At 68.5% G+C, this 227,201-nt stretch carries 208 protein-coding genes and 1 riboswitch; of the genes, 121 read left to right on the plus strand and 87 right to left on the minus strand.

Going from position 1 to position 227,201, the window contains the following annotated elements; all coding sequences use genetic code 11:
* A partial coding sequence (locus tag ACFYO1_RS37530) for a hypothetical protein (RefSeq protein ID WP_387242293.1) occupies positions 1-216 on the minus strand: 216 nt, incomplete at its 3' end.
* A gap of 127 nt (positions 217-343) precedes the next feature.
* Here ACFYO1_RS37530 and ACFYO1_RS37535 point away from each other — a divergent pair.
* The 12 genes from ACFYO1_RS37535 to ACFYO1_RS37590 all read left to right on the plus strand — a co-directional run bounded on the left by ACFYO1_RS37535 (position 344) and on the right by ACFYO1_RS37590 (position 7,291).
* Positions 344-901 carry a hypothetical protein gene (locus tag ACFYO1_RS37535; RefSeq protein ID WP_387242296.1) on the plus strand — a complete coding sequence of 186 codons (558 nt, stop codon included), beginning with the start codon at positions 344-346 and terminating at the stop codon, positions 899-901.
* 49 nt (positions 902-950) lie between these two features.
* Positions 951-1,337: a hypothetical protein gene (locus tag ACFYO1_RS37540; RefSeq protein ID WP_387242299.1), complete on the plus strand. Its 387-nt coding sequence runs from the start codon at positions 951-953 to the stop codon at positions 1,335-1,337.
* Positions 1,338-1,529: 192 nt separating this feature from the next.
* The gene (locus ACFYO1_RS37545) at positions 1,530-1,829 is read left to right on the plus strand and encodes a hypothetical protein (protein ID WP_387242302.1); all 300 of its coding nucleotides are present in this window, start codon (positions 1,530-1,532) and stop codon (positions 1,827-1,829) included.
* 67 nt (positions 1,830-1,896) lie between these two features.
* On the plus strand, positions 1,897-2,253 hold the full coding sequence (locus ACFYO1_RS37550; RefSeq protein ID WP_387242305.1) for a hypothetical protein: 357 nt from the start codon (positions 1,897-1,899) through the stop codon (positions 2,251-2,253).
* A 26-nt stretch (positions 2,254-2,279) separates the two neighbouring features.
* On the plus strand, positions 2,280-2,582 hold the full coding sequence (locus ACFYO1_RS37555) for a YbaB/EbfC family nucleoid-associated protein (protein WP_387242308.1): 303 nt from the start codon (positions 2,280-2,282) through the stop codon (positions 2,580-2,582).
* Between the two features lie 90 nt (positions 2,583-2,672).
* A complete protein-coding gene (locus ACFYO1_RS37560) occupies positions 2,673-2,990 on the plus strand; it encodes a type VII secretion target (RefSeq protein ID WP_387242311.1) in 318 nt (105 codons plus the stop codon).
* A complete protein-coding gene (locus tag ACFYO1_RS37565; RefSeq protein ID WP_387242314.1) occupies positions 2,987-4,384 on the plus strand; it encodes a hypothetical protein in 1,398 nt (465 codons plus the stop codon). The genes ACFYO1_RS37560 and ACFYO1_RS37565 overlap by 4 nt, the downstream gene beginning before the upstream one ends.
* A gap of 16 nt (positions 4,385-4,400) precedes the next feature.
* Complete coding sequence (locus ACFYO1_RS37570) at positions 4,401-4,736, plus strand: PE domain-containing protein (RefSeq protein ID WP_378713295.1); 336 nt, start codon at positions 4,401-4,403, stop codon at positions 4,734-4,736.
* Between the two features lie 46 nt (positions 4,737-4,782).
* Positions 4,783-5,772 (plus strand): PPE domain-containing protein, encoded by a 990-nt coding sequence (locus ACFYO1_RS37575; protein WP_387242318.1) that lies wholly within the window; start codon positions 4,783-4,785, stop codon positions 5,770-5,772.
* Positions 5,769-6,560, plus strand: a complete 792-nt coding sequence (locus ACFYO1_RS37580; RefSeq protein WP_387242321.1) for an ESX secretion-associated protein EspG — start codon at positions 5,769-5,771, stop codon at positions 6,558-6,560. The genes ACFYO1_RS37575 and ACFYO1_RS37580 overlap by 4 nt, the downstream gene beginning before the upstream one ends.
* 87 nt (positions 6,561-6,647) lie before the next feature.
* Positions 6,648-6,944 (plus strand): WXG100 family type VII secretion target, encoded by a 297-nt coding sequence (locus tag ACFYO1_RS37585; RefSeq protein ID WP_150404153.1) that lies wholly within the window; start codon positions 6,648-6,650, stop codon positions 6,942-6,944.
* A 53-nt stretch (positions 6,945-6,997) separates the two neighbouring features.
* A complete protein-coding gene (locus ACFYO1_RS37590) occupies positions 6,998-7,291 on the plus strand; it encodes a WXG100 family type VII secretion target (protein ID WP_378713290.1) in 294 nt (97 codons plus the stop codon).
* Positions 7,292-7,374: 83 nt separating this feature from the next.
* Here the strand turns inward: ACFYO1_RS37590 and eccE (ACFYO1_RS37595) are convergent, their stop codons facing one another.
* Positions 7,375-9,177 carry a type VII secretion protein EccE gene (gene eccE / locus ACFYO1_RS37595; RefSeq protein ID WP_387242325.1) on the minus strand — a complete coding sequence of 601 codons (1,803 nt, stop codon included), beginning with the start codon at positions 9,175-9,177 and terminating at the stop codon, positions 7,375-7,377.
* A 127-nt stretch (positions 9,178-9,304) separates the two neighbouring features.
* On the opposite strand from eccE (ACFYO1_RS37595), the gene eccB (ACFYO1_RS37600) reads away from it, so the two are divergent.
* Positions 9,305-10,822, plus strand: coding sequence for a type VII secretion protein EccB (gene eccB, locus ACFYO1_RS37600; protein ID WP_387242328.1), 1,518 nt, complete (start codon positions 9,305-9,307; stop codon positions 10,820-10,822).
* A gap of 44 nt (positions 10,823-10,866) precedes the next feature.
* Here the strand turns inward: eccB (ACFYO1_RS37600) and eccA are convergent, their stop codons facing one another.
* Positions 10,867-12,699 (minus strand): type VII secretion AAA-ATPase EccA, encoded by a 1,833-nt coding sequence (gene eccA, locus ACFYO1_RS37605; RefSeq protein WP_387242331.1) that lies wholly within the window; start codon positions 12,697-12,699, stop codon positions 10,867-10,869.
* A 287-nt stretch (positions 12,700-12,986) separates the two neighbouring features.
* On the opposite strand from eccA, the gene eccD (ACFYO1_RS37610) reads away from it, so the two are divergent.
* From eccD (ACFYO1_RS37610) to eccCa (ACFYO1_RS37620), 3 genes are read left to right on the plus strand one after another with little or no spacing between them, the layout of a single operon-like run.
* Positions 12,987-14,417: a type VII secretion integral membrane protein EccD gene (eccD, locus tag ACFYO1_RS37610; protein WP_387242334.1), complete on the plus strand. Its 1,431-nt coding sequence runs from the start codon at positions 12,987-12,989 to the stop codon at positions 14,415-14,417.
* Positions 14,418-14,465: 48 nt separating this feature from the next.
* Positions 14,466-15,839 carry a type VII secretion-associated serine protease mycosin gene (gene mycP, locus ACFYO1_RS37615; RefSeq protein ID WP_387242337.1) on the plus strand — a complete coding sequence of 458 codons (1,374 nt, stop codon included), beginning with the start codon at positions 14,466-14,468 and terminating at the stop codon, positions 15,837-15,839.
* 48 nt (positions 15,840-15,887) lie between these two features.
* Positions 15,888-19,955, plus strand: a complete 4,068-nt coding sequence (eccCa, locus tag ACFYO1_RS37620) for a type VII secretion protein EccCa (protein WP_387242340.1) — start codon at positions 15,888-15,890, stop codon at positions 19,953-19,955.
* Between the two features lies 1 nt (position 19,956).
* Here the strand turns inward: eccCa (ACFYO1_RS37620) and ACFYO1_RS37625 are convergent, their stop codons facing one another.
* Positions 19,957-20,565 (minus strand): GNAT family N-acetyltransferase, encoded by a 609-nt coding sequence (locus ACFYO1_RS37625; protein ID WP_387242343.1) that lies wholly within the window; start codon positions 20,563-20,565, stop codon positions 19,957-19,959.
* A 73-nt stretch (positions 20,566-20,638) separates the two neighbouring features.
* Positions 20,639-21,448: a GntR family transcriptional regulator gene (locus tag ACFYO1_RS37630; protein WP_387242346.1), complete on the minus strand. Its 810-nt coding sequence runs from the start codon at positions 21,446-21,448 to the stop codon at positions 20,639-20,641.
* A gap of 278 nt (positions 21,449-21,726) precedes the next feature.
* Here ACFYO1_RS37630 and ACFYO1_RS37635 point away from each other — a divergent pair, with 278 nt between their 5' ends.
* Positions 21,727-22,119, plus strand: a complete 393-nt coding sequence (locus tag ACFYO1_RS37635; RefSeq protein ID WP_378713274.1) for a DUF4254 domain-containing protein — start codon at positions 21,727-21,729, stop codon at positions 22,117-22,119.
* 76 nt (positions 22,120-22,195) lie between these two features.
* Here ACFYO1_RS37635 and ACFYO1_RS37640 read toward each other — a convergent pair whose 3' ends face one another.
* Positions 22,196-25,159, minus strand: a complete 2,964-nt coding sequence (locus tag ACFYO1_RS37640; RefSeq protein WP_387242350.1) for an AAA family ATPase — start codon at positions 25,157-25,159, stop codon at positions 22,196-22,198.
* A gap of 393 nt (positions 25,160-25,552) precedes the next feature.
* Between ACFYO1_RS37640 and infA the strand changes: the two genes are divergently transcribed.
* From infA to ACFYO1_RS37705, 13 genes are all read left to right on the plus strand, one after another.
* Positions 25,553-25,774, plus strand: a complete 222-nt coding sequence (gene infA, locus ACFYO1_RS37645; RefSeq protein WP_003418601.1) for a translation initiation factor IF-1 — start codon at positions 25,553-25,555, stop codon at positions 25,772-25,774.
* 306 nt (positions 25,775-26,080) lie between these two features.
* Complete coding sequence (rpmJ, locus tag ACFYO1_RS37650; protein ID WP_011207363.1) at positions 26,081-26,194, plus strand: 50S ribosomal protein L36; 114 nt, start codon at positions 26,081-26,083, stop codon at positions 26,192-26,194.
* Positions 26,195-26,411: 217 nt separating this feature from the next.
* Complete coding sequence (gene rpsM, locus ACFYO1_RS37655) at positions 26,412-26,786, plus strand: 30S ribosomal protein S13 (RefSeq protein WP_014981767.1); 375 nt, start codon at positions 26,412-26,414, stop codon at positions 26,784-26,786.
* Positions 26,787-26,796: 10 nt separating this feature from the next.
* Positions 26,797-27,210, plus strand: coding sequence for a 30S ribosomal protein S11 (rpsK, locus tag ACFYO1_RS37660; protein WP_040731638.1), 414 nt, complete (start codon positions 26,797-26,799; stop codon positions 27,208-27,210).
* Positions 27,211-27,231: 21 nt separating this feature from the next.
* Positions 27,232-27,837, plus strand: a complete 606-nt coding sequence (gene rpsD / locus ACFYO1_RS37665) for a 30S ribosomal protein S4 (RefSeq protein ID WP_150404164.1) — start codon at positions 27,232-27,234, stop codon at positions 27,835-27,837.
* Between the two features lie 102 nt (positions 27,838-27,939).
* On the plus strand, positions 27,940-28,998 hold the full coding sequence (locus tag ACFYO1_RS37670) for a DNA-directed RNA polymerase subunit alpha (RefSeq protein WP_014981770.1): 1,059 nt from the start codon (positions 27,940-27,942) through the stop codon (positions 28,996-28,998).
* Positions 28,999-29,047: 49 nt separating this feature from the next.
* On the plus strand, positions 29,048-29,587 hold the full coding sequence (gene rplQ, locus ACFYO1_RS37675; protein ID WP_387242356.1) for a 50S ribosomal protein L17: 540 nt from the start codon (positions 29,048-29,050) through the stop codon (positions 29,585-29,587).
* 102 nt (positions 29,588-29,689) lie between these two features.
* Entirely contained in the window at positions 29,690-30,586 is an 897-nt protein-coding gene (gene truA / locus ACFYO1_RS37680) for a tRNA pseudouridine(38-40) synthase TruA (protein WP_387243144.1), read from the plus strand.
* A gap of 64 nt (positions 30,587-30,650) precedes the next feature.
* Complete coding sequence (locus tag ACFYO1_RS37685) at positions 30,651-31,481, plus strand: LLM class F420-dependent oxidoreductase (RefSeq protein ID WP_387242359.1); 831 nt, start codon at positions 30,651-30,653, stop codon at positions 31,479-31,481.
* 203 nt (positions 31,482-31,684) lie between these two features.
* Positions 31,685-33,136, plus strand: a complete 1,452-nt coding sequence (locus ACFYO1_RS37690; protein ID WP_387242362.1) for an MFS transporter — start codon at positions 31,685-31,687, stop codon at positions 33,134-33,136.
* A gap of 50 nt (positions 33,137-33,186) precedes the next feature.
* Positions 33,187-33,846, plus strand: coding sequence for a response regulator transcription factor (locus ACFYO1_RS37695; RefSeq protein ID WP_387243147.1), 660 nt, complete (start codon positions 33,187-33,189; stop codon positions 33,844-33,846).
* Between the two features lie 13 nt (positions 33,847-33,859).
* Positions 33,860-35,290, plus strand: coding sequence for a sensor histidine kinase (locus tag ACFYO1_RS37700; protein ID WP_387242365.1), 1,431 nt, complete (start codon positions 33,860-33,862; stop codon positions 35,288-35,290).
* Positions 35,291-35,630: 340 nt separating this feature from the next.
* Complete coding sequence (locus ACFYO1_RS37705; RefSeq protein ID WP_387242368.1) at positions 35,631-36,539, plus strand: TAXI family TRAP transporter solute-binding subunit; 909 nt, start codon at positions 35,631-35,633, stop codon at positions 36,537-36,539.
* 94 nt (positions 36,540-36,633) lie between these two features.
* On the opposite strand, the gene ACFYO1_RS37710 is transcribed toward ACFYO1_RS37705, so the two are convergent.
* Entirely contained in the window at positions 36,634-36,957 is a 324-nt protein-coding gene (locus ACFYO1_RS37710) for a metal-sensitive transcriptional regulator (protein WP_387242371.1), read from the minus strand.
* A gap of 170 nt (positions 36,958-37,127) precedes the next feature.
* Here ACFYO1_RS37710 and ACFYO1_RS37715 point away from each other — a divergent pair, with 170 nt between their 5' ends.
* Both ACFYO1_RS37715 and ACFYO1_RS37720 read left to right on the plus strand, forming a co-directional pair.
* Entirely contained in the window at positions 37,128-37,937 is an 810-nt protein-coding gene (locus tag ACFYO1_RS37715) for an S-methyl-5'-thioadenosine phosphorylase (RefSeq protein WP_387242374.1), read from the plus strand.
* Between the two features lie 33 nt (positions 37,938-37,970).
* On the plus strand, positions 37,971-38,981 hold the full coding sequence (locus tag ACFYO1_RS37720) for an NAD-dependent epimerase/dehydratase family protein (protein ID WP_387242377.1): 1,011 nt from the start codon (positions 37,971-37,973) through the stop codon (positions 38,979-38,981).
* A gap of 10 nt (positions 38,982-38,991) precedes the next feature.
* Here ACFYO1_RS37720 and ACFYO1_RS37725 read toward each other — a convergent pair whose 3' ends face one another.
* Together ACFYO1_RS37725 and ACFYO1_RS37730 are read right to left on the minus strand one after the other, a co-directional pair.
* Positions 38,992-40,008, minus strand: coding sequence for a GAF domain-containing protein (locus ACFYO1_RS37725; RefSeq protein ID WP_387242380.1), 1,017 nt, complete (start codon positions 40,006-40,008; stop codon positions 38,992-38,994).
* An 81-nt stretch (positions 40,009-40,089) separates the two neighbouring features.
* Positions 40,090-40,869 (minus strand): NAD(P)H-binding protein, encoded by a 780-nt coding sequence (locus ACFYO1_RS37730; protein WP_387242383.1) that lies wholly within the window; start codon positions 40,867-40,869, stop codon positions 40,090-40,092.
* Positions 40,870-40,872: 3 nt separating this feature from the next.
* Between ACFYO1_RS37730 and ACFYO1_RS37735 the strand changes: the two genes are divergently transcribed.
* A complete protein-coding gene (locus tag ACFYO1_RS37735; RefSeq protein WP_387242385.1) occupies positions 40,873-41,433 on the plus strand; it encodes an NADPH-dependent FMN reductase in 561 nt (186 codons plus the stop codon).
* Between the two features lie 199 nt (positions 41,434-41,632).
* Here ACFYO1_RS37735 and eccE (ACFYO1_RS37740) read toward each other — a convergent pair whose 3' ends face one another.
* Positions 41,633-43,285 (minus strand): type VII secretion protein EccE, encoded by a 1,653-nt coding sequence (gene eccE, locus ACFYO1_RS37740; protein WP_387242387.1) that lies wholly within the window; start codon positions 43,283-43,285, stop codon positions 41,633-41,635.
* A 112-nt stretch (positions 43,286-43,397) separates the two neighbouring features.
* On the opposite strand from eccE (ACFYO1_RS37740), the gene eccB (ACFYO1_RS37745) reads away from it, so the two are divergent.
* Positions 43,398-44,882 carry a type VII secretion protein EccB gene (eccB, locus tag ACFYO1_RS37745; RefSeq protein WP_387242389.1) on the plus strand — a complete coding sequence of 495 codons (1,485 nt, stop codon included), beginning with the start codon at positions 43,398-43,400 and terminating at the stop codon, positions 44,880-44,882.
* Positions 44,883-44,886: 4 nt separating this feature from the next.
* Here eccB (ACFYO1_RS37745) and ACFYO1_RS37750 read toward each other — a convergent pair whose 3' ends face one another.
* The 3 genes from ACFYO1_RS37750 to eccD (ACFYO1_RS37760) form a co-directional block, all read right to left on the minus strand.
* Entirely contained in the window at positions 44,887-45,693 is an 807-nt protein-coding gene (locus ACFYO1_RS37750) for a potassium channel family protein (RefSeq protein WP_387242391.1), read from the minus strand.
* A 600-nt stretch (positions 45,694-46,293) separates the two neighbouring features.
* On the minus strand, positions 46,294-47,658 hold the full coding sequence (gene mycP / locus ACFYO1_RS37755; protein ID WP_387243150.1) for a type VII secretion-associated serine protease mycosin: 1,365 nt from the start codon (positions 47,656-47,658) through the stop codon (positions 46,294-46,296).
* A gap of 47 nt (positions 47,659-47,705) precedes the next feature.
* Positions 47,706-49,172: a type VII secretion integral membrane protein EccD gene (eccD, locus tag ACFYO1_RS37760; RefSeq protein ID WP_387242394.1), complete on the minus strand. Its 1,467-nt coding sequence runs from the start codon at positions 49,170-49,172 to the stop codon at positions 47,706-47,708.
* 170 nt (positions 49,173-49,342) lie between these two features.
* Here eccD (ACFYO1_RS37760) and eccCa (ACFYO1_RS37765) point away from each other — a divergent pair, with 170 nt between their 5' ends.
* Both eccCa (ACFYO1_RS37765) and ACFYO1_RS37770 read left to right on the plus strand, forming a co-directional pair.
* Complete coding sequence (gene eccCa / locus ACFYO1_RS37765; protein ID WP_387242397.1) at positions 49,343-53,377, plus strand: type VII secretion protein EccCa; 4,035 nt, start codon at positions 49,343-49,345, stop codon at positions 53,375-53,377.
* 17 nt (positions 53,378-53,394) lie between these two features.
* Positions 53,395-54,834, plus strand: a complete 1,440-nt coding sequence (locus ACFYO1_RS37770; protein ID WP_387242400.1) for a type VII secretion-associated protein — start codon at positions 53,395-53,397, stop codon at positions 54,832-54,834.
* Positions 54,835-54,929: 95 nt separating this feature from the next.
* On the opposite strand, the gene ACFYO1_RS37775 is transcribed toward ACFYO1_RS37770, so the two are convergent.
* From ACFYO1_RS37775 to ACFYO1_RS37815, 9 genes are all read right to left on the minus strand, one after another.
* Positions 54,930-55,361, minus strand: coding sequence for a hypothetical protein (locus tag ACFYO1_RS37775; RefSeq protein WP_387242403.1), 432 nt, complete (start codon positions 55,359-55,361; stop codon positions 54,930-54,932).
* A 71-nt stretch (positions 55,362-55,432) separates the two neighbouring features.
* Positions 55,433-55,735 carry a WXG100 family type VII secretion target gene (locus ACFYO1_RS37780; RefSeq protein WP_387242406.1) on the minus strand — a complete coding sequence of 101 codons (303 nt, stop codon included), beginning with the start codon at positions 55,733-55,735 and terminating at the stop codon, positions 55,433-55,435.
* A gap of 39 nt (positions 55,736-55,774) precedes the next feature.
* Positions 55,775-56,092, minus strand: a complete 318-nt coding sequence (locus tag ACFYO1_RS37785; RefSeq protein WP_387242409.1) for a WXG100 family type VII secretion target — start codon at positions 56,090-56,092, stop codon at positions 55,775-55,777.
* A 391-nt stretch (positions 56,093-56,483) separates the two neighbouring features.
* Positions 56,484-57,671 (minus strand): hypothetical protein, encoded by a 1,188-nt coding sequence (locus ACFYO1_RS37790; protein WP_387242412.1) that lies wholly within the window; start codon positions 57,669-57,671, stop codon positions 56,484-56,486.
* A gap of 77 nt (positions 57,672-57,748) precedes the next feature.
* Complete coding sequence (locus ACFYO1_RS37795) at positions 57,749-58,888, minus strand: hypothetical protein (protein WP_387242415.1); 1,140 nt, start codon at positions 58,886-58,888, stop codon at positions 57,749-57,751.
* A gap of 198 nt (positions 58,889-59,086) precedes the next feature.
* Positions 59,087-60,652 carry a serine/threonine-protein kinase gene (locus ACFYO1_RS37800; RefSeq protein ID WP_387242418.1) on the minus strand — a complete coding sequence of 522 codons (1,566 nt, stop codon included), beginning with the start codon at positions 60,650-60,652 and terminating at the stop codon, positions 59,087-59,089.
* A 73-nt stretch (positions 60,653-60,725) separates the two neighbouring features.
* Entirely contained in the window at positions 60,726-61,937 is a 1,212-nt protein-coding gene (locus ACFYO1_RS37805; protein ID WP_387242421.1) for a hypothetical protein, read from the minus strand.
* An 8-nt stretch (positions 61,938-61,945) separates the two neighbouring features.
* Positions 61,946-63,163 carry a hypothetical protein gene (locus tag ACFYO1_RS37810; protein WP_387242424.1) on the minus strand — a complete coding sequence of 406 codons (1,218 nt, stop codon included), beginning with the start codon at positions 63,161-63,163 and terminating at the stop codon, positions 61,946-61,948.
* An 82-nt stretch (positions 63,164-63,245) separates the two neighbouring features.
* Positions 63,246-64,406, minus strand: a complete 1,161-nt coding sequence (locus ACFYO1_RS37815) for a hypothetical protein (RefSeq protein WP_387242427.1) — start codon at positions 64,404-64,406, stop codon at positions 63,246-63,248.
* A gap of 189 nt (positions 64,407-64,595) precedes the next feature.
* Between ACFYO1_RS37815 and ACFYO1_RS37820 the strand changes: the two genes are divergently transcribed.
* Positions 64,596-65,876: an FHA domain-containing protein gene (locus tag ACFYO1_RS37820; protein WP_387242430.1), complete on the plus strand. Its 1,281-nt coding sequence runs from the start codon at positions 64,596-64,598 to the stop codon at positions 65,874-65,876.
* Between the two features lie 5 nt (positions 65,877-65,881).
* Here the strand turns inward: ACFYO1_RS37820 and ACFYO1_RS37825 are convergent, their stop codons facing one another.
* Positions 65,882-67,330 carry a metallopeptidase gene (locus ACFYO1_RS37825; RefSeq protein ID WP_387242433.1) on the minus strand — a complete coding sequence of 483 codons (1,449 nt, stop codon included), beginning with the start codon at positions 67,328-67,330 and terminating at the stop codon, positions 65,882-65,884.
* Between the two features lie 107 nt (positions 67,331-67,437).
* Between ACFYO1_RS37825 and ACFYO1_RS37830 the strand changes: the two genes are divergently transcribed.
* The 5 genes from ACFYO1_RS37830 (at position 67,438) to glmM (ending at position 74,482) form a co-directional block, all read left to right on the plus strand.
* On the plus strand, positions 67,438-69,924 hold the full coding sequence (locus ACFYO1_RS37830; protein WP_387242436.1) for an FHA domain-containing protein: 2,487 nt from the start codon (positions 67,438-67,440) through the stop codon (positions 69,922-69,924).
* Between the two features lie 76 nt (positions 69,925-70,000).
* On the plus strand, positions 70,001-71,782 hold the full coding sequence (locus tag ACFYO1_RS37835) for a hypothetical protein (protein WP_387242439.1): 1,782 nt from the start codon (positions 70,001-70,003) through the stop codon (positions 71,780-71,782).
* Between the two features lie 158 nt (positions 71,783-71,940).
* Positions 71,941-72,384 carry a 50S ribosomal protein L13 gene (rplM, locus tag ACFYO1_RS37840; RefSeq protein ID WP_387242442.1) on the plus strand — a complete coding sequence of 148 codons (444 nt, stop codon included), beginning with the start codon at positions 71,941-71,943 and terminating at the stop codon, positions 72,382-72,384.
* Complete coding sequence (gene rpsI / locus ACFYO1_RS37845; RefSeq protein WP_387242445.1) at positions 72,381-72,896, plus strand: 30S ribosomal protein S9; 516 nt, start codon at positions 72,381-72,383, stop codon at positions 72,894-72,896. The genes rplM and rpsI overlap by 4 nt, the downstream gene beginning before the upstream one ends.
* A gap of 209 nt (positions 72,897-73,105) precedes the next feature.
* Complete coding sequence (gene glmM, locus ACFYO1_RS37850; protein WP_387242448.1) at positions 73,106-74,482, plus strand: phosphoglucosamine mutase; 1,377 nt, start codon at positions 73,106-73,108, stop codon at positions 74,480-74,482.
* Positions 74,483-74,498: 16 nt separating this feature from the next.
* Here glmM and ACFYO1_RS37855 read toward each other — a convergent pair whose 3' ends face one another.
* Positions 74,499-76,202: an ABC-F family ATP-binding cassette domain-containing protein gene (locus ACFYO1_RS37855; protein WP_387242451.1), complete on the minus strand. Its 1,704-nt coding sequence runs from the start codon at positions 76,200-76,202 to the stop codon at positions 74,499-74,501.
* A 180-nt stretch (positions 76,203-76,382) separates the two neighbouring features.
* Between ACFYO1_RS37855 and ACFYO1_RS37860 the strand changes: the two genes are divergently transcribed.
* From ACFYO1_RS37860 to ACFYO1_RS37880, 5 genes are all read left to right on the plus strand, one after another.
* Positions 76,383-76,574, plus strand: coding sequence for a PspC domain-containing protein (locus ACFYO1_RS37860; RefSeq protein WP_378718133.1), 192 nt, complete (start codon positions 76,383-76,385; stop codon positions 76,572-76,574).
* A gap of 103 nt (positions 76,575-76,677) precedes the next feature.
* A complete protein-coding gene (locus ACFYO1_RS37865; protein WP_387242453.1) occupies positions 76,678-76,986 on the plus strand; it encodes a DUF6802 family protein in 309 nt (102 codons plus the stop codon).
* A 141-nt stretch (positions 76,987-77,127) separates the two neighbouring features.
* A complete protein-coding gene (locus ACFYO1_RS37870) occupies positions 77,128-77,454 on the plus strand; it encodes a hypothetical protein (RefSeq protein WP_387242456.1) in 327 nt (108 codons plus the stop codon).
* Between the two features lie 6 nt (positions 77,455-77,460).
* A complete protein-coding gene (locus tag ACFYO1_RS37875; RefSeq protein ID WP_387242459.1) occupies positions 77,461-79,338 on the plus strand; it encodes a hypothetical protein in 1,878 nt (625 codons plus the stop codon).
* Positions 79,339-80,181: 843 nt separating this feature from the next.
* Positions 80,182-80,529, plus strand: a complete 348-nt coding sequence (locus tag ACFYO1_RS37880; RefSeq protein ID WP_387242462.1) for a hypothetical protein — start codon at positions 80,182-80,184, stop codon at positions 80,527-80,529.
* Between the two features lie 798 nt (positions 80,530-81,327).
* On the opposite strand, the gene ACFYO1_RS37885 is transcribed toward ACFYO1_RS37880, so the two are convergent.
* Entirely contained in the window at positions 81,328-82,185 is an 858-nt protein-coding gene (locus ACFYO1_RS37885; RefSeq protein WP_387242464.1) for a dienelactone hydrolase family protein, read from the minus strand.
* A 36-nt stretch (positions 82,186-82,221) separates the two neighbouring features.
* Here ACFYO1_RS37885 and glmS point away from each other — a divergent pair, with 36 nt between their 5' ends.
* The gene (gene glmS / locus ACFYO1_RS37890; RefSeq protein WP_378718125.1) at positions 82,222-84,105 is read left to right on the plus strand and encodes a glutamine--fructose-6-phosphate transaminase (isomerizing); all 1,884 of its coding nucleotides are present in this window, start codon (positions 82,222-82,224) and stop codon (positions 84,103-84,105) included.
* Positions 84,106-84,180: 75 nt separating this feature from the next.
* Here glmS and ACFYO1_RS37895 read toward each other — a convergent pair whose 3' ends face one another.
* On the minus strand, positions 84,181-85,380 hold the full coding sequence (locus tag ACFYO1_RS37895) for an MFS transporter (protein ID WP_387242467.1): 1,200 nt from the start codon (positions 85,378-85,380) through the stop codon (positions 84,181-84,183).
* A gap of 138 nt (positions 85,381-85,518) precedes the next feature.
* On the opposite strand from ACFYO1_RS37895, the gene ACFYO1_RS37900 reads away from it, so the two are divergent.
* A complete protein-coding gene (locus ACFYO1_RS37900) occupies positions 85,519-86,010 on the plus strand; it encodes a MarR family winged helix-turn-helix transcriptional regulator (RefSeq protein WP_387242471.1) in 492 nt (163 codons plus the stop codon).
* A gap of 315 nt (positions 86,011-86,325) precedes the next feature.
* Here ACFYO1_RS37900 and ACFYO1_RS37905 read toward each other — a convergent pair whose 3' ends face one another.
* On the minus strand, positions 86,326-86,754 hold the full coding sequence (locus ACFYO1_RS37905; protein WP_387242474.1) for a cupredoxin family copper-binding protein: 429 nt from the start codon (positions 86,752-86,754) through the stop codon (positions 86,326-86,328).
* A gap of 52 nt (positions 86,755-86,806) precedes the next feature.
* Between ACFYO1_RS37905 and ACFYO1_RS37910 the strand changes: the two genes are divergently transcribed.
* From ACFYO1_RS37910 to tsaD, 7 genes are all read left to right on the plus strand, one after another.
* Entirely contained in the window at positions 86,807-88,255 is a 1,449-nt protein-coding gene (locus tag ACFYO1_RS37910; RefSeq protein ID WP_387242477.1) for an NAD(P)H-hydrate dehydratase, read from the plus strand.
* A gap of 367 nt (positions 88,256-88,622) precedes the next feature.
* The gene (gene alr / locus ACFYO1_RS37915) at positions 88,623-89,750 is read left to right on the plus strand and encodes an alanine racemase (RefSeq protein ID WP_387243153.1); all 1,128 of its coding nucleotides are present in this window, start codon (positions 88,623-88,625) and stop codon (positions 89,748-89,750) included.
* Positions 89,747-90,826: an alpha/beta fold hydrolase gene (locus tag ACFYO1_RS37920; RefSeq protein WP_387242479.1), complete on the plus strand. Its 1,080-nt coding sequence runs from the start codon at positions 89,747-89,749 to the stop codon at positions 90,824-90,826. Before alr ends, ACFYO1_RS37920 begins: the two co-directional genes overlap by 4 nt.
* Entirely contained in the window at positions 90,819-91,265 is a 447-nt protein-coding gene (gene tsaE / locus ACFYO1_RS37925) for a tRNA (adenosine(37)-N6)-threonylcarbamoyltransferase complex ATPase subunit type 1 TsaE (protein WP_387242482.1), read from the plus strand. The genes ACFYO1_RS37920 and tsaE overlap by 8 nt, the downstream gene beginning before the upstream one ends.
* A 55-nt stretch (positions 91,266-91,320) precedes the next feature.
* Positions 91,321-92,004, plus strand: coding sequence for a tRNA (adenosine(37)-N6)-threonylcarbamoyltransferase complex dimerization subunit type 1 TsaB (gene tsaB, locus ACFYO1_RS37930; protein WP_387242485.1), 684 nt, complete (start codon positions 91,321-91,323; stop codon positions 92,002-92,004).
* A gap of 5 nt (positions 92,005-92,009) precedes the next feature.
* Positions 92,010-92,504 (plus strand): ribosomal protein S18-alanine N-acetyltransferase, encoded by a 495-nt coding sequence (gene rimI / locus ACFYO1_RS37935; RefSeq protein ID WP_378718113.1) that lies wholly within the window; start codon positions 92,010-92,012, stop codon positions 92,502-92,504.
* A complete protein-coding gene (gene tsaD, locus ACFYO1_RS37940; RefSeq protein ID WP_387242490.1) occupies positions 92,501-93,544 on the plus strand; it encodes a tRNA (adenosine(37)-N6)-threonylcarbamoyltransferase complex transferase subunit TsaD in 1,044 nt (347 codons plus the stop codon). Before rimI ends, tsaD begins: the two co-directional genes overlap by 4 nt.
* Positions 93,545-93,552: 8 nt before the next feature.
* Here the strand turns inward: tsaD and ACFYO1_RS37945 are convergent, their stop codons facing one another.
* Positions 93,553-95,097, minus strand: coding sequence for an Hsp70 family protein (locus tag ACFYO1_RS37945; RefSeq protein ID WP_387242493.1), 1,545 nt, complete (start codon positions 95,095-95,097; stop codon positions 93,553-93,555).
* Positions 95,098-95,824: 727 nt separating this feature from the next.
* Between ACFYO1_RS37945 and groES the strand changes: the two genes are divergently transcribed.
* A complete protein-coding gene (gene groES, locus ACFYO1_RS37950) occupies positions 95,825-96,124 on the plus strand; it encodes a co-chaperone GroES (RefSeq protein ID WP_014981824.1) in 300 nt (99 codons plus the stop codon).
* A gap of 146 nt (positions 96,125-96,270) precedes the next feature.
* The gene (gene groL / locus ACFYO1_RS37955) at positions 96,271-97,881 is read left to right on the plus strand and encodes a chaperonin GroEL (RefSeq protein ID WP_387242497.1); all 1,611 of its coding nucleotides are present in this window, start codon (positions 96,271-96,273) and stop codon (positions 97,879-97,881) included.
* Between the two features lie 56 nt (positions 97,882-97,937).
* Here the strand turns inward: groL and ACFYO1_RS37960 are convergent, their stop codons facing one another.
* The 3 genes from ACFYO1_RS37960 to ACFYO1_RS37970 form a co-directional block, all read right to left on the minus strand.
* Positions 97,938-98,189, minus strand: a complete 252-nt coding sequence (locus ACFYO1_RS37960; protein WP_387242500.1) for a hypothetical protein — start codon at positions 98,187-98,189, stop codon at positions 97,938-97,940.
* 1 nt (position 98,190) lies between these two features.
* Positions 98,191-98,766, minus strand: a complete 576-nt coding sequence (locus ACFYO1_RS37965; RefSeq protein ID WP_387242503.1) for a sigma-70 family RNA polymerase sigma factor — start codon at positions 98,764-98,766, stop codon at positions 98,191-98,193.
* A 365-nt stretch (positions 98,767-99,131) separates the two neighbouring features.
* Complete coding sequence (locus tag ACFYO1_RS37970) at positions 99,132-99,425, minus strand: WhiB family transcriptional regulator (RefSeq protein ID WP_014981828.1); 294 nt, start codon at positions 99,423-99,425, stop codon at positions 99,132-99,134.
* 628 nt (positions 99,426-100,053) lie between these two features.
* On the opposite strand from ACFYO1_RS37970, the gene ACFYO1_RS37975 reads away from it, so the two are divergent.
* The 3 genes from ACFYO1_RS37975 to ACFYO1_RS37985 all read left to right on the plus strand — a co-directional run bounded on the left by ACFYO1_RS37975 (position 100,054) and on the right by ACFYO1_RS37985 (position 102,765).
* Positions 100,054-100,932, plus strand: coding sequence for a hypothetical protein (locus tag ACFYO1_RS37975; protein ID WP_387242506.1), 879 nt, complete (start codon positions 100,054-100,056; stop codon positions 100,930-100,932).
* A gap of 194 nt (positions 100,933-101,126) precedes the next feature.
* Positions 101,127-101,705, plus strand: a complete 579-nt coding sequence (locus ACFYO1_RS37980; RefSeq protein WP_364737934.1) for a sigma-70 family RNA polymerase sigma factor — start codon at positions 101,127-101,129, stop codon at positions 101,703-101,705.
* Positions 101,698-102,765: an anti-sigma-D factor RsdA gene (locus tag ACFYO1_RS37985; protein WP_387242509.1), complete on the plus strand. Its 1,068-nt coding sequence runs from the start codon at positions 101,698-101,700 to the stop codon at positions 102,763-102,765. The genes ACFYO1_RS37980 and ACFYO1_RS37985 overlap by 8 nt, the downstream gene beginning before the upstream one ends.
* Positions 102,766-102,943: 178 nt before the next feature.
* On the opposite strand, the gene ACFYO1_RS37990 is transcribed toward ACFYO1_RS37985, so the two are convergent.
* Positions 102,944-103,357 carry a DUF5319 domain-containing protein gene (locus ACFYO1_RS37990; protein WP_022567296.1) on the minus strand — a complete coding sequence of 138 codons (414 nt, stop codon included), beginning with the start codon at positions 103,355-103,357 and terminating at the stop codon, positions 102,944-102,946.
* 419 nt (positions 103,358-103,776) lie between these two features.
* Between ACFYO1_RS37990 and guaB the strand changes: the two genes are divergently transcribed.
* Together guaB and ACFYO1_RS38000 are read left to right on the plus strand one after the other, a co-directional pair.
* Positions 103,777-105,246 (plus strand): IMP dehydrogenase, encoded by a 1,470-nt coding sequence (gene guaB / locus ACFYO1_RS37995; RefSeq protein ID WP_387243156.1) that lies wholly within the window; start codon positions 103,777-103,779, stop codon positions 105,244-105,246.
* Positions 105,247-105,604: 358 nt separating this feature from the next.
* The gene (locus tag ACFYO1_RS38000) at positions 105,605-106,759 is read left to right on the plus strand and encodes a GuaB3 family IMP dehydrogenase-related protein (RefSeq protein WP_150404219.1); all 1,155 of its coding nucleotides are present in this window, start codon (positions 105,605-105,607) and stop codon (positions 106,757-106,759) included.
* A 66-nt stretch (positions 106,760-106,825) separates the two neighbouring features.
* Here ACFYO1_RS38000 and ACFYO1_RS38005 read toward each other — a convergent pair whose 3' ends face one another.
* Complete coding sequence (locus ACFYO1_RS38005; RefSeq protein ID WP_387242513.1) at positions 106,826-107,626, minus strand: alpha/beta fold hydrolase; 801 nt, start codon at positions 107,624-107,626, stop codon at positions 106,826-106,828.
* 135 nt (positions 107,627-107,761) lie between these two features.
* On the opposite strand from ACFYO1_RS38005, the gene guaA reads away from it, so the two are divergent.
* Positions 107,762-109,363, plus strand: a complete 1,602-nt coding sequence (gene guaA / locus ACFYO1_RS38010; RefSeq protein WP_387242516.1) for a glutamine-hydrolyzing GMP synthase — start codon at positions 107,762-107,764, stop codon at positions 109,361-109,363.
* Between the two features lie 61 nt (positions 109,364-109,424).
* Here guaA and ACFYO1_RS38015 read toward each other — a convergent pair whose 3' ends face one another.
* Both ACFYO1_RS38015 and ACFYO1_RS38020 read right to left on the minus strand, forming a co-directional pair.
* Positions 109,425-109,640, minus strand: a complete 216-nt coding sequence (locus ACFYO1_RS38015) for a hypothetical protein (protein ID WP_387242519.1) — start codon at positions 109,638-109,640, stop codon at positions 109,425-109,427.
* Positions 109,633-111,177, minus strand: a complete 1,545-nt coding sequence (locus ACFYO1_RS38020; protein ID WP_387242522.1) for a PspC domain-containing protein — start codon at positions 111,175-111,177, stop codon at positions 109,633-109,635. The genes ACFYO1_RS38015 and ACFYO1_RS38020 overlap by 8 nt, the downstream gene beginning before the upstream one ends.
* Before the next feature lie 277 nt (positions 111,178-111,454).
* Here ACFYO1_RS38020 and ACFYO1_RS38025 point away from each other — a divergent pair, with 277 nt between their 5' ends.
* Both ACFYO1_RS38025 and ACFYO1_RS38030 read left to right on the plus strand, forming a co-directional pair.
* Entirely contained in the window at positions 111,455-112,714 is a 1,260-nt protein-coding gene (locus tag ACFYO1_RS38025; protein ID WP_387243159.1) for a PspC domain-containing protein, read from the plus strand.
* Between the two features lie 137 nt (positions 112,715-112,851).
* Positions 112,852-113,493, plus strand: a complete 642-nt coding sequence (locus tag ACFYO1_RS38030; protein WP_387242525.1) for a response regulator — start codon at positions 112,852-112,854, stop codon at positions 113,491-113,493.
* Positions 113,494-113,499: 6 nt separating this feature from the next.
* On the opposite strand, the gene ACFYO1_RS38035 is transcribed toward ACFYO1_RS38030, so the two are convergent.
* Positions 113,500-114,624, minus strand: coding sequence for a serine/threonine-protein kinase (locus ACFYO1_RS38035; RefSeq protein ID WP_387242528.1), 1,125 nt, complete (start codon positions 114,622-114,624; stop codon positions 113,500-113,502).
* 368 nt (positions 114,625-114,992) lie between these two features.
* Between ACFYO1_RS38035 and ACFYO1_RS38040 the strand changes: the two genes are divergently transcribed.
* Together ACFYO1_RS38040 and ACFYO1_RS38045 are read left to right on the plus strand one after the other, a co-directional pair.
* Positions 114,993-115,781 (plus strand): hypothetical protein, encoded by a 789-nt coding sequence (locus ACFYO1_RS38040; RefSeq protein WP_387242531.1) that lies wholly within the window; start codon positions 114,993-114,995, stop codon positions 115,779-115,781.
* 46 nt (positions 115,782-115,827) lie between these two features.
* Positions 115,828-117,435 (plus strand): DNA polymerase Y family protein, encoded by a 1,608-nt coding sequence (locus ACFYO1_RS38045; RefSeq protein WP_387242534.1) that lies wholly within the window; start codon positions 115,828-115,830, stop codon positions 117,433-117,435.
* Here ACFYO1_RS38045 and ACFYO1_RS38050 read toward each other — a convergent pair.
* Positions 117,426-118,130, minus strand: coding sequence for a class I SAM-dependent DNA methyltransferase (locus tag ACFYO1_RS38050; RefSeq protein ID WP_387242537.1), 705 nt, complete (start codon positions 118,128-118,130; stop codon positions 117,426-117,428). The genes ACFYO1_RS38045 and ACFYO1_RS38050 overlap by 10 nt on opposite strands.
* Before the next feature lie 144 nt (positions 118,131-118,274).
* Here ACFYO1_RS38050 and ACFYO1_RS38055 point away from each other — a divergent pair, with 144 nt between their 5' ends.
* Both ACFYO1_RS38055 and ACFYO1_RS38060 read left to right on the plus strand, forming a co-directional pair.
* The gene (locus ACFYO1_RS38055; RefSeq protein ID WP_387242540.1) at positions 118,275-119,030 is read left to right on the plus strand and encodes an alpha/beta fold hydrolase; all 756 of its coding nucleotides are present in this window, start codon (positions 118,275-118,277) and stop codon (positions 119,028-119,030) included.
* Between the two features lie 53 nt (positions 119,031-119,083).
* On the plus strand, positions 119,084-120,007 hold the full coding sequence (locus ACFYO1_RS38060; RefSeq protein ID WP_387243162.1) for a sucrase ferredoxin: 924 nt from the start codon (positions 119,084-119,086) through the stop codon (positions 120,005-120,007).
* 79 nt (positions 120,008-120,086) lie between these two features.
* Here the strand turns inward: ACFYO1_RS38060 and ACFYO1_RS38065 are convergent, their stop codons facing one another.
* Complete coding sequence (locus tag ACFYO1_RS38065; RefSeq protein WP_387242543.1) at positions 120,087-121,067, minus strand: SDR family NAD(P)-dependent oxidoreductase; 981 nt, start codon at positions 121,065-121,067, stop codon at positions 120,087-120,089.
* A gap of 156 nt (positions 121,068-121,223) precedes the next feature.
* Between ACFYO1_RS38065 and ACFYO1_RS38070 the strand changes: the two genes are divergently transcribed.
* The 4 genes from ACFYO1_RS38070 to ACFYO1_RS38085 all read left to right on the plus strand — a co-directional run bounded on the left by ACFYO1_RS38070 (position 121,224) and on the right by ACFYO1_RS38085 (position 127,184).
* On the plus strand, positions 121,224-121,679 hold the full coding sequence (locus ACFYO1_RS38070; RefSeq protein WP_378714773.1) for a hypothetical protein: 456 nt from the start codon (positions 121,224-121,226) through the stop codon (positions 121,677-121,679).
* Between the two features lie 21 nt (positions 121,680-121,700).
* On the plus strand, positions 121,701-125,030 hold the full coding sequence (locus ACFYO1_RS38075; RefSeq protein WP_387242546.1) for an error-prone DNA polymerase: 3,330 nt from the start codon (positions 121,701-121,703) through the stop codon (positions 125,028-125,030).
* A 94-nt stretch (positions 125,031-125,124) separates the two neighbouring features.
* A complete protein-coding gene (locus tag ACFYO1_RS38080; protein ID WP_387242549.1) occupies positions 125,125-126,051 on the plus strand; it encodes a M48 family metalloprotease in 927 nt (308 codons plus the stop codon).
* 95 nt (positions 126,052-126,146) lie between these two features.
* Positions 126,147-127,184 carry a DUF4349 domain-containing protein gene (locus tag ACFYO1_RS38085; protein ID WP_387242552.1) on the plus strand — a complete coding sequence of 346 codons (1,038 nt, stop codon included), beginning with the start codon at positions 126,147-126,149 and terminating at the stop codon, positions 127,182-127,184.
* Between the two features lie 44 nt (positions 127,185-127,228).
* Here ACFYO1_RS38085 and ACFYO1_RS38090 read toward each other — a convergent pair whose 3' ends face one another.
* Together ACFYO1_RS38090 and ACFYO1_RS38095 are read right to left on the minus strand one after the other, a co-directional pair.
* Positions 127,229-127,693, minus strand: coding sequence for a tRNA (cytidine(34)-2'-O)-methyltransferase (locus ACFYO1_RS38090; RefSeq protein WP_387242555.1), 465 nt, complete (start codon positions 127,691-127,693; stop codon positions 127,229-127,231).
* A gap of 84 nt (positions 127,694-127,777) precedes the next feature.
* Positions 127,778-128,323 carry a carboxymuconolactone decarboxylase family protein gene (locus ACFYO1_RS38095; RefSeq protein ID WP_387242558.1) on the minus strand — a complete coding sequence of 182 codons (546 nt, stop codon included), beginning with the start codon at positions 128,321-128,323 and terminating at the stop codon, positions 127,778-127,780.
* A gap of 181 nt (positions 128,324-128,504) precedes the next feature.
* On the opposite strand from ACFYO1_RS38095, the gene ACFYO1_RS38100 reads away from it, so the two are divergent.
* Entirely contained in the window at positions 128,505-128,750 is a 246-nt protein-coding gene (locus tag ACFYO1_RS38100; protein ID WP_387243164.1) for a DUF3017 domain-containing protein, read from the plus strand.
* Here the strand turns inward: ACFYO1_RS38100 and ACFYO1_RS38105 are convergent.
* Positions 128,747-129,292, minus strand: a complete 546-nt coding sequence (locus ACFYO1_RS38105; protein WP_387242562.1) for a nitroreductase family protein — start codon at positions 129,290-129,292, stop codon at positions 128,747-128,749. The genes ACFYO1_RS38100 and ACFYO1_RS38105 overlap by 4 nt on opposite strands.
* Between ACFYO1_RS38105 and ACFYO1_RS38110 the strand changes: the two genes are divergently transcribed.
* On the plus strand, positions 129,272-129,523 hold the full coding sequence (locus ACFYO1_RS38110; protein ID WP_387242565.1) for a winged helix-turn-helix transcriptional regulator: 252 nt from the start codon (positions 129,272-129,274) through the stop codon (positions 129,521-129,523). The two genes, ACFYO1_RS38105 and ACFYO1_RS38110, sit on opposite strands and share 21 nt — an antisense overlap.
* Positions 129,524-129,605: 82 nt before the next feature.
* Here ACFYO1_RS38110 and ACFYO1_RS38115 read toward each other — a convergent pair whose 3' ends face one another.
* Positions 129,606-130,556 carry an oxygenase MpaB family protein gene (locus ACFYO1_RS38115; protein WP_387242568.1) on the minus strand — a complete coding sequence of 317 codons (951 nt, stop codon included), beginning with the start codon at positions 130,554-130,556 and terminating at the stop codon, positions 129,606-129,608.
* Between the two features lie 163 nt (positions 130,557-130,719).
* Here ACFYO1_RS38115 and ACFYO1_RS38120 point away from each other — a divergent pair, with 163 nt between their 5' ends.
* Positions 130,720-131,373 carry a TetR/AcrR family transcriptional regulator gene (locus ACFYO1_RS38120; RefSeq protein ID WP_387242571.1) on the plus strand — a complete coding sequence of 218 codons (654 nt, stop codon included), beginning with the start codon at positions 130,720-130,722 and terminating at the stop codon, positions 131,371-131,373.
* A 31-nt stretch (positions 131,374-131,404) separates the two neighbouring features.
* Here ACFYO1_RS38120 and ACFYO1_RS38125 read toward each other — a convergent pair whose 3' ends face one another.
* From ACFYO1_RS38125 to ACFYO1_RS38135, 3 genes are all read right to left on the minus strand, one after another.
* Positions 131,405-132,523, minus strand: coding sequence for a homoserine O-acetyltransferase (locus tag ACFYO1_RS38125; RefSeq protein ID WP_387243167.1), 1,119 nt, complete (start codon positions 132,521-132,523; stop codon positions 131,405-131,407).
* Between the two features lie 38 nt (positions 132,524-132,561).
* Positions 132,562-133,899 carry a bifunctional o-acetylhomoserine/o-acetylserine sulfhydrylase gene (locus ACFYO1_RS38130; RefSeq protein ID WP_387242574.1) on the minus strand — a complete coding sequence of 446 codons (1,338 nt, stop codon included), beginning with the start codon at positions 133,897-133,899 and terminating at the stop codon, positions 132,562-132,564.
* A gap of 93 nt (positions 133,900-133,992) precedes the next feature.
* Positions 133,993-134,103: riboswitch (SAM riboswitch) on the minus strand.
* 51 nt (positions 134,104-134,154) lie between these two features.
* Positions 134,155-134,850, minus strand: coding sequence for a TetR/AcrR family transcriptional regulator (locus ACFYO1_RS38135; protein ID WP_387242577.1), 696 nt, complete (start codon positions 134,848-134,850; stop codon positions 134,155-134,157).
* Positions 134,851-134,977: 127 nt separating this feature from the next.
* Between ACFYO1_RS38135 and ACFYO1_RS38140 the strand changes: the two genes are divergently transcribed.
* Positions 134,978-136,480 (plus strand): MFS transporter, encoded by a 1,503-nt coding sequence (locus tag ACFYO1_RS38140; RefSeq protein WP_387242580.1) that lies wholly within the window; start codon positions 134,978-134,980, stop codon positions 136,478-136,480.
* 306 nt (positions 136,481-136,786) lie between these two features.
* Positions 136,787-138,004: an NADP-dependent isocitrate dehydrogenase gene (locus ACFYO1_RS38145; protein WP_357386468.1), complete on the plus strand. Its 1,218-nt coding sequence runs from the start codon at positions 136,787-136,789 to the stop codon at positions 138,002-138,004.
* A 68-nt stretch (positions 138,005-138,072) separates the two neighbouring features.
* On the opposite strand, the gene ACFYO1_RS38150 is transcribed toward ACFYO1_RS38145, so the two are convergent.
* Complete coding sequence (locus ACFYO1_RS38150) at positions 138,073-139,140, minus strand: NAD(P)-dependent oxidoreductase (protein ID WP_387242583.1); 1,068 nt, start codon at positions 139,138-139,140, stop codon at positions 138,073-138,075.
* Here ACFYO1_RS38150 and ACFYO1_RS38155 point away from each other — a divergent pair.
* From ACFYO1_RS38155 to ACFYO1_RS38165, 3 genes are all read left to right on the plus strand, one after another.
* Positions 139,060-140,082, plus strand: coding sequence for a GlxA family transcriptional regulator (locus tag ACFYO1_RS38155; protein WP_387242586.1), 1,023 nt, complete (start codon positions 139,060-139,062; stop codon positions 140,080-140,082). The genes ACFYO1_RS38150 and ACFYO1_RS38155 overlap by 81 nt on opposite strands.
* A gap of 313 nt (positions 140,083-140,395) precedes the next feature.
* Positions 140,396-141,562 carry an MFS transporter gene (locus ACFYO1_RS38160; protein WP_387243170.1) on the plus strand — a complete coding sequence of 389 codons (1,167 nt, stop codon included), beginning with the start codon at positions 140,396-140,398 and terminating at the stop codon, positions 141,560-141,562.
* 49 nt (positions 141,563-141,611) lie between these two features.
* Positions 141,612-142,256, plus strand: coding sequence for a TetR/AcrR family transcriptional regulator (locus tag ACFYO1_RS38165; RefSeq protein ID WP_387242589.1), 645 nt, complete (start codon positions 141,612-141,614; stop codon positions 142,254-142,256).
* A 51-nt stretch (positions 142,257-142,307) separates the two neighbouring features.
* Here the strand turns inward: ACFYO1_RS38165 and ACFYO1_RS38170 are convergent, their stop codons facing one another.
* The gene (locus ACFYO1_RS38170) at positions 142,308-143,960 is read right to left on the minus strand and encodes a purine-cytosine permease family protein (RefSeq protein ID WP_387242592.1); all 1,653 of its coding nucleotides are present in this window, start codon (positions 143,958-143,960) and stop codon (positions 142,308-142,310) included.
* A 377-nt stretch (positions 143,961-144,337) separates the two neighbouring features.
* Between ACFYO1_RS38170 and ACFYO1_RS38175 the strand changes: the two genes are divergently transcribed.
* The 6 genes from ACFYO1_RS38175 (at position 144,338) to ACFYO1_RS38200 (ending at position 150,184) form a co-directional block, all read left to right on the plus strand.
* Positions 144,338-145,543, plus strand: a complete 1,206-nt coding sequence (locus ACFYO1_RS38175; RefSeq protein WP_387242594.1) for a lipid-transfer protein — start codon at positions 144,338-144,340, stop codon at positions 145,541-145,543.
* A gap of 50 nt (positions 145,544-145,593) precedes the next feature.
* Entirely contained in the window at positions 145,594-146,031 is a 438-nt protein-coding gene (locus ACFYO1_RS38180; RefSeq protein WP_150404245.1) for an SRPBCC family protein, read from the plus strand.
* Between the two features lie 37 nt (positions 146,032-146,068).
* Positions 146,069-146,947, plus strand: coding sequence for a MaoC/PaaZ C-terminal domain-containing protein (locus tag ACFYO1_RS38185; RefSeq protein ID WP_387242596.1), 879 nt, complete (start codon positions 146,069-146,071; stop codon positions 146,945-146,947).
* Between the two features lie 87 nt (positions 146,948-147,034).
* Complete coding sequence (locus ACFYO1_RS38190; RefSeq protein WP_387242599.1) at positions 147,035-147,913, plus strand: SDR family oxidoreductase; 879 nt, start codon at positions 147,035-147,037, stop codon at positions 147,911-147,913.
* Positions 147,914-147,941: 28 nt separating this feature from the next.
* Positions 147,942-149,204, plus strand: a complete 1,263-nt coding sequence (locus tag ACFYO1_RS38195) for an acyl-CoA dehydrogenase family protein (protein WP_387242602.1) — start codon at positions 147,942-147,944, stop codon at positions 149,202-149,204.
* 122 nt (positions 149,205-149,326) lie between these two features.
* Positions 149,327-150,184, plus strand: a complete 858-nt coding sequence (locus ACFYO1_RS38200; protein WP_387242604.1) for an alpha/beta fold hydrolase — start codon at positions 149,327-149,329, stop codon at positions 150,182-150,184.
* 587 nt (positions 150,185-150,771) lie between these two features.
* Here the strand turns inward: ACFYO1_RS38200 and ACFYO1_RS38205 are convergent.
* Both ACFYO1_RS38205 and ACFYO1_RS38210 read right to left on the minus strand, forming a co-directional pair.
* The gene (locus tag ACFYO1_RS38205) at positions 150,772-151,845 is read right to left on the minus strand and encodes a hypothetical protein (RefSeq protein ID WP_387242607.1); all 1,074 of its coding nucleotides are present in this window, start codon (positions 151,843-151,845) and stop codon (positions 150,772-150,774) included.
* Positions 151,846-151,933: 88 nt separating this feature from the next.
* Complete coding sequence (locus ACFYO1_RS38210; protein WP_387242610.1) at positions 151,934-152,842, minus strand: alpha/beta fold hydrolase; 909 nt, start codon at positions 152,840-152,842, stop codon at positions 151,934-151,936.
* Positions 152,843-152,964: 122 nt separating this feature from the next.
* Between ACFYO1_RS38210 and ACFYO1_RS38215 the strand changes: the two genes are divergently transcribed.
* Genes ACFYO1_RS38215 through ACFYO1_RS38225 form a run of 3 tightly spaced genes read left to right on the plus strand, consistent with a single transcriptional unit; the run spans position 152,965 to position 154,642 of the window.
* A complete protein-coding gene (locus tag ACFYO1_RS38215; protein WP_387243174.1) occupies positions 152,965-153,684 on the plus strand; it encodes an exodeoxyribonuclease III in 720 nt (239 codons plus the stop codon).
* On the plus strand, positions 153,681-154,166 hold the full coding sequence (locus ACFYO1_RS38220; protein WP_387242613.1) for a ribonuclease domain-containing protein: 486 nt from the start codon (positions 153,681-153,683) through the stop codon (positions 154,164-154,166). The genes ACFYO1_RS38215 and ACFYO1_RS38220 overlap by 4 nt, the downstream gene beginning before the upstream one ends.
* Entirely contained in the window at positions 154,166-154,642 is a 477-nt protein-coding gene (locus tag ACFYO1_RS38225) for a barstar family protein (protein ID WP_387242616.1), read from the plus strand. Before ACFYO1_RS38220 ends, ACFYO1_RS38225 begins: the two co-directional genes overlap by 1 nt.
* 6 nt (positions 154,643-154,648) lie before the next feature.
* Here the strand turns inward: ACFYO1_RS38225 and ACFYO1_RS38230 are convergent, their stop codons facing one another.
* Positions 154,649-155,293: a TetR/AcrR family transcriptional regulator gene (locus ACFYO1_RS38230; protein WP_387242619.1), complete on the minus strand. Its 645-nt coding sequence runs from the start codon at positions 155,291-155,293 to the stop codon at positions 154,649-154,651.
* Between the two features lie 190 nt (positions 155,294-155,483).
* Here ACFYO1_RS38230 and ACFYO1_RS38235 point away from each other — a divergent pair, with 190 nt between their 5' ends.
* The 3 genes from ACFYO1_RS38235 to yhjD are packed head-to-tail and all read left to right on the plus strand — an operon-like array spanning position 155,484 to position 158,589.
* A complete protein-coding gene (locus ACFYO1_RS38235; protein WP_387242622.1) occupies positions 155,484-156,440 on the plus strand; it encodes an oxygenase MpaB family protein in 957 nt (318 codons plus the stop codon).
* 48 nt (positions 156,441-156,488) lie between these two features.
* Complete coding sequence (trpS, locus tag ACFYO1_RS38240; protein WP_387242624.1) at positions 156,489-157,520, plus strand: tryptophan--tRNA ligase; 1,032 nt, start codon at positions 156,489-156,491, stop codon at positions 157,518-157,520.
* Between the two features lie 40 nt (positions 157,521-157,560).
* Entirely contained in the window at positions 157,561-158,589 is a 1,029-nt protein-coding gene (yhjD, locus tag ACFYO1_RS38245) for an inner membrane protein YhjD (protein WP_387243177.1), read from the plus strand.
* A 101-nt stretch (positions 158,590-158,690) separates the two neighbouring features.
* Here yhjD and ACFYO1_RS38250 read toward each other — a convergent pair whose 3' ends face one another.
* From ACFYO1_RS38250 to ACFYO1_RS38270, 5 genes are all read right to left on the minus strand, one after another.
* Positions 158,691-159,821 carry an RDD family protein gene (locus ACFYO1_RS38250; protein ID WP_387242627.1) on the minus strand — a complete coding sequence of 377 codons (1,131 nt, stop codon included), beginning with the start codon at positions 159,819-159,821 and terminating at the stop codon, positions 158,691-158,693.
* An 11-nt stretch (positions 159,822-159,832) separates the two neighbouring features.
* Positions 159,833-160,474 (minus strand): hypothetical protein, encoded by a 642-nt coding sequence (locus tag ACFYO1_RS38255; protein ID WP_387242629.1) that lies wholly within the window; start codon positions 160,472-160,474, stop codon positions 159,833-159,835.
* Positions 160,475-160,476: 2 nt separating this feature from the next.
* Entirely contained in the window at positions 160,477-161,739 is a 1,263-nt protein-coding gene (locus tag ACFYO1_RS38260) for a hypothetical protein (protein ID WP_387242632.1), read from the minus strand.
* A complete protein-coding gene (locus ACFYO1_RS38265; protein ID WP_387242635.1) occupies positions 161,736-162,062 on the minus strand; it encodes a hypothetical protein in 327 nt (108 codons plus the stop codon). The genes ACFYO1_RS38260 and ACFYO1_RS38265 overlap by 4 nt, the downstream gene beginning before the upstream one ends.
* 112 nt (positions 162,063-162,174) lie before the next feature.
* Positions 162,175-163,458 (minus strand): D-alanyl-D-alanine carboxypeptidase family protein, encoded by a 1,284-nt coding sequence (locus ACFYO1_RS38270; protein WP_387242638.1) that lies wholly within the window; start codon positions 163,456-163,458, stop codon positions 162,175-162,177.
* A gap of 122 nt (positions 163,459-163,580) precedes the next feature.
* Here ACFYO1_RS38270 and ACFYO1_RS38275 point away from each other — a divergent pair, with 122 nt between their 5' ends.
* Together ACFYO1_RS38275 and ACFYO1_RS38280 are read left to right on the plus strand one after the other, a co-directional pair.
* Entirely contained in the window at positions 163,581-165,131 is a 1,551-nt protein-coding gene (locus ACFYO1_RS38275; RefSeq protein ID WP_387242641.1) for a DHA2 family efflux MFS transporter permease subunit, read from the plus strand.
* Positions 165,121-165,744 (plus strand): TetR family transcriptional regulator, encoded by a 624-nt coding sequence (locus ACFYO1_RS38280; protein WP_387242644.1) that lies wholly within the window; start codon positions 165,121-165,123, stop codon positions 165,742-165,744. Before ACFYO1_RS38275 ends, ACFYO1_RS38280 begins: the two co-directional genes overlap by 11 nt.
* A gap of 23 nt (positions 165,745-165,767) precedes the next feature.
* On the opposite strand, the gene ACFYO1_RS38285 is transcribed toward ACFYO1_RS38280, so the two are convergent.
* The gene (locus ACFYO1_RS38285) at positions 165,768-166,667 is read right to left on the minus strand and encodes a phenylalanine 4-monooxygenase (RefSeq protein ID WP_387242647.1); all 900 of its coding nucleotides are present in this window, start codon (positions 166,665-166,667) and stop codon (positions 165,768-165,770) included.
* 231 nt (positions 166,668-166,898) lie between these two features.
* Here ACFYO1_RS38285 and ACFYO1_RS38290 point away from each other — a divergent pair, with 231 nt between their 5' ends.
* Positions 166,899-167,102 (plus strand): type II toxin-antitoxin system VapB family antitoxin, encoded by a 204-nt coding sequence (locus ACFYO1_RS38290; RefSeq protein ID WP_150404267.1) that lies wholly within the window; start codon positions 166,899-166,901, stop codon positions 167,100-167,102.
* Positions 167,103-167,111: 9 nt separating this feature from the next.
* Here ACFYO1_RS38290 and ACFYO1_RS38295 read toward each other — a convergent pair whose 3' ends face one another.
* Positions 167,112-168,575: an alpha/beta hydrolase gene (locus tag ACFYO1_RS38295; protein WP_387242651.1), complete on the minus strand. Its 1,464-nt coding sequence runs from the start codon at positions 168,573-168,575 to the stop codon at positions 167,112-167,114.
* A 219-nt stretch (positions 168,576-168,794) separates the two neighbouring features.
* Here ACFYO1_RS38295 and ACFYO1_RS38300 point away from each other — a divergent pair, with 219 nt between their 5' ends.
* The gene (locus ACFYO1_RS38300) at positions 168,795-169,475 is read left to right on the plus strand and encodes a RadC family protein (protein WP_387242654.1); all 681 of its coding nucleotides are present in this window, start codon (positions 168,795-168,797) and stop codon (positions 169,473-169,475) included.
* 7 nt (positions 169,476-169,482) lie between these two features.
* On the opposite strand, the gene ACFYO1_RS38305 is transcribed toward ACFYO1_RS38300, so the two are convergent.
* On the minus strand, positions 169,483-171,135 hold the full coding sequence (locus ACFYO1_RS38305) for an alkaline phosphatase D family protein (RefSeq protein ID WP_387242657.1): 1,653 nt from the start codon (positions 171,133-171,135) through the stop codon (positions 169,483-169,485).
* A 172-nt stretch (positions 171,136-171,307) separates the two neighbouring features.
* Here ACFYO1_RS38305 and ACFYO1_RS38310 point away from each other — a divergent pair, with 172 nt between their 5' ends.
* The gene (locus tag ACFYO1_RS38310; protein ID WP_387242660.1) at positions 171,308-172,114 is read left to right on the plus strand and encodes an LLM class flavin-dependent oxidoreductase; all 807 of its coding nucleotides are present in this window, start codon (positions 171,308-171,310) and stop codon (positions 172,112-172,114) included.
* 177 nt (positions 172,115-172,291) lie between these two features.
* On the opposite strand, the gene ACFYO1_RS38315 is transcribed toward ACFYO1_RS38310, so the two are convergent.
* The gene (locus ACFYO1_RS38315; RefSeq protein WP_387242662.1) at positions 172,292-173,146 is read right to left on the minus strand and encodes a hypothetical protein; all 855 of its coding nucleotides are present in this window, start codon (positions 173,144-173,146) and stop codon (positions 172,292-172,294) included.
* 181 nt (positions 173,147-173,327) lie between these two features.
* Here ACFYO1_RS38315 and ACFYO1_RS38320 point away from each other — a divergent pair, with 181 nt between their 5' ends.
* Both ACFYO1_RS38320 and ACFYO1_RS38325 read left to right on the plus strand, forming a co-directional pair.
* Positions 173,328-173,723, plus strand: coding sequence for a PPOX class F420-dependent oxidoreductase (locus ACFYO1_RS38320; RefSeq protein ID WP_387242665.1), 396 nt, complete (start codon positions 173,328-173,330; stop codon positions 173,721-173,723).
* Between the two features lie 58 nt (positions 173,724-173,781).
* The gene (locus ACFYO1_RS38325) at positions 173,782-175,611 is read left to right on the plus strand and encodes a hypothetical protein (protein ID WP_387242668.1); all 1,830 of its coding nucleotides are present in this window, start codon (positions 173,782-173,784) and stop codon (positions 175,609-175,611) included.
* Positions 175,612-175,687: 76 nt separating this feature from the next.
* Here the strand turns inward: ACFYO1_RS38325 and ACFYO1_RS38330 are convergent, their stop codons facing one another.
* The 4 genes from ACFYO1_RS38330 to sdhC all read right to left on the minus strand — a co-directional run bounded on the left by ACFYO1_RS38330 (position 175,688) and on the right by sdhC (position 179,148).
* Positions 175,688-176,458 (minus strand): succinate dehydrogenase iron-sulfur subunit, encoded by a 771-nt coding sequence (locus ACFYO1_RS38330; protein ID WP_364738085.1) that lies wholly within the window; start codon positions 176,456-176,458, stop codon positions 175,688-175,690.
* Positions 176,458-178,209, minus strand: a complete 1,752-nt coding sequence (sdhA, locus tag ACFYO1_RS38335) for a succinate dehydrogenase flavoprotein subunit (RefSeq protein WP_387243180.1) — start codon at positions 178,207-178,209, stop codon at positions 176,458-176,460. The genes ACFYO1_RS38330 and sdhA overlap by 1 nt, the downstream gene beginning before the upstream one ends.
* A 107-nt stretch (positions 178,210-178,316) precedes the next feature.
* Positions 178,317-178,748: a succinate dehydrogenase hydrophobic membrane anchor subunit gene (locus tag ACFYO1_RS38340; protein ID WP_387242671.1), complete on the minus strand. Its 432-nt coding sequence runs from the start codon at positions 178,746-178,748 to the stop codon at positions 178,317-178,319.
* A 1-nt stretch (position 178,749) separates the two neighbouring features.
* Positions 178,750-179,148 (minus strand): succinate dehydrogenase, cytochrome b556 subunit, encoded by a 399-nt coding sequence (sdhC, locus tag ACFYO1_RS38345; protein WP_387242674.1) that lies wholly within the window; start codon positions 179,146-179,148, stop codon positions 178,750-178,752.
* A 277-nt stretch (positions 179,149-179,425) separates the two neighbouring features.
* On the opposite strand from sdhC, the gene ACFYO1_RS38350 reads away from it, so the two are divergent.
* A complete protein-coding gene (locus ACFYO1_RS38350) occupies positions 179,426-179,827 on the plus strand; it encodes a cytidine deaminase (RefSeq protein ID WP_387242677.1) in 402 nt (133 codons plus the stop codon).
* An 8-nt stretch (positions 179,828-179,835) separates the two neighbouring features.
* On the opposite strand, the gene ACFYO1_RS38355 is transcribed toward ACFYO1_RS38350, so the two are convergent.
* On the minus strand, positions 179,836-180,105 hold the full coding sequence (locus ACFYO1_RS38355) for a hypothetical protein (RefSeq protein ID WP_387242680.1): 270 nt from the start codon (positions 180,103-180,105) through the stop codon (positions 179,836-179,838).
* Positions 180,106-180,204: 99 nt separating this feature from the next.
* On the opposite strand from ACFYO1_RS38355, the gene ACFYO1_RS38360 reads away from it, so the two are divergent.
* The 3 genes from ACFYO1_RS38360 (at position 180,205) to ACFYO1_RS38370 (ending at position 183,619) form a co-directional block, all read left to right on the plus strand.
* Positions 180,205-181,494 (plus strand): thymidine phosphorylase, encoded by a 1,290-nt coding sequence (locus tag ACFYO1_RS38360; RefSeq protein ID WP_387242683.1) that lies wholly within the window; start codon positions 180,205-180,207, stop codon positions 181,492-181,494.
* Positions 181,495-181,716: 222 nt separating this feature from the next.
* On the plus strand, positions 181,717-182,814 hold the full coding sequence (locus ACFYO1_RS38365; RefSeq protein WP_387242686.1) for an adenosine deaminase: 1,098 nt from the start codon (positions 181,717-181,719) through the stop codon (positions 182,812-182,814).
* 148 nt (positions 182,815-182,962) lie between these two features.
* Complete coding sequence (locus ACFYO1_RS38370; RefSeq protein WP_387242689.1) at positions 182,963-183,619, plus strand: hypothetical protein; 657 nt, start codon at positions 182,963-182,965, stop codon at positions 183,617-183,619.
* 4 nt (positions 183,620-183,623) lie between these two features.
* On the opposite strand, the gene ACFYO1_RS38375 is transcribed toward ACFYO1_RS38370, so the two are convergent.
* Genes ACFYO1_RS38375 through ACFYO1_RS38395 form a run of 5 tightly spaced genes read right to left on the minus strand, consistent with a single transcriptional unit; the run spans position 183,624 to position 187,050 of the window.
* Positions 183,624-184,871, minus strand: coding sequence for a primosomal protein (locus tag ACFYO1_RS38375; protein ID WP_387242692.1), 1,248 nt, complete (start codon positions 184,869-184,871; stop codon positions 183,624-183,626).
* 26 nt (positions 184,872-184,897) lie between these two features.
* Positions 184,898-185,245, minus strand: coding sequence for a YbaB/EbfC family nucleoid-associated protein (locus tag ACFYO1_RS38380; RefSeq protein ID WP_387242695.1), 348 nt, complete (start codon positions 185,243-185,245; stop codon positions 184,898-184,900).
* Positions 185,242-185,592 carry a hypothetical protein gene (locus tag ACFYO1_RS38385; protein ID WP_387242698.1) on the minus strand — a complete coding sequence of 117 codons (351 nt, stop codon included), beginning with the start codon at positions 185,590-185,592 and terminating at the stop codon, positions 185,242-185,244. Before ACFYO1_RS38385 ends, ACFYO1_RS38380 begins: the two co-directional genes overlap by 4 nt.
* A complete protein-coding gene (locus ACFYO1_RS38390) occupies positions 185,589-186,722 on the minus strand; it encodes a C40 family peptidase (RefSeq protein WP_387242701.1) in 1,134 nt (377 codons plus the stop codon). The genes ACFYO1_RS38385 and ACFYO1_RS38390 overlap by 4 nt, the downstream gene beginning before the upstream one ends.
* A 4-nt stretch (positions 186,723-186,726) precedes the next feature.
* Positions 186,727-187,050, minus strand: coding sequence for a hypothetical protein (locus ACFYO1_RS38395; RefSeq protein ID WP_387242704.1), 324 nt, complete (start codon positions 187,048-187,050; stop codon positions 186,727-186,729).
* A gap of 148 nt (positions 187,051-187,198) precedes the next feature.
* Here ACFYO1_RS38395 and upp point away from each other — a divergent pair, with 148 nt between their 5' ends.
* A complete protein-coding gene (upp, locus tag ACFYO1_RS38400; RefSeq protein ID WP_387242707.1) occupies positions 187,199-187,822 on the plus strand; it encodes a uracil phosphoribosyltransferase in 624 nt (207 codons plus the stop codon).
* Between the two features lie 32 nt (positions 187,823-187,854).
* Here the strand turns inward: upp and ACFYO1_RS38405 are convergent, their stop codons facing one another.
* Genes ACFYO1_RS38405 through ACFYO1_RS38415 form a run of 3 tightly spaced genes read right to left on the minus strand, consistent with a single transcriptional unit; the run spans position 187,855 to position 190,377 of the window.
* Positions 187,855-188,079 carry a hypothetical protein gene (locus tag ACFYO1_RS38405; RefSeq protein ID WP_387242710.1) on the minus strand — a complete coding sequence of 75 codons (225 nt, stop codon included), beginning with the start codon at positions 188,077-188,079 and terminating at the stop codon, positions 187,855-187,857.
* 21 nt (positions 188,080-188,100) lie between these two features.
* Positions 188,101-189,597 carry a phospho-sugar mutase gene (locus tag ACFYO1_RS38410; protein WP_387242713.1) on the minus strand — a complete coding sequence of 499 codons (1,497 nt, stop codon included), beginning with the start codon at positions 189,595-189,597 and terminating at the stop codon, positions 188,101-188,103.
* On the minus strand, positions 189,598-190,377 hold the full coding sequence (locus ACFYO1_RS38415; protein ID WP_387242716.1) for a purine-nucleoside phosphorylase: 780 nt from the start codon (positions 190,375-190,377) through the stop codon (positions 189,598-189,600). It abuts the gene before it with no gap.
* A 232-nt stretch (positions 190,378-190,609) separates the two neighbouring features.
* On the opposite strand from ACFYO1_RS38415, the gene ACFYO1_RS38420 reads away from it, so the two are divergent.
* The 3 genes from ACFYO1_RS38420 to ACFYO1_RS38430 all read left to right on the plus strand — a co-directional run bounded on the left by ACFYO1_RS38420 (position 190,610) and on the right by ACFYO1_RS38430 (position 194,015).
* Positions 190,610-191,314: an enoyl-CoA hydratase-related protein gene (locus tag ACFYO1_RS38420; RefSeq protein WP_387242719.1), complete on the plus strand. Its 705-nt coding sequence runs from the start codon at positions 190,610-190,612 to the stop codon at positions 191,312-191,314.
* A 173-nt stretch (positions 191,315-191,487) separates the two neighbouring features.
* Positions 191,488-192,741: a M20 family metallopeptidase gene (locus tag ACFYO1_RS38425; RefSeq protein WP_387243183.1), complete on the plus strand. Its 1,254-nt coding sequence runs from the start codon at positions 191,488-191,490 to the stop codon at positions 192,739-192,741.
* Positions 192,742-192,848: 107 nt separating this feature from the next.
* Positions 192,849-194,015: a M20 family metallopeptidase gene (locus tag ACFYO1_RS38430; RefSeq protein WP_387243186.1), complete on the plus strand. Its 1,167-nt coding sequence runs from the start codon at positions 192,849-192,851 to the stop codon at positions 194,013-194,015.
* Between the two features lie 55 nt (positions 194,016-194,070).
* On the opposite strand, the gene ACFYO1_RS38435 is transcribed toward ACFYO1_RS38430, so the two are convergent.
* The gene (locus ACFYO1_RS38435) at positions 194,071-194,544 is read right to left on the minus strand and encodes a gamma-glutamylcyclotransferase (protein ID WP_387242722.1); all 474 of its coding nucleotides are present in this window, start codon (positions 194,542-194,544) and stop codon (positions 194,071-194,073) included.
* 214 nt (positions 194,545-194,758) lie between these two features.
* On the opposite strand from ACFYO1_RS38435, the gene ACFYO1_RS38440 reads away from it, so the two are divergent.
* From ACFYO1_RS38440 to ACFYO1_RS38455, 4 genes are all read left to right on the plus strand, one after another.
* Positions 194,759-196,162 (plus strand): NAD(P)H-quinone dehydrogenase, encoded by a 1,404-nt coding sequence (locus ACFYO1_RS38440; RefSeq protein ID WP_387242725.1) that lies wholly within the window; start codon positions 194,759-194,761, stop codon positions 196,160-196,162.
* A gap of 357 nt (positions 196,163-196,519) precedes the next feature.
* Positions 196,520-197,578, plus strand: a complete 1,059-nt coding sequence (locus tag ACFYO1_RS38445; protein WP_387242728.1) for a hypothetical protein — start codon at positions 196,520-196,522, stop codon at positions 197,576-197,578.
* Between the two features lie 232 nt (positions 197,579-197,810).
* On the plus strand, positions 197,811-198,701 hold the full coding sequence (locus tag ACFYO1_RS38450; RefSeq protein WP_387242731.1) for a hypothetical protein: 891 nt from the start codon (positions 197,811-197,813) through the stop codon (positions 198,699-198,701).
* A 90-nt stretch (positions 198,702-198,791) separates the two neighbouring features.
* Positions 198,792-199,967: a PLP-dependent aminotransferase family protein gene (locus ACFYO1_RS38455; RefSeq protein ID WP_387242734.1), complete on the plus strand. Its 1,176-nt coding sequence runs from the start codon at positions 198,792-198,794 to the stop codon at positions 199,965-199,967.
* On the opposite strand, the gene glpK is transcribed toward ACFYO1_RS38455, so the two are convergent.
* On the minus strand, positions 199,968-201,467 hold the full coding sequence (gene glpK, locus ACFYO1_RS38460) for a glycerol kinase GlpK (RefSeq protein ID WP_387242737.1): 1,500 nt from the start codon (positions 201,465-201,467) through the stop codon (positions 199,968-199,970). It lies immediately after the preceding gene.
* Positions 201,468-201,723: 256 nt separating this feature from the next.
* Between glpK and ACFYO1_RS38465 the strand changes: the two genes are divergently transcribed.
* On the plus strand, positions 201,724-203,490 hold the full coding sequence (locus tag ACFYO1_RS38465) for a glycerol-3-phosphate dehydrogenase/oxidase (protein ID WP_387242740.1): 1,767 nt from the start codon (positions 201,724-201,726) through the stop codon (positions 203,488-203,490).
* Here the strand turns inward: ACFYO1_RS38465 and ACFYO1_RS38470 are convergent, their stop codons facing one another.
* The 8 genes from ACFYO1_RS38470 to ACFYO1_RS38505 form a co-directional block, all read right to left on the minus strand.
* Positions 203,491-204,729, minus strand: a complete 1,239-nt coding sequence (locus ACFYO1_RS38470) for a sensor histidine kinase (protein WP_387242743.1) — start codon at positions 204,727-204,729, stop codon at positions 203,491-203,493.
* 50 nt (positions 204,730-204,779) lie between these two features.
* Positions 204,780-205,454, minus strand: a complete 675-nt coding sequence (locus tag ACFYO1_RS38475; protein ID WP_387242746.1) for a winged helix-turn-helix domain-containing protein — start codon at positions 205,452-205,454, stop codon at positions 204,780-204,782.
* A 105-nt stretch (positions 205,455-205,559) separates the two neighbouring features.
* Positions 205,560-205,781, minus strand: a complete 222-nt coding sequence (locus ACFYO1_RS38480; protein ID WP_378714895.1) for a hypothetical protein — start codon at positions 205,779-205,781, stop codon at positions 205,560-205,562.
* A gap of 94 nt (positions 205,782-205,875) precedes the next feature.
* The gene (locus ACFYO1_RS38485) at positions 205,876-206,445 is read right to left on the minus strand and encodes a TetR/AcrR family transcriptional regulator (protein ID WP_387243189.1); all 570 of its coding nucleotides are present in this window, start codon (positions 206,443-206,445) and stop codon (positions 205,876-205,878) included.
* 68 nt (positions 206,446-206,513) lie between these two features.
* Entirely contained in the window at positions 206,514-207,875 is a 1,362-nt protein-coding gene (gene hpnE, locus ACFYO1_RS38490) for a hydroxysqualene dehydroxylase HpnE (RefSeq protein WP_387242750.1), read from the minus strand.
* 55 nt (positions 207,876-207,930) lie between these two features.
* Positions 207,931-208,113 carry a hypothetical protein gene (locus tag ACFYO1_RS38495; RefSeq protein ID WP_364738150.1) on the minus strand — a complete coding sequence of 61 codons (183 nt, stop codon included), beginning with the start codon at positions 208,111-208,113 and terminating at the stop codon, positions 207,931-207,933.
* A gap of 226 nt (positions 208,114-208,339) precedes the next feature.
* Positions 208,340-209,122 carry a DNA-formamidopyrimidine glycosylase family protein gene (locus ACFYO1_RS38500; RefSeq protein WP_387242753.1) on the minus strand — a complete coding sequence of 261 codons (783 nt, stop codon included), beginning with the start codon at positions 209,120-209,122 and terminating at the stop codon, positions 208,340-208,342.
* Between the two features lie 33 nt (positions 209,123-209,155).
* Positions 209,156-213,736 (minus strand): ATP-dependent helicase, encoded by a 4,581-nt coding sequence (locus tag ACFYO1_RS38505; RefSeq protein ID WP_387242756.1) that lies wholly within the window; start codon positions 213,734-213,736, stop codon positions 209,156-209,158.
* 203 nt (positions 213,737-213,939) lie between these two features.
* On the opposite strand from ACFYO1_RS38505, the gene ACFYO1_RS38510 reads away from it, so the two are divergent.
* Positions 213,940-214,485: a histidine phosphatase family protein gene (locus ACFYO1_RS38510; protein WP_387242759.1), complete on the plus strand. Its 546-nt coding sequence runs from the start codon at positions 213,940-213,942 to the stop codon at positions 214,483-214,485.
* Here ACFYO1_RS38510 and ACFYO1_RS38515 read toward each other — a convergent pair.
* Positions 214,475-215,101 (minus strand): TetR/AcrR family transcriptional regulator, encoded by a 627-nt coding sequence (locus ACFYO1_RS38515; protein WP_387242762.1) that lies wholly within the window; start codon positions 215,099-215,101, stop codon positions 214,475-214,477. The genes ACFYO1_RS38510 and ACFYO1_RS38515 overlap by 11 nt on opposite strands.
* Before the next feature lie 68 nt (positions 215,102-215,169).
* Here ACFYO1_RS38515 and ACFYO1_RS38520 point away from each other — a divergent pair, with 68 nt between their 5' ends.
* Positions 215,170-216,117, plus strand: coding sequence for a patatin-like phospholipase family protein (locus ACFYO1_RS38520; RefSeq protein WP_387242765.1), 948 nt, complete (start codon positions 215,170-215,172; stop codon positions 216,115-216,117).
* A complete protein-coding gene (locus tag ACFYO1_RS38525; RefSeq protein WP_387242768.1) occupies positions 216,114-216,950 on the plus strand; it encodes an SDR family oxidoreductase in 837 nt (278 codons plus the stop codon). Before ACFYO1_RS38520 ends, ACFYO1_RS38525 begins: the two co-directional genes overlap by 4 nt.
* 53 nt (positions 216,951-217,003) lie before the next feature.
* Here the strand turns inward: ACFYO1_RS38525 and ACFYO1_RS38530 are convergent, their stop codons facing one another.
* Positions 217,004-218,170 carry a lipase family protein gene (locus ACFYO1_RS38530; RefSeq protein ID WP_387243192.1) on the minus strand — a complete coding sequence of 389 codons (1,167 nt, stop codon included), beginning with the start codon at positions 218,168-218,170 and terminating at the stop codon, positions 217,004-217,006.
* Positions 218,171-218,856: 686 nt separating this feature from the next.
* Between ACFYO1_RS38530 and ACFYO1_RS38535 the strand changes: the two genes are divergently transcribed.
* The gene (locus tag ACFYO1_RS38535) at positions 218,857-222,354 is read left to right on the plus strand and encodes an indolepyruvate ferredoxin oxidoreductase family protein (RefSeq protein WP_387242771.1); all 3,498 of its coding nucleotides are present in this window, start codon (positions 218,857-218,859) and stop codon (positions 222,352-222,354) included.
* A 99-nt stretch (positions 222,355-222,453) separates the two neighbouring features.
* Here ACFYO1_RS38535 and ACFYO1_RS38540 read toward each other — a convergent pair whose 3' ends face one another.
* Entirely contained in the window at positions 222,454-222,981 is a 528-nt protein-coding gene (locus ACFYO1_RS38540; protein ID WP_387242774.1) for a hypothetical protein, read from the minus strand.
* Positions 222,982-223,047: 66 nt separating this feature from the next.
* Between ACFYO1_RS38540 and ACFYO1_RS38545 the strand changes: the two genes are divergently transcribed.
* The 3 genes from ACFYO1_RS38545 to ACFYO1_RS38555 all read left to right on the plus strand — a co-directional run bounded on the left by ACFYO1_RS38545 (position 223,048) and on the right by ACFYO1_RS38555 (position 224,949).
* Positions 223,048-223,638 (plus strand): TetR/AcrR family transcriptional regulator, encoded by a 591-nt coding sequence (locus ACFYO1_RS38545; protein ID WP_387242777.1) that lies wholly within the window; start codon positions 223,048-223,050, stop codon positions 223,636-223,638.
* Positions 223,639-223,746: 108 nt separating this feature from the next.
* Positions 223,747-224,493, plus strand: coding sequence for a hypothetical protein (locus tag ACFYO1_RS38550; protein WP_387242780.1), 747 nt, complete (start codon positions 223,747-223,749; stop codon positions 224,491-224,493).
* A 60-nt stretch (positions 224,494-224,553) separates the two neighbouring features.
* Positions 224,554-224,949: a DUF2511 domain-containing protein gene (locus ACFYO1_RS38555; RefSeq protein ID WP_387242783.1), complete on the plus strand. Its 396-nt coding sequence runs from the start codon at positions 224,554-224,556 to the stop codon at positions 224,947-224,949.
* Here ACFYO1_RS38555 and ACFYO1_RS38560 read toward each other — a convergent pair.
* Positions 224,946-225,830: an NAD(P)-dependent oxidoreductase gene (locus tag ACFYO1_RS38560; protein ID WP_387242786.1), complete on the minus strand. Its 885-nt coding sequence runs from the start codon at positions 225,828-225,830 to the stop codon at positions 224,946-224,948. The two genes, ACFYO1_RS38555 and ACFYO1_RS38560, sit on opposite strands and share 4 nt — an antisense overlap.
* Entirely contained in the window at positions 225,830-227,080 is a 1,251-nt protein-coding gene (locus ACFYO1_RS38565; protein WP_387242789.1) for a cytochrome P450, read from the minus strand. Before ACFYO1_RS38565 ends, ACFYO1_RS38560 begins: the two co-directional genes overlap by 1 nt.
* Positions 227,081-227,201: the final 121 nt, after the last annotated feature.

Genomic DNA, 227,201 nt, shown 5'->3' on the forward strand with positions numbered 1-227,201 from the left:
GACGACGCCGCCAACTACGCCGCCGACGACGCCGCCAACTACGCCGCCGACGACGCCGCCAACTACGCCGCCGACGACGCCGCCAACTACGCCGCCGACGACGCCGCCAACTACGCCGCCGACCACCCCGCCGACGACGCCGCCAACAACGCCGCCAACGACCCCACCAACCTCGCCGGATCCGTCGCCTACGCAGACACCCGGACAGTCCGGCATGCCGCCGTACCCGCCGCAGGCACTGCCTCCGTACCCGGGAGAGCCTGGGTCGTCAGCACATCCGGGCCAGCCGACACATCCAGGACAGCCCGGCAATCCCGGCCAGAACGGCCAGAACGGCCACCATTTGCAACTGCCGAACCAATCGCAGTTCAACGGCGCACCCGTCGGCGACCAGCAGCAACCGATGCTGCCGCCGCCACCGGTGCTGCCGCCGATGGCCGGAGCCACCGGTGGCTCGGGCGCGGGCTCACGCAACGGCGACCGGCGCCGCTGGAACGGCGAGCACGATTCGCGCAGCAGCGAAATCGTCATCCAGCCGCTCGACGGAGGACGCTGGGCGTCGTTCGATCCGGACAGTGGGTCACTGCGGGCGATCCCGGCGGCCACCGGCGGCCCGGTCGGTGGCGTGCTCGGCTACTTCGGTGATGTGCTCGCCGTGTTCTATCGCAGGGAAGGCCGGCTGACGCTGCGCCTCGGGCCCAACGAATTCGACCTCGACGCGCCTACCGTCGGCGTCGGCTGGGAGCATGTCGATCAGCGGCACGCGCGGTTCCGGGTGCATGTCGACGGTCAGCCGGTCGTCGATTTCCCGTATCCGCTCGGCGGCAGCGGGACCGACCTCGGTTTAATCGTTCGCGATGTAATGGCCGATCCGCACCAATGCGCAAGTGTCTTCAATTGACCATCCGGGGTGAACATAATGAACGCAATGCGAGGAGAAATGAGGTGACATGCCGGATTTGAAACCCGTTGGCATCTACCGCGAGATGTACAAACGTGGGCACGACGACCTCCCCTCGATCAACGACGCGAGCACCGATCAGCAGCTCGCCGACCGCGACCGTATCCTCGACTACCTGCGCAAAGCCCCCGAGGTCTTCGACGTCATGGAGGCCGTCCCGAACCTGGTCACCGGCGAGGGCTGGATCCCCGGCGGCTCGTCGCTGCACTCCGACGGCGAGTGGATCTGGCGCACCGACTCGATCGAGTATCTGACCGTTCGCCCGCTCGCCATCCCGGACGAATTCGTCCAGCACGTCCGCGCCAACGACTACCTCCCGCCGGACTACGACCTGCGTGACGAGGCCTTCCGCGCCGCCTACCTCCGGTACTTCTAGCCCGGTCGGCGGATTCCGCACAGCCGCTGGTCACGATATTGTTCACCGCTGGAGTGCCACCAACATTCGGGTCTGTACATGTGTGGCCGACGCTAGTACCCATAGAATTGGCACGCTGTTAGAACTGGCTGCGATGCCGACGTGTGTGCACAGCGTCAGCACCGTCGCAGCTACGAGGAGGGCCAGTAGCGGATGAGTGGTCAGGCGCGGGGGGACGATCGGGTCTGCCGATCGGCGACCTTGCAGAATCCGCCTTGGGCCGGCGCCGCCGCGCCGGCGAACGCCGACGCGTGGGAAGCGCGGGCCGATCGCGATTCCGAGCGCGGCCCTGTACGCGGCCACAAGACGAATGTGAAAGACGCGCAATTCGCCGACGAACTGAAATCCGCGTTCACCATTCTGCCGAACATGACGACTTCTCCGGCCGGCTTCGCCGATCAAACACAAAGATCGCCGAAGTGGGTTCGGGCCAGCAAAGACGAACGCGCATAAGGAGTTGTTAAGGAGTTGACATGCGTGAGACGCTGTTATTGATCCCATGTTCGGAGAGCGGGCGGCTATGACGGAATTCAAAGACGATGCGGGACAGGAGTTTCCGACCGAATTCGTCGCGACCTCGCTGACCGGGTCGATCGCCGTGCGCACCACCGAGCAGGGCCTGCCGTTGGGCATCAAGCTCGACCAGGATCAATTGCGGCGTGATCCGGCGGCGCTGGCCGCCGAGATCCTGCGACTGTGCAAGCAGTCGGCGAACCGAGCCGGGCTGGCTCGCCGGACGCAGCTACGCGAGGCCGGCTTCACCTCGGAGATGTTGGCGATGACCGGACTGCCCACCGAGCAGGAAGTCGCCAGACAAGAGATCATCGAGGAGCAGGAGTACGAGACCGAGCCGCAGAGCTGGCTTCGATCAGTCTGACCAGGACGAGAATTCGGGAGGTAGTCATGGTCGACACGATGGACGAACTGATCGCGCGGGTACAGCAACAGATGTACCGGCTGCGCGATCTCAACGACGCGACCACCGGAATCCTGGTGACCGAGACCGCCGAGGACGGATCGGTCACGGCTTCGGTGGACGGCAACGGCGCGCTGGTCGGGCTGAGTCTCAGCGGCGCGATTGCCAAGCTCTCGCCGGCCGACTTCGAGAAGACACTGATCGAAACCGCACGCGCGGCCGCCTATCGGGCCTTCGCCGAGCGTGCGGATCTGGTCACCGCATACAACGAGGAAAACGCGGGTCAGTGATCTAGAAATTATGTCGTGATCAGCGCCGAACATGGTCCGGTAGGTAAGGTTTGACGAGACACCAGGGTGTTTCGGGATTGGATGTCAGTCATGAATCACATTGAAGTTGTCCCGGATGCGGTTCGGGCTTACGGCTCCGCCTCGGCCGCGATGGCCGCGGGCGTCGCGGCGGCGGGTGCGGTCGACCAGGCCGCGACCATCGGCGCGGTCGTACCGGTGTTCGGCCTGATCGGCCAGGAATTTCTCGCCTCGTTCGCGTTCGCGCAGGCGAACCATCTGAGCTCGGTGGCCGAACTGGCCGCGGTGCACGCGGGCACCGCGCTGACCGCGCACGAGGCCGCCAGCACCTATGAGGTCACCGACGGCGCGTCCAGCGCGGCCATCGGATCGGTCAACTCGAAGTCATGACCATCCCCGGGGCAATCCCACCGCCGGGGGCGGAGCCGTTGGATCCGACTGTGCTGGATCTGTTGCGGGGCAGTGCGTTGGCTCCGATGCTCGATCAACCGGTGAACGACATCCTGCACAGCATGGGCCTGCCGAACATGCCCGAGATGCCCTCGTTCATTCAGATGCCGGAGATGCCGCCGCTGCCGCCGCTGGATCTCACCGCGCTGATGCGGCCGCTGACCGACCTGGCGTCCGCGTTCGGCAGCGGAAAGCTAGGCGCGCCTGCTGCCGCGCCCGCCCCGGCCAACGCCGACGGCACCCAGAACGCGGCGGCTCCCGCGCCGCCGCCGGACCCGACCCAGCTGCTCACCGGCATCTCGACCGTCATGCAGACGGTGATGCAGATCGGCACCTCCGCGATCCAGACCGCGATGTCGGTCTGGCAGGGCATGGCGGCGATGGAAGCGTCGAAGAAAGCCGGCGAGGCCGCCACCGACGCGGGCAAGCTGGAGGCGCAGAGCACCCAGGAGAAGGCGGTGCTCACCAACGCGGCGGGCAGCGTCTTCACCGGCGCCGGCCTGATGTCCGCGGTGGTGGCGAAGTTCTCCACCACCCTCGCCCTGGCCCCGCTGTACGCGGCAACGCCTGCGGGACAGGTGTTTCTGGCCGCCTCCGCGGTCGAGGCGATGGCCGAGGCGCTCGGCATCACGGTCAAGACCAAGGGCGAACTGCTCGGCCACAGCGCCTCCATGACCACGACCGGGACGAAGGTCCCGATCACCAACGCGCCCAAGGGCGTCGCGGGCGCGGGCGGCGCCGATCAGCTCAGTCAGCTGATGAGCATGGTGACGCCGCTGATCAGCACCGCGACCACAGCGGCGCAGTCGCTCGGCCAGCTTGCCCAGGCGAGTTCGGCGCTCAGCGCGCCGAAACCGGTCGTCGACCCCAAAACCCATACCGGCGAAGGACTTTCCGACGAGGAGAAGGCCAAGGCTGCGGCGGAAGTGTCCGCGAAGGGCGGCATCGGCTCCGGCCCTGGCGCCTTCGGGCCCGGCCCCGGCGTGGCCGCGACCAACGCTCCGCTGAACCCGTGGCAGGGCACCCGGGTCGCCAGCGGCTCGATGGGCTCGCTCACCGGGTTGAGCGGCGCCGGGTCGAGCCCCGCTACGACGGCGGCGATGTCGACCGCCGGGACCGGCGCTGGCGGCATGGGCATGCCGATGTCCGGCGCCGCGGGTGCGGCCGGACTGGCCAGGGACGGCGCGTCCAGCACCGACTCGCTGCGCGGTCAGATGGTGACCAGCCAGCACGGCGACGAAGTGGTCGGCCGGATCGAGGGGGTCTCGTTGCCGGTGGTCGGCGCGACCGACACCACGTCGGAACCACCGCCGGATAAAGAACTCACGCTCTGACTTTGAGGAGGGTCTCATGAGTAGTGATGGCGCGTTCGCGAGCTTCCAGTTCGACGCCGCCGCGGCCGGAGAGGCATCGAGCGGACTCGATGTGCTTGCCGACCGGCTGGCTGCCGATCTCCAGGCCGCGGAACAGGCATTGACGATCCAGCCGGCCGGAGCCGACGAGGTCTCCGCCCGGGCCGCGCAGACCGGGAACGAGGTCGCGTCCTCATACCTGGCCAGCGCACAGGCCAGCGTGACCGAGATGCGAAAGCTGGCGGCCACGTTGCGATTGCACACCAACGAGTTCAGCCAGATGGAAAGCGACAGCGTCGCGGACTTCGACGCGGCAGGCGGCCGGTCCGCCTGAGGCACGGTCCGTGGAAAGGCCTGTCTTGGAAAGGCACAGCGCAGCAATGATCGAACCACCGAAGCCAGGGTTCACCGGCGTGGTGTGGGAAGCCCGGCCGCCGGAGCGGCTCGCGCGCGACCTCACCACGGGGCCGGGCTCTGTGCCGATGGCCGAGGCGGCCGCCGAATGGGCGCGACTCGCCACGGTTTTCGGTGCGGCGGTGCTCGAGTACGAGCGGGTCCTTGCTTCGCTGCGCACCGCGTGGCAGTCCGGTCGCAGCGGCGAGGTCATGGAAAAGGTGACCACGCTGCGGGATTGGCTGGTCGACGCGGCCGGCACCGCGACCGCGAACGCCGCCCGGCTGCAGGCCCAGGTCGCCGCCTATGAGGTGGCCAAGCTGACCATGCCGAACACCGCGGACATCCAGCAGATCCAGCAGGTGCAGGAAATGCTGAAAAGCATGGGCGCCATGCTCGGCGCGCCGATCCAGGCGATCGCGGCGGACAACGACGCGGACGCCGATGTGGCGAAAGCCGTTGCGTCGCGGGTGATGCGGAGCTACGAGACGGCCGCCGAACCGCTGGCCACGCCGTGGCAGCATCAGGAGCCGCCGAAGATCGCGCCGGAACAGGCGCTGGCCGCGGAGCAGGCGGCCACCGCCGCCGCGGCCGCGACGCCGAAGGCCATGCCGGGATTCGGCGGGATGCCGATCGGTTCGATCGCGATGCCGACGTTGCCGCCGCGGGCACTGTCCGCCTACCGCGCGCCGGTGTACTCGCAATCCACGACCGCCACCGAGCCCACCACCAAATCGACTCAGGTCAATGCGACGGCCGCGACCGGCCAGTCCGCGCCGGTAGCCCCCGGCGCGATGGGTGGCGCGGGCGGCGGCGGCCAGGATTCGGCCCGGTTCCCGCGCGCCAGCCTGGCCGGCGAGGCCGACCAGATCGGGCTCGAAGGCGAAATCCAAGCCGCCCCGGCGGTTCTCGGCGGCACCGAGTCGGTGACCAAGGCGCCCACCGAGACTCGCGCCGAAACCGGCGGTGCGCCGTGACCACGCTGACCAACGACGCGCTGCTCGCCGTCGCCGACCGGGCCGGGGTGCAGACCCTGCCGCTGGCGCTTTCGGTAGGGCCGCAACAGGATTCGTTCGAGGAATGGCAGCGGGCGCAGGAGCACGCGGTGGCCGGCTTGATCGACGACGGCCTGATCGACGCGCACGGCGAGGTAGCTCCCGACCTGGCCGAGACGTTGTTCACACTGGCACTGCCGGAGCAGGAACTGGCGGCCCGTATCTTCACCGAGCACGGCACCCGGCGGGTCTGCGTGGTGCGGCGCGGACACGCGCACGCGCTGGCGGTCCGCACCGGCGACACCTTCGAGGTGCGTCAGCTGTGGACCGACGGATCGGCGACCGATCTGGTGCGCCCGCTGCTCGCCGCGATGGATCCGTGCCCGCCCGCCGAGATCCCCCAATTCAGCGTCCCCGCCGCGGAGCTGGCCGAGCGGCTGAACGCCGCCGCCACGCCGAGCGAGCTCACCGACGCTCTCTATGCCCTGGGTGCCACCGAACGCGACGCCACGAAATTGGGGCTCGCATTCGGTGCGACGCACGCATACGCCGAGATCGTGGCGTGCGCCCATGAGGATGGCGTGACCACACGGGCACCGGGTGCCGTCGCCGTGTACGACACCGCCCGCGGGCGGATCGTCGCCGCGCCGACGGTCTCGCCGGATCAGCAGATCTGGTCCACGGTCACGCCGGGTACCGACCACCGGGTTGCGCAAGCAGTCGCCACGTTGATCGAGGGGCTGCCCGGGGGGAGGTGGCTGCCGCAGTAGTTCCTGGGTGGCAACTTCGGTTGTCTTGTAGTTCGACGAGATCGTTTGTCTGAGAACGATCTTCACAAATGACGAAAGGTCAAACAAATGTCCCTCACCTCACTCGGTGGTTCGAGCAAGGCTGTTGGTGTCGAGGCCGGCGGTGTCCAGAAGGTCGTCGGCGATCTCGAGACCGCCATCAACAACCTGCGCACGTCGGTCAAGGAAATCGACCAGGCCGCGCAGGATGTGCTGAAGGGCTGGAAGGGCGACGCGTCCGACAAGTTCGTTCAGGTGGCCGGCGACTGGCACGACGAGGCCGAAGATCTGAACAAGCGCCTCGACCAGTTCACCGAAGCCGTCAACAACGGCAAGTCGACCCTGCAGGCCATGGACCAGGCCTGATCGGCGCCTGCTCCGCTCCGTATCCGGAACCCATCGTTCGAAGGAATTGACGAATGACCATCCTTTACGATCCCGCTGCCATGAACGAGCTCTACAGCGACCTGCAGACGCACGGCGGCAAGATGAAGGGCGAGATCGACTCGCTCAACGACGCCGCCAAGGCGTTCCACGACAACCTGACCGGTGAGAACGCGTCGCAGGGCTTCGACGGCGCGCACAAGAACCTCACCCAGGGCCTCGAGGACACGCTGCAGAAGCTGGACGCCCTCGGCGCCCAGGTGGAGAACGCGCTGAACCGCGCGCTCGAGGCCGATGGCAAGGTCGGCGACGGTTTCGCCGCTTTCTGACATGTCCGCCACCTGACGGCCGACCGGAACATCCAGTTCCGTTCGGCCGTTTCGGTTTTCGGACCCCGATACCGCCGGCGCGATCAGCGCGCGGCGAGCGATTCGCCGATGTAGTGCATCTCGTCCGGCGTGGTCACCATGAACACGGTCGCGCTGGCCGTCGCGGTGCGCACGGTGATCCGGTTCGGCGCGTCCGGGTCCTGGGTCAGCGTGACGTCGGCGTCGATCGCACTCGGCGGCTGATCCGGCGTGCGCACATGCACGATGGTGGCGCCGCCCGCGTGCGTGGTCGGGGCGATCCCGTCGAACACGACGACCGTGGTGCTCGGATAGGGCGCGGCCGGCAGCGGCGGCGCCGACGGCGCGTGATAGCTGGCGCCCGCCGATCGGGGCGCGATCGAAAGCACATGCGGCGCATCGAGATTGGTCACCATGGTGTGCCATGCCTCGGGCCGGGCGGTGTGCACGATCGCGTGCGCGCCGAGTGCGGTGGCCCGCAGGATCACCTGCTGGGCCAGGTCCAGGTTGCCGATCACCTCCAGGTGCCTGGTGCCCTCGCCGACCAGCGGCACCGCGATGCCCTGGCCGATCTCGTCGGCGCCGATCAACTGGCCGCAGCCCGCGGTGGGCACCGCGATGTCGGTGAGCGCGGTGAGGGTGCCGCGGTATCCGGTGTCCGCGCCCCAGCGCCCGGCCGCGCCGATCGGCAAGGTGTCCAACAGGATTCGCAGCTGATTGCCCGGCAGCTCGCGCAGGCCGGGCAGCGGCGGCTCCTCCGGCTCGAAGGTGGTGTCGAACCGCACGACGGCGTTGAGCACCACGGTGCCGGCGTGGTCGGCGCGCGTGTCGTGCCGAAGCGCGCCCGGCCGCAGCCGCAGCGTCACCGTGGTGGACAGGCTCTGCACCGTCCAGATATCGGCCAGGCCGCTCGGGGCGATCAGGTCCGCGCCGATCTGATAGTGGGTGAGATAGCGGCCCTGATACTCCAGCGACCGCGGCGATTCGGCGAGTTGGTCGAGCTCGAAGCCGTGCGTGAGTTCGCGGACCGCGGTGTTCATTTCGGTGGCGGTCAGCACCGAGGCGGCGATGTCGTGCGCGGCCAGCCGGTTGGCCACCCGGCGGGTGGCGATCATCGCGGTGCGCAAGGCTCCGGTGCCGCCGCCACCGCGCTTGTCCACCGCTTCGGCGTTGGCCAGCGGGTCCAGGCGCAGCACCAGCCAGAGCGTGCGGTGCGCGATGGCGGGCAGCGGGCCGAGGATGCTGTCGTACAGGTGCGAGATCATGCCGGTTCCGGCCGTGCGCGCGCCCGTGCTGACGATGTCGATGCCGGCCAGCGTCAGATCGAATTGATCGAGACACTGGGCGATTTCGGTGAGCGGGAGCACCTGTTCGGTGCTCAGCGAGCCGCGGCGCAGCAGGGTCAGCGTGTCCGGCGGCGGATCGATGCGCAGCATGGTGAGCAGCAGTTCGCCGTCCCAGCGCACCCCGTAACCGCCACCCTCGCTGAACGGCACGTCGAAGGCGGGTGCCAGGGTCAGCCGCTCCGCGGGCCGCAGCCCACCGCGCCGCCGGGCGAGCGCGCCGCCGATCCGCCCGGCCGGAGTGCGACCTCGAATAGGCAGCAGGAAGATCACCGCGAAACCGATGCCGCCGCCGATCGCGCCCCACATCGAATGCGTGGTGGCGAGCACGACCCAGGCCAGCACGGCGGCCAGCGTCACCACCGGTACGACCACCCGCAGGGGATAGACCCGGAACAGCCAGAACTCGGGGTCGCGCAGGGTGTCGTAGGCCGAGGCGGGGTCCGCGGGCGGCGTCGGCGTACCACCACCGCCGTCCGGCTCGGTCGCCCCGTCGGGCCTGGTCTGGTTCTCAGTTGTCGTCACCGCGTTGTCCCTGTCTGCCACCCGTACGGCCACCGCCGAAAGACCATGAATTCATCGGTTCAGGGCCGTCCTGGAATTACGGTACCGTGTCGATGAAGATGGTTCTCGACAGTTCAATGGAGACCTTGTGCCGGCACAGCTGACTACCCGAGCCCAGGTCAACGGGTACCGATTCCTGTTGCGCCGACTCGATCACGCACTGGTGCGGCGTGACGTGCGAATGCTGCACGATCCCATGCGGTCCCAGGTGCGTTCGCTCATGGTCGGTGCGGTGCTCGGCATCCTGGTGATCGCCGGCGCGGCCATCCTGAGCTTCCTGCGGCCCCAGGGCGCGATCGGCGACTCGTTGATCGTCTCGGGCAAGCAGAGCGGGGCGCTCTACGTCGTGGTGCAGTCCGAAAACGGCGCCAAGACACTGCACCCGGTGCTGAACCTGGCCTCGGCCCGGTTGATCACCGGCAGCAATGCCGAGCCGAACGCGGTGAAGGACAGCAAGCTCAACGACATGCCGCGCGGACCGATGGTCGGCATTCCCGGTGCGCCGAGCGCGCTGCCCGGGTCGGGGCAGGGGTCCCGCTCGGAATGGGCGCTGTGCGAGACGATCGCGCTGTCGCAGGGCGGCAGCGCGGCCTCGGCCACCGGCGGCACCACCACGATCATCGCGGGCCGCCCGGCCCTCGGCGAGCGCACCCGCACGGTCGGCAAGGACGAGGCGCTGCTGGTGAAGCGCAGCGACAAGACCTACCTGGTCTACGACGGCAAGCGGGCCGAGGTCGATCCGGGCAACTCGGTACTGCAGCGCGCGCTGCAGCTGACCACCCACCGGCCGCGGCCGATCGGCACCGGAATGCTCGGCGCGACAACGGAAGTCCCGCCGCTCGTCGCGCCGCAGATCCCGCAGGCCGGCCAGCCCGGTCCGGGCCCGCTGGCGAAGATCCCGGTGGGCGGCGTCATCTCCATCCGCGACGTCGGTGACGGCAAGCCCGAGCTGTACGCGGTGCTGGCCGACGCGCTGCAGCCGGTGAGCCCGTTCACCGCGCAGGTGATCCGGTTCGCCGATTCGCACGGGATGAGCGAGATCCCGACCATGCCGCCGGACGTACTGGACCGGGTGCGGGTGGTGCATGATGTGTTGCCGGTCAACGACTTTCCGGTCGAGACCCCGAAGATCCTGAATGCCGAGGACGCCCCGGTCGCCTGTGTGGCCTGGTCCAAGACGCCGGGTACGGCACCGGCCAATCGCAAGGTCGACGCGGGTGACGGCCCCGCCGAGCGCGCCTCGGTGACCCTGCTGGCCGGAGTGCGTGTGCCGATCGCGGAATCGGCGAAGACGGTCGCGCTGGCCACCGCCGACGGCACCGGCGACCGGGTGGACGCCGTGTACGTTCCGCCGGGCACCGGCGAGTTCGTTCAGGTGACCGGCATGGGGCCGGGCAGCCCGCGCCGGGGCAGCCTGTTCTACGTCGCGGATAACGGTGTGCGCTATGGCATTCCGGACATGGCGACCGCGGGCGTGCTCGGCCTGGGGGACACCCCGCGGCTGGCGCCGTGGGCGATCATCGGCCAGATGGTTCCGGGTGCGACGCTGTCGGCGAAGGAAGCGCTCACCGCGCGCGATCAGCTGCCGCTGGAACCGCAGCACTGACTCGGGCGGGGCCTGCACCGGCTGATGGTGCAGGCCGCGTCGAATCAGAGGGTGAAGGGGACGTTCAGCGACGCGAGGATGCCGGACAGCGCGGTGTGCATATCGGGCGCCTCGATCCGCATCAGCATCGACTCGTCGATATTGGCCAGATCCAGGCTCTCGTCGTTGGCCAGCCGGAACTCGCGCTCCTCCTCCGCGGCCTCGATGACGTTGCGGATGAATCGGCCGTTGCCCGCCAGGTCGACGCCACGGCGTGGCTGGCCGCTCTGGTCGGTGCTCTGCAGCTCGTAGAGCTGGGTGCAGGCCTGGACGAGCAACTCGAGCGCCTCGGGGGACAGCTCGGAGTCCCGCTTGTGCGCGATGACCTTGCCGATCTCGCCGAGCTCCGAGGGTGTGTAGGACGGGAACTGCACCCGCTTGGAAAAGCGGGACGCCAGACCGTCATTGGCGGCGAGCAGCCGGTCGATCTCACCGTCGTAGCCGGCGATGATCACCACGAGCCGGTCGCGGTCGTTCTCCATCCGGGCCAGCAGCGTGTCGATGGCCTCCCGGCCGAACGAGTCGCCGCCTTGCAAACCGGTCTGGATCAGCGTGTACGCCTCGTCGATGAACAGCACGCCGTCCATCGCGCTGTCGATCAGCGCCTCCGACTTCACCGCGGTGCCGCCGAGGTGCTGGGCGACGAAGTCGACGCGCTTGGCCTCGACCACCTTGTCGGTCTTCAAGATGCCGACGCCGCAATAGATCTTGGCGACCACCCGGGCGATGGTGGTCTTACCCGTGCCGGGCGGACCGGTGAACGCGAGGTGCTGACCGCGCGCCCCGGCGGCCAAGCCCTTCTCCGCGCGGATCTTCGCCATCTGCGCGCTCGACTGCAGCTTGGCCACCTGGGTCTTCACCGAGGCCAAACCGATCTGCGAATCCAGTTCGGCGCGGGCGTCGGCCAGGATCTTCTTGGCCCGGTCCTCGGTCTCGGCCTGCTCCATCGCCTTCATCGAGGGCGCGGAGGCCGGATCCCACTTGTCCTTGCGGGCGTCGATCGTTTCCCGCGAGGTGACGCTGATCCGATACGTGCGGTCGCGCATCGCGGCGGTGTTCGCCTCGAAATCCGGCGCCTGCGAGTAGACCTTCTCGAACAGGCCCTGCGCCACTTCCTCATTGCCGGATTCGCGCAGGCACAGGCCGCGGCAGAACATGGCGGTCGATCGGGCGGCCGGGATCGGGCCCGCCTCGGCCTGTTCCATCCGGCGGATCGCCTCACCGAACAGCCCGAGTTGCGCGCACGCGGTGCCGACCATGACGTTCGCGCCGGCCGCGAGGAACGGGTCGTCCCATTCCGCCGAACCGGCCAGCACCGTCATGACATCGGGCCAGCGCTGGGTGTTGTAGTGCAGGACGCCGCGGACGTAGGCGCAGATGCGGTTGTCGATCTCACGATCCGGGTCGCTCAGCTGGGACCTGCGGTGCGTGTCGAGTTCGTTGAGCACCCGCTCGGCCTCGTCGTACTCCTTGTCCGCGATGAGTTGCGCGGCCCAGGCGAGCCAGATCTCGGTGTAGCTGGCGAGCGGGTAATCGATATAGAGGCCGGGCAGGAAGCGACCGGCCAGATCGCGTGGTTGCAGGCCCAGCCTGCGCTGTTCCCGGTAGAGCGTGCTCGCGCTGGTCTTGTGCATGTTGAACAAGACGTCCTTGGTGAGCTCGCCGGCGGCGGCGCGGCCCAGCCAGGCGTCGCACATCGTCGGATCCCACTCGGTGGCGCGCTGGAAGGCGAGCTTCGCGTACTCGAGGTCGCGCGCGGATTCCTGGCCCTCGATGGACAATCCCAGCGACAGAATTCCGGCGTCGAAGGCTCGTTGTGCTTGGCGATTGCCGGTCATGGCTGTCGGACCCCGAAGTCTTCGTTCGTAGTAGCGGATGAGTTCTTTATGCCCCCCAGACTACCGATCGCGCAGTGCCTGGTCTGTCCGTTACATTAGGTTCAGCTGCCCAGAGGTTGCAACGCAAGTGTTGTCTAGGTGAGAGTCATACGGGTGTCGAAGTCGTTCACTCAGAAGACGTTCCACCCAGTGCGGTCGAAGCGTGAACAATCGTCAGTGGAGAGGCCGGGGGTCCGGGGTCGTTGATCGAGTCACCTACCAGTGGCACACGCGCCGCTGAACCGGAGTTGAGTCGGGTTTCCGTCATCGGCGGGAACACTCAGCTCGATGTCGGGCTGCCCGCCACCGTGCCGATCGCCGGCTTCATCGGCGATCTGGTGGCGCTGATCGAATCCCGCAATCCCGACCAGCTCGACGCCGAGGACGACTCGGTGCCGTTGCAGGCTCAGCATTGGACGCTGGCCCGGGTCGGCCAGGAGGCGTTCGCGCCGAGCCGCACGCTCAACGATGCCGACGTGCACGACGGTGAACTGCTCGTGCTGCGTTCGGTCACCGCGAAGGAATCGCCCGCGCTCTTCGACGACGTGATCGACGCGGTCTCCCGGCTCACCGCCGAGGAGTTCCGCAGCTGGACCGGCAGCTCCGCGCGCTGGATGGGCCTGGTCGCCGGCGTACTGACGGTGCTCACCGCGCTCATGCTGCTGGTCATCTCGCGCGGGCACGGCGATCCGCTCGCGCCCGCGTTCGTGCTGTCGGCCGTGGGCATCGGCGCGTTCGCCGCCGCCGGATTCGCGGCCCGAAAATACTTCGACCCGGTCACCGCCACCTGGTTGTCGCTGGACGGCTTGCTGCTGCTGTTCGGCGGCGCCGCGCTGTTCGTGCCCGGTGCCCTGGGCAGCGCGCATCTGCTGCTGGGTTGTTCGGTGACGCTGGTGGCGGCCGTGCTCGGTTATCGGGTGATCGGCACCGGGGCCACGCTGTTCTCCGCCGCGGGTGCGCTCAGCGTGGTCGGGGGCATCACCGCCGCGGTGTATCTGGCCTGGCATCCCGGCCTGCCGAAGGTGGGCGGCGGCCTGGTGGTGGTCGGCATCGCGATGCTGTCGCTGGTACCGCGACTGGCCGCCGGGCTGGCCCGGTTGCCCATCCCGCCGGTGCCGACCGCGGGCGCCGCGATCGACCCGGCCGACCACGAACAGCGCCCGACCATCGAGGGCATCGGCGCGATCGGCGCCACCGCGCTGCCGTCCGCGTCCGGCCTGGGCGAGCGGGCCCGCGCGGCCAACCAGTACCAGTCCGGCCTGATCATCGCGTGCACGTTGACCGCGGTGATCGGCGCGTTCGGTGCGGCCGACCCGTTGGGCTCGGACCGCTGGCAGGGCATCGTGCTGGCCGTGGTCACCGGAATCATCCTGTGCCTGCGCGGCCGGTCCTTCGCCGACCTAACCCAGGCCGCGACGCTGATCGCCGGCGGCTGCCTGGTCTTCGTCTCGCTGGTGGCCGGCGCGGCCATCGGGGACGCGGATCTGGAAATGCTGTCGGTCGGCCTCCTCATCGCTTTCGCCGCGGGCACGATCGGCTTCGGCGTGATCGGACCGCACATCGAGGTCACTCCGATAACCCGGCGCATGATCGAGATCTTCGAGTACCTGCTGATCATCTCGCTGATCCCGCTGGTGCTGTGGATCATGAACGTCTACTCGCTGGCCCGGAACATATGAGCGCGGGCAGAGATGGGACCTAGCGCCTTCCGTCGCAGTCTGCTGCGGATGGCCGGCGCCGTCGTGGTGGTGGGTTTGGTGGGCGTGCCCGCCCCACCCGCCTCCGCGATCTCGCCACCCGCCATCGATCCGGGTGCGCTAGGCGTCGCCCAGGCGTTGAGCGGTCGCCCCGCGCCGTTGGAACCGACCCAGCAGGCCGACCAGTGCGCCGAACCCCAGCTCACCGGATCGCCGCCGAACGAGCCGCCGATCTCACAGCGGGTGCTGGAGCTGCCCGCGGCCTGGCAGTTCAGCCGCGGTGCCGGCCAGAAGGTCGCGGTCATCGACACCGGGGTGCAACGGCATCCACGCCTGGCCGCGCTGCAACCGGGCGGTGACTACGTCTCCGACACCGACGGCACCGTGGACTGCGACGGGCACGGCACCCTGGTCGCCGGAATCATCGCGGCGCAGCCGAGCCCGGCCGACGCGTTCACCGGGGTCGCGCCGGACGCGGAGATCCTCACCATCCGCCAGCTGAGCCTGGCCTACGAGAAGAAGGACCGCGGCGGCGAGCGCCCACCCGGCAGCATCCGCGCCGACGGCTACGGCAGCGTGCTCACCCTGGCGGCCGCGGTAGTACGCGCGGTCGATCTGGGCGCGACCGTCATCAACATCTCCGAAGTCGCCTGCAGCCCGGCTGGATCCGACACCGCCGACGCCTCGCTCGGCGCCGCGGTGAAGTACGCCTACGACCGCAATGTCGTCGTGGTGGCCGCCGCGGGCAACGTGGAGAACAACGGCCCCTGCCAGAAACAGAACGAGGGCTCCGGCTGGGGCGCGGTGAACACCGTGGCCAGCCCGGCGTGGTTCTCGCCGTACGTACTGGCCGTCGGCTCGGTGGACGCCGACGGCAAGCCGTCGGACCTGTCGTTGCACGGCCCATGGGTCGCGGTGGCCGCGATCGGCCGCAATATCGTGTCGCTGGACAGCAAGCGCGACGGTGTCGGGCTGGTGAACGGCGTGCAGACCGACGAGGGCATCCGCCCGGTGGACGGCACCAGCTTCGCGGCCCCCTACGTCGCCGGCTTGGCGGCCCTGGTGCGGTCGCGCTTCCCGAATCTCGATGCGCGACAGGTGATGGACCGCATCATCCGGACCGCGCAGGCGCCCGGTACCGGCCACGACGACGCGATCGGCGCGGGCCTGATCGACCCGCTCGCCGCGCTGACCGCGCAGCTGCCGGAGAAGTCCGTGAGCGAGGGCGCCGATGTCGACCGGGCGATCGCCGCGCCGGTGATCCCGCCCGGACCGGATCCGCGGCCGCGGCGGATCGCGGTGATCGGCTCGCTGACCTGTTTGACCGCACTGGCAATCGGTGTGGCGGTAGCGATTCCGTACCGCCGCAGACGTCGGGAGATCGACGCCGAGTACGACCCTTAACCCCGGCTCCGCGCCGAACGCAGAGAGCTCGATCGATCGAAGGAATCCATGGCTACCGAAGGTTTCGTACGACGCCCCAGGATAGCGCCGCCGCGGGCACCCGGCGGTGAGGTGGCGCTGACCCCGCCGCCGGAGATTCCCCGCCCGCTGCCCGCCCCGCTGATGATGAAGCTGATGCCCGTCGTCATGGTGGTCGCGGTGGTCGGCATGATCGCGATGATGGCCATGATGGGGCGCAACCTGCTGGCCAACCCGCTGTCCATGATGTTCCCGATGATGATGCTCATGTCGATGGTCGGCATGATGGCGGGTTTCCGCGGCGGCACGGGCAAGCGCGCGGTCGAGCTCAACGAGGAACGCAAGGACTACTTCCGCTACCTGGATCAGGTCCGCAAGGACGTGCGCCGCACCGGCACCAAGCAGCTGGAGACGCTGGTCTGGAGTCACCCGGACCCGGCCGATCTGCCGTCGCTGATCGGCACCCGCCGGATGTGGGAGCGCAGGCCCAACGATCCCGACTTCGGTCATGTCCGGGTCGGCATGGGCAGCCATCGGCTCGCCACGAAGCTGGCCAGGCCGGAAACCGGTCCGCTGGAGGACCTGGAACCGGTCTCCACGGTCGCGCTGCGCCGGTTCGTGCGCACCCATTCGGTGGTGCACAGCCTGCCGACCGCGGTGTCGCTACGTGCCTTCCCGGCGATCAACATCAGCGGCCCGGCTCAGGACTCGCGCATGCTGGCCACTTCGATGCTGATGGAGCTGGTCACCTTCCACGGCCCCGACCATCTCGCGGTCGCCATCGTCTGCGCGGACCCGGACGGGCCGTGGGCGTGGGCGAAATGGCTTCCGCACCTGCAACATCCGACGGTGCGCGACGGCATGGGCTCGGCCAGGATGATGTACACCTCGCTCGGCGAGCTGGAGACCGCGCTGTCGGCGGAGCTGATGGAGCGCGGCCGGTTCATGCGTAATCCGCAACCCACGCAGGGGCGGCTGCACCTGGTGGTCGTCATCGACGACGGTTACGTCAACGGCAACGAGCGGCTGATCAGCGAGTCCGGCCTGGACTCGGTGACCGTGCTCGACCTCACCGCGCCGGAGGGCGGTCTCGCGGCCCGGCGCGGCCTGCAGCTGGTCGCGGCCGACGGCGACGTGTCCGCCCGCAGCGCGGTGGGCGTGGAGAAGTTCGCGACCGCCGACCAGGTGAGTATCGCCGAGGCCGAGGCCTTTTCACGCGCGCTGTCGCGCTACCGGCTGGCCACCGCGGCCCAGATCGTCAGCCTCGGTGAGGGTTCGACGGCCGACCCGGGACTGATGGCGCTGCTGAAGATCCCGGACGCGGCGCAGATCGACCCGGCCAGGGTCTGGCGGCCGCGCACCGCGCGCGAACGGCTGCGCGTGCCGATCGGCATCACCCCCGACGGGACTCCGGTCGAGATCGACATCAAGGAGTCGGCCGAGAACGGCATGGGCCCGCACGGCCTGTGCATCGGCGCGACCGGCTCGGGTAAGTCGGAATTCCTTCGTACCCTGGTGCTTTCGCTGGTCACCACGCACTCGCCGGACGCACTGAACCTGGTGCTCGTCGACTTCAAGGGCGGCGCGACCTTCCTCGGCCTGGACTCACTGCCGCACGTCGCCGCGGTGATCACCAACCTGGAAGAGGAACTGTCCCTGGTCGACCGCATGAAAGACGCGCTCGCCGGTGAGATGAACCGCCGCCAGGAACTGCTGCGCTCGGCGGGCAACTACGCCAACGTCACCGACTACGAGAAGGCCAGGGCCGCAGGCGTTCCGCTGGACCCGCTACCCGCGCTGTTCGTCGTGGTCGACGAGTTCTCCGAACTGCTCTCGCAGAAGCCGGATTTCGCCGAACTGTTCGTCATGATCGGCCGGCTCGGCCGCTCGCTGCACGTGCACCTGCTGCTCGCCTCGCAGCGCTTGGAGGAGAACAAGCTTCGCGGACTGGAATCGCACCTGTCCTACCGGATCGGCCTGCGTACCTTCTCCGCCAACGAATCCCGCGCGGTGCTCGGCATCACGGACGCCTACCACCTGCCGAGCGTGCCCGGCGCAGGCTACCTGAAGAGCGACGCCTCGGATCCGTTGCGGTTCAACGCGAGTTACGTCTCCGGACCCTACGTCGCGCCGATCGGCACGGTGACCGGCGAGGACGGCAGCCCGGTCGGTGGCCAGCGACCGGCGGTCTTCACCGCCTCGCCGGTGGAGGCGCCGGAACCGGTCGAATCCGAGTCCGCGCTGGATCTGCCGCCATCGCCGACCAACCCGCTGCTCGAACTCCCGCCGCCGCCCGGCGCGCCCGGCACGGAGGAGGGGATTCCGGACTCGCTGCTCGACACCGTGGTCAAGCGACTGACCGGACACGGCCGCCCGGCGCACGAGGTGTGGCTGCCGCCGCTGGACGAGTCCCCGACGGTCGACATGCTGCTGCCCGACCCGGACTGGCGTTCACCGGTCAACCGGCACGGCCAGCTGTGGATGCCGATCGGCGTGATCGATAAGCCGTACGAGCAGCGCCGTGACGTCCTGACCATCAGTCTGGCCGGCGCGCAAGGCAACGTGGCCGTCGTCGGCGGCCCGCAGTCGGGCAAGTCGACCACTCTGCGCACCATCATCATGGCCGCCGCCGCGACGCACACCCCGCAGCACGTGCAGTTCTACTGCCTGGACTTCGGTGGCGGCAGCATGGCGGGCCTGGTCGGCCTGCCGCACGTCGGTTCGGTGGCCGGCCGTCTGGACGGCGACCGGGTGCGGCGCACCATCGCCGAGCTCACCTCGCTGATGCGTCAGCGCGAGGAACGCTTCGCCGAGCTCGGCATCGAGTCGATGGCCGAGTTCCGGCGGCGCAAGTTCGCCGCGGCCGCGCACGTGCCCGACGGCGCGGCCTCGGCCGGAAATCCGTTGGCCGACGACCGATTCGGCGACGTGTTCCTGGTGATCGACGGCTGGGCCGCGATCCGCGAAGAGTTCGACGTGCTCGAACCGCAGATCAATGCGATTGCGGCGCAGGGCCTGTCGTACGGCATCCACGTGATCATCGGCGCGTCCCGCTGGCCGGAGATCCGGCCGGTGGTCAAGGACCAGATCGGCACCCGGCTGGAACTGCGCCTCGGCGACCCGACGGACTCGGAGATGGGGCGGCGCACCGCCTTCCAGGTGCCGGTCGGCCGTCCTGGCCGCGGTCTCACCCCCGATCAGCTGCACATGCTGGTCGCCTTGCCGCGGTTGGATTCCGATTCGAATCCGGACACGCTGGCCGACGGTGTCACGCTGGCCAGGCAGGAACTGGCCGAGCTGCACGCGGGCAGGCAGGCGCCCGAGGTGCGGATGCTGCCGCTGCAGTTCGGCCGTGAGGGGCTGCTGGAGGCCACCAGGGAACAGGGCATCGAGCTCAGCCCGACCAGGGTGGTCGTCGGCATCGGCGAATCCGAATTGCAGCCGCTGGTCCTGGATTTCGGCACCGATCCGCACTTCATGGCCTTCGCCGACGTCGAGTGCGGCAAGACCACGCTGCTGCGCAACATCGTGACCGGCGTGGTGGAGAACTCGACGCCGGACCAGGCGAAGATCATCATGATCGACTACCGCCGGACCATGCTCGGCGTGGTCGAGGGCGAACATCTCGCCGGATACTCCACCTCGTCGCAGACCTGCGGGCCGATGATCCAAGAGGTCGCGGAGTTCCTGTCGAAGCGGATCCCCGGCTCCGACATCACCCCGCAGGAGCTGCGTGACCGCAGCTGGTGGGAAGGGCCGGAGATCTACGTCGTGGTCGACGACTACGACATGGTGGCGACCGGCGGCATCAATCCCTTTGCGCCGCTGATCGAATACCTGCCCCAGGCCCGCGATATCGGCATGCACTTCGTGGTCACCCGGCGCATGGGTGGCGTCTCGCGCGCGCTCTACGACCCGATCATCGGCGGACTGAAGAACCTGTCGGTGGACACGCTGATCATGAGCGGCTCGCGGGACGAGGGCAAGATCATCGGCGAGATCCGTCCGAGCAAGCTGCCCCCCGGGCGGGGCACCCTGGCCTCGCGCAGCCGGGGCCAGGAAATGGTGCAGATCGCCTTCATGCCGCCGACCACATAGGTTAGTTGTTCGGTTGGACCGCACCGAGATTCGGTGCGGTCCCCAGGCCGCGTGCGGCCGGAACGGTCACCGGGGTGCCGAGATCCCAACTGTCGGCGCGACGTTCGAACAACGCGCGGGACGGGCCGGTCGCGATCGGGCCCGCGATGCGCGCCAGTTGGAAGCCCTCCCTGCGGTAGTAGTCGTGCAGCTCGGTGTTGGTGGTCCACGCGTCGAGCCGGACCCACTCGCGTTCCTGTTGGCGCGCAAGCACTCCCGCGTGCGCGAGCAGATGGTGGCCGATCCGTTGCCCGGCGAAACGCAGGTCGACGATCATGTAATGGACGACGACCGCGTCGGATAGTTCCCATGGCGACCAGAGCCCCGGGTCGGCGTGCCGATTGACGGTGATGGTGCCCGCGGGCTCGCCCGAGACCTCCGCGATCCACGTCTCGCCCGCGTCCAGCGAGCGCCCGACACCCCGCGCGAAGATCTCGATGGGTAGTCCACGGCCGGCGACCGTCCACTGATCCGAGCCGCGCGCGGTCAGCCACGCGGTGCGTTGCAGCCGCAGCCGGCAGATCACGCCCAGATCGCCAATTGTCGCCTGGCGGAGCACGATTGCGCTCATGCCTGCGCCTCGCCGGCGCTCGGCTCCGGCATGCGCGAGGCGCGCTGCCACATGATTCGCTCGCTGCGCTCGCTCATGCCAACGGTATACCCGGCCCGTAAGGCACCCCGAGCGTCCGTCCGATCACGCTCAGCCCCTCGGCGTCGCCGAGTTGATAGGCGAGCCGGTTGCTCGCGGCGATGGAGCGGTGGCGGGTCGCCCTGGTGACCCGCTCGTGGTTGGCGCCGATTCGCAGGTGGTCCAGCAGGATGGTGCCCGCCGCCACGCCGAGCACGATGGCCTCTTCGGCGGAGGCGGGGCGGGCCGTCACCGTGTCGCGGTGCGCGGTCTCCGCGTGACCGCGATCGGCCAGCCGCCGGGTAGTGCCCTCCGGAATGTCGTGCGGTGAGTCGATTCCGGTGGCCTCGGCCAGGTCACGGGGATAGAAGGTGACCTCCCAGGACCACGGCTCGTTGTCGAGGTACTGGACGACCGTCCGGGCCAGCACCCAGGAGTCCTCCGGCACGCCGAGCCATAACGCGACCGCAGGGCCCGCCGGCTCCATCTTCGCGGCGAACTCCTTCGACGGCACCCGGTGGGCGGCGCGCGCGATCTCCTCGAAGATGTCGTGCGGCGACTTCGGCCGGTCCTGTCGAATATGGTCGGTGACAACCGATTCCAGAACTTCCTGGTTTCGCACGATGGTGCCGCGGGAAGTAGCTGTATAGACCAGATTTTCGGTGACCAGAACCTGAATCGCGTTGCGAGCGGTCGTCAGCGAGACCTGCATGTGCTCGGCCAGCTCGGTGTGGCTGGGCAACCGATCACCCGGTTTCCACTTGCCTGCGCGGATCTCCTCGCGGAGGAGGTCTGCGATCCGGTGATATGTCGGACCGTCCGCCATCTTGCTCCTCGGTTGGTCGTGCAGGTAACGAAGTGTACTCTTCGTGACTTCCTACGGCCCGGTAACGCTTGACAGGTGCCTTCAGAGGTTTATTGTAATGAACGTCCTGATCCGGTGTTGTGCGGCGATGACGGCGAGGCAACGTGGCAGGTTCGGATACAACAGTCGTAATGGCTCTTCCCGGCACACTGCGGTGTACCGATTCGGTGGTGCAGTCCCACGCTCCTGGGCTGCTTCCCACCTCTGATCTACTGGTTCGCGCGTGTCGTGGACACCGCGTGGTCGGTGGTCCGCTGCTCTGGTTCGCTCGCGATCTCGCGGTGCTGCACGAGCGGCGACTGGTCGGCCGCGGCGGTTCGGTGGACACCGACCCGCTGGTGGTTCTCGAAATCGAGCGCCGCAGAGTCGAATTGGTCATGGCCATCGATGACTGGGTCGCGCGCAGCGTGCCACAGCACCGGCTCGGCGCGACGCTGCACACCGAGACGGTGGGTGCGGTCATCGATCGGCTCGCCGAATCCTCGGTGCGGGCACACCACGCGCTGATGACCCTCGACGCACATGACGAAAGATTGCACGGCGCTTGGCATCACCTCGCCGAACTCGCCGATGCCTACGACGATCTGGTCCGCGACATCAGCGCGGGCAGGCGTCGTCTGCCGGAGTGGTAACTCCCGCAACCGTTTTCCGAGCCCGGGCCGCCGTGGCCCCCCCGCGTCACGTGACGGTGTGACCCAGGGGTGGTTCTCAGGGTTGGTAACGCCGGTGATCGGTGGCGAAATCGTCGGCGATGGTGGCCGCGAGTTCGACGTAGGCGCGCTTGGTGTGCTTGTGCAGGCGGTGCAGATCGATCTCGGCGCCCTCGGACATGTGCGGATCGAACGGGATGATGTGCACGGCGCGGCAGCGGGACAGGAAGTACTCCCGCAACTGCTGGACGCCGACATTCGGCGATCCGGCCCGCGGCGAGTTGATCACCACCACCGCGTTGCGGACCAGATGGTCATGTCCGTGCAGCGACAGCCAGTCCAAAGTCGCTGCCGCACTGCGCGCCCCGTCGATGGCGGGGGAGGAGATGAGCACCAGCGAATGGGCCAGATCCAGCACGCCCGACATCGCCGAGTGCATCAGTCCGGTACCGCAGTCGGTCAGGATGATGTTGTAGAAGCGCTGCAGGATTCGCGCGACCGCCCGGTACTCTTCCTCGCTGAACGCCTCCGATGCCGCCGGATCGCGTTCGCTGGCCAGCACTTCCAGCCGGCTCGTGGCCTGCGAGGTATGCCTGCGCACGTCCGAGTAGCGCTGGATCGACGGATCGAGCAGCAGGTCACGCACGGTCGAACGGGTCTGTAGCGGTACGCGCTGGGACAGCGTGCCGAAGTCGGGGTTGGCGTCGACCGCGATCACCCGGTCGCCCCGGATGGACGCGAAGATCGACCCGATACCCATTGTCGTGGTGGTCTTTCCGACGCCGCCCTTCAGCGACAGCGTCGCGATCCGGTAGTCGCCGCGCACCGGTTGCCGGATCCGCGCGACCAGCTCCTGTAGTCGCAGCTCCTCTGCGGAGAGTCCCGGATTGATCGCGCCGCCCGACACGTGATGGACGGCCTTGCGCCACCCGCTGCCCGGCGACTTCTTGGCGCGCCGCATCGGCACGTCGTCCAGGGACGGCGGCGGACCCCCCTGGTACTGCACGCCCGGCGGGTACTGGCCACCGGGCGGAACCGGCGGGCGGCCCCATTGTCCCGGGTGCGCAGGCGGTGCCGGCGATACGCCGCCCGGCGCCTGCCCGCCGACCTGTGGTCCGGCGAAACCACCGGGTGCGCGGTGCGGGGTTTCGGGCTGCGGCGGTTCGCTGCCCGGAGTCGGTCCGCCCGTGAAAGGTGGTGTCCTAGAGGCGGTTTCGTCGGGCGGCGATGGGTTGCGCCACGGCTCGCCGGGTGCCTGCGGTCCGGGCTGTTCGCTGCCCGGGGCTTGGCTGCCGGCCGGAGGCGTTGTCCGGGTTGGGGTTTCGTCCGCCCACACCGGTGCCGCCGCGTTGCGCCACGGCTCGGCCGGCGCTTGAGCGCCGGGCTGCTCGCTGCTCGGCGCCTGCCCGATGTTCGGCGGGGTGTAGCCGACCGGCCCGGCCGTTCCGGTGGGTGCGTACGGTCCGGGCTGCTGCACGGGGCCGTTCTGCGGCGGAGCTTGCCGGCCGGATTCGTCGATCGCGCCCTGCTGCGGCTCGATCTCGGCGGGCAGGCGATGTCGCCCGCTGCTCGACGGACGGCCCGGGCCGACGTTGGACGACGGCACCCAGTCCGGCTGGCGGCCGGAATCGCGTTGCGGCTGGCCGGATTCCGGGCGTTCGGTGACGCCCGAGGTCGACGGTCCGCTCTGCCAGCCGGGGAGCTGCGGCCCGGCAGTGCCGTTCGGACCCTGCTCCGGCCCGGGTGAAGGATCGGACTGCGGTGCACGCAGTGGGCCGGTGGCCGGCGGTCCTTGTTCGGCCGGGCTCGGCGGCACGGAGCTTCCAGCCGGTGCACGGTTCGGGGCCTGCTCCGGCGAGGTGCCAGGTGTCGCACCTTGCTCGGGTACGGGTGGCGCATACGGTGCACGACCGGGCGGTTCCACCGGCTCCGGAGTTGTTGCCGCGCTGGGCGCGTCGCCGGGGACGCGGCCCTGCTCGTGCGGTGCTCGGCGATCCGGCGTCGCCGGAGGTGTTGCAGGGCCCGGTCGTTGGGCAGCGCTCTGCGGATACGGCGCTGGCGCTTGCTCACGCTGCGGTGGGCCTTCGACACCGCGCGGCGGTGCGGTCGGCGCGTCGAGCCGGGCCGGTGGGGTCTGTTCGGCGGTGGGTGCTGCCGACCGGTCGCCTTGCGCCGGTGGGGGATCCGGCAGCGGCGGGGGATCGGGCAGGGGTGGACGGCGTTGCGGCTGAGCCGGCGGCGTCGGCTGTTCCGGTCGCGGTCCGGCCAGCCACGGCGGCGGACCGCTGGACTCGGGAGCCCGCTGAATCGGGCTGTGGGTCGGCGGAACTGACTCTGGCGCTCGCTGCGGGGGAGCTTGCGGAGCGGGAGTGGACTCGGGCGCTCGCTCGACGGGAACCTGCGGTGCCCGGGCCGGCGCGTCGGGCGCGGCCGTCGAGGCCTGCGGCGGTGGGTCCGGCAGGGCGGGCGGCGGCGGTAGGTCGGGCCGGTTCGCCGGTGGCCGCGGGGACGGGTCGCTGGACGCGGATGGCTCGGCGGCCGGACGCCTGCCCAACGGCTGGAAGGCGGGCGGCGGCGGGCCCGGGTTGCGGGTGGGCAACGCCTGCGCCGGTGCTTCTGCGCGCTGCTGTGGTGCCTCGGTCCGCTGGGCCGGCGCTTCGCCGCGCTGCGGCGGTCCGGCCTGCCACGCGTCGTCCGGCCGCGGCTGGGCATAAGCATCCAAACCCGGCTGACGCCACGGGTCGTCGCGCGGACCATCGGGCAGGGGCGAGTCCGGGGTGCGGGAGGCGGATTCGGGCGCGCGCCGGCTCGGCTCGTCCGGCTGTTCGTCGGCCCCGCGCCGGTCGTTCTTGTCGCGGCGCCATCTCTTGCCGCGTTTGTCCTGACGTCTTTGACTCGGTCCCTCACCGATCACGTCGTCGGCGGGAAGGTTCTGTACCGGCGCCTCGTAGCCGACCTGTGTGACGTCGCTCTCGGACAGCCACGGCGGCAGCATGGGGAGGCCGTCGTTGTTGCGACTCATGCCACCACCTCGCCGGTGCTCGGCTCCGTCATACCCGTGGGCGCTGCGTTCGAGGTTCGCTCGCTGCGCTCCCTCACGGCATCCCCCTCGATCTGCTCGACCCTGTTACCTGGACAGCGGTCAGTTTACGCGACATCCCGGCGCCGCAGCCGGGCAGGAGGCCAGGGCCCTGCGGCACCAGATTTCGTGCTCTGAACGGGGCGGAAAGCGTACTGACGGAAGGTGCTGGCGCGGGGCATTTTTGCCGGAACCATCCGGTACCGGTAAGCTGGAGCGGCGGTGCACCTATGCGCCGACTGTTTGTGTGTTTAGCGGTCACTTCGACCGACAGATCCATGTAAGCAGAAACAAGCCAAACAAACCAGGTTGAGCGTAACCGGGATCGCGGAGGACATGGCGAAGAAAGACGGGGCCATCGAGGTCGAGGGTCGAGTTGTCGAGCCGCTGCCCAATGCGATGTTCCGGATCGAGCTCGAGAACGGTCACAAGGTTCTCGCGCACATCAGCGGGAAGATGCGGCAGCACTACATTCGTATCCTCCCCGAGGACCGCGTGGTCGTCGAGCTGTCGCCCTACGACCTCTCACGCGGCCGGATCGTCTACCGGTATAAGTAATCGCCGGGGGAGGTCTGCTCGCGGAGAGCGCTCGCCGGAGTCGATTACTTATCGTGCTTTGTGGGGGTGCAACCCCCACACCCCGCCCGGAGGGCTTCGCCCCCGGACCCCCGACCGGATGCCGTGCCCGACAAGGTAGGGAATTCGTCGTCGAGGGGCTGACCTGGACCTCGCCCGACTGGGTGAGAGGTGCACCCGGTAGGGTGGACTGTCGCTCGAAAGAGCGGCGCAACAGACTTCCCCGGCCAGTGGGCCGGGGAAAAACTGTGTTCACACCCGTGTGAACCACAACAAGATTGGACGGACGTGAAGGTTCAGCCGAGCGTCAAGAAGATCTGCGAGAAGTGCAAGGTGATCCGCCGTCACGGTCGGGTCATGGTGATCTGCGACAACCTGCGCCACAAGCAGCGCCAGGGCTGATCAAGCGGGGCTAGCGCCTCATCGATCACCAGCCGGGCACCGATCACTGATCGGCTTGGCCAACTACAGAAGAACTCCCAGCTCCAGCCGCACGCTGCGGTATTCCGGGTTCGCCCGGAAGGCGTGTGCGCCAACCACCGGCACGGAGGCCGGTGCCCCACACAAGACGAGGGGAACGGACAGGGAGCAGACCTCCGCAACCGAAGGAACCTGCCACATGGCACGTCTCATGGGCGTCGATCTCCCGCGCGAAAAGCGCATGGAGATCGCGCTGACCTACATCTACGGCATCGGCCGTACCCGCTCCAAGGAGATCCTCGCGGCCACCGGCGTCAGCCCGGACCTGCGCAGCAAGGACCTCAGCGACGACCAGGTGACGCAGCTGCGTGACTACATCGAGAGCTCGCCCGAGCTCAAGGTCGAAGGTGACCTGCGCCGCGAGGTGCAGGCCGATATCCGTCGCAAGATCGAGATCGGCTGCTACCAGGGCCTGCGCCACCGTCGTGGCCTGCCTGTGCGTGGTCAGCGCACCAAGACCAACGCGCGCACCCGCAAGGGCCCGAAGCGCACCGTCGCCGGCAAGAAGAAGTAGGGGATAACCGATGCCTCCGAAGTCCAGGGCCTCCGGCCCCAAGAAGACCCAGAAGTCGCGTCGCCGGGAAAAGAAGAACGTCCCGCACGGCCACGCGCACATCAAGAGCACGTTCAACAACACCATCGTGTCGATCACCGACCCGGCCGGAAACGTCATCTCCTGGGCGTCCTCGGGCCACGTCGGCTTCAAGGGTTCGCGCAAGTCGACCCCGTTCGCCGCGCAGCTCGCCGCCGAGAACGCTGCCCGCAAGGCGCAGGAGAACGGCGTCAAGAAGGTCGACGTCTTCGTGAAGGGCCCGGGTTCGGGCCGCGAGACCGCGATCCGTTCGCTGCAGGCCGCGGGCCTCGAGGTCGGCACGATCTCCGATGTGACCCCTCAACCGCACAACGGCTGCCGTCCGCCCAAGCGTCGTCGCGTCTAGCGGGAAAGGAACAGATAACAAATGGCTCGTTATACAGGCCCCATCACCCGCAAGTCGCGTCGTCTGCGCGTCGACCTCGTCGGCGGCGACCAGGCGTTCGAGCGTCGCCCCTACCCGCCCGGCCAGCACGGCCGCGCGCGGATCAAGGAGAGCGAGTACCTGCTCCAGCTGCAGGAGAAGCAGAAGGCTCGCTTCTCCTACGGCGTCATGGAGAAGCAGTTCCGCCGGTACTACGAAGAGGCCAACCGCCTCAAGGGCAAGACCGGTGACAACCTGCTGCGTCTGCTCGAGTGCCGTCTGGACAACGTCGTGTACCGCGCCGGTCTGGCTCGTACCCGTCGTCAGGCTCGCCAGCTGGTCTCCCACGGTCACTTCACCGTGAACAACCGGAGCGTCAACGTTCCGAGCTTCCAGGTGACCCAGTACGACATCATCGATGTCAAGGAGAAGTCGCTGGGCACGCTGCCGTTCCAGGTCGCGCGCGAGACCGTCGGCGACCGTCCGGTTCCCGGCTGGCTCCAGGTCATCCCGGGCCGCCTGCGGATCCTGGTGCACCAGCAGCCCGAGCGCGCCCAGATCGACGTGCCGCTCTCGGAACAGCTGATCGTCGAGTACTACTCGAAGTAACACGCTGCTACACGGTGTGTGGTCCATCGGATGGATGGACCACACACAACCCCTAAAACGAGGCGTCAAATAGCGGGCGCCCAAACAGGAGGATGATCCTAAATGCTGATTTCACAGCGTCCGACACTGACCGAAGAGGTCGTCGCCGAGAACCGCTCGAAGTTCACCATCGAACCGCTCGAGCCCGGTTTCGGTTACACCCTGGGCAATTCGCTTCGGCGTACCCTGCTGTCCTCCATCCCGGGGGCCGCGGTCACGAGCATTCGTATCGACGGCGTGCTGCACGAGTTCACCACCGTTCCCGGCGTGAAGGAAGATGTCACCGACATCATCCTGAACCTCAAGGGCCTGGTCGTGTCCTCGGAGGAGGACGAGCCGGTCACGATGTACGTGCGCAAGCAGGGCCCCGGCACCGTCACCGCCGGTGACATCGTGCCGCCGACCGGTGTCGTCGTCCACAACCCGGACATGCACATCGCCACCCTGAACGACAAGGGCAAGCTGGAGATCGAGCTCGTGGTCGAGCGCGGTCGTGGCTACGTCCCCGCCGTGCAGAATAAGGCGTCCGGTGCGGAAATCGGCCGGATCCCGGTGGACTCGATCTACTCGCCGGTGCTCAAGGTGACCTACAAGGTCGAGGCCACCCGTGTCGAACAGCGCACCGACTTCGACCGTCTGATCCTGGACGTGGAGACCAAGAACTCCATCAGCGCGCGGGACGCGCTCGCCTCGGCGGGCAAGACCCTGGTCGAGCTCTTCGGCCTGGCCCGTGAGCTCAACGTCGAAGCCGAAGGCATCGAGATCGGCCCGTCGCCGGCCGAGGCGGACCACATCGCCTCGTTCGGCCTGCCGATCGAGGACCTGGACCTCACCGTCCGGTCCTACAACTGCCTCAAGCGCGAGGGCGTGCACACGGTGGGCGAGCTCGTCGCCCGCACCGAGTCGGACCTGCTGGACATCCGCAACTTCGGCCAGAAGTCCATCGACGAGGTCAAGGTCAAGCTGCACGCGCTCGGCCTCTCGCTGAAGGACAGCCCGGCGTCGTTCGATCCTTCGTCTGTGGTGGGTTACGACGCGAGCACCGGAACGTGGAGCGACAGCGGCACGTTCAGTGACACCGACGGTGGCGAGCAGGACTACGCCGAGACCGAACAGCTCTAGGCCGCTGGGGTAGGCACCCCGGCCCGGCCTCACACAAGGAGAACAAACCATGCCCAAGCCCAAGAAGGGTGCTCGCTTCGGCGGGTCGGCGTCGCACCAGAAGGCGATCTTCGCCAATCTGGCGACGGCGCTCTTCGAGCACGGTCGAATTTCGACCACCGAGTCCAAGGCCAAGGCGCTGCGCCCCTACGCCGAGAAGCTTGTCACCAAGGCGAAGGCCGGCACCCTGGCCGACCGTCGCGAGGTGCTCAAGGTGATCCGCAACAAGGACGTCGTGCACGAGCTGTTCGCCACGATCGGCCCCTCGTTCGAGGGTCGCGAAGGCGGCTACACGCGCATCACCAAGACGCTGCCGCGTAAGGGTGACAATGCGCCGATGGCCATCATCGAGCTGGTCCGCGAAAAGACCGTGACCAACGAGGCCGACCGCGCCCGCCGGGTCGCGTCGTCCAAGAAGGCCGACACGGCCCCGGCCGCCGAGGCTGCTGCCGAGGAGACCGCTGACGAGGCCGTGGCCGAGACCGCCGAGGTCGAGGCTCCGGCTGCCGATGCAACCGCTGAGGACAAGAAGGACGAAGACAAGGCCTGAGGTCGCGTCTACGTCGGAGTTCGTGAACGAGCCCGCCGCCCGCATCGCGGGTCGGCGGGTTCGTTCGTTGACGAGGAGATCGAAGTGAGCGCGCAGGATTCGATGTTGCCGGCCGCCCCGTCGTCGGATTCGGCTGGACCGGAGCAGGATTCGGTGCCGGTCGCCGTCGGCGCACGCCCGGCTGCCCGCTTCCGGCTCGACATCAGTTACGACGGAACCGATTTCACCGGCTGGGCGCGCCAGCCCGGGTTGCGCACCGTGCAGGGTGTGCTGGAGGAGTCGCTGAGCAAGGTGTTCCGGGAACCGGTGCAGCTCACCGTCGCCGGGCGCACCGACGCCGGCGTGCACGCGGAAGGGCAAGTCGCGCACTTCGATACGACCGCCGAGGTGGATACCGACAAGCTGGTGCACCGGATGGCGCGGTTCCTGCCGAAGGACGTGCGGATCAAGGACATTCGGCCCGCTCCGCCCGAATTCGACGCTCGGTTCTCGGCGATTCGGCGGCACTATGTGTACCGGCTGACCACTGCCCGCTACGGTGCCGAGCCGTTGCATGCGCGCGGCATCGTCGCCTGCCGGCCCGACGTCGATCTCGAGGCCATGCGCGCCGCGTCGGGAAAGCTGTTGGGCCTGCACAACTTCGCCGCGTTCTGCCGCCGCCGCGAGGGCGCGACCACGGTCCGCGAACTCCAGCGCTTCGACTGGGCCCGGCACGGTGATCTGCTCACCGCCTACGTCAGCGCGGACGCGTTCTGCTGGTCCATGGTCCGCAGTCTGGTCGGCGCCGTGCTCTCGGTGGGGGAGGGGCGGCGCACCCCGGAATGGGCCGGATCGCTGCTGACCGAGACCGAACGTGCCAGCTCGGTCACCGTCGCCCCCGCACACGGACTGAGCCTGGTCGCGGTCGACTACCCCGCCGATGCCGACCTGGCCGCCCGGAACGCACAGACCAGAGAGGTGCGTACGGTGCCCGCCGGTGAAGGGTGCTGCGGGAGCTGAATCGCGCACCTCCGGGATTTCGCCGAGGCGGAATAGGAACGGCGGCGGGGTGGTTCCGGAGTGCATGACAATTGACGGCCTCGGACGGTTCGGTGTGTGGCGGGCGTACAACCTGTTCACCCCGGAAGACGCGCAGGAGCTGGAGAAATCCGGCTATGGAACGCTCTGGCTCGGGTCCTCGCCGCCCGCAGATCTGTCCACCGTCGAGCCGTTGCTCGAGGCGACCGAGACCATCAACGTGGGCACCAGCATCGTGAACATCTGGTCCTCGCCGGCCAAGCAGGCCGCCGAGTCATTCCACCGGATCGAGGCGCGGTTCCCGGGTCGTTTCCTGCTCGGCGTCGGCGCCGGACATCCCGAGCACACCGGTGAATACCGCAAGCCCTACGACGCGCTGGTCGAATACCTCGACGAGCTGGATGAATTGGGCGTCCCGGTCGAGCGCCGCGCCGTCGCCGCCCTCGGCCCGCGGGTCCTGAAGCTGGCCGCGGAACGCTCGGCGGGCCCGCTGCCCTACTTCGTCCCGTCCACGCACACCGCGCAGGCCCGCGCGACGCTCGGACCGGACGCGTTCATCGCCACCGAACACAAGGTCGTCCTGACCGACGATGCGCAACAAGCACATTCGCTCGCCGACGGCATCGTCGGCTTCTACCTCGGCCTCACCAACTACGCCTCGAACCTGACCCGGCTCGGCTTCACCGACGAAGAACTCGCCACCCCCGGCGGCCGCGTCTTCGACGCCGTCATCGCCCACGGAACCCCGGAACAGGTAGTAGCCCAACTCAACGCCCACCTGGAAGCCGGCGGCAACCACGTCGCCATCCAGGTCCTCAACGAGGACTACATCTCCGCCCTCCGCACCCTGGCCCCCCTCCTGAACACCCACAGCTGAGCAACCCCAACTGTCCGCACCCCGCGCCTGGTCGAGAAACCTTGTGCGGGGTGCGATCTTGTACCGGTGGTGACCAGGGGAAGTTCGGGTAGCGATCGTCCTAAGGGACTGTTAGGAAGCGGCTGGGACTGTTCCCTGCGGGCTGTGACAGCAGACACACTCGATTTCGGCTGACGCGCTGATGCGTCGAAGAAGGAGATCTTGTGACTACGACACAGCCCGTGAGCGAGCGGCGGGTCGTCGCGAATGTGCTTCGCGGATCGATCGGCAACCTGGTCGAGTGGTACGACTGGTATGTCTACGCGGCGTTCAGCGTCTACTTCGCGAAAACGTTCTTCCCCAAGGACGATCCGACCGCGCAACTGCTCTCCACCGCAGCCGTGTTCGCCGTCGGCTTCCTGATGCGCCCGATCGGCGGGTGGCTGCTCGGCCGGTATGCCGACAAGTTCGGCCGCCGGTCGGCGCTGACGCTGTCGGTCACGGTGATGGCGGCGGGTTCGCTTCTGATCGCGGTGACACCCGGCTACCAGACCATCGGCCTCGCCGCGCCGGCCATTCTGCTCATCGCCAGGCTGCTGCAAGGTCTTTCGGTCGGTGGTGAATACGCGACCAGCGCGACGTATCTGTCCGAGGTTGCCTCCTCGGGCAAGCGCGGGTTCTACTCGAGCTTCCAGTACGTCACCCTGGTGGCAGGCCAGCTGGTCGCCCTCGGCGTGCAGATCATCCTGCAGCAGTTCCTGACCAGCGCGGAAATGAACAACTGGGGCTGGCGGATTCCGTTCTTCATCGGTGCGGCGGGCGCACTCCTCGTCATGTGGTTGCGGCGCAGCATGGACGAGTCCGAGCAGTTCCGGGCGGCAGCAGCGGATCCCGAGAACCGGGTCTTCATCACCGACGGGATCGCGGAGCACGCCTACCAGTACGGCAGGGACAAGGCTGCCGAAGCGGCCGCCGCGCGGCGGGGCGAGCCGAAGCCGCCGCCCGCGCGTGGTTCGCTGCGAATGCTGCTGCAATACCCGCGCGAGTGCCTGCTGGTGATGGGGCTGACGCTCGGTGGGACGGTCGCGTTCTACACGTACACGACGTACATGCAGAAGTTCATGATCAACACCTCGGGCATCTCCAAGGGCACGGTCGCGTGGATCAACTTCATCGCCCTGCTCGTGTTCGTGGTCCTGCAGCCGCTGGCAGGCGCGTTGTCCGACCGGATCGGGCGGCGCAAGCTGCTCATCTTCTTCGGGGTCGCCGGCACGCTGCTGACCGTGCCGATCATGACTGTGCTCGCGCACACCACGAACGTGCTCGCCGCGTTCGCGCTGATGATGCTGGCCCTGGTGATCATCACCGGCTACACCTCGATCAACGCCATCGTGAAGGCGGAGCTGTTCCCGACCAAGATCCGCGCGCTCGGTGTCGGCCTGCCGTACGCCCTGACCGTCGCGATCTTCGGTGGTACCGCGGAGACCATCGCCTTGGCGTTGAAGAAGGCGAACCACGAGTCGGTGTACTTCTGGTACGTCGCCGGATGCATCCTCATCTCGCTGGTCACATACTTCTTCATGCGCGAGACCTCGGCCTCGTCGGCCATCGACGCCGAGGGAACCACCGCCGAAACCGGGGCATCCGCACCGGAACACCGGCTGACCACTGCGTGAGCATCGGCCTGGCGCCCGCGCCGATCGCCCCACTGTGGGACGATCGGCGCGTGCGGCTTGCGGTGGTCGAAGATGACGACGGCGTCGGGGACGCGCTGGTCGAGGCGCTGAACGCCCGGGGCTACCGGGCCGAGCGCAAGCGACGCGGCGCGGATCTGCTGACGGCGCACCGCGGTTATGACGCGGTGATTCTCGATCTCGGCCTGCCCGATGCGGACGGCCTGCAGATCCTGCGGCAGCTGCGCGAAGTGAGTCAGGTGCCGGTGCTCATCCTGACCGCGCGCAGCGACGAACGGTCGATCGTGCGCGGGCTGCGCGGCGGCGCGGACGACTACATCGTGAAGCCGCCGCGGATCGCGGAGTTGATGGCCAGGCTGGAAACCGTCACCCGGCGCGCGGCGGCCGCGGCGCAACCGGCGCAGGAGGTGGTGGTCACCGGGGATGTGCGGGTGGATCTCCAGGCGCGCGCGGTCGAGGTGGGCGGCGCGCCGATCACGTTGACGCAGAAGGAATTCGAACTGGTGCAGGCCCTGGTCGAACGGCCGGGCGCCGCGGTGAGCCGGCAGCAGCTGATGGACCGGATCTGGGGCGACGCGTTCGTCGCGGTCTCCCGGTCGCTGGACGTGCACATGACCGGCCTGCGCGCCAAGCTGAATCGGCCGGGGCTGATCACCACGATTCGCGGATACGGGTATCGGTGGGGACAGTGATCAGGGGCAGGGCATGCGGCGCCGGTTGCTCACCGCGCTGACCGTGTTCGCCGCGATCGCCGTGCTGGCGTTCGCCGTCCCGCTCTCGCTGACGGTGGCGACGAGCCGGACCCAGCAGCTGGTGCTCGCCCGTTCCGGCGACGCCGACCGGTTCGCCACGCTGGCCGCGGCCGCATCGACCGGGGGTGACAGCCGGGCATTGTCGGACGAGGTGGGACGCTATCACGAGCTTTATGGCGAAAACGTGCTGGTGGTCGATGCCAAGGGCGCGACGACCGCCAACGGCGGCGCGAACCTGGACGACCCGGGGATCGGTGCCGCGGTGGCCGCGGCGCGGCGTAATCAGCGCCCGCACGCGGTGGATCAGCTGACGCCGTGGGGTGCGCGGACCATGCTCGTCGCGCGCCCGGTCGGTACCGGAGTGCAGGTCAGCGGCGCGGTGGTGATCGAGGCGTCGACCGCGCGTGCGCGCGCCGACATCGCACGGACCTGGGCGTTGATCGGGCTCGGCGGTGCGGTCGCGATGGCGCTGTTCACCCTGCTCGCCCTGACCTTGAGTCGCTGGGTGCTGCGTCCGCTGGCGGCGCTGTCGCACTCGGTCGCCGACCTCACCGCGACCCTGCCGAAGCCGCGGGCGGAGACGGTTGCCGCTAAACATCCGGTATCGATCGCCAGGCACCACGGCGGCCCGCCCGAAATGCGGGCTGTCGCGGAATCTTTCGACGCTATGGCGTTGGCCGTGGCCGACTCGGTGGACGCGCAACGCCAGCTCGTCGCCGATACCGCCCATGCCATGCGGAACCCGTTGGCGGCGCTGATGATTCGGCTCGATTCGCTGGAGCACGCAATACCCGGCGCCGCGGCCGGCACGTTTCGCAGCGCCAGCGCGGAGGTCGAACGATTGACCGCACTGCTCGATGGCCTGCTCGCCCTCGCCTCTGCCGAAACTCCCGCTGCCTTCCACGCCGCGGAGCTGGCGGAGGCCGAAGACCATTGCGACGCAATCCAAGTGGTCGCCGACCGATTCGACGCCTGGCACTCGGCGTTCGAAGCGGCGGGGCAGGAACTGTACGTCAGCCCGTCCGCCGACCACGCCGACGTCGCGGTGACCGCCGATGTGCTCGCGCAGATCCTCGATGTGCCACTGAGCAATTCGTCCCGCTACGCCGGGCCGGGTTCGCGCACGGTGCTGACCGTCGCCGCCGCGCCCGGCTGGGTCACGCTCACCGTGCAGGACAACGGAACCGGTGTTCCGCCCGGCGAGCTCGACCGGCTCACCACCCGCTTCTTCCGCGGCTCCACGGCGGCCAGCGGCGGCTCCGGCCTCGGCCTCCCCATCGCCGCGGCCCTCGCGCAGGCTCGCGGCGGTACCCTCACGGTGGCAGCGCGTTCCCCGCATGGTCTCGCCGTGCACGTCCGGTTACCAGCGGCGGAGCACGCATGACAGACACTCGGAACTTGTCGGCGCGAAATTCTGGCCGTGACGTCGATCGGCCGATACAGCCTTGCCAGGCAAGCCACGAAGGCCCCTGGGCGGAGCGCTCGAGCCGACCGGCGCGGTGCTGTCACGAACGCGCTCGGCCGCGCCGCACCTCGCTACCGCACTCGGCGGAGCGTGGAGGACAGAGTGCGGGTCGGCCCGGAATTCTCACTGTGGCGTCGAGCGATCCATGCTCTGTGCGGCAGCCGGTGAAAGCGCGGACCCGTTCCTGGTCGCTGGAACGGAATCCGCTGGCGCGAGCGATATTCGGCACCTCGGGCGAATGCGAGGCGTCGGTGTGAGGATGGGTCGGCGAGGTTTTCTCGCGCTGGGCGGCGTGACCGCGGCGGCGAGCATCGCCGGGTGCGGGCCGAGCGGCGGCGGGCCGGTCGTGCGGCTGGCCTCGGGCGAGATCGGCGGGTTCTACTACGCGTTCGCCGGATTGCTCGCCGCCGCCGCGGCCCGATCGGGGGAGGTGCGGATCGAGCGGGTGATCACCTCGGGATCGCAGGAGAACCTGACCCTACTGGCGCGTGGCCAGGCGGATGCGGCTCTGGCACTGTCGGATTCGGTGCGGGACACGACGGACCAGGTGGCGCTCGGCCGGGTGTACGAGAACTACTTGCAACTGGTGGTGCGCTCGGACAGCTCGATCAGGAGCGTCGCGGAGTTGCGTGGCGCACGGGTGAGTCTGGGCGCGGAAGGATCGGGCGCGGCCTCGACCGGTGACCGGATCCTGCGGGTCGCGGGGCTGGATCCCGAAGTGGACGTTCAGGTTTCGCATCGCCCGCTGCGGGAGGCGGTGGCGGAGTTGATCGCCGGGGAGGCGGACGCGCTGCTGTGGGCCGGCGGCGTCCCGACCAGCGTGCTGGAGATCCCGAAACGCATGCGGCTGGTGGACATGGGCGAACTGGCCGTGCCGATGCGCGAGCGGTTCGGGCCGATGTACGACCGGGTGGAGATCCCCGCCGACGCCTATCCCGGCGGTGCCGCTGTGCACACCATCGGAGTGGCGAACTTCCTGCTCGCCGCCGCGTCCATGCCCGGCGACGTCGCCGCGTCGATCGTCGAGCTACTGGTCTACCAGGCCGACTCGCTGGTGCCGACCGAGGCCGCGGGCACGCAGTTCCTCGACGGCCGCTCGCTCATCGGCACCGCGCCCGTCCCGCTGCACCCCGGCGCCGCCGATGTCTACCGCCGCTGGCACGGCTAGCTCACCGAAGCCGCACACCTTCTGATCTGCCGCACACCGACTCGCCGCACTGACACCCGTGTGTGTGTCAAAGGCCTGTGCGCCCGCGTTGCGGTCAGGAGCGGACCAGCCGGGCGATCGCGTCGGTGGCCTCTTTGATCTTCGCGTCGGCCTCGGGGCCGCCCGCGACCGCGGCGTCGACCACGCAGTGACTGATGTGGTCTTCGAGCAGCCCCATCGCGACCGCCTGCAGTGCCTTGGTCATCGCGGAGACCTGGGTGAGGATGTCGATACAGTACTTCTCCTCCTCGACCATCCGCTGCAGCCCGCGCGCCTGCCCCTCGATGCGACGCAGCCGCTTGAGGTAGTCGTCCTTCGCGGTGATGTAGCCGTGCGCGGCATGATCGTGCGCGGTGTGGTCCTGGGGGGTCGTGGTCACCGTGTCTCCTCGCTGGCTGCCGGTCGGCGGGCGAACCGGATTAATACCCCCCTAGGGTACAGTTTTCTGTCCCGCTTGTCAGGCGAGCGCCCGCAAGGCTCGAGCTGCCGGTCGTCCGGAGTTTCGGTCCCCCTCGAGCGCCCGTCGCGTCGAGACGAGAGAATCAGTGCATGAGTTCGCATGCCAAGCCCGCGCTCGCCGTCATCGGCGGCAGCGGCTTCTACGATTTCTTCGACAACGAGGCGACCAACGTCGAAGTAGAAACCCCTTACGGCGCGCCGAGCGCGCCGATCGCGGTCGGTGAGGTGCAGGGGCGTCCGGTCGCGTTCCTGCCGCGGCACGGCAAGAATCACGAATTCGCCCCGCACACCCTGCCGTACCAGGCCAACATGTGGGCGCTGCGTTCGCTCGGCGTGCGCCGGATCTTCGCGCCGTGCGCGGTCGGCAGCCTGCGCGCGGACTGGGGTCCCGGCACGGTCGCCGTGCCGGATCAGCTGGTGGACCGGACTTCCGGTCGTCCGCAGACCTTTTTCGACGGTGGCGGCGTGCACGTCTCGTTCGCCGACCCGTACTGCGACGACCTGCGCACCGCGACGATCAAGTCCGCCGACGACGTGCTGCCGATGAAGGGTGCGGGCACGATGGTCGTCGTGCAGGGCCCCCGGTTCTCCACCCGGGCCGAGAGCCGCTGGTTCGCCGGGCAGGGCTGGGACCTGGTGAACATGACCGGCCACCCCGAGGCCGTGCTCGCCCGCGAACTCGAGATGTGCTACGCCGCAGTCGCTTTGGTGACCGACCTGGACGCGGGCCTGGAGGAGGGCAGCGGCGTGCACGCGGTCGACGTGTTCGCCGAGTTCAAGCGCAATCTGGTGCCGTTCAAGGACCTGATCCGGCGCTCGGTCGCCGCGGTCACCGAGACCGACACCTGCGATCGGTGCCGCGTTCATACCGGGGTGTCGCTGCCGTTCGAGCTACCCTGACCCATGCGGGGGTGCCGAACAAGGGTGCGGTGAATGAGAGTGCTGATCACCGGCGCGGCCGGTTTCCTCGGAACACGCGTGTGCAAAGCCGTGTCGTCCGCCGGGCATGAGGTTGTCCCGATCGACCTGATGCTCGCCGCGGTGCACGGGCCGGACGCGGAACCGCCGGACGGCGTCGCGCGGGTGGACGTGCGCGACGCCGACGCGCTGGTGCCGCTGCTCGCGGGCATCGACGTGGTCTGCCATCTGGCCGCGGTCACCGCCGGCGGCCCGGCCGACTTCGCGGCACACAACGATCTCGGCACCGCGGCGCTGCTCGGCGCCATGGAGCGGGCGAAGGTGCGCCGGCTGGTGCTCGCGTCCTCGATCGCCGTGTACGGCGAGGGCCGCTACCGCAGCGCTCGCGGCGGGCCGTTCTTCCCTGGACTGCGCAGGCGCGCGGATCTGGATCGGGGCATGTTCGATCATCGCGCGCCCCGCACCGGTGACCTGCTGACCTGGGAGCCGGTCGGCGAGGACGCGCCGCTGCGCCCGCGCGACAGCTACGGCGCGAGCAAGGTCGCGCAGGAGAACTACGCCTTCGCCTGGGGATTGAACGTCGGCGGCGCGGTGACGGCACTGCGCCTGCATCAGGTCTACGGCGAGGGCGCGCGGGCCGGAATGGTGGGCCGGGTGCGGGCCGCGCTGGACGAGGGCCGGGCGCCGCACGTGTTCGAAGACGGCGGGCAGGTACGGGATTTCGTGCATGTGCGCGACGCCGCCGTGGCGGTGCTCGCGGCGGTCGAGCAGGCGCTGCCCGGGTTCGTGCCGCTGAATATCGCGTCGGGGCGGCCGATCACGCTGTGGGAGCTCGCCTCGACCATGGCCAAGGCGTGCGGCGGTCCGGCGCCGATCGTCACCGGGCAGTACCGGCTCGGTGACGTGCGGCATTTCGTCGCCGATCCCGAACGGGCCAGGCGGACACTGGGTTTCACCGCAATCGTGGCGCCGAGGGTCGGGCTCGCCGAGTTCGCGGCGGGGCCGGTGCGGGCGACGGCCGGCTGACCGGCTTCGGTCAGCGGTGCGGCCAGTCGACGACATCCAGCTGTACCAAGGCGAATTCGGGTGTCGGTGTGCCGGTGGTGCCGATGGGGAGCGGGGACGCGGCCAGGTCGGCGACGAGCCAGTCGCCGGTGTCGGTGGCCATGCGCACTCCGGGGATCGTCACTCGTTCGGCGCCGGACCGGATGTCATTGCGGGCGCGGACTATTCGATGCCGGTCGGCCGGGTGCGGCACGGTGCGCTCGTCGGTGCCGCGCCCCCAGCGCAAGCCGGGCACGGGCTCGGTGACCCAGCGGACCAGCCGCACCTGGGCGAGGTCGACGATGGCCAGGTAGAGGTTCGGTTGCGCGCCGCGCAGCAGGTCCAGGGTTGCCGCTTCGAATGATTTCCGTTGCGGTGCAACGCTGTCGGTGACGTCGACGGCCACGCCGAGCCAGCGGTACCGGTTCTCGTCGGGGTTGCGGGCGGCGAGCAACAGCGTGCGCGGTCCGGTCCTGGCGCGCACGGTGGCCGTGTCGAACCACCGGTCGCCGGGCTCCGACCTGGCCAGCGTGGCGACGAGATCCAGTGCGCCGTCGAATCGTTCGATCAGCTCGAAGGATTCCGCGCCGATCCACACGACGTGGTCGGGCTCGAAATGCGGTCCGAGATCGTGCGGGCGGGCCTCGATCCGCCGGGCGCGCGCGTCGACGCCGAAGGCGGCGACCCCGACCGGCGGCGGTGGCTCGCCGGTGCCGACCCACAGGCGCACGGCATGGACGCGGTCGTCCGGTCCGTGCAGCGGGACCACCAGGATGCGCTGGCCCGACCAGTTGTGCCGGGACTGCGGCAGTTGCTGGTCGATACTCGAACCGGTGGTGTAGGCGGTGGCGACGAGGGGCTGTAGTCGCGTGGAAACCGCGCGCTGGAACGACTTCCATTCACGCGGCGCCGTGCCGACGGCGAGCAGCGACCACGTGTCGACGTGGCCGAGCGTCTCGATGAGCAGCCAGCGCCCGAGTATCACGAATCCCCCTCCCGAGTCGAACACTATGCCACGGTCAGGCTGATAGCCAGGCCATATCGTGCCTGATTCGGCCGCACGACCCGCGCGAGGGGTCCGTTTGCGCGGTCAGTGAGCGAAGTCGGCCGCGTGTGCGCGGGCCCATTGCTCGAAGGTGCGCGGCGCGCGTCCGGTGATCTCTCGCACGGTCGGGTACAGCGTCTCCTCGTCCAAGGCGCCGTCGGCGAAGAAGTTCAGGAAAGCGTCGACGTAATGCTGCGGCATGGTGGCCGCCAGTTCGGCCTTGGTCTCCTCGGTGGTGAGTCCGTGCGCGACGAGCTGCCGGTCCAGAACCGCTGCGAGCACCGCGATTTGGTCGGCGGGCAGCAGTGCCTGCGGACCGGTCAATTCCAGGATCCGGCCGTCCAGATCCGCGCCGGTGAGAGCCCGTGCGGCGACCGCGGCGATGTCGGCGGGATCGATCGCGCCGACCCGGACGTCGGGAAACTGCACGCGCACCACGTCGCCGGCCGCGAGTTGGGGGAGCCAGCGCAGCGCGTTCGACATGAACGAGCGCGGGCGCAGGAACGTCCACGCCAGATCGGATTCGCGCACCGCCCGCTCGGACAGGGTCATGTAGCGGGAGACGGCGTTGTCCAGATCCTGCAGCGCGGCGGAAGCGCTCGACAGCAGTGCAATCCGTTGCACTCCGGCCTTTTTCGCGCGGTCGAGCAGGTCTGCCTGGTTGTCGTAACCCGGCAGCAGGAACAGCGCGCGCACGCCGTCGAGCGCCTCGGCCATGGTCGCCGGGCGGTGTCTTCCTTTCGCCGCACCGGGCGTGTGCCGCGATCGCTCCGGCCACGGGCAGTCTATTGACGGCCTTCGCCCGGCCGCGCCCGTTACGCTCACGCGGTGGACACTCCGTTGCGACTCGAGGTAATCGTGGCCAGCGTACGTCCGGAGCGGTTCGCTCCGGTGGTCGCCGACTGGTTCCTGCGCACAGTAGGCACGTATGCCGAGTTCGATACGGGCGTCATAGATCTGGCCGACACCCACTTGCCCGCCGACCTCACCGACACCCCCGAGGCCGCCGCCTATCGCGCCCGCCTGGCCGCCGCCGACGCGTTCGTCGCCATCACCTCCGAGTACAACCACGGCTACCCGGCCTCCTTGAAGACCGCCTTCGACACTGCCAAACAAGAATGGCGTGCCAAGCCCATCGGCTTCGTCTCCTACGGCGGACTCTCCGGCGGGTTACGCGCGGTAGAGCAACTCCGCCAGGTGGTAGCCGAGATCCACATGGTCTCGATCCGCGAAACCGTCAGCTTCCATCAGGCGAAGCGACAATTCGACGCGTCCGGCGACACGCACGACGGCGCCGCCATCGACGCCTCGGCCCGCATGCTCCGCCAGTTGGCTTGGTGGGCAAGAACTCTGCGTGCAGCCCGAACAGCCGACCCCTACCCGGGTTAGCCCGTGCGCGAAACGCGATGCGGGCGGCCCCTGTCGCCACAAGTCTCCGCGAAATCCCCCGGCGGTGCACCCACTCTGCCTCCCACGGGTGCAACCGAATCCGATGCGAGCGTTCAATGCACCTGCGGCGCACAGATTGTGCGGCCGCGCGCCAGATTGCTGGTGAATCGGTGCGCGACCGGACGAGAACTGCGCGGGGTCAGCCGTTGGCGCTGACCGGGGCGCCGCGGCGGCCACGGGGGTGGCCGATGTAGGTGGCTTCGCGGGGGATGGAGACGAGGGTGAGGTCGACCTGGGCGGTGCCGGTGCGCAGGATGACGTGGTTGCCGATCGCTCCGGGCTGGTGGATGGACAGGTCGGGGCGGGTGGCCGGCCAGCCCATCGGGTCGCCGGTGACATAGATCGTGGTGACGCCGGCGTGCGGTGCGGGGGCGAGGACGCCGTCGACGACGGTGGCGGTGAAACCCGCGTCGGACTGGTGGGTTTCGACCGCGAGGGTGAGTCGCTCCGGGTTGCCGATGGTGGTGACGAGGTTTTCCCAGGCGTGCGCGCGGTCGGTGCGGATCAGGATGCGTTCGCCGACCGCGAGCGCGCGGAACACCAATTGCTGTGCGAGATAAAGCTCCCCGGCCACGTAGACCGTCGAGATGCCCGCGCCGACGATGCGGACCGCGACGCCGTTGCCTTCGTCGTCGGAGCCGATCAGCTGACCGCACCCCGAGGAGGGCAGGTGCAAGGCGTCGATCACGTCGATCGGGTACTCGCTCATCGGAACGGTGGCGTCCACGCCGGGCACGGCGAGCGGCAGGTGCGCGAGCAGCCCGTCGCGGTGCCGTCCGTTCATCGACACCATGCCTGCCAGTTTGCTGCGCTCCGGCAGCTCCCGCGCGGTCAGTCGCCACGCGGCGCCGATGCTCACCGACTCGGCCGAGCTTCCCGGCCGCAGCCGCACCGCCACCGTGGTGCCGCGCGATGGAGCGACCCACAACTGCGCCAGCAGGTCCGAGCCGAGCCGCTTCGGATCCACGGCCATGCCGATGTTCACACTGTTGCCGATTTCGGCGTAGCGCCAGCGATGTTCGAGGGTGCGCGGGTCGAAACCACTGGTGATCTGCAGGACCGCCTTGCGGATTTCCGGCGCGGTCAGGATCCGGGCGTTGCAGTCGGCGTCCTCCAGCGCGCGCATGATGCGCTGGGTCGCGATGGTCACCGCGCGCGACGCGCCTTCCGCCCCGCCACCGCGCCGGGCAGCGGCCTCCGGGCAGGCGACCGCGTCGAAGCTGATCGCCAGCCACACGGTGCGATGCGCGGTGGCAGGCAGCGGACCGAGCAGCGATTCGTAGATCTTGCCCGCGGGCGTGCCCGACCGGCTGCGGTGCCCGTGGCTGACGATGTCGATGCCGCTGAGCAGGATGTCGTGCTGGTTGAGGCATTTCGCCAGTTCCGGCAGCGGAAGCAGATGCGAGGCGTGCACGGCGTTGCGGGCGATCCGGGTCAGGCCACCGGGAGGCGCGAGCACCTCGACGACCGTGACCACTCGGCTGCCCTCCCAATACAGCCCGAGCGAGCGCCCGTCGGTGCCGCGGAAGTCGACCGTCTGGCCGATCGTGTATTCGCGTTTGGTCAGGTAGCGCCACCAGGTGGCGATCCAGTCCAGCACCGTGCGCTTGGCGATCGGGATCAGCGGAATCAGCGCGACGACGATGCCCACCCCGAGCGCGATCAGCGGCTGCAGCCCGGCGATCAACGCCACTACCCCTGCGATAAAGCCGATGACCTGCGCAATCAACAGATTCTGCAGCGAGATTCGGCCAAGGAGCGGCCGTGGTCCCGCCCCGGCAGGTTCCGCCATCGTCGTCCCCCAAGTACCCGGTGTCGGCCGATTAGGAGTGGCCGAGCTGAACAAGAGTCCTCGGGAACTGTACTGTGTTGCGCGAACGTGAGCACTGTTCGGGGGAGGAATAATGCCTTCAAAACCCACCACTCGGTGGCAGGTCAGCGGCTACCGCTTTCTGGTCCGCCGAATGGAGCACGCCCTGGTCCGCCGGGACGTGCGAATGTTGCACGACCCGATGCGCTCGCAGTCGCGGGCGTACGCGGCCGGGCTGGTTTTGGCGATCGTCGTGCTGGCCGGTTGCGGTGTGCTGGCGCTGCTGCGTCCGCAGGACAAAATCGGGGACAAGAAGATTCTGATCGCGAAGGAATCCGGCGGTGTTTACGTCCAGATCGACAACGTCGTTTATCCGACCCTCAACCTGGCCTCGGCTCGCTTGGCCGCCGATGACTCGTCCAAGCCGACGATCGTCAAGGATTCCGAGCTCGGTAAGAAGCCGCGTGGCCAGCTGATCGGTATTCCGGGTGCGCCCAGTTCGCTGATCTTCGACAAAGCAGGCAAGGGGCGGAGCTGGACCGTCTGCGATTCGCTGAAGACCGATGGCAGCGACGACCGGACCACGTCCGTGCTGATCGGCGACCTCGATCTGAACGACAAGGCGTCGGCCATGGGCCGGGACCAAGGTCTGCTGGTGAAGGGCAAGAACGCGACTTATCTGGTGTGGAACAACACGCGCGCGCGGGTCGACATGAACGACCCGTCGGTGACCGTTCCGCTGAAGATTCGAGGCGCGATCCCGCGGCCGATCAGTGAGGGTCTGCTGAACTCGATCCCCGAGGTGAACCAGATCGTGCCGCCGAAGATCGATGATCCAGGTGGGACGCCCAGCTACCCCATCAACAACTTGAAGATCGGCACGGTAGTCCAGGTCGCCGGCAAGGCCGATCAGAATGCCGTGATCCTGCGCGACGGTTTGCAGCCGATCAGCCCGTTGACCGCCGCCATCATCCGCAGCTCGCAGCCGAGTTCGGAGCACGGCACGGCGATCGGCGACTTCGAGGCGGCTCGGGCGCAGCCTTCGCGGACGTTGAAGGTCGATACCTATCCGGACGTCGCGCCGGCGATCATCCAAACCAGCTCTCGTCCGGTGAGTTGCCTGTCCTGGAAGCCGATCGCCGGAGCCGCGGGCAACGCCGACGTCGCCGTGCGTGCCGAATTGGCCGTCATCGACGCCACCGACCTGCCGATGCCGAAGAGCGCCAAGCTCGTTCCGCTCGCGCAGGCCGACGGCAGCGGCGACAACGTCGACTCGGTGTACTTCAAACCGGGTTCGGGCGCCTTCGTCCAGACCACCGGCATCGAAGTCGACAGCCGTCGCAAGGACAGCCTGTTCTACGTCTCCGACACGGGTGTTCGGTATGGCATCAAGAACAAGGAGGCGGCGAAGGCGCTCGGTATGGACATCGAGGGTGGCGTGACGCCGGAACCCGCACCGTGGCCGATCGTCGGTCTGCTCGCCGGTGGACCGACCATGGGCCGCGAGGAAGCGATGGTCGCGCACGACGGCATCGCCCCTGATCCGAGCCCCGCCAAGCAGCCGATCGCCTCGAAATGATCGGCTAACGACCGTCCGCGCCAACGGAATTCGGGCTTTCGGCAGTGCGGGTCTCGTGTAGCGCCGCCACCTCGGCGCGCAACGCGCGAATCTCCTCGACCAGCACGTTGATCTCCCGGTCGGTGCGGTCGGCCGACTCCTCGACCGTCTTCAGCTGATCGATCACCCAGCTGGTCGTGGTGCCGATGGCGAACGAGATGATGCCGATGCCGAAGGTCATCAGCACCAGGGAGATCAGCCTGCCCTCGACGGTGACCGGATAGACGTCGCCGTAGCCGACCGTGGTGACCGAGACCGCCGACCACCACAGCGCGTCGCCGAAGTTCAGCACCTTGCTGCCTTCCGCGCCGTACTCGGCGTCGAAAAAGGCCAGGCTGCACAGGAAAAGGATCAACACCGAACTGCTGCCGACGAACACCGAGAGGCGGGTGCGGTGGGTCAGCGTGTGCCGGTTCAGCGTGCCGAGCACCAGCACCGCCGCCCGCACCAGGCGCAGCGGCCGGAACGGCGGAACGAGCACGATCAACAGTTCCACCGGGTGCGTGCGCAGAAATTGCCAGCGGCGAGTGGACAACCCGAACCGCATCACGAAATCGCCCGCGAACAGAACCCAGATCACCACGTCGACCCGTTCGAGCCAGGCATCCAACTGCGGCGAGGCGCCGGTGTCGAGCACGAACCACGCGTAAACGCCCAGGAAGAGAACCGCGAGCACCACCATCGGCACCCCGGTCACCCGCTCCCACGCCTCGCGACGGCTGGGTCCCCGCGTCGCGGACGCACCGCCGACTACCTGTTCTTGCTGCTCCATGGCGAACTACCTGCGTCGATTCGGATCCGGCACCCTGTGTACCGCAATTTGCCGTGCAGACGCTACCTCCAGCCCAACGGATTTTCCGGCAGCCCGCACGAGCCGCCGAGCCGAGTAGATCGAAAGAATCCCCCAGCCGATGGAACCGATCGTGATCTTGCTGCGTCATACCAAGTGTCAGAACAAGTTTCGGGTGGGGGGACGGCGTGGCCGTGGCTGCTTCAGCGGTCCACTGCGGGAACTCAGCCGAAGACCGGAGAGGCACCTCCGGAGCGTAACGAAGGGGAATGATGAAGAACGCACTGAAAGCTGCCGCATCTTTTTCGATGGTCCTAGGCGCATTGAGCGCACTCGGCGTCCTGGGCGCAGGCGCGGCGCAAGCGGATTGGACCAGCGGCGGACCCTTTGCAAGTCGTGAGGACTGCGACGGCTATCGCCACGTGCAAGGTGGCGAAAATGCCAAGTACTGGTCCTGCGAGTCGACGGCCGACGGGTGGATACTCCAGCCGAAGACAACTTACTGATAGTCCCAATGAGAAGGGCCTCGCCGCCATAGCGGCTGAGGCCCTTCTCGATTGTGGCGATACGTACTTCGTCGGCCTACATGTCGTCGCCGGTAATGCCGAATCTGCGGCGGATCGGGAAGGACGCCAGCATGCCGAGAATCAGTAGGATGGCGACGGTGCTGCTCCCGATCAGGGCGATGTTGCGGGCTCGGTGATCTGGCGGCGGGGTTGACGCGGGCACCGCGAGTTGCACTTGTTTGGGTGCGGCGGACCGTTTCGGTGGCAGCGGTTCCGTGACTTCGGCGGTGAGCGCCGCGACCGGATCGATTGCGCCGTAACCGACGTAGGGGTTCCAGCCTTCGCCCGGGGCGTGGGCTGTGGCCTCGATGCGTTTGATTACGTCGAGCGCGCTGAGTTCAGGGAAGCGAGCACGAACCAGGGCTGCCACGCCGGATACGTACGGTGCGGCAAAACTGGTGCCCGCATTCGGAATGAACGATTGGTTTTCGTACTTTCCGGTGATAGTGCCGGTACCACGCGGATCGAGCGAGACAATATTCTCGCCGGGTGCGGCAACACCGACCCAAGGTCCCGGAACAGTGAATTTCGAGGGTGCACCGTTCTCGTCGATCGATCCGACCGCGAGGACGTAGTCGTCGAAACGTGCGGGCGTGACGTTGGTTGTCACGTTTTTCCACGGGTCGCGATCGGGATGCAGCGGGTCGACAAGGTTGGGATTGCTGGGTTTGCACTTGTCGTCGGTATTGCCCGCAGCCACCACGACGACGGCATTCATCTCGAGCGTTGCGTAGCGTACGGCTGCGCCCACTGCGCCATCGCCGAGTTGTTCGCTCGCTGACAAGCAGGAAACCAATGAGATGTTGATGACTGAAGCGTGCCGATCGGCAGCGCGACGGATAGCGGACGCGAGTGCTTCGATTCTGCCGTATCCCTTGGCGGGGTCTTCGGGTCTCTTGTCCTGCCGGCCGGGGGTGTCGTATAAGGCGCTGGTTTGGCGGATCGACAATATGCGGGCCTCGGGCGCGACACCGTAAAAGCCTTGCCCGTCTATCTGTTTCGCACCGATGATGCCCGCCACAATCGTGCCGTGCGCATCGCAGTCCTCGCTGACACCGTCACCAGGGTCTGCCACATAGTCACCGCCCGCCTCCACGTCGGGGAGGCGGGGATGACGGATGACTCCCGTATCGATGACGGCGATGAGCTGGCCCTCTCCTTTGGAGAACTCCTGCGCGCGCTTCAGATTCAGTGCCAACTGCGGCGCCGGAACCGTTGGACCCTCGCCCCCCTGCTGCGTGGAGTAGCAGGGCGAGTTGGCCGGATGTTCGGTCTTGTCCGGCGGTCGTGCCGGGTCTCCGGCCGGTAGCAAGGACGGATCGACCGGCGGCGGCCGATCCGCGTATGCCACACCCTGACTCGCGCCCAACCCGAACGACATGCTCAGCCCAATGACCGCGGCTGCCGCGCCGGTGCGCAGGTAGCGGTTCACAGCCCGCGGACGAGGGAGTAGAGGCTGGCCACCCAGAAGACCAGGGGGAGGACGGCCGCTACGAAGGCGTATTCGAGGAGTTCTACGCCGCGGCGCATGGGTGGGGTGGCCGATTGGTTGGGGATGATGATGCCGAGGATGAGGGCGGCGATGAGGATGACCATGGCGGTGCCGAAAACGGCGAGCGGCTGGTCCATCTCGAAACTCGCGCCCACCAACATGATCAGCACGATGCCCGCGCCGCCCGCGATGAGGACGACGGCTTGCTCGGCGCCCGCGTAGGTGCGGCTGCGGAACATCAGGACGACGGCGCACACGATGGCCAGGGCGATGCCTTGCCAGTACGGTTCGTCGGCCATCGGGTCGGTGGCGGCGAGCGCGCCGACGACGGTGACCAGGGTGGTGGCGGCGACCAGGCCGGCCAGGTACATGCGGGCCCGTTCCGACTTCACCCGCAGCGCCTCCATGGTGGGCAGGGCGCGGTGGTCGTCGGGGTCGTCCTCGGTCGGGTCGATCGGGGTGCCGGGGGAGGGGACCGGCGGCAGCGGCAGCTTGGCCAGCAGCATGGAGATTCGCGGTGCGAGAGCGAGACCGGCGAGGCCGAGTGCCGCGGCGCCCGCGCCGATCGCGCGCTCCGGCTGCGCGGTGAGCAGGCCGACCAGGGCGGCGGGCACGGCATACACGGCGAGCGTGGTCGCACCGATGAACAGCGCGAGGCCGACGCCGCTGACCCGCCACGCCAAAACCGCGGTGGCGCCTAGTAATACAGAGCCGAGCAGAATATGCGGCCAGCCGTAATGATCGGGCACGTAGAGCATGCCCGCGGTAAAGGCCGTCGGCAGTGCGCAGCCGCCGAGAACCAGCGCGGTCGAGGTGTCTCCGTACATCCGGCTGAGCACCATGGCCGCGACCACCAGCAGGATCGTCACGGCCAGCGCGACCGAACCGCTGACCCAGTAGGGCAGCGAGCCGGGCGCGAGCAGCAGCCCGAGACAGCCGACGAGCATGGTGAGGGCGGCGAGCACCGAGCCGGTGATCCGCGCGACCTTGGGGGTCCAGCTGCGGTAATGATCGGTATCGGCGATCGCGACGTTGTACATGATGTCGTCGAACAGCGGCGTGGGCGCGGTATGGGAGGCGCTCTCCAGCATGAGCAGCTCACCGTCGCGGACACCGTGCTCGCCGAGGCTGAGCGAGTTGGAGAACGGCGGGTGACCGATCCGGGCCAGCACCCACTCGGCGGGCTCGAAGCGCTCGCCCTCGTTGTCGAAGTCGTTGGAACGGCTGTGCTGTGCGACCATGTCGACGACGCTCGGAATCACCAGCGCGACCGGCACATCCACCGGGATCGCCATGTCCACCTGGGTGTGCTTGGCGAGGATCGTCACCCGGGCGAGATCCGGTGCGCGGACGATGCCGTGCGAGGAGTTTTCATCGATGTGGTCAAGTCGCGCGTGCGTCAAGCTTCCCCCAACTCGTCTTCTACCTCGTATTTTCGCAAACCCGAGACCCTACGTCGAGTTTGCGAACCCACGGTTCGGGCAGCAGAATGCTGGTCGAACTGTACGACATGTCGGCTGGGGCCTCTACACTGAGCCGGAATCACAGCAGTCGAGGAGGGGGATTCTCGCAGATGAGTACCGTCCGGTTTCAGCGTCGCGCGCGCCGGGAGATGCCGCGCTCGCCCGGCGGCGAGGTCACCCTGCAGCCGCCGCCCGAGATCCCCAGGGTGACGCCGGGCAACCTGCTGATGAAGCTGATGCCGGTCGTGATGATCATCGGCATGGTCGGCATGATGGCGCTGATGTTCACCCAGGGCGGTGGCATCGGGTCGAATCCGATGAGCATGATGTTCCCGCTCATGATGATGTTCTCCATGGTCGGCATGTTCGCGGGCCAGGGCGGCGGCAAGGGGGCCAAGGCCGCCGAGGCGAACGAGGACCGCAAGGACTATCTGCGTTATCTGGACCAGGTGCGCCGGGATGTCGACACCACGGCGACCCAGCAGCGCGCCTCGGTCGAGTGGAGCCATCCCGAGCCCACCCTGATCTGGATGCTCGCGGGCACCAGCCGCATGTGGGAGCGCCGGGCCGGCGACAAGGACTTCTGCCACGCGCGCATCGGCGTCGGCGGCCAGCGTCTGGCGACCCGCCTGGTCGCGCCGGAGACCGGACCGGTCGAAGAGCTGGAGCCGATCGCGGCCGTCTCGCTGCGCCGTTTCGTGCGCGCGCACTCGACCGTGCCCGACCTGCCGACCGCCATCGCGGTCAAGGGCTTCGCGACCATCGCCTTGGACGGCGACCGGGTCGAGGCCAGGGACATGACCCGCGCGATGCTGCTGCAGCTCAGCATGTTCCAGGCGCCGGACCAGGTGCTGTTCGCCTTCGTCTGCGGTCCGGACACCGCGCGCGAATGGGAGTGGACCAAGTGGCTCCCGCACACCCAGCATCCCGACGCCCAGGACGGCATCGGCACTCAGCGCATGTTCTACGGTTCGATCCGCGAGGCGATGGCCGGATTGCAGCCGCTGCTCGGCAACCGGGTCCGCTACTCGCGTAATCAGCCGGCCAACGCGAACATGGTGCACATCGTGATCGTGGTCGACGGCGGCCTGCTCGAGGCCGAGGACGATCAGCTGCGCGAGTCCGGCTACGAGGGCGTCACCATCATCGACCTGTGTGGTTACGCCCCGCGGCTGGCGGTCTCGCGCGGCATCAAGATGATCGTGGAGAACGGCGAGTGCGTCGGCCGCGGCGCGACCGGCAACCAGGAGCGCTTCGCGCTGATCGACCGGATCAGCCCGCAGCAGGCGCAACAGGTGGCCCGCAGGCTCGCCCCGTACCGCGCGGCGACCCAGCGCAGCAGCGACGTGGAAACCGATGACTCCGAGGTGATCTCGACCTGGAGCCAGCTGATGGGCCTCGGCGACATCGGCACGTTCAACCCCGAGCACGCGTGGCGTCCGCGCTACGGCCGGGAGCGGCTGCGGGTCCCGTTCGGCGTCGGCGCCGACGGCCTGCCGGTCGAACTCGATATCAAGGAAGCCGCCGAGAACGGCATGGGCCCGCACGGCCTGTGCATCGGCGCGACCGGTTCCGGTAAGTCGGAGTTCCTGCGCACGCTGGTGCTCAGCCTGCTCGCCACGCACTCGCCGGACCAGCTCAACCTGGTGCTCGTCGACTTCAAGGGTGGCGCGACCTTCCTCGGCCTGGACAGCGTGCCGCATGTCGCGGCCGTCATCACCAACCTGGAAGAAGAGGCCGACCTCGTCGACCGTATGAAAGACGCGCTGGCGGGTGAGATGAACCGCCGCCAGGAAGTGCTGCGCGCGGCGGGCAACTTCGCCAACGTCTCCGAGTACGAGAAGGCCCGCGCGGCCGGCGCCGACCTGGACCCGCTGCCCGCGCTGTTCGTGGTGCTCGACGAGTTCTCCGAATTGCTCACCCAGCACCCGGATTTCGCCGAACTGTTCGTGATGATCGGCCGGCTCGGCCGCTCGCTGCACGTGCACCTGCTGCTCGCCTCGCAGCGCCTGGAAGAGGGCAAGCTGAAGGGACTGGAGAGCCACCTCTCCTACCGGATCGGCCTGAAGACCTTCTCCGCCAACGAATCCCGCCAGGTGCTCGGCGTGCCCGATGCCTACAACTTGCCGAACAACCCCGGTGGCGGCTACCTGAAGTCGGACTCCGGCGAGATCGTCCGGTTCCAGGCTTCCTACGTCTCCGGCGCGTACGTGGGCGGCGGCTCGCAGCGCGACATCACCGTCGCCACCCAATCCGGTGACATCGATATCAAGGCCCGCCCGTTCACCGCGACACACGTGGATTTCCGTGCGGTGGACCGGGTTCCGCTGCCCGCCGAGCCCAGCGAGACCGAGCATCAGGGCGACGACGGCGAACAAGTGTCCAACGTGCACATGCTGGTCTCGCGGATCAACGGCCACGGCCGTCCCGCCCACGAGATCTGGCTGCCACCGCTGGACGAGGCGCCCACGCTCGACCAGCTCATCCCGCGCTCGATCCTCACCGGCGAGTACTCCGCGGTGGCCACGCTGCGTGCGCCGATCGGCATCGTCGACCGGCCGTACGACCAGCGGCGCGACCCGATGGTCGTCGACCTGTCCGGCGCCCGCGGCAACGTCGCAGTCGTCGGCGGCCCGCAGTCCGGCAAGTCGACCGCGCTGCGCACCTTGATCATGGCCATGTCGCTCACCCACACCGCCGAGCAGGTGCAGTTCTACTGCCTCGACTTCGGTGGCGGCACGCTGATGAGCCTGCAGGGACTGCCGCATGTCGGTTCGGTCGCAAGCCGATTGGACGGGGACCAGGTCCGGCGCACCGTCGCCGAGATGACCACCATCGTGCGTACGCGCGAGGCGCGGTTCCGGCAGCTCGGCATCGAGTCGATGACCGAGTTCCGCCGCCTGCGCGCCATGGATCCGGCCAGCAGCCCGGCCGCGACCGGTGCGCACGAGGATCCGTTCGGCGATGTGTTCCTGGTGATCGACGGCTTCGGCTCCATCCGCCAGGACTTCGAGCTGCTCGAGCAGACGATCATGAACCTGGCCGTGCAGGGTCTGTCCTACGGCGTGCACATCGTCATCGCGCTGGCCGGCTGGCGCGAGGCGCGGCCCGCGCTGAAGGATCAGATCGCCACCAGAATCGAACTGCGGCTCGGTGATCCGATGGACTCCGATCTCGGGCGCAAGTTCGCGTCGATGGTTCCGCAGGCGCGTCCCGGTCGCGGTATGACGCCGGACTGCCTGCACATGCTGACCGGTCTGCCGCGCATCGACGGCAGCTCGGACCCGACCGACATCGGTCAGGCCGTCGGCGACGCTGTCGCGACCATCGCCCGCTTGACCCCGGGTCGCCCGGCGCCGTCGGTGCGCATGCTGCCCGAGGAACTGCCGCGCGAGCAGATGCTCCAGCTGGCCGGAAACTGGCCGTCACAGGTCGACCAGTCGACGAAGTGCATGCGAATCCCGATCGGCATCAACGAAGCCGAGCTGGCGCCGGTGTACATCGACTTCGCCGTGAGCCCGCACTTCATCATCATCGGCGACACCGAGTCGGGAAAGACGACGCTGCTGCGCTCGATCGTCGAGGGTATCTGCGCGTCGAACACTCCGGACCAGGCGCGCATCATCATGGGCGACTACCGGCGTTCGATGCTCGGGCTGGTGCCGGAGGGTTATCTCGCCGGATACGGCTCGACCGCACCGCAGTTCACCCAGAACATGATCGACCTGGCCGCATACGTCAGCAATCGGTCGCCGGGCACGGACGTCACCCCGCAGCAGCTGAAGGAACGCTCCTGGTGGAGCGGACCCGAGCTGTATGTGATCATCGACGACTACGACCTGGTGTCCACGTCGAGCGGAAATCCGGTGCAGGCGTTGCTGGAACACCTCCCGCACGCCCGAGACCTGGGTTTCCACCTGATCATCGCCCGGCGTTCCGGCGGTGCCGGACGCGCCATGTTCGAGGCGACGCTGGCCAGGATGAAGGACCTCAGCGCGGCCGGTCTGACCATGAGTTGCAGCCGTGACGAGGGTGTGCTGATGGGTACGACGCGGCCCGGCCCGATGCCTCCGGGACGCGGCACTTATGTCTCGCGCAGCGGCGAGGGCCTGATCCAGACGGCCTGGATGCCGCCGCCGGCCTGATGTCCACCGTCGAGCTCGTGGTCACCGACACGCGCGTGTGGGCGCGTGGCGCGACGACGCACTGGGACGTGCCGCCCTCGATCGTGTTGGGTAGCAACGGGTTCGATCTGGTGGTCGGGGAGTCGCTGACGCCGCCGACGCAGGTGAGTTCCGCGGTGCAGTACGTGCCCGCCGAGGCGGTGGCGTTGCTGCCGCGCGTTCCTGCCGTCGTGGACGGGTTGACCGCCGTGTTCGCCGCGGTGCTGGAGAACCTGCGGGTCTCTGCGCCGTGCCAGCGGATCACGCTGATCTGCCCGACCGAATGGGGTGCGTCGCGGCGGTCCGTCCTCGATCAGGCGGCTCGTCGCTTCACGGCGGACGTCGTGTTCGAGGAGCTGGCGGTGCGGGCGGTCGCGGCGGACGAGGGAACCAGCCACAGTCGTCGCACGCTGGTGCTGGAGTTCGGTGCGCTCACCACCACGGCCACCGCGGTTATCCGCAGTCATCAGGGTGTGCACATCGAATCCTGTGAGCACCAGCCAACTCTCGCGCTCGCCGAGGTGCTGCCGGAATCGCGCGGCTTCACGGCCTTATGCGCGTTGATCGACCGGGTGCTCGACGGTCAGCCGGCCGACCTCGCGCAGTCCGTCGGTGTCACCGAGGCCGGGAAACTGGACTTGCTCCGCGCCGCTGTTCAACAGCGTTGCGGGCAGGGCATCGGACTGCGGGCGCTCGTCGGATCCGATCTGATTCGAGGCCGGCAGACCGAGCCGATCCATCAGTCGGAGCTGCCGTCGGTGCTGCCGCAGGACGAATGGATGCAGCCGTTGCGTGAACGCGCCGCTGCTCAACAGCCGCGCAGAGGCGGTCTCGGATATGTGGGTGCGGCCGTCGCCGCGGTCGTTGTGGTCGCCGCGGCTGTCGTCGGCGGGGTGATGTTCCTGAACCGATCCGACGATGCACCGGTCGCCGCTCCCGCCACCGCGGTATCCAGTAGTGAGTCGGCACCGAGCAGTACCGCCGCCGCGGCGACGTCCACCTCTGCGGCCGGGGCGGAAACCTACGGCCGCATCCGTTTCCAGGTCCCCGACGGCTGGCATATCGCCTCGACACCGGACGCTTCCGGCAAGTCCCGCGTGGATCTGTCCCCGGACGACGGTGCCCGCCTACGCGTCACAGTGACGCAAACCCCGGTTGCTCCCGGTGCGACCTACGACCAGGTCGCGACGAAACTCGAAACCCAGATGAAGCAGCGCCCCGCAGGTGTGATGTCCGACTTGCAGCGCGACGTCGTGTACGGCGGCCGATCCACCCTCGCCTACACCGAACGCCCCGGCGACGGTTCCACCGTCCGCTGGCATGTGCTGGTGGAGTACGGAATTCAGGTCAGCGTCGGCTGCCAATGTGCCGACAACGACTGGCAGTCCTTATCGACCACGTGCGAGAACTTCGGCAGCTCCGTCCGAGTCATTCAGTAACGCCGATCCTGCTCGGTACCGCCTGCGATTCGTTTGAGCGCGAATGGACTTCGACCGGTTGAACGGACGGCAGCGATGGTCCAGCTCGCTCCGCGTCACGATTTCTTGCTGGTCAGTGAAGGCGCGGCGGCGGGGCCCAGTCGGCCGTACGGCACGAGATACGCGCGATATTCCAGACTTTGCCAACCGCGCTCGGTCGGGTTCAGCGCCCGACCGCTGGTGGTCGGATCCTTCGGCCAAAGCTCTCTGGTGTGAATCTGGATGTCGTCCTGCAAGATTCGGGCCAGTGCCATCGCGAACTCCTCGGCGGTCGCACTGCCGTGGTCGCCGGGATCCAGTGCCGCCGAAGAACCTACCGCGGGAACCCTGAGGCCGACCATGCAATTCGGCGCGGGACGTCCTGTCTGCTCTCTGAACGCAAACCACTCTTCTGTGACGTCAGAAGTGACTTGCGCGGAAAATCCCAGAGAATTCTCGATGTCTGCGGCAAGCAGTCGCGCTCCGTAGGCAGCATTGTTCTTATCCACGTGTTGATCTCACATAATTCGGGCCCCCGGCAAGTAGCTTGCCGGGGGCCCGAATTGGCCGAGACAGGATCTCAGAAAAGACCAGCGAGGCTGGTGTCGGTGCTCTGCAGATCCGTGTTGCCGGAGCTGACGGCGCGACCTGCGGTCTCCAGCGTTGCGTTGAGCTGGGTGACGCTAGCGTTCCACTGTGACTGGAGCTGGGCGAACGCGTCGTTCGCGTCACCCTTCCAGTAGTTGGTCACGAAGTCGGTGACCTGCTTGTGGAAGTCCTCGAGCATGCTCGAGATGTTCTTCGCTTCGGACACGATGGCCTGTGCGCCGGCCTCGACCGCGCCGAAGTTAGAGGAAATTGTGTTCGGGTCGTTCGCTACCATCTGGACTCCTCCGTGGTATTTAGTGGTTCAGCTGGTCGATCAGGGAAGCGTCAGGCTGGAGGCCTGCTGCGATACCTGCTGAGCAAACTGCTCGTCTTGCGCTGCGAAAGACTTGCCGGCCTTACGGAGGCTGTCGGAGGTCTGGTCCAGAGTGTCGTTCAGCCTCCGCGCCTGCTCGAAGTAGGCGTCCATCAGCGCGTCGAACGCCTTCCGTGCCTGGCCTGACCAGGTCGCGGTGGTTTCGTCCGACCTCGTGTTCAGCGCAGTGATCGCGTTCTGCAGCGCGGTGTGACGGTCGCTGCAGTTTTGCGCGAACTTCTCGATGAGGATGTTGTCCGCTTGAAGCTGTCCTGCCATTTTCGGCTCCTTCTCGGTTTCCCGTCTCGGCCAACGGCAGAAGCCCCCAGTTGGCCTGTACATCTGATTGGACGCTCGATAGGTCTGATCGGTTCCATCCGACTCGAGAAAATTTGGATCTCCCCCTACGGAGATCAGACCCCAGCGTCCGTTGCCGTGCTCGTCCATGGTGTCGGGGCCGCGTATGGGCCGCTCGACAGGCTACGGACGTGGTCATCTTGGCATGCTTGCAACGCCAGCGCTCGGCTCCCCTCCTTCCCCCTGCTCGCTGATGTCCTGATTGGCGAGTGGGCTGGCTGGTTGTACCTTACCCAACCACTATGGCTCCCGCTACAGCAGATTGCAGGTATATCGGCAGCAACGGGTCGCTGATGTTGGCAGCGTAAGTGCGCTACTGGCTGTTGGCGAGCAAGGCGTACTGGGCCGCCGCACGTTGCTGTGCGTCCTGCAGTTGAGTACTCCAGACGTAGCCGATGTAGCTGCGATACCGCACGGCGCAAACCCAGTCCTTGACGTATGTGTTCGTCGGAAGCTCGGCACATTTGCTGTCTGGAACATCCGGCGGTGTCCATTTGGCATCCGGTGCGTCCAGAATCGCGGACCAGAGCGCTTTGGCCGGGCCGATATCCCTCGCTCGGATCAGGATGGCTCCTTGCAGGAACCTGGTTGTCCCCTTGCCGAAGCTTTGTGCAACCCCCTTGGTGTAGCTGTTCGTTGTGGGCGAGTAGGCACCTGAGAAGACGAAACGTTCGCTGTCGGCATACAGAATCTTCGCCGCTATGCGATCCGTCTGGAAGTGTAGAAATCCTCGCAGGTCATATGCCGCGAGGCCGCCAGGATCTGGTACGCCGAGCTTGTCGGGATTGAGGACTCGGCGGATTATGCCCTCGGGGTCGAGGTCCAATCGCAAGGCCTGTTCGGCAGACAGCGGCGCAAGCGTGTCGAGCATGGGCAACTGTGCTGTGTAGACCTTCTCGACAAGATCGGTCAGGTCGGTGAGGATTGGCTGAGATGTGGAGATGAAAGTGCTGACCACGTAGCTTCCGTGCGCGATTACCGAACCCATTGTCGGCGTTCCGGGGCGCCAATGAGAATGCGCCAGAGGGTATTTCGCGATTTGTACTCGCTCGTTCAGGTCCGGGGAAACAGAGAAATCGGTCTCTTCGAATTCGGCCGCCGCCCGCTCGGCGGACCCGGAGTCCGGAAACTGCATGACGGCCACGGTGGTGAGTGTCGACCCCGGCGGTACTTCCACGTGTGGCTCTGGCCGGAAATCGCTACTGCCGGAGGCGAATCCGAACAGCATCTTGTTCCGGGCAGCGACCGGGACGCTCTGTTCTGCCAGGATGTTCTTGACATCTTCGGGTACGGCGAGTTTTTGCACGCCGGTGCCGTAGCGTAGTTCGGCATCGATATCGTTACCTGTCACCACGTGGTTGGCCAGGCGGGAGATGGCCAGGGCGGTCCCGCTACGCACCGAATGTTGGAAGTCGTAGTAGGAGTCCAGCGGCTCCGTGGGATATGGGCCGACGTCGAGGGTGCGGACGTCTATCTCACCGGGCAGCGACGTCCCGGTCATCTGCGCACCGCACCCGGTAATGACGAGTAGTGCAAGGACAGCAAAGGCATGTCGCACACGTGGGTTGATCATGAGTATCAGTTCGCTTTCGCGAGCATCGCGTACTGCGCGGAGATCCGTTGATACACGTCGATCAACTGATCTGACCACACCTCTGCGGTGTATCGGTCGTAGGACGCTACGCAATGAAATCTGGGGACCAGCACATCCTTTGGGCGGTACTCGCGGCAGCGCGCATCGGGAAGATTCTTCGGCGGTCCGATCCGCCGATAGAGCTTGCTCGGCGCGCTGTGGCTGTCTCGAACAAGCTGCGCGCCTTTCGGATTTTCGGCACGGTAGACGTGCCCGGCGTTGTATGCCAGCCAGTCGACACCCGCTTCCTCGAACAGCTTCTTGTCTCGTACCGGATCGCTACTCAGATTCAGCGCCCCCACGCGGTCGTACAGGCCGGGTGGGTTGCGCCAACCGTCTTCACTCGGTCGCGGAAGTGATCGGCCGAGCATGCCATCATGGTCCAGGGGGACATCCGTCAGCTTGTCCGGCGGTGTTGGGCGGAACTCGCGCAGCCGGGCGCTGACCGTATCGAGGCTCTTCTCTACGAGCGAGATCATGGCAGGTAGATCGGTGGTGCCGACCGCGACCTTGGCTGCGTCTTTGACCTCGGTGTAGATCACATACTGCCCGCTCGCTTGGAACGAGTGGAGTTCTTGCTTCCCCGGTTTCCAGAATGCAAGAGCGTCTCGGTACTTGCTGATGCCGACCGGTTCGCTCAGTTTTTCCTTTGTCGCGACTGCCGGTGCCAGCGCTGCTACAGCCGACGTGGCGGATTGCTGATCGGAAAACAGCAGCACCGTGTTCGTGAGGGCGGTAGCGATCAAACTATCGTTCTCGGTGTACCCCAGGCTGTAAAAACCGGCTATGAAGCCTCGCGCATCCTCCTTGAAACTGTCAACGGAAAGGCCGAGGTAATACATGGTTTCGATGAACGCCAGCAATGAACTGGTCTCGGAGTTCGGCCGGAAGGTAAACCGTGGGTCGATGTCCATGGGCAGCGGGACAAAGCTGCCGAGCCGCTGGCCTTCGCTGACCCGTGCGCGGTCGAATCCGGGCTTGCCGATCTCGCGTGGCGCGGTCGCGTAGCTACCGACGTCGAGCTGGCCGATATCGACGGCGGGCGGCGGGGCGGGGGAGTCCGATCCACATCCGGCGGCGCCCACGGATAGGACAGCCAGTCCGGCGGCCAGTGCTCTCCACGCTCTCCGCATTGTTTCCTCCATCGGCCGACAAACAGGAGGACAAGCCATGCAACTGTGATCCCCCCGGTGCGCGTATGCGTGCCAGTCTCGTCCGCAGCGGCTACGTATCGCATTCGGCAACATAACACCCGGGACCGGCGTCCCGCGACAGCGCTCGGGCTACTTCACTCGCTTCTGCAGCAGTGGGACCAGCTTCTCGAGCAGCAGCTGTTCCGATGCGGGAGTCCAGTTGCGGAATGCGACTACGGCTTCGGGATCATCGAGCGGGATGACGGTGGCTCGGATACCTGCGACCTGATAGGGCAGCCCGCGTAGTCCGCCACCTCCGGCGTCTTCGTCGGTACGAACCGCGAGGACGTAACTGTCGGCCGCCACCTCGAGCGTGTCTCCCGATTTCATCGCTCGTGGCGAAGGTTCGCCGCTCTGCGCCACGTAGCTCGGGTTGTAGACAAAGCCCAAGTCCTCGAGGAACTTCGACTGTGCGGTGCTGCCCAGGAAAATCGAAACCGGTTTGTTGCCGGCGATCGCGCGCTGCACATCCACCACGGTGATGGTCTTGCCGCGAAAAGCTGGATTGGCCGCCCGGGCCTGCTCTTTCGACGGCAAGGCGCTCACGGCGACCGTGGAGCTGGCCGCGGTGGTCGTTGCCGCAATGTTGTTGCTGGACTTGTCATTACCGCCGAGCCCCCAGATGCCCAGGCCTACCGCCAGCGCGACAACAACGACACCGGCACCCGCTCCGAGAATCCACCGCCTGCGCGAAGGAGCCGGCGGCGCCACCGTCTGTGGACCCGAGAACGCAACGCGCGGATCGGTATTGGGTCGCGGATCGTAAGACTGAATGGGATGGCTGGCCGAGGTGTTCATCGGAGCCGGGACATGGCCGGGGGAGAAGGCTGCCGCGGCCGCGTCGGTGAATTCGCGGCAGGTGTTGTAGCGGTCGGTGGGGTCTTTGGCCATCGCCTTGGCGAAGACGTGATCGATGGCGGCGGGCAGGCTGGGGTCGACGGCGGTGGCCAGCGGGGGTGGCTCGTGCAGGTGGCCCATCATGACCAGCGCGGGTTGGGTTGCGGGGTAGGGGTTTCGGCCGGTGAGCAGCTTGAAGAAGGCGCAGGCGAGGCTGTAGATGTCGGCGCGGTGGTCGAGGTGGCCGCCGACCAGCTGTTCGGGCGGGGCGTAGGCGATGGTGGCGACGAAGCTGCCGGTCTGGGTGAGTTCGGTGGTGTCGTCGTTGGACTTGGCGACGCCGAAATCGGTGAGCAGCACGCGTTCTTCGTCGCCCTCGGAGGAGGAGAGCAGGAAGTTGGCCGGCTTGACGTCGCGGTGCAGCAAGCCTTTTCGGTGCGCGTAGTCCAGGCCCTTGCCGACCTCGGTGGTAATGCGCAGTGCGCGAAGCGGATTCATCCCGCGTCGGTCGCGAGCCAGCTCGGCCGCGGCGTCGGTGCCGTCGACGTATTGCATCGCGATCCACAGCTGACCGTCTTCTTCGCCGCGGTTGTAGACCGAGACGATGTTCGGATGGTCGAGGCCGGCGGCGAGGTTGGCCTCGCGCTCGAAGCGGGTGCGGAACTCGTGGTCGTTGCTGAGTTCGCCGCTGAGCACCTTCAGCGCGTCCATGCGCGGCAGGCTGGGATGTTTGGCCAGGTAGACGGTGCCCATGCCGCCCGCGCCGAGCACGCCCTGGACGCGGTACCCGCCCACGATGGTGCCGGGGCTTATCGCCATGATCCACAATCTCCTGAGTCGGTCCCCACGCGGCAGCTTACTGGAACGCGCGGAGCGGGCCGGGTGCGTCGCATCAGCGGCTGTTCGCGAAAATCGCGTACTGTGCGGCGGCGCGTTGCTGCACGTCGAGCAGCTGATCGCCGGTGACGAAGCCCGCGTATTGGCGATAGGCGACGATGCAGGTGAATCGCTTTATCTCGAAATCCATGGCGGAGCGTTTGTTCTCGACGCACGCGGAATCCGGCACATTCGGCGGGGCGTCGGCATCGTGCGCCGCCGGTGCGGGAGTGCGTCGCTCGGCGACAATCTTCTTCGCCGTCGCGGCATCCGGTGTGCGGGCCACGATCGTGCCGTTGGACACGGCGAAGCGGTCCGCGTTCATCGCGCTGAAGCGTTGTTTCGCGACACTCAGATCGTCGGCGTACTGCACGATGCCGCGCAGTCCGTAGAGCGCCTGACTTCCGATTGCCGGTCGTTCGGATTTGTTCGGATTCAAAGTGCGGCTCAGCAGATGATCGGTGTCCCAGGGCAATTGGAACAGTTCTTCTTCGGTGAGCGGCTTCAATTGATCCAGCGCGGGAAGTTGTGCGGCGTAGGACTTTTCGGCGAGTCCGAGCAATGCGTTCAGGTCCGGTTCGTTGGTGGAGACCAGATAGGCGACGACATAGGATCCGTGTGCAAGGAACGCGCGAAGAAACGGTGTGCCCGGTCGCCAATGCGCGTGGGCGGAAGGGTAATTCGGCAGCGCCACCGGCTGGTTCTGTTCCTGGTTGGCATTCAGATCCGCGTCATAGAACTGCGACGCGGCCGCCGTCGCCCGCTCCGGATCGGGAAACTGCATGACCATCGTCGAGATCGCCGTAGCGTGCTCGGTCGTCTTGATCGGCCAGGCGGACGGGACGATCGTGGTCTTCTGATCGAAACCGGTGGTCTTGAAACCGAACAGCAATTTGTTTCGCTCGGCGACAGGCTTCAGATCGGCTTCGCTGCCGAGTTCACCGGGCAGCAGTCCGCGGGTTATCTCGAACGGCAGTTGGCCGTATTTCAGGTGCGGATCTATTTCGTAGGCAGGTATCACGTAGTCCGACAATCGCATTGCGGCGATGTGCGGCATGGAGGTGAAATCGGGCCGGTAGTCGTCGTCGTGCGCGTTGGGCGGCTCGGTGGGATAGGACCCGGTATCGAGGTTGCGGATATCGACCTCGGCGGGCTGGAAGCTCCCGGCTACGGTCGATCCGCACGCGGTAAGGCTTGCTGTCGCCAGAGCGGCGAACGACAACAACACCGCGCGCCTCATTTGGTGTTCACCAGCAACATGTACTCGGCCGAGATCCGCTGCTGGGCGTCCAGCAATTGGTGTGAGGCCGAGAACGCCGTGTAGCGGTCGTAGGATACCGAGCAGTAGAAACGGATGGCCATGGTCGTTCGTCCGATGTACTCGTGGCAGGTGGCGGCGGGCAGATTCGCCGGCGCGGCGGAGCTCTTGAATCGTTTGTTCAGGCCGCCCATGTCTTTCTGCAAGGTCGCGGCCGCTCCGGCGTCGCGTGCCCGGTAGAGCTCGACGCCATTCGACGCGTACCGATCGGCGCCCGCTGTCTCGAGATATCGGAGCGTGGCGGGCGGATCATTGACGAAATGCAGCGCGGTGCGGGCGTTGAACGCGCCGGGCGGATTGAGCCACGAGTCTTCCTTCGGCCGCGCGATGGTGCGGTTGAGCATGCCGTCGAGATCTATTTGCAGGTCCATCAGTTTGCCGGGCGGGGTCGGGCTGAACTTGGCGATGGACGGGACGACCGTGTCGAGGCTCTTCTCCACCAGCGTCAGCATCGCGGGCAGGTCGACCTTCTCCAGGTAAACCTTCAGATAGTCGTAGATCCACGTGTAGACGACGAACTTGCCGGTGGCATACCAGGATCCGATCGATTGCTTATTCGGTTGCCAGTGTGCTTGCGCGGCAGGGTATTTCGGTATCGCGACGGCGGTATTGCGATCGTTGGCCTCATGATCGACCCGTTCCAGCGCCGCTGCGGCGTCGGTGGCCTTCTGCTCGTCCGGGAAGATCAGCACCGTGTTCATCAGGTCGATGCCGCGGTTGTCCTCCTCGGTCCGGCCGTAACTCTGGAAGCCCGCGACGAAGTCCGGGGCGGCTTCGGCGAACCGGTCGACGGCCATGCTGTCGCGGAGGGCGAACTTCGGGTCGGTGAACACGGTGGCGACGAACGGATTGTTATGGGTGAAACGGGGGTCGATGTCCAGCGGCGCGGGCACGAAATTGCCGAGCCGTTCCGCTTCGATTATCCGGGCCTGCTCGAGGCTTTTCACCGCGCCCAATTGACGCGGCGCCGCGTCGTAATTGCCGACGTCCAGCTTGCTCAGGTCGACGGCGGCGACGGGAGTTTCCGCGCGCGGTTCATCCGATCCGCACCCACCGGCGGCCATCCCCAGTATGGCCGCCGTGAACAGGGCATACGCCGTCCGGCGCGGCATCGTTTTCGCGCGGAGCTGCAACATCCCTCCCCTGCCGACTGTGGTTCCCGCGAAATCCTACGTCACCGCGGGATGCGGCACCCTGCCAGAACGTTCGGGATTCGGCTCACAAACTGTTCGCGAGCAGCGCGTACTCCGCGGCCACTTTCTGCCGGACATCCGGTTCTTTGTCGCTGGTGACGACACCCACATAACGCTTGTAGGAGACGTAGCACCGGAACTTGTATTCGCGGTCCGGATTGCCCTTGCTGTTGAGCTGGAGGCATTTGGCGCCGGGCACGTCCTTCGGTGCGCCGAGCGTGTCGTAGTGTGCGCCTTCGCTTTCCATCAGCCCGTCGGCCAGTCTCTGGGCGGCGGCGGTGTCCCTGGTGCGGGCGACGTAGCTGTCGTCGGCGACGGCCTGCCGGTCGACACCGGCCTCCTCGACCAGGCGCAGGTGCGCGGACTCGTCCTCGGCGCGGTGCACCATGTGGCGCGGGCCGAAGGTGGCGAAGACGGCGGCGTCGGGGGCGCGGTTCTTGCGATCGCTGACCGCGACCCGGGCGAGCAGTCCGTCCGGATCGACCTTCAGGTCCTTGATCTTCTCCTGCGGCGTCGCCTGGAATTTATCCAGCTGGTCGACCTGCGCGGCCAGCGCCTTGTCGACCCAGGCGGTCAGGTCGGCGCCGTCGGCGCGCGGACGCTGGATGAACAGGGAGATGACGAATTCCTTGTAGGCCATGAAGGTGCCGACGGTGGGAACGCCTGGGCGCCAATGGATATAGGCGTCCGGGTATTTGGTCGAGGGCAGTTTGCGGTTGTCCGGCGAGATGGTGATGTCCACGTCTTCCAGCTCGCGGGCGGCGAGCTTGGCGATCGCCGGATCCGGGAAACGGAACAGCGCGGTGGTCACCGCGGTCGCGTCCGGGGCCGGGTTGGTCTGCCCGGCCGGGTCGGGCCGATCGGCGCCGCTGGCCGCGTAACCGGTGAGCAGCTTGCGCTCGTCGAACACCGGCTTGGACGACTTGGCCACGAAATCGAGCGCCTGGTCGGCGTCGGCCACCACGGTGCTGCCCCGGCCGACCTTCAGCGACGGATCGATCAGCACGGTCGGCGCCACCGCGTCGGACATCCGCATGCCCTCGAGCAGCGCGGCCTTGTCGCCGGGGTCCTGGTTGTACCGGTGCCGGTCCACCGCGTAGGTGCCGACTTCTAGCTGGCGTACGTCGACCTCGCCCGCCGTAGCGGTGCCGCGCACGCCGCCGCACCCGGTCAGAAGACCAGCCAATGCGATACACGACGCGGCAAGCGCGATTCGCGATGTCCGAACCATGACGGGTCCTCGTTTCTTCACGTGCTGTCACTGAAGTTACCGGACGGACGCCTGGGAGGGGGGTCGATAGTTGTGGGATTGCAATACCCTGGTTCGTGTGACGATGCTCCCGAACAGTGCCCTCGGTAGAGGCTGATCCCGCTGATGGATCGGCAGGTCGAGGTCGTCGTCGGTGGTCACGCGGTGGTGCGCGTCGCCGGAGCGCTCGTCGTGGTCGGGCATCGCGGACCGGGTAGGTTGACGCCGGATTCGACCGCCGCGCTCGCCGTGGAATCGCTGGCCGAGCTGGTGCGCGAGGCGGCCGAACAGGAGCCGAAGGGGCCCGGCGCGGTGATCGCGCGCCAGGCGACGCGGTGGCTGATGAAGCAGGCCGAGCGGATCAGCCCGGGGGAGCCGATCGATTTCGGCATCCTGTCCACCGCGGAAAACGGTGGGGTGGCGATATTCCTGCACGGCGCGGTGACCGCGGTGCTGGCCGGGGACGGTACGGTCGAGCGGCTTCGGGGCAGTGACGCGGCGTTCACCGTGGATCGGGTGGCCGGAGTGCCCGCGCGGGCGGTCGCGTTGTTCGTCGACGACGCGAAGGGCCGCATTCCCGAGCTGCCCGCACAGCGCGGCATCGGCTGGCTGGTCGAGGGCATCGCACAGGCGGGCGGCGCGATCGTCTGGTCCGAGGAGGTGCGCACCAGGGCGTTGACCGGACTGCCGCGCGCGGGCGCGCATCGGCGCGATGACGAGGAACTGCTGCCGACCGCGCGCCTGGACCACGAGGCGCCGCCGCAGGAACCGCTGCCGCCCAGCGTAAGTCAGCGCTCGACTGCCGCGCACGGCCTCGACGAGGACCCGCATCGGGCCGATACCGAGGTGCGCGGCACCAACCCGGCCGCGCCGCCCGATCCGGAGCTGCAGCGGCGGCTGGAGGCGACCGCGAAGGCCACCGCGCTCACCGTCAAGGTGATGGGATTCAAGTGCGCCAGAGCGCATCCCAGCGATCCGCGCGCCGCGTTCTGCACGGTGTGCGGCATGCCGGTGGACCAGACCCAGGCGCTGATCGAGGTGATCCGGCCGCCGCTGGGCATCCTGATCCTCGACGACGGCATGACCTACGTGCTCGCCGCGGACGCGGTGATCGGCCGCGATCCAGAGCATTCCGACGCCGCGCAACGCGGCCTGGTTCCGCTGCGCGTGGAGGATTCCTCCGGCGGCATGTCCCGTGCCCACGCCGAGGTCCATCTCGTGAACTGGGATGTGACCGTGGTGGATCGCGGCTCCACCAACGGAACGCGCACCCGCCTGCCCGGCTACCGGGACTGGATTCGCCTGGCCCCCAACCAATCCATGGTCCTGGTCCCCGGCGCCGAGGTCATGCTCGGCAACCGCGTCCTGCGCTTCGAGCACTCCGCGCCACCGCCCTTCGGCGGCTGAACCGACTACGAATACCTGGACGTGCAGGTCTTTTCGCCGTTGATCACGCCGGCGCGGAAGGCGTCCACGCGGGCGAAACCGCTGCGCACGGTGTTGCCCTGGACATCGCTGGCGGCCAGGCCGTCGGTGAGCAGGCCCGACACCGCTTCATCGAGATCGCCTGCGGCCAGGCCGATGTCGCCCTGCGCGGCCGGGCGGTTCGGTGCGGCGAGCTTGCCGGTGATGACGCCGGACAGGCAGGCCGCGCGCAGGCCGGTCTTGGCGCCGACGAGCTCCTGGCCGTTGTGCTGCTGGACCGCGAGGGTGTAGCGGGAGATGAAAACGATGTAGCCGTTGTAGTCGCCGGTCACCTTGAGCGGCAAGGGATCGTCCACGTCCCAGTTGGACGCGCCGCGCTGGGCGAGGGCGGGGATGTCGGTGCCGATGGTGTTCGTGTCGGGGCAATAACTGACCGGCTCGGTCGCCACCCCGTCGCGGCAGGCGATCTTGGCGCCGGAGTAGTCGTAGGTCGGCGACGGCTTGGTCGGCAGCAGAGCGGCGAGGGCCTTGCTGAGCTCGACCAGGGTGCCCTTGTTGATCTCGTATTCGCCGCGGCCGGTGTCTCCGCCGAAGTCCTTGGGCAGATTGCCGCGTCGCTGAGTGATCTCGTCCATGTCGATCCGCTTGCAGCCCTTGGGACCGTCGGTGAAACCGACCTGCACGGCGGTGACGCGTTCGAAGGCCGAGCCGTGCACGCTTTCCGGATCGTCGGGGTCGGAGTCGCGGATGGCCACGGTGGCGGCGAGGACGGAGTTGAGGCCGTCGGAGGTGTTGATGGTGAAGTGCTTGGACTTGCCCTCGGCGACCGAGCGCATGAACGCACCGGCGAAGCAGTCCGCCTGCTGTTCCTTGACGATCACCGGGTCCTTGGCGCCGACCAGCCGGGCCATGGTCTGCACCGCGTGCCCGTATTCGTGCGCGAGCACCATCACCACGGCCATCTTGCCGAAGGTCTCGGTCATGGCGGGCAATAGCACGGAACGGTCCCAGCCGATGGAGTTGTCGAGTCGGCAGTAGGCGGCGTTCACCAGGTGAAAGGTAGTTTCCTTACAGAATTCGCGGGCATCGCCGCGCGGCGCCTTCGCGCTCCACGACAGCAGCGCGCCGACCGGCTTGAAATCGCCGCTCTGGAATTCCTTGCCGAATTCTCCGTGCCAGTAGGTCTGGATGTCTTCGACGGCGTTGAGCGCCAAGGTGTCCTCGGGGCCGCCGTCGCCGTTGGTCGCGGTGAGCGTGCTGTTCTCGACACCCGGTCGCGGTCCGCTCGGGCCGCTCGTGGTCGGCAGTCCGGCCACCTTGAACGGGTCGTCGTAGATGGAGACGGCACGGCCGTCGATCAGTCTGGTGCAGCCCGCGACCAGCACCACGACGAGCAACGCGGCGGTAATGATCGCCGTCGCACGGACTTTCGGCAAGGCTCCCCCTATTCGGCCGGTATCACGTTCACATCGGTCGCCGGATCGGGGCAAAAGGCGCGTCGGGGGCACCGCCGATGTCCGGGTGATGGAATAGTATCCGCTGCATGTCTTCACCGGGGGCGCAGACCATCACCGTGCGCCATGATGGAAACGAACGAGTATTCGATTCGAGCCAGCAGGTCACCATGGGCCGTGCGCCGGAGGTGACGCTTTTCGTCGACAGCCCGCTCGTCTCACGGGTGCACGCGACGCTCACTTGGCAGGGTAGTGCCTGGGTGCTGAGCGATAACGGAAGCACCAACGGTGTGTTCGTGGACGCGCGCAGGCTCAGCCAGCCGGTGTCGATCGACCGGCCGACGCAGGTGCGTCTCGGTGACGCGATCAGCGGTCCGCTGCTCCATCTGTTGCCCGCCAATCCGCAACCCCCGCAGCGCCCTTCGGCGCGGCCGCCGCAGTCGGGTCAGCAGCCGATGTCCGGACCGCCGATGTCGGGTCAGCGGCCCGCCCAGCAGTTCCAGCGTCCGGCGTATCCGCCGCCGCAGGACGCGCCGCCGCAGATCAACGTCAACCTGACCACCCGCGCGGACACCTCGAACATGCCGCCGGTGCGCGCACGCGCCTCCACCGCGGCGATCGCGCGCGGCGACCGCCTGCCCGCCGGCGGCCTGACCATCGGCCGCACCACCGACAACCAGATCGTGGTCAACGACCCGCTGGCCTCGCGCAAGCACGCGCGCCTGGTCTCCGCTTCGGACGGGCTGACCATCGAGGACCTCGGCTCGGCCAACGGCACCTTCGTCAACGGCCACCGCCAGCAGCGCTCGGTGCTGCGCGAACGCGACATCATCACCATCGGCAACATCGACTTCGTCGTCCAGCAGGGCACTTTGGTGCTCCGGCAGAAGCCGGTCGCCGAGCAGGGGCTCGCGGTGCACGGCGTCGGCTTCACCGTCGAGGGCAACAAGCAACTGCTGGTCGATGTCAACATGCAGGCCAGCCGGGGCACGCTGACCGCGCTGATCGGTCCGTCCGGCGCGGGCAAGTCGACGCTGTCGCGGTTGATCGCGGGCACCACCCGCCCGTCCGGCGGCGTGGTCACCTTCGAGGGCCGCAATCTGCACGCCGAGTACGAGGCGTTGCGCTCCCGGATCGGCATGGTGCCGCAGGACGATGTGCTGCACCGCCAGCTCACCGTGCGGCAGGCGCTCGGCTACGCGGCCGAGCTGCGGCTGCCGCCGGACAACAGCCGGGCCGACCGGCAACAGGTGATCGACGGTGTGCTGAAAGAGCTTTCCCTGACCGAGCACGCGGACACCAGGGTGGACCGGCTCTCCGGTGGCCAGCGCAAGCGCGCCTCGGTCGCGCTGGAACTGCTCACCGGCCCCTCGCTGCTGATCCTGGACGAGCCGACCTCGGGCCTGGACCCGGCACTGGACCGGCAGGTGATGGTGATGCTGCGGGAGCTGGCCGACGCGGGCCGCGTGGTGATCGTGGTGACCCACTCCATCGCCCACCTGGACATGTGCGACCAGGTGCTGCTGCTCGCGCCCGGCGGCAAGACCGCCTACTGCGGCAACCCGGCCGGGGTCGGCAACGCGCTCGGCACCAGCGACTGGGCGGAGATCTTCGCCAACGTGGCGGCCAACCCGGACCAGGCGTTCGCCGCCTATCGCTCCAGGCAGGCGTTCGCGCCGCCGCCGCCACCGCCCCCACAGCACTACGGATCGGCCGGCTCGCCGCCGCAATCCAGTGGCGGCAAACAGTTCTCGACGTTGTCGCGCAGGCAGATGCGGCTGATCCTGGCCGACCGCGGCTATCTGTCGTTCCTGGTGATCCTGCCGTTCATCCTCGGCGCGCTGTCCCTGGTGGTGCCGGGCAAGGACGGTTTCCAGCGGGGTGCGTTGAAGGCGTTGCCGGACGGCACCTTCGTGCCCACCGGCGGCGGCGAGACCCAGCAGCTGCTCGTGGTGCTGATTCTCGGCGCCTGCTTCATGGGATCCACGCTCACCGTGCGTGATCTGGTCGGCGAGCGCACCATCTTCCAGCGCGAACGCGCGGTCGGGTTGCTGCCGTCGGCGTATCTGTCGGCGAAGATCGCGGTGTTCAGCGTCACCGCGCTGCTGCAATCGGCGGTGCTGGTCGGCATCGTGCTCGCCGGGAAGAAGCGGCCGGGCGAGGGTGCGGTGCTGTCCTCGGGCAGCGCGGAGTTGTACATCGATATCGCGTTGACCGCGGTGTGCTGTGTCGTGGTCGGACTGCTGCTTTCGTCGCTGGCCAAGTCGAACGAGCAGGTGATGCCGCTGCTGGTGGTCGCCATCATGGTGCAGCTGGTGATGGCGGGCGGGCTGATCCCGGTGACCGGCCGGGTGGTGCTCGAGCAGGTGTCCTGGTTGTTCCCCGCGCGCTGGGGTTACGCGTCCGGCGCCTCGACGGTGAACATCCGGGAGGTGTTCCTCAACGCGCAGCCCGACACGTTGTGGCAGCACACGCCGGGCATCTGGGCCCTGGACGTCGGCGTGCTGTTGCTGATCACGCTGGTGCTCGCGGTGATCACCTGGCGGCGGTTGCGACTGAAGTCGTCGGCCACGTGATGCGCGAGCGATTTTGCGGCCACTACCGGGGGCTCCGGACAAGAGCGAGCATCTCGGCCGCACACCAGGCACACTTATGCCTGTGACGGTGCGAGTAGGGGCAGTACATCTCGGCTGGGATGTGGTGTCCGTGGCCGCGGGTGGTGGTGGCACACCGATCCGCCCGGTCCAGGTGGAGGGTATGTGGACGCCGCCGGCGTATCTGCTGGCTGATTCGTCGGGGCGGTTGCACACCGCCGGCGTGGACCGGCAGCGCCCGGACCTGGGCATGGCGATCGCCGACGTGCGCGACATCCTCGGCCACCCGCAGATCGTGGTGGCCGGGGCGACCTGGCCTGCCGAACTGGTGTTCCGGGCCAGGATGTACAACCCGCTCGCCTCGATCGGCAAGCATCTGCGCGGCAAGCCGGATCTGGTGGCGCTGCCGTTCCCCGATGGCTGGCCGGACGAGAAGGTCGAGGTGTACGCCGGGCTGGTGGAACAGCTCGACGTGACGGTCGAGCCGCTGCCGGAGAGCGTCGCGCTGTCGGGTTATGTGCGCGCGCTCGGGCTGGTGCATCCGCCGGATCAGGCGCGCCCGCACGGCATCGGTGCCACCGGGGTCTACTCCGACGGCCGGACCGTGCTGGTGGTGGCGGTGCACGGCGACGACGAACAGCCGACCGAGTCGGTCGACGTGCCGGTGACGATGGAGTCCATGCGCGACGCCAGGTCCGCGGACAACGTGGTGATCGAGGTGATGGCCGCGGCCCGCTCGATCGGCGCGGATACCTCGACGGTGCTGCTGTCGGGCAACGTGTGCTTCAACGACGCGCTGCGGCTGGCCTTCCAGAACCATCTCGGCCACCGGCTCCAGGTCGCCGATCATCCGATGCACGCGCTCGTGCTCGGCGCGGCCCACCTGCTGGTGACCGACACCGAGACGGAAGAGCCGGAACCGCCGGGGCGGCATGCCGAGCCCCCGCAACCGCGGGTCGACCCCACGCAGTTCCAGGATCCGGGCCCGCAGTATCGCGATCCGGCCGGGCACTACCGCGCCGAATCCGCGCCGCAGCAGTCCGCGCCGGGTCAGCGCCAGGCCGGTGCGGCGCATCGGCAGGCCGAATCGGCTCAGCGCCAAGCGGAGTCCTCACAGCGCCGAACGGACCTGCCGCAGCCCCACATGGATCCGTCGCCGCCGCGAACGGTGCCGCCCGTGCAGTACGGGCCCGGTTATCCGACGCAGGGTGAGGAACCGACGACCAGGATCACGCGCGACGAGGTCCAGCGCGGCCTGCCGCCGAATCTGGCCGAGTTGGGCAGCCGCTTCACCCGGCCGCCGGGGCAGTACCCCGAGGACCAGGGTCGTCCGCCCGGGAGTGGTGCGCCGCTGAGTGGGCCGCCCGCGCAGCCGTCCGGCGCGCGGTCGTATCAGGCACCGCAGTCCGATCCCGCCGACTCGGGGCGGCAGGGGCAATGGCGCGAGCCCGAGCCGGACGACGACGATGACGAAGGCCGGCCCCGCAAGGGGAAACTGTGGAACAAGATGAAGGACAACCTGTTCGGGGCGCACACGGTGGTCGGCGCGCTGGCGCTGGCCGTGGTCGCATTGCCGACCGGCGCCGATCGGGTCGAGCTGACCGCGGCCGAGGTGAGCCTCGCGGCACCGGCGCCCGCCGGTCCGACGGTGTGCCCGCTGATGCCGTACGTGACCAACGAGGTCCGGCCCGGCATCTCGTCCACCCGCGGTCCGGCGGACGCCCCGCGCGACCGGGAGGCCGCGGACCCCGACTGCGGGCAGCCGGGCGTCGACACCTTGCGCTTCCTGCTCCCCGGCCCGCGGCGAGCCATAGATCCTGGGCCACCGATCCAGATCTGACGCGATTTCGGCTGGTAGATCCGGGCTGGTATTGTGGCTCGTTGGCGTATGGGCGGCCGGGAAACCGGTCGTGCAATCGAACCCCGGGTCTCCACCGGCCGCCGGGAGCTTCGACCACATGCCTGGCCGGCAACACCGACTACAGACAGGGAAGCACTGTGCCTACGTACAGCCCCAAGGCTGGTGACGTCACCCGGCAGTGGTACGTCATCGACGCCACTGACGTAGTGCTCGGCCGTCTCGCCGTTCAAGCAGCGAATCTGCTGCGTGGCAAGACGAAGCCGACCTACGCGCCGAACTTCGACGGCGGCGATTTCGTCGTCATCATCAACGCCGACAAGGTTGCCATCTCCGGCAACAAGAAGGCGGACAAGCTGATCCACCACCACAGCGGGCACCCGGGCGGCCTCAAGTCGCGCACTGTCGGTCAGGTGTTGGAGAGCCGTCCGGACCGGCTCGTGGAGAAGGCCGTCAAGGGCATGATCCCGAAGAACAAGCTCGGCAACGCGATCGCGGGCAAGCTGAAGGTCTACGCAGGCCCGAACCACCCGCACGCCGCTCAGCAGCCCATTCCGTTCGAGATCAAGCAGGTGGCCCAGTGACCGCTCCTGAAGAGTTCAACGAAGAAGGCGTCGTCGAGGAATTCGACGCCGTCGAGGTTGTCGAGGACGGCGAAGGCTACGAAGAGGCCGAGGTCGCCGCGGAGACCTTCGCCCCGATCGTGATCGATCGTCCGGTGCAGACCGTCGGCCGGCGTAAGGAAGCCGTCGTTCGCGTGCGCATGGTGCCGGGCTCCGGCAACTTCGTGCTCAACGGCCGCACGATCGAGGATTACTTCCCGAACAAGGTGCACCAGCAGCTGGTCAAGTCGCCGCTGGTGACCGTCGAGCGGGCCGAGAACTTCGACATCATCGCGCTGCTGCACGGTGGCGGCCCGTCGGGACAGGCCGGCGCGCTGCGTCTGGCCATCGCCCGCGCGCTCATCGAGGTCACCCCGGAGGACCGCCCCGCCCTGAAGCGGGCCGGCTTCCTGACGCGTGACCCGCGTGCGGTCGAGCGTAAGAAGTACGGCCTGAAGAAGGCCCGCAAGGCGCCGCAGTACTCGAAGCGCTGATTTTGGCTTCGCCGACCACCGTCATCCGGCACCCTGGAGGTATCGGGGGCGGTACGGTCGGCGGGCAACCTGCACGAGAGCAGGCGTCCAGCATCGACTGGTCGCCTGCTCTCGTGTTGTATCAGCCGCGGCGTTTCGGGTGCCCCTTCGTGGCAACACCGGCTGTCGCCTTCGGGCGCGCCGCGGATCCACCGATGAGGGGCTGAGGTATGGGACGTTTGTTCGGCACCGACGGAATCCGTGGGTTGGCCAACGAGTCGTTGAGTCCGGAACTGGCGCTGCGCGTTTCGGGTGCGGCCGCCCAGATTTTGAGCAGTGGCAAGGACCGCCCGCTCGCAGTGGTCGGCCGCGACTCCCGAGCCAGCGGTGAGATGCTGGAGGCCGCGGTAACCGCGGGCCTGACCGCCACCGGGGTGAACGTGCTGCAGGTCGGCGTGCTGCCGACGCCGGCCGTCGCCTACCTCACCGGGCTCTACGACGCGTGCTTCGGCGTGATGATCTCCGCCTCGCACAATCCCATGCCGGACAACGGCATCAAGATCTTCGCGGCCGGCGGGCACAAGCTCGACGACGCGATCGAGGACCGCATCGAGGCGCTGCTCGCCGAAGACGTCACGGTGCGACCGACCGGTCGCGGCATCGGCCGGGTGGTCAACGCGTCCGGCGCGCGCGACCACGGGCAGGCCATCCCCGACCAGTACAGCATCGCGGGCACGCACGAGCGCTACGTCGAGCATCTCGTCGAGGCGACCGCACAGGATCTTTCCGGGCTGACCGTGGTGGTCGACTGCGCGCACGGCGCGGCCGCCGAGGTCGGGCCCGCCGCGTTCCGGGAGGCGGGCGCGACGGTGATCGCGATCAACGCCGAGCCGGACGGGCTCAATATCAACGACGGTTGCGGCTCAACGCATTTGGACATGGTGCAGCGGGCGGTGCGGGAACACGGCGCCGATCTGGGGCTGGCCCTCGACGGCGACGCGGACCGCTGCCTAGCGGTCGATGCCGACGGCAAGGTGGTCGACGGTGACGTGATCCTGGCGATTCTCGCGCTCGACCTGCACGAGGCCGGTGAGCTGGCAAAGGACACGCTGGTCGGCACCGTGATGAGCAACCTCGGCCTGCACATCGCCATGCGGGAAGCCGGAATCACCTTGCTCACCACCGCCGTTGGTGACCGCTACGTGCTCGAGGAACTTCGCCGCGGCGGGTACACGCTCGGCGGTGAACAGTCCGGGCACGTCATCTTCCCGAAGTTCGGCACCACCGGCGACGGCATCCTCACCGGCCTGAAGCTGATGGCCCGGATGGCGCGGACCCGGCGCAGCCTGGCCGATCTGTCCGGCGTATTGCAGACCGTGCCACAGGTATTGGTCAACGTGCCGGTCAGCGACAAGTCGCTGGTCGCGGCGGCCCCGGAAGTCCGCGACGCGGTGCTCGAAGCCGAACGCATGCTCGGCGACACCGGCCGGGTTCTGTTGCGTCCCAGCGGCACCGAGCAGCTGGTCCGGGTCATGGTCGAGGCGACCGATCCGGCCCAGGCCCGGCAGCTGGCCGACGACCTCGCCAAGCGGGTCGCCTCGGTCTGATCGACGGCGCCGCCGCTCAGGTGGTTTCGGTGAGCTTGCCGAAGTCCATGTGCCAGCGGCGGGTTGCCTGGACGGTGTCCAGCATCCGGCGGTCGTGCGTGACCAGCAGCAGTGTGCCGGTGAAGGATTCGACGGCCTGCTCGAGTTGTTCGATGGCGGGCAGGTCCAGGTGGTTGGTCGGTTCGTCGAGGACGAGCAGGTTTACCCCGCGCGCCTGCAACAGCGCGAGCGCGGCACGGGTGCGTTCGCCGGGGGACAGGGTTTCGCAGGCGCGCAACGCATGTGCGCCGCGCAGGCCGAACTTGGCCAGCAGCGTTCGGACCTCGGCGTCCGGCCAGTCCGGCAGCTGCGCGCCGAAAGTATCGGCCAGCGAGGACGTTCCACGGAACAGCCCGCGGGCCTGATCCACCTCGCCGATCTCCACGCCGGAGCCGAGCATGGCGGATCCGGTGTGCGGCTTGATCTTTCCGAGCAGCAGCGCGAGCAGCGTGGACTTGCCGGAGCCGTTGGCGCCGGTCAGCACGATCCGGTCGGACCAATCGACCTGGAGGGTGATCGGGCCGAGGGTGAAATCGCCCTGGGTGACCGTCGCGTCGGACAGCGTGGCCACCACCGATCCGCTGCGCGGCGCGCTGCCGATGGTCATCCGCAGCTCCCACTCCTTACGCGGCTCCTCGACCACGTCCAGGCGTTCGATGCGGCGTTGCGTCTGGCGGGCTTTGGCGGCCTGCTTCTCGGTGGACTCCGCCCGCATCTTGCGACCGGCCTTGTCCGAGTCGACCTTCTTCGGGTCGCGAGCCTTGCGGCGGGCGTTGCGCACACCGTGTTCGAGCCAGTTGCGCTGCATCTGCGCGCGAGCCTCCAGACCGGCCTTGGTGTCGGCGAACTCTTCGTAGGCCTCGCGGGCGTGCCGACGGGCGGTCTCGCGTTCGGTGAGATACGCCTCGTAACCGCCGTCGTAGAGGCCGACCTGCTGCTGGGCCAGATCCAGTTCGACGACGCGATTCACGGTGCGGGCCAAGAACTCCCGGTCGTGGCTGATCACCACGAGGGGAACCCGGACGCCGGTGACGAACTGTTCCAGGCGGGTCAGGCCGTCCAGGTCGAGGTCGTTGGTCGGCTCGTCGAGTAACAGGATGTCGAAGCGGGACAACAGCACCGAGGCCAAACCCGCGCGTGCGGCCTGGCCGCCGGACAGGCCGGTCATCGGGGTGTCCAGGCCGTTGGGGAGGCCGGCGATCAGGCCGAGGTCGGCGGCGACCTCGGCGGCGCGCTGGTCCAGGTCCGCGCCGCCGAGGGCCAGCCAGCGTTCCAGGGCATCCGAGTACGGCATCGCGGAATCCGCTGCGGGGCCATGGTCGGGCGACGGGTGAGCGTGGTCGTCTTCGCCGTCGGCGAGGCGTTCCGCCGCGGCGTCCATCGTCTGCTGGGCGGCCGTGACTCCGGTTCGGCGACCGAGGAATTCGAGGACGGTCTCGCCGGCCAGCCGCTCGGGTTCCTGCGCGAGGTAACCGACGGTGGCGTCGGGCGGGCTCACCGTGATGCTGCCGGTCGGTGTGCGCCGGTCCGCGAGCATGCGCAGCAGCGTGGACTTGCCCGCGCCGTTCGCGCCGACCAGGCCGATCACGTCGCCCGGAGCCAGGGTGAGATCGAGGTCGTCGAACAGTGTGCGTTCGCCGTGGCCGGCGGACAGTCCGCGCGCGTGCAGAGTGGTACTCACTTTCCCAAGTCTGCCGTGCTCCCGCCGCCGCCCCCGCACCCGGTCGCCACTCGGGGTCGCACCCTGACCCCTGGGTACTGGAAATCAGGGTCGGGATCGGTCCACGGACCGATGCGGGACGGTGCGCGGCTCGGCAGAGTGGAGTTCGAAGAGATCATCACCAGAGAGGGAACAACGACCATGACCGCACCCACCCGCCGTTTCACCCGTTCCACCCACGACAAATGGATCGCCGGAGTCTGCGGCGGCATCGCCGAATACCTGGGCTGGAACGCCAATGTCGTGCGCCTGCTGTTCGTGCTTTCCTGCCTGCTGCCCGGCCCGCAGTTCATTGTCTACCTGGTGCTGTGGCTGCTGATGCCGAAGAAGTGAGGCCAGGGGGCTGCGTCGGGCACCCTTGGATGTCAGGATGGAGCGATAGCGTTGTTGTCGGGTCATTGGATGACAGCACCACGAGTCCTGCTGAGGAGGAGTAATGATCACCTCGGGTGAATTGCCGGGCCTGGAACTGCCCGGCATCGACGCGTCCTCGTCGCTGGACGGTCTCGGTGCGGTCGAGTTGCACCATCCCACGCAGGACATCGATGGGGACGGCACGCTCGACACCATCACCACCAACGGTGGCGACGCCATGCAGGTCTGGACTGATTACGACCATGACGGTCTCGCCGACCACGTCACGGTGGTGGAGAAAGACGGCGATTACGCCGCGTGGGAGTTCCATCGGCATCCGGACGGTTCGTCGGAGTGGGTGCGGACCGACCACGGGAAGATCGGCGGCTAGATCCGTCCGGTGGCTCGGCACGGCTCTGTGAATTCGATGGAACCGAACGTCGGCGAGGCGCGTCGAAGGAAGTATTGGGGACGCCCGGCGCCGACGTAAGTCCGGGGAGATCGTGCACGACGCAGGGACGGAGGGGATCGCGTGGCCGGATCCGAGTTGGTCGGCGTCAAGACCGGGGAGTTGGGCCGCCTCGGCAACGACCTGAGTACCTCCGGGCAGACCGTGCGCAATCGCGCGAAGGACGTGGCCGACGCTACGTTCGGCCCGGCCGACGCGGGTGCGAACTACGCCGATCAGGGACGTCAGATCCAGGCCGGGCTCGACGGCATCTACCAGTGGCTCGGGAACTGGTCGGAGGCCACGCTGGCCACCGGCGATGTGGTGGGGGCCGCGGTGGTGAAGTACTCGAATACCGATCGTGAGACCTCGTTCGACATCGCGAAGCTCGACCACGGCAGCAAGGCGTAGCCGGCCATGACTTTCGACGTTCCCGCCTACGCGCCCGTGGCCGAGTATCTGAGTATCGGGTCGCGAAGCCTGTTGTACTTCGAGGAGTTCGAGCCACGGTTCCAGCGCGCGTTCGGGGAAACCGCGGGCGTGCCGACCTATCAACAGTTGCACAAGCGGTTCTACGAACAGAACGGGCTGAACGAGGACAAGCTGCGCAATGTCGCGGCGAAGCTCCAGGTCGTGCTGCAAGACGCGGGTGCTCAGTTGGATGTGCAGCGCGGACAGGCCAAGGCGCTCTGGGACTGTTGGGAGGGCGATGCTGCCGAAGCGGCGGGTGTCATGCTGAACCAGCAGGTCGAGCAGGCGGAGGCCGACTGGAAGGCCGCGGGGGAGGCGTGGAAGGCGATCGCGGCGGCGGGGGATGGACTGCGGTCGGCGGTAAAGATCAAGGCGGATGTGGTGCGCTACATCCTGGAGAACGGCGAGAGCGTCAAGATCGCCGAGAAGTCGCCGGAAGACATCGACGACATTATTTCCGGCACCAGCATCGCGGTCAGCAATGGCTGGCAAGACGAGAGTTTGCTCAGCAAGCTCGGCCGGATCTTTCCGGATCTGACCGGTGGATCCGATGCCTGGGCTGCCCGGAATATCCTCGGGATCCTGCCGGGATCTGACTATCAGCAGCATATTCAGGCGCGTTGCCGGCATTGGCTGGACAACGTGTTCAAGCCGGATTATCTGGCCAAGGTGCAGAAGTTCACCGCGGCTTGCGATTTGACCGATGCGGCGGTCAAGCAGGTCTATGCGCCGATAGTTGGTGCGCTGGGCCAGGTTTCGGTTGCTTCGTATCCGCGTCCGGCGGGGGTGCCGGTGCAATCGCCGCCGAAGAGTGAGGGGACGCCGAAAGAGTCGGGGGTGCCGAAGGCGGATAGTCCTGTCGCGCCGACTGTTCCGGTGAGTACTGCGCCTGCACCGTCGACGCCTAGCTCTCCGTCGACGCCGGTGTCGCCTTCGTCGCCGACGGTTCCGGCGAGTACTACTCCTGCACCGTCGACACCGAACACGCCCTCGACACCAAATACGCCTTCCACACCGAGCACACCTTCGACACCGAATACGCCCTCGACGCCGGCTACGCCGTCCACGCAGACCGTCCCGAATACTTCGTCGCTGGAAGGTTTACCCGCGCTCAGTCAGGTGGCGAGTCAGTTGTCGCCCTTGGCATCCGGGATCAGCAGCCTCGTCGACGCCGGGGTCAGTTCGTTGACCGGGATCATCAAGGACGGTGCCGAGGACGCGGTGAAGATGGTCGAGGGGCTCATCGAACCGACGCAGGTCGACAAGGACGGCGACGGCAGGCCGGACAGCAAGCCCGCGGCCGAATTCGATGTTGCCGGAAAGCATCTGAAGTTCGAGATGGCCGATGGTCAGCTGAAACTGATGATGTCCGACGGGGACGGGAAACCGCAGGAGTTCAGTGTGAAGCTGGACGAGCACGGGATGCCGGTCATCTCGATGAACGAGCCGAAGGACGACGCGCCGCCCGCGTCGCCCGGTGACAAGCCGTCCGCCGACCACACCCCGGCCGCGCCGGAGAAGGAAAAGTCGCCCGCTGACCAGGCTCCGTCCGCGCCGGACAAGGGGCCGGATGCGAAAGCACCCGCGGACCCCGCGCCGGAGCAGCAGAAACCGGTAGAGAAACCGCACACCGCGGAGGAAGAGAACGCAGGTCAACCGAGTGCCCGCACCGGCACCCCACCCCCACTGCGGCGCGAGGAAGACGGCGAGCACAAGCCCAAACGCATGCCGGGCGAACAGAATCCGGACGCCCCGTTCGACAGCGGCGCGGAACTAGCCGAGGCCGGCCCCATGGGCGATCTGGCCGAGGCAGGACCGTTGTGAGCGCGCCACGGCGAGCCGGGAACGCGGTCGCATGATGCGAACGTGGCAGGGAAGGCATAAGTACGCCCCGGGTCGGAACCCAGTAGCCTGCTCCGGCCCGCGGCCCGGAGCGTGTGTGCACGCCGACAGCGTGCTGCGCTCGAGGCGCGGAGTCGGGGGCCGGCGCGTAACTTGGCCGAGGCTGGTCCGATGGGCGATCTGGCCGAGGCAGGACCGTTGTGAGCGCACCACAGCGGGCTGGGAACTCGGTCGCCTGCTGGGGAGGTGGCGAGGAAAGCGTGAGCTTGCCGCTGCGGGTCGGGAACCCAATAGCCTCGTGCGGATGCGGTGGGGAGCGTGTGCGCACGCCGACAGCGTGCTGCGCTCGAGGCGCGAAGTCGAGGGCTGGCGCGGAATTGGCCGAGGCCGGTCCGATGGGCGATCTGGCCGAGGCAGGACCGTTGTGAGCGCGCCACAGCGGGCCGGGATCCCGATCGCCTGATGCGGACGCGGCTGGGGATGCGTGAGTGCGCCACGGTGGGTCGGCAATTCGGTCGCCGGATGCAGACACGGCGGGGACCGTCATGAGTGCGCCACAGCGGCCCGGGAACCCGGTTGCCTGATGGGGACTCGGCGAGGAGGACGTGAGCGTGCGACAGCGGGTCGGCAATTGGTTGCGTGGTGCGGATGCGGCAGGAACGTTGTGAGTGCACCACAGCGGCCCGGGGATCCCGGTAGCCTGATGCGGATGCGGCGGGGAGCGTGTGCGCACGCCGACAGCGTGCTGTGCTCGCGGCGCGAAGCCGAGGGTCGGCGCGGAGCCGCGAGCTGATGTCCACCTGCGGATCGGGGAGAACCGGGATCGTGAGTTACGCCGAGGAGATCGAGCGCGCCGCCGAGGAATGCCGCCGCCGCTCGGCCCTGCTGCTGGACGAACTCGAGCAAATCAACCGCCGGACCGCGGACACCAGCCGCGAACTCGCCGAGGCCGCAGCCACCGGCATGCGGGAATTTCTAGCCGCCCACGCCGACGAGCTTGCCGAAGCGCGCGCCGAGATCGAAGAGCGCGAACGGCTCGAAACCGAAGCCCGCGAACAACGCGAAGCCATCGCCCGCTCGATCGCCGCCCGCAAAGCCAACCGCGACGTCCTCCCGGTCGACCAGGAAGACGAAGAAGCCGCCTTCTACCAACGCGAAACCTGGCTGATCTAAGCAACCACCATCGAGCCGAGTCAAAAGGTCGCTAGCCGATCTTCAACAACGACCTTTTGACTCGACTCGATGAGCAGGAACGACCTTTTGACTCGACTCGATGAGCGAGGCGACCTAGCTCAACTCGGCCAACATGGTCGACCACTCGCCCCGCGGTAGCCGGACCAGCTCCCTCGCCCCGCGCGGTGGTTGGGGTGGTGACTCGGCCGTGTGGGTGGTTGGGGTGGTGACTCGGCCGTGTGGGTGGTTGGGGTGGTGACTCGGCCGTGTGGGTGGTTGGGGTGGTGACTCGGCCCCTCTCGGTTTCCCGAGCTTCTTTGAACCGGACCACAACCCGATGACCACGCTGGAACTCTCGCGTTGCCCATACCAACTGCGTAAGTAAGTCGGGGACCCCGCCTGACGTGCTCAGCACTATCGATCATCTCTGGGAGCAGGTGTATCTGACTCACCAGGCAGACCCCCGGCATGTCCCAACGCGACCTGACGAGAAAACTGAAGACCTACCCCGGTTTTCACTGGAGTAGTGCTGAGCACGTCGCCTGCCGTACCCGGCTTTAGGCGCACGTCAGGATGCGCGGTGTCGAGTTCCAGCGTGGTCATCTGGCTGTGGTTGCGTTATCGAGACTTCTTCGCATACCTGATTCATCCTTCGCATACCCGTTGGGGCGGTGAGGGGTGTGTGAAGGACGAAATAGGTGTGCAGAGTGAGCTATCTGGTGCCGGCTGGGCGGTCCCCGGTGGTCAGTTGGCGGCGGTTCAGGCCGTGAGTGGCGCTGATTGTGCGCCGGGTGGGTGTCAGCGGCGGAGCAGGGCGGCGAGTTGGCCGATTTTGAGTTTGGGGGCTTGGGGTTCTTCCTTGGCTTCCGGGTCGATTACCGCGGTGTGCGGGATCTCGGCGTCCGGGTCGGCGAAGGGTTTGTAGGTCTTGTCGCCGACGACGGTGGCGAGTAGGTAGCCGGCGAGCAGGGCGCGGGTGGTGCGGGCGGTTTTGGATTCGTGTTTGCCCGCACCGACGGCGGCCAGGACGCGGCGTCCCTCGACGATGCCGTTGTGTGAGGCGCTGTCGATCGCGCGGAAGACCGACCGGCCGCCCCATGCGGTGGCGAGGGGGATGGCGTTGGAGCTCACCGAGGCGAGATCGGTGGCGCCGGCCAGAATCAGCGCGGGCGTGTCGAGGTCGGGGGCGAGGTTTTCCGCGGACGGCGCGGTGGGGGCCGGGAACAGGGCGGCGACGGCGGCGACCTGGCGTTGGGTCGCGGCGATGACGGCGGCGCCCGCGCCCATGCCGTGGCCGACCAAGGCGAGCCGGTCGGGGTGCACGCTGATGGTGCCGTCGCCGAGCCGCACACCTGTGCAGATGTCCAGGGTGGTGAGCAGGTCGGTGCCGAGGCCGAGGTGTGACGGGATCGGCCCGCGCTCGGTATCGGGGGCGGCGACCACGAAACCCCAGGATGCGAGGTGCTCGAGTAGCTGCCGATAGTTGGCGGCGCCGGTCAGCCAGCCGTGCCCGAACGCGACGGCGGGCAGGTTGAGCCCGGATTCGGGCGTGAATACCACCCCCGGCTGCCCGGCGATGGCCAAGTTGCCGCGCAGCACCCGATGCGGGCCGCGGCTGGTCAGGGTGCTCAGGAGTGATTTCACAGACGCCGACACGACGAGAACGTTATCCGATAAGTACTCTGGTGAGCCATGTGCGGAATCGTGGGGTACGTCGGATACCGGGACGCGCTCGGCGTTGTCGTTGACGCGTTGCGCCGCATGGAATATCGCGGCTACGACTCCGCGGGTGTGGCGATCGTCGACGGCGCCGGTGCGCTGGCAGTGGAACGCAAGGCAGGCAAGCTGGCGAATCTGGAGGCCGAGCTCGCCGAAATCGGGGTCGCGCGCTTCGCGGGCAGCACCGGCATGGGACATACCCGGTGGGCGACGCACGGCGCGCCGACCGACCGCAACGCGCACCCGCATCGCGACGACAGCGGCAAGGTCGCGGTGGTGCACAACGGGATCATCGAGAACTTCGCCCCGCTGCGCCGGGAGCTGGAGGACGCGGGCGTCGAGCTGCGCAGCGACACCGACACCGAGGTCGCGGTGCACCTGGTGGCCAGGGCTTATGCCGAGGGACCGACGGCCGGCGACTTCGCGGCCAGCGCGCTGGCGGTGGTTCGCCGGCTCGAAGGCGCGTTCACGCTGGTCTTCACGCACGCCGATCACCCGGACCTGATCTTCGCGGCGCGTCGGTCGACGCCGCTGGTCATCGGGGTCGGCAAGGGCGAGATGTTCATCGCCTCGGACGTCACGGCGTTCATCGAGCACACCCGCGAGGCGGTCGAGCTCGGTCAGGACCAGGCCGTGGTGATCACCGCGGACAGCTACACCGTCACCGATTTCGCGGGCGACGACGCGACCGCGCGCACCCGCCCGTTCACCATCGACTGGGATCTGGCCGCCGCCGAGAAGGGCGGCCACGACTACTTCATGCTCAAGGAGATCGAGGAGCAGCCCGCCGCGGTGGCGGACACCCTGATCGGGCATTTCAGCGTGGACCAGGACGGCGCGGGCCGGATCGTGCTGGACGAGCAGCGCCTCGCCGATCAGGAACTGCGCGACTTCGACAAGGTCTTCGTGGTCGCCTGCGGCAGCGCCTACCACTCCGGGCTGCTGGCCAAGTACGCGATCGAGCACTGGACCCGGCTGCCCGTCGAGGTGGAACTGGCCAGCGAATTCCGTTATCGCGACCCGGTTCTGGACCGGTCGACGCTGGTCGTGGCGATCTCGCAGTCCGGCGAGACGGCCGACACGCTCGAGGCGGTGCGGCACGCCAAGGAGCAGAAGGCGCGCGTGCTGGCGATCTGCAATACCAACGGCGCGCAGATTCCGCGCGAGTCCGACGCGGTGCTCTACACCAGGGCGGGGCCGGAGATCGGCGTCGCCTCGACCAAGGCGTTCCTGGCCCAGGTGACTGCGAATTACCTGGTCGGGCTGGCCTTGGCGCAGGCGCGCGGCACCAAGTACCCGGACGAGGTGGCCCGCGAGTTCGCCGAGCTCGAGGCGATGCCGAAGCTGGTGGAGCGGGTGCTGGAGACTGCGCCGCAGGTGCGGGCGATCGCGCGCGAGCTGGCGCACGTGTCGACCGTGCTGTTCCTCGGGCGGCATGTCGGCTACCCGGTGGCACTGGAGGGTGCGCTCAAGCTCAAGGAGCTGGCGTACATGCACGCCGAGGGTTTCGCGGCGGGCGAGCTCAAGCACGGCCCGATCGCACTGATCGAACAGGGCCTGCCGGTGATCGTTGTGATGCCGTCCCCGAAGGGCCGCGCGGTGCTGCACTCCAAGCTGCTCAGCAACATTCGCGAGATCCAGGCGCGGGGCGCGCGCACCATCGTGATCGCCGAGGAGGGCGACGACACGGTGCGCCCGTTCGCCGACGATCTCATCGAGATCCCTTCGGCGCCAACGCTGTTGCAGCCGCTGCTGTCGACGGTCCCGTTGCAGATCTTCGCCGCCGAGGTGGCGCAGGCTCGCGGCTACGACGTGGACAAGCCGCGCAACCTGGCAAAGTCCGTCACCGTCGAATAACCCACCGCCCCAACCCTTTCAACGCCCGCACCCCGAACCGCTCAGCGATTCGGGGTGCGTCGCGTTCACGTGGAGTCAGGGGTGGGCGGTGGCTAGGTGGGGTTCGGTTGGGGCGGTGGGGGATTGGGGGGTCGAGCGGCGTTCGAGGGCGCCGGACCAGACCGCGAGGGCGAGGGCGATGAGGACCAGAGCGACGCCGACCCAGTTGGGGGCGGTGTAGCCGAAGCCGGCCGCGATGACGAGGCCGCCTAGCCAGGCTGAGATGGCGTTGCCGAGGTTGAACGCGCCGATGTTGACGGCGGACGCCAAAGTCGGTGCGCCGGCGGCCTGGTCGAGGACGCGCTTCTGCAGGGGCGGCACGGTGGCGAAGCCGAGGGCGCCGATCAAAACCACCGTGATCGCGGCGGCGACCTTGTTGTGCGCGGTGAGGGTGAACAGCGCGAGCACCACGGCCAGGCCGCCGAGGGACAGGTAGAGCATCGGCATCAGGTGCCGGTCGGCGAACTTGCCGCCGATCAGGTTGCCCGCGAAGAAGCCGACGCCGAACAGCACGAGCAGCCAGGTGACCGAGCTGTCCGCGAAGCCGGTGACCTCGGTCATCATCGGGGCGAGATAGGTGATCGCCGCGAAGACACCGCCGAAGCCGAGCACGGTCATGGCCATCGCCAGCAGGACCTGTGGGTTGCGGAAGACGGCGAGTTCGGTGCGCAGCCGCGCGTCCTGTGGGGCGGGCTGTTCCGGGACCAGTAGGGCGACGCCGATCAGGCCGATCAGGCCGACCAGCGCGACGATCAAAAAGGTCAGCCGCCAGCCGAATTGCTGGCCGAGCAGGGTGCCGAACGGGACGCCGACCATGGTGGCGACGGTCAGTCCGGTGAACATGATCGCGATCGCGCCTGCGCGTTTGTCCGGGCGGACCACGGCGCCTGCGACCACCGCGCCGATGCCGAAGAACGCGCCGTGCGCCAGCGAGGCGACGATTCGTCCGGTCAGCATCAGGCCGAAAGTCGGTGCGACAGCGGACAATACGTTGCCTGCCACCAGGAGCAGCAGCATGCCGAGCAGCATGCGCTTGCGCGAGATCCGCGTGCCGAGCCCGGTCATCAGCGGCGCGCCGGCCACCACGCCGAGCGCGTACCCGGTGACCAGCAGTCCCGCGGTGGGGATCGATACCGCGTAGGTAGCGGCGATGTCGGGGAGTAGCCCGACGACGACGAATTCGGTGGTGCCGATTCCGAATGCCCCGAGTGTCAGGGCGAGGAGTGCGAGCGGCATGAGCGTGGGCCTCCACGATAAGTTGCGCCTGATCCTTACTGGCGTCAACAATAATTGCAGACGCGCGATAATTGCAAGCGCGGGCTATTGCGATGCTCATATATCCTGGAGGGACAACCTCTACGCGGAAGGAACGCGATGACCGCGGATGCCGCCCTGACCGGCCTGGCCGATGGCTGGTACGCACTGTCGCTGCTGCACGATCGGATCGAGGCGCACATCGAACGGGCGCTACAGACCGGGCACGACCTGAGCGTCCGCGAGTACTCGCTCTTGGTCGTGCTCAGTCGCCAGCACGACGGGCCGGGTGGGCACCTGCGGATGAACCAGGTCGCGGAGGCCGTGGTGTTGAGTCAGAGCGCGACAACCCGGCTGGTCACCCGGCTGGAGGACCGCGGTCTGCTTCAGCGCTATCTGTGCCCGGATGACCGTCGCGGCATCTACACCGACGTCACCCCGCCGGGCCTGGCCCTGCTGGCGCAGGCCCGCCCCACCCACGACGACGCTTTGTCCAGCGCTCTCGGTCAGGCCGCCGCTGATCCGGAACTGGCACCCTTGGTCTCTGCCGTGGAAGCCCTCAACACCAGCTCCGCCCGCAGCTCCCGAACCCGCCAATACCGGCCGGTCTAGGCCTGCGGCGTCATCGAACGGACCCGACCAAGCGCCTACCCGTTTGCCAACGTGGCTTTGTGCGTCTCGGCACGTGGACGCCTGCTCGCCGTGGCGGATGGGATTTGACCGAGCGCCTTCCCGCTTGTCGCCGGGGCCATGTCCCGCTCGGGCTTGTTGTCACGGGTGATGCCGCTGACCTCGGCGCGCGACTGCGGCGGGGACGTCGAGGTGCACGTGGTCACCGATGACGCGGCACGCGACCAGTGGATGTGTCTGCCCGCCGTGGCCAGCGGGACTCGGCGAAGGTGACGCCCGGGTTCGCCGCTGTGCCGACTACTGGACGGTGATGGTGCCGCGCATTTCCGGGTGCAGGGAGCAGAGGTAGCGGAAGGTGCCGGGGACGGTGAAGGTGTAGCTCCAGTCGCCCTTGTCGATGATCGGGCTGTTGAGGCCCATGGCCTTGTCGCCGATGCCCTGCACGGTGTGCGGAGCCTTGTCCTTGAAGTGCCAGGTGACGGTGTCGCCGACCTTGACCGTCAGCTCGGCGGGGGCGAACTTCATGTTGCTCACCTCGACGGTGGCGTCGGCGGGTTTCGCGTCGCCCGTCGGCTGCGCCGTCGTGGTGGTCGGGTGCGCGCGCCGGGTGCTGGTCGCCGCGGCACCGGAGTCGCCGCCCCCGCACCCGGCGACCAGCAGCGCCGCTACCACCGCGAACCCGGTGACGACCTGCGTGGACCTTGCACGGGGTTTGACCATTGGCATGATGGCCAAGCGTAGTCTGCGAACGAGTAGTGCCGAAGTGGAGGATTCATTCATGTCCACGCAGCGGGGTTATTACACCGCCGACGAAGTACGCGCGGCTGAGGCCGAGCTGTTCACCCGGGTCCCGGACGGCGTCCCCATGCAGCGCGCGGCATACGGTCTGGCCACCGTCGTCGTCGGCGAGTTGCGGGCGCGCACCGGCGGCGTCGCCGGGCGTTCGGTGACCTTGCTCGTCGGTTCGGGCGACAACGGCGGCGACGCGCTGTGGGCCGGATCGATGCTGCGGCGGCGGGGCGTCGCCGTGACCGCGGTGCTGTTGAATCCGGCGCGTGCGCACGCGAAAGCGCTTGCGGCGCTGCGCAAGACGGGCGGTCGAGTAGCCGCGGAGGTCGGCGATCCAGACCTGGTGGTCGACGGCATCGTCGGCATTTCCGGACGCGGCGCGTTGCGTCCGGGTGCCGCGGAACTCGTTGCGTCACTGCGGGTCCCGATCATTGCCGCGGATTTGCCGAGCGGTGTGGATCCGGATACCGGTGCGATCACCGGGCCTGCCGTTCAGGCCGACGTCACCGTCGCGTTCGGCGCGTACAAACCGGTGCACGTGCTCGCCGCGCCACACTGCGGGCGAATCGAACTGGTGCCCATCGGGTTACGCCTGCCGGAGCCGAAACTGGCGGCGCTGGAACCCGCTTCGATCGGCGTGCGCTGGCCGGTGCCGAATGCCAACGACGACAAGTACTCCCAGGGCGTCACCGGTGTGTGCGCGGGCAGCGCGGAATACCCGGGCGCGGCGGTGTTGTGCACCGGTGCCGCCGTCGCGGCGACGTCGGGCCTGGTTCGTTACGCCGGAACCGGTGCCGGCGATGTCCTCGCACATTTCCCGGAAGTTATTGCCACCGAGCAGGTCTCGGCGGTGGGCCGGGTCCAGGCCTGGGTGTTCGGTCCCGGTGCGGGCACCGACGCGGACGCGCACAAACGGCTCGTCGAGATCCTCGCCACCGACCTGCCCGTCGTGGTGGACGCCGACGGCCTGACCATGCTCGCCGCGGAACCCGAGCTGGTTCGCGGCCGCACCGCACCGACCGTATTGACCCCGCACGCAGGCGAATTCGCGCGGCTCACCGGGGTGGAGGTAGGCGATGACCGGGTGGCAGCGGTGCGCGCGCTCGCCGAGCAGTGGCAACTCACTGTCCTCCTGAAGGGACGCGCTACCCTCGTCGCCGCCCCCGGCGCCCCGGTCCTGGTCAACGAGGCAGGCGGGTCGTGGGCCGCCACCGCAGGCGCAGGTGACGTCCTCTCCGGCATCATCGGCGCCCTCCTCGCCGCGGGTCACGCGCCCGCCTGGTCCGCCGCGGCCGCCGCGCGGGCGCACTCCCTCGCCGCCAACCTCGCCGCGCACGAAAATCACCCCGAAGCCGCGCCGATTTCGGCGACTCCGCTGCTCGCGCACATTCGCCCGGCCATCCGAACCCTCCGCGCCCTGGCCCGTCCGGTGATCTGAGGCGCACAGCTAGGTATATCTGCAGGCAATCGGCCCGCTGATGTGGCGTCTCGCCGCCGCTATGGTGCGCGACGCACCATCGCAGCCCTCGAATCATGCCTGCCTGCCGGGCGCCCGACGGTGGCGCGGGGGCCGCGGAACCGGTCATAGGCGCGTTCTATGATCTGTGCCGCAGGACACGGCTGCGGTAACTCGCTTCGATCGGGCACCGCCGCGCCCATAGACTTCAGCAGAACGTGACGACTTACTCCGACCGCGCCGGGGTAACTCGTCGGGTACGGGCGGAGCACCACAGCCCGCCGCGTCACCGCCAGTCGCCGCCACCGCCGTGGCCGCCGAATCTGGCCTGATTCCCGGAGAGGCGGATATGTACGCGCAGGTGGAGACGGTCGTCGATCTGGATGCCATTGCCCACAACGTGCGCATCCTGCGGGATTTCGCGGGCGATGCCGCGGTGATGGCCGTGGTCAAGGCCGACGGCTACAACCACGGTGCCGTCGAGGTCGCGAAGGCGGCGCTGGCCGCGGGCGCCGCCGAAATCGGCGTCACCGCGTTCGCCGAGGGTGTGCAATTGCGCGAGGCCGGGATCACCGCGCCGATCCTGAGCTGGCTCAACGACTCCGACGCCGACTACGCCGCCGCGATCACCGCCGACCTCGAGATCGGCGTCTCCTCGCTCAGTCAGCTGCGCGCGGTGGAAGCGGCGGCCAGAAGTACGGGCCGCACCGCGACGGTCACCTTCAAGGTGGACACCGGTCTCAACCGCAACGGGCTGTCGGCGGTCGAATACCCGCAGGCCCTCGCCGAACTGCGAGCGCTGGTCGACGAGCAGGCGGTGCGCTTCCGGGCGATCTTCTCCCACCTCGCCCGCGGCGACGAGCCCGAACATCCGACCAACAACCTGCAACGCGACCGCCTCCTGGACGCCATCGCCGCCGCGAAAGAGCACGGCCTGGAACCGGAATTGGTGCACCTGGCCAACTCGCCCGCCACACTGACCCGCCCCGACCTCGCCTTCGACCTGGTCCGCCCGGGCATCGCGATGTACGGCCTGTCCCCGGTTCCGGAACTCGGCGACTTCGGCCTGCGCCCGGCGATGACCTTCCAGGCCCGCGTCGTTCAGGTCAAACGGATCGCTGCGGGGGAGGGCGTCTCCTATGGGCACACCTGGGTCGCCCCGCGCGACACCACCATCGCGCTCATCCCCGCGGGCTACGCCGACGGCGTATTCCGGCCGCTGAGTGGACGTTTCGAGGTGTGGCTGGGCGGCGCGCGGCGGCCGAATGTCGGCCGGGTCTGCATGGACCAGTTCGTCGTCGACCTCGGCGACAATGCCGCGAATGTCCAAGAGGGCGATGTCGCGGTGATGTTCGGCGGCGAGGCCGGCGCGCCGCGCGCCGAGGACTGGGCCGCCCGGCTCGACACCCTCAACTACGAGGTGGTCTGCTCGCCACGCGGCCGAGCGGCCCGCCGCTACATAGGCGGCCCCCGGTGAGCCGCCGGATCACCGTGCTGCGCGGCGGCCTCGCCACCGCGGGCGTGGTCGGCGCGCTGGCCGGGGTGCACGCGCTGCGCCGGGCGGGCGCCCGCGTGCTGTGGCCGGCCCGGCGCGACGAATACCGGGACGAGAACTTCGATCTCATCGACGAGGACCGCTCCGGCGCGGTGCTGGCCGAGGACGGCGTGCGCCTGGCCACCCGCGAATGCGGTCCCGCGGACGCGCCGGTCACCGTGATCTTCGTGCACGGCTTCTGCAACACCATGGAGTCCTTCCACTTTCAGCGCCGTGACCTCGAAAAGCGCTGGGGCGCAAGCGCGCGGCTCGTGCTGTTCGACCTGCGCGGCCACGGCCGCTCCGGCACGCCGAAGACCGAGAGCTGTACCGTCGCCCAGCTCGGCCGCGACCTCGCCGCGGTGATCGCGGCGAGCGCGCCGACCGGCCGGGTGGTGCTGGTCGGTCATTCGCTGGGCGGGATGGCGGTGCTCGCGGCCGCGGCGCAGTTCCCGGAGCTGTTCGCGGTCCGGGTGATCGGGGTCGGGTTGCTGTCCACGGCCGCCGCGGAAGTGACCTCGGCCGGCATCACCCAACTGCTGCGCAACCCGGCGATCGATGGGTTCCAGATGGTGGTGCACACCGCGCCGGCGCTGGTTCAGGCGGGACGTTCCACCGCGCGGCATGTGATCACGCCGATCCTGCACGTCAGCTCGTATCACGGCCCGGTGAGCCCGACCCTGTCCCGATTCACCACCATGATGATCGATCGGACGCCGGTCGAGACCATCGTGAAATTCCTGAAAGCCATCCAGGTGCACGACGAATCGGCCGCGCTGCCCACCCTGGCGCGGCTGCCGGTGCTGGTGCTCGGCGGCACCCACGATCTGGTGATCCCGTTCCGCAACTCGCGTGCGCTGGCCCGTGAGCTACCCGGCTGTGAATTGATCCGGCTCGACGGCGCCGCGCACATGCCGCACCTTCAGTTCCCGGATATCGTCAACGACGCGCTCGACCGATTGCTCGTGCGCGCGGGCGCGATCGAACCGACCCAGGCATCGGAGGTGACCAGTGGCTGATCGGCAGCAGCGGATTCTGCCCACCGTCGCCGACACCGAGGCGCTCGGCCGGGAACTCGCGGCGGGACTCGGCGCGGGCGACCTGGTGGTGCTCGACGGCCCGCTCGGCGCGGGCAAGACCGCGCTCACCCGGGGCATCGCCGCGGGACTCGGCGTGCAGGGGCGGGTCAGCTCGCCGACGTTCATCATCGCCCGCCAGCACCGGGCCGGCGCGGGCGACGGCGCGGTGCCGCTGGTGCACGTGGACGCCTATCGGCTCGGCGGCGATCTGGACGAGCTGGACGCCCTCGACCTGGACACCGATCTGCATCAGGCGGTGGTCGTGGTGGAGTGGGGCCGCGGGGTGGTGGAGCATCTCAGCGATCGGCACCTGCGCGTGCTGCTGTCGCGCGAACCGGATTCCGACGTGCGTACCGCCGAATGGGAATGGGTGGATTAACTACCCGGTAGCTCCGCACCGACGGCAGCTACCACCCGGTATCGTTGGGTCAATCATGCTGGTATTAAGTGTCGACACCGCGACACCCGCCGTGACAGCGGGATTGGTGGAACTGGAGCAGGCCGCACGGGGCGTGGACACGCGTACCCTCGCCTCCCGGGTTCGGGTCGATCCGCGCGCGCATGCCGAGGTGCTCACCCCGCAGATCCTCGAATGCCTCACGGAGGCCGGACGTTCCAGGGCGGACCTCGACGCGGTCGTGGTCGGCATCGGGCCGGGCCCGTTCACCGGGCTGCGCGTCGGCATGGCGACCGCCGCGGCCTTCGGTGACGCGCTGGGCATTCCGGTGTACGGCGTGTGCAGCCTGGACGCGATCGCCGCGGACGCGGTGTCGGACCTCACACCCGGCAGCGAGCTGCTGGTGGTCACCGACGCCCGCCGCCGCGAGGTGTACTGGGCGCGCTACCGCGACGGTGTGCGGGTGGCCGGGCCGGACGTGGCCAAGCCGAGCGAGGTGGATATGGCGCAGGCCACGGTGGTCGCCGGATCGGCCTCGCATGTCGACTTCTTCGACCTGCCGGTGCTGCCGGTGGAGACGCCGTCGCCGGCCGGGCTGGTCCGGGTGGCCGCGGCCGAGCTGCTCGCACGCACCGTGCCGGACGCGCTGGTACCGCTGTATCTGCGCAGGCCCGATGCCGTGGAGAAGAGTTACCGCGCGCTGGACCGGACGGGAGCGTGAGGCGGATGGCGATTCGAATCGAGCCGATGGTCACCGCGGACATCGACCGCTGCGTCGAACTCGAGCAGCTGCTGTTCCCCGAGGACGACCCCTGGCACGCGGTGGCTTTCCAATCGGAACTAGCCGCGCCGCACAATCGCTACATCACCGCCCGCGACGACGACGGGCGAATGGTCGGCTACGCTGGCGTCGCGCTGCTCGGTGATGACGAACACCCCGAGGCCGAGGTGCACACCATCGGCGTCGACCCGGCCTGCCTGCGGGCCGGTATCGGCACGCTGCTGCTGGAGGCGCTGCTCGACGAGGCGGGCCGCCGCGGCGGCCCGGTGTTCCTCGAGGTGCGCACCGACAACACGCCCGCGATCGCGTTGTACGCCAAGCACGGATTCCACATCATCGGGTTGCGGAAGAACTACTACCATCCCAGCGGCGCCGACGCCTACACCATGCGCAGGCCCGCGCTGAGCGCGCTGCCCCTCCCGGACGAGGTTCTTTCGTGATCATCATGGGCATCGAAAGTTCCTGCGACGAGACCGGAGTCGGCATCGTGCGCAGGCACGACGACGGCACCTGCGAGTTGCTCGCCGACGAGGTCGCCTCCAGCGTCGATCAGCACGCGCGGTTCGGCGGCGTGGTGCCCGAGATCGCGTCGCGCGCGCATCTGGAGGCGATCGTGCCCGCGATGCGGCGGGCGCTCGCCGCGGCGGGGATCGCGAAGCCGGACGCGTTGTGTGTGACCATCGGACCCGGCCTGGCCGGAGCGCTGCTGGTCGGCGCCGCGGCCGCGAAAGCCTATGCGGCGGCGTGGGATGTGCCGTTCTACGCGCTGAATCATCTCGGCGGGCACGTCGCGGTGGACACGCTGGAGCACGGGCCGATGCCACCCTGCGTCGCGCTGCTGGTTTCCGGCGGGCATACGCATCTGCTGCACGTCACCGATCTGGCCGAGCCGATCATCGAGCTCGGCAGCACCATCGACGACGCGGCGGGTGAGGCGTTCGACAAGGTGGCCCGGCTGCTCGGCCTCGGGTTTCCCGGCGGTCCGGCGCTGGATGCCGCTGCCCGCCAGGGTGATCCGCGGGCGATCGCGTTTCCGCGCGGGATGACCGGGCCGCGGGACGCGCGCTACGACTTCTCCTTCTCCGGGCTGAAGACCTCGGTGGCGCGGTATGTCGAGTCGGCGCAGCGCAGTGGCCTGAGCGCCGAGGATCTGCCGATCCCGGACATCGCGGCCTCGTTTCAGGAGGCGGTCGCGGACGTGCTCACCATGAAGGCGGTGCGGGCGGCGCAGGATGTCGGCGTGGACACGCTGGTGCTCGGCGGCGGCGCGACGGCGAACTCCCGGATTCGGTCGATGGCCGAAGAGCGTTGCACGGCCGCCGGATTGACGCTGCGGGTGCCGAAGCCGCGGCTGTGCACGGACAACGGGGTGATGATCGCGGCGCTCGGCGCGCATGTGATCGCGGGTGGCGCGAAGCCTTCGCCGCTGACGGTGGCGACCGATCCGGGGCTGCCGGTTTCGATCAGCCGGGTGGTCTAGCCGGGTCGTCAGTCGTTTTCGCCGTACTGCCCGGGGTTTCCCGCGCCCGGATGCGCCGAACCCGAATTCTGCCTGGGCGGCATCGGCAGGTATGACTGGGCCGGCGCCTGCGTCGGCGCGGTTCGCTGATTCGGTGTGGTGGGCCGGTTCTTGTCCGCCCCGGACGAACCGCCCTGCGGGCCTGCGGAATTGCCGAACAACGGGCCGAGCAGCTCCGGGAACGGAATCACCGGCAGGTTCGGGTCGGGGCGCAGCGTCGGCTGGGTCGGCGGGGTGGCCGGCGTCGGCGTCGCGGTGCTCGACGGCTGGCCGCGGTCCTGGGTGATCGGCGGAATGTTGCCGGTCGGTGGACGATTGGTGCTTTCCTGATTCCGGCCGCTGGTCGAGGTGCCCGCGCCGGTCGGCGCGGTGATGCTGCCCGGCGACGGTGGCAGTTGGGAGACGCTGCTGGTGGTGCCCGCGGGGGAGACCTCGTCGTCGGAGGTGGGCGCGAAGGTCTTCACGCCGTAACCGATGATCAGGCCGACCACCACGATCGCGCCGGCCAGCGTGCCGACCACCTTGGTGAACGTGCCGACCGGTGCGTCGGTGCCGAGCGCGGCCACCGGGAACACCGACGGCTGCACCGAATCGGCCACCAGCGCGGCGCCTTTGGCGATCACGGCGTCCGGGTCCTCGACGGTGAACACCGGAACGTCGAGTTTCGCGTCGAGCGTGTCGATGACGGCGGGGATGTTGGCTCCGCCGCCGATCACCGTCACCGCCTGCGGGAACTTGGGCGCCCTGGCGAACACCGCGGCGGCGAAGACGGCGGTCTCGCGCAGCAGGTCGGCGATGAGCTCTTCGAAGTCGGCGCGGGTCAGCTTGAGCGGCTGGCCGGCCACGTGGTCGATGGTGACCGCGGGCGCGATGGACAGGTGTTCCTTGGCCGCACGGCCGCGGTTGGTCAGCATGCCGCGGTTGGGGCGGGTGCCGCGCCGGGCGTAGTGCAGGTCGACCAGGTGGTGGTAGATGAGATCGTCGATGGCGTTGCCGCTGATCGCGATCGTGCGCTCGGACCGGAGCACGGTGCCGTCGGCCTGATCGGCGACGGTGACGGTGAGTCCGGTCGCGCCGAGGTCGACGATGGCGACGGTGTCGTAGCGGTCGAGCAGGCCGGTGTGGCGCAGGTAGGTGAGCGCCGCGGTGCCCTCCGGGACGAGCCGGAGTTCGCGCTGCTTGCCGGTGGCCGAGCGGATCGCCTGCGCCTGTTCCTTGCTGCGGTAGGCGACGGCCACGCTGGTCGGCGGGCGGCTGGTCGGCGATTCCAGATTGCGCGGCTGTGCGCCGGCGAAGCGCGCGCCGACCGGATAGCCGGCGTCGTGCAGCTGCGTGGTGGGTAGCTGGGTGGTCATCAGCTCGATCGAGGACGCGACGAGATCGCCGAGGTCGGAGTGGGCCGCGTCGGCGGACACGACGCGGTAGTCGAAGCTCTGCGCGCCATTCGACGCGGTGGCGACGAGCGCCGAGCACACGACCTCGGACCCGGCGGAGATACCGAGGGACGTTCGCATGTTCATTCACCTCCCTTCGAGCGGATGGTCTTGTGTCGCCGACCATCTCGATTGGACTGCCGAATCACCTGTGGTCGACCGACGATCCGGCTTCGAAACCCGTTCGGTCCCGTTATCCGGAGGGGTCGCGGGGACCGGCGATGGATCACGTGTGGCTTGGCTCTCTGGTGCAGCTCGATTGGCGCTGGTTCTTCTCTGACGCTGGGTGTTCGATGACGCCGGAACTTCGGATCACGCTGAGGTATTCGGTGACGCCGAGCGGTGTAGCGACGTACGTTCTGTGACAACCCCTGGTCTCCGACGGCACTGGTTCGTGACGAACACAGCGGTCGGACAGCGACCGTCGTCAATACTGTCACAATCCGTTATCCGAACGTTACAGTTTTCCGGATCTCTTGAAAACCCCTCCGGGCGTGCGTTGGGCGTGTCGCCGACCGCGGGTGTCCGGCGGCGCGCCTGCCGTGGGGGCCGCGCGATCCGAAATTGGCACATCCCGGCCTTGAGCGCTGGCACTCTCATGTATAGAGTGCTAGTCGGTACCGCTGATGGGCGCGGGCGGAGTTTCCTCCGTTCGGTGCACTGGGCGTGTGCCAGGCATTTGACTACTGAGCAGGGGTCCCGGCACCCGCGACGACGGGGCTATGCGACAGGGTCAGCATCAAAACCTGATACCGATGGTCCGGAACAACAGTTGCGGACGACATCCCCTGAAAGTGGAGGGCTCAACGTGGCGAGCGTGAACATCAAGCCGCTCGAGGACAAGATCCTCGTCCAGGCCAACGAGGCCGAGACGACGACGGCCTCCGGCCTGGTCATCCCCGACACGGCGAAGGAAAAGCCGCAGGAGGGCACCGTCATCGCCGTCGGCGAAGGACGCGTCACCGACAAGGGTGACCGCATCCCGGTCGACGTCAAGGAGGGTGACACCGTTATCTACAGCAAGTACGGCGGCACCGAGATCAAGTACCAGGGCGAGGAATACCTCATCCTGTCGGCGCGCGACGTGCTGGCCGTCGTCACCAAGTGACCCGCGCTCCGCGCGGTCGTCGCGGCGCGAGCCGCACCGAGTGATGAACGCTCACCCGACCGCCGGGATCGAGTCGTCATGACACTGCCCCGGTTCCCCTGAGCGGGGGCCGGGGCAGTCTCGTCTCAATCCAAGGAATAGGACTTATGCCAAAGCAGATCGAGTTCGACGAGAAGGCTCGCCGGGCTCTGGAACGCGGCGTCGACAAGCTCGCCGACGCCGTCAAGGTCACCCTCGGCCCGCGCGGCAGGCACGTGGTGCTCGCGAAGGCCTTCGGCGGCCCGACCGTGACCAACGACGGTGTCACCATCGCGCGCGAGATCGACCTGGAAGACCCGTTCGAGAACCTCGGCGCGCAGCTGGTCAAGAGCGTCGCCACCAAGACCAACGATGTCGCCGGCGACGGCACCACCACCGCCACCGTGCTGGCCCAGGCGCTGGTCCGCGCGGGCCTGAAGAACGTTGCCGCGGGCGCGAATCCGATCTCGCTCGGCGCCGGCATCGCCAAGGCCGCCGACGTGGTCTCCGCGGCGCTGCTGGCCGCGGCCACGCCGGTGTCCGGCGACAAGGCGATCGCCCAGGTCGCCACCGTGTCCTCGCGGGACGAGGAAATCGGCGAGATGGTCGGTAAGGCCCTGACCGTGGTCGGCAAGGACGGCGTCGTCACGGTCGAGGAATCCTCGACCACGCAGACCGAGCTGGTGGTCACCGAGGGCGTGCAGTTCGACAAGGGCTACCTCTCGCCCTACTTCGTCACCGACACCGACAGCCAGCAGGCCGTGCTGGAGGATGCGCTCATCCTGCTGCACCGCGAGAAGATCAGCTCGCTGCCGGACTTCCTGCCGCTGCTGGAGAAGATCGCCGAATCCGGCAAGCCGGTGCTGATCATCGCCGAGGACGTCGAGGGCGAGGCGCTGTCCACCCTGGTGGTCAACTCGATCCGCAAGACGATCAAGGCCGTCGCGGTCAAGGCGCCGTTCTTCGGCGACCGGCGCAAGGCGTTCCTGGACGACCTGGCCGTGGTCACCGCGGGCACCGTGATCAACCCGGACCTCGGCATCAACCTGCGCGAGGCGGGCCTGGACGTGCTGGGCCAGGCGCGGCGCATCGTCGTCACCAAGGACGACACCACCATCGTCGACGGCGTCGGCACCAAGGAAGACATCGCGGCCCGCGGCGCGCAGCTGCGGCGCGAGATCGAGGCCACCGATTCCGACTGGGATCGGGAGAAGCTCGAGGAGCGCCTGGCGAAGCTGTCCGGCGGCGTCGCGGTGATCAAGGTCGGCGCGGCCACCGAGACCGCGCTCAAGGAGCGCAAGTACCGGGTCGAGGACGCGGTGAGCGCGGCCAAGGCCGCCGTCGAGGAGGGCATCGTGCCCGGTGGCGGTTCGGCGCTGGTGCAGGCGGCCGCGAAGCTGATCGAGCTGCGCGACTCGCTGTCCGGCGACGAGGCGGTCGGCGCCGAGGTGGTGCGGACCGCGCTGTCGGCCCCGCTGTTCTGGATCGCCACCAACGCGGGCGTCGACGGCTCCGTGGTGGTCAGCAAGGTCGCCGACGGCAAGGATGGCTTCAACGCGGCCACCCTGACCTACGGTGACCTGCTGGCCGACGGTGTCGTCGACCCGGTGAAGGTGACCCGCTCGGCCGTCGTGAACGCGGCGTCGGTGGCGCGGATGATCCTGACCACCGAGAGTGCGGTCGTGGACAAGCCCGCCGAAGAGGCGGCCGACCACAGCCACCACGGTCACAGCCACTGAGCGGAAACCAGAGAAGGCCCTCGGACGACTGTCCGGGGGCCTTCGGTTTATCCAGATCAGGAAGCGACGGGCGGCTGTTCCGCGGCGATGGCGGCGAGCAACCGGCTGCGCAGCGTGGCGGGCGGCGGGGTCGCCGTGGCGTCGGCGAGGGTGGCGAGCGCTTCTCTCGTCTGCCTTATCTCTCTCATGAACTCCGCACGTAGGGCGGGGTCTTCGGTATCGAGCAGGTCCTGCACCTCATGGTGATCTACGTCGTCGATCGATCCGAGCGCGACGGTGTGCGCGAGATCGACCTGGCGTTCGTTCATCTCACGTCACCCCCAAACTTTTTTTGAGTCGTGTCAATCCGTCCCGAATTCGGGACTTAACGGTCGGTAACCCTACTCCGAGGTACAGCGCGACCTCCGCGTAGGTTCGCCCGCCGTAGTAGGCGAGCGAGATGGCCTCTCGCTGGGTCTCGGTCAAAGTGGCGAGCCCGTCGAGGACGGCCTGCTGTTCGAGCCTTCGCTCTACTTCTTCGGTCACTTCATCGAATTCGTTACCGAGAACCCGGATTCCGTAGGCGACCTCGCGTTGGGTGTGGGCCTGCTCGGCACGCACCCGGTCCACGGCCCGCCGGTGCGCGAGCGTCATCAGCCAGGTCACCGCCGAACCCTTGTCGGCGTCGAAACTGGCTGCCGTACGCCAGATTTGCAGGTACACCTCCTGCGTCGTCTCCTCGGCGTAGCCGGGGTCGTGCAGGACGCGCAGCACCAGACCGAAGACGCGCGCGGACGTCCGGTCGTATAGCTCGGCAAAGGCTTCCTGGTCGGACTCACCGCAGCGATGTAGCAGTTCGGCGAGTTCGATGCTCTCGGCGGCGCGGGCCGTAACCGCAGAATCCACACCGGGTGGGAAGGCATCTCTTCGGAACGAGTCGCCCTCTGCGGCCGGCTGCCGCGTTGTCACAACGCTCCATTCTGTGTCATCGGTCACCACCGTAGCGGGTCGCTATGACCTCCCTTCGGCTGGGGGTGTCGGCAAACCACCTGTGGCCCAGCGACTTTGCGGAAAACTTCGACACGCCAGGTGACTCAAACAAGAGACACGCCGTGACACGCCGATAGCTAACCGCGAAACGCAGGGCTCGACAGGGTGTGCGGCTTCGGGTGGTCGCCGCTGCAGGCGTGGCGGAGGTGACCGCTTGCTGCCTGCCGGTTGTTTGCTAGGGATTCGGCGCCCCGCCCCCCGTGGATGGGAACAAATTTCAACTAAACCGCCATGCGCCGCCGATTGCGTCTGGCGTGCATCTCGCGCTCGGTCTCGGACATGCCGCCCCAGATGCCGTAAGGCTCGCTGACTTTGAGGGCGTGGCTGCGGCACTGCATCAGCACCGGGCAGGCCCGGCAGATCTCTTTGGCGCGCATCTCGCGTGCGGTACGGGCTCGGCCACGTTCGCCGTCGGGATGGAAGAACACGGCGGAGTCCTGCCCGCGGCAGGACCCTCGCATCTGCCAATCCCAGACATCGGCGTTCGGCCCGGGGAGGTGGGTCGGCATGGGCATTGTGTGAACTCCTCGTGGTGCGAGCTCGTCAGCGTTGTCGAGCAGTTGTTCTGCAAAGTGTGGTAGGCCACGGCGCTGTGTCGGCGGGTGCCCCTGTGCTCGCCCGTTGCGGTCGCTGCAATTTCGCGCGGCGCCGTCCGTGGCGATGAGCTACGTTAGGTCCAGCCGCGAAATTCCGTCAATAGTTCGACGCAGCAGTTTCCCAAATCTCAGGCCGCGAAATTTAACCTTTGAGCTGTTTACTTTTCGCATTGGTTCCGGGGATACTGATCGGTTGACCAGTGGCGGCTGGGTACTCGCTGCTCTGGATCACGGCGCATTTCCGCTGGTCGACCCCATTTTTGGGGGCAGGCTCCGGATCAGAGCCCAACCGGGGCCGGGTGGGGGTGGTCACAGCACCGTCGGCTGGCCGGTTCGGCGAGCAGATCCGAGATGGCGGAAACGGGGCATCGAGGTTAATTGCGCGAAACGCATGTGAATTCCGATCGCGGGCGCCCGGTGATTGCCGGTACGAGATTTACCTGATGGAAACATCGGATAGAGATCAGAAATGCTGAGTAGTTGCCGGTTGGTCGGTCCAGGTCTTTCTCCCGGCCACCTCGGGTCGGCTCGGGATACAGTTTCGGCCGTGTTCGCACCTGCTCCGCTCGGAGATACCCGATTCGAGATACTCGCCGAGAGCGCCTTCGGCTCGTGCCCCGGCCGCGCCGCTGCCGAGTTGCCGACCGCCTCCGACGCGCTGGATTCCTGGTATCGAGCGGTGATTCTGGGCGGTCAGGGCCGTTACGCCGCGGCCCGCGCCGAATTGCGAATTGTGCGGGCCCGCGGCACCGATCCGATCGTGCTTTCGCTGGCCGCGAGTGCCGAGGGTTCGCTGCTGCGCCAGCTCGGCTGGCACGCCAGGGCCGCCGTCCTGGACGGGCGAGCCGTCGCCCTGATCTCGGCGAAATCCATCGGCGATCGCGCGCTCGATCCGGACCGCGCGACCACCGCGTCCGGCTACCCGTTCGATCCAGGTGACGCGCTCTGCGACGCGCTGACCGGTCTCGCCGCCGACGCGCTCGGCCTCGGCCGGGTGCCGCTGGCCTGGCGGCTGCTGCACCGCTGCGCCGACCTGGTGCCGGACGAGCGGCTCGGCTGGCGGCCTGCCATCCGCAGGCAGTGGGTCAGCGCCGAAACCTCGCTTGCCGCAGGCACTGTCGGCCCCGCGCTGACCCACGCGGCGGCCGCGCTCGAGCTCGCCGAGTGCGGACCGTCGGTGCGGCACCTGGTCAAATCCCGGCTGCTGGCCGCCGCGGCCGCCGCGGTGGCGGGGGAGCGCGATCGGTCGCGCGCGCTCGCCGATCAGGTCGCCGAGGAGTGCCGCGAACACGGTCTGCTGCCGTTGCGCTGGGCCGGTGCGATGCTGCGGGCGGGGCTGGCGGTGCAGGGCGCCGCGGCGGAGGCCGAGGACTGTGCGGCGACCATCGCCCGACGTGGCGGTCGGTTTCGGCCGCCCGGTCGTTAAGCGGGACTACATCAGCTTGTCCGCTGCCCAAGTGTGCGAGCGCGGCGGGTGCCCCGTGCGTTCGCACTCGCAAGCGCTCCCAGTTGCCTTGTTCCGCGCGCTGTATCGCTATTGTTAGTTCCGTTCCGCCCCTTCGGCGGAAGCACTGGTCATCACCGACCGTGCCACTTGTAACGCCGGGAATCTCTCTGACGATGACGAACATGGGCGAAGAGTTGGACCTCGCCGTCTCTGCGGCTGCGCAGGGCGACAGATCCGCTTTAGCTCAGGTACTGGAGATGATCCGCCCGCTCGTGGTGCGTTATTGCCGCGCGCGGATCGGAGCCGCGGAGCGTGGGCAGCTCTCCGCGGATGATGTTGCGCAGGAGGTCTGTCTGGCCGTGATGACCGCCTTGCCCAGGTATCAAGACCAGGGCAGGCCCTTCATGGCCTTCGTTTACGGAATCGCTTCGCACAAGGTCGCCGACGCCCATCGCAACGCCGCCCGTAACAAGGCGGAGGCAATGGCCGAAGTACCAGATGTCATATCCACCGACCATGGTCCGGAACAACGAGCTCTCGAATCGGAGACGAGCAGGCAGATGAACCGTCTGCTCGCGACACTCCCCGAGAAACATCGAGAGATCCTGATCCTGCGATTGGTCATGGGTTTGTCAGCCGAAGAAACCGCAGTCGCCGTGGGCAGTACGGCGGGGGCGATACGAGTGGCCCAGCACAGGGCACTCGCGAAACTGAAGTCTCAAGTGGCGAGGGCAGGTGAAATGTATGGCTAGGGATGGCGAGCGCGGTCGGGGTGACTGGAAAGCGCGGCTTGGATCGCGAAACAGCGGTCCCTACGCCGACGCGTCCGGAGACACGGGACCGGTCGATATCGCCGCGGTACGCCGCGACGATGCGTTGATCGAAGCGATCGCAAGCGATGGCCCGGTACGGACCGACAGCGCGGAGGAATACCAGCTCGCGACCTTGCTCGCGGACTGGCGAGCGGAACTGATCGCACCACCGATGGCCGCGGGGCCGGATCTGGACGAGATCGTCGCGGCGGTCAATCAGGAGATCGGTGCGGCACGTTTCGCGCGGGCAGGCACGGGCAGCACCCGGCTGAAGTTGGTTCGCCCGTTGCTCGGGACCGCGGCGGCACTCGCCCTGGTCTTCGGCGGCATGACGGCGTTCTCCTATCAGTCCGAACCCGGCGATCCGCTGTGGAAGGTCAAGGAAGTCGTCTTCAATCAGGCGGCGCAGAGCACCGTGGCGCAACGGGCGAATACCGATCTGGATGAAGCGGGGAAGCTCATCACCCAGAATCCGGTGCAGGCCAAGGAGCGTCTGGAGCAGGCGAAGGCGAACGCCGACCAGATCGACAATCCGGCGCGGCACGCACAGCTGATGACGGAGTGGCAACGCCTCGTCGATCAACTGCGGGACATGGGCTACGGCGAATTGGCCGATCAGCTGGATCAGGGCACCTCGACGAAGCCGACCGACCCGTCGACGAGCGTCAGCGTGACACCGAAGCCGAAGCCGTCGGTCGACCCGACGGTCATGCAGACGAAGCCGACTCAGCCGAGCGACAAGCCTACTGAGCCGACCGACCCGACCACGCCTCCGATCGACGACAAGCCGACGGTGACGACTCCGCCGCCCACGGTGGAGCCGACCACTCAACCGCCGGCCACGCCGACCACCGTGTCCAAGCCCACGGTGGTCGAGCCGCCGACCGGAGACAACGGCGGCGCGCCCACCGTGCCGGCGACACGGGTACCGACACAGAACAATCCGGGTACCACGTTCGTGATTCCGTCCGGAGCGGGTGGCGGGGCGGCTCCGAGCTAGGTCAGCAACCCTTGAGAAACTGTCGAACAAGACAAGAACCGATTGCCAACCGGCGGTCGGTTTTCTGTCTTTCGAGGCACCGTGTCCCCGGCGGAGATGCGGTGAAGATCACAGCGCTATATCCCGCAGTACGCGAGCTCCCGGAAGGGCCGCGTCATCGGTTCGGTTGGGCCGAACCTCAGTTGTCGAATCCGTCGAACCCGTCGCCGTGGAAGGCCTCGTTCATCGAGGCGTCCGCGTATCCCCGGCAGTAATCCCAGGTGACATACGCTTCCGGCGTCGGATCGTAGGCGGGCTCGTGCGGGCGCACGGTGCCGTCCACCAACAGCTGAAGTAGGTTGGCGCGCAACATGTCCCAGTCGTGGTAGTGATCCTGCCGACAGTCTTCGCAGCTCACCACGAGTCCGCGGATTCCGCGGTGCGCTAGTAGCGCCTCGTAGACGGCCAAATCGGCGAGATCTTCCTCGACCGCAAGGCGCTCATGGGGATCCAGCGGCTCACCGGGCTCGATGGCGTCGAGCGCGGCGGACGGGTCGGAGGGGTCTCCGGCGAACGGATCCGGCGGCAAGCCAGGTGGTAGATGGTCACGCACATCCCCACGGTACGCAGAACAGGGTGGTCTGCGCCAGCTATGTCGGCCGCAAGTTTCGTCTGTCCTACCCGGCTCGGGTACCCGCCGTCCCCCGGTGCGCGCCCGCCCTGCCCGGCTCCGCCTGCCCGTCATCCCCGGGTGGGCTCACTTCGCCGACGAGTTTGCGGGACAGATACCATGGTCTCAGGCCCCGGCGAGCACCCGACACGATTCCCGGAGCCACCAGTCCATCCCATCAGCTGCGCGCGGCGCCGGTAATCCCGGCGCCGGTCGCTGTCGACGTCCAGGAGGAGTCGATCCGAATGAGTAATCCCGTATCGGGCGAACGCACCGCTAGGGGACGGCAGCCGGCGGAGCCGGCGGGGTGGGTGAGCGCTGTACGCCCATCTACGGGTGGTGACGATCCGAACAAGATCGCCATGCTCGGCCTCACATTCGACGATGTGCTGTTGCTGCCCGCCGCCTCGGATCTCATCCCCAGCTCAGTGGAGACCTCCAGCCAGCTCACCAGGGACATCCGCCTGCGGACCCCGCTGGTCAGTTCGGCCATGGACACGGTGACCGAGGCGCGGATGGCCATCTCGATGGCCAGGGCGGGTGGCATGGGCGTGCTGCACCGCAACCTGTCCGCCGCCGATCAGGCCGCCCAGGTGGAGACCGTGAAGCGGTCCGAGGCGGGCATGGTCACCGATCCGGTCACCTGCCGTCCGTCCGACACCCTGGCCGAAGTCGACGCCATGTGCGCCAGGTTCCGCATCTCCGGCCTGCCGGTGGTGGACGAGGTCGGCAGCCTTGTGGGCATCATCACCAACCGCGACATGCGGTTCGAGGTCGATCAGAACCGCCGGGTCGAAGAGGTGATGACCAAGGCGCCGCTGATCACCGCGCAGGAGGGCGTCACCGCGGAGGCGGCGCTCGGCCTGCTGCGCCGGCACAAGATCGAGAAGCTGCCCATCGTCGACGGCAACGGTAAACTGCGCGGGCTCATCACGGTCAAGGACTTCGTCAAGACCGATCAGTACCCGAACGCCACCAAGGACCGCGACGGCCGCCTGCTGGTCGGCGCCGCGGTCGGTGTCGGCGACGACGCCTGGTCGCGCGCCATGACCCTGTCCGACGCGGGCGTCGACGTGCTCATCGTGGACACCGCGCACGGCCACCAGGCCCAGGTGCTGCAGATGGTCACCAAGATCAAGGCCGAGGTCGGCGACCGGATCCAGATCGTCGGCGGCAACGTCGCGACCAGGGCGGGCGCGCTCGCGCTGGTCGACGCGGGCGCGGACGCGGTGAAGGTCGGCGTCGGTCCCGGCTCCATCTGCACCACCCGCGTGGTGGCCGGGGTCGGCGCGCCGCAGATCACCGCGATCCTGGAGGCCGTCGCCGCGTGCAAGCCGCACGGCGTTCCGGTGATCGCCGACGGCGGCATCCAATTCTCCGGCGACATCGCCAAGGCGATCGCCGCGGGCGCGTCCACCGTGATGCTCGGCTCGCTGCTGGCCGGCACCGCCGAGTCACCCGGCGAGCTGATCCTGGTGGGCGGCAAGCAGTTCAAGAGCTACCGCGGCATGGGTTCGCTCGGCGCGATGCAGGGCCGCGGCCAGGCCAAGTCCTTTTCGAAGGACCGCTACTTCCAGGACGACGTGCTCGCCGAGGACAAGCTGGTGCCCGAGGGCATCGAGGGCCGGGTGCCGTTCCGCGGACCGGTCAACCAGGTCATCCACCAGCTCGTCGGCGGCCTGCGCGCGGCCATGGGCTACACCGGCTCGCAGTCCATCGCGCACCTGCAGGACGCGCAGTTCGTGCAGATCACCGCGGCGGGACTCAAGGAGAGCCACCCGCACGACATCACGATGACCGTCGAGGCCCCTAACTACACGGGTCGCGGCTAGCCTGCATGATGGGTTCTGCACGAAACCTCGCGGTCTCGTGCAGAACAAGGCCGGCCGCAACCTATTCGGGATGAGGCCGACGGCACACGAGGCCGCAGGCCCGGGCCGATCCACCGACACTCGGCCCGACCGTGCACGCGACCGGCTACCGAACGCCCACGGTTAGCCTGTGCCGCAACCCTCCCGGCACAAGCTTGGCCACCACAGCGCGAGTTCAGCGAGCGCCGTTCGTGGCCCGTCGCGCTGCCGAGCGGCCGAAGCGCATGCGCCGAAGGGCGAGTCTCGATCGCTCGGACGCGAGACACCCGGGGGCCACGAACACGCCGCGCCCGCGCGGCCAAGAAGAAGGAGTAGACACGTGCGCGACATGGTCGAGATCGGCATGGGCCGGACCGCCCGGCGTACCTATGAGCTGGACGATATCGACATCGTTCCCTCGCGCCGGACCCGCTCGTCGAAGCAGGTGTCGCTGTCCTGGCAGCTCGACGCCTATCGCTTCGAGATCCCGTTCCTCGCGCACCCGACCGACGCCCTGGTGTCGCCGGAGTTCGCCATCGAGCTCGGCCGGCTCGGCGGCCTCGGCGTGATCAACGGCGAGGGTCTGTGGGCCAGGCACGCCGACGTCGCCGCGAAGATCGACCAGCTGCTCGAGCTGGTCGGCAAGGGCGGCTACGAGCGCGCCGTCTCGCTGTTGCAGGAGCTGCACGCCGCGCCGATGCAGCCGGAACTGCTCGCCGCCGCCGTCGCCCAGGTCAAGGCGGCCGGGGTGACCGTCGCGGTGCGGGTCAGCCCGCAGAACGCCCGCGCGCTCACCCCCGCGCTGGTGCAAGCCGGCGTCGACCTGCTGGTCGTGCACGGCACCATCATCTCCGCCGAGCACGTCGGCGACGGTGAGCCGCTGAACCTCAAGACCTTCATCGCCGAACTCGACGTGCCCGTGGTGGCCGGCGGGGTCAGCGACCACCGCACCGCGCTGCACCTGATGCGCACCGGCGCGGCCGGCGTCATCGTCGGCTACGGCTCGTTCCAGGGCGCGACCACCACCCGCGAGGTGCTCGGCATCGGCGTGCCGATGGCCACCGCGATCGCCGACGCCGCGGCCGCGCGCCGGGACTACCTCGACGAGACCGGCGGGCGTTACGTGCACGTCATCGCCGACGGCGACGTGGAGACCTCCGGCCAGCTGGCCAAGACCATCGCCTGCGGCGCGGACGCCGCGATGCTCGGCGTGCCGCTCGCGGTGGCCGCCGAGGCGCCCGGCCGCGGCTGGTACTGGCCGTCGGCCGCCGCGCACCCCTCGGTGCCGCGTGGCTCGCTGCTCGGCGTCGAGTGGGAACTGGACGAGGGCAACGGCGATGTCGTGCGCCCCAGCCTCGAGCAGGTCCTCTACGGCCCCTCCGACGACCCGTTCGGCTCGCTGAATCTGGTTGGCGGCCTCCGTCGTTCGATGGCCAAGGCCGGCTACTCCGACCTCAAGGAATTCCAGAAGGTCGGCCTCAGCGTCCGCGGCTGAGGCGAAGGCTGGTGCGCTGAGTCCGGGGCCCAGGTGGCAGTTGCCCTGTGCCGGTGGCGGTGTCGCTTACCGTGCGTGTGAGGGCGTGATCCGCTCGCGCAGGAACTGGCGCATGGCGATGTTCACGGGTTCGGGGTGGGTCATGGTGACCGCGAGGCGGGCGCCGGCGATCTCCACGTAGCTCGCGCCGGTGATGCCCTGCGTCAGTTGCCGCGCCCGGTCCGGCGGGATGCCGCTGTCGGTGGCGTGGATCACCAAGGCGGGACAGGTGATTTCGGACAACCGCTCCAGCACCGAGTCCCGGCTGAGCAGGCAGCCCGCGGCGACCTCGATGCCGCGGCAGTCGCGCAGCAACCACCGGGTGGTCCAGACCGTGCGGTGCCAGTTGTCGTCACCGATCAACCAGGACGCCAGCTGATTGGCCGCCTGCTGGCGCGAACCGTCGTCGTACCACTCCTCGAGGAACTTCTGGGTGGCATCGAATTGCTCGGCGGTCGGGCCGTTCGCCTCGGTGCTGATCAGGATGAGCGCCGACACCCGTTCCGGCGCGATGAGCGCGGTGCGCAGCGCGGTGAAGCCGCCCTGCGCGGTGCCGCCGACCACCGCGCGCTCGGCGCCGAGGTGATCCAGCACGGTCAGGGCGTCGCGGGCCGCGGTCCAATAGGTGAACGGCAGACCCTCGTCCCTGGTGCGGCCGTGGCCGCGCGCGTCCCAGGAGACGATCCGGAATTCCGGTGCCAGCGCGGCCATCTGGGCCGCGAACATCGTCCGGTCCATGAAGAATTCGTGGGCTAGCAGCACCACCGGACCGCTCCCGCCGCTGTCCTCGTAGTGGATGTCGGCGTCGATCGCGCGGGCGAATGGCACGAGCACGAGGATAGCCAGCGGTGCGGGGGCGGGTGGGGCGATTTGCTGGCTCGCCTTTTTGCTTGCTGGAGCTGGGCTCGGCGAAGGTGCTGTGCCGATGGTTCGCCCGTGTTGCCGCGTCACTAAACTGTGCGCGTGGCAGATACACAGAGACCGGTCCTCGTCGTCGACTTCGGCGCGCAATACGCACAGCTGATCGCCCGGCGGGTTCGTGAGTCGAGTGTGTTCTCGGAGGTGATTCCGCATACCACCACGGTCGAGGAGATCGCCGAGAAGCAGCCACTCGCTGTGATCCTGTCCGGCGGGCCGTCCAGCGTGTATGCCGACGGCGCACCGCAATTGGACGCGCGGCTGTTCGATCTCGACATCCCCGTCTTCGGCATCTGCTACGGCTTCCAGGCGATGGCCCAGGCGCTCGGCGGCACCGTCACGCACACCGGTACCCGCGAGTACGGCCGCACCGAGCTCAACGTCGACGGTGGCGTGCTGCACGGTGGCCTGCCGACCATCCAGCCGGTCTGGATGAGCCACGGCGACGCGGTCACCGACGCGCCGGAGGGCTTCGAGGTCACCGGCACCTCCGCGGGCGCACCGGTCGCCGCGTTCGAGCACCGGGCCAGGCGACTGGCCGGCGTGCAGTACCACCCGGAGGTCCTGCACTCGCCGCACGGCCAGCAGGTGCTCAGCCGGTTCCTGCACGAGATCGCCGGCATCCGCGCCACCTGGACCCCGGCCAATATCGCAGAGTCGCTGATCGCCGCGGTGCGCGAGCAGATCGGCGACGGGCACGCGATCTGCGGGCTGTCCGGCGGGGTCGATTCCGCGGTCGCCGCCGCGCTGGTGCAGCGGGCCATCGGGGACAAGCTGACCTGTGTGTTCGTCGATCACGGCCTGTTGCGGGCGGGCGAGCGCGAGCAGGTGCAGCAGGACTTCGTCGCCGCGACCGGCGCCAAGCTGGTGACCGTCGACGCGGTGGGCAAGTTCCTCGGGGAGCTGAAGGGCGTCACCGACCCGGAGGAGAAGCGCAAGATCATCGGCCGGGAGTTCATCCGGTCCTTCGAGGACGCGGTCTCCGAGGTCGTGATCGAACAGGGACACGAAGCGACGGCCGCGTCCGAGGATCGCACCGCGGGCTCCGCGCCGAAGGTCGAGTTCCTCGTGCAGGGCACCCTGTACCCCGACGTCGTCGAGTCCGGCGGCGGCAGCGGCACCGCGAACATCAAGAGCCACCACAATGTCGGAGGCCTGCCGGACGACCTGGAATTCGACCTGGTCGAGCCGCTGCGCCTGCTGTTCAAGGACGAGGTGCGCGCCGTCGGCCGCGAGCTCGGGCTGCCCGAGGAGATCGTCGGCCGCCAGCCGTTCCCCGGCCCCGGCCTGGCCATCCGGATCGTCGGCGAGGTCACCGAGGACCGGCTGGTCACGCTGCGCCAGGCAGACGCCATCGCACGCGAGGAACTCACCGCGGCCGGGCTGGACAAGCAGATCTGGCAGTGCCCCGTGGTGCTGCTCGCGGACGTGCGCAGCGTCGGCGTGCAGGGCGACGGCCGCACCTACGGCCATCCGATCGTGCTGCGCCCGGTCTCCAGCGAGGACGCGATGACCGCGGACTGGACCCGGCTGCCCTACGAGGTGCTGGAGCGGATCTCCACCCGGATCACCAACGAGGTGCCGGAGGTCAACCGGGTCGTCCTCGATGTGACCAGCAAGCCGCCGGGCACCATCGAGTGGGAGTGAATCCCGGCTAGCGCAACGAGAATGGCCCCGTCGAGGACGGGGCCATTCTTTGTCCGAGGGGTCAGTGGCGGCGGCGCGGGGACACCACCAGCACGATGCCGACGATGATCGCGGCGAGCACCACGATCCAGCCGATCGGGGCCGCACCGGTCGAGGGCCACGACTCGGGGCCGACGAACGCCCAGGCGCTCACGCCGAGGGCGAGCAGCCCGATGATCAGCAGCGAGGCGGACGGCCCCCGGCGGTTCTCCGTGGTCTCGCTGGACTTGTCAGCCACGGTGCACCTCCGCGTTTCCGGCTCGGACATCGATGTTCAGGTCGAGCACCGGAGCGCCCGGGGTGTTCGGTCCGGTGATGCCGTTGGCGCACTTGGCCTCACCCATGGTCGCGCGGCAGTTGGCGCGCACGGTCAGGCCCGGGGGCACCAGCACCTGGAAGTCGCCCATCTGCACGTCGACGTCGACGGTGCGGTTCGCGGTCAGGGTCAGCTGCCGCAGGTCCAGCTTGCCCGAACCCATCGACACCCGATAGCTCGGCTCGAGCTGACCGGCCGAGGTCGGCGTCCAGACGTGCTCGCCCATCGCGCCCCGGTTGAAGTCGACCGGGCCGATGGCCGAGGCCAGCAGGACAAACCCGGCCAGCGGGGCGGTCAGCACCAGCAGACCGTAGCCGCGCCGCAGGAACGCCCCGAGCACCAGGCCGAGCCCGATCACCGCCAGCGCCACCGCCGCGATCCGGCCGGGCGTCATCCACTCGACGCCCGAGGCGGCCAGCGCGCCCGCACCGGCGGCGGCGAGGATGGCCAGGCCGATCACCACCGGGGTCAGCCGGGAGCGCGGGCGCTTCGGCGGCGGCGCGACGACGGTGCGGACCGGGGTCGGTTCGGGCAGGTCCCAGGCCAGCGGGGCGACGCCGAGCGGATCCCAGGACGGCGGGGTCGGGCGGCCGATGGTGGCCGGGGTCGGCGGCTTCGGCGCGGACGTGCCGCGCGTGGCCGGATCTTTGCTGAGCGATGGGGTGTCGACCGCGGTCGACGGACGCGGGTCGAGCACCTCGGTGGTGTTGCCGGCCTGGTCGAGCGAGACGGATTCGCTTGGTGCGTTGTCTGTTTCGTCCTTGTGCAGCTGCACGGTCTCCGCGTCCACCGGCCGCATCTGATCGGTCGATCCGGAATCTCGCTGTGCCGGTTCGGCGCTCGGCGTTTCCGGCGTGTAGGTCTCCGGCAGTTTCGTGTACGGCGTGTAGACGCTGGCCGGCGGCACGTACATGTCACCCGCGGGCCGCTGCGCGCCCTGCGGGAAGACCGCGCCGGGGTAGCCGGTGGCCATGATCCCGCTGTCGGCGACGAGCCCGCTGAACTCGCTCGTGGTGCCCGGCGGCGGTTCCGGATTGCGCAGGTGCAGCATCCACCAGCCGGCCAGCATCAGCACCATGCTGATCAGCCCCGAACCGCCGAGGCCGACGCCGACCGGGCCCATCGTGCTCACCGCGATGGCGAGCGCGACGATCAACACGATCGTTTTGGTCTGTGATTGGGAGCTGTGCCCCTTGCCGACCAGCGACTCGGCCGCCGACGACTCGTCACCGGCGGCGCTGAGCAGCAGCCAGGCCAGGAGATAGAGGACGACCCCGGATCCGCCGAAGATGGCCGACACCACGAAGGCCACCCGCACCAGCACCGGATCGACGTTGTAGCGCTGCGCGAACCCGGCCGCCACGCCAGCGATCGGCCCCTGCCGAGGCAACCGCGCCGGCCGTGTTCGCCAGATCTGCTGGAGCTGATCCCCGAAGCTCGTTTTCGTCATGGTTCCCATCCTGTGCCTGACCAGCACATCCGCACATCGGGGAGAACCCTGAAGATTCTCCTGATCCTTTTGGAGCCGCTCGGTCAGACCATCATCCGCCGAATCGCCGAAGATCAGGGAGATTCCCGATGGCTAGCTGTCGCCGGGTCGTGCCACTATCGAGAGCATGTACCCGTCTGCGCCCTCGTTCGACACCCGGGGGTTCGATGCCACGCGGGGGTTCGAGGCCACCCGTGGCTTCGGCCCCGCGCCGGTGTTGGACCAGGGACGGCCGCCGTACCCGCGGATGGCGCGGCGTTCGGGCGGCCGGATCGTCGGCGGGGTGGCGGGCGGGCTGGCCGACCACCTCGGGGTCGACGTGTTCAAGGTGCGGATGGCGTTCGTGCTGCTGTCCGCGTTCGGGGCGGGCATCGTCACCTACGGGTTGCTGTGGATCTTCACCCCCGGCGGCTCGGACGTGGCGAAGGCGTCCGGCTCCGAACGGCGGCAGGCGATCGGGCTCGCGATACTCGGCATCAGCCTGGCCGTCGGGGTGTCGTGGCTGTTCAGCGGGACCGCCGCGAATGTGATCGCACCCATCATCGTCGTCGCCATCGGCGCGGCGCTGGTGTGGCGGGAGTACGACGCCGACGGCCCGCGGTCGCTGCTCGGCCTGCCCGCGCGTCCGTCGGTGGTGACCTGGGCGCGCATCGTCGCCGGCGGCACGCTGATCGTGGCCGGGCTGGGCGTGGTGGTGCTGGCCAGGATCGACCTGAGTTCGCTCGGCTCGGCGCTGATCGCGGTGGCGGTCACGCTGGTCGGCGCGGGGCTGCTGACGGTTCCGCTGTGGCTGCGCATGATGCGGGCGCTGAACGCGGAACGTTCCGCGCGCATCCGGAACGAGGAACGCGAGGAGATCGCCTCGCACCTGCACGATTCGGTGCTGCAGACGCTGGCCCTGATCCAGCGGCAGGCCGAGGACCCGCAGGAGGTGCTGCGGCTGGCTCGCAGCCAGGAGCGCGAGCTGCGCAAGTGGCTGTTCGAGGATTCCGGTCCGGCCCAGTCGAGCCTGGCCGCCGCGCTGCGCACCATCGCGGGCGAGGTGGAGGACCAGCACGGGGTGAAGGTGACCCCGGTGACCGTCGGCGACGTGTCGATGGACATCGGCGAGACCGGGGCCGGGCTGCCGAAGGAACACTTCACCGCGCTGCTCGGGGCCAGCCGGGAGGCGCTGGTCAATGCCGCCAAGCACGCCGGTGTCCCGGAGATCGACCTGTTCGCCGAGACCGAGCCGCACCAGGTGAGCATCTTCGTGCGCGACCGCGGCGCCGGCTTCGACCCCACCGCGGTGCCGCAGGATCGGCAGGGCTTGGCGAAATCCATCCGCGGCCGGATCGAACGCCGCGGCGGTCAGGTGGAGATCCTGTCCACCCCCGGCCGCGGCACCGAGGTGCGAATCACCATGCCGCGCACGGATTCCGGCGGCCAGGACGACCAGGACGCGGCGGATCCGGTCGCGACCATCGACGCCGAGCAGGTGCCGGAGCCGGTGCATCCCGGGCAGTAAGGGCGTTCGCGACCGTTGTTTCCAGTGAGTTCGGTCGACTCGCACCGAGATGTGGTACCGATGGGGATGTAGGCGGTCCGATGGGCTGCCTGTGCGCCAGGGTGGGTCGGTCCACCGACAGTTGAGGAGAAGAGCAGGTGCCCGTGCGGGTCTTTCTGGTTGACGATCACGCAGTGTTCCGGTCGGGTGTGCGGGCGGAGCTGAGCCGGGAAACCGATATGGAGGTCGTCGGCGAGGCCGGCGGCGTGGCCGAGGCGATCGCCGGAATCAAGGCGACGAATCCCGATGTGGTACTGCTCGACGTGCACATGCCCGATGGCGGCGGCGTCGCGGTGCTGGCCGGCATCGAAGCGGGCCCGGTATGCCTGGCGCTGAGCGTGTCCGATGCCGCCGAAGACGTGATCGCGGTGATCCGGGCGGGTGCCAGAGGCTATGTGACCAAGACGATTTCGGGCGCCGAGCTGGCCGACGGCATCCGCCGGGTGGCCGGCGGCGACGCGGTGTTCAGCCCGCGGCTGGCCGGGTTCGTGCTCGACTCGTTCACCGGCAAGTCCCAGGTGCCCGAGCCGCCGCTCGATCCGGAACTGGACTCGCTGACCCCGCGCGAACTCGAGGTGCTGCGCCTGCTCGCCCGCGGCTACACCTACCGCGAAATCGCCGAAAACCTGTTCATCTCGGTGAAAACCGTGGAGACCCACGCCTCCAACGTGCTGCGCAAGACTCAGCAGTCCAACCGCAACGCGCTCACCCGGTGGGCGCACCGCCGCCGAATCGACTGACGCGGTTCACATCACCGCGATGATGATCGCGATGATGATGATCAGGCCGATCAGCAGGCCGACGGCGATCGCCAGCGGCGCGTTGCTCGCCTGTGCCGGCTTGCTCCGCTGCGGCGCGGGTGCCGCCGCGGCGCCCGCGGGCGCGCGCTGGGGGCGGCGCGGCAGCGGGGTGGAGTGCGGACTGCGCAGGCCGGAGGCCGAATTGCGCGCCGCCCATGCGGGGATCGTGCCGTCCTCGGTGCGCACCGGCGCGCCGAGGATGTACGGCCCGGTTCCGGGACCGAATGCCGCGGTGAGGATTTCGTCCCTGGCCTCGGCCATGGTCGGCCGCCGCTGCGGAGCGGGCTCGAGCATGTGCAGCAGCGCCTCGGTCAGCATGCCGCTGCGGCTGGGCGGGATGATCTGCGCCATCGCCGCGCGGTGCACCAGCACATCGCTGTCCTCGTCCAGCCCGAACGGCGGCTGCCCCTCGATCGCGGTGTACAGCGTGGCGCCGAGGGAGAACACGTCGCTCGCCTTGGTCGGCTGTGCGCCGCGGGCCACCTCCGGCGGCAGGTAGGCGGGGGTGCCGGTGATCACGCCGTCGGGTTCGTCGGAGTGCTCGCCCGCGCCGCGCGAGATGCCGAAGTCGCTGAGCTTGGCCATGCCGACGATCGGACCGCGGTCGGCCACCAGGATATTGCCGGGCTTGATGTCGCGGTGGGTGATGCCCGCGGCGTGCGCGGCGGCGAGCGCGTCGGCGACCTGCGCGCCGATCTGGGCAACCTCGATCGGCGGCAGCGTATCCACCAGCGCGAGCGCCTTGGCCACGCTGCGCGAGGGCAGATGCTCCATCACCAGCCAGGGCTCGCCGGCCTCCAGTACCACGTCGTAGACGGCGATCGCGTGCTCGTGCGAGAGCTTGGCCGCGACCCTGCCCTCGTGCATGATCTGGCTGCGGATCTCGTTGGCTTCCGCCTCGTCCAGCCCGGCCGTCGAGATGACCTGCTTGATCGCGACATCGCGGTCCAGCAGGCGGTCGTGCGCGAGCCACACCGCGCCCATGCCACCGCCGCCCAGCTTCGACTGCAGCCGGTAGCGGCCGGCGACCAGATAGTCGGGGCCGACAATGGGACGAGCGCGTTCGGTCACGGTGCGAGGGTAGCGGAAAACAGGGTGACCTACGGGGTTTGCTGACACGAACGGTTGCCGTTTCGGCGCGGCTCTGCTCTGTCACTCCGTTCGTTCACACCGCCGCGGTGGCGCGCCGGACCGGTGGCGGTCGGCCGTGTTCGTCACTGTGACACCGGTCGTCTTGCCTACCTGCCGGGATAACGAGTGCGCACAGACCGCGCGTCGGTTTACAACGGCATCGTTTCGAAATCGCGGTGCGGGGAGTGGGCACTTGACGGAACCCGGGGGTCGGTTTCTACTGAGTAGATATCGAACGTATATTCGATACAGATCGATAGCTGAACCGGTGCTCGCCTCGGGTCCATCGTGGGAAGTAGGTGGTAGGGATGGGTTCGGAAGCGAAATCGCAGGAGGGGGCACAACCGCATGCGCGGCCGGGCGAGGCAGCCCGGGAGAGCCCGCCAACGCTGGCTGAGCTGCGCAGGAGAATGGCGGCCATCCCCGGTCGCGGGGAGGCGGCGGCCGAGCGCATTCCGCTCGAGGCCGAGCTGCGACGGGAGTCGCTCGCGGTGCCGCCCGCGCTCGCTGGACTGTTGCCCGGCGGCGGCCTGGCCAAGGGCTCCGTCGTGTCCTACACGGGAGCGCGTTCGCTGCTGGCCGGCCTGCTCGCCGCGGTGACCGAGGACGGCGGGCACGCCGCGGTGGTCGGCGTGCCCCGGCTGGGCCTGCTCGCCGCGGTGGAGATGGGCGCCCAGTTGGAGCGATTGGCGGTGATTCCCGATCCGGGCCCCGACCCGGTGGAAGTGGCCGCCGTGTTGCTCGACGGGCTCGACCTGGTCGTGCTCGGCCTCGGCGGGGCCGCCGTCGCGCCGGCCCGCACCCGGGTGATCGCCGCCCGCGCCCGCAACAAGGGCGCCACCCTCGTGGTCACCGACGGCCGCTGGCCCGGCGCCGCCCTGCACCTCGACGCCCGCATCGCCGGATACGCGGGGCTCGGTCACGGCCGCGGCCGGCTGCGCTCGCTCGGTCTCGAGGTCGAGGTGCGCGGCAAGGCCGGACCGCTCCGCCGCGGGCGGCTGGACCTGCGCTCGAACGCCGGTCGCGTCGAATGGGCCCGGCCCGAAACGGTGACCCGCACCGTCGCGCCGGTAGACGCCAGTGAGGCGGCGTCGTGACGGCTTCGGCCGCTCGTGGCGGTGCCGAAATGTGTGGTGTGGCATCGTGATTCTGCCCGGCCGAGAGAAAGGCGCGGCGCGGGTATTGGCGCTGTGGTGCCCGGATTGGCCCGCGGTCGCCGCCGCCGCGGTGGCGCGGTTGCCCCCGACCCAGCCGGTGGCGGTGCTCTTCGCCAATCGGGTGATCGCGTGTTCGGCGATCGCGCGGGGCGACGGGGTGCGCCGCGGGTTGAAGCGGCGGGAGGCGCAGGCGCGGTGCCCGGATCTGTTTCTCGCGCAGGCGGATCCGGATCGGGACGCGCGGCTGTTCGAGCCCGTGGTCGCGGCCGTCGACGCGACGGTGCCCGGGGTCGAGGTGCTACGGCCGGGCCTGCTGGTGCTCGGGGCACGGGGCGCCGCACGGTTTTTCGGGTCCGAGGAGGAGGCGGCCGAGCGGCTGGTCGACGCGGCGGCAGCCGCCGGGGTGGAGGCGCAGATCGGCATCGCCGACGAGCTGTCCACGGCGGTGATCGCGGCCCGGCGCGGCGCGATCGTGCCCGCCGGGGCGGGCGCGAAGTTTCTCGCGCCGATGCCGGTGCGCGAACTCGCGGTCGAGCCGAGCCTGGCCGCGCCGGAGCGCGCCGACCTGGTGGATCTATTGCACCGCTTGGGATTACGCCGGATCGGCGATTTCGCCGCGCTGACCGCGGGGGAGGTCGCCTCGCGGTTCGGCGCCGACGCCGTGCTCGCGCATCGCTGCGCGCGGGCGCAACCCGAGCGCCCGCCCTCCGCGCAGCTGCCACCCAAGGACCTGACCGTGGAGTACCGCTGCGACCCGCCGATCGAGCGGGTCGACGCCGCCGCCTTCGCCGGTCGCATGCTCGCCGCCGAGCTGCACGCCGTGCTGTCGAACGCCGGGCTGGCCTGCACCCGATTGTCGATCTTCGCGGAAACCGATGCGGGGGAGGAGCTTTCCCGGATCTGGCGGTGCGCGGAACCGCTGACCCCCGATGGCACCGCCGACCGGGTGCGCTGGCAGCTCGACGGCTGGCTCACCCGGCGCGACCGTCCCACCGCACCGGTCACCCTGCTGCGCTTGGAACCCGTGGAGGTGGTGGCGGCCGGCGCGCTACAGCTCGGACTGTGGGGCGGCGTCGGCGAGCAGGACGAGCGGGCCCGGCGCGCGCTGACCCGGGTGCAGGGCCTGCTCGGCGGCGAAGCGGTGCGGGTCGGCGTGCTCAGCGGCGGGCGCGGGCCTGCTGAGCGGATCACCCTGGTCGCGCTGGGCGACGAACCCGTGCCCGCCGCCGACCCGGCCTTGCCGTGGCCGGGCCGGCTGCCCGAACCCGCGCCCGCGCTGCTGTTGCTCAGCCTTCCGCTGGTCCATCTGGAAGCGGTGGACGGTGCGCCGATCCAGGTCACCGAGCGATCCCTGTTCAACGCCGATCCCTCGCTGCTGCGCTGGGGCAGCAGGCAGTGGCGGCTGACCGGCTGGGCGGGCCCGTGGCCGGTGGACGAGCGCTGGTGGGTTCCGGAGTCGGCCGGGAACAGCGATGCTCCAACCACTTTCACCGCTCGCGCGCAGGTCCAGCTCGACGGCGAACCGTCCGACGTCCGGGTGCTGCTGCTCGTCTATCACGACGAGATCTGGCGTGCGGAAGGACTTTACGACTGAGGCCGCGACCACACCGTCGCCATCGTGAACGGTTGCCCGCGCAGCTCTTTCCATTTCGGCTTGGCGGTGAGCCAGGTGTCGTCGATGAGCGTCTCGGCGAGCTCGCCGAGCACCCAGCCCGCGTCCAGCGCCGCCGTCACGTGCTCGCTGAGCAGGTGCAGGTTCGTGCTGATCGCCACCGGTTCGCCGCCCTGCGGCGTGTAGTGGGTCGGCATCCCGGTCGTCATCATGAACTGCGGATGGAAGCTGACCAGGACGCAGCGCGCGCCGGGCGCGGCCAGCCGCCAGGCCTCGGCGTAGAACGGCGCCAGCTCGGGGAGGTGCTCGTCGATCAACGACGCGATCACCAAATCGTAAGCGCCGCTGTCGAGTCCGGTGTCGCGCACGTCCGCCTGGGTGAGCGTGGTGTGCGCCCCGCGCGTCGCGGCCCGGGCCAGCATGCCCGCGCTCACATCGACCCCGTCGATATGCGAAACCCCTTGTGCGCGTAGCCAAGCCCCGGTCCGCCCGGTCCCGCAGCCCAGGTCGGCGGCCCGCCGCACCCGCGTCCACTCCGCCCGCCGCAGCTGAGCCAGCAGCACGAGATCCATCTCGTCCATCACGGTCTGCTCGTAGGTCGGCGCCCATCCGTCGTATCCGGTGGCGACATCGACGGTGGGGTAGTTTCGGCGGTCGTAGTCCGCGAATGACGGCATGCGCGGAGTATTTCGCGGCGCGATCGGAATCGCCAGCGGATTTCTCCCCGGTAGGCGGCTGACCTGCGCTGTGGTGCTCGGCTCGGGTGATCCCCGCAACAAGTTCCAGGCCGGCCGCCGGTAACACCAGTATTCTCGAAGATCGTGGATCTCACGGTGACCAGACTCGACCTCGGTGACGTGCGGATCGCCTACCGGGACTCCGGGGCGAGCGCGGGTTCCGGCGTGCCCGTGGTCCTGGTGCACGGCATGGGCGGGGACGGGCACACCTGGGATCGGTTCGCCCGCGAACTGGTGCAGGCCGGGCGCCGGGTCATCATTCCCGACCTGCGCGGACACGGCCGCAGCTCGCACACCGATTCGTATCGGTTCGACGAATTCGGCGCCGACGTGCGGAAGCTGTGCGAACACCTGGAACTGTCGGCGGTGGATCTGGTCGGCCATTCGCTCGGTGGCTACGCGGTCTCCTGCGTCGCGCAGGAGCGCCCGGAGCTGGTCCGTCGCCTGGTCATCGAGGAGTGCCCGCTGCCGTTGCGGTCCGGCGCCGAGGAAGTGCGGCTGACCCGCCGTTTCCCGACCGTGCCGGAACTCTGGCACGCCACCAGCAGCCTGGCCAGGCATCCGCGCGCGGTGCTCGCCTTCGACCGGTCCATGACCAGAACCGCGCTGGAACAGTTCCGCAAGCCGAACCCGGAGTGGTGGGACCGGCTGCCCGGCATCACCGCGCGCACGCTGGTGCTGCGCGGCGGCCCCGGCGGCATGGTCGACCCCGCCAAGCTCGAGCTCATGCGCGCCGCCATCCCCGACTGCGCGGTCACCGCCTTCGCCGGCGGCCACAGCATCCACCGCGACCGCTATCGGGAGTTCGCGGCCGTCGTGCACCCGTTCCTCGCGGCGTGAGCGACATCCTGCGTACGGCCGAGCCGAGCGCGCCCGCGGTCGCGTTCGACGGAATGCCCTGTTCGGCCGCCGCGGCGGAGATTCCGCTGCCCGGCACCGCCACCCGGGTGACCGGCTGGTTGTGCGTCGAACATCCTGGTGCGTGGGGGCGTGATGTGATCGGCGACGCGGTGCTCGGCCCGGAACTCACGCCCGAGCTGGCCGCCCGCACCGCCGCCGCACACGTGCGCCCGACCCTGATCCGCCGCCCCGGTCGCAACGAATTCACCGGCACCCGAACGGTTCTGCTCGCCAGTTCGCGTCCAGAGGGCTCCTGGTGTGAACGCTTGGAGATCACCGACCTGAACCAGCTGCTCGACCTCGAGCTGGACTTGCTGAACGGTCCGCCGCCGGGAATCGGTGTGCCCGTACACGATCCGCTGGTGCTGGTGTGCGCCCACGGCAAACGCGACCAGTGCTGCGCCCGGCTCGGCCGCCCCATCGCCGCCGAGCTGGCCACGAAATACCCTGGGCAAGTGTGGGAGTGCTCGCACACCGGCGGTCACCGCTTCGCCCCCGCCCTGGTCCTGCTGCCTTCCGGGCTCACCTACGGCCGGCTCGATGCCGCCACCGCCGAGGAGATGGTCGAGGCCGCCCGCCGCGACGAGGTCTCGCTGACCGGCCTGCGCGGCCGCAGCTGCTACCCGCCGCTGCACCAACTCGCGGAAGTCGCTGTGCGCGAACAGATTCCCGCCACCACCACCGACCTCACCGTCACCCCCGACCCGTCACCCCCGCCTGACTCTGCCGCAGCCGATGCGCCCCTGCCCAACCCCACCGCGGCCGGTGCCGCCCTCGTCACCCACCGCGACGGCCGCCGCTGGCGAGTAACCGCCCGCACCATCGCCTTCCCGCCCCGCCAAGCCAGCTGCGGCGCCACCCCCAAACCCGCAACCGCCCTAGCCGTCGACACCATCGAACAGCTCCCCACCACCTGACCACTTCGAGCGCGAGACCACGAAATACCCACCCGCCCAACACCACTGCCATGTCCCGTGCAATGGCATCGATAGACGCCTACCAGTGGGTTCCGGGGACCCAGCGGGCCGCGCGGCGCAGCGCGGTGCCGGTGGCTCGGCGGGCGGCCGAGCGGGGGCGTGGGTCGCGTTCGGGCACAGCGGGTTCCGCGTTGTCTTCGGTTTCTTCCACCAGTTCGCCCTTGGCGGCGGGGGAGTCCGGGAGGGCGCGGTAGTAGCGGTGCAGGATGCGGTCGCGGAACTTGGGGGTGAGCAGGGCGCCGTATTCGGCGAAGGTGCCGATCGGCACGTCGATGCGCTTGGGGCGCTCGGTCAGGGCGCGCACGATGGTCGCGGCCGCCCACTCGGGGGATTCGGCGGGCTGGCCCTGGTTGCCGCTGGGGGTGATCATCGGGGTGCGCACCAGCGGCATGTGGATGGTGGTGAAGGTGACGCCGTCGGCCATGGTCTCGACCGAGGCCACCTCGGCGAACTTGTCCAGGGCCGCCTTGCTGGCCAGGTACGCGGCGAAGCGCGGGGTCGCCACCTGCACGCCCGCGCTGCTGATGTTGACGATGTGGCCGAACTTGCGTTCGCGCATCTGCGGCAGCAGGGCCAGCGTCATGCGCAGCGCGCCGAAGTAGTTGACCGCCATGGTGCGTTCGAAGTCGTGCAGCCGGTCGGTGGAGCGGTGGATGGCGCGGCGGATGGACCGGCCCGCGTTGTTCACCAGCATGTCGACGTGACCGTGCTCGTCCAGGATGGTCTTCACCGCGTGGTCGACCGAGTCGGAATCGGTGACGTCACACTGATATCCGTACGCGCTGCCGCCCGCCGCCTTGATCTCCTCGACCACGGACGCGAGCTCGTCGGCCCGGCGCGCGAGCAGGAACACGGTGGCGCCCTTGCCCGCGACGGCGATCGCCGCCGCCTTGCCGATGCCGGAGGAAGCGCCGGTGATCAGGACATGCCGCCCGGAGATGTCACGGTTGCGGCGGCCGCGCCGGTTCTCGGGCGGTCCGGCGTCAGCGGATGCACTCATCGCTGCTCCTTTGCGGGGTTGGTGAGCATGAACTTACTCCGAAGTAAGTTTACCCGCCAAGTGGAATGTGTCACTTTTCCGGGCTGGGGTCGAGGTGGTGAACACGGGTCGAACAACCTCTCGAAATCCATCGAACATATGTGCGATACTCTGCGCATGGCGGACGATCGGATGGCGGAAATCTTTGCCGCGGTGCGGCTCGGTGGTGGGGACCAAGCGGCGGCGCGACAGGCACTGGAGAAGTTGTGGGACGAGATCGGTGAGGGCGGTGATCCCTTGCACCGCTGCGTAATTGCGCACCACCTCGCCGACCTGCAGGACACGCCGGCCGCCGCGCTGCTCTGGGATCGCCGCGCGCTGGCCGCGGTGTTCGGCCCCGGCATTCCGCTGGACGAGGGCCTGCGCAGCTTCCTGCCGTCGCTGTATCTCAACCTGGCCGACAGCCACCGCCGGGTCGGCGACTTCGAGGCTGCTCGCATGCAACTGGCCATCGCCCGCGGTCACCTCGACGTCCTCGCCAACGACGCCTACGGCGCCCTGATCCGCGCGGGGCTCGACCAGGTCGACGCGGCGCTCGCCGAAGGCTCCACGGCGCCGCTGCCGACCAGCTGACCCGTCCGGAGGAGGTGCGCGGTGGGCTGGAGCAACGGGCCGCCTACCTGGTCGGAACTGGAGCGCGTGCTCTCCGGCCGGCCCGGCCGGACCAACCCCGAGGCCATGTACCCCGGCGACGGCGGCGACAGCCCGGCCTGGTCCCGCAAGCGCGGGGACTATCTGGCCGAGCCCGCACCGCCCGCCGACCGGCCGACCGTGCCGTACGCGGAGCTGCACGCGCACTCGGCCTACAGCTTCCTCGACGGCGCGAGCCAGCCCGAGGAACTGGTGGAGGAGGCGGTGCGGCTCGGCCTGGAGGCGATCGCGCTCACCGATCACGACGGCTTCTACGGAACCGTGCGCTTCGCGGAAGCGGCCAGGGAGCTGGGCATGCCGACGGTCTTCGGGTCCGAGCTGTCGCTGGGCACCGCGCAGGCCGGGGCACCGGATTCCATGCCGCGCACCGGATCTCCCGATCCCGCCGGGCCGCACCTGCTGGTGCTGGCCCGGGGGCAGGAGGGCTATCGCCGGCTGTCCCGGGAGATCTCGGCCGCGCACATGGCGGCGGGGGAGAAGGGCATCCTGCGCTACGACCTCGACGTGCTCACCGCGGCCGCCGAGGGGCAGTGGCAGATCCTGACCGGCTGCCGGAAAGGTCACCTGCGACAAGCGCTCGCGGACGATTTACATTCGGGCAGTACACGTCTCGTGCGATCCGAGGCCGCGCTGCGCGACCTGACCGAACGGTTCGGCGAGGACCGGGTGAGCGTGGAGCTGACCCACCACGGCATCCCGGAGGACGACGAACGCAACGCCCACCTCATCGCCCTGGCCGATCGCCTGGGCCTGCCCGTGATCGCCACCACCGGAGCGCATTTCGCCGCGCCGGGCCAGCGCCGCCGGGCCATGGCGCTGGCCGCGATCCGGGCCAGGCAGAGCCTGGACGAGATCGCCGGCTGGCTGGCCCCGGCCGGCGGCGCGCACCTGCGCTCCGGCGCGGAGATGGCACGGCTGTTCGCCGACTGCCCGCAGGCGGTGCGCAACGCGGCCACGCTGGCCCGCGAATGCGCCTTCGACCTGAAGCTGATCGCGCCGAACCTGCCGCCGTTCGAGGTGCCCGCCGAGCACGACGAGAAGTCCTGGCTGCGCAAGCTCGCGTACGACGGGGCCGCCGCCCGCTACGGCCCGCCGGAACGAAACCCGCAGGCATACCAGCAGATCGAGCACGAACTCGCGGTGATCGACAAGCTGGACTTCCCCGGCTACTTCCTGGTGGTGCACGACATCATCACCTTCTGCAAGAAACACGACATCCTCTGCCAGGGCCGGGGTTCGGCGGCCAACTCGGCGGTCTGCTACGCGATCGGCATCACCAATGTCGACCCGGTCGCCAACAACCTGCTGTTCGAACGCTTCCTTGCCCCGGAACGCGACGGCCCGCCCGATATCGACGTCGACATCGAATCCGACCGCCGTGAGGAGGCCATCCAGCACGTCTACGCCAAGTACGGCCGCGCGTACGCCGCTCAGGTCGCCAATGTGATCACCTATCGCGGCAAGTCCGCGGTGCGCGATGCCGCACGCGCACTGGGCTTTTCGCCGGGCCAGCAGGACGCGTGGAGCAAACAGGTGAGCCGGTGGAACGGCGTCGGCGGGGAGACCGGCACCGACATCCCCACCGAGGTGCTGGAGCTGGCCGCCGAGATCGAGGGACTGCCAAGGCATCTCGGCATCCACTCCGGCGGCATGGTGATCTGCGACCGCCCCATTGCCGACGTCTGCCCGGTGGAATGGGCGCGCATGCCCGGCCGCAGCGTGTTGCAGTGGGACAAGGACGATTGCGCCGCCGTCGATCTGGTGAAGTTCGACCTGCTCGGCCTCGGCATGCTTTCCGCGCTGCACTACATGATCGACCTGGTGCGCGAGCACACCGGCGAGATCGTCGAGCTGCACAAGCTCGATCTGCGGGAAGCCGCCGTCTACGACATGCTCTGCCGCGCCGACTCGGTGGGCGTGTTCCAGGTGGAGTCGCGGGCGCAGATGGCTACGCTGCCCCGGCTGCGGCCGCGCGAGTTCTACGACCTGGTGGTGGAGGTGGCGCTGATCCGGCCCGGCCCGATCCAGGGCGGTTCGGTGCACCCCTACATCCGGCGGCGCAACGGCAGCGAGGAGGTGTCCTACGACCATCCGGCGCTGGAGAATTCGCTGTCCCGCACGCTCGGCGTTCCGCTGTTCCAGGAGCAGCTCATGCAGATGGCCGTCGACATCGCCGGTTTCACCGCCGCCGAGGCCGACCAGCTGCGCCGCGCGATGGGCTCCAAGCGTTCCCCGGAACGCATGGAAGGGCTGAAAGAACGTTTCTACCAGGGCATGCGCGACCTGCACGGCATCACCGGCGAGATCGCCGACCGCATCTACGAGAAGCTCTACGCGTTCGCGAATTTCGGCTTCCCGGAAAGCCATTCGCAGAGTTTCGCTTCGATCGTGTTCTATTCGTCGTGGTTCAAGCTGCATCATCCGGCGGCCTTCTGCGCCGGTCTGCTGCGCGCGCAACCGATGGGCTTCTACTCCCCGCAATCGCTGGTCGCCGACGCGCGCAGGCACGGAGTCCTGGTGCACGGCCCCGACATCAACGCCAGCCGCGCCGAGCCCACCCTCGAGCACGCGGGCACCCAGGTGCGCCTCGGCCTGGCCGCGATCCGGCACATCGGCGCCGACCTCGCGGAAAAGATCGTCGCCGCCCGCGATCAAGGCCCGTACACCTCCTTCCTCGACCTGACCGGACGCGTGGAACTCACCGTCGTCCAGGCGGAATCGCTCGCCACCGCGGGCGCGCTCGGCGGTCTGGGCAGCACCCGCAGGGAAGCGCTGTGGGCGGCCGGCGCCGCCGCGGGCGAACGCCCGGATCGACTGCCCGGCACCGGTGCCGCCACCGCCGCGCCCGTGCTGCCCGGCATGAGCGATCTCGAACTGGCCGCCGCCGACGTCTGGGCCACCGGCGTTTCCCCGGGCAGCTATCCCACCGAGTTCCTGCGCCCGCGGCTCGACGCGCTCGGCGTGATTCCGGCCGCCGGGCTGCTCGCCGTGCGCGACGGGTCGCGAGTGCTGGTGGGCGGGGCGGTGACGCACCGTCAACGTCCGGCCACGGCCGCGGGCGTCACCTTCATCAACCTCGAGGACGAGACCGGCATGGTGAACGTCGTCTGCTCGGTCGGCCTGTGGGCCCGCTTCCGCCGTCTGGCGCAGAGCGCTCCCGCCCTGCTCATCCGCGGTCGCGTGCAGAACGCCGAGGGAGCGGTCAGTGTCGTCGCCGAACACCTGCAGCGGATGGATCTGCGCGTGGATTCGAAGTCGCGCGACTTCCGCTGAGTCGCCGGACAACTCGGTTTTCACCGGATGGCTGTCGTCGTAGGATTGAGGGTTCTGCCCAGCGCGGGCCCGTTCGACACATCGGGGAGCTGCCATGCCTGCGCCGTCCACCGCCGGCTCGCCCCAGCGCGCCACCACCCGCTCGGCCTGCTATCCGGCGGTGGGGTTGACGCTGGTGCTCGCCCTGCCCACGGTATTGCTCAGTGTCGCAATCATTCTCACCCTCGGGGCGTGGGCGGGAATTTGGCTGGCGATCACCGCCGCGGTGGTGTGGGTGTTCTTCGGGATCATCCTCTTCGACATGGCCTGGTTCACCCCCAGCCGCGAGCGATTCGCCAAGACCTTCAAGTTCCGCCGCCCGATCCCACCCGAAGACGAACGCCTCGCCGCCGCCTGGGCGAAGGTCACCAGCGCACCCGGACTGGACGGCTGGCCGTATTCGCTGTGGGTGGAGCAATCCGACGAGCCGAATGCCTACGCCGTGCCGAGTCGTATTGTCGCGGTGACGAGTTCGGCGCTCGCCGGGCTCAAACCCCGGCACCTCGAAGCGGTTCTCGCGCACGAGCTCGGACACCACATCAACGTCGATCCCCGGGTGCGATTGCTCGACACCTGGCTGGCGCTGCCCGGCCGCGTCCTGTGGGCGCTGTGCCGGAGGGCCGGCCGGATAGCCGGTCTCTTCGGTCCGCTCGCGCTGTACGTTCGCCTGGTCGTGGCGGTCGCGCTGCTGCCTGTCGTGGTCGTCGTGCTGACGCCGGTCGTGGGGCTCGCCGCGTCGCTCGTGATCGTCGCCCTGCTGGTCGTGGAGCCGCTGACCAGGAGCGCACAGCAGCGGCGTGACGAATTCGCCGCCGATCGGGTCTCGGTCGACCTCGGTTACGGCCGCGCGCTGGCCGCCGCCCTGCGCCGCTGGGACGAACGGCCGCTGCCCCCGCTGATCGCGCTGCGGGTCAGCCTCTACGGGACGCATCCGCCCCTGGCCGCGCGGATCCGGAAGATCAAACTCCGGCTCCGCGAATGACCTGGCCGCCCACACTTTTAGAGAAGTATTAGAAGCCCTCTAGAGAACGGTTATGTCGGGCTGTTCGCCCAGTTGGAGGGGCTACTGTGCGAAATATGCGGAAGCTTGCTGTGCTGTGCATCGGTCTGCTCGGTCTGACGTTGCTCGTCGGCTGTGGCAGCAACAACGACAATGCCAAGCGGGTCCCGTCGGCACCGGGACGGCCCGAGACCTACGCCACCGTGGAGCCCGCCCCGGCGGCGACGCCACCGGGGTTGCGTGATCAAGGTCCCGCGCGCAAGGACAACAACACCGGCAGCGGTGAAACCGTCACCACCCGTAAGGAAGTCGTCACCGGCAGCGTCGAGATGACGGCGGGCAAGCCGATCGATGTGGCGGGCCGGATCGCCGACCGGGTGCGCGAGGCCGGCGGCCGGGTGGACAGCCGGACCGAACAGCCCGGCACCGACGACAACGATCCCAGCGCCACGCTCACCGTCCGGGTGCCCGCGGACAAGACCGACGCGTTCATCGACGGGCTCGGCGGCCTCGGCCGGATCACCCGGGTGCACACCAACCGCGACGACGTGACCATGCAGTGGGAAGACCTGGACGCCAGGATCAAGGCGCTGCAGGCCTCCGTCGACCGGCTGCGCGGGCTCATCGCCGGCGCGACCAACACCGCCGATCTGCTCAACGCCGAGCAGGCGCTGTCCAGCCGTCAGGGCGAACTCGACAGCCTGACCGCGCAGAAGAAGCATCTCGACGACGAGGTCTCGCTGTCCACCCTGAATATCGACGTCACCACCGCGACCACCAAAGCCCAGGAGGAGCGCGCCGACAACTTCTGGGAGGGCATCGTCGCCGGCTGGAACTCGCTGGTGGACTGGCTGAAGGACGCGGTCGTGTTCACCGGTAAGGCGCTGCCGTGGCTCGGCTTCCTGGTGGTGCTGGCCGCCGTGATCTGGGGCATCGTGCGCGCGGTGCTGCGGCGCGGTAAGCGCGATCGGGCAGAATCGGCACCGGCCGGTCCGCGGCCCGCGCCCGCGGAAAGCGCTGCGGCCGCGCCGGTTACAGCACCCGTGGGCAGCGCGGCGACAGGAGAGCAGAGTGCCGGAAACGGTCCGGGCGATCATAAAACCGAACAGCCGTAGGGGCTTCGGCATCGATCGCTGAAAAGCTTGCGCGGCAAGCGTTCTCACACTCCGCCGGGAAAGCCGAGCTGCCGCCAGGCCTCGTAGGTCGCGACCGCCGCGGCGTTCGACAGGTTCATCGACCGGCGGCCGGGCAGCATCGGAATGCGCAGCTGATCGGTGACATGCGGATCCTCGAGCACCACGGCGGGCAACCCCGTCGGCTCGGTGCCGAACAGCAGCACGTCACCTTCGCGGTACGCCACCTCCGCGTAGCTCGTCGTCGCCTGCGTCGTGAACGCGAACACTCGCTCCGGCCGCACCGCCGCCCACGCCGCCGCGAGATCCTTGTGCACCGTCACCGACGCCAGGTCGTGGTAATCCAGCCCGGCCCGCCGCAGCTTCGCCTCCGAGAGATCGAATCCCAACGGCTCGACCAAGTGCAGCTCGCACCCGGTCCCAGCGACCAGCCGGATCGCATTACCGGTATTCCCCGGAATCGCGGGCTCATGAAACATCAGTCGGAACACGGCAGACAGTCAATCAGGCGCTCACTCGACCACTCCGTCGACCCGCGCCGACCGAGCGCGACACCCCATCCAAAATCGACGTATTCAGTTCGGCGGGCGCTCCGGCAGGGCGCATACTCCGCCCTCGGCCATGCCGGTCGGGCGTACGCCGAGGCCCTGGTTGAGGCGGGCGCGCTGGTTCTCCCAGGCGATGGCGCTCGCGAGTTCGGCGAGCTGGGATTTCGACAGGTGGGTCAGCAAGGCGGCGCGTAAGTCGTCGAGATTGACGGCGGGAGTGGCGGTCATGGCCTCGGCGAAGGAGATGACCAGGACTTCCAGATCGGTGTAGGCGTCGCTGGTTCGGTAGCGCGGCAGGTCGAGGAGTTTCTGTTCGGTGAGGCCGGACGACTGGGCCAGCGCGGAGCCGATGTCCAGGCAGAACTCACAGTTCACCAGGCCTGCGGTTTTCAGTTCGGCCAGTTCCTTGAGCTTCGGATCCAACCGGTTGGTGAGCAGCAGTGCCGTCTCGAACACCATGGTGCCGAACAAGATCTGTGGCCGCCGGAGCAACCATCCGGCCAGATCGGACCGGTGCCGCTTCGCCTGCCGCACCGCCGTCAGATAGTGCCGAATCCGGGTCAACGCTCGCATTGCCCACCCTCCCAGGTCGGATCATCGCCTCTGCATCCAAACTACGCCCGGTAGTAGAGCCCGTCTACGGCGCGGTGAGGACGATGTCTGCGAGAATCGGGGAGTGACGGAAGCCAATACCTCCACCGTGGACCAGCGGGCCGGCAATCTGGGCTCCCAGTTCCTGCGCAGCCACCTGCCGATGGTCGTCGTGGCGCTGGTCATCGCGGTGGCGATCGTGTTCGTGGCGCAGGATCGGTGGCGCCGCGGCGCGCTGTTCTTCGGCGGGGCCACCTTGCTGGCCGCGGCCTTCCGCCTGTGCCTCCCGACCGCCAGAGTCGGCCTACTCGCCGTCCGCAGCAAGCCCTTCGACGTAGGCGCCCTCACCCTGCTCGGCTCCGCCATCGTCTTCATCGCCGCCACCATCAACACCCTCGGCATCGGCTAGCCGCACACCTTCCGATTTCCCGCACACCGAATCGCAGGCGATTGCGTGCGCGGGAAATCGAGAGGTGTGCGGCGGGAGGTGGTGTACTGCTCGGTGAAGACGGCTTGGTTGCGCGGGCGGCGGCCGGGGTGTGGCGGGGTGGTATCGCTGTAGCCGACGGCGACCAGGACCGCGATGGCCAGATCGTCCCGGTCGCCGATGCCGATGGCCTGCTTGACCAGGTCGGGGTCCCGGCCGTTCATCGGAGCCGAGGACAGGCCCAGGCCGGTGGCGGCGAGCATGACGTAGGTGGCCGCGATCATCGCGTTCTCCCGGAGCAGTCCGCGTTCTCGCAAGGAATGAAACTCACTGCGCGAGTGAAACATCGCGGTGAACTCCGGATTCCACGCGCCGTTGCGCGAGGCCAGTTCGGCGATGTCTGCATTGCTGTCCTGCCAGGCCGTCGGATCGGCGACGAAGACCAGGACGACCGGTGCCTCCAACGGCTGCGGCTGATCATCGACGCGCTGGCCGAGGGCACCATGCGCTACACCGATCTGCACAAGCGCATCGAGGGAATCTCGCAGAAGATGCTGACGCAGACGCTCCGCGCACTGGAGGCGGACGGATTCCTCACCCGCACAGTGCATCCCACCGGGCCGCCGCGCGTCGACTACACCCTGACCGATCTCGGCCACAGCCTGCGCACGCCTATCGCGGCCCTGCGCGAGTGGATCGAAACCAACATCAACCTGATCGAACAGGCGCGGCGCGCGGCGGCAGGCAACCGCTGACGTGCCGCAAACCCGCTGTGGCGGAAACCAATTCGGTGAGTCGCCCGCCGCACCCCGCGATACGGCGGCCGAATCCCGAAACTCAGGCCGGCTCGGCGACTAGTGCCGCGCGTCCGGATCGACTGCCGTACAGGGCGCGGGCCTCGGCCGGGCTGACCGTCTCCAGCCGGGCCGGCGGCGCCGCGTTGAGGTGCTCCTTCAGGATCTGCCCCGCCATCGGCGCGATGAACGGCGCGGCGACCAGCAGCCCGAACGAGTTGAACCGGCTGAATCCCCAGACCAGCACCTTGGCGGGCAGCCGAACCGCGAGATCGACGACGCCCCAGCGATCGAACCGCCCGAGCTTGCGCATCCACTTCGGCAGGGTCGCCACCGAAGCGAGCGAAAGCAGCCTGCTGCCAACGAAATACGAGAGACCCGCACCGTTGCGCGGCGAGGTCCACAGCAGATGGTGCATGCCCTCCTCGGCCCGTTCGGAGGTGCACAGGCGCGGGCGCACCCGCTCGAAGTACGCGCGCACTTCTTCGCGTGAGCGCGGCACGTCCTCGGGCTTGCAGGTCTGCAACTCGGCGGCGATGGCGCACTCCTGCCAGAACCGCGTCTCCTCCTCCGGTGTCAGTCCGGGGCCGAACACCTCGTAGGCCTTGAGTACGGAATGCCAGCCGGTGATGTGGATCCACAGCTGGGTGTCCGGGCTGTTCGCGCTGTAGCGGTTTCCGCTGATCGGTTCGATGCCGGTCATCGGCGCGTGGATCTGCATCAGGTGCTCGGCCGCCTGGATGGCGGTGCGTCCGTCGGCGATCGCGGCGATCAGGAAGTAGGAGAAGGTGTGGTCGAGGCGCTTGCGCGGGTCGCTGTAGATGCCGCGCGAGTCGGCGACGGCCGCGGTGAGGAACGGGTCGAAATGCTCGAGCACGACGGCGCGCTGGAAGCCGATGACCGCGGTCGGCGCGGTCCAGACCTTCCAGCTGGGCGAATCTGGACCGAAGAACCCGTAGTCGTCCCGGCGCAGGGTGGTCGGATCGAAGTGCATCACGTGCTCCTTTGCGGTGATCGCCCCGGCACCGGGGATGAATACAACGCAACCGTAGCAATTGCGCGCAATGAATACAACGGTTGCGTAGCATTTGTGTCCGGAAGGATTCGGGTTCGAGCCGGGATGCTGTCAGGATGGACCGTATGGAGGTGCAACGGCAGTGACCACATCGCGCACCGCGGCGGACCGGCCGCGCCGGCGCTATGCGCCGCGGCTGCCGCCCGAGCAGCGCCGGGCCCAGCTGCTCGACGCCGCCTTCGAGGTATTGAGCCGGGTGGAGTTGCACGAGCTGAGCATGGAGGCGGTCGCGCAGGCGGCGGGCGTCGGCAAGCCGGTGCTCTACACCGTGTTCAAGACCCGCGCGGAACTCGTTGCGGCGCTGCTGGAACGCGAGCGCGAGCGCGGTCTCGAGCAGGTCGCCGAGACCCTGCCGACCGATCTGATGGGCGCCGACCCGGTGGTCGCCGCCTCGGCCACGGTCGAGGCGTTCGTCGGTGTGGCGCTGGAGAATCCGACCCGCTGGCGGCTGATCCTCGCCGGGCCCGGCAACGCACCCGACGAATACCGTGAGGCACTGCGCAATTCGCGCGCGGGCATCTTCGATCAGGCCGAAGCGCTGGTCCGCGTCGGCACCGCGCTCGAACCCCGGTGGGCCGGAGTGGATTCCGCGCTGCTCACCAACTCACTGCTCCAGGTCGCCGAGATGCTCGGCCGACTGGCGGTCAGCGAGCCCGACGAATACCCACGCGAACGACTACAGGGCTTCGTCCACGCCATCGTTCGCCTACTGGTCGGCGCGCCTACCACCGACTAGTCGCGCGGATACTCCTGTGCGCCAAGTGGATTCAGCTGGTGGGCTGACGGCTCTGCTGGGCCAGCCGCATCGTTTCGGTCAGCAGCTTGGACACGGCCGCGGCCTCGGTGAGGAATCCGTCGTGCCCGTCGCGCGAGTGCACGACCTCGAGCCCGTCGCAGCCCGGCAGTCCCTCGGCGAGTTCCTGCTGCGTGCGCAGCGGATACAGCCGATCGGAGTCGACCCCGCCGACCACACACGGCACCGGCGTGGCAGCCAGCGCCGCCCGCACCCCGCCGCGTCCACGGCCGATGTCGTGCCGGTTCATCGCCTCGGTCAGCAGCACGTAGGTGCCGGGATCGAACCGCCCGCACAGCTTGTCGGCCTGATGGTCCAGGTAGCTCTGCACCGCGTACCGGCCGCCGCGCCAGGGATCCTCGGCACCCTGCGCGCCGTTCTCGAACCGGTGATCCAGCTCGTCCTCGGTGCGGTAGGTCAGGTGGGCGATCCGCCGGGCGATGCCCATGCCGGTCATCGGCGCGCGGTCGGTGTCGTGATAATCGCCGCCCTGCCAGTCCGGATCGGCCTTGATCGCCGCGATCTGGGTGGTCTGGGTGCCGATCTGGTCGGCGGTGGCGCGCGCGCCGACGGCCAGTACCAGCGCGGAGCCGACCCGGTCCGGCGTGCCGACCATCCACTCCAGCACCCGCATGCCGCCCATCGACCCGCCGACCACGGCGGCCAGCCGCTCGATGCCCAGCCGGTCCATCAGGGCCGCCTCGGCCGCCACCTGATCGCGGATGGAGATTCCCGGAAACCGTGAGCCCCAAGGCTTTCCGTCCGGCGCGAGGGTCGACGGCCCGGTGCTGCCCTGGCAGCCGCCGAGCACGTTCGTCGCGATCACACACCACTCGTCGGTGTCGAGCGGACAGCCGGGTCCGACCATCCCGTCCCACCAGCCGGGCAGCGGGTGGATGTCGTCCGGGTGGCCGACCACGTGCGAGTCACCGGTCAGCGCGTGCTCGACCAGCACCACGTTGTCCAGCGTGGGGGAGAGCTCGCCCCAGCGCTGCACGGCGAGGTGGACCTGCGGGACGACCGCGCCGCTCTCCAGCGTGATATCCCCGATGGCGATGATGCCGAGCCGCCCGTCCGGGGGTGGCAGGGCCACCCCGGACGAACGGGCGAAACTCGGTTCGGTACTCAACGTCACGTCGCCGCCGCCGCGAAACCGGCACGCAGGTCGCTCAGGATGTCGTCGATTCCCTCGATGCCCACCGCCAAGCGCACCAGACCCGGGGTGACGCCGGCGAGCAGTTGCTCTTCGGGCGTCAGCTGTGAGTGTGTGGTCGACGCGGGATGAATCACGAGGGAGCGCACATCTCCGATGTTAGCCACATGGCTGTGCAGGGTTAATCCGTCCACGAACTTCTTGCCCGCATCGACACCGCCGCGCAGTTCGAAGGCGACGATCGCGCCGGGCCCCTTCGGCGCCAGCTGCCGCGCACGCTCGTACCACGGGGAATCCGGCAGACCGGCGTAGATCACCTTGGTGACGTCCGGCTGCTCGGTCAGGAATTCGGCGACCGCCTTGGCGTTGGCCACGTGCCGCTCGACCCGCAGGCTCAGCGTCTCGATGCCCTGGCTGATCAGGAACGCGTTGAACGGCGAGATGGCCGAACCGAGGTCGCGCAGCAACTGCACGCGCGCCTTGAGCGCGAAGGCGGGCGCGCCGAGATCGGCGAACACCGCACCGTGGTAGCTCGGGTCCGGCGTGGTGAAGCCGGGGAAGCGCGGCTGGCCCTGCGCGTCGGTCACCGTCCAGTCGAAGTTGCCGCCGTCGACGATCACGCCGGCCACCGCGGAACCGTGCCCGCCGAGGTACTTGGTCGCCGAGTGCACGACGATGTCGGCGCCGTGCGCCAGCGGCTGGATCAGGTACGGGGTGGCCACCGTGTTGTCCACGATCAGCGGCAGCCCGGCTTCGTGCGCGATCGCGGAGATGCCGGGGATGTCGAAGATCGCGCTGCTCGGGTTGGCGATGGTCTCGCCGTAGAACGCCTTGGTGTTCGGGCGGATCGCGGCCCGCCACTGGTCCAGGTCGTCGGGATCGTCGACGAAGGACACCTCGATGCCGAGCTTGGGCAGCGAGTAGTGGAAGAGGTTGTAGGTGCCACCGTAGAGGTGCGGGCTGGACACGATGTGGTCGCCCGAGGACGCCAGGTTCAGGATCGCGAAGGTCTCCGCGGCCTGGCCGGAAGCCAGCAGCAGCGCCGCGACACCACCCTCGAGCGCGGCCACGCGCTGCTCGACCACGTCCTGGGTGGGGTTCATGATCCGGGTGTAGATGTTGCCCGGTTCGGCGAGTCCGAACAGCGCCGCGGCGTGGTCGGTGTCGCGGAAGGCGTACGAGGTGGTCTGGTAGATGGGCAGGGCCCGGGCGCCGGTGGTGCCGTCGGGGGCCTGCCCCGCATGCACCTGCTTGGTCTCGAAGGACCACTGCGCGGTGGGATCGACGTCGGCCGCGGGCACGGTGGAATCACTCATGAGCTTTGCTCCAAAGAAAAGGGTTGTTCGCCAGAACTACGAGGGTTATCGGGATTTGGGCGAAGGACAACAACACATTTCGGGAACCTCCTGAAAGCGCGCTTGCTCTCGACCTTCGAGAGCCCGGTCATCACCCGGAGCACCCCACCGCTGCTGGAGGGTTGCCGTCCAGCGAGCCGGGGCTTCGCGCTGGCACTCATGACCTGAGGGCATCATAACCGGCCGTCCCGCGACGGCCGAAACCTATCCGCGAACTCAGCCGGAAGTGCTGGTCCGCGCGCCGCCGCAGATCCGGGCGAACTCGTCGTACGCCGCGCAGAACGAGTTGCGTCCCGCGGTCGCGGCCTCGTGCAGATCGTCGTAGTCGAACATGCTCTCCCCGCATTCCATCGCGAGGTGACCGATGAGCTGCCAGGAGCCGAGGATCAGCCGCACCGGCAGCGCGCAGGGCGTGGTGCCGAGTCGTTCGGCGACCACCGCGGCGATGGCGATGTTCTTGTTGTCGGCGTGCTCGATGCTGCGCGCGCTGACCGCGGGACTGCTGCGCACGATCCGCTGCATCTGCTGGAACTGCCGGAACGAGACCGGCCCGCCGCCGGGTTCGCTGACGGCTCGGTCGATCACCTGCAAGAACGCCGTACGCAGCGATTCCAATTCGTTGCCACCGGTCGGGAGTTCGCGCAGCGCCTGCGCGACGGCCTGGCCGAAGTCCTGCACCGGCCCGAGGACGATGTCCTCTTTGCTGTCGAAGTACCGGTTGATCGTGCGCGGCGAGACGTCCGCGGCGTTGGCGATCTGCTCGACCGTCGTCGCGTCGAAACCCTGTGTGTCGCACAGGTTCAGCCCGACCTCGATGATCCGCAACCGGGTCTGCTGCTTCTTGCGTTCGCGCAGGCCGGGATGTGGGTCCGCTGCGGCACTCGCGCCCGTCGGCGTCGCTGACTCGAGCATGTTCCCACCTTATCGCAACCGGTTGTTTTCGTGTCTTTAACCGCCAAATGTCGTACTGCGACATTTTGCTCTTGACGCCAAATGTCGCTTGCTGACAGGATAGCCACCGAGTTCGAACGAAGAGGAGATGACCGTGACCGACACTGCGCAAGCGGTAGAAGTTCCCCAGAGACAAGGCAGTTCGGCACGCTGGTTCGCCCTCGGCGTGATCGCATTGGCCCAGCTCATGGTGGTGCTGGACGCCACCATCGTGACCATTTCGCTGCCCTTCGCCCAGCAGGACCTCGGCATCAGCGACGGCAACAAGCAGTGGATGCTGACCGCTTACACGCTGATCTTCGGCGGCCTGCTGCTGCTCGGCGGCCGGCTGGCCGACTACCTCGGCCGGCGCCGGATGTTCATCGTCGGCCTGGTCGGTTTCGCCGCCGCGTCGGCACTTGCCGGTCTCGCGCAGAACGGCGCGGAGATGTTCGCCGGACGCGCGCTCCAGGGTGCGTTCGCGGCCTTGCTCGCCCCCGCGGCGTTGTCGCTGTTGTCGGTGACCTTCACCGAGGCGCGCGAGCGGGCCACCGCGTTCGGCGTGTTCGCCGGCATCTCCGCCGGTGGCGCCGCGCTCGGCCTGATCGCCGGCGGCGCGCTCACCGAGTACGCCTCGTGGCGCTGGTGCCTGCTGGTGAACACCCCGATCGCGTTGCTCGCCCTGGTCGGCGCGCTGGCCTGGGTGGTCAGGGATGTGCCCGCCCCGCGGACCGGCGGCTACGACGTGCCCGGCGCGGTCACCGTGACGCTCGGCCTGATCTCGATCGTCTACGGCTTCAGCCGCGCGGCCGAGGACGGCTGGCTCGCCGGCAGCACCCTCGGCCTGCTCATCGCCGGTGCCGCGCTGTTGATCGCGTTCGTGGTGATCGAACGGCGCTCGGCCAATCCGCTGCTGCCGCTGCACATTCCGGGCGAGATCAACCGAGGCGGCGCGTTCCTCGCGGCGTTGCTCGTGCCGATCGCCATGTTCGCCATGTTCCTGTTCCTGAGCTACTACTTCCAGATCACCCTGGGCTACTCCTCGCTCAAGGCGGGCTTCGCGTTCCTGCCCTTCCCGGCCGGCATCGCGATCTCCGCGGGTATCACCAGTGCGCTGCTGCCGAAGCTCGGCCCGCGGCCGCTGATGGTGGCCGGCGCCGTGCTCGGCGTGCTCGGCCTGCTGTGGCTGGCCCAGCTCGGCTTCGGCGACAGCTACGCCGCCAGCGTGCTGCCCGCGCAGGTGCTGATCGCGCTCGGCATGGGTCCGCTGTTCGTCGGCATGCAGACGGTCGCGCTGCACCAGGTCGAGGAGGCGGACTCCGGTGTGGCCAGTGCGCTGCTGAACGCGGCGCAGCAGGTCGGTGGCGCGGTCGGCACGGCCTTGCTGACCACCATCTCGGTGCAGACCGCCAAGTCCTACGCGGAGAGTCACGCGACGATCGACAACCTGATCGCCCGCGCCTCGATCCACAGTTACGACGTGGCGTTCTACGTCGGCGCCGGGTTCTTCCTCGCCGCCGTTCCGGTCATCGCGTTCATGATCCGGGACCGGCCGGAGAACCTCATCGAAGGTTCCGAGGACGGGGCGCGCCCGGTGCACGTCGGCGTCTGAGAATTTCCCGCACTACCCTCGGTCCGCGTATCGCCAGCTCGGCGATGCGCGGACCGAGGTCGTCGGGTGGGACGGGCGACGAATTGCGGAATGACCTACCAGTCAGTAAGTTCGTGGGGTTTCTCACTCGGGGGGCTGCCCGCACACCACGATCATCGGCAGCAGTACGCTTGTCTTGTTTGCACCACACGTCTCGCGGACAACGCGGGGCATATACGTTGTCTGTTGGAACAGCTGGGGTCCGCTCACAAGCGTGTTCACCTGGCCGTGCAATGAGGGCACCATCCTAGGAGGACACGAAGATCCATGTCCAAAATCAAGGTTGAAGGTACCGTCGTCGAACTCGACGGCGACGAGATGACCCGGATCATCTGGCAGTTCATCAAGGACAAACTGATCCACCCGTACCTCGATGTGAATCTCGAGTACTACGACCTGGGCATCGAATACCGGGACAAGACGGACGACCAGGTCACCGTCGACGCGGCCGAGGCGATCAAGCGCCACGGTGTCGGTGTCAAGTGCGCCACCATCACCCCGGACGAGGCGCGCGTCGAGGAATTCGGCCTGAAGAAGATGTGGCGGTCGCCCAACGGCACCATCCGCAACATCCTCGGCGGCACCATTTTCCGTGCGCCGATCATTATCTCCAACGTTCCGCGCCTGGTGCCCGGCTGGACCAAGCCGATCATCATCGGCCGTCACGCCTTCGGCGACCAGTACCGCGCCACCGACTTCAAGGTGTATCAGGCCGGCTCGGTCACCATCACCTTCACGCCGGAGGACGGCAGCGAGCCGATCCAGCACGAGGTCGTGAAGATGCCGGAAGACGGCGGCGTCGTCATGGGCATGTACAACTTCAAGGCTTCGATCATCGATTTCGCGCGGGCCTCGTTCAACTACGGCCTGCAGCAGAACTACCCGGTGTATCTGTCCACGAAGAACACCATCCTCAAGGCCTACGACGGCATGTTCAAGGACACCTTCCAGGAGGTGTTCGATGCCGAGTTCAAGACCCAGTTCGACGCGGCGGGCCTGACCTACGAGCACCGCCTGATCGACGACATGGTCGCCTCCTCCATGAAGTGGGAGGGCGGCTACGTCTGGGCCTGTAAGAACTACGACGGTGACGTGCAGTCCGACACCGTGGCGCAGGGCTTCGGCTCGCTCGGCCTGATGACGTCGGTGCTGCTGACCCCGGACGGCAAGACCTGTGAGGCGGAGGCCGCGCACGGCACCGTCACCCGGCACTACCGCCAGCATCAGCAGGGCAAGCCGACCTCCACCAACCCGATCGCGTCGATCTTCGCCTGGACGCGCGGGCTCGAGCACCGCGGCAAGCTGGACAACACCCCCGAGGTCATCGGCTTCGCCCAGACCCTCGAGGATGTCGTCATCAAGACCGTCGAGGGCGGTCAGATGACCAAGGACCTCGCGTCGCTCGTCGGCGGCGATCAGGGCTACCTGAGCACCGAGGAATTCCTCGGCGCGCTCGACGCCAACCTGGCCCGCGCTTTGCGCTGAGCTCCGGCTGGAATGAACAACGGGCACCCGCACCACATGGTGGTACGGGTGCCCGGACTGTTTTCCGGTCAGGCCGGGACCGGATCGTCGCGGAGCACCGACACGGCGCGGGTGAAGTTGTCCGCGCCGAGGCCGCGGGCCACGCCGGTCTCGAGCAGTCGCTGCATCGGGTCGAGCAGGTCGGTGGGCACGCCTTGCTCGCGACTCACGCCGCGGATCGTCTCCAGCACCGCGCCCATCTCCGCGATGCTCGCGAAGGTCGGCGCGAACTCGCCCGCGTCGAGTTCGGCGGCCAGGGTGGGCAGGACGTCGAGCAGCGCCCGCAGCCACGGCGCCAGGAACTCGGTGGTGAGCCGGTGCGCGGTGGTCGGTTCGCCGCCGAGCATCGCCGTCGCCTGGAAGAAGCCGCCGAACATGCCGTACATGCCCGCGAGCACCGCCATGTCGTGCAGCGCCGCCAGTCCGGCGTCGGCGCCGAGGTAGGTCGCGGCACCCAATTCCGCGATCGTCGCGCGGTGCTCGTCGGCCGCCTCCGCCGATCCGCTGTACGGAATCAGCGCGCCGGGTGTGCCCAGGGTCGCGGGCATGCCGAGGATCGCGCCGTCCAGGAATCGCCCGCCGCGCGCGGCCATCCAGGCCCCGAGTGCGCGGGCGTCGCCGGGGCGACCGGTCGAGACGTTCAGCACCGTGCGTCCGGCCACCGCGTCGGGGACCGTTTCGAGCAGCGCCGCCACGCCCGCGGTGTCGATGTGCGAGAGGACGATCAGTTCGCCGGCCGCGAGTGCGGCGGTGAGGGATTCGGCGCGTTCGGCGCCGAGCTCGTCCAGGTGCGCTGCCCGCCCCGGCGTCCGATTCCACACCGTCGTCGGGTAGCCGGCGCGCAGGTAGCGCTCGGCGATCGCCGAACCCATCCGCCCGAGCCCGAGCACCGTCACCCGCGCGGTTGTGTGGTCGCTGGTCATGCGTTCCTCCGTAGATCCGTGAGTTCGTCGGGTGGGTGCCCGGTGCTCAGTTTTCGCCGGCCGGGCGGCCCGCACGAGTGGCAGGACCGACGCATGACGAACGGTTCCCGCCATATCCTGGCGGGCATGACCGGCCATACCGTCGCCATCGCCGTCACACCCGGTGTGCTGCATCCCTGGGACCTCTACGAACTCGGCGTGATCGGCGCGATCTTCGGCACGCCCCAGCCCGACCTCGCCGATCCCTGGTACGACCTGCGGATCTGTTCGGTACTGCCGGAGGCGGGTGAATCCGTCATCGGGCACGGCGCGTTCCTGCGCGCCGAGCACGGGGCGGCCGAATTGGTCTCGGCCGATACCGTTTTCGTGCCGTCGATCGCCTACGACTGCGCCACCGAGGATCGCCCGGTGCCGCCGGAACTGCTCGACGCCCTGGTCGAGGCGCATCGGCGCGGCGCGCGGATGGTCGCGCTGTGCAACGGCGCCTTCGTCCTGGGCGCGGCGGGTCTCCTGAACGGCCGCCGGGTCACCGCGCACTGGGAGCACGCGGCGGTGCTGGCCCGCCGCTTCCCCGCCGCCGAGGTGGACGAGTCCGCGCTCTACGTCGACGACGGTGACATCCTCACCAGCTCCGGAATGACCGCCGCGCTGGATCTTTCGCTGCACCTGGTCCGCCGCGACTTCGGCGCCGCCGTGGCGAACCGGCTGGCCAGGCGGCTGGTGGCGCCGCCGAACCGGGCCGGCGGCCAAGCGCAGTTCGTCGACCTGTCCGTCTCGGCACGGGCCGAAGCCGACCTCGGCCCCGCGCTGGAATGGGCCATCGCGCACCTCGACGAGCCGCTCACCGTCGAACTGCTCGCCGCGCGCGCCACCATGAGTCCGCGCACCTTCCACCGGCGGCTACGGCAGTCGATCGGTTCGACGCCGAAGCAGTGGCTGCTGACCCAGCGCCTGGCCCGCGCGCAATCCTTGCTCGAGTCCACCGATTTCGGCATCGATCGGATCAGCCGGATGTGCGGCCTCGGCACCGCAGCCAACCTGCGCAGGCACTTCGCCGCGGTCGTCGGGGTCACGCCGGTCGAATACCGGCGCACCTTCGAACAACGCCCGGCGTGAATTTCGCGCAGCGGTAAGCGAATCCGGGGCAGGGATGACGCTGCCCACATCCGGTCGACGACGTGTCCGAGCCGGCGAGCGGTACGCCATTGTTTCCGAATGGAATTTGCCAGGTCGAGCGGCCAGGGTGTCCCTAATGCGCGGTTTTACATTCTGACCTGCACGTTTTCTTTACGGCATGGTGTTTCAACTCACGTTTACTCGGGAAGCGAAACCACTCGTAGAAGCGTTTCATGGATACGTGACCACACCCCTCGCCACCCAGGCCCCCGCACGTCCCGAGGCCGCGCGGACGACGTGGCATGTGCCTGCCATGCTCGCGCTGGCGCTCGGCGGGTTCGGTATCGGCACAACAGAATTCGTCACCATGGGTTTGCTGCCGGACATCGCGCGCGCCATGAAGGTGTCCGAGCCGACCGCGGGGCACGCGGTGTCGGCGTACGCGCTCGGCGTGGTGATCGGCGCGCCGGTCATCGCCGCCGTGTTCGCCCGGGCCTCCAGGAAGAAGTTGCTCATCGCCTTGATGGCCGCGTTCACCCTGGGCAACGTGGCGACCGTGCTCGCCCCGACCTTCCACACCCTGGTGCTCGCCCGGTTCGTCTCCGGTCTGCCGCACGGCGCCTACTTCGGCGTGGCCTCGCTGGCCGCCGCCACCCTCGCCCCGGTGGGGCAGCGCGCCAAAGCGGTTGCCGCGGTTATGCTCGGATTGAGCGCCGCCAATGTTGTCGGCGTTCCCGCAGCCACCTGGCTCGGCCAGCATCTCGGCTGGCGCGACGCCTACGTGGTGGTCGCGGTGATCGGGCTGGCGACGGTGGCCGCGCTGATCCGCTTCGTGCCGGAGCTCACCGGCATCACCATGACCAACCCGGTGACCGAACTCGGTGCCCTGCGCCGTCCCCAGGTGCTGCTGACCCTGCTGGTCGGCGCGATCGGCTTCGGCGGCATGTTCGCCGTCTACACCTACATCACCACCACCCTCACCGGCGTGGCCGGCATGTCCGCCGGACTGGTGCCGATCGTGCTGATGCTGTTCGGCGTCGGCATGGTGGTCGGCAACATCGTCGGTGGCGTGCTCGCCGACCGCGGCGTGGATCGCGCGATCTACGCCTCGATGATCGGCATGGCCGTCATCCTCGCGGTCTTCGTTGCCGCGGCGCACAATCCGTACACCGCCGCGATCGGCGCGTTCCTGGTCGGCGCGACCGGCGCTTCGCTGGCGCCCGGATTGCAGACCCGGCTGATGGACGTGGCGCACGAGGCGCAGACCCTTGCCGCCGCGCTCAACCACGCCGCACTGAACATCGCCAACGCCGGCGGCGCGTGGCTCGGCGGTGTGGTGATCGCCGCCGGTCTCGGCTACACCGCACCCGCCGTGGTCGGCGCCGGCCTCGCCGTGGTCGGCGTGCTGCTGTTCGCGATCACGGTCGCCGTGGCCCGGCGCGACGCCCGCCTCGTCGCGGCGGCGGCGCTGGTCGCCTGACCCGCGCTTCGGCAACATACAGGGCTGTATGTAAGTGTAGAATCGCCGGATGGCCAGGATCGAAGTCGCGAAACCGCAGCGCCGCACCCAGGAACAGCGCAGCACCGAGATGCGCACCCGATTGCTCGACGCGACCGTCGACTGCCTGGTCGAATACGGCTACGCGGGTACCACCACGCCGCGGGTCGCCGAACGCGCCGGCGTCACCCGGGGTGCCCAGGTGCACCACTTCGGTTCCAAGACCGATCTGGTCGTGGCCGCGATCAGCCACCTGGCTCAGCTGCGCGCCGAGACCGCGATGCGGGAGATGGCCAGGGTAGAGCGCGGCGACGATCCGGTGGCCGCCGCCCTGGAGTTCCTCTGGGAGCTGCACCAGGGTCCGCTGTTCATCGCGACCGCCGAGCTGTGGGTGGCAGGCCGCACCGACCCGGTGCTGGCCGCCGCGATGGAGAAGGTCGAGCCGTTCGTCAACAACGCCGTCCTGATGGCCGTCGCTCGCTTCGTCCCGGACGAGATCCGCCGCAAAGAGGCCCGCGACTTCATCTACACCGCGATGGACGCTTTGCGCGGCATCCTCATCTCCAACTTCGTCGACCCGGACGACGAACGCGCCCGACGTCGGTGGCGTCGCGCCACCGCCCACCTGCGCAATATCGCCGAGGCGGCCCTGGCCGACGTCCGCGCTACCGACTGACCGAGCGGGGCACGGCGGAGGCGTTGACCCCGGTCGTGCCCCGCACGCGGGTCAGTGCTGCCGGGGGAGAAGGTGGTCGCCAGCCTTGTCGGTGGAGAGGGCGAGCGAGCTGATGTACTGGATCTCGCCTTCCGGGCCGGGGACCGCCGAGGCGATCATGTCCGGGCGTTCGAATTCCAGGCCGGTGACGTGGCAGGTCAGCGTCTCGCCGGACGGGTTGCCGTGCTCGTCGAACATCGGCAGGTCGATGCCGTCGTCGGTGCGGCGCAGATAGTACTTGCCCTTGGTGGCGATCGCGGTGAGCGGAGTGGCGACGAACGCGACCACCAGCGCGACGATCGGCGAGTACGGCTTCAGCAGCTCACCGAAGACCCCGAAGAACGTCATGATCGACAGCGCCGCCGAGAGCCCGAATCCGACCAGCCCCACCGGATTGAAGTCGTAGAGCATGCCGCGGCGGAACTCCGGCTGCTTCGGCGAGATCTTCAGCAGATACTTGTTGACCGCGATATCCGTTGCGACGGTGACGATCCAGGCGATGCCGCAGTTGGCGTAGAAGCCGAGGATGTTGTTGAGGAAGTCGAACATGTTGGCTTCCATCAGGATCAGCGCGATCGCCAGGTTCACCGCGAGGAAGATCAGCCGGCCCGGGTAGGACTTGGTCACCCGGGTGTAGGAGTTGGTCCAGGCCAGCGACCCCGAATACGCGTTGGTGACATTGATCTTGATCTGGCTGATCACCACCAGCACCACGGCCAGCGTCATGGCCAGCCAGCCCGGCACCATGTCCCGGTAGATCTCCAGGAACTGATGCACCGGCTGATTCGCGATGCCCTGCGCGGCAGGCAGATTCGCGATCAGATAGACCGCGAGGAACAGTCCGACCACCTGCTTGAGCGCGCCGAACACCACCCAGCCCGGACCGGCGAGCAGCATCCAGCCCCACCACTTGCGCGCGTTCTCCGGCGTGCGCGGCGGCATGAAGCGCAGGTAGTCGATCTGCTCGGCGATCTGCGCGATCAGCGAAAGGCACACGCCCGCGGCCAGCAGCGTGCCGGAAACACTGACCCCGGAACCGTTCTCGCCGCCGTAGGCGAAGAACGACGACGCCGAATCCGGATGCCGGACCAGCAGGAACCCGAACGGCAGCACCATCAGCAGCAGCCACAGCGGAGTGGTCCAGACCTGCAACTTGGCCAGCGTATTCATGCCGTAGATGACCAAGGGGAAGATGAGCAACGTCGAGGCCAGGTATCCGAGCCAAAGCGGTACGCCCAGGCCGAGTTCCAGCCCCTGGGCCATGATCGACCCCTCCAGCGCGAAGAAGATGAAGGTGAACGAGGCGAAAACCACATTCGTGAGCACCGAGCCGAAATAACCGAATCCGCTACCGCGCGTGATCAAGTCGAGATCGAGGTTGTAGCGCGCCGCGTAATAGGCGAGCGGAAATCCGGTGACCATGATGACGATCGCGAAGAAACCGATGCCGAGCAGCGCGTTCCCGGTGCCGTGCGCGATGCCGATATTCGCGCCGATGGCGAAGTCGGCCAGGTAGGCGATGCCGCCGAGGGCGGAGATGCCGACGACGGCCGGGCTCCATTTGCGGTAGCTCCGTGGCGCGAAGCGCAGCGTGTAGTCCTCGAGTGTTTCCTTCGCTGCGGCGATCCCGTCTGAATTCGACGACCGGGTATCGAGCTCGACCACGTTTACTCCTCAGCCCCGCATAGACAACTGCAACCATTCGACGGTCGTACACGGTTGTGGACGGTGAATTTCCGGACGATTACGCGGCTGTTACGGGATCGGGGGCGGTGAGGCACGTCACAGCGATGCCGTCGGCGTCGGATCGCGGCCCGGGGAACCGCTGCGTACCAGCCTGAGCTGGCAATACATACACCTTCACCTGTATGTCGCCGGATGGGTCAATCACCTCGCTATTCGGTGGGTGCAACCAGCGGTAACGCCGAAAACCTTGCGCACTTACATACATCTCTGTATGTTTGTTTTCAGCTGGATCCGGACGGATCGGTTCACCGCTGCCCGCCTGCGGGCGGCACAGGCACAACCCTGAGGGGAGTTCGATGGCGAACAAGGTCTACGTCGTCGGCGTCGGCATGACGAAGTTCGAGAAGCCGGGCCGCCGCAAGAACGAAGACGGCACCGATTGGGACTACCCGGACATGGCGCGCGAGTCCGGCACCAAGGCGCTCGCCGACGCCGGTATCGCCTACGACCTGGTCGAGCAGGCCTACGTCGGTTACGTCTACGGCGAATCCACCTCCGGTCAGCGCGCGGTCTACGAGCTCGGCATGACCGGCATCCCGGTGGTCAACGTCAACAACAACTGCTCCACCGGCTCGACCGCGCTCTACCTTGCGGCACAGGCGATTCGGGGCGGGCTGGCCGAGTGCACGCTGGCCTTGGGCTTCGAGAAGATGCAGCCGGGCTCGCTCGGCTCCACCTGGGACGACCGCGAACAGCCGATGGCCAGGCACATCATGGCGCTCGCCGAGATCTCCGAGGTGCTGTTCCCGGTGGCGCCGTGGATGTTCGGCGCGGCCGGCCGTGAGCACATGAAGCAGTACGGCACCACCGCCGAACACTTCGCCAAGATCGGCTACAAGAACCACAAGCACTCGGTGAACAACCCGTATTCGCAGTTCCAGGACGAGTATTCGATGGACGACATCCTCGGCGCGCGGATGATCTACGACCCGCTCACCAAGTTGCAGTGCTCGCCGACCTCCGATGGTTCCGGCGCGGTGATCCTGGCCAGCGAGGCGTTCGTGGACAAGCACGACCTGGCCGGGCAGGCGGTGGAGATCGTCGGACAGGCGATGACCACCGACTACAAGTCCACCTTCGACGAGACCGCCAAGAACCTGGTCGGCTACGACATGACCGTGCAGGCCGCGCGGAAGGTCTACGAGCAGGCCGGTCTCGGTGCCGAGGATTTCCAGGTCATCGAGCTGCACGACTGCTTCTCGGCCAACGAACTGCTGACCTATGAGGCGCTCGGCCTCTGCGGTCCGGGCGAAGCCGGAAAGCTGATCGACGAGAACCTGACCACCTACGGCGGCAAGTGGGTGGTGAACCCGTCCGGAGGCCTCATCTCGAAGGGGCATCCGCTCGGCGCGACGGGTTTGGCGCAGTGCTCCGAACTCACCTGGCAGCTGCGCGGCACCGCGGACAAGCGCCAGGTCGACGACGTCACCGCCTGCCTGCAGCACAACATCGGCCTCGGCGGCGCCGCGGTCGTGACCGCCTACCGGCGCGCCGACCGATAACGCACTGACCGCCCAACCCGCACAACGAATTTCGACGAGGAGTCAGCTCAATGGGACACATCGAAGCCACCAAGGACGTCAACGCCACCCCCGAGGCGCTCTGGACGGTCGTCTCCGACCCGAACACCTGGGAGAAGTGGTTCACCATCCACGAGCGCTTCATGGAGGAGCCGCCCGCCGTGCTGACCGAGGGCGCCAAGCTGGTGGCCAAGATCGTCATGCTCGGCATGGCGAACAAGCTGGAGTGGACCGTGGTCTCGGTCGAGCAGCCGACCAAGCTCACCCTCGGCGGCACCGGAATGGCCGGGGTGAAGACCGAATTCACCTTCGACATCCAGCCCAAGGGCGACGGCGGCAGCACCATCCTGGTCTCCGGTGACTTCGAGGGTGCGCTGATCAAGGGCGCGCTCGGCAAGGCGGTCGAGAAGGACGGCCTCAAGCAGCTGGACAAGTCGCTCGAGCAGCTCGACGCGCTGGCTTCGGCATGAGCGCCGGGCCCGGTGCGCGTGCCGGGGAGGACGCGGCATGAGTTCGGAGTCGACCACCGCCCGGCTCGTCGAGTTCGACGACGCCGGACTCGAAACCTGGTGTGACGACGAGCGTTTCGAGGTGACCGGCGAGCGGATCGGCGAATACGCCGCGGCCACCAACGATCCGATCGAGGCGCACCTCGCGGGCAAGGTCGCGTCACCGGTCTTCGCCATCGTCCCCGTCTTCGAGGCGATGATGATGCCGGTGATCGAGGTCGCGCCGATGGACATCTTCGGCCGGGTCGTGCACGGCGAGCAGGACTTCCACTTCCACCGGGCCATCCAGCCCGGCGACCGGCTGGTCTCGCGCGCCAAGGCGACCGGTTACACCAGCAGGCCCAACGGCACGGCCATCACCATCCTCATCGAATGCCGCACCGAGGCCGGGGAATTGGTCAACGAGCAGTACCTGACCGCCTTCTTCCGCAATATCGACGCCGGCAAGACGGTCGGCGCCACGGCGCCGGCGCACAAGTTCGACGAGAACCTGCGCGCGCAGCCGCCGGCGGCGGTCGTCCCGCAGCACGTGGACGACGACCAAACCTTCAGGTACTCACCGGCTTCCGGCGATCCGGTGCCGCTGCACCTGGACGAGCAGGTGGCCAAGGACGCCGGGCTGCCCGGCATCATCGCGCACGGGCTGTGCACCATGGCGTTCGCGTCCTGGGCGGTGCTCACCGAGGTCGGCGGGTCGGATGTCAACCGGCTGAAGCGGTTTGCCGTGCGCTTCGCCAAGATGGTCTTCCCCGGCGACGATCTGGAGACCCGCATCTGGAAGGTCGGCTCCGCCGACGGCGTCACCACCTACGCCTTCGAGACCGTGCGCGGCGAGGACGTGGTCCTCAGCGACGGGCTCGCCGAGATCGCCGATTGACCGCTCGCCGGGACGGTTCCGCCGTCCCGGCGAATGTCGTTGTCCGATCGAAATATTCAGCACAGACATCAGGAAGAGGAGACATCGATGGGTGCACTCGAAGGTCGAGTAGCCATCATCACCGGCGCCGGTCGCGGTATCGGTCGCGAGCACGCCCTGCTGTTCGCCCGCGAGGGCGCGGCCGTGGTCGTGAACGACCTCGGCGGCAGCAACGAGGGCGAGGGCACCGACACCACGCCCGCCCAGGAGGTGGCGAACGAGATCGTCGCCGCCGGTGGCACCGCCGTCGCCAACACCGCCAACATCGCCACCTGGGACGGCGCGAAGAACGTGGTCGACCAGGCGATCTCCGAACTCGGTGGCCTCGACATCGTGGTCAACAACGCGGGCATCCTGCGCGACGCGTTCATCGCAGGCATGGACGAGGCGCAGTGGGACGCGGTGATCGCCGTGCACCTCAAGGGCCACGCCGCCGTGCTGCACCACGCCGCCGCCTACTGGAAAGACCAGAGCAAGGCGGGCAATCAGCCGAACGCCGCGGTGATCAACACCGCGTCCGCCTCCGGCACCACCGTGCCGAACGCGGGCCAGGCCAACTACGGCGCGGCCAAGGCGGGGATCGCCGCGCTCACCCTGGTCGCCGCCGACGAACTCGCGCGCTACGGCGTGCGGGTCAACGCCATCGCTCCGATCGCGCGCACCCGGCTCACCCTGGCCACGCCCGGCATGGGCGCCATGATGGCGGCCGAGGCCGACGAGGTCGAAGACGGCGGATTCGACGCCTTCAGCCCCGCCAACATCTCGCCGCTGGTGGCCTACCTCGCCTCGGACAAGTGCCCGATCACCGGCAAGGTGTTCGCGGTGCAGGGCGGGGCCATCTCCGAGCTGGCCGGTTGGCACGATGTGAAGACGATCGAGACCGAGGGACCGTGGCTGATCGACGACATCTCCGCTCGGCTGCCCTGAGCTCGCCGCAACGTTAAGGAGAACAACGATGTTCGAATGGTCCGAGACCGATGTCTTGATCCGCGATGCCGTGCGGACGTTCATCGACAAGGAGATCCGGCCCAACCTGGACGCACTCGACAGCGGCGAGCTGTCGCCGTATCCGATCATCCGGAAGCTGTTCAGCGAGTTCGGGATCGACGCCATGGGCGGCGAGGCGGTGGAGAAACTGCTCTCGAAGCAGCGCGCCAAAGAAGAGGCTATCGCCGCCGGTGAGCCGCTGCCGGAGAAGAAGAAGGAAAAGTCGTCCGGCGGTAGCCCGTTCGCCGGGCAGGAATCGCTGATGGCGGTGCTGATCGGCGAACTGTCCGGTGTCTGCATGGGTTTGGTCACCGCGATGGGCGTCAGCATCGGTCTCGGCGCGACCACCATCATGTCCCGCGGCACGCTGGCGCAGAAGGAGCGCTGGCTGGCCGACATCGTGACCATGAAAAAGGTTGCGGCGTGGGCGATCACCGAGCCCGACTCCGGTTCCGACGCGTTCGGCGGCATGAAGACCTACGTCCGCCGCGACGGCGACGACTACCTGCTCAACGGCCAGAAGACGTTCATCACCAATGGCCCGTTCGCCGACGTGATGATCGTCTACGCCAAGGTCGACGAGGGCGACGGCGGCGACAAGCGCGAGCGCAAGGTGCTCACCTTCGTCCTGGACAAGGGGATGGAGGGACTCACCCAGGGCAAGCCGTTCAAGAAGATGGGCCTGCACGCCTCGCCCACCGGTGAGCTGTTCTTCGACAACGTCCGGCTCGGCAAGGACCGCCTGCTCGGCGAGACCGAGGAGCACAGGGGCGGCGACGGCCGGGAGAGCGCGCGGTCCAGCTTCACCGCCGAGCGCGTCGGCGTGGCCTTCATGGCGCTGGGCATCATCAACGAATGTCACCGGCTCTGCCTGGATTACGCGAAGAGCCGCAAGCTCTGGGGCCAGGAGATCGGCCGCTTCCAGCTCGTCCAGCTCAAGCTGGCCAAGATGGAGATCGCCCGGATCAACGTGCAGAACATGGTGTTCAACACGCTGGAGCGCGGTCGCGCGGGTAAGCCGCCGACGCTCGCCGAGGCGTCGGCGATGAAGCTCTACGCGTCCGAGGCGGCCACCGAGGTCGCCATGGAGGCGGTGCAGCTGTTCGGCGGCAACGGGTACATGACCGAGTACCGGGTGGAACAGCTCGCGCGCGACGCCAAGTCGCTGATGATCTACGCGGGCAGCAACGAGATCCAGGTGACGCACATCGCCAAGGGCCTGCTGGCCTGACGGTTCTACCGATCCCGGGTGCGCTATCACGGCGTGCGCGCCCGGGATCGCCTGTCGCGCAACCGAAACGCCGTTGGTCTGCGCACCGTGCTGGTGCGTGCTCATCGAGGAGCAACCGGCCGATGATCACCGTAACCATCGCCTGCTACGGCGGCGTCGACACTCGCGTCCTCTCCGTCGCCGGGTCCGGTACTCCGATCCTGCTGTTGCACGGTTACGCCGACAGTGCGGACACCTGGCGCGGTGTACTCACTGCGCTGGAGGCCGCGGGCCGTGCGGCCTTCGCCGTCGACCTTCCGGGGTTCGGCCTGGCGGACCCGCGCCGGCCCGGCCCGATGACCCCGCAGTTCGACAGCTTCGTCGACGCGATCATCGCCGAGCGCGGTCCACTGACTCTCGTCGGCAATTCGCTCGGTGCCGCCACCGCGCTGCATGCCGCCGCCCGGCATCCGGGTGGCGAGGTCACCGCGGTGGTCTCCCTCGATGAGCCGCTGCTGGCCCGCCATTGGCTGGCCCGCGTCGGTCGCTTGCGCGAGTACCGGATGTTCTTCCGTCTGGTCGGCCTCCTGCCTGTTCCGGCCGCGCTCGTACGCTGGAGTGTGCGCCGCGCGGTAGCCCTCTTCGTCTACGGGCCCGGCGTCGTCGCCGATCCCGAATTCCTCACCACGGCAATACGTTCGGTGCCCGACATGGCCGCGGTGGCCGCCCGCGGCCAGGACGCGGCCCGCTACGCCCGCGAACACCCGTCCGGCCACGTCGACCTCGTCGTCACCTGCCCGGTCCTCGTCGTGCACGGCACCGAGGACCGCATCATCCCGATCTCCGCCGCCCGTGCCCTGCACGCCATGCTCCCCGGCAGCGAGTTCGTCGCACTGCCCGGTGTCGGCCACTGCCCGCAATTGGACGTCCCCGACGAGGTCTGCCGACTGGTTCTCGGCTTTCCTCGAACCGGCCGCAAGCAGTCAGAAGCAGCGTCCTGAGCGGCGGTCACATATTCGGCGGCAATCGAATTCGTGGCCCGAGCTGCGGTTCCATACTTATAGCGTCGCCTCGCCTAGCGCTGGAACGTCAACCAGCGCGGTAACATTCGCCCCCACGGTTGCACATCCGTGCTATTGCCCTGCCATCCGGCGGTGGTTGGAATGCCGCGCCTCCACTTCCACGTCATTCGGCGCATCCGCACATCCGCGCATCCGCGGATGCCTCGGTCACTCCCCGGCTGATCCACCGGCCGCCCGTGACCACAGCGACCTTGCCCGTAAGGTCGTCCAACAGCCCTCCACTCTGTGCCTCGCGGAGGACCGGCCCACTGAGTGAGAGCCCAATGCTCGCGATACATCGCCCGCAGCCGATGTATCGCGAGTGTCGCCCGGACTGAGATGAAACGGGAACAGGAAGTGCCCGCGTCTCGAGCACTGGCCAGCCTTCACCTTCGAGCGCTGGTTAGTCCTGGCCGTCGAGTGTTGGGTAGTCCTGATCGTTGAGTGTTGGGTAGTCCTGGCCGTCGAGTGTTGGGTAGTCCCGATCGTCGAGTGTTGGCTAGCTAGTCCCGACCATCAAGCGTTGGCTAGTCCTCATCCTCGAGCGCAGGTCGCCCCTTCTTCAGCAGATCGACCACCACATCCAAGGTCTGCGAGTTCTGCCGGACAACCACCGTCAACTCGCCCATCTGTTCTTCCAGCCTGGACACCCGAGCCGGCAGCTCCACAAGCTGATCCACGTGGTCCGTCAGATAGTCCACCCGACCCGTCAGATGATCCACCCGTCCGGTCAGCCGATTCACGACCCCGGTCAGATCGTCCATATGTCCGGTGAGATCGTCCACGTGCCCGGTGAGATCGTTCAGATGCCCGGTCAGATCGTTCACGTGCCTGGTGAGGATGTCCACGTGCCCCGCGAGCCCATCCACTCGCTCCGGCAGCGGCGCGAGCAGCTCGACTTGCTCGGTCTGGTAATTCACCTGCCCCGCAAGCTCATCCACTCGTGCTGGTAGCGGTGCCAGGTGACTCATTTGCTCGGCGAGTTCATCGACTCGTGCTGGCAGTGGTGCGAGACAGCTCATTTGTTCGGCCAGCTCGCTCACTTGTGGCTCCATGCGGCCCATTTGCTCTGCGAGCGCGTCGACTCGGGCCGGTAGCGGTGCGAGACAGTTCATTTGCTCTGTGAGCGCGTCGACTCGGGCCGGTAGCGGTGCGAGACAGTTCATTTGCTCTGTGAGCGCGTCGACTCGGGCCGGCAGCGGTGCCAGATAGCTCACTTGCTCTACCAGCTCGTCCACTTGTGGTCCCATGCGGCCCATTTGCTCTGCGAGCGCGTCGACTCGGGCCGGTAGCGGTGCGAGACAGCTCACCTGCTCCGCCAATTCGCCTACCTGCGGCACCAACTGGCCGACTTGCGTAGCCACTTCTCCGAGTAGCGATTCCACGCGATCCAGACGATCCCCGTGTTGGCGGTGGGCCGCGAGGAGCACGCCGAATTGTCGCCCGGAGGTACGGCACAACCGCCGGAGTCGTAGCTCGGTGTCGCGGACCACGCTGTCGGTTTCCTTGGCCTCGCGGCGCATGGTGCTGTTCAGTTCGTACAGGCCGTTGACGTCGCCGCGGAGTTGATGCACCACGCGGTCGGTTTGTGTGCTCCCCATGCCTCGAAACAGTAGGCCCGGGCGGGCGCCGGATCGACTCCTTTCCGCGATCTGGGGATAACTTCCTGACCTGTGGAAATCCGGTGTCTCACACCGCGCGAAGCCGGTTGCGGCTGGCGTATACGTGCTCGGCGATGAGGGTCGCGATGCGGTCCGGCGCCTCGAGCATCGGGACGTGCCCGACGCCGTGCACGACGATGCGGTCGGCGGACTCGGGGAGCTCCTTCAGATAGCGGCGGGCGTACACGCGATTGGGGATGACCCGGTCGTATTCGGACAGCAGCAGCCGGACCGGCGTCCGGAGCGTGGACAGGTCCTCCTGCTCGGGCCCGCGCAGGCTGCTGACGAGGAACGGCAGCATGGACGGGCAGTGCAGCGCGGCCATGATGGCGGCCGCGGTGTCGCGCCGGGATACCGCGGCGGCGTTCTTGCTCAGCCACAGCAGGGCGAACCGCTGCGCGATCGGGTTGTTGACCGCGAAACCGCCCAGCCGCTTACCGATTTCGACGAACGGCACCAGCGAGAGGAACTTCAGATTGATCCGCAGCTGGGTGAGCGACGGCGCGTGCCAGCCACCGGCCGGGGCGACGAGGGTCAGCGTGCGGGCCCGGCCGCGCCGCGCGAGTTCGACCCCGACCCAGCCGCCGAGCGAGTTGCCCGCGATGTGGCAGGTGCGCCAGCCGAGTTCGTCGAGTTGATCCTCGATGCGGTCGGCCAGGGTGTGCACGTCGACCGACCAGCCGTCCGCGCGCTCGCCACCCCAGTGCCCGGCGAAGGCCGGCGCGTACACCTCGCACTGGCTGGCCAGCCGCGTCGCGGTCTGCTCCCAGCTGTGCGGCGACATCATGAAGCCGTGCAGCAGGAGCAGCGGGTCCCCGGAACCCAGGTGCAATGCCTTGACAGCCTTGGGGAGCTCCGGTTTGGCCTTGGTGGGGACCGGCGTCCGTACGGTGCTTGTGGCGCTGGCGGACTTGGCGGTGTCAGACGGCATCGTCATCACCCTTTCCTGGACGGCGGTGTCCGAGGGAATTCATCTGACCAGCATTGTACGGTCGTGCGGTGGCCTACATCATTTCGACTGTGAACGTAAATGGCGTCCGCGCGGCCGCGGGCAAAGGCATGCTGGCCTGGCTCGCCGCGACGGAGGCCGACATCGTCTGTGTCCAAGAGACAAGGGCCACCGACGAGCAGACCAGAGCGGCGCTGGCGCCCGCGCTGGCCGAGGGCTGGTGGCTGGCGCAGGCCGAGCCGGAGTCCAAGGGCCGGGCCGGCGTCGCGATCCTGTCCCGGCGGGAACCGGACGCGGTTCGAATCGGCTTCGGTAGCAGCGAGTTCGGTGCGTCCGGCCGCTACCTGGAGGCCGACTTCGGTGACGTCACGGTCGCCAGCGTGTACGTGCACTCCGGCGAGGAAGGCACCCCGCGTCAGGACGAAAAGTACCGCTACATGGCCGAACTCGGCGCCTACCTGACCGCCCGCACCGGCGATTTCGTGGTCAGCGGCGACTGGAACATCGCCCACACCGAGCTCGACCTGAAGAACTGGAAGGGCAACCTGAAGTCGGCCGGATTCCTCCCCGAGGAGCGCGCCTGGATCGACGAACTGCTCGCCGCGGGCTACGTCGACGTGGTGCGTCAACTGCATCCGGCGGTCCCCGGTCCGTACAGCTGGTGGTCCTACCGCGGCCGCGCCTTCGACAACGACACCGGCTGGCGCATCGACTATCAGCTCGCCCGCGGCGATCTCGCGGCGCGCGCCAAGCAGGCCGTGGTGGAACGCGCCGCCGCCTACGACCAGCGCTGGTCGGACCACGCGCCGGTCACGGTGCAGTACCGATGAACCTGTCGCCGAAGGCAATTCGCACGCTCGCCGGACTGGGGGCGGTGGTGGTCGCCCTGGTGGTGGTCGCGGTGCTCGGACTGCGTGGCGGCGGCAGCGACACCGTCGCGACCAGTACCACCGCGCGCGCCACCAGCAGCGCGGCGGTCCCCGGCGCGCCCAGGGCATCGGAGCCGGCCGCGCCGGCCAGCCGCGCACCGGGCGTGCCTGCCAAGGCCTACGACACCCTGCGCGAGATCGACGCGGGCCGCTGGCCCGATTCGGCGAACGCCCCCGGCACCAAGGGCGGCGACCGCTGGATGAATCGCGCGGGCACGCTGGCCGCCAAAGACGGTGCGGGCAAACCGATCACCTACCAGGAATGGGACGTGAATCCCAAGCAGCGTGGCCGATCCAGAGACGCCGAGCGCATCGTCACCGGCAGCGACGGGTCGGCCTGGTACACCGGGGACCACTACGAGACCTTCACGAGGATGCGCTGATGTCCAAGGTAATTCCGTTGTCGCAGTTCCTTGCTCGACCGGTCGAGACCGAATCGCGCAGCGCGGCGCCCGCGCTCGGTGCGGCTGTCGTCGACGCGGCCGAGCTGAGCGGCGTGCGCTACCGCGTGCCGTCCGGTTACCTGGTGCGCGAACTGCGTGGCACCAAGATGCGTACGGTCGGGCGGTTGTTCGACGAGACCGCCTCGGCACTGCAGTTCCCGTACTACTTCGGCGAGAACAAGGACGCCTTCGACGAATGCCTGCGTGACCTGGACGATTTCGTCGGCGAGGCAACGGGATATGTTGTCGTTGTACGAGATTCGGTTCATCTGCTGGCCGAGGAGCCGACCGAACGGGACTGGTTCGCCGAGGCGATGCGGGACTGCGCCGACTACTGGTCGCGCAGGGGAGTGCCGTTCCGCGTTGTCCTGCAAGGGGAATCGCCCGGGTTGCACGACGTCACGCTGGAACTCTGACCCGGTTCACGCCAAGCGGCGCGCCAAATCCTCACCGAGCAAGACGAACACGTCGGTGGTGTGCTCGATCAGCTCGTCGCGGGTGAGCGGCAGTTCGCCCTGTAACCACGCGGTCAGTGTTTGCACCAGCCCGCCGACCAGATAGTTGGCCCGGAAGTCGATCGCCGGATCGGAGTCCGGGGCATCGATCCCGTAGAAATCGACCCCCTCGGCCGCGACCATCCGCGCGAACACCCGCACCGTTTCCGTTGTGCGAGCCCGCAATTCCGGCGTCGCCATACCGGCGACCAGCGTGACCTTGGCCTTGCGCGGGTCGTCCGTGAGCAGGTGGATACCCGCGGTGATCGCGGCCCGTGCCGTTGCGCGCGAGTCCTTCGGCGCGGTACCCACCGCCGCCACGATCGCGACCGCCAGCTCCTCGGCGATGGTGTCGACGAGCGCGGTCAACACGGCATCGCGACTGTCGAAGCTCTCGTAGTAGTACCGCTCGTTGAGTCCCGCCTGGGCGCACAGCCCGGAGACCGTCAGCTTGGCCAACCCCTGCGTGCCGATGATCTCGAGCGCCGCCTCGAGCAACGCCGCCCGCCGCTGCGCCCGCCGCTCCTCCGCGGTAATCCCTCCATACGTCCGCTGCGCAGGCCCGCCCGCCACCCGACCGCCACCCCTCACGGAATCGCTTCGCGATGCAGGCCCGCCCGTCGCCCGGCCGCCACCCCTCACGGAATCGCTTCGCGATGCAGTCACGATTTGATTCTGTCACGCCTAATTCTGGCAGAGAGTATTGCCAGAATGCCGAATCTGGCGGATGCTATTGCCAGATGCTCTCGATGAGGAGGCAGCAATGTCCGAGCCCGGCTATTTCAGCGATCACTCGATGGCCCGGCGGGTGATGAGCAAGCGGGCCGTCGGCCTGACCTACGGCCAGCGTGCCCTGGTTGTCGGCGCGGTCCACCCGCTGCTCTACGTCGGTACCGCGGAGAACACTCAGCACCGGATGACGCCGTACACCCGGCTCTCGCTCACCGGCCATCTCTTCGAAGCCGTTTTCCTCGGCAGCAAGGCGGAGGCGGATCGCGCGCTCGCCTTCACCACGAACAAGCACGCCAAGGTGCGCGGCGCGTTGCCCGAGGACGCCGGGCCGCACCACCCGGCAGGCACCGGCTACTCCGCGCTCGACCCGCACCTGATGTACATGACGATGGCGTTCACCTTCGACTCCGCCGAGGTGATGTACGACCTGCTGGTCCGCACCCTGACCGACGGCGAGCGCGAGGGCCTGTACCAGGACTATGTGCGCTGGGCCGAACTGTTCGGCATGCCCCCGGACGCCGCGCCGGGCAGCTATCCGGAGTTCCGCGCGTCCTTCGACGCCTACCTCGCCTCCGACGAACTGTTCCTCACCGACGAGGCCCGGCTGGTCGGTTCCTACCTGGCCGGGCAGCGCGTGCCGTACCCGCAGCGGATGCCGATGCAGCAGGTCACCTCCGCGTTCTTCCTGCTGGTGCAGGGCAGTCTGCCGCCGCGGATCCGGCAGATGTACGACATGCGCTGGGGACTGGCCGACCAGGTCGCCTACCGGGCGCTCGCGCAGGCCGTGCGTACCGCGCATGTGGCTCCGCCGCTGCTGCCGCCGGTATTGCGCAGCACTCTGCTCGGCCCGAGCGCACCGGTCTACAAGCTCGTCTCGCGGCGCGAGCATCAGCTGGTCACCAAGGGGCGGCCGAGTATGCCGGGGGTCGACCCGCGCAACTGGGTGGAGCGAAATCCACCTGAGCAGCATCGCGCAGCGACTCGTTGAGGGGCGGTGGTCGGGCGACGGGTGGGCGGGGCATGGAAAGATCGGGGTATGTCCGTTCCTGTAGAAGCCCCGGCCGCTGAGCGTAAGCAGCGCGTCCTTTCCGGGATCCAGCCCACCGGTACCTCGTTCCACCTCGGCAACTACCTTGGGGCGCTGCAGTACTGGGTGACCATGCAGGACGACTACGACGCGCTCTACTTCATCCCGAACCTGCACGCGATCACCGTGCCGCAGGACCCGAAGGCGCTGAAGGCGCAGACCAAGGCCGCCGCCGCGCAGCTGCTCGCGCTCGGCATCGACCCGAAGAAGTCGACGCTGTTCGTGCAGAGCCAGGTGCCCGAACACGCCGAGCTGGCCTGGGTGCTCAGCTGCATCACCGGCTTCGGCGAGGCCAGCCGGATGACCCAGTTCAAGGACAAGTCGGTCAAGCAGGGCTCGGACAACGCGTCGGTCGGGTTGTTCACCTACCCGGTGCTGATGGCCTCGGACATCCTGCTCTACCGCCCGCATCAGGTGCCGGTCGGCGAGGACCAGCGCCAGCATCTGGAGCTGACCCGAAATCTCGCGCAGCGCTTCAACACCCGGTTCAAGAAGACCTTCGTGGTGCCCGAGGCGCACATCGAGAAGGGCACCGCCAAGATCTACGACCTGCAGGATCCGACCTCGAAGATGAGCAAGTCGGCGTCCAGCGACGCGGGCCTGATCAACCTGCTCGACGATCCCAAGATCACCGCCAAGCGGGTCCGGTCCGCGGTGACCGACACCGAGCGGGAGATCCGCTACGACCCGGAGCAGAAGCCGGGGGTGAGCAACCTGCTGGTGATCCTGAGCTCGCTGTCCGGCAGCCCGATCGTCACGCTGGAAAAGGATTACGCGGGTAAGGGCTACGGCGACCTGAAATCCGATGTGGCCGACGCGCTGGTCGAATTTGTCACGCCTTTGCAGGCAAAGGTGCGAGAGTACTTGTCGGATCAGGGCGAACTCGACCGTATCCTCGCCGCCGGTGCCGAGCGTGCGCGAGAGATCGCCGGCAACACCCTCGCACAGGTATACGACCGAGTGGGCCTACTGGCCCGCTGACGGGACGGCACCTGTGAGATCTCTCCTGAAGGGGCGAACGGTGCAGGTGATCGACAACATCAAGGCCGGGATCGAACGACGGATCCAGGCGCTGCCATGGCTGGACCATCTGGTGCGGGCCGGCGGGCGGTATCAGCGCCAGCGCGGCGACTACTACGCGGCCGGCATCACGTATTTCACCGTGCTGTCGCTGTTTCCGCTGCTCATGGTCGCCTTCGCGATCGCGGGTTTCGTGCTGTCCAGCAATCCGGACCTGCTCGGCGAGGTGCAGACCAAGATCGTCGACAACATTCCCGGCTCGCTCGGTGAGCAGCTGAACGAGCTGATCGACAAGGCGATCGAGTCGCGCGGCACCGTCGGCGTCATCGGCCTGCTGGCCGGGATCTGGTCCGGGCTCGGCTGGATGGCCAACCTGCGGGCGGCGCTGACCGAGCAGTGGGAGCAGAAGAGCGAGGAACAGAACTGGTTCATCGCCAAGCTGTCCGATCTGGGCGCGCTGCTCGGCCTCGGCCTGGCCTTCGTTGTCTCCCTCGGGCTTTCCGCGCTGGCGTCGAGCACCCTCGGCGCCCGGCTGCTGATCAGCCTGGGCTTGTCGCACCTGCCCGGCGCCCGATTGCTGCTCGCGCTGGTGTCGATCCTGCTCGGCTTCCTCGCCTCCTGGGCGGTCTTCGCCTGGATCATCGCCCGGCTGCCCCGGGAACCGGTCACCCTGGCCAGCGCGGCCAAGGCCGCCGCACTGGCCGCCGTGGTCTTCGAGGTGTTCAAGTTCGTCGCCTCGATCTATCTGCAGAAGGTGCTGAGCAGTCCGGCGGGCGCCGCCTTCGGTTCGATCATCGGCCTGATGGTCTTCAGCTACGTCACCTACCGGATCGTCCTGTTCGCCACCGCGTGGGCCGCCACCGCGTCCGACAACGAGCCCGAAGCCGAAATCCCCGCCCCGCCCGCCGCCATCATCGCCCCGCGCACGTCAGCCCGCGAACTCTCCGTCGGCGCGGGAGCCACCTTCTTCGGCGCAGGAGCCCTTGCGGCCCTTGCGCTTTCGACCCTGCGCCGACCGCGTGGCCGGTGATTGCGAGCTCTCTTCCGGCGCGGGCAGCCGCCGAACCGATCCTCGATCGTGTCGCCAGTGACGCACTGTTGTCCTCTCCGACATAGGAATACGCGCGCAGTTCATGTCGAACTGCCGCACACCACATCTCGCCGTCGCACGGCAGGCAGGAAGTAATCGTCGACCTGTTCGGGGCCGGCGCCACCCCAGATGCCGAGCGGCAGATACACATGGAACAACCACACCGCCAGCAGCCGGCCGAAGGACGGGTACTTGCCATCCTGGGGGCGAACGACCACCAAGCCGAACAGCGCCTTGCCGATCGTTGTATGGAATATCGACTGGATGACGATCCGGTCGAAGGCCGAGGCGGCTAGGAAAAAGCCGATCGCGACAACGGGATTCACCCCGAGCTGCGACCAGTCGTGCCGGGCGGCCGCATCCATGGAGAACTCCGGACTCACGGCAACCGCGGCACCGACACCACACCCCACATGAATGACCCAATCGAGGAGGAAGGCGAGGGTGCGCCGCAGCATACGCGGCGACGGATACCTGGAATCACCTTTCCTGCCGAAGGGTTTCGCTGCTTCCGGCGCCTCGCCGACCAGCTTCATCGCGGGATGGCTACCTTCCCTGGTCAGCTCGTACTCCGGTCGCGACGGTGCGGCTCGATCGCGTCGGCTGCCTGACGAATCATCGGTCCGGAAGGTGAACCGCGGGACCGGCCGGGAGCGAGAGCGATACGCGTAGCGCAGATCGCCGCCACCCGGCGCGGAAATCACGCCGTACTTGGCCGGATAGCCGGCGAACCAGATCTCAGAAGTACTGTGGTTCACCAGCTTTCCCACATCTTTCGGCCAGGTACTCAGCAACAGCGCGGAAACCGGATCGCCATTCGGTCCGATGAGCTCGACCCATTCGGCCCTACCGGTAGCGATATAGCGGATCGGCCACACCGCCCACGGATTACGCCGCAGCGCCTTCCGCCGCCGATGCTGGATCCACACGAATACCCCGCCGAAGACGGTGCCGATCACGAAGACCAGCCCGGCCAGCTCGGCGCCCAATACGCCGAACTTCTTCGCGGCACCGTGGACTGCTGGTTGGTCGAACCTGTCGAGCAGCATCACCGCCAGCGGCCCACAAGCTAGAGATACCAGCAGCAGCGGCCAGCGAATGACGAAATTCTTGCGCAGTGCCGCCCGGGTCGCCGGATTCTTCATGGCGGGAGTGGCGGGCGCCGTGACCATTACCGACTCCATCAGAGGTCCAAACTTGATGTCCGGGAAGCGGATTCGTGGAACTTGATCGAGGCCGCGAGGCCGAGCACCATCGCCCGATATTCGGGGCCGTGTTCCAGCGCGGCCGTCGAGAACTCGATCACGGCGAGGGACGCGCCGTTGTCCGACGGGACGACCGCCTCGATCTGAAAGACCGAAGCGCTGCCCTCGGTCGCTCGGACGCTCGACAACCGCGCTGCGGTGTAGGTCCGCCGGTCCTCGGTGAACACCATCGGGCGGCCCGCGACATCGACAATCTCTACCGAGCCCGATCCGCCCGAAGCCACTTTGTCCCTGGTGATCTCACCGACGACCAGGCGAGGATTGCGCTCATCGCCGAAGCCGACGACAGATACCGTCAGCCACGAGACGACCGGCTCGCCGTTCTCGGCCGAATGCTTTCCCATCCCGCAGTACACGGCATTCTTGGCGGCCAGCACTTCGAGAAAGAACCCTGCCGTGCCGATCACGGAGGGTACGTCCGCCTTCAGCGCGTCGGGTACGGTCGCGCGCACGAGCGAGGTAGCCCGCTCGAGTATTCGATGAGTGTCGCGGAGCGGCATCTCGAAATATCCAGGAGGAATAGTGGCGGAGACCGCAGGCGCCGAGCTCGTGGACGTCATGGTCAGTCGGTAACCTGCTCGAGGCCCCACGTGCTCAGGCCGGTGATGGATTTCTTGGCGCTGTTGAATACCTTCAGCGCGACGCCGGGGTCGGGGACATGATTGTGCTCACCCACGACATTCATGTGCTGAAGCAGCCTGTGTGTTCCGTTGGTCAGGCCGGATTTGTCCAACAGGTTCGTGATTCCCTCGTTCCGAACCAGTCTCTCGTTGAGAAAGCCTGGGCTGTGCGCGGATTCCGCCCAGGTGCGGGCCATGCTTTCGAATCGGCCGATATCGCCGATCCCATCACCCAGCGCTGCAACCTTTCCCACCTTGCTCAGTGCGGCGACGCCGGGAATCACGCCGAGTGTGTCGGTCGCGAGCGTCTCTGCCGCGTGCAGCTTTTCGGTGAGGCTGCCGTGCAGGAGATCATCGCGCATCTCGGAATCGGTCAGGTCGAGCCCGAGCGCTCCGGCACCCGCCGCGAGCGATACGGCGAGCATGATCGCATCGACCGGCGGGGGCGTGATGATCGCGAGGAGACCGGTGATCGCCGCGGTATTCGCCAGGAATTCGTGGAGGCCTTTGCGGTGCTCGTCGATCCACTCTCCGACACCCTTCACCGCGTCGGCGATCCGGTCCCAGATACTCCTGTCCGGCGGGCTCGGCGCGAAATCCTTCGCGGCGGCGTCCAGCTCAGTGGCGGCGCGCCGGGCTGTGTGGTCGTGCTGGGTTTCCAGGTCGCGGGCGCGCTGGAGTATGGAGTCGATCTTGCCTTGCCAGTTGTCGACGGCGGTGCTTGCCGAACGGACCTGGGCGGTGGCGGCGTCGAGGCGGGATTGCGCGGCCTGCAGTTCGCCCTGGTCGGTGAACATCACGTTCGCGAGGGCGAGGTCCGGGTTGGACTTGGCGGTGTGCAGGGTCGCGACGGCCTTGGTGTGCTGCCCTTTGGCGTCGGCGGCCTCGGCTTCGAGTCCCTTGGCGGTGTCCTGGTAGCCGACTAGATCGGTGTGCCATTGGTCGAGCACGCTGACCGCGCGTTCGAGGGACTTCTGGGCGTAGCCGAGATCCTGGCCCAGGGTGGCGTCGAAGCCGGCGCGAAAGGCGTCGCCCGCGTCGCCTTTCCATACATTGTCGTTGCTGTTGCGCAGGCGGGTGAGCAGGTCGTTGGTTTCCCGGACCGCGTCGGCGGAGGTGTTGATCTGCCCGCGCAGCCCGGCGACGTCGGCGGGAGCGCCGGGGACCGGGTTGAAACCCAGGTTGGGGTACGGATTGTCGCTCATGCCTCGGCCTGCGTCTTGCCGTCGATGGCACCGGCGACCTGGTCGAGTGCGGTGGCGATGGCGGTGTCGACGTCCTGGTAGGCGTCATGGCATTTGCCCACGCCTGCTGCGGTGGCCTTGGCGGACTCACCGATCCGCTCGATGCCGAAGCGCCATCGGCGCTGGAAACTCTCGGCCGCGTCGTTGAGCGCCTGCGTGCCGATATCGCCGTGACCGCCTGCGGCCATCGCCGCCATCGCGTCGTTGAGCACCTGCTCGGCACCCTGCAGGGACTGCACCGTTTTGCCGAGGACCTCGATGTCCACGCCGAGAATTCCAGCCAAGTCGACACACCCCTTCGCCCACAGCGACCGCATCCGGCCGACGGAAAATCGTCTACACAACCCATAGACGCAGCGTCGCGCGGAACGGTTCCATCGCCGCGAGAATCCGGTACTACCGCCGCCGGTTCAGCCGACGCGCGCCGAGCAGGAGGGCGAGAACCAGGATGACTCCGCCGACGATCCAGACGGTGCGGTTGTCGCCGTGCCCGTCTTCCGCCAGCGGACGCGAGTCCGCGTCCCTGGGCGGCGGGGAGGCAAGGGCGGCACCGGTTTTCGACTGCTTGCGGTCGGGCTCGGGAAGCTTGCCGACGGCGGCGCCGCGGGGGAGGGCGAAGCCGTAGTCGAGCAGCCGGGCCGCCTGGTCGGACGGGCGCAACGGCCGCACGTCGGCCTTGAGCAGGGTGACCGAGAGACGGCGCCCGTCGCGTTCGGCGGCGGCGACGAAGGTCTGCCTGGCGTCGTCGGTGAAGCCGGTCTTGCCGCCGATGGCGCCTTCGTAGTCATAGAGCAGGTGGTTGTCGTTGCCGATGGGGAAGCCGGGGTGATCTTTGTCGCCCTCGATCTTCGGGTTCGCGGGGTAACCGGGGAAGTCGATCTGTTCGGTGTGGATGAATTCGGCGAACAGCGGGATCGTCATGGCCTCGCGGAACAGGACGGACAGGTCGTAGGCCGAGGTGCTCATGCCGGGTCCGTCCAGGCCGGACGGGGTGGCGGCGCGAGTGTCCAAGGCGCCCAGCGACTTCGCCAGCTCGTTCATCTTCGCGACGGTGGCCGCCTCGCCGCCGAGCTGGGTGGCGATGGCGTGTGCCGCGTCGTTGCCGGAGGCCATGATCAGGCCCTGCAGAAGCTGGCGATTGGTGTACCGGCCGCCGGGGCCGATGCCGACCCGGGTGCCGTCGGCGTTCGCGTCGTCCTGGGTGCCGATGACCGTCTTGGTCAGATCCAGGGTGCGCAGCGCGATCGTGGCGAGCAGCACCTTGATGGTGCTGGCAGGCCGGTAGCGGCCGTGCGGGTCCTTGGCCGCGAGCACCTCGCCGGTGTCCAGGTCGGACAGCTGCCAGGCGGTCGCCGAAATGTCTTGCGGCGCAGCGGGTGCCCCTTTGGGCAGCACCGCGCCGCATTCGCCGAGCCGGCCGCCGCCGACCGGGGGCGTGGGGATGGGCAGCGCGGTCGGCGTCGGCTCGCCGGGCGCCGGAACCTCGGATTCGTCGATCGGTGCGGGCGGCCGCGTCTTCTGCGGGCAGCCGTCGGTGTTGGGGGTGGTGAACGGCGTCGTCGGTGTGCTCGGCGCCGGCGCGGCGAGCGCGGGAACGGCCGTCCCCGCGATCACCGCCAGGGCGGCCAGCGCGGAACCGAGGCGGAGTGTGGCGCGGCGGCGCGAGTCCCGGATCTTCATCGTTCGCGAGCCTAGCGATTCGGCGGCGGGTCGGCCGAATGCACACCGGAGCGCGGTATTGACAGGAGCTACTAAATGAGAGCTACTATCAAAAAGTAGCTTCTATCATTTTCGGAGGGGTCATGAAAACAGACGCGACTCGGCGCTGGCTGGCGCTCGGCGCGCTGGCGCTGGCCATGCTGACCATCGGGCTCGACACCACGGTGCTGACCGTGGCGCTGCCCACGCTCGCCGTCGATCTGCACGCGAATACCGCTGCGCTGCAATGGTTCACCGGTGCGTACACGCTCGCGCTCGCCGCGTTGATGCTGCCCGCGGGTGCGCTCGGTGACCGGTACGGCCGCAAGAAGTTTCTGCTCGGCGCGCTGCTGATCTTCGGCGCCGCGTCGCTGGCCTGCGCGTTCGCCACCTCGTCCGGCCAGCTCATCGCCGCAAGGGTGGTGCTCGGCGTCGGCGCGGCGGCGATGATGCCGCTGTCCATGTCGGTGCTGCCGTCCCTGTTCCCCGAGCCCACGCAACGCCAACGCGCGCTGACCATTTGGGTGACCGCGACCGCCCTCGGCCTGCCGCTGGGCCCGATCCTCGGCGGCTGGCTGCTGCGGAATTTCTGGTGGGGCTCGGTGTTCCTGATCAACGTGCCGATGGTGATCATCGGTGCGCTCGCCGTCTTCGCGCTCGTGCCGGAATCGCGCAGCGCGAACCAACTCCGCGTCGACGTCCCCGGCGTGCTGCTCTCGGCCGCCGGCATGCTCGGTCTCACCTACGGCTTCATCCGGATCGGCGACCTCGGCTGGGGCGATCTGTCGGCCTGGGCCATCGTCGTCGCCGGTGGGCTGCTGCTCGGCGCGTTCGTGCTCTGGCAGCGCAGGACGACGCATCCGCTGATCGATCTCGGGCTGTTCGAGAATGCCGGATTCCGCTGGGGCACCGGACTTTCCATCGTGGTCAACTTCGCCATGTTCGGCATGTTCTTCACCGTGCCGCAGTACTTCCAGGCGGTGCTCGGCGTGGACGCGCTCGGTAGCGGTCTGCGGCTGCTCCCGCTGATCGGCGGGCTGATCGTCGGCAGCAGGCTGGGTGACAAGATCCTGCCGAAGCTGGGCACCCGATGGCTGCTCACGCTCGGCTTCGCCCTGCTGGCCGGCGCGCTCGGACTGGGCGCGGCGACCAGCGTGGACAGCGGCTACGGCTTCACCGCGCTGTGGACGACGCTGCTCGGCGCGGGCATGGGTCTGGCGATGCCGACGGCGATGGGCCTGGCGATGGGCGAGCTCACCGCGGAACGGTCGGGTTCGGGTTCGGCCTTGATCCAGGCGCTGCGCCAGGCGGGCGGCACCGTCGGCGTCGCGATTCTGGGCACGGTGCTGGCCACCCAGTACCGTTCGGACCTCGGCTCACTGAACCACGATCCGATCTCGGACGGAGTGAACGCGGGCGTCGCGGCGGCGCATCAGCTCGGCGATTCGGCGGTGCTGCATCAGGTGCAGAGCGCGTTCGTCGGCGGCATGGCCGCGATGCTGTGGGTCTGCGCGGGCCTGTGCGTGCTGGCCGCCGCGGCCGCCGCCGTCTTCGTTCGAGCAAAGCAACCCGCCGAGCAGGAGCCGGTGCGGCTGGATGCTGCCGGTGGCACCGCCCGGTCCGCCGATACGCCAGAATCGACTTATGTCGGTTGACCTGTCCGGAGAAGAGCCTGCTGTGCACGGCTTGCGTGAGCGGAAGAAGGAGCGGACCCGCCGGACGATTCGCGAAGAAGCGTTCCGGCTGTTCCGCGAGCAGGGCTACAGCGACACCACGGTCGAGCAGATCGCGGCCGCCGCCGACGTGTCGCCGAGCACCTTCTTCCGCTACTTTCCGACCAAGGAACAGCTGGTGCTCGCCGACGACATGGATCCGTTGCTGATCGCGGCGGTCCGGGCGCAGCCGCCCGATCTCGCGCCGCTCACCGCCCTGCGGAACGCGATCGCGGAGGTTTTGACCTCGCTGCCCGCCTCGGCGCTGGCCTTCGAGCAGGAACGGCAGGCGCTGGTCTATCACGTGCCCGAGCTGCGTTCGGCCATCGGGCGGGAGATGGAACGCAACATCGAGATGGTCGCCACGATGATGGCCGAACGTGTCGGCGGTTCCCCCCGTGATTTCGATATCCGGATACTCGCCGGCGCGTTGACCGGCGCGGGCCTGGCCGTCGCGCGCATCTCGCCGATCAATCTCGAAAACATCGGCCGGATGCTGGATCTGCTGGAAGCCGGGTTGCCGATCGGCCGGGCGCGGACCGGCGAGCCGGACTGAACATCCGGCTCGCCGCCCGAAAGCTACTGCGCCCCAGCCGCACTCGAATGCCGCAACCGATCCGGCGTCTCGTCGTCCATCGTCGCGAAGAAGCCGCCGACCACGTCCTCGATCTCGGCGACCGACTCGGCGCAGTACAGGATCGGCTGGTAGTGGGTGATGTCGTAGACCGCGGTGCCCATCGCGGCGACGTCGAGCGGCCGCAGGTCGGCCGTGCGGAACTCCTCGATCTCGCCGTAGGAGGACAGCAATCCCGCACCGTAGCAACGGACTTCGCCCGCCTCCCGGACCACGCCGAACTCCATCGAGAACCAGAAGACGTTCGCCAGGAATTTCAGCGCCGGCTCGGTCTCCAGCCGCCCGACCGCCGCGCCGACCGCCTCGTAGATGGCGGCGAAGCGGGGGCTGGCGATCTGGTTGGCGTGGCCGATGATCTCGTGGATGGCGTCGGGTTCGGGGGTGTACAGCGGCGCCGAATGATGCCGGATGTACTGGGTGGAGTGGAAGGTCCGGTCCGCGAACGAGCCGAAGAACTGGCGCAGCGGCACCAGCCCGGCGGCCGGCGCGTAGCGGAATCCGCTCAGCGGGACCAGCGCCGCGGAGACCTCGTTCAACTGCGGAATGTGATCCTCGGGCAAGGCGAGCCGGGCCGCGGCCTCCAGCACCTCGGCGCAGGCGTAGGTCTGGTGCTTGCGCGCCAGCTCGGCCGAGGCGATCCGCCAGACCTGCTGCTCCTCGGCGGTGTAGTCGATCTGCGGAACGGGTTTGCCCGGGGCGTAATCGAGCGCGAGCGCGGCGATGGCATTGCGACGGGCCCGGTAGTCCGCGTCGTGCACGCCGGGGTGCTCGTCGCTGAGGTGGACGGTGACATCGCCGTCGCCGGACCGGGTCACCGGTGAGTACAGCTGCGCTTCGGTGAACATACGTCGATGCAAGCACCGCTCGAGCCCGCCGACAACAAAAGCCTTCGCAGCTTGGCAAACTGTCTAGCTGACTGTCCTTTGCTGTGCAATTACCGGCATCTGGCAACGGATTCCGGCGACGAGCTGACCAGTGCCCGTCGACCGCTGCCGTGAATTCGCCGACTCTGTCCCGATTTGCCGGACATAAGCGAGCGCGATGGCGCAAAATGGCGAATGTACTTAGGAGGACGCATGAAATCCGTGCGGATCGATCTCGACCAGAAGTTGCTCGCCGCCGCGGCCGCCGTGATGGGCACCTCGACGAGCAACGCCACGATCAACGAGGCACTGCGCCGGATCGTCGTACACGAGCGTCAGCTGCGGCATCTCGAGAAGCTGGCCGCCAACTCGTTGTTCGCGTTGCCCGCGCCCGAGGTCGTCGTCGTCGACGGATAGCTCGGCGGCTCACGATTTCGCGCACCGCAGGCCGTCGGCCGGCGGGGTCAGATCGATCAGATACCTCAGCACGGGTTCGTCGACGCAGGCGATGCCCTCGAAAGCCGCGCCGTGCTGGGTGCCCTCGTAGGTGATCAACGCCGCGCCAAGGGTTTTGGCGAGGGTGACGCCGCCGGGGTACGGCGTCGCCGGATCCCCGGTCGCCGCGACGACCACGACCTTCGGCAGACCGGTCACCTTGGGCACGTGCGGCTGGGCGGTCGGCGGGACCGGCCAGAACGCGCAGGCATCCAGCGGAGCCTTGTTGTCGGTGTCGGCGAGACCGTCGTCGAAAGCCGGAGCGGCGGCACGGGATCGGCGGGCGATGTCGGCGGCCACCGCACGGTCGGTCACCCGGATCTCCTCCAGGCAGAGCACCGCGCGGTGCACGTCGTCGGAGGAGGCGTCCCGGTATACGCCCGCCTCGCCGAGCAGCGCCTCACTGCGGCCCTTGGCGAGGTCGGTCAGGCCCTTGGTCAGGTCGGGCCAGGACGAGGGATGGTAGAGCGAGGCGATGGTCGCGGTGGTGACGGTGCCGTAGTCGAGCCCGCGGACCGGGTGCTGGATCAGCGGGTTGACCAGCGCGCGGTAGTTCTCGTCGGCCTTCTTCGGATCGGTGCCGAGCGGGCAGTCCGGCGCCTTGGCGCAGTCGGCGGCGTAGGCGTCGAAGGCCTGCTGGAAACCGGCGGCGGTGATCACCTCGTCGCCGATGTTCGTGGTGGGGTCGACGGGGGCGTCGAGGACCATCGCGCGCACCCGCTCCGGAAACAGCTCGGCATAGGTCGAGCCCAGCCGGGTGCCGTAGGAACCGCCGAAGTAGGTCAGCTTCTGCTCACCGAGCACGGCCCGGACGACGTCCATGTCGCGAGCGACATCGACGGTGCCGACGTGCGCGAGCAGCGTCAGCCCGGTGCGGCGCGCACACGAGTTGGCGTAGTCCTCGTTCTCCTCCTCGATCTGGTCGATCTCGGCGAGCGGGTCGGTGCGGCCGAGCACCCGCTGACCCGTCGCGTACTCGGCCACCGAGCGGCAGCTGACCCGCGGGGTGGAGGCGCCGAGCCCGCGCACGTCCATCCCGATCAGGTCGAGATGTTCGGCCACCGGCGACTTCGCCAGCGCCCGTGGCAAACTCAGGCCGGGCGCACCGGGGCCGCCGGGGTTGGTCAGCAGTGACGCGACCCGGGTGCCGGTGGCGCGCAGCCGGGAGATCGCGATCCGGGCGGTGTCGCCGTCGGGTTTGCCGTAGTCGATCGGCACCGTCACCCGCGCGCATTCGAGACCGGCCGCGCCGAGCTCCTCGCCGCCCGGGTAGTCCGAGCACGCACCCCAGGCCACGGTTTGCTGGTAGTACCGATCGAGGGTCGGCGCCGGTGGCGCCACGGCGTCCTTGTCGCTGGTGCACGCCGTCATCAGCAGCGCGACCGCGGCGCACATCGCGGGTAGCAGAGCGACGCGCCTCGGTGCCGCGGTTGCTTTGCGCGGTATGAACATTCAGCTGCCCCTGTACTCGATCGACGCTCTCAGTGTGCCCGACCCGCGCCGATTCGCAATCGGCAGTACCGGACAACTCGGGCGGCCCCGCGGTCGCGGGCAACATGTCGGTAGGGCCTGGCACACTCCGTGGCACTGTCGCCGTGACCAAGGGGTGGAACGATGCCGGTTTCGCTTATCGATGTACCCGTCGAGCAGCGCCCACGCGAGCGGTTGCTCGCGCTCGGACCGCACGCGCTCAGCGATGTCGAATTGCTGGCCTTGCTGTTACGGCACGGCAGGCCCGGCGCCAGCGCGCTCGACCTCGCGGTGGAGCTCCTCGTCGAACACGGCGGCCTGGCCGGATTGGCGGCGGCCCGGCCCGAGGAGCTGTCCCGCCGGGCCGGCGTCGGGGTGGCGAAGGCGGCGGCCCTGATCGCCGCGTTCCACCTCGGTTCCCGGGCCCGCGGCGAGACCGGCAGCCTCGTGCGGCTCGGCGCCGCGTCGGATGTCGCCGCCGTGGCCAGGCCGCTGTTCACCGGCGCCCGGGTCGAGCGGCTGCTGGTGCTGGTGTGCGACGCGCAGAATCAGTTGCGGCGCAAGGTGTTCGTCGCCGAGGGCGCGGTCGATCAGGTCGCGGTGCCGATTCGGGAGATCCTGAACACCGTGCTGCGCAACGACGGTCGCGCCTTCGCCGTCGTGCACAACCACCCCTCCGGCGACCCGACCCCGAGCCTGGACGACCGCCGGGCCACCACCCTGCTCGCCGAGGCCGCTCGCACCGTCGGCCTGCGCTTCCTCGACCACGTGGTGATCGCGGGCGAGGACTGGTCCAGCGCACCGGCCAGCACCAGCCACTACTGATCCGCGGCTAGCGCGGGGCGTCGCCGGTCGGGCTCGCGGTAGCGCCCGGATCACGCGGCGTGGCCGGGCGGTCCGCTTGCGTGGCCGGCGTCACCCCCGGGACCCCTTCCTGCACAACGAAACTCGCTCGCGTGTGGATCGGGGCGCCGGGGCGGCGGATGTAGGGGACGACGCGGAAGTCGTTGCGTAGCTGGGTGTGGTCGAGTTCGACGCGGACGTAGCCGCGTTGGGCGTTGAAGAACTTGAGGTCGGGGTTGGCGGCGAGCAGGTTGCGGCCCGAGTCGGTCGTGTCGGCGCCGTCGCCCGCGCTGGAGATCGAGGTGCCGATGAATTCCGCCGCTACCACCGGTGATTCGGGGTCGGCGAAGTCGCGGCGCAGGTCGCCGGCGAGGTTCTGATGCCGGTCTCCGGTGATCACGACGAGGTTGGGCACGTCGCGGTCCGCGGCCGCGCCGAGCACCGCGTTGCGGTCGGCGACGTAGCCGTCCCAGGAATCGGTGCCGACGGCGAGGATCGGACCCGCGTCCTGATCGGACTGGCCCATCGACACCTGGTTACCGAGGATCTGCCAGCGGGCGGGCGAGCCGGCGAATCCGTCGATCAGCCACTCTCGTTGCCGCGCACCCAATATCGTGCGATCGGGGTCGAGCCGGGCGGTGCAGTCGATGACCGTGTTGCCGTCGCCGCAGGCCTGCTTGTCGCGGTACTGCCTGGTGTCGAGCATGGTGATCTCGGCCAGGTCGCCGAAAGCGTAGCGGCGGTGCAGGTGAATGTTCGGCCCGGACGGCAGCTGCGCGAGGCGCAGCGGCTGGTGCTCGTACATCGCCTGGAAGGCGGCGGCTTTGCGGCGGCGGAAGAGCGCGGGAATGCGGTAGACGTCGAATCCGAGACCGGGGGAGTCACCCGCCCAGTTGTTGTCGATCTCGTGGTCGTCCATGGTGACCAGCCAGGGAAAGGCGGCGTGCGCGTCTCGCAGCGGCTGTTCGGCTTTGACCTGCGCGTAGCGGAGCCGATAGCCGGCGAGGTCGACGGCCTCGGTCCGGAATTGGGGCTCCTCCACCACACCCTTGCGGCCTTGCGTCCAGCTGCGCTCGTAGATGTAGTCGCCGAGGTGCACGACGAGATCGAGGTCCTCGGCGCTCATGTGCTGGTAGGCGGTGTAGTAGCCGGAACTCCAGGATTGGCAGGAAGCGAACGCGAAGCGCATTCGCGCGGTGGGCCGGCCGGGTAGCGGAGCCGTGCGGGTCCGGCCGATCGGGGACAGCACCGATCCCGCCCGGAATCGATAGAAGTACCAGCGATCCGGGTCCAAGCCGTTGACCTCCGGGTGCACGCTGTGCGCCAGCTCGCGCGTCGCGACCGCCGACCCGCGGGTCACCACCTGCCGGAAGTTCTCGTCGTGGGCGACTTCGTATTCCACGGTTACCGGGTGCAACGGCATGCCGCCGAGGCCATCCGGCGCGAACGGGTCCGGGGCCAGCCGCGTCCACAGCACCACACCGTCCGCGGTCGGATCGCCGGACGCGACACCGAGGCCGAACGGGTCGTCGGACCAGCGCGGCACCCGGAACTTCCCGCTGCTCGCCACCGCCGCCCCGGCCAGCACCGCCGCGGAACCGGCGCCACCGAATCTCAGCAATTGCCGACGCGACAGACCCATACGTCAGGGTATATCGACCGCCGCCGGGGAATGGTGGTCTGCGCGGGCTTTCGCCGATTCGGACATCTGGTGAGTGTTTGAGGCATCATCATGAGCGAACAGGAGATTGGAACGCTCGCTCTCGCCCCGTAGCGTTGCTGTCGCGCATCCGAGAGCGAGTGATTGGACCGACATGACCATGGAACTGGGCGTTATCCTGCCGACCTCGACCCCCGATCCCGAACAGCCGATCCTGGGCGACGTGCGGGCCAGCGCCCGATTCGCCGAGGAGCTCGGGCTCGATTCGATCTGGTCCACCGATCACCTGATCGCGTCCGCGCCGATGCTGGACAGCACCGTCACGCTGGCCACCGCCGCCGCGGTGACCGACCGGATCGGCATCGGCTACAACGTGCTGCTGCTGGCCCTGCGCCCGGTCGCCTGGGCGGCCAAGCAGATCAGCACGCTGCAAACCCTGTCCGGTAATCGGCTCCTCGTCGGTGTGGGCACCGGGAACCCGGCGCACGGCGACATCGGCTGGCGGGCGGCCGGCGCCTCGTTCGAGGGGCGTGGCCGGCGCACCGACGAGGCGTTGCGGGTGCTGCCCGGTCTCGTTACCGGACAGCCGACCACGTTGCCGGACGGGCTCGAGGTGACCCTGGCTCCCGGTTCGGCGATGCCGCCGATCCTGGTCGGGGGCAACAGCACTCGTGCGCGGCGCCGCGCCGCCGCCTACGCGGACGGGTGGATCACCATCCAATCCGATCCGGCGCAGCTGACGACGGATATCGCCGAGCTGCGGGAGTTCGCCGCGCAGCGCGAGCGCGCTCCGCTGTCGGTCACCGTGCTGGCGACCGGGTTGTCGTCGGACGTCGGCGAGGCCGCCGCGCAGGTGTCCGCGTATGCGGCCGAGGGCGTTTCGCGGGTGATCACGCTCCCGACCGGCGCGGATTGGCAGCGCGGTTACGAGTTCGCCGCGAAAGTTCGTGCGGCGCTGTAGAGGCCGTATCACGAAGGCCGCCTTGACTTTCGGTGGGTGGCCTTCGCGTTGTCCCGAGGAGAGTTGGCAAGGATGCCTGATCGATGCCGTCGAGCAGATCCGGACCGCGGGCCGTCGTGCGGTGCCGTACGCGGTGGGCGCGCATCACCTGGAAATCAGGCAGATCCGCAGCATTGATCAGCGGGTCGGCGGTCCTAGCTTCAGCGGGTGATACCCCGGATCAGCCGACTCACTGCTCGTGCCTTTGCCCTTCGTGGTGCTGGTGTCGGTGCCGGTGGCGTCGGCCTTGGTGGCTCGGGTGGTTTCGTCCCCCGCGACCGGTGACGCCGCGCTCAGCGACGCCATTCCCGCACTGCCGGTTGCTATTCCGGCGGCGATGCCTGCGCCGAGGGCCACACCGAACGGGACCGCGGCGACGCTGCCGGTGCCGAGCATGGCACTGCCGGTACCCGCCAGCGCGGCGAACGGTGCGGCGGCGGCTCCCGCGCCGGCCAGGCTCGCGCTGCCGGTGCCCGCGGCGGCGCTGCCCGCGCCGAGCATCGCCAAGGGTGTGCCGAGGCCGCCGGTTGCGACGCTGCCTGAGGCGCCCGCGGCGGCGCTGCCGGTGCCGAGGAACGCGGCACCCGTGCCGAGGACAACGCCGAGCGGCGCGAGTGCGGCGCTGCCGGTTCCGGCCGCCGCGCTGCCGCTGCCGAGGAAGGCCGCCCACGGTGCGGCGGCCACGCTGCCGGTGCCGAGCATGGCGCTGCCGGTGCCGATCAGCCCGGCCAGGCCGAGGCCGAAGGCCGCGCCGCCCATGCCGAGCGGGCCCGCGGTATCGACGAGGCCCGGGTAGAGCAGGGTGTTGAGCACGGTGCGCTGCGGACCGGCCGGGCCGCGGGCGTTCGTGGTGACGACGGCCGAGGCGGCCTGCGCAGTCGCGCAATGGTGGTGCGGCGCGGCGCCGGTCGGCGCCGATGCCGTCGCGGCCGCGGCGACCAGTGCGGGGCAGGTCAGCATGGTCGCGGCAATGGCCGTTCGGAACACGTACATGGGGTTAGCGCCTTCCTCTCGAGCCACGCGCGACGGATGTCGTGGCGCGACCGACGATGTGTGCGGCAACCTGGAGAGCACGTCCAAGATCAACTTACCGGCAACGACCCGGTATTGATGGCAATTAGCTATCGCTGAATCCATAGGCCGGTTTTCTGGCCTGCCTACTACTGTCCAGCGCATGGGAATCACGCTCAGCCAAGCCACCATCGCGCTGCTCGACGCCAAGAACTACGCGGTGCTCGCCACGATCAACGCCGACGGCAGTCCGCAGACCTCGGCGATGTGGGTGCTCAGGGACGGTGACGACCTGCTGTTCTCCACTCTGGAAGGACGGCTCAAGCATCGGAACATGGTGCGCGACCCGCGGGTCAGCGTGACCGTGATCGACTCCGCCGACGGCGAGAGCTACGTCGAGTTGCGCGGTAAGGCGACCATCGTCCACGACGTCGATCTCGAGGTCGGCCACCGCCTGTCGTGGAAGTACGACGGCAAGGAGCACGCGCTGCCCGCCGAAGGTCAGGTCCGGGTCGCGGTCCGGGTCGAGGTGGAGAAGGCGACGGGGTACGCGGCCTGAGCGTTCCGGTGCGGCGTCGCGCCTGGGCGCGCGCGACTCGCCACTAGGGTGGCTCGGCATGGACACCGCTGCGATCGCGCCGTCGCCGGCCGTGCCCGCTGCGCGCTCGGTCTCAGCGCGCGTCCGGCACCGGCTCGGCCCGTCGCCGGTCGTCGGCACGGCGGCGTGCTTGATCGTGCTGCAGCTGGTGGTGCGCGGCTGGGTGGCGGGCAGCGGGTATTTCTATTGGGACGATCTGATCCTGGTCGGCCGGGCGGGCCGGTATCCGCTGTTCTCCGCGGAACTGCTGTTGCACGATCACGACGGGCACTTCATGCCGCTCGCCTTCGCTGCCGCCTGGCTGACGACGAAAACGGCGCCGCTGGTGTGGGCGGTCCCGGCGATCTCGTTGGTGGCGGGGCAGCTCGCGGTGTCGCTGTCGGTGCTGCGCATGTTGCGCGTGCTGCTCGGTGACCGGTGGGCACTGCTCATTCCGCTGACCTTCTTTCTGTTCTCGCCGGTGACGCTCCCGGCGTTCGCCTGGTGGTCGGCCGCGTTGAACGCACTGCCGCTGCAATTCGCGCTCGCCTGGGTGATCGGCGACGCGCTGCTCCTGGTGCGCACCGGACGGCGGCGATACGTGCTGTCCGGAATGGTGGTGCTCACCGTGGCGCTGTTGTTCTTCGAGAAATCGGTGATCATCCCGTTCGTCGCGTTCGCCGTCGCGGTGCTCGCGCACTATGTCGACGGGCGGGAATCCGCCGTTCGCGTGGTGGCGCGGCGCGGTGTGCGGTTGTGGGTGGGGTCGGGTCTGGTGCTGCTGTGCTGGTTGGCGGCGTATCTGGCGGTGGTCGGTTTCTCCGGGGTGCACAACAACCCGCAGGGCATACGGGACTGGCTGCCCAACGCGACCTCGCTCGGCGTGGTGCCGGCGCTGGTCGGCGGGCCGTGGCGATGGGAGCGCTGGTTGCCCGCCGCGCCATGGGCCGACCCGCCCGCAGCGGCCGTGGCCGCGGCCTGGATCGTGCTGATTTCGGTTGTGGCGCTGTCGATTTACGCGCGGCGTCGAGTGTGGCCGGTCTGGGTGCTCGCCGTCGCCTATGTGCTGGTGATGCAGCTGCCGGTCGCGCTCGTGCGCGGCGGTCCGAACACCGCGGCCGAACTCATGCAGTCGCTGCGTTACTTCGCCGACCTCGGTGTGACGTTGTCCGTCGTGGGCGCGTTGATCCTGCGCGCGCGTCCACGGAAGACGTCGCGGTGGTTGCCCGGCCGCCGCATCGTGATACCGGTGCTGGCGCTGTTCGTCGTCAGCAGCCTGATCTCCACGGACACCTTCGTTCGCTCCTGGCGGCCGAGCCCGACCAAGACCTATCTGGCGAACGTGAAACCGGCGCTTGATCATTGGGACGGTGCGCCGCTACTGGAACAGGAGGTCCCCTGGGATGTCCTGAACCCGTTGGCCTATCCGCAGAACCTGACCCCGCAGGTCCTCGCCCCGATCGCCGCACCGGGCACCTTCGCCGACTCGACCCCGCACCTGCGCATGATCACCGACACCGGCACGATCGTCGAAGCCCAGGTCTGGTGGAACCGCCGCATCCTCCCCGGCCCGGACCCCGGCTGCGGCTACCGAATCGCCACCCCCGACCCGCGCCCGATCCCGCTCGACGGCCCCATGCTCGCCCACGAATGGACCGCCCAACTCAACTACCTCGCCGACCGCGACGGCCTGCTGTCCGTCGCCCTGGAATACGGCAAGTTCGTCACGGTCCCGGTCCGCAAAGGTCTCAGCACCGTCTTCGTCCGTCTGGTGGGCAGCGGCTCCATCCTCCGAATCTCCTCCCGCACACCAGGACTCACCCTCTGCCTGGGCTCCGGCCCGGTCGGCGTGGCATCCTACGACAACTGACGCTGCCCGGTAACCTGCGAACGACGAAGGCCGCCTTCATCTTTCGATGGAGGCGGCCTTCGTGTGCCGGGGGAGGTCAGCGGGCGAAGAGCAGGGCGCGCTTGACTTCCTGGATGGCCTTGGTGACCTCGATGCCGCGTGGGCACGCGTCGGTGCAGTTGAAGGTGGTGCGGCAGCGCCAGACACCCTCGACGTCGTTGAGGATGTCGAGGCGCTCGCGGGCGCCTTCGTCGCGGCTGTCGAAGATGAAGCGGTGCGCGTTCACGATCGCGGCCGGGCCGAAGTAGCTGCCGTCGCTCCAGTACACGGGGCAGGAGGTGGTGCAGCAGGCGCACAGGATGCACTTGGTGGTGTCGTCGAACCGGGCCCGGTCGGCCTGGCTCTGGATGCGCTCGCGGGTCGGCTCGTTACCCGAGGTCATCAGGTACGGCTTCACCGCGCGGAACGCGTCGAAGAACGGCTCCATGTTCACCACGAGGTCCTTCTCCACGGGCAGGCCGCGGATCGGCTCGACGGTGATCGTGAGGGACTTGTCGCCCTTGGGCAGCATGTCCTTCATCAGCACCTTGCAGGCCAGCCGGTTCACCCCGTTGATCCGCATCGCGTCGGAGCCGCACACGCCGTGCGCGCAGGAGCGCCGGAAGGTGAGCGTGCCGTCCAGGTAGGACTTGATGTAGATGAGCACGTTGAGGAAGCGGTCCGTGGTCAGGACCGGTACCTGGAACGACTCCCAGTGCGCACCCTTGTCGTCCTCCGGATTGAACCGGGCGACCTTGACCGTGACCATCACCGAGCCCTCGGGGATCGGCGCGGGCTTGGCCGGGGGTGTCTCGAGTACAGCAGTCATCAGTACTTACGCTCCATCGGCTCGTAACGGGTCTGCACCACCGGCTTGAAGTCGAGGCGGATGTCCGAGATGAGATCCGGGCTCTCCTTGTAGGCCATCGTGTGCCGCATGAAGTTCACGTCGTCGCGGTCCGGGTAGTCCTCGCGGGCGTGGCCGCCGCGCGATTCCTTGCGGTTGAGCGCCCCGACGACGGTGACTTCGGCCAGCTCCAGCAGGAAGCCGAGCTCGACGGCCTCGAGCAGGTCGCTGTTGTAGCGCTTGCCCTTGTCCTGCACCGTGATCCGGCTGTAGCGCTCCTTGAGCACGTGGATGTCGGTGAGGGCTTGCTTGAGGGTGTCCTCGGTGCGGAACACGGCGGCATTCATGTCCATCGTGTACTGCAGCTCGGTGCGGATGTCGGCCACCCGCTCGTTGCCGTGGTCGGACAGGATCAGCTCCAGCCAGTCCTGCACCATCCGCGCCGGGTTCTCCGGCAGCTCCACGAACTCGGTGCGCTGCGCGTACTCCGCGGCGGCGATGCCGGCGCGCCGCCCGAACACGTTGATGTCCAGCAGCGAGTTGGTGCCGAGGCGATTGGAACCGTGCACCGAGACGCACGCGCATTCGCCGGCCGCGTAGAGGCCGGGCACCACGTCGGTGTTGTTGCGCAGCACCTCGCCGCGGATCTTGGTCGGGATGCCGCCCATCACGTAGTGACAGGTCGGCATGACCGGGACCAGCTCGGTCACCGGGTCGACGCCGAGGTAGGTGCGGGCGAACTCGGTGATGTCGGGCAGCTTTTCCTCGAGCACGTCCGCGCCGAGGTGGGTCACGTCGATGTAGACGTAATCCTTGTTCGGTCCGGCGCCGCGGCCCTCGAGTACCTCGAGCACCATCGAGCGGGCGACGATGTCACGCGGCGCGAGGTCCTTGATGGTCGGCGCGTAACGCTCCATGAACCGCTCGCCGCTGGCGTTGCGCAGGATGCCGCCCTCACCGCGGACGGCCTCCGAGATCAGGATGCCGAGCCCGGCCAGACCTGTCGGGTGGAACTGGTGGAACTCCATGTCCTCCAGCGGCAGACCCTTGCGGAACACGATCGCCATGCCGTCGCCGGTCAGCGTGTGCGCGTTCGAGGTGGTCTTGTACATCCGGCCGGAGCCGCCGGTGGCGAACACGATCGACTTCGCGTGGAACACGTGGATCTCGCCGGTGGCCAGCTCGTAGGCGACCACGCCGGTCGCGACCTGGCCGCGGTCGGTCTCGGTCATCACCAGGTCGAGCACGTAGAACTCGTTGTAGAACTCCACGTCGTGCTTGACGCAGTTCTGGTAGAGCGTCTGCAGGATCATGTGACCGGTGCGGTCGGCGGCGTAACACGCGCGGCGCACCGGCGCCTTGCCGTGGTCGCGGGTGTGCCCGCCGAAGCGGCGCTGGTCGATCTTGCCCTCGGGCGTCCGGTTGAACGGCAGACCCATCTTCTCCAGGTCCATCACCGCGTCGATGGCCTCCTTGGCCATGATCTCCGCGGCATCCTGGTCGACCAGGTAGTCGCCACCCTTGACGGTGTCGAAGGTGTGCCATTCCCAGTTGTCTTCTTCGACGTTCGCCAGCGCGGCGCACATGCCGCCCTGCGCCGCGCCGGTGTGGCTGCGGGTCGGGTACAGCTTGGTCAGCACGGCGGTACGCGCCCGGGGCCCGGCCTCGATCGCCGCGCGCATGCCGGCGCCACCGGCGCCGACGATCACGACATCGTAGCGATGCTCCTGAATCCGCGAGTCACTCATGCCTGCGCCTCGCTGCGCTCGGCTCCGGCATGCGCGACGCACGCTGTGCCCATGATTCGTTCGCTGCGCTCACTCATCGAGTTGACCTGTTCCTAACTGATGTTGGGGTCGAAGGTGAAAATGACGTAGGTGCCGACGGCCAGGATCAGGATCATCGAGATGGCCAGCAGCGTGTTCAGCCAGAACCGGGTCGAGTCCTTGCGGGAGTAGTCCGCGATGACCGTGCGCAGGCCGTTGCCGCCGTGCAGCTGAGCCAGCCACAGCATGCTCAGGTCCCAGAGCTGCCAGAACGGGCTGGCCCAGCGGCCGGCCACGAAGCCGAAGTTGAGCCGCTTCACTCCGCCGTCGAGCAGCAGCATGATCGACATGTGGCCGAGCACGAGAATGATCAGCAACAGGCCGGAGAAGCGCATGAACAGCCACGCGTACTTCTCGAAGTTGCCGTTCGCGCGCAGGCGCGGGGAGCGCGGGTTGTCCAGGCTGGCCGGCCGGTCATACGACTTACCGAGAACAGGTGCGCTCATATCAGTGCTCCGTGAAGAGGTAGAAGAACTGACGGCCGATCGCGGGCACCGCCAGCAGGAACCAGACCGCGAGGATGAACCACAGCATCAGGCGCTGGTACTTCGGGCCCTTGGACCAGAAGTCGACCAGGATGACCCGGACGCCGTTGAGCGCGTGGAAAAGGACGCAGACGACCAGGCCCATTTCCATCAGCGCGACGACGGGGCTCTTGTAGGTCTCGATCGCCCGGTTGTAGGTGTCCGGGCTGACCCGGACCAGCGCGGTGTCCAAGACGTGCACGAAGAGGAAGAAGAAGATGGTGACACCGGTGATCCGGTGCAGCGCCCAGGACCACATCCCGGGGTCGCCTCGGTACAGCGTCTTCCGCTTCGGCTGGGCCGGAGCTTCTATCGTGGTCATAGAGTGCGGTGCCTCCAACGTCGTTGATGGACCCGGTTCATTGATCCGAGGCCGGCTGCGTTGGGCGCAAATGCCCAGGTGGCTGCGCTGCGGCCCGCTGCCGGGAACCTGAACCGATCTGTTCTGGACTCTAATCCTCTAGGTTTGCCGGAACTAATTCGGCGTGCCGTGCGTTGCGCTACAGTCTTGCGGGTTAGGTTTACCTTTCTTGATACGTGAAGGGTTCCTTCGAGGGTCCCGCGCGGCCAGTTTCTGCTTGTTCCAGAAGAGGTTCCCGATGTCGCAAATCGACTGGAAATCCCTGCACGACAACGCGATTCAAGTTATGCGCAACGCCTATGCGCCGTACTCGCGGTTTCCGGTCGGCGCGGCGGCGCTCAGCGCCGACGGCCGAATTGTGCGCGGGTGCAATGTGGAAAATGTCTCATACGGTTTGGGCCTGTGCGCCGAATGCGTACTCGTCGGTAACTTGCATTCGGAGGGTGGCGGCCGCTTGGTGGCCATCTCGGTCACCGATTCTCGCGGCGAAATCCTGATGCCCTGCGGACGCTGCCGCCAACTCCTCTATGAACACGGCGGCTCCGGCCTGCTGGTCGATCACAAGGACGGACCCGTCCCGCTGAGCGCCTTGCTGCCGGACGCCTTCGGCCCGGATGACCTAGGCGCCGGGCAGATCTGAGCGACCGCTCACAGCTGCGCGTCCAGCGTCGCGTCGATCTCGGCCTCGGTGGCGCGCGCGATCGGCGGAAACTCGATCGGCGCGACCCCCAGCCGTTCCATGATCAGGGTGAAAGCCCGGCTCGCGCTGTCGGTCCAGTCGATCAGCCTGCCGGTCTCGATCCTGGAGCCGGCACCAGCCCTGGTGAGCTTGTAGAGCGTCTCGCCGTGCGTGTCCTCCATGTCGGTGACCCGCGTTTCGAGCCTGCTGATGCGACGGTCGATGTGGATGGATGTCACCACTGCCCCCTAGCCCCTCGAACGATTGATGCGGAGAGGCTATCGAACCCCACCGACAAGAACCAGCCGCGCGATCGATCTCGTGCCAGACTGGCGAATGTGACGGCACTGGACGCGGTTTCGATCATCACGACCAAGCGGGACGGCGGCGAGCTATCGGACGCGCAGATCGACTGGGTGATCGATGGATTCACCCGCGGGGCGGTGGCCGACGAGCAGATGTCGGCGCTGGCGATGGCGATCGTGTGGCGCGGGATGACGCGGCGGGAGACGGCGCGGTGGACCGGCGCGATGATCGCGTCGGGCAGCCGGCTGGACTTCACCGACCTGCCGCGGCCGACCGTGGACAAGCATTCGACCGGCGGGGTGGGGGACAAGATCACGCTGCCGTTGGCGCCGCTGGTCGCCGCGTGCGGCGCCGCGGTGCCGCAGCTGTCCGGCCGCGGACTCGGGCACACCGGTGGCACGCTGGACAAGCTCGAAGCCATTCCCGGGTGGCAGGCGGATGTTCCGTTGCCGCGGATGCGCGAGATCCTCGCCGACCCCGCGGCCGGCGCGGTGGTGTGCGCGGCGGGCGCCGATCTCGCGCCGGCCGACAAGCGGCTCTATGCGCTGCGCGACGTCACCGGCACGGTCGAATCCATCCCGCTGATCGCCAGCTCGATCATGAGCAAGAAGATCGCCGAGGGCACCGCGGCGCTGCTGCTCGACGTGAAGGTCGGCGCGGGCGCGTTCCTGAAGACGCTCGACGGCGCTCGTGAATTGGCCACGGCCATGGTCGGATTGGGCACCGACGCCGGGGTGCGGACGGTCGCGCTGCTGACCGCGATGGACACCCCGCTCGGGCGCACCGCGGGCAACGCCCTGGAGGTCGCCGAGTCGGTCGAGGTGCTGGCCGGCGGCGGGCCCGCCGACGTGGTGGAGCTGACGATCACCCTGGCGCGCGAGATGGTGGCCCTGGCCGGACTCGACATCGATCCCGCCGACGTGCTCGCCGACGGCCGGGCGATGGACCAGTGGCGCGCGATGATTCACGCGCAAGGCGGCGACCCGGACGCACCGCTGCCGACGGCGAAGCACACCGAGGTCGTGCGGGCCGAGCGGGACGGCGTGCTCACCCGCCTGGACGCGATGGGTGTCGGCGTCGCCGCCTGGCGCCTCGGCGCGGGCCGGGCTCGTCAAGGCGATCCGGTGCAGGCCGGTGCGGGCATCGAAATGCACGCCAAGCCGGGAGATTCCGTGACCGCGGGTCAGCCGCTGCTCACCTTGCACACCGACACCCCGGACGCGTTCGCCGGCGCCCAGGCCGCGTTGGCCGATGCGTTCGCCATCGGCGACCTCACCGAAAAACCTTCCACCCCACTGGTGCTCGGCCGCATCGAGGCTTGAATTACCGGCCCGGAAATCGAATCAGCTTGCCGCACAACGTCTGCGGCAACACTCATCGACGACGAAGGTCGAGCGGCGAATAGGCGACGCTGAGCGCATCTCTGGCATCCGGGCCGGCAGCCGTCCAGGAGCGACGCGCGCGAATTTGGCGACTCGGCAACGAGATGGTTGCCACTTTCACAGTCGGGTGCCGTTCGAGCCCGGTGCGGCTACCGTCGTTACATGACTGGACCGACCGCATTGACCCTTGCCTCGATCCGCCAGGCGCCAAAAGCGCTGCTGCACGACCACCTCGACGGTGGTCTACGGCCCGCCACGGTGCTGGAGCTGGCCGCCGAGTGCGGGTACGAGGACCTACCCGCCAACGACGAGGCGGCGCTGGCCGCCTGGTTCCGGGACGCGGCCGACAGTGGCTCGCTGGAACTGTACCTGGAGACCTTCGCGCACACCGTGGCCGTCATGCAGACGCCGGAGGGCCTGCGCCGGGTCGCCCGCGAATGCGCGGAGGATCTGTCCGCGGACGGCGTGGTGTACGCCGAGGTGCGCTTCGCCCCCGAGCAGCATCTCGAACGCGGACTCACCCTCGACGAGGTGGTCGAGCACACCCTGGAAGGCTTCCGCGAGGGCGAGGCTGCCGCCGCGGCGGCGGGACGCCCGATCGTGGTCACCTGCCTGCTCACCGCCATGCGGCACGCGGCCCGCTCCCGCGAGATCGCCGAGCTGACCGTGCGCTTCCGCGATCGCGGCGTCGGCGGCTTCGACATCGCCGGTGCGGAGGCCGGGTACCCGCCCAGCCGGCACCTGGACGCGTTCGAATACATGCGCGCCAACAGCGCGCACTTCACCATTCACGCGGGTGAGGCGTTCGGCCTGCCGTCCATCCACGAGGCGCTGGCGTTCTGCGGCTGCGACCGGCTCGGGCACGGCGTACGAATCACCGACGACATCAGCGTGCCGGGCGCGATCGAGGACGCGCGCCTCGGGCTGGTCGCGAACTACGTGCGCGACATGCGCATTCCGCTCGAGCTCTGTCCGTCGTCGAATGTGCAGACCGGCGCGGTGCCGTCGCTGGACAAGCACCCGTTCGACCTGCTGGCCCGGCTGCGCTTCCGGGTCACGGTGAACACCGACAACCGGCTGATGAGCGACACCAGCATGAGCCAGGAAATGCTCAAACTGGCCGACACGTTCGGCTACGGCTGGAGCGATCTGGAGCGCTTCACCATCAACGCGATGAAGTCGGCGTTCATCCCGTTCCCGGAGCGGCTGCGCATCATCGACGACATCATCAAGCCCGGGTACGCGGTACTGCTCGGCTGATGAATGGTCCAGCAGGACCCTAGAGCTCGCCGACCGGGAACTGGTGCCGGTGCCCGACTCGGGCGATGCACCGGTTCCCGGTGAGCTACGTCTCGTGCGCGGGACGGGGCGAAGGCGCCGGGGTGCTGGTTCGCTAGCGTGGGCGAGCATGGCGACATTGCAGATCCCCAGTCGGTTCAACGGCCCGCCCCACTCGGGTAACGGCGGCTACGTCGGGGGACTGCTCGCCGAGCCACACGGGGACGTGGCGGTGACGGTGATCCTGCGCAGCCCGCCGCCGCTGGACACTCCGCTGGAGGTCCGGGACGGCATCCTGTACGACGGCGACACGTTGCTCGCGGAATCCCGTCGCGGCGAATTCGATCGGGACACACCGAAATCCGTGCCGTTCGCGACCGCGTCCGCCGCGGCGAGCTCCTACCAGAGCAACGAGATGTTCGCGTCCTGCTTCGTCTGCGGCACCGCGCGCACCGACGGGCTGCGCATCGAGGCGGGCGCGGTCGACGCCGGCCGGGTGGCCGCACCGTGGATCCCCGACGCTTCGCTCCCGCTCGGCCCCGCCGTCCTGTGGGCCGCGATGGACTGTCCCGGCGGCTGGTCGCTGCCCGACATGTTCGACCGCCCCGCCCTGCTCGGCTCGATGACCGCCGCCGTGCACGACCTCCCCGACGTCGGCGAACCGTGCGTGGTGATCGGCGAGAACCACGGCGAACAAGGCCGGAAGTCGTTCTCGTCCACCGCCGTCTACGGTGCCGACGACCGCCTGCTCGGCCGGGCCGAGCAGATCTGGATCCGGCTGAAGTAGCCGCCTACTGCTGGTTGAGCCGGGCCTCGAAGTTGCGCTCGAGGTCCCGCCAGGACTGGGCCTCCGCGGTGAACGGCGGGTTCGGGGCCATCCGGCTCGGGTCCGGGTTGAGCAGGTAGGAGACGTACCAGCCGAGCGGATTCGATTGGGCCAGAGCCTGTTCCACGGCGTCGTCGCCGGCGTAGTCGGCCGCGTCGGTGAACAGTTCGACCGCCAGATCGAGCTGCTCGATGTCGACTGCCTCCGGACCTTCGGCCAGGTCGTCGGCGAGACCGGGCAGCACGTAGACGTTCTCGTCGGTGACCTCGACCTCGAGCGAACCGTCCACCGCCGCGGTCTGCACGTCGGCGAACGTGCTCACCCGGGACAGGTCGTGTTCGTGGTCGTCGGCCAGATACCTGGCCAGGGCACGCTCCGAGCTGAACACCGTGATGGTGTTGTCGGTGCCGAGGAAGATCGGCTCGTCGTCGAGGTAGCAGCGCAGGGTGAAGTAGGTGCCGTCCGAGGCGATGATCTTGACCGGGTCGATGCCGACCTCGTGCCAGAACGAATCGTCCTCTTCTTCGTCCTCGTCGTCCGCGTCGAGGTCGACGGGCTCGAACTCGTCCTCCTCGTTGTCCGCGGCGTCGTCGGCGTCGACCACGTTCTCCTCGGCGGCCAGCAGCTCCGCCTCGGCGACGGCGACGGCTTCCGCGTCGACGTCGGGAGTGTGCACGACGGAGTCGATGGCGTCGAGGACGTCGTCCCAGCCCTTGGCGATGGCGGCGCCGATCTGGTCCCAGAGTTCCTCGCCGTCGCGCCCGATGAACGCGTTGATCCCGCCGGGCAGCGCGCCGAGCACCGGATGCGACCCGAAGAACTTGGTCACCGTCTCCAGCTCGCACACCTCGCCGATGTTGCGCACCATGCCGAGGGTGTCTTCCAGCTCGGCGATGGTGTCCACGTCGGGCTCGCCCGCGGCCAGCTCCGGCACCGCGACCAGATCGAAGGAGAAGTTCTCCTCCGGCTCCAGTTCCACCGCCGACAGCCCGGCGACGACCTTCCATGCCGGATGCTCGACGAGGTCGTTGTCGGAGTTGGTCCGGATGAACGCGGCCAGCTCGGCAACGGTCTCGAAACCGTAGAGGGAGTCCTCGTGCCCGAGGAACGCCTCCCACTCGTCGTCACCGTCTCGCCAGCGCGGTGCCCACAGGGTGACGAGATCGCCGTCGGTCAGGCCGAGCTCGATCGGGACGATGTCTCCAGAAGCCATGTGCGGAAGCCTATCGACCTTCCGCGTCAGGCACTATCCGGCCCGCCCCCAATGGTCCCTTTGGCGCCGTCCGCCTCGGGAACGAACGACTCGTTCAGTGTCGCAACGACCTTCGAGCGCTGGTTGCCCGCGTCCTCCGCGGCCTGCCTGCACGCCCAGACGATCAGCTGTCCGACCTCGGCCGGTGCCAGCGAGGTGACCGTCTCCGCGAGGCTCAGCGCGACCAGTGCGCCGTCGCTGTCCACCTCGACGGTGACCGAGCCGTCCTCGGTGGTGTGGCGTCCGCGCACCTGCTTGAGGCCGTACAGCGCGGCCTCCAGGGCCTCCAGCTTCTGCGTCGCGTTGGCGACCAGAGCATCCATCTCAGCACTCATACCGGCCTCATCCAGGTCGTAGGTCCGGTGTCCGCGTCGTCGATCCGGTCCAGCTCGTCCACCGCGGCCTGGCGGGTGGGCAGGCCGAGCCGGTCCAGGATGTCGGCAGGCATACCCGCCTCGGCCAGCAGTTCGCGCCGGCGCGCCTTCGCGGCGACGGTGGAGCGCTTGGTCAGCCGCAGGATCTCGTTCGCGAGACTCTGTGCGCCGTAACGGTATTCGCTGCGCTCGAACTTGATTTCCACCGGCATGCCCTGATCCGTGGCGCGCACCGAGATGGTGCCCGACCGGTTCGTGCTGGCCGCGACCGTGACGTTGGGAACCGACGGTTGCTGCGGGTTCGTCATGTTGTCGGCCTATAGAAGCCGTGGAAGCCCATCCCTGAGTTCTCCGTTCGAATCGAGCTGATCTGGACGGGGTCACCGGCCTCGACGAATTGTCCGTTGCCGATCACCATGGCGACGTGGCCGTCCCAGATGGCCAGATCGCCGGGCATGAGGTCGCCGGGGGAGACCGAGGTGCCGGTGGCCTGATCGGCGGCCAGCCGGGGCAGGTCGACGCCCGCCTCGCCGTACGCGTATTTGGTCAGACCACTGCAATCCAGGCCGGCGCCGGGGGTGTTGCCGCCCCACACGTACGGGGTGCCGACCGCGCTGATCGCCGAGCGGACCGCGGTGGCCGCCTTCTCGTTCGGCGCCTCCACCGTGCTGCCGTCGGGGAGGGTGATCTTCACGCCCTTGCCGTCGCTCGGCATGCCGGAGGAACCGGTGTCGATCGTGGGCGTGCTCGGCGACTTCGGCGTGCCGGAGGCGGATTTCGACGCGGTCGAGGACGTCGACGGGAGCGCGGACATCGCGGTGCTCATCAGGCTGCTGGCCATCGAACCGGCACCGCTGAGCGCGCTGCTCGCGGTCGAGCTGAGCTGCTGCACACCGGCCGTGCTGACGGCGGGGGTGCCGGCCAGCGAGGTGGTGGGCGGCGCCGGAGTGAGATCGGTCATGGAGGCGGTGTGCGTGCCGAGTTCGTTCTGCACCCGGCCGACCACGTTGAGTGCCTGACCGAGGTGGTCGATCGCGGAACCGACGATCATCGTCAGCCCGGCCGGCGTGGCCAGCGCGGGACCCGCGCTCGCCGCGGTGTTCACGAACGACTGGGCGATGCCGGCCAGGTCCTTCTGGCCCGATTCGACCTCGGCGGCGGCCTGGTTCACCACGGTAGCCATATCGTTGCCACGGTCCGAGATGGTGGCCGCGGTGGTCTGCACCCGCAGCGCCTTCGCGGTCGCGGCGTCGGCGGCCTGGCCGTCCCACGCGGTGTTCATGCTGTTGATGCCGTCGCGGCCCAGCTGATGGATCTGGTCGACGGCGGTCGACGTGCTGCGCAGTGCGTCGGAGGGGCCGCCGGTCGGCAGCACGCCCGAGCCGAAGCTCTCCAGCAGGTCGAAGATCGGCTGGGCCAGCGCGTTCAGATCGATCACCGGCTCACCCGTCCAATTCGGTGGCCACGCTCTGCAGCGATCCGGCGTGGTTCAGATCGGTCTCGGTGAGCACCGTGGCCGCGCCGGTGGTGGCGACCCCCATGCTGGTCAGCACCGCCGAGAGCTGGCCGATCGAGGCGACGTGCCCCGCGTGCGCGGCGGCATAGGCGGCCATGAAATCGCCGCCGATCAACCCCATGATCGGGCCGAGCAGCGCTGGTTCCGCCGCGACCGCGCTCGCCCCGGCCGCGGCCATTTCCCCGGCCATCACATGGGCGGTCGCGCCATAGGCTGCGATGCCCTCGGTGTCCGCCGACATCTTTCGCATCAGAGCTTCCCCCATCTGTTTGTTCCCAGGCAGAGTACGTCATTCACTTGGTTCGACGCGCTCTGTTCCGGTTCGGTTCCCACCGATGCGAAAAAACTTTCGGGTGGAGCCTCGGCGGTGGGTCCGCCGGTCACTTTATCGTTCCCTCATGCGTACTCACACCGTGGACCATCCGCTCGCCGCTGCACTGTTGACCACGATGCGAGACGAGCGAACCGCCAATCCCGCCTTCCGCTCGGCCCTGCGTGACCTCACGCGGATCCTCATTTACGAAGCGCTGCGCGACGCACCGGTCCAGCACTTCGAGATCACCACTCCGGTGCAGGCGACCCAGGGCACTCGCCTGGCCCAGCCGCCGCTGCTGGTGCCGGTGCTGCGGGCCGGGCTCGGCATGCTCGACGTGGCCGCCGAGCTGATCCCCGATGCCCGGATCGGCTTCGTCGGCCTCGCCCGCGACGAGGACTCCCACCAGCCGGTCCCGTACATGGAATCGCTGCCCGCCGACCTGTCCGGGCGGCCCGTCTACGTCCTCGACCCGATGCTGGCCACCGGCGGCTCGATGCTGCACACCCTCGAACTCCTGACCGCCCGCGGCGCCACCGACATCACCGCGGTCTGCGTCGTCGCGGCGCCCGAAGGCGTTGCCGCACTGACGGATTCCGGCCACCCGGTAAACCTCGTCACCGCCACCGTCGACATCGGCTTGAACGAGAACGCCTACATCGTCCCCGGCCTGGGGGACGCGGGCGACCGCCAATTCGGCCCGCGCTAGACGGCGCGGTGACCGGCTCCCGCCGGCGCTGCTCACCCGTCCTTCGACCGGGTGAACAGCTCCAGGTGGGAGCACTCCGCACAGCGGTAAGCGTCGACCAGCCAGTGGGTCCGGCCGGTTCGTTTGGCGCCCCAGAAGCCGATTTCCAGCGGACCCTCGACCCAGCGGGCATGGCCGCGTGAACTGTCGCCGGAGTCCTCGATGTAGCCGGGCAGCATGCCCTCGCTGCCGCAGTGGGTACAGTGCATCGCCGTCATCATCTGATGATGCCTGGCTGTTCAGAGCCCCTGGCAGTATTCGCGCAATGCGGAAAGGCGCTGTCCCGCAGTTGTCCTGGCGGCGGGTAGCCCGGCGGCCGACTCGACGGGTGTCAGCACCTCGAGATAGCACTTGAGTTTGGGCTCGGTGCCGGACGGGCGGACCACGACGCGCGCGGTGGCGCCCTCGAAAATCAGTGCGTCGGTGCGCATGCGGCCGCGCACCTGGAGCAGGTCGGTGAACTCGACCGCCTCGCCGGCGATCGCGTCCGGCGGGTTCGCGCGCAGCCGGGCCACCACGTCCGCGGCGGCCGCCGCCGAATCCAGCCGCAGCGACACCTGATCGGTGCTGTGCAGGCCGAACTCGATCGCGTAGTCGTCGAGCTGGTCGGCGAGGGTGCGACCCGCCGACTTCAGCCGGGCGACCAGGTCCGCGGTCAGCACCGCGGCCGAGATGCCGTCCTTGTCCCGGACGGTGGCCGGGTCGACGCAGTGCCCGATCGCCTCCTCGTAGGCGTAGACCAGGCCGTCGCCGGCCCGGGCCAGCCACTTGAAGCCGGTGAGCGTTTCCGCGTACCGGGCGCCGCGCGCGGGGGCGAGCTTGGACAGCAGTCGCGAGGACACGATGGTGGTGGCCACCAGCGCGTCCGGCGGCGCGGTGCGCAGCACGCAGTCGCCGAGCAGCACGCCGGTCTCGTCGCCGCGCAGCATTCGCCAGGTGTTGTCCGGCAACGGGATTCCGACGGCGCAGCGGTCGGCGTCCGGGTCGACGGCGATGGCCACGTCCGCGCCGACCCGGGTGGCCAGGGCCAGCAGCAGGTCGGTCGCGCCGGGCTCCTCCGGGTTCGGGAAGGCGACGGTGGGGAAGTCGGGGTCGGGTTCGAATTGCTGCTCGACCACGTGCACGTCGGTGAATCCGGCCGCGGCGAGCGCCTTGACGGTCAGGTCGCCGCCGACGCCGTGCAGCGGGGTCAGGGCGATCCGGATCGCGGAGCGCGCGCCCTCGCCGCCGATCAGTGAAGGCAGCGACGCCACCCGGTTCAGGTAGTGCCGCACGACGTCGTCGCCGGCCGGGCCGACCGAGGTGCGGGCGACCGGTTCGGTGACCGCGTCGATGCACCGTTCGATCTCGGCGTCGGCCGGTGCCAGCAGCTGCGAGCCGCCGTCGAGATAGACCTTGTAGCCGTTGTCGGTCGCGGGATTGTGCGACGCGGTGATCTGCACGCCCGCGACCGCGCCGAGCTCGCGCACCGCGTACGCGACCACCGGCGTGGGCAGCGGGCGGGGCAGCAAGGTCACCGGAAAGCCCGCTGCGGCAAAGATTTCCGCCGTGGCGGTGGCGAATTCGGCGGAACCGTGCCGCGCGTCCCGGCCGACGATCACCGCTCCGCCACCGAGGCAGCGCCCCCGCAGCCACTCGACGAGGCCGGCGGTGGCCCGGGTCACCGTCGTCACGTTCATGCCGTCCGGACCGTCCTGCACCGGTCCGCGCAGGCCCGCGGTGCCGAAGCGCAGCATCTACACCCGTTCCAGCACGCCGCGCAGCAGCTTGCCCAATCGCGGTGCGGCGGCGTGACCTTCGGCGAGCACCTCGGCGTGCGAGAGATGTCCGCCGGTGACGCCCGCGGCCAGGTTGGTGACCAGCGAGATGCCCAGCACCCGGGCGCCGAGCGCGCGACAGGCGATGGCCTCCAGCACCGTGGACATGCCGACCAGGTCGGCGCCCATGGTGCGCAGCATCCGGATCTCGGCCGGGGTCTCGTACTGCGGCCCGGTCAGGCCGGCGTACACGCCCTCGGTCAGGGTGGGATCGATTTCCTTTGCCAGGGAACGCAATTCGGGATCCCAGGCGTCGACGAGGTCGACGAAGGTGGCACCGGTGAGCGGGGTGCGCCCGGTGAGGTTCAGGTGATCGTTGATCAGCACCGGCTCGCCGACCCGCAGGCCCTCGCGGATGCCGCCGGCGGCATTGGTCAGCAGCACGATCTGCGCACCCGCCGCGATGGCCGCGGCGACCGGGTGCACCACGTCGGCGGGCTGGTAGCCCTCGTACAGATGCTGACGGCCCATGAGTAGCAGCACGGGCGTGTCGCCGACGGTCACCGAGTGGACCATGCCGCCGTGTCCCTGCGCGCTCGGCGTGCCGAACCCGGGCAGCTCCGGCATCGGCACCGACGCGACCGGCGTGCCGATCTCCGCGGCCGCCTCCTGCCAGCCCGAGCCGAGCACCACCGCAACCCGGTGGCGCGGCACTCCAGTACGTTCGGCGATCGCCTCGGCGGCCTGTTCGGCAAGCATGGGGATCACTGTATTGGATTGCGCCGCCTGGGGCTCCGAGTGTTCTCGACCTTCGTCGCCGTCCGCGTCCGGGTCCGTTCGGCTGGTAGACGGGCCGCGAGCGTCTTTCGAAGGCGTCGTGCGCGGTGGTTGCGGTCCGCGCGGGTGGCGGCCGAACCGGAGGTAGTGGCCCTCGGGACAAGATTGCTACCCGCGAGTAGGAGTGCTGCCGCGCGCCGGATATTCTGCACCCATGCCGTATCTGGAACGTGAAGGGGATGTGTTCGTCGTCTATCTCGGGAGCGAGGGACAGACGGACAGCGAGAACCGCTTCCACCCGGACTGGATCGACGAATTCCACGGCCTGCTGGACAAGGTCGAGGACTCCGACGGCCCGGCCGCGCTGGTCACCGTGGCGACCGGCAAGTTCTACAGCAACGGCCTCGACACCGACTGGCTGTTCGGCAATCTGGATAAGTCGCACGGCTACCTCGACCGCGTGCACTCGCTCTACACCCGGTTGCTGCAGTTCCCGATGCCGACCGTCGCCGCGATGAACGGCCACGCGTTCGGGGCGGGCGCCATGCTGGCCACCTCGCACGACTTCCGGGTGATGCGTGCCGACCGCGGCTTCTACTGCCTGCCCGAGGTGCACCTCGGCATGCCGTTCACCGTCGGGATGAACGCCCTGCTCACCGAGCGCTTGAGCAACCAGGTCTGCGTGCAGGCGATGACCACCGGCTACCGCTACCCGGCCGACGAGGCGATCGCCGCGGGCATCGTCGACGGCAAGGCCGACGCGGAGTCGTTGCTGGCGACCGCGGTGGCCAAGGCCGCGGCATTGGCGAGCAACCGCAAGCCGAACCTGCCGGTGATCAAGCGCGCGCTGCACGCCAAGGCGCTGGCCGGTCTCGCGGTGCCGACCACGCCGGAGAACCTCGCCTTCGCCACGGGCTAGCCGGACGGCCGTTCGGTCGGTTCGGTGCCGCGGAACGCGGCGCCCCGCGGTTCGCTGGACGGATATGCGCTGCGCCCGGTTTGCGGGCGAGTGTAAGACTGTGTTCCATGCCACCACCGCGCAGCGGGCACCAGGAATCGCGCATCGACGATGACGTCGAGCGCGCCGATGCCATGCGGCAGTCGGACGCGGCGATCAAGTCCGCGCTCGACCAGCTGATCGATCTTTCGCACTCGATTCACGCCGAACCGGAACTCGCGTTCGAGGAGACCAGGAGCGTCGCGAAGATCATCGCGCCGCTCGCCGAACGCGGCTTCGAGGTCGCCACCGGCGTGGCCGAATTACCGACCGCGTTCCGCGCGAGCTTCGGCAGCGGCCCGCTCACCGTCGGCATCTGCGCGGAGTACGACGCGCTGCCCGGCATGGGACATGCGTGCGGGCACAACATCATTGCCGCCTCGGCGGTCGGCGCCGCGCTCGGCCTGGCCGAGGTCGCGGACGCGCTCGGGCTCACCGTGCTGGTGCTCGGCACGCCCGCCGAGGAGAGCGGCGGCGGCAAGGTGCTGATGCTCGAGCGGGGCGTGTTCGACGACGTGGCGATGGCGATGATGGTGCATCCCGGCCCGTTCGACATCGTGGGCGCGCGCTCGCTGGCGATGGCCGACCTGTCCATCGTGTTCCACGGCCGCGAGGCGCATGCCAGCGCCGCGCCGGAACTGGGCCGCAACGCGGGTGACGCGGTCACCGTCACCCAGGTAGCTCTCGGATTGCTGAGACAGCATCTCCAGCCTGGTCAGCAACTTCACGGTATAGTCGGCGATGGTGGCGTGGCCCCCAACATCGTGCCCGGACGTGCGGAACTGCTGTATTACCTACGCGCAGTCGACTCCGCATCTCTCGACAATCTGATGCGACGAGCGTCGGCGTGTTTCGAGGCCGGTGCCCTTGCGACCGGCTGCACCCAGGAAATCCGGACTGTCGCGCCGACATATACCGAGCTGACGCCCGATCCGGCGTTACTGTTTGCCTACCGCGAGCAGATAACCGGTTTGGGACGAGTGCCGATCGCACCCGAGCTCGAGGCACAGCGGCCGCTCGGAAGCACGGACATGGGCAACGTCACCAACGTCATTCCGGGCATCCACCCGGTCATCGGCATTGATGCCGGTGGCGCGGTGACGCACCAGCCCGGCTTCGCCGCGGCGAGCGTCAACGCTTCGGCGGATCGTGCGGTTGTCGATGGTGCGCTCGCACTCGCGCGTACCGCGATCACCGCTGCCGGCGATGAAGAACACAGAGACAGGTTGTTGCAACGGCTCGTTCAACGACAGGAGGATATTCAAGTGAGGGAGCGCAGCGAGCGAACCGGGGGCACAGTGCGCCCGGTGCGCGCGGCGGAGCCGAGCGACAGCGAGGCGGAGGCGTGAGCACTACCGGCCGTTCGGCGGAGCGGGCGACGGGAATCGAGGCCGGGGCCTGCGCCCTGGCCGAAGACCCGGCGGACATCGTATTGCCGAGCACCGTAGGAACAGGTTTGGGATCAGTAGAGGGCTGGCTGGCCGAGCACGCGTTAGACCTCGTGCAGTTCCGCCGGCACATCCACGCCAACCCGGAACTGTCCCGCACCGAGTTCGCCACCACCGAATTCGTTTCTTCCTGGCTGATCAAGGCCGGCCTGACGCCGCAGCCGCTGCCCGGCGGCACCGGCCTGATCTGCGACATCGGGCCCGAGGGCCCGCGCATCGGCCTGCGCGCCGACATGGACGCGCTGCCGTTGCAGGAGTTCACCGGACTGAGCTTCGCCTCCACCGTGCCCGGCGTCTCGCACGCCTGCGGCCACGACGCGCACACCACGATCCTGCTCGGCACCGCGCTCGCGCTGGCCGAGGTGCCGGAACTGCCGGTCGGCGTGCGACTGGTGTTCCAGCCCGCCGAGGAGGTCATGCCGGGCGGCGCGATCGACGTGGTCGCCACCGGTGCGATGGAGGGGGTGGAGCGAATCTTCGCGCTGCACTGCGATCCTCGGCTGGAGGTGGGCCGGGTCGGCATCCGAGTCGGCGCGATCACCTCGGCCGCCGACACGGTCGAGTTGGTGCTGGATTCCCCGGGCGGGCACACCTCGCGTCCGCACCTCACCAGCGATCTGGTCTACGCGATCGGCACCGTGATCACCGGTCTGCCGGGTCTGCTCAGCCGCCGCATCGATCCGCGCACCAGCACGGTCATGGTGTGGGGCGCGGTGAGTGCGGGCAAGGCGCCCAACGCGATTCCGCAGACCGGCATGCTCACCGGCACCGTCCGCACCGGCGATCACGCGACCTGGTCGCTGCTGGAGCCGATGGTCCGCGAGATCGTCGACGGCCTGCTCGCCCCGACCGGCGTGCGGTACCAGCTGAACTACCGGCGCGGCGTGCCGCCGGTGGTCAACGACGAGCAGTCCACCCGGATGTTCGAGGACGCGATCCGCAAGATCGGACCGGACGCGCTGGCCGACACCATGCAATCCGGTGGCGGCGAGGACTTCTCCTGGTACCTGGAGGAGGTGCCCGGCGCGATGGCGCGCCTCGGCGTCTGGTCCGGGCACGGCGAGCAGCTCGATCTGCACCAGCCGACCTTCGACCTGGACGAGCGGGCGCTCGCGGTGGGCGTGCGGGTGCTGACGAATATCGTGCTCAGCGCTCAGCCCGAGACGGCGCGCTGATTCCCGAAACCTGCGACGTGGTCGGCCCGTTCGGGCCGGCCACGTCGTCCGTTGGTCAGCCGAAGTTGCCGGGGCCTACGTTGCGGCTGTTGCGCGTGCGCAGGGAATGCACATAATCCTCGGGCGCACCGGCCTTTTCGGCCGCGTCCGCGATGACTCCGATGTAGCGGGCCGAGGGCAGGCCGCCCTCGTACGCGTCGAGCACGTACAGCCAGGCCAGCGTCGGTTCGGCGCCGCTCTCGCTGTGCGTGACGCGCAGCCGGATCTTCTTGTGGATCCCGAAGTCCGAACCCTCCCAGCGGTCCAGCCGCTGTTCGTCTTCCGGCGACACGTCGTAGAGGACGACGAAAACTCGGGAGCCGGGCTCCTCGACCACCGTCGCCAGCGGTCCCTCCCAGCCGATGTCGTCACCAGCGAAGGTGAGCCGCCAGCCCTCCAACCAGCCCGTTCCGGACATGGGCGAGTGCGGACAGCGCTCGAGCATCTGGGTTGAGTCCATGTTGGACCCGTAGGCGGCGTAGATCGGCACCAGAGAAGGGTAGCCAATAACATCGGGGGATCGACTCCATCCCGGCCAGATGCGGTATTCCGGTGGCGCGTTCCGGGCGCGGCGACCCGGTGCGGACGCGTATCGCGTACCGATTCCGCGGGGGGTGCTGGCCGGGCGACGGCTGGGCGGACCTCGCCCGATAACGTTGACAGGTACCGGAGATCCCGGTGCGCAACCAGAAGCGGAGGTATCCATGACCCGCATAGCGATCATCGGTGGCGGACCGGCCGGTTACGAGGCGGCGCTGGTGGCCGCCCAGCACGGTGCGTCGGTGACGCTGATCGATAGCGACGGCATCGGCGGGGCATGTGTGCTCTGGGACTGCGTCCCTTCGAAGACGTTCATCGCCTCCACCGGCGTGCGCACCGACCTGCGCCGCGCCCGCGATCTCGGCATCACCCTCGATCCGAACCAGGCGACCGTGCAGCTGGCCGAGGTGAACGGCCGCGTGAAGGCGCTGGCGCTGGCCCAGTCCTCGGACATCCGGTCCAAATTGCAGACCGTCGGCGTCACCGTGCTGTCCGGTCGCGCGGAGCTGACCGACGCCTCCACCGGACTGGCCGCGCATCAGGTCCTGGCCAAGCTGGCCGACGGCACCGAGATGACCATCGAGGCCGAGGTTGTGTTGATCGCCACTGGCGCGAGCCCGCGCGTGTTGCCGGGCGCCGAGCCCGACGGTGAGCGGATCCTCAACTGGCGCCAGCTCTACGACCTGGAAGAACTCCCGGAGACCCTGGTGGTCGTCGGTTCCGGCGTCACCGGCGCCGAGTTCGTCTCCGCGTATACCGAAATGGGAGTGCGGGTCCGGCTGGTCTCCAGTCGCGACCGGGTGCTGCCCGGCGAGGACGCCGACGCGGCCCTGGTGCTGGAGGACGCGCTCGCCGAGCGCGGCGTCGAGCTGGTGAAGCACGCGCGCGCCGACGCGGTGGAGCGCACCGCCGAGGGCGTGGTGGTCAAGCTGGCCGACGGCCGGACCGTCGCCGGGTCGCACGCGCTGATGACCGTCGGCTCCACCCCCAATACCGATGGCCTCGGCCTGGATCGGGTCGGCATCGAACTCGACCGCGGCGGTTATCTGCGGGTCGACCGGGTTTCGCGCACCTCGGTGCCCGGCATCTACGCGGCCGGCGACTGCACCGGCCTGCTGCCGCTGGCCTCGGTGGCCGCGATGCAGGGCCGGATCGCGATGTACCACGCGCTCGGCGAGGGCGTCAGCCCGATCCGGCTGAAGACGGTGGCGTCCGCGGTGTTCACCCGCCCGGAGATCGCCACGGTCGGCGTCAGCCAGACCGCGATCGACAACGGCGAGACCCCGGCGCGCACGGTGATGCTGCCGCTGAACACCAACCCGCGAGCCAAGATGTCGGGCTTGCGCCGGGGCTTCGTGAAGATCTTCTGCCGCCCGGCCACCGGCGTGGTCATCGGCGGCGTGGTGGTCGCGCCGATCGCGTCCGAGCTGATCTTGCCGATCGCGCTTGCGGTGCAGAACAACCTCACCGTCAACGATCTGGCCCAGACCTTCTCGGTGTACCCGTCGCTGACCGGTTCGGTGACCGAGGCGGCCCGCCAGCTGATGCGGCACGACGACCTGGACTGATGCCCCGCCGAGGGCAACTGGGGACCGATATCGACGCGTCCGTGGACGCGGTGCGCGAACGTGGTTCGAATGGTCTTGCGGTTCAGCACCGTTCGTGCAGCCTGAAGTTTTGATTCACATTGCTCATCAGGTCTACATATGGTTCACTTCCCGCAGAGATGCGATCGGCGGGCGGTCGCGTGGTTCGGTGTTCGGGGGGATGGTTCTTTTCCCAGTCGACACGTCGAACGACCTTCGCGTCGTTCGGCGACCGGGCGTCTCGTCAGAGACAACTGAGTGTGACTGAACTCCAGGTCACACCCGGGAAAGGGAATACGAAAAGTGAAACATCGTAAGCCGAGTCGGGCGCAGCGAGCGATGGCGAGCACCTCGTTGCCACTGGCCGCCGCGGCCGCTGTGGCCTCTCTCTTGGCCGCGCCGGCGGGGGCCGCTCCTGGTGATCCGAGCATTCCTCCCACCACCGCGCCGCCGAGTCCTTCGCCGGCCCAGCCGGGAGTCGTGAACCCGGAGACGCCACCGAGCCCGGGCACCGCGACGCCGGGCCCGACCAATCCGCAGCAGCCGCCGAGCCAGCCCGGCGTCACCACGCCGGGGCAGCCGGGCGTGAACACGCCGGATCCGGTCATGCCGAATCCGAACAAGGATCCGAAGCTGGCCCAGCCGACCCAGCCGGGTGTCACCACCCCGCGCGTCGCGCCGCTGCCGGTGCCGGGTCAGTCGAATCAGCCGCAGCCCGCGATCGTGCCGGATCAGCCGGGTGAGCAGAAGCCCGGTCAGCCGGGTGCGGCCACGCCCGCGCAGCCGGGCACGCAGACCACGCCGGGCACCCCGGGTACCCAGACCGCGCCGAGCGCTCCGGGCACCCAGACCACGCCGGGTGATCAGAACAACCAGGCCCAGCAGCCGGAGACGCTGATCCAGCCGCAGCAGCAGCCGCGCTGGCAGTCTCCGCAGTTGCAGGCCGCCCCGCCGGCGCCGGTCGTCGAGATGACCGGTCCGCACCAGGAGATCGGCGCGAACGTCGACGGCGGCGCGGTGCTGCCGGGCTACGTGGCCAACACGCACCACTTCAACAACGAGTCCGGCTACGTCGGCACCATCGGGTACCGCACCCCGGCCGGCGCCGGTGAGGCCGGTGTGTCGGTGGAATACGTCGACGCCAACACCGTCAAGGTAACCACCTACACCGGTGGCGTCGGCCTGGCCGACAACAAGACGATCTCCGTGTTCGACACCACCCAGGCCAACCTGGCCAAGGCGGCGGTCGAGGACTGGATCAAGGAACAGCCGGGCGGCGCCGCGGCGCTCGAAGCGGCCGCGCAGGTTAAACTTCCGCTGCAGCCGGGCGATCTCGCTCCGCAAACGGTCGACGTGGGTGGTGTCACCACCCAGTGGGGTGGTTCACTCCAGTACTGAGACTGACTGGGGCTGATTCGACGGGTGGGGCGGTCGTTCACGACCGCCCCATACGCGTGTCTTGGGGAAAGGATTGGGTGTGACCTCCGAGGGTGATCCGAGGGAGAAGGAATCCGACGACCAGTCCGCGTCGGATTTCGGCCCCCCGGTGGGTGAATTCGGCCCGCCTGTCTCAGAATTCGGACCTCCCGTCTCGGAATTCGGTCCGCCGGTTTCGGAATTCGGCCCGCCCATGGGGGATACCGGTCCGCGCTGGCAGACGACGGAGCAGACGGGTGACCATCCCGAACTGGTCTGGCGGCCCGCCGCCGATTCGGGCCCGACCCCGCCGCCCGCACCGCAGTACCGGGCACCGGACTCGACGTCGTTCCCCGAGCCGCGGCCCACGCCGCCGGTTCCGCCGCGGGTGCCGCCGGTCGATCGGGAGCAGGCCGCCGACGCCGACAAGGACTCGTGGTGGACCCGCCCGACCGATACCGGCAGCGTGCCGAAGCCGCCGCCGCTGACCTCGCCGAGCCTGTCCTGGTCGGATGATCCGATCGCCAAGATGCTGACCCCGGCCACGCCGGCCGCCCCGCAGGCCCCGGTGCGCAAATCCGGCTCGCACACCGGGCGCAATGTGCTCGCCGGCCTCCTCGCGGTGGTCATCCTGGTCGGGCTGACGGTGACCGTCATCATGGTGTCCAAGGACAGCGGCAACGACAACCCGGCCCCGCCCGTGGCGAGCACGAGCGCCGGGCTGAGTTGCCCGACCAGCATCAGCAAGGACGGCAAGGTGACCGTCGGCAACGGCAATGGCGACACCAACTCCGGGCCCGGCGCGATTCTCGGCTTCCAGTACGCCTTCTATGTGCTGCGCAGCGGGGTGAATGCCCGCAAGTTCGTCGCCGACGACACACTGAACGTGTCGCCCGCGGACGTCATCCAGAAGGGCATCGATGAGCAAGTGCCCAAGGGCACCACGCACTGCCTGAAGATTTCCGAACTGGCCACCGGCACCTACGCGGTCGACCTGCGCGAATTCCGGCCCGACGGGACCGAGCAGCTCTATCCGCAGACCATCACCACGGTGCTGCGGGACGGCAAGAACCTGCTGTACTCGATCGACAAGCGCGGTGAATAGTCTCAGATAGTGAGAAAGTAATTTCATATCCTGGTAACGCTGTGGGACAGTGAGATCTCGCGTCCCCTTGGCGTCCGTTCGGAGGTTTCCATGTCGCCGACCATCCCACCGCTCGCGGCCAAGCTCGGCGGTCTGCAGAGTTCGGCGATTCGTGACCTGCTGAAGCTCACCACGCGCGCCGAGATCATCGGCCTGGCCGGCGGGTTGCCCGATGCGGAGCTGATGCCGCGCGAGCGGATCGCCGCCGCGGCGGACGCGGCGCTGAGCAGCGCGGCCTGCCTGCAATACACCGAGTCGCCGGGCTGGCGGCCGCTGCGCGCGGTGCTCACCGAACGCGAATCGGCTCGGCTGGGCCGGGCGGTCGACCTCGACGAGGTCTTCGTGACGCACGGCTCGCAGCAGGCGCTGTCGTTGCTGGCCGAGGTGCTGCTCGACCCAGGCGCGCTGGTCGTCGTCGAGGATCCGGCGTATGTCGGTGCGCTCCAGGTCTTTCGGGCCGCCGGCGCGCGGATCGTCGCGGTGCCGCTCGATGCCGAGGGCATGCGCACCGATGTGCTCGCGGAGCTGCTGGCGCGCGGCGAACGCCCCGCCGTGGTGCACACGGTGAGCAACTTCCACAATCCCGGCGGCGTGACCATGAGCCCGCAACGCCGCGCCCGGCTCGCGGAACTCGCTGACGCGCACGGCTTCTGGGTGATCGAGGACGACCCGTACGGCGAGCTGTGGTTCGACCACCCCGCGCCCGCTCCGGTGGCGACCTACTCCCGCAACGTGATTCGACTATCCAGTGCTTCGAAGATCCTCGCGCCCTCGCTGCGCGTCGGCTGGATGGTCGCCCCGGACTCGGTGTGCCGCGCGGTGGAATTGCTGAAACAGGGTGCGGACCTTTGTGGTTCGGCGCTGACCCAGCAGATCGCCGCCGACCTGCTCGCCGACGAGACCTGGCTGACCGCACATGTCGACAACGTCCGCACCGTCTACGGCACCCGCGCGAAGGCCTTGGTGCACGCGGTGCGCGCCCGATTCGGCGACCGCATCCAGTGCACCGACGCGACCGGCGGCATGTTCGTCTGGGCCGACTTCACCGACGGCACCGACACCCAGACGCTGCTGCCCCGCGCCCTCGAGGCCGGTGTCGCCTACGTCCCGGGCTCCGCCTTCGCCGTCGACGGCGGCTACCGCAACTCGATGCGCATGTGCTTCACCACCGCCGACGCCGCGATCCTGACCGAGGCCATCGACCGTCTGGCCCGCGCGGCCGGGTAGTCAGTCGGCCCAGTCGTAGGTGCGCTCGACGGCCTTGTTCCAGGACTTCAGGTGTTCGTCGCGGTCCTCGGCGGACATCGTCGGCTCCCAGGTCTTGTCGGCGGCCCAGTTCTCGCGGATGTCGTCGGTGCCGGACCAATAGTCGACGGCGAGGCCGGCGGCGTAGGCGGCGCCGAGCGCGGTGGTCTCGTTGACCACGGGGCGCACCACGGGTACGTCGAGGATGTCGGACTGGAACTGCATGAGCAGGTCGTTGCCGACCATGCCGCCGTCCACCTTCAGGGTGGTCAGTTCGAGGTCGAGGTGTTCGGATTCGGCGTCGGCGCGCATCGCGTCGACCACCTCGCGGGTCTGAAAAGCGGTGGACTCCAAGATGGCTCGCGCCAGGTGGGCCTTGTTCACGAACCGGGTGAGCCCGGCGATGACACCGCGCGCGTCCGGCCGCCAGCGCGGCGCGAACAGCCCGGAGAACGCCGGCACGAAGTAGGCGCCGCCGTTGTCCTCGACGCTGCGGGCCAGCGGTTCGATCTCGTCGGCCGAGGAGATGATGCCCAGGTTGTCCCGGAACCATTGCACCAGTGAGCCGGTGACCGCGATCGAGCCCTCCAGTGCGTACACGGCCGGCTCGTCGCCGAGCTGATAGCAGACGGTGGTGAGCAGCCCGTGCTTGCTGACCACGGGGGTGGTTCCGGTGTTGAGCAGCATGAAATTGCCGGTGCCGTAGGTGTTCTTGGCCTCGCCGGGGGACAGGCAGGCCTGGCCGAAGGTGGCCGCCTGCTGGTCGCCGAGGATGCCCGCGACCGGGATGCCCTTCAGCGGTCCGGAGGTGATCTCCGCGTAAACCTCGGAGGAGCTACGGATTTCGGGCAGCAGCGACTCCGGTACGCCGAATTCCGCGCAGATCTCCGAATCCCATTGCCGGGTATTCAGATCCATCAGCATGGTGCGCGAGGCGTTGGTGACGTCGGTGATGTGCTCGCCGGTCAGGTTCCACAGCACCCAGCTGTCCATGGTGCCGAAACACAGCTCACCCGCCTCGGCCCGCTTGCGCGCGCCCTCGACGTTGTCCAGGATCCAGCGCAGCTTGGGCCCGGCGAAGTAGGTGGACAGCGGCAGGCCGGTGCGTTCCTGATAGCGGGCCGGCCCGATGTCGCCGCCGAGTTCGGTGGTCAGCCGGTCGGTGCGGGTGTCCTGCCAGACGATGGCGTGGTGAATCGGCTTGCCGCTGGCGCGATCCCACACCACGGTGGTCTCGCGCTGATTGGTGACGCCGACCGCCGCGATGTCGTCGCTGCTGAGCTTGTTCTGCTTCAGCACCTCGCCGAGCACGAATTCGGTGTTTTTCCAGATGGTTTCGGCATCGTGCTCGACCCAGCCCCGTTTCGGGAAGATCTGTTCGTGCTCTCGCTGGGCCACGCCGACGACGCGCCCCTGCCGATCGAAGACGATGCACCGACTCGAAGTCGTGCCCTGGTCGATGGCGGCCACATAGCGACGCATTCGTGCAGGTTACTAAACCCACGCCCCGGTGTGGCCGATTGTGGCGTTCGCGGGTGCGGGTCGCGGATCACATCGCCGTCCGCGGGCCGCTCGATTAGGGTCGATGTCAGTTACCGACGAGTAGTGCCGCACGACACGAGCGAGGCCGTGGTCGAAGAGATCCGCGGCCACTGGCATAGCCTGTAGCCAGAGCAGCTCGATCGAATGCCCGATAAAGACCACTACGTCGTCGACCCGCGGCTGGAGGAGTTCGAGCATGACCAAGAAACCGGAATCCCAGTTCCTCGGTCCGGAGCAGCGCAGGACGGCCTGGGAGCGGTTCGGCAAGGACCACTTCGATGTGGTCGTGATCGGCGGCGGGGTGGTCGGCGCGGGCATCGCGCTGGACGCGGCCACCCGTGGGCTGAAGGTCGCCCTGGTCGAGGCCCGTGACCTCGCCTCCGGCACGTCGAGCCGGTCGTCGAAGATGTTCCACGGCGGCCTGCGCTATCTGGAGCAGCTGGAGTTCGGCCTGGTCCGCGAGGCGCTGAAGGAGCGCGAGCTGGCCATGTCCGCGCTGGCGCCGCACCTGGTGAAGCCGCTGCGCTTCCTCTACCCGCTCACCCACCGCGCGTGGGAGCGCCCGTATGTCGCGGCCGGACTGATGCTCTACGACACCATGGGTGGCGCCAAATCCGTTCCCGGCCAACGGCATCTGTCCCGGATGGGGGCACTGCGCCTGGCCCCGGGCCTGAAGCGCGGCGCGCTGATCGGCGGCATCAGCTACTACGACACGGTGGTCGACGACGCCCGCCACACCATGACCGTCGCCCGCACCGCTGCGCATTACGGCGCGGTGATCCGCACCTCCACCCAGGTGGTCGGCTTCCTGCGCGAGGCGGACCGGGTGGTCGGCGTGCAGGTGCGCGACAGCGAGGACGGCCGCACCGCCGACATCCGCGCGCACGTGGTGATCAACTCGACCGGCGTGTGGACCGACGAGGTGCAGGCGCTGGCCCACCAGCGCGGTCACTTCCACGTCCGGGCGTCGAAGGGCGTGCACATCGTGGTGCCGCGCGACCGCATCGTCAGCGACGCCGCGATCATCCTGCGCACCCCGACCTCGGTGCTGTTCGTCATCCCGTGGGGCACCCACTGGATCATCGGCACCACCGACACCGACTGGAACCTCGACCTCGCCCACCCCGCGGCGACCAAGGCCGACATCGACTATCTGCTCGAACGGGTCAACGAGGTGCTGGTCACCCCGCTCACCCACGACGACATCGACGGTGTCTACGCCGGCCTGCGCCCGCTGCTGGCGGGGGAGAGCGACGAGACCTCCAAGCTGTCCCGCGAACACGCCGTCGCGCGCGTCGCGCCGGGTCTGGTCAGCATCGCGGGTGGCAAGTACACCACCTACCGGGTGATGGCCTACGACGCCGTGGACGAAGCGGCGCAGGACATTCCGGCTCGCGTCTCGCCGTCGATCACCGAGAAGGTGCCGCTGCTCGGCGCCGACGGTTATTTCGCGCTGGTCAATCAGACGGTGCAGCTGGCCGAGGAATACGGCGTGCACCCGTACCGGATCAAGCATCTGCTGGACCGCTACGGCTCGCTGATCGACGAGGTGATGGCCCTGGCCGACGGCAAACCCGAACTGCTGCAACCCATTACCGCCGCGCCGTCGTACCTGCAGGTGGAGGCGGTGTACGCGGCCGCGGCCGAGGGCGCGCTGCACCTGGACGACATCCTGGCCCGGCGCATGCGGATCTCCATCGAGTTCCCGGACCGCGGCGCCGACTGCGCCGCCCAGGTGGCCGAGCTGGTCGCGCCGATCCTCGGCTGGGACGCCGCCGAAATCGAGCGGGAGGTAACGACTTACCGCGCCCGGGTCGAGGCGGAGATCCGTTCGCAGACCCAGCCCGATGACAACTCCGCCGACGCGCTGCGCATCGCGGCCCCGGAACCGCGCCCGGAGATTCTGGAGCCGGTGCCGGCCGACGGCGTGCCGAACAAGGAAGTGCGGCAGGCGAACCGGTAGTCAGGCGAGACCGGGCGGGGGCAGCGCGATGGTCGCGAGGGTGCCGCCGCCCGGCGCGGGCTCCATAGTCGCGGTGCCGCCGTGCAATTCGGCGATCCACGCCACCAGCGCCAGCCCGATGCCGCTGCCGCGTCCGCCGGTGACGCCGCGCGCGAATGGATTGCTCGACAGCTGCGGGTTCAATCCCGCACCGTGATCGCGCACGGTGACCCGCCCCTCCGCGACGTGCACCTCCACCGGCGCACCGGGATTGATCGCGCCGTGCGTGATCGCGTTCTCGATCAGGTTGCGCACCGCGAGGCCGAGCAGGTTCGGGTCGCCGACCACCACCGTGGGACTGCTGTGCACAACCACATTCGCCTTGAACTCCTCGGCGACCGACTCGGTGAGCTGATCGAGCAGCAACTGCACCCGCTCCATCGTCGTCACCCCCGCCTGCATCCTGGCCCGCGCGAGCAGGCCCGCCACGATCCGCTCCATCCGCGTCCCCAGCTCACCCGCGTCGGCCAGCGCCCGCTCCACCTCGTGCGGGTTGCGCCGGCGCGGGGCGGTGACCAAGCCCAAAGTGGTCAGCGGCGTGCGCAATTCGTGCGCGGCGTCGCCGAGGAACCGTTCCTGCTCCTCGACGAGCAGCAGCGCCTGACGCATGCTTCGCCCCGAAAGCGCATGCGCGGCAAGGGCGGACAGCACGACCAGGGTGAGCCCGCCGACGAACAGCGCCCACAGGAGCAGTGCCCGATCACGGTCCACCCGGCCGGGATTCGTCCCCGCGACGACGACCGCCCGGGTTGTCGTGTCGTCCCAGAAGATCGGCGTGGCCGCCAACCGCACCGGACGGCCCGCGCTGTCGTAGCTGTCCTGGAAGACGATTCCGGTGGCCCGCACGGCATCGTCGGCCAGGGCCTCCGCGCCATTGCTCGACGGCAGCCAGGAACGCAGGTGCCCGTAGATCTCGCGCCAGTGCCCGTTGTCGTCGTTGGTGACGATCATGACCGCGGTCTCGCCGTTGGCCAGGTCGTCGCGTTCGACCAATGCGAGGTCGATGGCCTGGGTGTCGGGGTCGAAGTCGATGCTGCGCCAGAGTCCGGTCACCACCCGGTCGAGGCTGTTGTCGACGGCGTTGTGGCGCGAGCGGGCATCGATGGTCGCGGCGAGGACGCCGAGGATGACCAGGCAGGTCGCGGTGATGACGGTGATGAGGGCGGTCAGCAGCCAACGGGTGCGGCGCAGCCTGGCCACGGCGGGCTGGGCGTTCGCGAAGCGGCCGGGCGCCGTGGCGGTCCCGGGGATCAGCGGGCGGATGGTGCACTTCCGATCATGAAGCCGGTGCCGCGCACGGTCTCGATCACCTGCGGCGGCCCGAGTTTGCGCCGCAGCTGTGCGATCACCGCGTCCACCACGTTCGAGGCGGGCTCGGCCATCTCGTCCCAGCAGCACTCGATGAGCTCGGTGCGCGAGACCACGCTGCCCGCGCGGGTGGCGAGCAGCTCGAGCACGGCGAATTCCTTGGGGGTCAGCGAGCGCAGGATGCCCGCGCGTTGCACGCGCCGGCGCGGCAGGTCGATATCGATATCGCCCAGGACCAGGCGGGCCGGCGCGGGATGTTCGCGCCGGCGGCTGAGCGCGCGCACCCTGGCGGCGAGCTCGGGCAGGGCGAACGGTTTGACCAGGTAGTCGTCGGCGCCGTGCTCGAATCCGGCTATCCGGTCGGCCAATCCGTCGCGTGCGGTGAGCATCAGCACCGGCACCCGCTGGCCCGCGGCGCGTTGCGCGGCGACCAGGTGCAGGCCGTCGCCGTCGGGCAGGCCGCGGTCGACGACGAGCACGTCGTAGGTGTTGACGGCGATCTTCAGGTCCGCGTCCGCGAGCCGGTAGGCCAGGTCGACGGCGAAACCCGCCGAGCGCAGCCCGGCGACGACCTCATTGCCGAGACCCTCATCGTCCTCGACCACCAGCACACGCACGAGATCAGAGAATAGGTCATTTCGAACAGGACCGATCCGTCATCCCGGGCGACCGTCGGGATGACGGATCGGAACAGGCCGGATTGCGGTCCGGCGCCGCGACGATCAGTTCGTGGAGTAGTACAGATCCCACTCACCGGTCGGCGTCTGCTGGCACTCCCACCACTTCCAATCCGGGTGCGCGGGGGCGTTCGCGCCGTCCGCCCGGCAGGCCGCCTCGGTGCCGTAGGTGCCGACGTAGATCGTCTCCGCATTGGCCACCGCCGACCCTCCGGCGACGAGGCCTGCCGAGAGCGCGACGGCCGCGAGCAGGGTGCTGATCTTCATGGTGTTTCCTTTCTCCCCGGCGCGGGATCCGCGCCTGGTGAGTAGGAAACCGAACTGTCCGTGAGATTTTCGTGAGGCAGGGAGACGCCGCAGCTCAGTGCGGTGCTTCCAGCCGCATCGCCCAGCCGACCAGCGAACGCAGATAGCGCAGCACCAGTTCGTCCGGGTACTGCTCCGGATCGGTGAGGTGCAGCCTGGCCAGCTCCTCCATCGCGGCGAGCAGGATCCGCTCGGTCGGGCCGTCCGGGTCGACGGTGACGCCCGCGTAGCGGGACAGGTGCCGCGCGCCGATCGCCCGCGCGTAGGACCGGCCGAGTTCGAGCCGGTCGCGTAGATCGGGCGGGCCGCCGTCGGGCGGGCTGAGGATGATCCGCCAACTGGTCGGGGCGGCATGCAGGTAGGCGAGAATGCCCCGGCCGACCTGGTCCACCTCGACCGCCTCGGACCAGTCGACGCTGCCGACCCCGGCCAGTGCGATCGCCGACTCCCGGTCGAGCAGCGCGGTCATCAGTCCGGACAGGTCGGTGAACTGCTGATACACCAGCGCGCGGGCGACATCGGACTCGCGTGCCACCCGGTCGATGCTGACCGCGCCGAAGCCGTCGGCGGCCACGATGTCGCGCGCGACGTCTAGCAGCTGAGCCCGCCGGTCCGCCGCCGACATCCGGCGCTTGGGCGCCGGCCGGCCGGTCGAGGGCTGGGCAACGTATGGGGACGTGGCGCGATCCGTGCTCACCGCACCGACGGTAGCGCAAGCAGCAGATCGACCGCCCTGGCCGCGCTCTGTACTGCGCTTTCCATGGTCGCGGACCAGTCGGTGGCGGTCCAGTCGCCGGCCAGCACCAGCGTCGGCACCGAGGTGCGCTGGCCGGGGCGCAGCGCGTGCGTGCCGACCACCTGGGAGAAGGTCGCCTTCGGCATCCGAACTACGTGTCCCTGAATCACTTTCGCGGTTTCGGCGGCGGGGTAGTAGCGACGGAGCAGGTCGATTTGCTCCGCGACGATCTCCTCGTTGGTCTTGTGGATCTGTTCGTACGCGCCGCTGGTGGTCAGGCAGTAGAGCCAGGCCCGGTCGGTCTTGCGGCCGGTCATGCGCTGGCGATCGAAGACCTCGTCGATCACGCCGTTGCCGCCGATCAGTGCCTCGAATTCGGCGGTGGTGCCGAGCGGGCGGTCCAGGTACAGGTTGGTGCTGACGATCGGGGTGTAGCCGAGTTTATCTGCGGCAGCGTAGATTTCGGGATGCTCGGGCAGGTCGTCGAGCAGGCCGTTGATGTTGGAGTTGGGCACGGCGCACACCACCGCGTCCGCGGGGACGGTGGCTCCGTCGGCCAGTGCCACCCCGGTGACCCGGCCGTCGGCGATATGGACTCGCCGGGCGACAGCGCGATGCCGCACCTCGACCCCGTGCCGCGCAAAGACTTTCAGCGCGCCGGTGATGTAGAGGGTGTCCAGATCGGTGGTCGGGTAGCCGATGGTGGCTGGTCGCCGGTGTTTGATGCCGAGGCGGATGCCGGTGGCCATCACGTCGGCGAGCACCTTCGCCGACTCCTGCTGCACCGGTTCGGCGGCGACGCCGAGAGCGAGCCAATCCCAGAGTGCCTCACGGGCTTTCGCGGGCATGCCGACGCGGTTGAACCACTGCTCGGTGGTCAGGCCGGGCAGGTCGGCCGGCTGGTGCAGGCATTGCCAGCCGAGCCTGAGGGTGGCGACGGTGGCGCGGACGCGTTCGATCGCGGTGGCGTCGGGGTGTGCGCCGGCCAGTGTGCGCAGCGCGCCGAGACCCTTGGTGCTCATGGTGACGCTGCGGCCGTCGGGCCAGCGCAGCGTGGCATGGTGCGGGAAGGCGACGTATCGGCGGGTGCCGACGCTGGTGAGGTAGCGGAACAGGTGGTGGTAGCCGCTGGCGATCACGTGCTGGCCGTTGTCCGGCGGGTCGTCGACCGCGTCGACCCGCATGGCGTGCGTGCGCCCGCCGAGCCGGCCGCGACGTTCCAGCAGGGTGACCTGCTTGCCTGCTTCGGCCAGCCAGACCGCGGCCGCGAGGCCGGCCAGTCCGCCGCCGATGACCACATACTGCCGGGGATCGTTCATGCCGCGCTCCTCGATAACTTACATCCCGTAAGTTAGGTGGGGAGGGCTCGGTTCGTCAAGGTCGCGGCGACTCCGTGGAGATCGCCGGGTGCGGCGCCTTCGGCGTGTGGGCATTCGAATTCGGATGCAGCAGCAGGTAACTGAACAGCACGGTGGCCATGGTGGCCAGCGCCGCGAAGAAGAGGCGGTTGGCGATCGCGAGGAGCGGTCGTCTGCCCGATCTCGATACCGTCGTCATGGCCTGCTCCTGTGCTGTGTCGTGACTGCCACGGATGTAGTCGTGCCGAGCGCACCGATCATTAGCAACTGAGTGGCAAATTACAGTGGTGGGCGGGTAATAGCCGGTGGGCACGCCGAGCGGTTGGTCCGGTTGCACAATTGATTCGGTGCGGCGAACCAAACGGCTTGGTCGCGCGACGGACTTTCTCGCGGGATTCGGCCGCTGGCGGGAAGCGGTCCGTTGTTCAGTTGCCGGGGACCGGCTGGCAGCGGGGGCAGAAGTAGATGCCGCGCTCGCGGTAAGCCATCCGGTCCGAGGCGGGTGCGGGTTCGCCGAACAACTGCGTCACGATGGTGGTGCCGCAGCGCTGGCAGGGCCGTCGGGCGCGGCCGTAGATCAACTCGCGCCGCGGTGGTTTCCGGACCGATTCGGTGAGCAGCCGGTGGGCCTCGTTCACCAGCGCGAGCAGGTCGGGCACCTGGCCGACCGGGGTGGCCGGATGGACGCGGCGCAGGAAGCAGATCTCGCTGCGAAAGACATTGCCGACGCCGGCCAGGTTCCGCTGGTCCAGCAGCGCGCCGCCGATCGACTGCTCCGGATATCGCTCCAGTCGCCGGACCGCTTCGGCCACATCCCAATCCGGGCCGAGCAGGTCGGGTCCGAGGTGATCGATGACGGTGTGCTCGTCGGCCAGGCGCAGGACCTCCACCTTGCCGAGCGAGAACCCCACGGCCTCCACCTCGTCCGTGCGCAGCACCACCCGGGCGGTCACCCGCGGCTTGGTCCAGCGCTGGCCGCAGTGGAAGATCCGCCAGGTGCCCTCCATTTTCAGGTGGCTGTGGATGGTGACCGTGGGTGTCCGGATGAACAGGTGCTTGCCGTAGCTGCCGACGCTCTCCACGACCTGATCGCGCAGGTCGACGGTCGCGTAGCGCGGCACGCGGAAGTCGCTGGCGGTCAACGTCTTACCTTCCAGCGCCGCGCGGAGTCGCGCGGCGGCAAGGTAGACCGTGTCCCCTTCAGGCATGGCGCATTCCGGGGCCGGTCGAACGCGAGCCGTTCATGGGCGGCTCCGCAGGCGCAGTCCGCGGGGTGTGGCGGAGAAGCCCGCTTCGGTCAGGAAACCCGCGAAGGTGTTGCCGTGCACGGTTTCCCCGTCGACTCGGTCGATGACGAGGGAGTCGACGCGGCGATGGTGCACCAGGTCGGCCAGGGCACCGGCCGCGGCTCGGCGGGCGTCGGGGTCCTCGGTGAAGGTGAGCAGGGTCTTGCCGCCGCGTTCGAGGTAGAGCACCAGCTCGCCGTCGACGAGAACGACCAGCGCGCCGGCCTTTCGGCCGGGTCGATGTCCGCCGTCGCCGTCACCTTTCGGCCAGGCCAGGCCGGCGCCATACGGATTCGCCGGATCGCACGCCGCCAACGCGAGCGCCTTCCCGGTCTGCGGCCGGGTATCGCCGGGCCGGCTACGTTCGCCGTCGAACGACCGCAGCCGATCCACCACGTCGGTGGTGGAGAACTGGGCGCCGCCTAGAGAATCGATGAAATACCCACGGCGGCAACGTCCCCGGTCCTCGAACTCGGTGAGCACCCGGTACATCAGCGCGAAACCGCCGGGCACGCCCTCGTTCTGCACCGACCCCCGGGTCAGCACGCCGTAGCGTTCCAGCAGCATGTCCGCCGTCGCGTGCGCCCGGACGGTGTTGTCCGCCACCCGCTCGGGCAGCAGCGACCAGCGCCCCGCCACCGCGGGCGGACCGGATCGGCTGGGCATGCTCGGTCGCGGCAGATACGCCCGGCCGCGTGGTGCCCGGCGCGGCGTCCGATGGGCGGTGGTGGTGCGCGCGGTGCCGGTCAGCATGGCCCGCACCGGCGCGAACGTGTCACCGGAAACCATTCCGGCCCAGACCAATTCCCACAGTGCGGCCGCCACCTGGGTGTCGTCGAGCAATCCGGTCGCATCGGAGAGCTGCCGGAAGAAGTACGCGCCACCGCCGTGCGGCACCGGTATCGGGGTTTCCGCGGCGGCCGGGAGGGCGAGGGAGGCGCCGAGCGCGTTGAGCAAGTTCAGCTGTACCTCGGACAATTCGATGTCGTCGGGCGGCGCCAGCGTGAACGGGGCCTGGTCGGTGAGATGGAGCGCGACCCAGCCGTCCTTGGTGGTGATCGACCCGTGGCCGGACCAGAGGACCTCGCCGGTGGCCATCAGCTCGTCCAGCATGGCGGGGGAATAGTCCCGGACCCGGGCGGGCAGGACGAGCGACTCCCACGCCGAGGCCGGGATCGGCACGCCCGCAAGCTGTTCCACGACAGTGGCGACGCCGTCGACCCCGCGCAGTTCACCGGTGCCGATGTGCTGCCAGGCCGGCAGGAACCGGCCGAACGTGGCCGTCGAAACCGGCTCGACCTCGTGCCGCGCGGCGGCCAGCGAGCGCCGGCGCAACCGGCGCAGCACCTGCGCGTCGCACCATTCCGAACCCGCCGCACCCGGCGTGAATTCGCCCTCCACGATGCGCTTCTCGGAGATCAGCCGGTGCAGTGCGGTGGCGACCACGGCGGTGCCGAGGCCGAAGCGGGCGGCCACCGCCTCGGTACCGAACGGTCCGTGCGTGCGCGCGAACCGGCCGACCAGATCGCCCAGCGGATCGGCGACGGGTTCGATGAAGGCCGCCGGAGTGCCGATCGGCAGCGGGACGCCGAGCGCGTCGCGCAGCCGGGACGCGTCCTCCACGGCCGCCCACCAGCGCTGTCCGGCGAACGTAACCTCCAGTGCGCGGCGTGATTTCACCAGCTCGGCACACCAGTCGGTTGGCTCGTCGACGCAACGTTCGGCGGCCTCGGCGGCGGTCAGCGGGCCGAGCAGCCGCAGTAGATCGGCCAGACCTTCGGCATCCCGGGCATGGCGTTCCGGGGTGAGCCGCTGCAACTCCCGCTCGGTCTGCTCGATGACCGAGCCGTCCAGCAGCTCACGCAGTTCCACCCGCCCGAGCAACTCGGCGAGCAGCCCCGAGTCGAGCGACAGCGCGGCCGCGCGGCGCTCGGCCAGCGGGCTGTCCCCGTCGTACATGAACTGCCCGATGTAGTCGAACAGCAGGGAATTGGCGAACGGCGACGGCGTCGCGGTCTCCACCTCGACCAGGCGCAGCTGGCGGCGTGCCACCCGGCCGAGCAGGTCGCGCAGCGACGGCAGGTCGTAGACGTCGCGCAGGCATTCGCGCACCGTCTCCAGCAGGATGGGGAAGTCGGGGAACTTCCGGGCCACGTCGAGCAGCTGCGCCGACCGCTGCCGCTGCTGCCACAGCGGTGCGCGCTTGCCGGGATCGCGCCGCGGCAGCAGGAGGGCGCGCGCGGCGCACTCGCGGAAGCGGGACGCGAAAAGCGAGGAGCCGCCGACCTGTTCGGTGACGATGTCGTCGATCTCGTCGGGTTCGAAGACGAACAGCTCGGCGCCGGGCGGGTCGTCGGTGGTGTCCGGCAGCCGCACCACGATGCCGTCGTCGGAGGCGTTCGGCGCGACGTCGACGCCGAACCGTTCGCGCAGCCGCGCGCCGATGGCCAGCGCCCACGGCGCGTGCACGGGCAGCCCGTACGGGGAGTGCAGCACCAGCCGCCAGTCGCCGAGTTCGTCCCGGAATCGCTCGACCACCAGCGTTTTGTCGGTGGGCAGATGTCCGGTCGCGGTGTTTTGCTCGGCCAGCAGGCTGCCGAGGTTCGCGGTGGCGAACGCGTCTAAACCGGCGGCCGAGGTGAGTTTTTCAAGATTCTCCGGGTGCTGGCCGGCCTTCCGCACGAATTCGCCGAGCGCGCCGCCGAGTTCGGCGGGACGGCCCAGCCCGTCGCCGTGCCAGAAGGGCAGCCGGCCCGGTTGCCCGAACGCGGGCGTCACCAGCACCCGGTCGAAGGTGATGTCCTCGATCCGCCAGCTGGTCGCGCCGAGTGCGAACACGTCGCCGACCCGCGACTCGTAGACCATCTCCTCGTCGAGTTCGCCGACCCGGGAGGCCTTTTCGCCGACCATGTAGACCGCGAACAAACCCCGGTCGGGGATCGCGCCGCCCGAGGTCACCGCGAGGCGCTGCGCGCCGGGCCGCCCGGTGAGCGTGCCCGCGTCCCGGTCCCACACCAATCGCGGCCGCAGCTCGGCGAACTCGTCCGACGGGTATCGGCCGGCCAGCAGATCCAGCACCGACTCGTACGCCGAACGCGGCAGCGCCGCATAGCTTCCGGTGCCGCGCACGAGGTCGAACCAGGCGTCCACATCGATCGGCTCGAGCGCGCACGCCGCCACGGTCTGCTGCGCCAGCACATCCAGTGGATGCGCCGGAATCTGGATCGACTCGATCTGCCCGGCGGTCATCCGCTGCGCGGCCACCGCACAGTGGATGACATCGGTGCGGTGCTTCGGGAACAGCACCCCGCGCGAGATCTCGCCGACCTGATGCCCGGCCCGCCCGACCCGCTGCAACCCGCTCGCCACCGACGGCGGCGCCTCCACCTGCACCACCAGATCGACCGCGCCCATGTCGATCCCGAGCTCGAGGCTGCTGGTCGCCACCACGCAGCGCAGCCGCCCGCTCTTCAGGTCGTCCTCGATGTAGGCGCGCTGCTCCTTGCTCACCGATCCGTGGTGCGCCCTGGCCAGCAGCGGGCTCGCACCGTGGATCACTTCGGTCGCCGCGCCGAGCTGGGCCGGCGGCTTGTGCTCGGTCTCCACCGCTTCGCCGAGGCGGGTCGCGTAGGTCTCGTTGAGCCGCGCGGTGAGCCGTTCGGCCAGCCTGCGCGAGTTCGCGAACACGATCGAGGACCGGTGCTCCAGCACCAGATCCACGATCGCCTCGTCCACGTGCGGCCAGATCGAGCCGGGCTGATCGGAGTCGCCGGGTTCGGTCATGTCCGCCACCGGCACCCGGACGGACAGGTCGAAGGTCTTCGGCGCGGGCGGCGAGACGATGGTGATCGGCGCGTTGCCGACCAGGAACCGGCCGACCTCGTCCGGCGGCCGCACCGTGGCGGACAAGCCGATTCGCTGCGGGGGACGCGCCGGCTCGCTACCACTCATCGAGTCGTCGCGAGGCGTTGTGGTCAATTGATCCAGCCGGGCCAGCGACAGCGCCAGATGCGAGCCGCGCTTCGACCCGGCGATCGCGTGCACCTCGTCCACGATCACCGTGCCCACGTTCCGCAGCGTCTCCTTGGCCGCGGAGGTGAGCATGAGGAACAGCGACTCGGGCGTGGTGATCAGGATGTCCGGTGGCGTGCGCTGCATCGTCCGGCGCTCGGACGCGCTGGTATCTCCGGATCGCACCCCGACGGTGATCTCCGGCGGATCCAGCCCGAGCCGCTTGGCGGTCTGCGTCACACCCACCAGCGGGGCCCGCAGATTGCGCTCCACGTCCACCGCGAGCGCCTTGAGCGGTGAGACGTACAACACCGACGTCCCGGCCCGCTCCGGCGATTTCGGCCGGGTGGCCAGCTGATCGATCGCCCACAGGAACGCCGACAACGTCTTGCCGGACCCGGTCGGCGCGATCACCAGCGTGTGCTCGCCCGCCGCGATCGCTGCCCACGCACCCAGCTGAGCCGACGTCGGCGCCGGGAAGGCGCCGTCGAACCACTCCTGGGTAGCGGGGGAGAACTGAGCCATGGCATCAGTGTGCACCGAGGCACCGACAACCTGATCTCGTCAATAAGAGGTGACAGCTGATTTCGTTAGCACATGGGTAACTCGCCGGCGACCGGCTGACCCGCTCACAGCTCACACCGACGGCCGCCGACGTTGCTGTCGAGGCACCTGAGTCTGGCTTGAATACGCGGAGCGGCGGGACAGATAGTCGTACGCTTCGTGGCGTGCAAAAGGTGCTCAGACTCGACCTGGTCAGCCATGGCATGACCGAGGCGATGCGGAAGGCACGTTTTCCAGTCGACGAATCGCTGACCGAAGCCGGCCGCCGCGCCATTTCCGGATGCTCGCCGCTCGCCGCGCCCCGGGTGCTCACCGGACCCGAGCGCCGGACCGTCGAGACGGCGGCGCTGCTCGGCCTGCCCGGCGACGAGGACACCCGCCTGCGCGACCTCGACGCGGGCGCGTGGCGCGGCGGGGCGCTGATGTCGGTGCCCCAGGACGAGCTCTACGCCTGGCTCACCGACCCGATGTTCCGCGGCCACGGCGGCGAATCCGTGGTGGATGTGATCGAGCGGACCAGGTACTGGATGGCCGAGATCGCGTCGGAGGGGAAGTCGACCGTCGCGGTCACCCATCCCGCCGTCATCCGCGCGGCGCTGCTGGTGACCCTGGACGCGCCGCCGAAATCGTTCTGGCGGATCGACATTCCGCCGGGCAGCGTCACCCGCCTGCACTACCGCGGCGAATGGACCCTGCACTTCACGGCGTGACCGGGCGCTGCGCGGCGAGCGGTCCGGCGCCGAGGGTGACCAGCAGCCGAACCGCGTCGGTGATCAGCCGGGCCGGGATGGACGGGTCGATGGCGCGCTGCATGCCGAGGCCGATGCCCATGCTGAGGATGCCCGTCGCGGCGTCCTCGGGCGGCACCGGCAGCTCGATGCCGATCGTGTCGGCCAGCGTCTGCACCTGGGCCGCCACCGCGCCGCGCACCACGCTCAGGCTCGACACCAGCGCGGCCTGCAACGCCGGGTCGTCGCGAGAGACGGTCGCGAACTCGAATTCGAGCATGGTCCAGCCGACGTCGCCGACGGTCCGCTCGGCCCATTCCTGAAACCGCTCGAGCTGCTCCTCGAAGCTGTCGCCCGCCGCCAGCAGGTCGGTCACCTCGCCGAACTTGGTCGCGTGGATGAGCTCGATCACTTCCAGACCGAGCTCCTTCTTGGTGCGGAAATTCGAGTACACGGCGCCCTTGGAGTAGCCGGCCTCCTCGGCCACCCGCTCCAGGCTGGTGCTCGCGTAGCCGTCGGCCAGGAAGAGGTCGCGGGCCGTGGCGATCAGGTCAGCGCGGGTGCGGGCCTGACTTTCGGACCGGGTCAGTCGTGCCATGCCGTGATTCTACGTACCGTTGGATTTGGGATACCGTTGGTATTTGAATTCTGTTAGTGTTTGGAACCATGGGTAACAACAACGGGACGCGGCGACGCGGCCTGGCCATCGGTTGCGGTGGCACGCTCGGCGCGGCGTGGATCGTCGCCGCGCTGGCCGCGGTCCGGGACGCGCTCGACTGGGATCCCCGCGAGGCGGACGTCCTGATCGGGACGTCGGCGGGCGCGGAGTACGTGACCATGCTCGGCAGCGGTGTCTCGGTGGACGAGCTGATCGCGATGCAGGACGGCACGTCCACGAATCCGATCCTGTTGGCGCACATGCGGTCCGGTCCCGGACGCCTTCCACCGGTTCCGCGTCCGCGGCTCGGCTCGGTGCGGCTTCCGTTGCACCGCACCGGCTCCGGGCAGGCGCTGCTCACCGCGGGCAGCGGGCTGCTGCCGGTCGGCAGCGGCGACGCGGGCTGGCTGGAGCAACTGGCCGAGCGGCTCAACCCCGGCCGCTCCTGGGTTTCACACCCGGCTACCTGGCTTGTCGGCATGGATTACGCGACGGGAGAACGGGTTCCGTTCGGATCGCCCGACGCACCGCCCGCGCCGCTCGGTGCCGCCCTGCGGGCATCGTGGGCGGTACCCGGCTGGTTCCCGCCGGTACCCATCGCCGGCCGCCGCTTCATCGATGGTGGCGCCGGCTCGACCGCCTCGGTGGACCTGCTGATTCCGGAGCGGCTGGACGAGGTCGTGGTGCTCGCGCCGATGGCTTCGACCGGGAAGCTGCCCGCCACCAGCGCCGGTCACTTTCTCGAACGGCAGCTGCGAAACCGCATGAGCGCCGAGCTCGATGCCGAGATCGCCCAGCTGCGCGGGACCGGAACCAAGGTCCTGCGCCTCGACGCCACCGCCGAGGATCTCGCGGTGATGGGCCCCAACTTCATGGACGGCCGCCGCCGCCTCGACACCTTCCAGCACAGTCTGCGCAGCACTCGCCGTGCGCTCGAACAAGGAGCCTTCGCATGAGAATTCTCGGTCACGGATACCCCGGCCTCGACCTGAAGGGTGCGCGGGTCCTGATCACCGGCGCCGGTCGCGGCATCGGCCAGTCCACCGCGGAACTGTTCGCGGCCAAGGGATCCGAGGTGGTGATCGCCGACGTAGACGCGGCCGCCGCCGAAACCGCCGCCGCCGCGATCGGCGCCAGGTCCTACGAGCTGGACGTGCGCTCACGCGGCCAGTGGGACAAGGTGATCGCCGATCTCGGCCACGTCGACGTCCTGGTCAACAATGCCGGTGTCATGCCGGCGGGTTCGTTCCTCGACGAGCCGGATGTGGTGGGGCAGGCCACGATCGACATCAACGTCTGGGGCCTCATCCACGGCATGCGCGCGGTCGCGCCCGGCATGATCGAGCGGGGCCGCGGCCACATCGTCAACGTGGCCTCGCTGGCCGGCAAGGTCCCGATCGCCGGTCTCGCCGTCTACAACGCGAGCAAGTTCGCCGCCGTGGGCCTTTCCGCCGCAACCCGTTTGGAGTTCGCCCCGCAGGGGGTCAGCGTCAGCTGCGTCATGCCGTCGGCCGTGCGCACCCGCCTCTCCTCCGGTCTGGCGCTCGGTCACGGGATGCCGACCGTCGACCCCGAAGACGTCGCCGCCGCCATCCTGCGCACGGTCTCCACCCGTAAGGGCGAGGTGGCCGTCCCGGGCTACCTCGGCCCGATCGACGTGGCCGTGGCCGCCACCCCCGAACGCGCGATGCGCCTGGTCCGTCGCCTGATCGACGGCGACCGCGCACTGCACCCCGCCGACGCGAAGACCCGCGCCGAATACGAGGAGCAGGTCCGCTCCATCAGCTGATCAACCAGAAGTGGCCCCGGAGTTGTACTCCGGGGCCACTTATCGGTCGTGGGTCAGCAGGTGGTCGGGGCGGGTTCGCCGCGGAAGCGGGCCTCCACGTAGTTCCAGGCCTGGACGAAACCCGCGGCGGCCGTGGTCAAATGCTCCGCTATCTCGTAGGGGTGGAACTCGACCTTGGCGCCCGCCTTGCAATAGCGATCGACCACTTCCTCCACCGGCGGGAAGAAGGTCATCTCGTCGAAGCGTCCCTGCCAGATGTAGGTCGGCACGGAGGGAACTCCGTCGAAGTAGCGCAGGCTGTTCTCCCGCAGCACCTGATGCGCGACCGGGCTGTCCATCAGGCTCTTCGACGCGGCCATCTGCTCGGCGTTGCGGAACGCGCCGTGGAACAGGAGGAACCGGCGGCAGGCGTCATGGGTGAATTCGCGGAACCACAAACCGTTTTCGTTGAGCTGGTCCGAGACCGGCAGCCGGTCCGGGTATTCGCGCTCCAGTCCCATCGCGGCGGCGAACGCCAGCCCGAAACCGGGGTGCGGCGCGAAGCCGAGCGCCATCGCCATCTCCTCGAGGTCGGCGGGGATGCCGCCGGCGATCGACGCGGTGATCTTCAGATCGGGCGCGTAGGTCGGCTGCAACGCGGCCGCCCAGGCGGTGGCCATCCCGCCGCCGGAGTAACCGGCCAGGGCGACAGGCGAATTGGCGAGGCCTAGCTCGGACACCTGTTGCACGGCCTTGACGCTGTCCAGCGTCATCATGCCGCTGAGCCGCGCGGCGCCGTAGGCCGAAGTGGGCCCGAGGTAGTCGGGCAGCGAGACCGCCCACCCGCGTCCGATCGGCAGCATCGCGCCGACCGCGTCCTGGAGTTCGCCGTTGAACAGCGAGCGCGACGGGTTGCACTGGGTGCCAAGGGAGTTGATCAGTGCCTGGTAGGAGACGAGCGGTGGGTGCTCGACGCCGTTGGGCAGCAAGACGGTGGTCACGCCCATCACCGGCTTGCTCTGCGAGTTGGTGGACCGGAAGGCGACCTGCCAGCCGGTGGTGCCGACATACAGGCCGGTGTCGATCTTGCGGGCGCGCACCACGTCGCCCGGCTTCAGCTCGGCTAGGTTGGCGGGCGGCGCGTAGAACACATCCGGATCCGGTGTGGGATAGAGCGGTTGAGCGTTCGCGGGCAGGCCAAGCAGGCCGACCGAGACGACGCTCAACAACAGGATCGCGATCCTGAATGGAACTCTCTGCACGGTTTTCCTTCGAATCTCGGCCCCTGTCGACTTGCCGACCCCGACACGCCTCGGCAACTCGAACGGACCACCACTGCACTGGAAACCGCGGCGAACGTCATCGTTCGCCGGGTGGACGGCGGGACATGAACGCACAGCCGAACCGAAGATCGGACCGGCACACCACCTTTCGGCTCGACGACTGTGGGCTGCCACAAAAGTGACACCGTCCGCAGCGAACGTAGCGTCGAGGTTTCGGCGCCGCGCAACCGGGTAGGGCATATTGGACAATTCACAACGGATTTCCTGTGCGTTTGACCAAGATCACTAGGCGCCGCACCCCGCCTACGGCGTGTCATAGCCGAACGCTCTCGAATTTGGCCCCATCTCACCGAGGCGTAGCCGTCGAACGGGACCGCTCGGAGCCGTCACTCGGCGTTTGCCTCGACCAGGTCCCGTTTGCTGGACAAGATCGGTGAACTGTCCGATTCGGCGGCCGGTGGTGGCGGTCACAGTAAACCTCACATCATGCATAGTGTGTGCCCATTCACATGGAGGCAAATTGCGCAGTATGCTCAATTTGTAGAGCCACTATTGTTCAATTCGCGCTTCGAGGGCAGGGTAAAGGGCATCAAGTGCTCAACTAAGGCGGTGCCCGATCGGTGCCGGCCGGAACGGGTGGATGTATGACCGAGCTCGCGGATCACGATCTGATTCCGGCGCCGTACGACCTTGCCGACCGCTACCGCGTCGGCGCAGGCACCGTTGTCCTCACCGGGGTCCAGGCGATCGCGCGTCAACTGGTGGAACAGCACGTGCGCGACCTGCGCGCCGGTCGGCGCGTCGGGACCTTCGTGTCGGGATATCAGGGCAGTCCGCTCGGCGGCGTGGACAAGATGCTGGCCGGGATGCCGAACGTGCTGACCGAGCACGACATTTCGTTCGTCCCCGGGTTGAACGAGGAGCTGGCCGCGACCTCGGTGTGGGGGAGTCAGGCCGATCTGCCCAGGGGCAGCGCCACCCACGACGGTGTGGTCGGCGTCTGGTACGGCAAGGGGCCCGGCCTCGACCGCGCCACGGATGCGTTGCGGCACGCCAACATGTACGGCGCGAACGCCAACGGCGGGGTGCTGCTGCTGGTCGGTGACGACCCGGCGTCGAAGTCCTCGACGGTGCCCGCGGTGAGCGAGCGCTCGCTGGCCGCGATGAACATCCCGGTCCTGTTCCCGCGCAACGCGCGCGAGATCATCACCATGGGCCTGCACGGCGTCGCGCTCTCGCGCGCCTCGGGCTGCCTGGTCGCCCTGAAGATCGTGGCCGACGTCGCCGACGGCGCCTGGTCGGTGGACGGTGACGCGGGCGACATCGACATCATCGTCCCCGAGATCACCTGGGAGGGACGCCCGTTCCGCTACCTGCAGCGCCCGATGGCCGCGCCGACGGACAGCGTGATCGCCGAGGCGGACCTGTACGGGCCGCGCTGGGAGATGGTCAAGGCCTACAGCACGCTCAACGACCTCGACGTGATCGAGCTGAATCCACCGCACGCCACTCTCGGAATCGCCGCCACCGGAACCACTTTCGACGCGGTCCGGCAGGCGCTGATCGACCTCGGCGTGGACGACGACGACCTCATGCGCGCGGGCGTGCGACTGCTGCGCATCGGCATGCCGTTTCCGATCGCGCCCGAACGGGTTCGGCAGTTCGCCAAGGGCCTGACCCGTCTGGTCGTGGTCGAGGACAAGACCGCGTTCATCGAGACCCAGATCCGGGAGATCCTGTACGGCAGCGCCGATGCCCCGGAGATCATCGGCAAGCGCGACGCCGCGGGCCGCCCGCTGTTCGCCCAGGACGGCGAGCTCACCACCGGCCGGATCACCAAGCCGCTGAGCCGCGCGCTGCACGGCTACCTGGACACGAAACGTCCACTCCCGCAGCCGCTGACGCTGTCCGTGCTGCCCGCCAAGCGCGCCGCCTACTTCTGCAGCGGCTGCCCGCACAACCGCTCCACCGCGGTGCCGGAGGGCTCGCTGGCCGGCGGCGGCATCGGCTGTCACACCATGGTGACCATGTCCGGCCGGGAAGACAGCCAGGTCACCGGCCTGACCCAGATGGGCGGCGAAGGCGCGCAGTGGATCGGCCAGGCGCCGTTCACCGACGTGCCGCACCTGTTCCAGAACATCGGCGACGGAACGTTTTTCCACTCCGGCCAGCTCGCCGTGCAGGCGTGCGTCGCCGCGGGCGTGAACATCACCTACAAGCTGCTCTACAACGACGTCGTCGCGATGACCGGCGCCCAGGACGCGGAGGGCGCGCTCGCCGTACCGAGGCTGACCCACAAGCTGACCACCGAGGGCGTCGCGCAGATCATCATCTGCGCCGACGAGCCGAAGAAGTACCGCAAGCGCGACCTGGCTCCCGGCACCCGCCTGTGGCACCGCGATCGGCTCGACGAGGCCCAGCGCGCCCTGCGCGAGGTACCCGGCGTCACCGTGCTCATCTACGACCAGCACTGCGCCGCCGACGCGCGCAGGCAGCGCAAGCGCGGCACCCTGCCGGCCCGGCGGACCCGCGTCGTGATCAACGAGGCGGTGTGTGAGGGCTGCGGTGATTGCGGCGTCAAGAGCAACTGCCTGTCCGTGCAGCCGGTGGACACCGAGTTCGGCCGCAAGACCCGCATCGACCAGACCTCCTGCAACACCGATTACACCTGTATGGACGGCGACTGCCCGTCCTTCGTCACGGTGGAACTGCCGGACCCGGCAAAGGCCAAGAAGCGTAAGGCGATTCAGCGCCCGGCCCCGCCCGTGCTGCCCGATCTCGCGCAGCCCGCGCCGACCACGACGCAGAATGTCTTCCTGGCCGGCATCGGCGGCACCGGCATCGTCACGGTCAACCAGGTGCTGGCCACCGCCGCGCTGCGGGCCGGCTATGAGGTCGCGAGCCTGGATCAGATCGGGCTGAGCCAGAAGGCCGGACCGGTCGTGTCGCACTTGCGTTTCGCCAGTGGGGAATTGGAGCCCGCGAACCGGCTGACCCCAGGTTCGGCGGACTGCATCGTGGCGTTCGACCTGCTGACCGCCACGGACAACAAGAACCTGGCCTACGGCTCGAAGGCGAACACGCTGGCGGTCGCGTCCACCAGCAAGACCCCGACCGGGGACATGGTGTACGACAAGGCCGTCGAGTACCCGGAGACGCCCGCGCTGCTGGCGCGGCTCGAGCAGGCCTCGCGCGAGGTGCGCTCGTTCGACGCGCTGGCCGCCGCCGAGGTGCTGTTCGGTAACACCGCGGCCGCCAACTTCCTGATGGTCGGCGCCGCATACGAACTCGGCGGCCTGCGCATTCCCGCGGCGTCGATCGAGGAGGCCATCGAGATCAACGGTGTCGCGGTGAACGCCAATATCGCGGCGTTCCGCTGGGGCCGGGTCGCGGTTGCCCGACCGGACGAGTTCGCCGCCGCGACGGGTCGCCCGGAGCGCAAGCGCGCCGAAATCAAGGTTCCGGCAGATCTTTTCGACGGACTGACCGCGACGGGTGAGACCAGGCGGCTCGTCGAACTGCGGGCCGGAGAGCTGATCGGGTTCCAGGGTGTTCGCGTCGCTCGCGACTATGTCCGCACGGTGCAACACATTTGGGCCGCGCAGCAGCGCGTCACCGACCGCACCGAGTTCAGCGAGCAGGTCGCGCGTGGCCTGTACAAGTTCACCGCCTACAAGGACGAGTACGAGGTCGCCCGCCGCCTGGTCGACCCGGCCTTCCTGGACGAGGTCGCGGGTCAGCTGCCGGAAGGGGCGAACCTCACCTACAAGCTGCACCCGCCGGTGCTGCGGGCCATGGGCCGCAAGAAGAAGATCGGCATCGGACCGCGCGGGCATCTCGCGCTCAAGGTGCTGGCCAAGGGAAAGCGGTTGCGCGGCACCAAGTTCGACTTCTTCGGTTACGCCCACGTCCGCCGGGTCGAGCGGGCCCTGCTCGCGCACTACACCGACATGGTGACGACCCTCGCGGACACACTCGACGAGGCGGGCTACGACCGCGCGGTCCAAGCCGCCGCCCTCGCCGACACCGTACGTGGCTACGAGGACATCAAGCTGGCCAACGTGGAGGTCTACCGAAACAGCCTGCGCGAACTCGGCATCGAGCCGCCGGCGGTGGAGACGAACGGCGCGGCTGGGCAGTAGACCGCGCGCCTGGTCGAGCGTAAGGCCACGCTCCCGGGCACATGGGAAGCGGCCCGCAACCATCGGTTGCGGGCCGCTTTCGCATTGCCGGGTAGGGGGTTACGAGCGTCGAGGCAGCACGGTGTAGCTGAACGAGATGACGAAGTCGATTGCCAGGATCAGCCCCCACGGTGCCAGCACGCCCCACAGCGGCGCGGTGCGATCGAGGTCACCCACCAGCAGCGTGAACAAGCCGAGCACGATGGCTGCCACCGCGTACGCCAGCAGGTGCTTGAACCACTGCGCCCGTTCCCGGGCGGCATGCTCGCGCCCGGCCTTCGGCGGCCGCACCGGCGCGGGCCCGCCGGCGAACCGATGCGCGAACCGCTGGTCCGCCCAGTCGATCATCTGCGGGCCGAAGGCGATCGACACGCCGATGTAGATCGCCGCCAGCCCGTGCGTGAGCGACGCCTCGCCGCCGCGGCGCAGGTCGATCACCGACGCGGTGAGCAGCACGACATCCACCAGTGGAACGCTGGCGAGCAAGACATTGCTCAGCCGCCGCGCCGAGGTCAGGTAGCGGACCGCGAGCCCGAGCAGCAGCAACACCCAGAACCCGACCTCGCAGCCGATGATCAGCGCAATCACTGAATACTCCCCTTTTTCGCACGATCGAGTTGAATAGAAGATAACACGACTGTGCGAAAATGGGCTATGCCGAAGATCGTGGACCACCAGACCCGCCGTGTAGAGCTCGCCGAGGCGGTCTGGCGGGTCATCGCCCGCGACGGCGTCGACGAGATCTCCATCCGCTCGGTGGCCACCGAGGCCGGCTGGTCCTCCGGCGCCCTGCGCCACTACTTCGCCACCCGCGCCGAACTGCTCGCCTTCGCCTGTGAGGAGGTGATCACCCGGGTCACCGCGCGCATCGCCGAACTGCCGCGCACCGGCTCGGCCCGCGACACGGTCCGCGCCATCCTGCACGAGACGATGCCGCTCGACGAACGCCGAATCACCGAGTGCTCCATCGCCTTTTCCTTCGTCGTCCTCGGCTTGGCCAACCTCCAGCTCGCCGAAGTCCAGCGCAAGCACTTCGGTCAGATGTACGACCTGTGCCGCGGTCTCATCGCGGACCTGTCGGCCAGAGCCGCACTGGCCGAACACCTTTCCGACCACGACCTGCTCGCCCAGCGCCTGCACGCGCTGATCGACGGTCTCAGTCTGCAACGCCTGGCGGGCCACCTCACCTCCCCGGAGGTGATCGCCCGGCTGGACGCGTTCCTGGACGAGATCATCATCGGATGACCGGCCGAATGTAGTGACTCGCAAAACGTTTGCCTCGGTATGGAACCGATCGGGCGGTTCGCACGTCCAAGGAGTTAATTAGGAACAGTCAGTTAATGGGGGGCATCCATGAACACTGCGCAACTGAGCCGGGGCATCGAGACGATGGCCAAGCCCAACGCCTTCGCGCATCCGAGTCTGCGCGACTACCTCGATCCGGCGAACGGACCGTGCGGGAACCTGCTGCCGGCCGCCTTCGACCTGGAGTTCGCCGACTACGACGAGCTCACCGCGCGCAAGGACGTCGACGGTGCGCCGATCGTGCTCCCGGTCAACACCGAGCAGCAGGCCGAACGCCTGCGCGCCGTCCGGGCCACGCACGCCATGGGCCTGATCGTCGCCGTCACCAACGACGTCACCGGCCACTCCACCTATTTCGCCATCCGCTCCGGCGCCAACTTCGTGGTCAACATCGCGATCTCGATCGAGCGCCAAACCGAACTCCTGCGCACCCAGCTGCTCGACCACCTGCACTCCTCCCTCGACACCCGCCGCCCGCCACGCGACATGATGGCGAACCGCCGGGCCCAGGACCCCCAGCGACCCCGAAACCTCGCCCCCACCAGGGACATCCGCCGCCCGGCCACCCCGGTCCTCGACGACTTCGACACCCGCCTCCTCCGCATGCTCCGCACCTCGATGACCGTCGCCGAAATAGCCCGCCACAACTACCTATCCGAACGCTCCATGTACCGCCGCATCCGAAACCTCTACGACACCATGGGCGTCCACAGCCGCGCCGAACTGGTCAGAGCGGCGCCGGAGGAGGACGCCCCCGCCGCACTCGCCCTGTACCGATCACTCCCGGCGAGCTGATCGAATCATCCAGCGCAGCAACATCCGTAGACGAATGAATACCGATGCAATGGAGGAAACATGGTCTCGAAGGTCCGCAGAATACAGCTGGTCGGCGTTGTGTGCTTTGGCGCGTTGATGGTCGGTGCGTGTGGTGGTGGGGGCGGAGCGGAGGAGGCGGCGCGGTCGAGTTCGGTGCCGTTGGCTGAGCCGACGGCCAGTAGGCAGGCTGTGGCCAAAGAAGACCTTGGCTCCCTGTGGCCGTTCACGGTTGATCACGGCACCATCGAGTGTCGGGCGGGGGTGCAGGCGGTGTTCGTGGCGCCGGATGGGAAGGCGTTTGCGCTGAACGACAAGGCTGAGGAGGCGGGGGTGGCGGGGGTTGAACCGTTGCGCGCCAAGGGGGCCGGGGGTGACAAGGTCAGTCTCGGTGCCGTGCGGAGTAAAGCGTTGCGGTTGTGTGAGTTCGCGGGTTAGCGAGGTGAGGAGCTGCGACCGGACAGCTGCTCGACGACGTGCAGGACCGCGATGTGGTCGAGATGGCCGAGATCCTGGGCGACGAGGGTAGCCATCAACTGCGCGGTCCAAGTGGCGAAGGGCACGCTGACGCCGTGAGCGCGGGCCAGGTCGAGCACGATGCCCATGTCCTTGTGGTGCAGTTCGGCGCGACCATGGGGGGTGTAGTCGCGCGCGCACATCGCGTCACCGCGCCGGTCGAGCAGCCTACTGCCCGCGAGTCCGCTTGCGAGAACCGACAATCCGGTTGCCGCGTCGACGCCGCAGGCTTCGAGCAGGACGATCGCCTCCGCGAGCAGCCCGAGCGTGCCGCCCACGACGAGTTGGCTCGCGGCCTTCACGATCTGTCCCGACCCCGCGGGACCGATATGAGTCACGGTCGTGCCCACCGCGTCGAGCACGACTCGGGCGCGATCGACGCAGTCGTGCGCACCGCCGACGATCACCGTGAGGGTGCCATCGATCGCGCCGCGGCGTCCTCCACTGACCGGTGCGTCCAGTACATCGACGCCCAGACGACTTCCGGTATCGGCCAGTTCCTTTGCCAGAGAGGGCGATACGGTGCTCATGTCGATGTAGAGAGCACCCTGCGGCAGGGCCGGCAGGATCTCTTCCGTGGCGATCTGGCGGACGGCTGCCTCCGAGCCGAGCACGGTGATCGCCACGTCGGCATGCTGGACGGCTTCGGCCACGGAATCGTGCAGCGCGATGCCGTCGACGGCGAGGTGGTCAGCTTTGCCGCGGGTACGGTTCCATCCGGTGACTGTGTGGCCGGCTCGGGCCAAATTCAGTGCGATCGGGGCACCCATGGCGCCGAGCCCGATTACTGCCACCCGCGCCATCAGTGTCCCTGCCGGGTCGGGCTCAGCGTGATGGCGAGGGACCGCAGTGCACGAACGGACAGGTTCTCGTGCCATTCGACATCCTGGCGGACCAAACGGATGTCGGTAGTGCGCCGACAGAGCTCACCGAACAGGATCTCGGCCTCCATCTGCGCCAGCGCCGAACCCGGGCAGGTGTGTACCCAGTGTCCGAAAGCCAGGTGCCGCCCACCGGGCCGTGTGATATCGAACCGATCCGGATCGGTGAAAATGTCAGGGTCGCGGTTGGCCGCGCCCACCATGAAGAAGACCAGCTCACCGCCGGGGACGTGCTGACCGCTCAACTGAATATCCGCAGTCGTCATCCGCGACAGTCGCTGAACCGGGCTCTCGACTCGGAGCATTTCTTTGATCGCGGAATCGAGTAGTCCGGGTGTCGCCCGCAGCAATCCGAACTGCTCGGGGTGCCGAAGCAGCAACAACAGCCCGTTGCTCAGCAGATTCGTCGTGGTCTCGAATCCGGCGAACACCATCATGATGCAGGTGGCGATGATGCGGTCGTCATCGACTTGCCCGTCTCGACGTGCCGTCGCGAGCAGGGCACTGATCAGGTCGTTGCGAGGTCGCTGCACACGTGCGCGGACGATCGGCCGCAGGAGTTCGACCGTGTCCAGCAGCGTCTGGGTCGCGACGTCGGCTTTGGGCAGGTAGGTGGCCGGCGGTGTACCCAGGAAATCGACGATATCTATCGCGCACCGCTTGAGTGGATCGAGCGCATCGCGCGGCACGCCGAGCAACTCGGCGACGACGTAGAGCGGCAGCGGGACGGCAATGTCTGCCACAGCGTCTATCTGCCGTTGATCGAGCGCGCTATCCAGTAGTTCGGTCACTACTGCATGGACCAGCGGACGAAATTTCTGGATGATCGACCGGTGCATCGCCGCGGTCAGCGGCGCGCGTTCGGTCGCATGGCGCGGCGGGTCCAGCAGCAGTGGCCACCGCGACAGCACCTTCGTCAGCTCGCCGAAGCGGGGCCGGTCCGCCGCCGGAAATTGACGCAGGCGAGGGGTGATGCGGTCGGCGGAAACCGCCGGGTCGCGGAGACCGGTGACGACGTCGCGGTACCGAGTGACCAGCCAGGCGCGCCATTGGGTGCTGTAGTGCAGCGGTGCGTCGGTGCGCAATCGGTGGAACGCGGGATACGGGTCGATACGGAACTCGGAGCAGATCAGGTCGGGCATGTTCGCTGTAGGCAGAGTTGGTTCAGGCAAAGCCGCCGACCTCCTGGCGAGGCAAATGTGAATGCGGGTTCTTCCAAATTTATGACGTTATTCTAACAGGGAAAGATCGTCATCTGGGTTGCCGGAGGTGGGCGGGGCGGCATTCTTGAAT

The sequence above is a fragment of the Nocardia sp. NPDC006044 genome (assembly GCF_042871115.1).
GTDB lineage: Bacteria > Actinomycetota > Actinomycetes > Mycobacteriales > Mycobacteriaceae > Nocardia.

Coding starts and splice junctions, on each gene's coding strand:
- glmM (WP_387242448.1), top strand. CDS start 73,106: ATGGGACGTTTGTTCGGCACCGACGGAATCCGTGGGTTGGCCAACGAG.
- ACFYO1_RS38305 (WP_387242657.1), bottom strand. CDS start 171,135: ATGGGTCTGTCGCGTCGGCAATTGCTGAGATTCGGTGGCGCCGGTTCC.
- ACFYO1_RS38205 (WP_387242607.1), bottom strand. CDS start 151,845: ATGGGGAGCACACAAACCGACCGCGTGGTGCATCAACTCCGCGGCGAC.
- ACFYO1_RS38315 (WP_387242662.1), bottom strand. CDS start 173,146: ATGTACGTGTTCCGAACGGCCATTGCCGCGACCATGCTGACCTGCCCC.
- ACFYO1_RS37565 (WP_387242314.1), top strand. CDS start 2,987: ATGACCATCCCCGGGGCAATCCCACCGCCGGGGGCGGAGCCGTTGGAT.
- rpsM (WP_014981767.1), top strand. CDS start 26,412: ATGGCACGTCTCATGGGCGTCGATCTCCCGCGCGAAAAGCGCATGGAG.
- ACFYO1_RS38555 (WP_387242783.1), top strand. CDS start 224,554: ATGGTCTCGAAGGTCCGCAGAATACAGCTGGTCGGCGTTGTGTGCTTT.
- eccCa (WP_387242397.1), top strand. CDS start 49,343: ATGAGTACCGTCCGGTTTCAGCGTCGCGCGCGCCGGGAGATGCCGCGC.
- glmS (WP_378718125.1), top strand. CDS start 82,222: ATGTGCGGAATCGTGGGGTACGTCGGATACCGGGACGCGCTCGGCGTT.
- ACFYO1_RS37550 (WP_387242305.1), top strand. CDS start 1,897: ATGACGGAATTCAAAGACGATGCGGGACAGGAGTTTCCGACCGAATTC.
- ACFYO1_RS38300 (WP_387242654.1), top strand. CDS start 168,795: ATGCCGGTTTCGCTTATCGATGTACCCGTCGAGCAGCGCCCACGCGAG.
- ACFYO1_RS37895 (WP_387242467.1), bottom strand. CDS start 85,380: ATGCCGCTCGCACTCCTCGCCCTGACACTCGGGGCATTCGGAATCGGC.
- ACFYO1_RS38380 (WP_387242695.1), bottom strand. CDS start 185,245: ATGAGTGCTGAGATGGATGCTCTGGTCGCCAACGCGACGCAGAAGCTG.
- ACFYO1_RS38425 (WP_387243183.1), top strand. CDS start 191,488: ATGCGGCAGTCGGACGCGGCGATCAAGTCCGCGCTCGACCAGCTGATC.
- ACFYO1_RS37715 (WP_387242374.1), top strand. CDS start 37,128: ATGAGTTCGCATGCCAAGCCCGCGCTCGCCGTCATCGGCGGCAGCGGC.
- rimI (WP_378718113.1), top strand. CDS start 92,010: ATGGCGATTCGAATCGAGCCGATGGTCACCGCGGACATCGACCGCTGC.
- ACFYO1_RS38295 (WP_387242651.1), bottom strand. CDS start 168,575: ATGTGCGCCGCGGTCGCGCTGCTGATGACGGCGTGCACCAGCGACAAG.
- ACFYO1_RS38115 (WP_387242568.1), bottom strand. CDS start 130,556: ATGCACTTCGATCCGACCACCCTGCGCCGGGACGACTACGGGTTCTTC.
- ACFYO1_RS37750 (WP_387242391.1), bottom strand. CDS start 45,693: ATGGAGCAGCAAGAACAGGTAGTCGGCGGTGCGTCCGCGACGCGGGGA.
- ACFYO1_RS38415 (WP_387242716.1), bottom strand. CDS start 190,377: ATGCTTGCCGAACAGGCCGCCGAGGCGATCGCCGAACGTACTGGAGTG.
- ACFYO1_RS38455 (WP_387242734.1), top strand. CDS start 198,792: ATGTCGCCGACCATCCCACCGCTCGCGGCCAAGCTCGGCGGTCTGCAG.
- eccE (WP_387242387.1), bottom strand. CDS start 43,285: ATGGCGGAACCTGCCGGGGCGGGACCACGGCCGCTCCTTGGCCGAATC.
- ACFYO1_RS37910 (WP_387242477.1), top strand. CDS start 86,807: ATGTCCACGCAGCGGGGTTATTACACCGCCGACGAAGTACGCGCGGCT.
- ACFYO1_RS37700 (WP_387242365.1), top strand. CDS start 33,860: ATGCGGCGCCGGTTGCTCACCGCGCTGACCGTGTTCGCCGCGATCGCC.
- ACFYO1_RS37575 (WP_387242318.1), top strand. CDS start 4,783: ATGATCGAACCACCGAAGCCAGGGTTCACCGGCGTGGTGTGGGAAGCC.
- ACFYO1_RS37625 (WP_387242343.1), bottom strand. CDS start 20,565: ATGAGCGCAATCGTGCTCCGCCAGGCGACAATTGGCGATCTGGGCGTG.
- rpsD (WP_150404164.1), top strand. CDS start 27,232: ATGGCTCGTTATACAGGCCCCATCACCCGCAAGTCGCGTCGTCTGCGC.
- ACFYO1_RS38325 (WP_387242668.1), top strand. CDS start 173,782: ATGGACACCGCTGCGATCGCGCCGTCGCCGGCCGTGCCCGCTGCGCGC.
- sdhC (WP_387242674.1), bottom strand. CDS start 179,148: ATGACCACGATAGAAGCTCCGGCCCAGCCGAAGCGGAAGACGCTGTAC.
- rplQ (WP_387242356.1), top strand. CDS start 29,048: ATGCCCAAGCCCAAGAAGGGTGCTCGCTTCGGCGGGTCGGCGTCGCAC.
- ACFYO1_RS38480 (WP_378714895.1), bottom strand. CDS start 205,781: ATGAAGATCAGCACCCTGCTCGCGGCCGTCGCGCTCTCGGCAGGCCTC.
- tsaB (WP_387242485.1), top strand. CDS start 91,321: ATGCTGGTATTAAGTGTCGACACCGCGACACCCGCCGTGACAGCGGGA.
- ACFYO1_RS38260 (WP_387242632.1), bottom strand. CDS start 161,739: ATGAGCGACAATCCGTACCCCAACCTGGGTTTCAACCCGGTCCCCGGC.
- ACFYO1_RS38370 (WP_387242689.1), top strand. CDS start 182,963: ATGGCGACATTGCAGATCCCCAGTCGGTTCAACGGCCCGCCCCACTCG.
- ACFYO1_RS37685 (WP_387242359.1), top strand. CDS start 30,651: ATGACAATTGACGGCCTCGGACGGTTCGGTGTGTGGCGGGCGTACAAC.
- ACFYO1_RS38485 (WP_387243189.1), bottom strand. CDS start 206,445: ATGTCGGCGGCGGACCGGCGGGCTCAGCTGCTAGACGTCGCGCGCGAC.
- ACFYO1_RS37970 (WP_014981828.1), bottom strand. CDS start 99,425: ATGCCCATGCCGACCCACCTCCCCGGGCCGAACGCCGATGTCTGGGAT.
- ACFYO1_RS38235 (WP_387242622.1), top strand. CDS start 155,484: ATGTCCGAGCCCGGCTATTTCAGCGATCACTCGATGGCCCGGCGGGTG.
- ACFYO1_RS38070 (WP_378714773.1), top strand. CDS start 121,224: ATGGCGGACGATCGGATGGCGGAAATCTTTGCCGCGGTGCGGCTCGGT.
- ACFYO1_RS38450 (WP_387242731.1), top strand. CDS start 197,811: ATGGGGGATACCGGTCCGCGCTGGCAGACGACGGAGCAGACGGGTGAC.
- ACFYO1_RS38215 (WP_387243174.1), top strand. CDS start 152,965: ATGCTGGCCTGGCTCGCCGCGACGGAGGCCGACATCGTCTGTGTCCAA.
- ACFYO1_RS38285 (WP_387242647.1), bottom strand. CDS start 166,667: ATGTTCACCGAAGCGCAGCTGTACTCACCGGTGACCCGGTCCGGCGAC.
- ACFYO1_RS37980 (WP_364737934.1), top strand. CDS start 101,127: ATGACGAACATGGGCGAAGAGTTGGACCTCGCCGTCTCTGCGGCTGCG.
- ACFYO1_RS38150 (WP_387242583.1), bottom strand. CDS start 139,140: ATGCAGCACACCGGGTGTGACGGCGATGGCGACGGTATGGCCGGTCAT.
- ACFYO1_RS38145 (WP_357386468.1), top strand. CDS start 136,787: ATGTCCAAAATCAAGGTTGAAGGTACCGTCGTCGAACTCGACGGCGAC.
- ACFYO1_RS37540 (WP_387242299.1), top strand. CDS start 951: ATGCCGGATTTGAAACCCGTTGGCATCTACCGCGAGATGTACAAACGT.
- ACFYO1_RS38025 (WP_387243159.1), top strand. CDS start 111,455: ATGGCGCGGCGTTCGGGCGGCCGGATCGTCGGCGGGGTGGCGGGCGGG.
- eccA (WP_387242331.1), bottom strand. CDS start 12,699: ATGACCGGCAATCGCCAAGCACAACGAGCCTTCGACGCCGGAATTCTG.
- ACFYO1_RS38290 (WP_150404267.1), top strand. CDS start 166,899: ATGAAATCCGTGCGGATCGATCTCGACCAGAAGTTGCTCGCCGCCGCG.
- eccCa (WP_387242340.1), top strand. CDS start 15,888: ATGGCTACCGAAGGTTTCGTACGACGCCCCAGGATAGCGCCGCCGCGG.
- ACFYO1_RS38545 (WP_387242777.1), top strand. CDS start 223,048: ATGCCGAAGATCGTGGACCACCAGACCCGCCGTGTAGAGCTCGCCGAG.
- ACFYO1_RS37630 (WP_387242346.1), bottom strand. CDS start 21,448: ATGGCGGACGGTCCGACATATCACCGGATCGCAGACCTCCTCCGCGAG.
- ACFYO1_RS38405 (WP_387242710.1), bottom strand. CDS start 188,079: ATGACGGCGATGCACTGTACCCACTGCGGCAGCGAGGGCATGCTGCCC.
- ACFYO1_RS38095 (WP_387242558.1), bottom strand. CDS start 128,323: ATGCGAGCGTTGACCCGGATTCGGCACTATCTGACGGCGGTGCGGCAG.
- upp (WP_387242707.1), top strand. CDS start 187,199: ATGCGTACTCACACCGTGGACCATCCGCTCGCCGCTGCACTGTTGACC.
- ACFYO1_RS37790 (WP_387242412.1), bottom strand. CDS start 57,671: ATGACCGGGACGTCGCTGCCCGGTGAGATAGACGTCCGCACCCTCGAC.
- infA (WP_003418601.1), top strand. CDS start 25,553: ATGGCGAAGAAAGACGGGGCCATCGAGGTCGAGGGTCGAGTTGTCGAG.
- ACFYO1_RS38340 (WP_387242671.1), bottom strand. CDS start 178,748: ATGAGCGCACCTGTTCTCGGTAAGTCGTATGACCGGCCGGCCAGCCTG.
- ACFYO1_RS38255 (WP_387242629.1), bottom strand. CDS start 160,474: ATGACGTCCACGAGCTCGGCGCCTGCGGTCTCCGCCACTATTCCTCCT.
- ACFYO1_RS37555 (WP_387242308.1), top strand. CDS start 2,280: ATGGTCGACACGATGGACGAACTGATCGCGCGGGTACAGCAACAGATG.
- ACFYO1_RS38250 (WP_387242627.1), bottom strand. CDS start 159,821: ATGGTCACGGCGCCCGCCACTCCCGCCATGAAGAATCCGGCGACCCGG.
- ACFYO1_RS38200 (WP_387242604.1), top strand. CDS start 149,327: ATGATCACCGTAACCATCGCCTGCTACGGCGGCGTCGACACTCGCGTC.
- ACFYO1_RS38135 (WP_387242577.1), bottom strand. CDS start 134,850: ATGCTCGAGTCAGCGACGCCGACGGGCGCGAGTGCCGCAGCGGACCCA.
- ACFYO1_RS38385 (WP_387242698.1), bottom strand. CDS start 185,592: ATGACGAACCCGCAGCAACCGTCGGTTCCCAACGTCACGGTCGCGGCC.
- ACFYO1_RS38040 (WP_387242531.1), top strand. CDS start 114,993: ATGGGTTCGGAAGCGAAATCGCAGGAGGGGGCACAACCGCATGCGCGG.
- ACFYO1_RS38160 (WP_387243170.1), top strand. CDS start 140,396: ATGCTCGCGCTGGCGCTCGGCGGGTTCGGTATCGGCACAACAGAATTC.
- ACFYO1_RS38420 (WP_387242719.1), top strand. CDS start 190,610: ATGCCGTATCTGGAACGTGAAGGGGATGTGTTCGTCGTCTATCTCGGG.
- rpsK (WP_040731638.1), top strand. CDS start 26,797: ATGCCTCCGAAGTCCAGGGCCTCCGGCCCCAAGAAGACCCAGAAGTCG.
- guaB (WP_387243156.1), top strand. CDS start 103,777: ATGCTCGGCCTCACATTCGACGATGTGCTGTTGCTGCCCGCCGCCTCG.
- ACFYO1_RS38500 (WP_387242753.1), bottom strand. CDS start 209,122: ATGCCTGAAGGGGACACGGTCTACCTTGCCGCCGCGCGACTCCGCGCG.
- ACFYO1_RS37835 (WP_387242439.1), top strand. CDS start 70,001: ATGCCTGTGACGGTGCGAGTAGGGGCAGTACATCTCGGCTGGGATGTG.
- mycP (WP_387242337.1), top strand. CDS start 14,466: ATGGCCGGCGCCGTCGTGGTGGTGGGTTTGGTGGGCGTGCCCGCCCCA.
- hpnE (WP_387242750.1), bottom strand. CDS start 207,875: ATGAACGATCCCCGGCAGTATGTGGTCATCGGCGGCGGACTGGCCGGC.
- ACFYO1_RS37560 (WP_387242311.1), top strand. CDS start 2,673: ATGAATCACATTGAAGTTGTCCCGGATGCGGTTCGGGCTTACGGCTCC.
- ACFYO1_RS38550 (WP_387242780.1), top strand. CDS start 223,747: ATGAACACTGCGCAACTGAGCCGGGGCATCGAGACGATGGCCAAGCCC.
- ACFYO1_RS38495 (WP_364738150.1), bottom strand. CDS start 208,113: ATGACGACGGTATCGAGATCGGGCAGACGACCGCTCCTCGCGATCGCC.
- ACFYO1_RS37830 (WP_387242436.1), top strand. CDS start 67,438: ATGTCTTCACCGGGGGCGCAGACCATCACCGTGCGCCATGATGGAAAC.
- ACFYO1_RS37545 (WP_387242302.1), top strand. CDS start 1,530: ATGAGTGGTCAGGCGCGGGGGGACGATCGGGTCTGCCGATCGGCGACC.
- ACFYO1_RS37900 (WP_387242471.1), top strand. CDS start 85,519: ATGACCGCGGATGCCGCCCTGACCGGCCTGGCCGATGGCTGGTACGCA.
- ACFYO1_RS38505 (WP_387242756.1), bottom strand. CDS start 213,736: ATGGCTCAGTTCTCCCCCGCTACCCAGGAGTGGTTCGACGGCGCCTTC.
- ACFYO1_RS38225 (WP_387242616.1), top strand. CDS start 154,166: ATGTCCAAGGTAATTCCGTTGTCGCAGTTCCTTGCTCGACCGGTCGAG.
- ACFYO1_RS37800 (WP_387242418.1), bottom strand. CDS start 60,652: ATGGCGATAAGCCCCGGCACCATCGTGGGCGGGTACCGCGTCCAGGGC.
- ACFYO1_RS38185 (WP_387242596.1), top strand. CDS start 146,069: ATGAGTTCGGAGTCGACCACCGCCCGGCTCGTCGAGTTCGACGACGCC.
- ACFYO1_RS37820 (WP_387242430.1), top strand. CDS start 64,596: ATGGATCGGCAGGTCGAGGTCGTCGTCGGTGGTCACGCGGTGGTGCGC.
- alr (WP_387243153.1), top strand. CDS start 88,623: ATGTACGCGCAGGTGGAGACGGTCGTCGATCTGGATGCCATTGCCCAC.
- trpS (WP_387242624.1), top strand. CDS start 156,489: ATGTCCGTTCCTGTAGAAGCCCCGGCCGCTGAGCGTAAGCAGCGCGTC.
- ACFYO1_RS37720 (WP_387242377.1), top strand. CDS start 37,971: ATGAGAGTGCTGATCACCGGCGCGGCCGGTTTCCTCGGAACACGCGTG.
- ACFYO1_RS38050 (WP_387242537.1), bottom strand. CDS start 118,130: ATGCCGTCATTCGCGGACTACGACCGCCGAAACTACCCCACCGTCGAT.
- eccB (WP_387242389.1), top strand. CDS start 43,398: ATGCCTTCAAAACCCACCACTCGGTGGCAGGTCAGCGGCTACCGCTTT.
- ACFYO1_RS38275 (WP_387242641.1), top strand. CDS start 163,581: ATGAAAACAGACGCGACTCGGCGCTGGCTGGCGCTCGGCGCGCTGGCG.
- ACFYO1_RS38190 (WP_387242599.1), top strand. CDS start 147,035: ATGGGTGCACTCGAAGGTCGAGTAGCCATCATCACCGGCGCCGGTCGC.
- ACFYO1_RS37875 (WP_387242459.1), top strand. CDS start 77,461: ATGACTTTCGACGTTCCCGCCTACGCGCCCGTGGCCGAGTATCTGAGT.
- ACFYO1_RS38130 (WP_387242574.1), bottom strand. CDS start 133,899: ATGAGTGATTCCACCGTGCCCGCGGCCGACGTCGATCCCACCGCGCAG.
- ACFYO1_RS37705 (WP_387242368.1), top strand. CDS start 35,631: ATGGGTCGGCGAGGTTTTCTCGCGCTGGGCGGCGTGACCGCGGCGGCG.
- ACFYO1_RS38330 (WP_364738085.1), bottom strand. CDS start 176,458: ATGACTGCTGTACTCGAGACACCCCCGGCCAAGCCCGCGCCGATCCCC.
- ACFYO1_RS37780 (WP_387242406.1), bottom strand. CDS start 55,735: ATGGTAGCGAACGACCCGAACACAATTTCCTCTAACTTCGGCGCGGTC.
- ACFYO1_RS38375 (WP_387242692.1), bottom strand. CDS start 184,871: ATGGCTTCTGGAGACATCGTCCCGATCGAGCTCGGCCTGACCGACGGC.
- ACFYO1_RS38100 (WP_387243164.1), top strand. CDS start 128,505: ATGGTCGTCGTGGCGCTGGTCATCGCGGTGGCGATCGTGTTCGTGGCG.
- ACFYO1_RS38350 (WP_387242677.1), top strand. CDS start 179,426: ATGTCGCAAATCGACTGGAAATCCCTGCACGACAACGCGATTCAAGTT.
- ACFYO1_RS37590 (WP_378713290.1), top strand. CDS start 6,998: ATGACCATCCTTTACGATCCCGCTGCCATGAACGAGCTCTACAGCGAC.
- ACFYO1_RS37985 (WP_387242509.1), top strand. CDS start 101,698: ATGGCTAGGGATGGCGAGCGCGGTCGGGGTGACTGGAAAGCGCGGCTT.
- ACFYO1_RS38320 (WP_387242665.1), top strand. CDS start 173,328: ATGGGAATCACGCTCAGCCAAGCCACCATCGCGCTGCTCGACGCCAAG.
- ACFYO1_RS38525 (WP_387242768.1), top strand. CDS start 216,114: ATGAGAATTCTCGGTCACGGATACCCCGGCCTCGACCTGAAGGGTGCG.
- ACFYO1_RS37785 (WP_387242409.1), bottom strand. CDS start 56,092: ATGGCAGGACAGCTTCAAGCGGACAACATCCTCATCGAGAAGTTCGCG.
- ACFYO1_RS38085 (WP_387242552.1), top strand. CDS start 126,147: ATGCGGAAGCTTGCTGTGCTGTGCATCGGTCTGCTCGGTCTGACGTTG.
- ACFYO1_RS37810 (WP_387242424.1), bottom strand. CDS start 63,163: ATGTTGCAGCTCCGCGCGAAAACGATGCCGCGCCGGACGGCGTATGCC.
- ACFYO1_RS38440 (WP_387242725.1), top strand. CDS start 194,759: ATGACCCGCATAGCGATCATCGGTGGCGGACCGGCCGGTTACGAGGCG.
- ACFYO1_RS38410 (WP_387242713.1), bottom strand. CDS start 189,597: ATGCTGCGCTTCGGCACCGCGGGCCTGCGCGGACCGGTGCAGGACGGT.
- ACFYO1_RS38395 (WP_387242704.1), bottom strand. CDS start 187,050: ATGCGAAAGATGTCGGCGGACACCGAGGGCATCGCAGCCTATGGCGCG.
- ACFYO1_RS38535 (WP_387242771.1), top strand. CDS start 218,857: ATGACCGAGCTCGCGGATCACGATCTGATTCCGGCGCCGTACGACCTT.
- ACFYO1_RS37670 (WP_014981770.1), top strand. CDS start 27,940: ATGCTGATTTCACAGCGTCCGACACTGACCGAAGAGGTCGTCGCCGAG.
- ACFYO1_RS37570 (WP_378713295.1), top strand. CDS start 4,401: ATGAGTAGTGATGGCGCGTTCGCGAGCTTCCAGTTCGACGCCGCCGCG.
- ACFYO1_RS38180 (WP_150404245.1), top strand. CDS start 145,594: ATGGGACACATCGAAGCCACCAAGGACGTCAACGCCACCCCCGAGGCG.
- ACFYO1_RS38270 (WP_387242638.1), bottom strand. CDS start 163,458: ATGAAGATCCGGGACTCGCGCCGCCGCGCCACACTCCGCCTCGGTTCC.
- ACFYO1_RS38220 (WP_387242613.1), top strand. CDS start 153,681: ATGAACCTGTCGCCGAAGGCAATTCGCACGCTCGCCGGACTGGGGGCG.
- ACFYO1_RS38080 (WP_387242549.1), top strand. CDS start 125,125: ATGCCTGCGCCGTCCACCGCCGGCTCGCCCCAGCGCGCCACCACCCGC.
- ACFYO1_RS38515 (WP_387242762.1), bottom strand. CDS start 215,101: ATGGCACGACTGACCCGGTCCGAAAGTCAGGCCCGCACCCGCGCTGAC.
- ACFYO1_RS38175 (WP_387242594.1), top strand. CDS start 144,338: ATGGCGAACAAGGTCTACGTCGTCGGCGTCGGCATGACGAAGTTCGAG.
- truA (WP_387243144.1), top strand. CDS start 29,690: ATGTTGCCGGCCGCCCCGTCGTCGGATTCGGCTGGACCGGAGCAGGAT.
- ACFYO1_RS38310 (WP_387242660.1), top strand. CDS start 171,308: ATGACCATGGAACTGGGCGTTATCCTGCCGACCTCGACCCCCGATCCC.
- ACFYO1_RS38155 (WP_387242586.1), top strand. CDS start 139,060: ATGACGAACGGTTCCCGCCATATCCTGGCGGGCATGACCGGCCATACC.
- ACFYO1_RS38465 (WP_387242740.1), top strand. CDS start 201,724: ATGACCAAGAAACCGGAATCCCAGTTCCTCGGTCCGGAGCAGCGCAGG.
- ACFYO1_RS38210 (WP_387242610.1), bottom strand. CDS start 152,842: ATGACGATGCCGTCTGACACCGCCAAGTCCGCCAGCGCCACAAGCACC.
- ACFYO1_RS37860 (WP_378718133.1), top strand. CDS start 76,383: ATGACCGCACCCACCCGCCGTTTCACCCGTTCCACCCACGACAAATGG.
- ACFYO1_RS38520 (WP_387242765.1), top strand. CDS start 215,170: ATGGGTAACAACAACGGGACGCGGCGACGCGGCCTGGCCATCGGTTGC.
- ACFYO1_RS37865 (WP_387242453.1), top strand. CDS start 76,678: ATGATCACCTCGGGTGAATTGCCGGGCCTGGAACTGCCCGGCATCGAC.
- groL (WP_387242497.1), top strand. CDS start 96,271: ATGCCAAAGCAGATCGAGTTCGACGAGAAGGCTCGCCGGGCTCTGGAA.
- ACFYO1_RS38560 (WP_387242786.1), bottom strand. CDS start 225,830: ATGGCGCGGGTGGCAGTAATCGGGCTCGGCGCCATGGGTGCCCCGATC.
- ACFYO1_RS38110 (WP_387242565.1), top strand. CDS start 129,272: ATGCGCTACACCGATCTGCACAAGCGCATCGAGGGAATCTCGCAGAAG.
- ACFYO1_RS38445 (WP_387242728.1), top strand. CDS start 196,520: ATGGCGAGCACCTCGTTGCCACTGGCCGCCGCGGCCGCTGTGGCCTCT.
- ACFYO1_RS37905 (WP_387242474.1), bottom strand. CDS start 86,754: ATGCCAATGGTCAAACCCCGTGCAAGGTCCACGCAGGTCGTCACCGGG.
- ACFYO1_RS38280 (WP_387242644.1), top strand. CDS start 165,121: ATGTCGGTTGACCTGTCCGGAGAAGAGCCTGCTGTGCACGGCTTGCGT.
- ACFYO1_RS38365 (WP_387242686.1), top strand. CDS start 181,717: ATGACTGGACCGACCGCATTGACCCTTGCCTCGATCCGCCAGGCGCCA.
- ACFYO1_RS38165 (WP_387242589.1), top strand. CDS start 141,612: ATGGCCAGGATCGAAGTCGCGAAACCGCAGCGCCGCACCCAGGAACAG.
- ACFYO1_RS37960 (WP_387242500.1), bottom strand. CDS start 98,189: ATGAACGAACGCCAGGTCGATCTCGCGCACACCGTCGCGCTCGGATCG.
- ACFYO1_RS37585 (WP_150404153.1), top strand. CDS start 6,648: ATGTCCCTCACCTCACTCGGTGGTTCGAGCAAGGCTGTTGGTGTCGAG.
- mycP (WP_387243150.1), bottom strand. CDS start 47,658: ATGTCGTTCGGGTTGGGCGCGAGTCAGGGTGTGGCATACGCGGATCGG.
- ACFYO1_RS38195 (WP_387242602.1), top strand. CDS start 147,942: ATGTTCGAATGGTCCGAGACCGATGTCTTGATCCGCGATGCCGTGCGG.
- glpK (WP_387242737.1), bottom strand. CDS start 201,467: ATGCGTCGCTATGTGGCCGCCATCGACCAGGGCACGACTTCGAGTCGG.
- ACFYO1_RS38065 (WP_387242543.1), bottom strand. CDS start 121,067: ATGAGTGCATCCGCTGACGCCGGACCGCCCGAGAACCGGCGCGGCCGC.
- ACFYO1_RS37640 (WP_387242350.1), bottom strand. CDS start 25,159: ATGAGTCGCAACAACGACGGCCTCCCCATGCTGCCGCCGTGGCTGTCC.
- ACFYO1_RS38140 (WP_387242580.1), top strand. CDS start 134,978: ATGACCGTGACCGACACTGCGCAAGCGGTAGAAGTTCCCCAGAGACAA.
- ACFYO1_RS38020 (WP_387242522.1), bottom strand. CDS start 111,177: ATGGGAACCATGACGAAAACGAGCTTCGGGGATCAGCTCCAGCAGATC.
- ACFYO1_RS37945 (WP_387242493.1), bottom strand. CDS start 95,097: ATGCGAACGTCCCTCGGTATCTCCGCCGGGTCCGAGGTCGTGTGCTCG.
- ACFYO1_RS38060 (WP_387243162.1), top strand. CDS start 119,084: ATGCCCTGTTCGGCCGCCGCGGCGGAGATTCCGCTGCCCGGCACCGCC.